At 47.2% G+C, this 169,119-nt stretch carries 155 protein-coding genes, 6 tRNA genes and 1 pseudogene; 106 read left to right on the forward strand and 56 right to left on the reverse strand.

Annotated elements, in window-relative coordinates:
• Window positions 1-288: 288 nt before the first annotated feature.
• Window positions 289-1,458, forward strand: coding sequence for an IS4 family transposase (locus CIK88_RS02570; protein WP_094434356.1), 1,170 nt, complete (start codon window positions 289-291; stop codon window positions 1,456-1,458).
• A 30-nt stretch (window positions 1,459-1,488) separates the two neighbouring features.
• Window positions 1,489-1,938, forward strand: a complete 450-nt coding sequence (locus tag CIK88_RS02575; protein WP_094391109.1) for a GatB/YqeY domain-containing protein — start codon at window positions 1,489-1,491, stop codon at window positions 1,936-1,938.
• Between the two features lie 457 nt (window positions 1,939-2,395).
• On the opposite strand, the gene pelA is transcribed toward CIK88_RS02575, so the two are convergent.
• Complete coding sequence (gene pelA / locus CIK88_RS02580; RefSeq protein WP_094391294.1) at window positions 2,396-4,498, reverse strand: pectate lyase; 2,103 nt, start codon at window positions 4,496-4,498, stop codon at window positions 2,396-2,398.
• 219 nt (window positions 4,499-4,717) lie between these two features.
• Between pelA and CIK88_RS02585 the strand changes: the two genes are divergently transcribed.
• The 7 genes from CIK88_RS02585 to priA all read left to right on the forward strand — a co-directional run bounded on the left by CIK88_RS02585 (window position 4,718) and on the right by priA (window position 13,879).
• On the forward strand, window positions 4,718-5,650 hold the full coding sequence (locus CIK88_RS02585; protein ID WP_254046663.1) for a type IX secretion system membrane protein PorP/SprF: 933 nt from the start codon (window positions 4,718-4,720) through the stop codon (window positions 5,648-5,650).
• A 124-nt stretch (window positions 5,651-5,774) separates the two neighbouring features.
• Window positions 5,775-7,172, forward strand: coding sequence for an SUMF1/EgtB/PvdO family nonheme iron enzyme (locus CIK88_RS02590; protein ID WP_173815120.1), 1,398 nt, complete (start codon window positions 5,775-5,777; stop codon window positions 7,170-7,172).
• Window positions 7,173-7,200: 28 nt separating this feature from the next.
• Complete coding sequence (gldL, locus tag CIK88_RS02595) at window positions 7,201-7,881, forward strand: gliding motility protein GldL (protein ID WP_094434358.1); 681 nt, start codon at window positions 7,201-7,203, stop codon at window positions 7,879-7,881.
• Between the two features lie 28 nt (window positions 7,882-7,909).
• Entirely contained in the window at window positions 7,910-9,475 is a 1,566-nt protein-coding gene (gldM, locus tag CIK88_RS02600; RefSeq protein WP_094434360.1) for a gliding motility protein GldM, read from the forward strand.
• A gap of 26 nt (window positions 9,476-9,501) precedes the next feature.
• Complete coding sequence (gene gldN, locus CIK88_RS02605) at window positions 9,502-10,569, forward strand: gliding motility protein GldN (protein ID WP_094391113.1); 1,068 nt, start codon at window positions 9,502-9,504, stop codon at window positions 10,567-10,569.
• A gap of 100 nt (window positions 10,570-10,669) precedes the next feature.
• Window positions 10,670-11,296, forward strand: a complete 627-nt coding sequence (locus tag CIK88_RS02610; RefSeq protein ID WP_094391114.1) for a porin family protein — start codon at window positions 10,670-10,672, stop codon at window positions 11,294-11,296.
• A gap of 324 nt (window positions 11,297-11,620) precedes the next feature.
• Complete coding sequence (gene priA / locus CIK88_RS02615) at window positions 11,621-13,879, forward strand: primosomal protein N' (protein WP_094434490.1); 2,259 nt, start codon at window positions 11,621-11,623, stop codon at window positions 13,877-13,879.
• Between the two features lie 452 nt (window positions 13,880-14,331).
• Here priA and CIK88_RS02620 read toward each other — a convergent pair whose 3' ends face one another.
• Together CIK88_RS02620 and CIK88_RS02625 are read right to left on the reverse strand one after the other, a co-directional pair.
• Complete coding sequence (locus CIK88_RS02620; protein ID WP_254046832.1) at window positions 14,332-15,870, reverse strand: OmpP1/FadL family transporter; 1,539 nt, start codon at window positions 15,868-15,870, stop codon at window positions 14,332-14,334.
• Between the two features lie 224 nt (window positions 15,871-16,094).
• Window positions 16,095-18,146, reverse strand: a complete 2,052-nt coding sequence (locus tag CIK88_RS02625) for an HD family phosphohydrolase (protein ID WP_371591481.1) — start codon at window positions 18,144-18,146, stop codon at window positions 16,095-16,097.
• Window positions 18,147-18,312: 166 nt separating this feature from the next.
• Between CIK88_RS02625 and gltX the strand changes: the two genes are divergently transcribed.
• From gltX to CIK88_RS02645, 4 genes are read left to right on the forward strand one after another with little or no spacing between them, the layout of a single operon-like run.
• Entirely contained in the window at window positions 18,313-19,830 is a 1,518-nt protein-coding gene (gene gltX / locus CIK88_RS02630) for a glutamate--tRNA ligase (protein WP_094434366.1), read from the forward strand.
• An 18-nt stretch (window positions 19,831-19,848) separates the two neighbouring features.
• Window positions 19,849-21,066 carry a 3-deoxy-D-manno-octulosonic acid transferase gene (locus tag CIK88_RS02635; protein ID WP_094434368.1) on the forward strand — a complete coding sequence of 406 codons (1,218 nt, stop codon included), beginning with the start codon at window positions 19,849-19,851 and terminating at the stop codon, window positions 21,064-21,066.
• A 14-nt stretch (window positions 21,067-21,080) separates the two neighbouring features.
• Window positions 21,081-21,617 (forward strand): gamma carbonic anhydrase family protein, encoded by a 537-nt coding sequence (locus tag CIK88_RS02640; RefSeq protein ID WP_094391119.1) that lies wholly within the window; start codon window positions 21,081-21,083, stop codon window positions 21,615-21,617.
• Window positions 21,614-23,854: a DUF5703 domain-containing protein gene (locus CIK88_RS02645; protein ID WP_371591483.1), complete on the forward strand. Its 2,241-nt coding sequence runs from the start codon at window positions 21,614-21,616 to the stop codon at window positions 23,852-23,854. Before CIK88_RS02640 ends, CIK88_RS02645 begins: the two co-directional genes overlap by 4 nt.
• 356 nt (window positions 23,855-24,210) lie before the next feature.
• Here CIK88_RS02645 and CIK88_RS02650 read toward each other — a convergent pair whose 3' ends face one another.
• The 3 genes from CIK88_RS02650 to CIK88_RS02660 all read right to left on the reverse strand — a co-directional run bounded on the left by CIK88_RS02650 (window position 24,211) and on the right by CIK88_RS02660 (window position 26,302).
• Entirely contained in the window at window positions 24,211-25,203 is a 993-nt protein-coding gene (locus CIK88_RS02650; protein ID WP_094391120.1) for a malate dehydrogenase, read from the reverse strand.
• 311 nt (window positions 25,204-25,514) lie between these two features.
• The gene (locus CIK88_RS12750; protein WP_371591484.1) at window positions 25,515-25,655 is read right to left on the reverse strand and encodes a hypothetical protein; all 141 of its coding nucleotides are present in this window, start codon (window positions 25,653-25,655) and stop codon (window positions 25,515-25,517) included.
• Window positions 25,607-26,302, reverse strand: coding sequence for a type IIL restriction-modification enzyme MmeI (locus CIK88_RS02660; protein ID WP_094434370.1), 696 nt, complete (start codon window positions 26,300-26,302; stop codon window positions 25,607-25,609). The genes CIK88_RS12750 and CIK88_RS02660 overlap by 49 nt, the downstream gene beginning before the upstream one ends.
• A gap of 174 nt (window positions 26,303-26,476) precedes the next feature.
• Between CIK88_RS02660 and CIK88_RS02665 the strand changes: the two genes are divergently transcribed.
• The 22 genes from CIK88_RS02665 to CIK88_RS02775 all read left to right on the forward strand — a co-directional run bounded on the left by CIK88_RS02665 (window position 26,477) and on the right by CIK88_RS02775 (window position 48,929).
• Window positions 26,477-28,864 (forward strand): outer membrane beta-barrel family protein, encoded by a 2,388-nt coding sequence (locus tag CIK88_RS02665; protein WP_158214626.1) that lies wholly within the window; start codon window positions 26,477-26,479, stop codon window positions 28,862-28,864.
• 657 nt (window positions 28,865-29,521) lie between these two features.
• Window positions 29,522-31,312 (forward strand): aminopeptidase P family protein, encoded by a 1,791-nt coding sequence (locus CIK88_RS02670; RefSeq protein WP_371591485.1) that lies wholly within the window; start codon window positions 29,522-29,524, stop codon window positions 31,310-31,312.
• 120 nt (window positions 31,313-31,432) lie between these two features.
• Window positions 31,433-31,624 (forward strand): 30S ribosomal protein S21, encoded by a 192-nt coding sequence (gene rpsU / locus CIK88_RS02675; protein WP_094391127.1) that lies wholly within the window; start codon window positions 31,433-31,435, stop codon window positions 31,622-31,624.
• A gap of 83 nt (window positions 31,625-31,707) precedes the next feature.
• Window positions 31,708-32,589: a site-specific tyrosine recombinase/integron integrase gene (xerA, locus tag CIK88_RS02680; protein WP_094434374.1), complete on the forward strand. Its 882-nt coding sequence runs from the start codon at window positions 31,708-31,710 to the stop codon at window positions 32,587-32,589.
• Window positions 32,590-32,634: 45 nt separating this feature from the next.
• The gene (gene hpf / locus CIK88_RS02685) at window positions 32,635-32,934 is read left to right on the forward strand and encodes a ribosome hibernation-promoting factor, HPF/YfiA family (RefSeq protein WP_094391299.1); all 300 of its coding nucleotides are present in this window, start codon (window positions 32,635-32,637) and stop codon (window positions 32,932-32,934) included.
• Window positions 32,935-33,034: 100 nt separating this feature from the next.
• Window positions 33,035-33,108: transfer RNA gene (locus tag CIK88_RS02690), tRNA-Thr, on the forward strand.
• 65 nt (window positions 33,109-33,173) lie between these two features.
• Window positions 33,174-33,256 (forward strand) — tRNA-Tyr (locus tag CIK88_RS02695).
• A gap of 21 nt (window positions 33,257-33,277) precedes the next feature.
• A tRNA-Gly gene (locus tag CIK88_RS02700) sits at window positions 33,278-33,350 on the forward strand.
• Window positions 33,351-33,358: 8 nt separating this feature from the next.
• Window positions 33,359-33,430 (forward strand) — tRNA-Thr (locus CIK88_RS02705).
• A 57-nt stretch (window positions 33,431-33,487) separates the two neighbouring features.
• A complete protein-coding gene (gene tuf, locus CIK88_RS02710) occupies window positions 33,488-34,678 on the forward strand; it encodes an elongation factor Tu (RefSeq protein WP_094391129.1) in 1,191 nt (396 codons plus the stop codon).
• Window positions 34,679-34,757: 79 nt separating this feature from the next.
• A tRNA-Trp gene (locus CIK88_RS02715) sits at window positions 34,758-34,830 on the forward strand.
• 15 nt (window positions 34,831-34,845) lie between these two features.
• A complete protein-coding gene (secE, locus tag CIK88_RS02720) occupies window positions 34,846-35,037 on the forward strand; it encodes a preprotein translocase subunit SecE (RefSeq protein ID WP_094391130.1) in 192 nt (63 codons plus the stop codon).
• Window positions 35,038-35,057: 20 nt separating this feature from the next.
• On the forward strand, window positions 35,058-35,603 hold the full coding sequence (nusG, locus tag CIK88_RS02725) for a transcription termination/antitermination protein NusG (protein ID WP_094434376.1): 546 nt from the start codon (window positions 35,058-35,060) through the stop codon (window positions 35,601-35,603).
• A gap of 96 nt (window positions 35,604-35,699) precedes the next feature.
• Window positions 35,700-36,140, forward strand: a complete 441-nt coding sequence (gene rplK, locus CIK88_RS02730) for a 50S ribosomal protein L11 (RefSeq protein ID WP_094391132.1) — start codon at window positions 35,700-35,702, stop codon at window positions 36,138-36,140.
• A gap of 21 nt (window positions 36,141-36,161) precedes the next feature.
• Entirely contained in the window at window positions 36,162-36,854 is a 693-nt protein-coding gene (rplA, locus tag CIK88_RS02735; RefSeq protein WP_094391133.1) for a 50S ribosomal protein L1, read from the forward strand.
• Window positions 36,855-36,873: 19 nt separating this feature from the next.
• Window positions 36,874-37,389, forward strand: a complete 516-nt coding sequence (gene rplJ, locus CIK88_RS02740) for a 50S ribosomal protein L10 (RefSeq protein WP_094434378.1) — start codon at window positions 36,874-36,876, stop codon at window positions 37,387-37,389.
• Between the two features lie 50 nt (window positions 37,390-37,439).
• Window positions 37,440-37,820 carry a 50S ribosomal protein L7/L12 gene (gene rplL / locus CIK88_RS02745; protein ID WP_094391135.1) on the forward strand — a complete coding sequence of 127 codons (381 nt, stop codon included), beginning with the start codon at window positions 37,440-37,442 and terminating at the stop codon, window positions 37,818-37,820.
• Window positions 37,821-37,951: 131 nt separating this feature from the next.
• Window positions 37,952-41,764 (forward strand): DNA-directed RNA polymerase subunit beta, encoded by a 3,813-nt coding sequence (gene rpoB, locus CIK88_RS02750; protein ID WP_094434380.1) that lies wholly within the window; start codon window positions 37,952-37,954, stop codon window positions 41,762-41,764.
• Window positions 41,765-41,810: 46 nt separating this feature from the next.
• Window positions 41,811-46,139, forward strand: coding sequence for a DNA-directed RNA polymerase subunit beta' (gene rpoC / locus CIK88_RS02755; RefSeq protein ID WP_094391137.1), 4,329 nt, complete (start codon window positions 41,811-41,813; stop codon window positions 46,137-46,139).
• Window positions 46,140-46,474: 335 nt separating this feature from the next.
• On the forward strand, window positions 46,475-46,987 hold the full coding sequence (locus tag CIK88_RS02760; protein WP_094434382.1) for a nitroreductase family protein: 513 nt from the start codon (window positions 46,475-46,477) through the stop codon (window positions 46,985-46,987).
• A 1,036-nt stretch (window positions 46,988-48,023) separates the two neighbouring features.
• Window positions 48,024-48,281 (forward strand): hypothetical protein, encoded by a 258-nt coding sequence (locus CIK88_RS02770; protein ID WP_094391140.1) that lies wholly within the window; start codon window positions 48,024-48,026, stop codon window positions 48,279-48,281.
• A 30-nt stretch (window positions 48,282-48,311) separates the two neighbouring features.
• Window positions 48,312-48,929, forward strand: coding sequence for a fimbrillin family protein (locus tag CIK88_RS02775; RefSeq protein ID WP_256387689.1), 618 nt, complete (start codon window positions 48,312-48,314; stop codon window positions 48,927-48,929).
• A 505-nt stretch (window positions 48,930-49,434) separates the two neighbouring features.
• On the opposite strand, the gene CIK88_RS02780 is transcribed toward CIK88_RS02775, so the two are convergent.
• The gene (locus CIK88_RS02780; RefSeq protein ID WP_094391142.1) at window positions 49,435-50,085 is read right to left on the reverse strand and encodes a hemolysin III family protein; all 651 of its coding nucleotides are present in this window, start codon (window positions 50,083-50,085) and stop codon (window positions 49,435-49,437) included.
• Between the two features lie 669 nt (window positions 50,086-50,754).
• On the opposite strand from CIK88_RS02780, the gene rpsL reads away from it, so the two are divergent.
• The 35 genes from rpsL (at window position 50,755) to gdhA (ending at window position 72,409) form a co-directional block, all read left to right on the forward strand.
• Window positions 50,755-51,135: a 30S ribosomal protein S12 gene (rpsL, locus tag CIK88_RS02785; protein ID WP_094391143.1), complete on the forward strand. Its 381-nt coding sequence runs from the start codon at window positions 50,755-50,757 to the stop codon at window positions 51,133-51,135.
• A gap of 150 nt (window positions 51,136-51,285) precedes the next feature.
• Window positions 51,286-51,762 (forward strand): 30S ribosomal protein S7, encoded by a 477-nt coding sequence (gene rpsG, locus CIK88_RS02790; RefSeq protein WP_094434496.1) that lies wholly within the window; start codon window positions 51,286-51,288, stop codon window positions 51,760-51,762.
• Window positions 51,763-51,786: 24 nt separating this feature from the next.
• On the forward strand, window positions 51,787-53,913 hold the full coding sequence (fusA, locus tag CIK88_RS02795; RefSeq protein ID WP_094434388.1) for an elongation factor G: 2,127 nt from the start codon (window positions 51,787-51,789) through the stop codon (window positions 53,911-53,913).
• A gap of 85 nt (window positions 53,914-53,998) precedes the next feature.
• The gene (gene rpsJ, locus CIK88_RS02800; protein WP_027448969.1) at window positions 53,999-54,304 is read left to right on the forward strand and encodes a 30S ribosomal protein S10; all 306 of its coding nucleotides are present in this window, start codon (window positions 53,999-54,001) and stop codon (window positions 54,302-54,304) included.
• 58 nt (window positions 54,305-54,362) lie between these two features.
• Entirely contained in the window at window positions 54,363-54,977 is a 615-nt protein-coding gene (gene rplC / locus CIK88_RS02805; RefSeq protein WP_094391145.1) for a 50S ribosomal protein L3, read from the forward strand.
• 3 nt (window positions 54,978-54,980) lie between these two features.
• On the forward strand, window positions 54,981-55,610 hold the full coding sequence (gene rplD / locus CIK88_RS02810; RefSeq protein ID WP_094391146.1) for a 50S ribosomal protein L4: 630 nt from the start codon (window positions 54,981-54,983) through the stop codon (window positions 55,608-55,610).
• 14 nt (window positions 55,611-55,624) lie between these two features.
• Window positions 55,625-55,984 (forward strand): 50S ribosomal protein L23, encoded by a 360-nt coding sequence (gene rplW, locus CIK88_RS02815; protein WP_094391147.1) that lies wholly within the window; start codon window positions 55,625-55,627, stop codon window positions 55,982-55,984.
• Window positions 55,985-55,992: 8 nt separating this feature from the next.
• Window positions 55,993-56,820 carry a 50S ribosomal protein L2 gene (rplB, locus tag CIK88_RS02820; RefSeq protein WP_094391148.1) on the forward strand — a complete coding sequence of 276 codons (828 nt, stop codon included), beginning with the start codon at window positions 55,993-55,995 and terminating at the stop codon, window positions 56,818-56,820.
• A gap of 24 nt (window positions 56,821-56,844) precedes the next feature.
• Window positions 56,845-57,111, forward strand: a complete 267-nt coding sequence (rpsS, locus tag CIK88_RS02825) for a 30S ribosomal protein S19 (RefSeq protein WP_094391149.1) — start codon at window positions 56,845-56,847, stop codon at window positions 57,109-57,111.
• Window positions 57,112-57,146: 35 nt separating this feature from the next.
• A complete protein-coding gene (gene rplV / locus CIK88_RS02830) occupies window positions 57,147-57,548 on the forward strand; it encodes a 50S ribosomal protein L22 (protein WP_094391150.1) in 402 nt (133 codons plus the stop codon).
• A gap of 5 nt (window positions 57,549-57,553) precedes the next feature.
• Entirely contained in the window at window positions 57,554-58,276 is a 723-nt protein-coding gene (rpsC, locus tag CIK88_RS02835; RefSeq protein ID WP_094391151.1) for a 30S ribosomal protein S3, read from the forward strand.
• Between the two features lie 24 nt (window positions 58,277-58,300).
• The gene (rplP, locus tag CIK88_RS02840; protein WP_091960123.1) at window positions 58,301-58,729 is read left to right on the forward strand and encodes a 50S ribosomal protein L16; all 429 of its coding nucleotides are present in this window, start codon (window positions 58,301-58,303) and stop codon (window positions 58,727-58,729) included.
• Window positions 58,730-58,732: 3 nt separating this feature from the next.
• Entirely contained in the window at window positions 58,733-58,927 is a 195-nt protein-coding gene (rpmC, locus tag CIK88_RS02845; RefSeq protein ID WP_094391152.1) for a 50S ribosomal protein L29, read from the forward strand.
• Window positions 58,928-58,929: 2 nt separating this feature from the next.
• Window positions 58,930-59,196: a 30S ribosomal protein S17 gene (gene rpsQ, locus CIK88_RS02850; RefSeq protein WP_094391153.1), complete on the forward strand. Its 267-nt coding sequence runs from the start codon at window positions 58,930-58,932 to the stop codon at window positions 59,194-59,196.
• A 2-nt stretch (window positions 59,197-59,198) separates the two neighbouring features.
• On the forward strand, window positions 59,199-59,564 hold the full coding sequence (rplN, locus tag CIK88_RS02855) for a 50S ribosomal protein L14 (protein WP_094391154.1): 366 nt from the start codon (window positions 59,199-59,201) through the stop codon (window positions 59,562-59,564).
• 20 nt (window positions 59,565-59,584) lie between these two features.
• A complete protein-coding gene (gene rplX / locus CIK88_RS02860; RefSeq protein ID WP_094391155.1) occupies window positions 59,585-59,902 on the forward strand; it encodes a 50S ribosomal protein L24 in 318 nt (105 codons plus the stop codon).
• Window positions 59,902-60,456: a 50S ribosomal protein L5 gene (rplE, locus tag CIK88_RS02865; RefSeq protein WP_094391156.1), complete on the forward strand. Its 555-nt coding sequence runs from the start codon at window positions 59,902-59,904 to the stop codon at window positions 60,454-60,456. The genes rplX and rplE overlap by 1 nt, the downstream gene beginning before the upstream one ends.
• A 5-nt stretch (window positions 60,457-60,461) precedes the next feature.
• The gene (gene rpsN, locus CIK88_RS02870; protein WP_094391157.1) at window positions 60,462-60,764 is read left to right on the forward strand and encodes a 30S ribosomal protein S14; all 303 of its coding nucleotides are present in this window, start codon (window positions 60,462-60,464) and stop codon (window positions 60,762-60,764) included.
• 74 nt (window positions 60,765-60,838) lie between these two features.
• Window positions 60,839-61,234, forward strand: a complete 396-nt coding sequence (gene rpsH, locus CIK88_RS02875; RefSeq protein WP_094391158.1) for a 30S ribosomal protein S8 — start codon at window positions 60,839-60,841, stop codon at window positions 61,232-61,234.
• A gap of 16 nt (window positions 61,235-61,250) precedes the next feature.
• Window positions 61,251-61,820, forward strand: a complete 570-nt coding sequence (gene rplF / locus CIK88_RS02880; protein WP_094391159.1) for a 50S ribosomal protein L6 — start codon at window positions 61,251-61,253, stop codon at window positions 61,818-61,820.
• A gap of 24 nt (window positions 61,821-61,844) precedes the next feature.
• The gene (gene rplR / locus CIK88_RS02885; RefSeq protein WP_094434390.1) at window positions 61,845-62,189 is read left to right on the forward strand and encodes a 50S ribosomal protein L18; all 345 of its coding nucleotides are present in this window, start codon (window positions 61,845-61,847) and stop codon (window positions 62,187-62,189) included.
• 6 nt (window positions 62,190-62,195) lie between these two features.
• Entirely contained in the window at window positions 62,196-62,708 is a 513-nt protein-coding gene (gene rpsE / locus CIK88_RS02890; RefSeq protein ID WP_094391161.1) for a 30S ribosomal protein S5, read from the forward strand.
• Window positions 62,709-62,724: 16 nt separating this feature from the next.
• Window positions 62,725-62,901 carry a 50S ribosomal protein L30 gene (gene rpmD, locus CIK88_RS02895; RefSeq protein ID WP_094391162.1) on the forward strand — a complete coding sequence of 59 codons (177 nt, stop codon included), beginning with the start codon at window positions 62,725-62,727 and terminating at the stop codon, window positions 62,899-62,901.
• 26 nt (window positions 62,902-62,927) lie between these two features.
• Complete coding sequence (gene rplO, locus CIK88_RS02900) at window positions 62,928-63,374, forward strand: 50S ribosomal protein L15 (RefSeq protein WP_094391163.1); 447 nt, start codon at window positions 62,928-62,930, stop codon at window positions 63,372-63,374.
• A gap of 5 nt (window positions 63,375-63,379) precedes the next feature.
• Window positions 63,380-64,723, forward strand: coding sequence for a preprotein translocase subunit SecY (gene secY / locus CIK88_RS02905; protein WP_094434392.1), 1,344 nt, complete (start codon window positions 63,380-63,382; stop codon window positions 64,721-64,723).
• A 5-nt stretch (window positions 64,724-64,728) separates the two neighbouring features.
• Window positions 64,729-65,529 carry a type I methionyl aminopeptidase gene (map, locus tag CIK88_RS02910; protein ID WP_094391165.1) on the forward strand — a complete coding sequence of 267 codons (801 nt, stop codon included), beginning with the start codon at window positions 64,729-64,731 and terminating at the stop codon, window positions 65,527-65,529.
• Between the two features lies 1 nt (window position 65,530).
• Window positions 65,531-65,749: a translation initiation factor IF-1 gene (gene infA, locus CIK88_RS02915; protein WP_094391166.1), complete on the forward strand. Its 219-nt coding sequence runs from the start codon at window positions 65,531-65,533 to the stop codon at window positions 65,747-65,749.
• 17 nt (window positions 65,750-65,766) lie between these two features.
• A complete protein-coding gene (rpmJ, locus tag CIK88_RS02920; protein ID WP_094391167.1) occupies window positions 65,767-65,883 on the forward strand; it encodes a 50S ribosomal protein L36 in 117 nt (38 codons plus the stop codon).
• A gap of 103 nt (window positions 65,884-65,986) precedes the next feature.
• Window positions 65,987-66,367: a 30S ribosomal protein S13 gene (gene rpsM, locus CIK88_RS02925; RefSeq protein WP_092067126.1), complete on the forward strand. Its 381-nt coding sequence runs from the start codon at window positions 65,987-65,989 to the stop codon at window positions 66,365-66,367.
• A 43-nt stretch (window positions 66,368-66,410) separates the two neighbouring features.
• The gene (gene rpsK / locus CIK88_RS02930) at window positions 66,411-66,800 is read left to right on the forward strand and encodes a 30S ribosomal protein S11 (RefSeq protein ID WP_094391169.1); all 390 of its coding nucleotides are present in this window, start codon (window positions 66,411-66,413) and stop codon (window positions 66,798-66,800) included.
• Between the two features lie 44 nt (window positions 66,801-66,844).
• Entirely contained in the window at window positions 66,845-67,450 is a 606-nt protein-coding gene (gene rpsD / locus CIK88_RS02935; RefSeq protein WP_094391170.1) for a 30S ribosomal protein S4, read from the forward strand.
• A gap of 12 nt (window positions 67,451-67,462) precedes the next feature.
• The gene (locus tag CIK88_RS02940; protein ID WP_094391171.1) at window positions 67,463-68,455 is read left to right on the forward strand and encodes a DNA-directed RNA polymerase subunit alpha; all 993 of its coding nucleotides are present in this window, start codon (window positions 67,463-67,465) and stop codon (window positions 68,453-68,455) included.
• Window positions 68,456-68,488: 33 nt separating this feature from the next.
• Window positions 68,489-68,998 (forward strand): 50S ribosomal protein L17, encoded by a 510-nt coding sequence (gene rplQ, locus CIK88_RS02945; protein ID WP_094391172.1) that lies wholly within the window; start codon window positions 68,489-68,491, stop codon window positions 68,996-68,998.
• Between the two features lie 803 nt (window positions 68,999-69,801).
• Complete coding sequence (locus CIK88_RS02950; RefSeq protein ID WP_094434394.1) at window positions 69,802-70,713, forward strand: AEC family transporter; 912 nt, start codon at window positions 69,802-69,804, stop codon at window positions 70,711-70,713.
• Between the two features lie 358 nt (window positions 70,714-71,071).
• Window positions 71,072-72,409 carry an NADP-specific glutamate dehydrogenase gene (gene gdhA / locus CIK88_RS02955; protein ID WP_094391174.1) on the forward strand — a complete coding sequence of 446 codons (1,338 nt, stop codon included), beginning with the start codon at window positions 71,072-71,074 and terminating at the stop codon, window positions 72,407-72,409.
• A 324-nt stretch (window positions 72,410-72,733) separates the two neighbouring features.
• On the opposite strand, the gene CIK88_RS02960 is transcribed toward gdhA, so the two are convergent.
• The 11 genes and pseudogenes from CIK88_RS02960 to CIK88_RS03005 form a co-directional block, all read right to left on the reverse strand.
• Entirely contained in the window at window positions 72,734-75,214 is a 2,481-nt protein-coding gene (locus CIK88_RS02960; RefSeq protein WP_094434396.1) for a glycoside hydrolase N-terminal domain-containing protein, read from the reverse strand.
• A gap of 37 nt (window positions 75,215-75,251) precedes the next feature.
• Entirely contained in the window at window positions 75,252-76,019 is a 768-nt protein-coding gene (locus tag CIK88_RS02965; protein ID WP_094434398.1) for a hypothetical protein, read from the reverse strand.
• 140 nt (window positions 76,020-76,159) lie between these two features.
• Entirely contained in the window at window positions 76,160-78,706 is a 2,547-nt protein-coding gene (locus tag CIK88_RS02970; protein ID WP_094434400.1) for a glycoside hydrolase family 9 protein, read from the reverse strand.
• Window positions 78,707-79,314: 608 nt separating this feature from the next.
• The gene (locus CIK88_RS02975) at window positions 79,315-81,207 is read right to left on the reverse strand and encodes a glycoside hydrolase family 13 protein (protein WP_371591489.1); all 1,893 of its coding nucleotides are present in this window, start codon (window positions 81,205-81,207) and stop codon (window positions 79,315-79,317) included.
• 64 nt (window positions 81,208-81,271) lie between these two features.
• Window positions 81,272-81,532 carry a hypothetical protein gene (locus tag CIK88_RS02980; protein WP_144007397.1) on the reverse strand — a complete coding sequence of 87 codons (261 nt, stop codon included), beginning with the start codon at window positions 81,530-81,532 and terminating at the stop codon, window positions 81,272-81,274.
• A 13-nt stretch (window positions 81,533-81,545) separates the two neighbouring features.
• Entirely contained in the window at window positions 81,546-81,683 is a 138-nt protein-coding gene (locus tag CIK88_RS12335) for a hypothetical protein (protein WP_158214627.1), read from the reverse strand.
• Window positions 81,646-81,996: a hypothetical protein gene (locus CIK88_RS02985; RefSeq protein WP_094391180.1), complete on the reverse strand. Its 351-nt coding sequence runs from the start codon at window positions 81,994-81,996 to the stop codon at window positions 81,646-81,648. Before CIK88_RS02985 ends, CIK88_RS12335 begins: the two co-directional genes overlap by 38 nt.
• Before the next feature lie 21 nt (window positions 81,997-82,017).
• Complete coding sequence (locus tag CIK88_RS02990; RefSeq protein ID WP_094434404.1) at window positions 82,018-84,153, reverse strand: glycoside hydrolase family 97 protein; 2,136 nt, start codon at window positions 84,151-84,153, stop codon at window positions 82,018-82,020.
• Window positions 84,154-84,201: 48 nt separating this feature from the next.
• Window positions 84,202-86,874 carry a 4-alpha-glucanotransferase gene (locus CIK88_RS02995; protein WP_094434406.1) on the reverse strand — a complete coding sequence of 891 codons (2,673 nt, stop codon included), beginning with the start codon at window positions 86,872-86,874 and terminating at the stop codon, window positions 84,202-84,204.
• A gap of 141 nt (window positions 86,875-87,015) precedes the next feature.
• Window positions 87,016-87,243: pseudogene (locus CIK88_RS03000) on the reverse strand (MFS transporter); the annotation flags it as partial.
• A gap of 91 nt (window positions 87,244-87,334) precedes the next feature.
• Complete coding sequence (locus CIK88_RS03005; RefSeq protein ID WP_094434408.1) at window positions 87,335-88,366, reverse strand: LacI family DNA-binding transcriptional regulator; 1,032 nt, start codon at window positions 88,364-88,366, stop codon at window positions 87,335-87,337.
• Window positions 88,367-89,308: 942 nt separating this feature from the next.
• On the opposite strand from CIK88_RS03005, the gene CIK88_RS03010 reads away from it, so the two are divergent.
• Window positions 89,309-92,317, forward strand: coding sequence for a PEP/pyruvate-binding domain-containing protein (locus CIK88_RS03010; RefSeq protein WP_094434410.1), 3,009 nt, complete (start codon window positions 89,309-89,311; stop codon window positions 92,315-92,317).
• A gap of 33 nt (window positions 92,318-92,350) precedes the next feature.
• On the opposite strand, the gene CIK88_RS03015 is transcribed toward CIK88_RS03010, so the two are convergent.
• Window positions 92,351-93,346 (reverse strand): YqiA/YcfP family alpha/beta fold hydrolase, encoded by a 996-nt coding sequence (locus CIK88_RS03015; RefSeq protein WP_094434412.1) that lies wholly within the window; start codon window positions 93,344-93,346, stop codon window positions 92,351-92,353.
• A gap of 84 nt (window positions 93,347-93,430) precedes the next feature.
• Between CIK88_RS03015 and CIK88_RS03020 the strand changes: the two genes are divergently transcribed.
• The 6 genes from CIK88_RS03020 to CIK88_RS03045 all read left to right on the forward strand — a co-directional run bounded on the left by CIK88_RS03020 (window position 93,431) and on the right by CIK88_RS03045 (window position 100,131).
• A complete protein-coding gene (locus tag CIK88_RS03020) occupies window positions 93,431-94,969 on the forward strand; it encodes a glycoside hydrolase family 43 protein (RefSeq protein WP_094434414.1) in 1,539 nt (512 codons plus the stop codon).
• Between the two features lie 35 nt (window positions 94,970-95,004).
• Window positions 95,005-95,682 carry an MIP/aquaporin family protein gene (locus CIK88_RS03025; RefSeq protein ID WP_094434416.1) on the forward strand — a complete coding sequence of 226 codons (678 nt, stop codon included), beginning with the start codon at window positions 95,005-95,007 and terminating at the stop codon, window positions 95,680-95,682.
• A gap of 223 nt (window positions 95,683-95,905) precedes the next feature.
• On the forward strand, window positions 95,906-96,451 hold the full coding sequence (locus CIK88_RS03030) for a hypothetical protein (RefSeq protein ID WP_094434418.1): 546 nt from the start codon (window positions 95,906-95,908) through the stop codon (window positions 96,449-96,451).
• A 232-nt stretch (window positions 96,452-96,683) separates the two neighbouring features.
• On the forward strand, window positions 96,684-97,685 hold the full coding sequence (locus CIK88_RS03035; protein WP_094391190.1) for a class II fructose-bisphosphate aldolase: 1,002 nt from the start codon (window positions 96,684-96,686) through the stop codon (window positions 97,683-97,685).
• A 275-nt stretch (window positions 97,686-97,960) separates the two neighbouring features.
• The gene (locus tag CIK88_RS03040; RefSeq protein WP_144007515.1) at window positions 97,961-98,479 is read left to right on the forward strand and encodes a hypothetical protein; all 519 of its coding nucleotides are present in this window, start codon (window positions 97,961-97,963) and stop codon (window positions 98,477-98,479) included.
• Between the two features lie 422 nt (window positions 98,480-98,901).
• Window positions 98,902-100,131, forward strand: coding sequence for an L-serine ammonia-lyase (locus CIK88_RS03045; RefSeq protein WP_094434422.1), 1,230 nt, complete (start codon window positions 98,902-98,904; stop codon window positions 100,129-100,131).
• A 19-nt stretch (window positions 100,132-100,150) separates the two neighbouring features.
• Here CIK88_RS03045 and CIK88_RS03050 read toward each other — a convergent pair whose 3' ends face one another.
• Window positions 100,151-101,719, reverse strand: a complete 1,569-nt coding sequence (locus CIK88_RS03050; protein WP_094434424.1) for a hypothetical protein — start codon at window positions 101,717-101,719, stop codon at window positions 100,151-100,153.
• A gap of 333 nt (window positions 101,720-102,052) precedes the next feature.
• On the opposite strand from CIK88_RS03050, the gene CIK88_RS03055 reads away from it, so the two are divergent.
• Window positions 102,053-102,988 carry a hypothetical protein gene (locus tag CIK88_RS03055; RefSeq protein WP_094434426.1) on the forward strand — a complete coding sequence of 312 codons (936 nt, stop codon included), beginning with the start codon at window positions 102,053-102,055 and terminating at the stop codon, window positions 102,986-102,988.
• A 137-nt stretch (window positions 102,989-103,125) separates the two neighbouring features.
• Window positions 103,126-103,641, forward strand: coding sequence for a hypothetical protein (locus CIK88_RS03060; protein ID WP_094434428.1), 516 nt, complete (start codon window positions 103,126-103,128; stop codon window positions 103,639-103,641).
• A gap of 87 nt (window positions 103,642-103,728) precedes the next feature.
• Here CIK88_RS03060 and CIK88_RS03065 read toward each other — a convergent pair whose 3' ends face one another.
• Window positions 103,729-104,793: a DUF4831 family protein gene (locus tag CIK88_RS03065; RefSeq protein ID WP_094391194.1), complete on the reverse strand. Its 1,065-nt coding sequence runs from the start codon at window positions 104,791-104,793 to the stop codon at window positions 103,729-103,731.
• Window positions 104,794-104,816: 23 nt separating this feature from the next.
• The gene (locus CIK88_RS03070; protein WP_094434430.1) at window positions 104,817-106,331 is read right to left on the reverse strand and encodes an NAD(P)H-hydrate dehydratase; all 1,515 of its coding nucleotides are present in this window, start codon (window positions 106,329-106,331) and stop codon (window positions 104,817-104,819) included.
• A 91-nt stretch (window positions 106,332-106,422) separates the two neighbouring features.
• Between CIK88_RS03070 and hpt the strand changes: the two genes are divergently transcribed.
• The 4 genes from hpt to pgeF are packed head-to-tail and all read left to right on the forward strand — an operon-like array spanning window position 106,423 to window position 109,543.
• Window positions 106,423-106,968 carry a hypoxanthine phosphoribosyltransferase gene (hpt, locus tag CIK88_RS03075; RefSeq protein WP_094434432.1) on the forward strand — a complete coding sequence of 182 codons (546 nt, stop codon included), beginning with the start codon at window positions 106,423-106,425 and terminating at the stop codon, window positions 106,966-106,968.
• Between the two features lie 32 nt (window positions 106,969-107,000).
• On the forward strand, window positions 107,001-107,573 hold the full coding sequence (locus tag CIK88_RS03080) for an adenylate kinase (protein WP_094434434.1): 573 nt from the start codon (window positions 107,001-107,003) through the stop codon (window positions 107,571-107,573).
• Between the two features lie 10 nt (window positions 107,574-107,583).
• Window positions 107,584-108,756, forward strand: coding sequence for a GTPase ObgE (gene obgE / locus CIK88_RS03085; RefSeq protein WP_094434436.1), 1,173 nt, complete (start codon window positions 107,584-107,586; stop codon window positions 108,754-108,756).
• Window positions 108,746-109,543, forward strand: a complete 798-nt coding sequence (gene pgeF, locus CIK88_RS03090) for a peptidoglycan editing factor PgeF (protein ID WP_094434438.1) — start codon at window positions 108,746-108,748, stop codon at window positions 109,541-109,543. The genes obgE and pgeF overlap by 11 nt, the downstream gene beginning before the upstream one ends.
• Before the next feature lie 358 nt (window positions 109,544-109,901).
• Here the strand turns inward: pgeF and CIK88_RS03095 are convergent, their stop codons facing one another.
• The 7 genes from CIK88_RS03095 to CIK88_RS03125 all read right to left on the reverse strand — a co-directional run bounded on the left by CIK88_RS03095 (window position 109,902) and on the right by CIK88_RS03125 (window position 116,863).
• Window positions 109,902-110,963, reverse strand: coding sequence for a CapA family protein (locus tag CIK88_RS03095; protein ID WP_094434440.1), 1,062 nt, complete (start codon window positions 110,961-110,963; stop codon window positions 109,902-109,904).
• A 10-nt stretch (window positions 110,964-110,973) separates the two neighbouring features.
• Window positions 110,974-111,543, reverse strand: coding sequence for a C40 family peptidase (locus CIK88_RS03100; protein ID WP_094391201.1), 570 nt, complete (start codon window positions 111,541-111,543; stop codon window positions 110,974-110,976).
• 28 nt (window positions 111,544-111,571) lie between these two features.
• Window positions 111,572-112,525, reverse strand: coding sequence for a M23 family metallopeptidase (locus CIK88_RS03105; RefSeq protein ID WP_173815643.1), 954 nt, complete (start codon window positions 112,523-112,525; stop codon window positions 111,572-111,574).
• Window positions 112,526-112,777: 252 nt separating this feature from the next.
• Window positions 112,778-114,877 carry an ATP-dependent DNA helicase RecG gene (recG, locus tag CIK88_RS03110; RefSeq protein ID WP_094434442.1) on the reverse strand — a complete coding sequence of 700 codons (2,100 nt, stop codon included), beginning with the start codon at window positions 114,875-114,877 and terminating at the stop codon, window positions 112,778-112,780.
• Window positions 114,874-115,533 carry a 2-C-methyl-D-erythritol 4-phosphate cytidylyltransferase gene (locus CIK88_RS03115; protein ID WP_094434444.1) on the reverse strand — a complete coding sequence of 220 codons (660 nt, stop codon included), beginning with the start codon at window positions 115,531-115,533 and terminating at the stop codon, window positions 114,874-114,876. Before CIK88_RS03115 ends, recG begins: the two co-directional genes overlap by 4 nt.
• Window positions 115,530-116,093, reverse strand: coding sequence for a DJ-1 family glyoxalase III (locus CIK88_RS03120; protein ID WP_094434446.1), 564 nt, complete (start codon window positions 116,091-116,093; stop codon window positions 115,530-115,532). The genes CIK88_RS03115 and CIK88_RS03120 overlap by 4 nt, the downstream gene beginning before the upstream one ends.
• Window positions 116,094-116,149: 56 nt before the next feature.
• The gene (locus CIK88_RS03125) at window positions 116,150-116,863 is read right to left on the reverse strand and encodes a pyridoxine 5'-phosphate synthase (protein WP_094434448.1); all 714 of its coding nucleotides are present in this window, start codon (window positions 116,861-116,863) and stop codon (window positions 116,150-116,152) included.
• Between the two features lie 125 nt (window positions 116,864-116,988).
• Here CIK88_RS03125 and CIK88_RS03130 point away from each other — a divergent pair, with 125 nt between their 5' ends.
• A complete protein-coding gene (locus CIK88_RS03130; protein ID WP_094391206.1) occupies window positions 116,989-117,876 on the forward strand; it encodes an NAD kinase in 888 nt (295 codons plus the stop codon).
• 68 nt (window positions 117,877-117,944) lie between these two features.
• Here the strand turns inward: CIK88_RS03130 and CIK88_RS03135 are convergent, their stop codons facing one another.
• Both CIK88_RS03135 and CIK88_RS03140 read right to left on the reverse strand, forming a co-directional pair.
• Window positions 117,945-118,319, reverse strand: coding sequence for a desulfoferrodoxin (locus tag CIK88_RS03135; RefSeq protein ID WP_094391207.1), 375 nt, complete (start codon window positions 118,317-118,319; stop codon window positions 117,945-117,947).
• 181 nt (window positions 118,320-118,500) lie between these two features.
• Window positions 118,501-119,481 carry a bile acid:sodium symporter family protein gene (locus CIK88_RS03140; RefSeq protein ID WP_094434450.1) on the reverse strand — a complete coding sequence of 327 codons (981 nt, stop codon included), beginning with the start codon at window positions 119,479-119,481 and terminating at the stop codon, window positions 118,501-118,503.
• 376 nt (window positions 119,482-119,857) lie between these two features.
• On the opposite strand from CIK88_RS03140, the gene CIK88_RS03145 reads away from it, so the two are divergent.
• The 9 genes from CIK88_RS03145 (at window position 119,858) to greA (ending at window position 128,331) form a co-directional block, all read left to right on the forward strand.
• Window positions 119,858-120,679, forward strand: a complete 822-nt coding sequence (locus CIK88_RS03145) for an ABC transporter ATP-binding protein (protein WP_094434452.1) — start codon at window positions 119,858-119,860, stop codon at window positions 120,677-120,679.
• Between the two features lie 16 nt (window positions 120,680-120,695).
• Window positions 120,696-121,532: a hypothetical protein gene (locus CIK88_RS03150; protein ID WP_144269568.1), complete on the forward strand. Its 837-nt coding sequence runs from the start codon at window positions 120,696-120,698 to the stop codon at window positions 121,530-121,532.
• A gap of 17 nt (window positions 121,533-121,549) precedes the next feature.
• On the forward strand, window positions 121,550-121,918 hold the full coding sequence (locus CIK88_RS03155; RefSeq protein WP_094391302.1) for a GntR family transcriptional regulator: 369 nt from the start codon (window positions 121,550-121,552) through the stop codon (window positions 121,916-121,918).
• 137 nt (window positions 121,919-122,055) lie between these two features.
• Window positions 122,056-122,766: an ABC transporter ATP-binding protein gene (locus CIK88_RS03160; RefSeq protein ID WP_094434454.1), complete on the forward strand. Its 711-nt coding sequence runs from the start codon at window positions 122,056-122,058 to the stop codon at window positions 122,764-122,766.
• Window positions 122,767-122,772: 6 nt separating this feature from the next.
• Window positions 122,773-124,035 carry an ABC transporter permease gene (locus CIK88_RS03165; protein ID WP_094434456.1) on the forward strand — a complete coding sequence of 421 codons (1,263 nt, stop codon included), beginning with the start codon at window positions 122,773-122,775 and terminating at the stop codon, window positions 124,033-124,035.
• A 36-nt stretch (window positions 124,036-124,071) separates the two neighbouring features.
• Window positions 124,072-125,316: an ABC transporter permease gene (locus CIK88_RS03170; protein WP_094434458.1), complete on the forward strand. Its 1,245-nt coding sequence runs from the start codon at window positions 124,072-124,074 to the stop codon at window positions 125,314-125,316.
• A gap of 41 nt (window positions 125,317-125,357) precedes the next feature.
• Complete coding sequence (locus CIK88_RS03175) at window positions 125,358-126,473, forward strand: efflux RND transporter periplasmic adaptor subunit (RefSeq protein ID WP_094391214.1); 1,116 nt, start codon at window positions 125,358-125,360, stop codon at window positions 126,471-126,473.
• A gap of 4 nt (window positions 126,474-126,477) precedes the next feature.
• Window positions 126,478-127,818 carry a TolC family protein gene (locus CIK88_RS03180; RefSeq protein WP_254046310.1) on the forward strand — a complete coding sequence of 447 codons (1,341 nt, stop codon included), beginning with the start codon at window positions 126,478-126,480 and terminating at the stop codon, window positions 127,816-127,818.
• A gap of 45 nt (window positions 127,819-127,863) precedes the next feature.
• Window positions 127,864-128,331 (forward strand): transcription elongation factor GreA, encoded by a 468-nt coding sequence (gene greA, locus CIK88_RS03185; RefSeq protein ID WP_094434460.1) that lies wholly within the window; start codon window positions 127,864-127,866, stop codon window positions 128,329-128,331.
• A 97-nt stretch (window positions 128,332-128,428) separates the two neighbouring features.
• Here greA and CIK88_RS03190 read toward each other — a convergent pair whose 3' ends face one another.
• Together CIK88_RS03190 and CIK88_RS03195 are read right to left on the reverse strand one after the other, a co-directional pair.
• Complete coding sequence (locus CIK88_RS03190; protein ID WP_094434462.1) at window positions 128,429-128,632, reverse strand: hypothetical protein; 204 nt, start codon at window positions 128,630-128,632, stop codon at window positions 128,429-128,431.
• Window positions 128,633-128,697: 65 nt separating this feature from the next.
• A complete protein-coding gene (locus CIK88_RS03195; protein WP_094434464.1) occupies window positions 128,698-129,264 on the reverse strand; it encodes an HU family DNA-binding protein in 567 nt (188 codons plus the stop codon).
• A gap of 203 nt (window positions 129,265-129,467) precedes the next feature.
• Here CIK88_RS03195 and CIK88_RS03200 point away from each other — a divergent pair, with 203 nt between their 5' ends.
• A complete protein-coding gene (locus CIK88_RS03200) occupies window positions 129,468-129,689 on the forward strand; it encodes a DUF4248 domain-containing protein (RefSeq protein ID WP_094434466.1) in 222 nt (73 codons plus the stop codon).
• A 465-nt stretch (window positions 129,690-130,154) separates the two neighbouring features.
• Here the strand turns inward: CIK88_RS03200 and CIK88_RS03205 are convergent, their stop codons facing one another.
• From CIK88_RS03205 to CIK88_RS03220, 4 genes are all read right to left on the reverse strand, one after another.
• Window positions 130,155-130,355: a hypothetical protein gene (locus CIK88_RS03205; RefSeq protein WP_371591490.1), complete on the reverse strand. Its 201-nt coding sequence runs from the start codon at window positions 130,353-130,355 to the stop codon at window positions 130,155-130,157.
• A 15-nt stretch (window positions 130,356-130,370) separates the two neighbouring features.
• The gene (locus CIK88_RS03210; protein ID WP_256387688.1) at window positions 130,371-131,594 is read right to left on the reverse strand and encodes a phosphoribosylaminoimidazolecarboxamide formyltransferase; all 1,224 of its coding nucleotides are present in this window, start codon (window positions 131,592-131,594) and stop codon (window positions 130,371-130,373) included.
• Window positions 131,595-131,657: 63 nt separating this feature from the next.
• Window positions 131,658-133,352 (reverse strand): hypothetical protein, encoded by a 1,695-nt coding sequence (locus CIK88_RS03215; RefSeq protein ID WP_094434470.1) that lies wholly within the window; start codon window positions 133,350-133,352, stop codon window positions 131,658-131,660.
• A gap of 6 nt (window positions 133,353-133,358) precedes the next feature.
• Complete coding sequence (locus CIK88_RS03220) at window positions 133,359-134,477, reverse strand: CHASE2 domain-containing protein (RefSeq protein ID WP_094434472.1); 1,119 nt, start codon at window positions 134,475-134,477, stop codon at window positions 133,359-133,361.
• 159 nt (window positions 134,478-134,636) lie between these two features.
• On the opposite strand from CIK88_RS03220, the gene CIK88_RS03225 reads away from it, so the two are divergent.
• Window positions 134,637-134,864, forward strand: a complete 228-nt coding sequence (locus CIK88_RS03225) for a hypothetical protein (protein ID WP_371327193.1) — start codon at window positions 134,637-134,639, stop codon at window positions 134,862-134,864.
• Between the two features lie 67 nt (window positions 134,865-134,931).
• Here the strand turns inward: CIK88_RS03225 and rplS are convergent, their stop codons facing one another.
• Complete coding sequence (gene rplS, locus CIK88_RS03230; RefSeq protein ID WP_094434474.1) at window positions 134,932-135,291, reverse strand: 50S ribosomal protein L19; 360 nt, start codon at window positions 135,289-135,291, stop codon at window positions 134,932-134,934.
• Window positions 135,292-135,481: 190 nt separating this feature from the next.
• Between rplS and CIK88_RS03235 the strand changes: the two genes are divergently transcribed.
• Window positions 135,482-136,243 (forward strand): 5'-nucleotidase C-terminal domain-containing protein, encoded by a 762-nt coding sequence (locus CIK88_RS03235; RefSeq protein ID WP_094434476.1) that lies wholly within the window; start codon window positions 135,482-135,484, stop codon window positions 136,241-136,243.
• Between the two features lie 72 nt (window positions 136,244-136,315).
• Window positions 136,316-137,143, forward strand: a complete 828-nt coding sequence (locus CIK88_RS03240; protein WP_254046834.1) for a bifunctional UDP-sugar hydrolase/5'-nucleotidase — start codon at window positions 136,316-136,318, stop codon at window positions 137,141-137,143.
• Between the two features lie 38 nt (window positions 137,144-137,181).
• Here CIK88_RS03240 and CIK88_RS03245 read toward each other — a convergent pair whose 3' ends face one another.
• Complete coding sequence (locus tag CIK88_RS03245; RefSeq protein ID WP_094434502.1) at window positions 137,182-137,931, reverse strand: porin family protein; 750 nt, start codon at window positions 137,929-137,931, stop codon at window positions 137,182-137,184.
• A 209-nt stretch (window positions 137,932-138,140) separates the two neighbouring features.
• Between CIK88_RS03245 and CIK88_RS03250 the strand changes: the two genes are divergently transcribed.
• Both CIK88_RS03250 and CIK88_RS03255 read left to right on the forward strand, forming a co-directional pair.
• Window positions 138,141-138,311, forward strand: coding sequence for a 4Fe-4S binding protein (locus tag CIK88_RS03250; protein WP_094391225.1), 171 nt, complete (start codon window positions 138,141-138,143; stop codon window positions 138,309-138,311).
• Between the two features lie 93 nt (window positions 138,312-138,404).
• The gene (locus CIK88_RS03255; protein ID WP_094391226.1) at window positions 138,405-138,770 is read left to right on the forward strand and encodes an MmcQ/YjbR family DNA-binding protein; all 366 of its coding nucleotides are present in this window, start codon (window positions 138,405-138,407) and stop codon (window positions 138,768-138,770) included.
• Between the two features lie 183 nt (window positions 138,771-138,953).
• Here the strand turns inward: CIK88_RS03255 and CIK88_RS03260 are convergent, their stop codons facing one another.
• The 11 genes from CIK88_RS03260 to CIK88_RS03310 all read right to left on the reverse strand — a co-directional run bounded on the left by CIK88_RS03260 (window position 138,954) and on the right by CIK88_RS03310 (window position 151,035).
• The gene (locus tag CIK88_RS03260; protein WP_094391227.1) at window positions 138,954-140,069 is read right to left on the reverse strand and encodes a DUF418 domain-containing protein; all 1,116 of its coding nucleotides are present in this window, start codon (window positions 140,067-140,069) and stop codon (window positions 138,954-138,956) included.
• A 294-nt stretch (window positions 140,070-140,363) separates the two neighbouring features.
• Window positions 140,364-141,791, reverse strand: a complete 1,428-nt coding sequence (locus CIK88_RS03265) for a hypothetical protein (protein WP_094434478.1) — start codon at window positions 141,789-141,791, stop codon at window positions 140,364-140,366.
• 48 nt (window positions 141,792-141,839) lie between these two features.
• The gene (locus tag CIK88_RS03270) at window positions 141,840-142,799 is read right to left on the reverse strand and encodes a PstS family phosphate ABC transporter substrate-binding protein (protein WP_094391229.1); all 960 of its coding nucleotides are present in this window, start codon (window positions 142,797-142,799) and stop codon (window positions 141,840-141,842) included.
• Between the two features lies 1 nt (window position 142,800).
• Window positions 142,801-143,625 (reverse strand): energy transducer TonB, encoded by an 825-nt coding sequence (locus CIK88_RS03275; RefSeq protein ID WP_094391230.1) that lies wholly within the window; start codon window positions 143,623-143,625, stop codon window positions 142,801-142,803.
• A gap of 33 nt (window positions 143,626-143,658) precedes the next feature.
• Window positions 143,659-144,303, reverse strand: coding sequence for a biopolymer transporter ExbD (locus CIK88_RS03280; protein ID WP_094391231.1), 645 nt, complete (start codon window positions 144,301-144,303; stop codon window positions 143,659-143,661).
• A 3-nt stretch (window positions 144,304-144,306) separates the two neighbouring features.
• Window positions 144,307-144,933 (reverse strand): biopolymer transporter ExbD, encoded by a 627-nt coding sequence (locus tag CIK88_RS03285; protein WP_094391232.1) that lies wholly within the window; start codon window positions 144,931-144,933, stop codon window positions 144,307-144,309.
• Window positions 144,934-144,963: 30 nt separating this feature from the next.
• On the reverse strand, window positions 144,964-145,794 hold the full coding sequence (locus tag CIK88_RS03290) for a MotA/TolQ/ExbB proton channel family protein (protein ID WP_094391233.1): 831 nt from the start codon (window positions 145,792-145,794) through the stop codon (window positions 144,964-144,966).
• Between the two features lie 181 nt (window positions 145,795-145,975).
• Window positions 145,976-147,169, reverse strand: coding sequence for a pyridoxal phosphate-dependent aminotransferase (locus CIK88_RS03295; RefSeq protein WP_094391234.1), 1,194 nt, complete (start codon window positions 147,167-147,169; stop codon window positions 145,976-145,978).
• 111 nt (window positions 147,170-147,280) lie between these two features.
• Window positions 147,281-148,492, reverse strand: a complete 1,212-nt coding sequence (locus tag CIK88_RS03300) for a bifunctional 3,4-dihydroxy-2-butanone-4-phosphate synthase/GTP cyclohydrolase II (RefSeq protein WP_094391235.1) — start codon at window positions 148,490-148,492, stop codon at window positions 147,281-147,283.
• Window positions 148,493-148,575: 83 nt separating this feature from the next.
• A complete protein-coding gene (locus CIK88_RS03305) occupies window positions 148,576-150,504 on the reverse strand; it encodes an LptF/LptG family permease (RefSeq protein WP_094434480.1) in 1,929 nt (642 codons plus the stop codon).
• Window positions 150,505-150,639: 135 nt separating this feature from the next.
• Window positions 150,640-151,035 carry an START-like domain-containing protein gene (locus tag CIK88_RS03310; protein ID WP_094391237.1) on the reverse strand — a complete coding sequence of 132 codons (396 nt, stop codon included), beginning with the start codon at window positions 151,033-151,035 and terminating at the stop codon, window positions 150,640-150,642.
• Window positions 151,036-151,165: 130 nt separating this feature from the next.
• Here CIK88_RS03310 and CIK88_RS03315 point away from each other — a divergent pair.
• From CIK88_RS03315 to rodA, 7 genes are all read left to right on the forward strand, one after another.
• Window positions 151,166-151,239: transfer RNA gene (locus tag CIK88_RS03315), tRNA-Met, on the forward strand.
• A 520-nt stretch (window positions 151,240-151,759) separates the two neighbouring features.
• Complete coding sequence (locus CIK88_RS03320) at window positions 151,760-152,353, forward strand: IMP cyclohydrolase (RefSeq protein WP_094391238.1); 594 nt, start codon at window positions 151,760-151,762, stop codon at window positions 152,351-152,353.
• A 34-nt stretch (window positions 152,354-152,387) separates the two neighbouring features.
• Complete coding sequence (locus CIK88_RS03325; RefSeq protein WP_094391239.1) at window positions 152,388-153,410, forward strand: rod shape-determining protein; 1,023 nt, start codon at window positions 152,388-152,390, stop codon at window positions 153,408-153,410.
• Window positions 153,411-153,416: 6 nt separating this feature from the next.
• Window positions 153,417-154,283, forward strand: coding sequence for a rod shape-determining protein MreC (gene mreC, locus CIK88_RS03330; RefSeq protein ID WP_094391240.1), 867 nt, complete (start codon window positions 153,417-153,419; stop codon window positions 154,281-154,283).
• Between the two features lie 8 nt (window positions 154,284-154,291).
• Window positions 154,292-154,789, forward strand: coding sequence for a rod shape-determining protein MreD (mreD, locus tag CIK88_RS03335; protein WP_094434482.1), 498 nt, complete (start codon window positions 154,292-154,294; stop codon window positions 154,787-154,789).
• 3 nt (window positions 154,790-154,792) lie between these two features.
• A complete protein-coding gene (gene mrdA, locus CIK88_RS03340) occupies window positions 154,793-156,646 on the forward strand; it encodes a penicillin-binding protein 2 (protein ID WP_094391242.1) in 1,854 nt (617 codons plus the stop codon).
• Window positions 156,627-158,096: a rod shape-determining protein RodA gene (rodA, locus tag CIK88_RS03345; RefSeq protein ID WP_094391243.1), complete on the forward strand. Its 1,470-nt coding sequence runs from the start codon at window positions 156,627-156,629 to the stop codon at window positions 158,094-158,096. The genes mrdA and rodA overlap by 20 nt, the downstream gene beginning before the upstream one ends.
• A gap of 45 nt (window positions 158,097-158,141) precedes the next feature.
• Here the strand turns inward: rodA and CIK88_RS03350 are convergent, their stop codons facing one another.
• From CIK88_RS03350 to CIK88_RS03375, 6 genes are all read right to left on the reverse strand, one after another.
• A complete protein-coding gene (locus CIK88_RS03350) occupies window positions 158,142-158,606 on the reverse strand; it encodes a gliding motility lipoprotein GldH (RefSeq protein WP_094391244.1) in 465 nt (154 codons plus the stop codon).
• Complete coding sequence (locus CIK88_RS03355) at window positions 158,599-159,957, reverse strand: regulatory iron-sulfur-containing complex subunit RicT (RefSeq protein WP_094391245.1); 1,359 nt, start codon at window positions 159,955-159,957, stop codon at window positions 158,599-158,601. Before CIK88_RS03355 ends, CIK88_RS03350 begins: the two co-directional genes overlap by 8 nt.
• A gap of 84 nt (window positions 159,958-160,041) precedes the next feature.
• Window positions 160,042-161,154 (reverse strand): DNA polymerase III subunit delta, encoded by a 1,113-nt coding sequence (locus CIK88_RS03360; protein WP_094434484.1) that lies wholly within the window; start codon window positions 161,152-161,154, stop codon window positions 160,042-160,044.
• Entirely contained in the window at window positions 161,151-162,107 is a 957-nt protein-coding gene (metF, locus tag CIK88_RS03365) for a methylenetetrahydrofolate reductase [NAD(P)H] (protein ID WP_094434486.1), read from the reverse strand. The genes CIK88_RS03360 and metF overlap by 4 nt, the downstream gene beginning before the upstream one ends.
• A gap of 315 nt (window positions 162,108-162,422) precedes the next feature.
• On the reverse strand, window positions 162,423-164,099 hold the full coding sequence (locus tag CIK88_RS03370; protein ID WP_094391248.1) for a glycoside hydrolase family 43 protein: 1,677 nt from the start codon (window positions 164,097-164,099) through the stop codon (window positions 162,423-162,425).
• Window positions 164,100-164,253: 154 nt separating this feature from the next.
• On the reverse strand, window positions 164,254-168,300 hold the full coding sequence (locus CIK88_RS03375; protein ID WP_094434488.1) for a two-component regulator propeller domain-containing protein: 4,047 nt from the start codon (window positions 168,298-168,300) through the stop codon (window positions 164,254-164,256).
• Between the last annotated feature and the right edge of the window lie 819 nt (window positions 168,301-169,119).

The following is a 169,119-nucleotide window of genomic DNA, read 5'->3' on the forward strand; positions in this document are numbered from 1 at the left end:
CGTATATAGGACAAGAATCTGTGGCGGACTTGACATTTTTTCTCTCAAACACTGCCCGATTCGGGGAAATGACATTAGGTTTTTTATCCCGACTGGCTTATAATTCGGGGGTTTTATGTAAATTTGCATCATGTTAAGGTTTAAATAATAGCATTCACTGCTGTCCGGTTAAAATCTGGGGCATTTAGTTTAACTTATTGATAATTAATTAAATAAAGCGTTCTTTGAATTTTTGGATTAAATTTTGTACCTTAGCAATTAGGCCTCTAGTGGCTGTATATTGCTATAATGAGTACGAAAAAAACCATCTTTTCACAGATCATGTCTCTGGTTTCACGTTATGAATTCCAGAAATGTGTTAATCGCTACAAGGGTGACTGGCGAACCAGATCGTTTACTTGCTTTGATCAATTCAAGGTCATGAGCTTTGCTCAGTTTACAGACAGGTCAGGTCTGAGAGACATCGAGATGACACTTGGGCTCTGTGGAAATGATCTCTATCATGCAGGTTTTTGCTCTGTTCCGAAATCCACATTGGCAGAAGCCAACGAGAAAAGGAACTGGATGATATACAGGGACTTCGCGCAAACCCTTATAAAGGAAGCGAAGATGCTGTATCGCGATGACTACTTCCGTCTTGGCCTTAAAGAAATGGTCTATGCTTTAGACAGTACCACCATCCGACTATGCCTGGAATTATCCCCATGGGCAGAGTTTCATCACGGAGAGGGCGCCGTAAAGATGCATACCTTGATTGATTTGAGAGGAAGCATCCCGTCCTATATCATAATGACAAACGGACTGGTGCACGATTCCAAGGTTATGCCGATGATACCTGTTGAAGCATGTGCCTTCTATCTTATGGACAAGGGCTATGTATTCTTTAAGCAGCTTTATGAGTGTTTTCATCTCAAGGGAGCATTCTTCGTTACCAGAGCAAAAGACAACATGGTGTATGAAGTCGCAGAGGAACATGAGGTTGACAAATCAGCAGGACTCATCAGCGATCAAATAATCCGTCTGACGGGTAAGAATCCCTCGGTGGAGTATCCTGAGCCATTGCGTATGGTAGTATACGAGGACTACTCAACAGATAACGTCTACCGATTTCTTACGAACAACTTAACCATTGATTCTCTGAAAGTTGCAGAACTGTATAGAGAAAGATGGATGGTTGAACTATTCTTCAAATGGGTGAAGCAACACCTGCATATCAAGAAGTTCTATGGGACTACTGAGAATGCAGTCTATCTACAGCTTTGGATTGCCGTATGTGACTACCTGCTATTCATCATTGCGAAGAAGAAATTCCGCCTGCCTCAGTCGCTTCATGCAATCTCAAATGCTATTGGTCCGCTCCTATTCAAGCAAAGTGATATCCATTCCATATTCAATGTGACTAAAGATGATAATAATAACCGTTCGGACAACCTACCTATACAACTATCGTTGTGGTGAGATTTTAACCGGACACTAGTGAATAGCATTATGACTTTATTCGATCAGATTAGCGAGGACATCAAGTCCGCAATGAAGGCTCGCGACAAGGTTCGTTTGGAGACGCTCCGCAACATTAAGAAAGTGTTCCTTGAGGCAAAGACTGCTCCTGGAGCCAACGACTCATTGGCTGATGCTGATGCATTGAAGATTATCTCAAAACTTGCCAAGCAGGGCAAGGAGACTGCGGCAACCTACACACAAGCAGGACGCCAGGATTTAGCTGATGCTGAGTTGGCACAGGTAGAAGTGTTGGAGAGTTATCTGCCGAAACAACTTTCCCAAGAGGAAATTGAGGCAGAGGTGAAGAAGATTATTGCTGAAGTGGGAGCCACAAGCATGAAGGAGATGGGAAAGGTAATGGGCACAGCCAGCAAGCAGTTGGCAGGAAAGGCGGATGGCCGAGTCATTTCTGAGATTGTAAAGAAACTCTTGGCATAAACTTTGATTCTATGTCTGGAATTAGTGGCACAATAATGGCACAGAGCACTGTAACTCGTTGGTGCTCAGCACGTGCTTTAAACTTCAATGAGGACGAGTATTAAACACTGCTGGCACTCCCTGTCAGTTTAAACTGTTACATAGCGGTATGTGAATCTTGAGAAGGTTCCCATACCGCTGTTTTTTTGCGCGCGCACGCACACGCGACGTCGCAAAGATTCGGCCACTCGACCACCATTGCTTATAAGCAGTTATATCACAATGCTTTATATGGGTGGTCGAATATTTCTTGCTTACGTTTTCGACCACTCTTCGACCACATTGCCACCACTGTTGCACACATGAAACAGTCCAAGTACGATAATTGCTGTCTCTTCAAGTGCAGTCATTGGCGTTTGCCAGCACATTGTCCCATGTAGGAACAATAGTTTATATCTTGCATTTTCTTGTCGTGAGGTCAATACGCCAATACGTTCCAGAGGTCGCGTATGCGTGCTTCTGGATCCCATTTCTCTTTGAAAGTCCATAGTGCAGTGACTGCATGGAAAAGTGGTTTCTCTTCCGATTCCTCCAGATTATCGTTAAGCCATCCGCTGTTTCCTCCTTCGCGCGAGCAGTTATAATAGTATGTGCGTAGTCCCCAAGGACACGGATCGAGCACCTTGTCGCTGTAAGCATAGCAGATGTTGGTGTCGAGAATCTGTTTCGACAGTCTGCAGTTGAGCAGGAAAAACTGTGAATCGTGGTGGTATCTACCGAGTATGGTAGGCGATTTAGCATCGAAATACGAGTCTTTGATAACCAGTTTCTGGTCTTTCGAACCTCGTCCGTCGTGCCAGATGATGGCGCGGCTATCGCCCAAAAAGCGGCAACGGGTGGCGTAGCACCATCCTCTGGGGCATAGGAAATCCACACCGGGACATCTCAGATACAGGTCAGCGTGGTAGTACATGCCGTCAGTCTTTGCCCACAAAGCCAGTGCATCATTACCGTCCGCCCATACATTAGAGTTGATAACGATGGTTCTGGTGGCTCTTCCGAAGATAGCCATTTGGTGTGTAGTGGTGTTTTCTATTGTTGTTCCGTAGTTGTTATATACCGTCAGTCCGCTTATCACGCAGTCGTCAGCTCCCTCTTGAAGTACTATCACACCGTTGCCAGTAGGCTTTCCGTGATATTCCGGCATTTTATTGGTTTTAGCAGTTTCAGCCAAAACGATGATTGTGCTGTCGCGGTCTTCACCTACCAGTACGATGTTGGGTCGGTCGATTACCACCTTTTGGTGGTAAGTACCCTTGCGAATCAGAATCTTATAGGGTTTGGTAGGTTGCTGTGGCGCCTTCTCAATAGCCAGTTGAATGCTGTCTCCGGGATTGACAATGGCATCAAAATCTGCCATGTTCGCCTTTGGCTTTCTAAACCACTGTAGTAGTCCCGTCTCGTTTCCACCTTTGGTTTGCAGACTGATAGCCACCTTATGTTTGGGATCGTAGCGTTCTGCCCATTTGTTGTAATCTTCATAGAGTGACGAAGGACCTTCGGTGTACCAGGCATAACCATTGCGTCGTTCGCTACCAATCTGGTAGAGATGTCTTCTGGGCACACCATCTCTGTCGCAAACAAACGGTTCACCATATTCCAAATCATAGAAGCGAGCCCATATAGGATGTGCATTCTTGTCAGCCACCAGTTGTGTGTCGCGGTAGGGCGATCCCCATTTTCCGATGTGCGCCACCCTCATTCCCGTCAGTTTGTGGTCGTCAAACCATTTCATAGCGCCGTGGATAGCCGTCTTGACCTCGTCACTTGGATGATCCAGGCTCATCAGCAGACGCACCAGTCCGGCACTCTCCGAACTGCAGAACGAAGCCAACTCGAAGGCTCTTGCTTTTGCAGGCTCCAGCGTTTCCCTATCGTGTTGCTGACACCACACCGTAGGTTTACCGTCGCGTCTTATTTGTGTAGCGAGAATACAGTCGATACCTTTGTCGAAAGCCACTTTCATTTTCTTGCGCATCTCCTTTGTGATGAGTTTTCCTTGATAGGGCTCCTGCTGTTCCACCATGTCTTTCAGCATCAACATGGTGTGTTCCATGGCATGGTCGTTATAGGTGATATGAATCTGATAGTCGCGCATTACAGGCCAAAACTGCGGCCATCCGCCGTTGGGATACTGCCCGCTGAGCAGATAATTCACCCCTTTGCAGAACGCATCTTTATATCGTTCATCCTTCGTTTGTTGGTAGAGTCGTGCCAAGAAAATCATTTGTGTGGTCGTGGCATCATTGTCGGTAGTAGAGTCGTTGCGTCTTGATTTCTCCGCCATCACCTGTTCGCGTTCCTTGTCTGTCATGCGTTTCACCATGTCAATGTTCTTAGGCCATCCGCCTGTCACACGTTGGTAGAGTAGGAGTTGGTCGCCTATACGTCGTGCCTCCTCAGTGCGGAAGAACTGCGGATCAGTTTCCCTCAATACCTGTTTGTAGCCTTTTTGTGCTGTTGCTGCCATGACAAAAGCAAAACATAGTAGGATCATCATCTCGATGCGCTTATTGCGCAGATTGATTTTAGTAGTAGTTGTTATTCCCATACAATTTAGTAGTTTGTTTTTCTAATATAGTAATTGTGCCTACAAAGGTAGTGCAAACCTCTGAAATACAAAAGAAAAACACTTTTTTCTTTTGTATTTCCGAGGTGTCGCCTACCTGTGTCCTCATGTTCTCTTACGATTTTCTGTATCGTTACACAATATATCGTTAGAAAAGTCGTTATATTCTATGTGAAACGTTTACCGCTGATATGGATATTCTTGTTGGCATCACTGCGAGTGTTGGCACAGCAGGATGTGTCTTTTGCACATTATTGGGCAATGGAACCATCATTCAATCCTGCCGCCGTTGGCAAGGAGTCCAAGATCAATATAACGGGAGCCTATCAGTTGAGCATGGCAGGCTATGAACAGCATCCGCGTACGATGAATCTGGCAGCCGACATGCCTTTCCGACTGCTCAATATGACCCATGGCGTGGGCATACAGTTGTTGAACGATGAGATAGGACTCTTCACCCATAAGCGCATGGCGTTGCAGTATGCGTTGCAGTGCCGCTTGTTTGGAGGTCATCTGCGCTTCGGTTTGCAGGCAGGAGTATTGAGCGAGGGTTTCAAAGGCTCCGAACTTGATGCAGAAAACAGTAGCGATCCCGCGCTACCCACCGCCGATGTCAATGGTACAGCCTTCGATTTCAGTGGCGGACTCTATTATCTTCACCGCAACTGGTATGTCGGTGTCTCTGTTTTACACGCCACAGCCCCAGCGGTAGAGATGGGTAATCGCAGCTTGCTACAGGTCGATCGCATCTATTATCTTACTGCAGGCTACACTTTCCGATTGCGCAATCCCCATCTGGCGATATTGCCCAGCGTGCTTGCCTATACCGATGGCACCTCGCAGCGAGCTGATTTCACCGCCCGTTTGCGTTATACCAACGATGAAAAGATGCTCTATGGTGGAGTGGGCTATAGTCCCACCAACTCGGTAACAGCCATGATTGGCGGAAATTTCCACGGCGTACACATTGGTTACAGCTATGAGATGTACACCACAGGAACAGGCGTTGGCAATGGCAGCCACGAACTCTTCGTGGGCTATCAAACCAATATTGACATCGGACCGCGCCGCCGCAACCGCCATCAGAGTGTCCGCATCCTGTAACAGACAATAGACATATAACAACAGACCATAATAGATAAAAAACGATATGAATACACTACGACACATACCACACGTCAGACACACCATCCGCTGGTATCATCCCGCGTTGCTTCTACTCTTCGCAATGCTCGCTGCCAGTTGTCTTGGATCCAAAATCAGTTCGTCTCAAGGTGGCGAAGTGACTGGCCATAGTGGTCGCACCTTTGCCGAACCGACCCCTTACGGCATGACCCTTGTGAAGCGAGGCCATGTCAAAATGGGTATTGAGCAACAAGATTCGCTATGGGGCAGACGCACACCAGTGCGCGACATCTCGGTGGAGAGTTTCTGGATGGACGAGCGCGAGGTGACCAATTCTATGTATCGCCAGTTTGTCAGCTACGTCCGCGACTCTATTATCCGCGAGCGTTTAGCCGATCCAAACTATGGTGGCGATGAGACCTATAAGATAGAAGAAGACCGTTACGGCAATCCCGTCACTCCCCATCTCAATTGGAAAAAACCGTTGCCACGTCGTCCTAACGAGGACGAACAGCGTGCTTTCGAAAGCCTATATACCACCAATCCAGTGACGGGTGAGAAACTTATCGATTGGCGCCAACTCAATTATCGGTATGAAATATACGACTATGCCGAGGCAGCCAAGCGCAAATACCGCACCAATCCGCAAGAACGCGTGTTGAATACCGATTATCGTCCCAATCCCAATGAGCGCATCTGGATATCCAAAGATACGGCATATATCGACGATGAAGGTCGCATCGTGCGAGAAACCATCAACCGCGAATACACCGGTCCGTGGGATTTCCTCAATACCTATATTGTCAATGTCTATCCCGACACCACCTGTTGGGTCAACGATTTCCCCAATGCCGCCAATGAGAACTATATGCGGTTCTACTATTCGAGTGCCGCCTATAATGACTATCCTGTAGTTGGTGTCACTTGGGAACAGGCCAATGCCTTCTGTGCCTGGCGCACTGCCCATCTGTTGCGTGGTCTTGGCGAGGCAGCACGCTATGTGCAGCGCTATCGTCTGCCTACCGAAGCCGAGTGGGAATATGCAGCACGTGGTAAAAACCAGAATGAATTTCCATGGGACAATAAGGAAATGGCATCCGGTAACGGGTGCTATTATGCCAACTTCAAGCCCGACAACGGTAATTACACCAAAGACGGTAACCTCATTACCAGTCGCACAGGCATCTATAATGCCAATTCCAACGGACTTTACGATATGGCAGGCAACGTAGCCGAATGGACCAGCACCATCTATACCGAGGCAGGTGTTGAACAAATGAACGATATCAACCCCGACCTTCGCTACAATGCAGCACCCGAAGATCCCTACCGCATGAAGAAAAAGACCGTGAAAGGTGGCTCTTGGAAAGACCCCGAATCGATGGTCCGTTCCGCCTGGCGCACCTTTGAGTATCAGAATCAGCCACGCAGTTACATCGGTTTCCGCTGTGTGCGCAGTATGGCTAATACCAATAGCGGTAAAGTGAAAAACAAAAAATAAGCATATTCACCCTCAAAAACGAAACACCATGACAGAATATAGCAAGTTGAATATCATCTATAAACTACAGAAATGGATGGACAGCGTAGCCGGTCAAACCTTTCTGAACTATGCCTACAGTTGGGGTGCAGCCATAGTCATTTTAGGCACACTCTTTAAGTTGACCCACCTTCCCTATGCCAATATCTTTCTCTATTTAGGTATGGGAACCGAGGTCTTCGTATTTTTCCTGTCGGCTTTCGACCGTCCGTTCGACAAGACAGCCGATGGCATGGAACTGAAAACTCATAGCGATATGGCGGTTAACGAACCATCTTCTGTCTCCGCAACCACTGTGCCTTCATTGTCTGGCACCGCTTCGTCTTCTCCGTCTGGCGTCGCTTCGTCTTCCCCGTCGGGTAGCGTTTCTTCGTCTGGATTTATCTCTGTTTCGGGTGATATCAACATTCCACAATGGCATGCGCCACAGATTCCAGAAGGTCTCGACGAGCAGATAGCCGGTTATACCGCCGAGTTGGAGAATCTCAACCGCACGTTGACCAGCATCAGCCGCGTCTATGAAATGCAGCTCAAGAGTGCCAGTACGCAGATCGGAACAATAGACAGTATCAACGAACAGACGCGCCACATGGCCACTCAGATAGCCGAACTCAACCGCATCTATGCCCGCATGATCGAGGCCATGTCCGTTCAAAACAAGATGGAATAGCCCATTCAAATCCCAATAATTCCGTATTATGGCAATCAAGAAACGTCCATTATCGCCCCGTCAGAAGATGATCAATCTGATGTATGTCATCCTCATGGCGATGCTGGCGCTTAATGTATCGACCGAAGTGCTTGAAGGTTTTTCGGTAGTAGAAGATAGTTTGCGCCGCACAGCGCAGACCGCTACCGATGAAAACCGCACCCTTTATGCCGATTTTGAAGCACAGATGAAGCGCAATCCGCAGAAGGTTCGCCAGTGGTTTGAGTGTGCACAGCAGGTACGCCAAATGAGTGATTCGCTCTATCTGTTGGCTGATGAGTTGAAACAAGCCATTGTCTGCGAGGCCGATGGCCCCGACGGCGATGTGCTAAACATCCGCAAGAAGGAAGACCTCGACGCAGCTTCAACGGTGATGCTCACTGTGGGTAGTGGTCGTGGCGAAGCCCTTCGCCAGGCGATAGTGCGCTATCGCGAGTATATACTGACGCTTCTTCCCGACAGTGCCCAGCAGCGCATGGTGGCTCAAAGCCTATCCACCGAACCCTCTGCCGAGGCTCGTGCCGTAGGCAAAAACTGGCAGGAATATATGTTCGACCACATGCCTGTGTCTGCTGCCGTCACTATGCTGACCAAATTGCAAAACGATGTGCGCCATGCCGAAGGTGAGGTTTTACACCGTCTGATGGCCAATGTCGATATGAAAGACCTGCGTGTGAATAGCGTCAGTGCATTGGTCATTCCCGAATCACAAACTGTAGTGCGAGGCGAACGCTTTTCTGCCCGCATCGTGATGGCAGCAGTAGATACCACTCAGAATCCTCAGATTTTCATCGGCGGTCGTCCCGTTCAGTTGCCCGGCGGCCGTTATGAGGCACTCACCACCCGTGCTGGCGACTTCACCCTGTCGGGTTTTATCCAGATGCCCAACGGTCGTGGCGATATGGTGCGCCGTGAGTTTAGTCAAAAATACACGGTGGTAGAACCCTCCGCCACCGTTTCCGCCTCGTTGATGAATGTACTTTATGCCGGTTACAACAATCCGTTGAGCATCTCCGTGCCGGGTGTTCCCGTCACCAAGATACAGGCATCGATGACAGGCGGCACCTTGCAGCCCGTCGGTCCGGGTCGCTATATTGCCCGGCCCACTACTCCTGGCAGTGAAGTGGCTATCACCGTCACCTCCACCAACAGTGGTCGTGCGCAACAGATGGGGCGCTTCGCCTTCCGTGTGCGTCGTTTGCCCGACCCCACACCTTATATTAATATAGCTGCCGAAGGTGGTGGCAGAAGTCGTTACCATGGTGGTGCGCTGTCGAAAGCCCAACTCGTAGGCACCGACGGTATAGGCGCAGCCATCGACGATGGTATTCTCGATGTGCCCTTCCGCGTACAGAGTTTTGAAACCGTCTTCTTCGACAATATGGGTAATGCCGTTCCTGTGGCAAGCCAAGGCGCACATTTCTCTGCTCGCCAGAAGGATGTGATACGCCGTTTGCAGCGCAACCGTCGCTTCTATGTATCGCGTGTGACCGCCGTAGGTCCCGATGGAATCGCCCGAAAATTAAACACTTCGATGGAAATTATCGTGAAATAATACATCAATAAACTACCTCCACGACTATGAAGAGAATCCTCCTGATAACCGCTCTCGCCACGGTGTTGACGATTACCGCCACCACTTCAGTGGCACAACCCAAGGCGCGTCGCCAGCAAACCACAGCCACTCCGCAGCAACAAGGCATCAGTCAACGCGCCCGTCTGATGTATCCCACATCGCTCGATATGCCTGAAGATGTGGTGTGGCGTCGTGACCTTTATCGCGAAATCCACCTCGACACCGATGCCAACTCCGGTCTGTATTACCCCGTGGAACCCATCGACCGCCAGTTGAACCTCTTTACCTATATCTTCAAATTGGCACTCAACGGTTATATTCCCATTTACGAATACCGATTAGATGGGCAGGAATCGTTCAGCGACTCCTCGCGCGTGGCTATCAAAACCGTGCTCGACGACCAGCAGATCTATTATGAAAAGAAAAACAATCGCTTGCATGTGGATAATAGCGACATTCCTTCTGCCGATGTCAAACTCTACTATCTGAAGGAAAGTGCCTACTACGACCAGACCAATGCACAGTTTCGTCGCAAGGTCATCGCCCTCTGTCCTGTCATTGTGCTCGACGACGAGTTTGGCGGAATGCCATCCAAGCGTCCTTTGTTCTGGGTGCGTTATGCCGATTTGGAACCCTTCCTCAACCGCCAGACGGTAACAGCATCGTCGGTGAACGATGCTGCCACCATGACGCTCGAAGACTATTTCACCCTCCATTGCTATCAGGGACCCATCTATAAGACCGGTCAGCGACAAGGTAAACGCATGCCGCAGTTTGGCGACACAGCCGATGCCGACCAGCAACAGCAGGCAGCTTTGCGTCAGGCGAAACAGATAGACGAGGAATTGGCAGCCTTCGAACGCCGCGTGTTTGGTCATACGCCACAGCGCGACTCTATAGAAGCAGCCAACAAGAAAGCATTGGAACAGGGTGAAACAGTAAAAAGCAAGAAGTCAAAAACCGTAAGAAGTCGCCGCGTGCGCACGGTGAAAAGCAAGGCAGCACCCCGCAGTTCCTCCTCGTCGGCAGGTTCGCGCCAACCCCGTGTGACGGTACGTCGCCAGCGTCATTGACCCACATGATGCAGCAAAAATGATGAAAAACCGACAAAAATGTTGTCTTTCTCAGATATAATGCGTATCTTTGTTGCGCAATTCATAAATTAAAGTAGATATGAAAAAGTTGTTTACCTTGATTGCTCTCGCCTGCATGGCATGGGCAATGCCTGCACAGGCACAGGTTGATTTCGGTGTGAAAGCAGGTCTTAACCTTACCAATTTTTCGATTAACGACAGTAAAGTTCTTGCCGCAGAAAACAAGACAGGCTTCTTTGCCGGTGTTACTGCCAAGGTAACCCTGCCGGTTGTAGGTCTCGGCGTTGATGGATCTGTGCTCTACGACCAGCGTGAAGCTAAGTTGAAAGGACCGGGCACAACCCTGAAACAGCAGTCAATCCAGATTCCTGTCAACCTGCGTTATGGCGTTGGACTTGGTGATATTGCCAATATCTTCGCTTATGCCGGACCTCAGTTTGGTTTCAACATCGGTGGAAAGAACGATTCATTCGATGAAAGACTTGATAACGTCAACAACTGGCGCTTTAAGGACAGCAACCTCAGTGGTAATGTCGGTGTAGGTGTTACCCTGTTGAAACACCTGCAAGCCTCAGTCAACTATAACTTTGCCATCGGTAAAACCGGTGATTTTGATTCTGTAGGTGATGCCATCGACAGTATGGACAAGAAAACTGTCAAAGCCAAAGCCAATGCTTGGCAGGTATCGCTGGCATACTTCTTCTAAGCAAACTGCAACAACCAAAATAGTTCGGGCGGTCTTTCGAGACCGTCTTTTTCTGTTTCTGATCCCATCCATGAACCACTCTACGAGACAGCTTCTTGTGGCCAGCCGACATCGTGGAAGAACTGTCCGAAACAACCACTCGCTTGCTCTGCCTCCAACATTTTTCTCTTTTCTATCTATTATTTCCGGTCGGGGAGTATATGCGTTTGCGTTTTTTTCATTATCTTTGACCCAAGGTCTTAGGTAGGCTGCACCTCGGGAATGAAAAGAAAAACTCGTTTTCCTTTTGCATTTCGCTCGGTTTGCACTACCTTTGCAGAGATGATGACCTATGCTGATATCATTCTGCCCGTGCCTTTGCACGCCACATTCACCTACTCCGTGCCCGAAGGCATGTGTGTAGGCGAGGGAATGCGTGTGCTCGTTTCGTTCGGTCGCAATAAGAAATATGTGGGCATAGTCGATCGTTTACATCACGACAAACCCGAACACTATGAGGTGAAACCGTTGCTTCAGGTGATGGATCCTATCCCCATCGTCAATCCGTCGCAGTTGAAGCTGTGGCACTGGATAGCCGATTACTATCTGTCGCCCATCGGCGATGTGTATAAGGCAGCCATGCCTGCCGGCTTGAAAGCCGAGGAAGGCTATAAACCCAAGACCGAAACCTATATTCGACTTACGCCAGCCTACCGCAACGAGGCTTCTATCCATGTGGCCATCAATATGCTGACGCGTGCACAGAAGCAGTTGGAGGCCTTCAATACCTATCTATTTCTCTCCCATTGGGATGAGGTTGCCCAGTCAACGCCTATTGCAGAGGTGACGCGCGAAGAACTTATGAACAGCAGTCATGCCACTTCAGCCATCATCAGCCAGTTGGAAAAACGAGGCATGCTTGAGACCTACGAGGTGGAAGTGGGGCGCTTAAACCATGGCGGTGACTATCACCCCGAACTCATCCCGCCGCTATCCGAAGCGCAGACCACTGCCTACAACAGTCTTTTGATGCAGATGATGGGCCATCCCGTCACGTTGCTACATGGTGTGACAGGTAGTGGCAAGACCGAAATCTATATTCACCTCATCCGCCGAGCCCTCGAACACAAGCAACAGGTGTTATATCTCTTGCCCGAAATAGCATTGACGGTGCAGATGATGCAACGCCTGCAACGCGTGTTTGGCGACCGCCTGGGCATCTACCACTCCAAATATTCGGATGCTGAGCGCGTGGAAATCTGGCAGAAGCAACTCTCATCACATCCCTACGACATCATTCTCGGTGCCCGCTCGGCAGTGCTCTTACCTTTTCAGAAACTGGGTTTGGTCATTGTCGATGAGGAACATGAAAACTCTTACAAGCAGCAAGACCCTGCTCCCCGATACCATGCGCGATCGGCAGCCATCGTCTTGGCACACATGACCGGTGCCAAAACCGTGTTGGGCACCGCCACTCCATCCATGGAAACCTACTACAATACGCAGACCGGCAAGTATGGGCTCGTTTCGCTGACTCAACGTTTTCAGGGCATGCAACTGCCGCGTATCGAAGTGGTCGATGTGGCACGGCTGCAACATCGCAAGGAGATGAAAGGGCCGTTCTCGCCACTTTTGCTCACCAGCATGCGTGAAGCGCTGCAACAAGGAGAGCAGGTCATACTCTTTCAAAATCGCCGTGGCTTCGCGCCGATGGTGGAGTGTCATCAGTGCGGATGGGTGCCGAGGTGTCAGCATTGTGATGTTTCGCTCACGTTGCACCGCCAAACCAACCAGCTGACCTGTCACTATTGTGGCTATACGTATCAGATACCTGATAGATGTCCGTGTTGCGAGTCGAAAGATCTGCGTTCGCGTGGTTTCGGAACCGAGAAGATAGAAGAGCAGATACGCGACCTTTTCCCCGAAGCACGCATTGCACGCATGGATCTTGATACCACCCGAACGCGCAATGCCTACGAGCGTATCATCAGCGATTTCGGTGCCGGGCGCACCAACATCCTTATCGGTACGCAGATGGTGACCAAGGGACTCGACTTCGACAAGGTGAGCGTGGTGGGCATATTAAATGCCGATTCCATGCTCAACTATCCCGATTTCCGTGCTTACGAACAAGCCTTTATGATGATGTCGCAAGTGGCAGGACGTGCAGGCAGAAAAGGTCATCAGGGGCTGGTCATACTACAAACGAAGAATACCGAAGTGCCTGTCATCGGACAAGTGGTGGCACATAACTACACAGCGCTCTACCATGACCTTGTGGAAGAGCGCCAGCTCTTCCGCTATCCGCCGTTCACTCATCTGGTCTATGTATTTCTGAAGCATCGCTACGATGCCACGGTAGAGACTGCCGCTATAGAGATGGGGTCGCGGTTGCGTCAGTTGTTTGGCGCCAGAGTGCTTGGTCCCGATAAACCCGCAGTGGCAAAAGTGAAGTCGCAGAATATCCGCAAACTCGTTTTGAAACTCGAACTGGGTATTGATCTGCCTCGTGTGCGCCAATGTTTGTTGCAGGTGCAACAGCAAATGATGGGCGACAAGCGCTATTCATCGCTTGTCATCTACTACGATGTCGATCCGCAATAGGATGTAAAGATCGTTGTTGCACTTTCCAAACCATGATTTCAACCGTCAGAAACCTATGGCAATGCCGTCCTCAAATTTGGTTTATGCCACGCAAAAACCATTCATTTTGCAATGCTTTCGATGTTACAGTAATTCCCTGATAATAAGCTGTTTGAAGCCTGTGTAACTTACATAGCTCTGCAAATTCATTGAGTTTGCAGACCAAATTCATTGAGTTTGCTCAGCAATTTCATTGAATTTGCTGACCAATTTCAATTGAATTGCTGAGGAAAACAAATTGAATTGCTGAGGAAAACAAATTGAATTGCTGAGGAAAACAAATTGATTTGCTGAGGGAAGTATGTTGGGTAGGGATGTGATGTAACGAAAAAAACAAAGCCGTGGAGAAGATTCTCCGCGGCTTTGTTGCGTAAGTATGACAGTCGCGAACGACTTGCTTGTTATGAATGGTATTAGAAATCGATGTCGAGACCCAGCGCAAACACATTGTTGTTGCGGGTGAAATCGCTGCTGTAGCTGAGGCTCTTGTCAGCGGTGAGCTGCACTTTCTCCTCCACCTTCTTATGCTGATAGAAGGTGTGGAAGTAAGCCACGTTGAGATGCATCTTGTCGGTGAGGTGAACCACAGCACCGCCAGCTACTGAGTTGGAACTAACTACGAATGAACGGTCCTCCATATATTCGTCGGAAATGCCGTAGTTGGTGTTCTGCCATCCAGCACTTACGGTGAGTTTCTTGCATACATCATATTCTGCACCGGCATTCCATTCGAGTGTTCCGCGCTTCAACAGTTTCTGACGGTCGTTGTATGAAGTGGCATGCTTATCGTCAAACCAGTGGAAACCTACGTTGATGCGGAGTGCATCGATGGGTTTGTAGCCAGCACCGATAGTCAGATAGGCAGGAATATCACCGGCAATTTTCTTGCCATCCTCATATTCTCCGATGGCTGCATCCAGTTTCTGGTCGAACTGTGATTTAAGCTGACCCATGGCAGCGGTAACGTGTTCGTTGCCAAGGATAGCGTCAGCAGCAGCTTCGGGAACACCAGCCTGGATATAAGCAGTTCTCAGATTGTCTGCCAAGTTACCGATACTTGGGGCATAGTTGACAGCCTTGTTCTTCAAGCGCATACGAGTCTTGAACTCATACTTTGCAGCGAAGTTCCACTTGCCGGTTTTGTAATCCACAGCAAGGATAGGGGTGAAGCCCAGTCCGCTCTGGTCACAGCTCAGTTCGATATTGGCTGCGTTGGGCTTTGAAGGGTCGAGCACCTGGTAGAGTGGCATTGCGCCAACCTTGATGTCGCGCACATAGCCATAATAGTTACAGGTGGCATATACGCCGCGCACACCGGCAAAGGCGCTGAAGTTGTCGCTTACACGGTATGCAGCACCTACAGAGAGACCGAAATAATACTGGCGACCGTGCATATAGCTGTCGTAGCTGTATTTGCCATCGGTTCCGAAAGCAGCGTCAGAACTGAAAAAACGGCTGGGAATGGGCAGACCCATGGCTTGTCCTACAGCAGCACCCACCTGGTCGATACCGCCTGCCAACTGGCAAGCACCCATGGCTGTCTCGGCTACAATCTTCTCAAACGAACCCAGTCCGTTGTCGAAAGTACATTTACCGCCGCCACCAGTCAGTGCAAAGTTGGCTTGCAACGACCAACGGTTCTTGTTGTAAGCATACTGAAATGATGGGATGACTGGAGCTAAAGCCTTACCTTTGAAAGTGCGTGGGGTAATGGCATTGTTCACATTATTAGTGAAAAGCATATAATCGTTCTCAATGTGACGGGTCTGATAAGCCAACTGCCAGTTGATGGCGAGGTGGTGTCCGTCGGCCATGAATGCCACGCCGGCAGGATTGTAATATACTCCGTCGATACCGATGGATGCCTCACGGCTCATCATTCGGTTAAAGGCAGCGTGCTGGTTGGTATTGGTCAGCAGACCTCCAGCATACGCACAAATAGTTGTCATCATGAAAACAACACAGGTAATAAAACTCTTTTTCATTCCTTTGAATTAAACAAAATTATCTTAAAATTGGTTGCAAAGGTAGTTGTATTGTTCTGATTTTCCGTAAATGTCACAAGGATATTAAGGTTTGTTAACTAAAATTTGTACTAAACATGCACAAAAAGGCGCGTTTGTGCAGTATTTTCTTGCACAAACACGCCCTTTGGTGTGCAATATTTCGGGTGCGTTTATTCCTTTTTCGCCTCTTTCTTTTCCGTAGGATAGTTGATACGGGTGTGATATACCGTCTTTAGCTTTTCGATGAGTATGGTTTTAGCATACTGTATATCTCTGAAGGTGATAGGACATTCGCGGAAGTATCCTTCGCTTATTTGCGAGTCGATAATGCGGTTCACCAAGTCGCGAATGTTTTGTTCGGTATAGTCGGAGAGCGACCGTGAAGCCGCCTCTACCGAGTCAGCCATCATCAATATGGCTTGTTCGCGAGTGAAGGGATTGGGACCGGGATAGGTGAAGAGCAGGTCGTCAACATCCTCGTTGGGGTGTTCGTTCTTGTATCTGATGTAGAAGAACTTGGCTTTTCCCTGTCCGTGGTGGGTCGATATGAAGTCGCGAATGGGTTTAGGCAGGTTGTAGCGGTCTGCCATTTTCTGTCCTTCGGTTACGTGGCTGATGATAATCTGTGCGCTCTTGATGTCGTCGATCATGTCGTGGGGATCCACACCCGTCTGGTTTTCGGTAAAATAGATAGGGTTCGACAACTTACCTATGTCATGATATAGCGCGCCCGTGCGCACGAGTGTGGCGTTGGCGCCTATCTTGTTGGCAATCTCTCCAGCAAGGTTTGCCACTTGGATAGAGTGGTTAAAGGTGCCGGGAGCTATCTCACTCATGCGGCGCAAGAGGTCGTTGTTGGAATTGGAGAGTTCGATCAGGGTGATGTCGCTGGTGAATCCGAAGAGTTTCTCTACCAGATAGAGTAGCGGATAAGCGAAGAGCAGGGTCACACCGTTTACCATCAGATAGTTGTACGAACTATAGTCTATCTGTGTCAGCGAACTGTTGCGCATCCAGTCGAATGCCAGATTGGTAATCATGGCGGCAGCGGTGGCAATGATGGCTGTCTTGAAAAGCTGGGAACGCTGTGTCATTTCGCGAAGCGAACAGATGGCAGTAAGACCGGCAACCGACTCTACCACGATAAATTCGAAGGGGTGGGCGAGCATGATGGCACAGATGAGTACCATGGTTATGTGTGCCATAAATGCCGTTCGCGAGTCGAGGAACACACGGATAAAGATGGGCACCATGGCATACGGCAACAGATAGACGTGGATGAACGTGTTGCGTACAAAGATTGCTGTGAGCAGACAGAACACCACCGTCAATACGTAGAGCATGGCTATGCTACGCGGTTTCTCCAGATAGTCGCGCCGGAAAAGAAAGATATAGACCGTAAAGGTGATCATGAAGATAGCCACATACATGATCTGTCCGAGCAGTACCAACTGGTTTTGCGTGCTGTCTTGCTGCAACCGCTCGTTTTCTTTCATATACGATTCAATGATGCGGTAGGTCTTGTCGGTCACGATTTCGCCTCGGCCAATCACCTTCTGTCCCTTCTGCACCACACCGCTTGCCAGTGCAATGCTGGAGAGAATGTCGCTCTTGCTTGCTTCGCTGCGCTCGCGGTCAAAGTAAAGATTGTTGGTGATATAGTCGTTGAGGTCGCATTTCTGTAGGATGGGGCGCTGCAGGGCAAGGGGTTCTTCGCGGAAAAGCTGCTCATAGGCGGTCTTGGTGGAATAGACGCTTGCCACAGGAATACTTCCTGCCACCTTGCCGCTTACCACGCGAATCATGGCGGCAGTATCTGCGCGCAGTTCTGAATAATCGGCTGAAGGCATGATGCCCTGCTGGTATAGCTCGTGAAGGCACTTGACTATCATGTTGACATACTCAGGACCAAGGCCTGGAATACCGTCGGCAAAATCGGTGCGGAACTTGCGTATCATGCGACTCTCCGTCTCCTTGTCGTATTTGTAGTAGGGCTCATAGTCCTTCATCAAGCTGTCTTTCTCGGCATTGATGGCGGCTTCCGACTTATAAACGGGGAAATCGAAGGGGGCGGTGAAGTCGGCATATTTCCATGGTTTGCCCTGTTCGGCAAAGAAATAGTTGCGGCTGTCGCGGGGAATCGCCCACACAATCAACAGCACGGAAACGGTGATGAGTGCTGCGCAAATCATTAAGCTGCGCCAATAGTTATTTTCTTTCACGGGCAGAATAATTTTCGTTATTGATAATGAAGCTGTCTTCCGACTTTTTGGCAAAGTTACGATAAAAAACGGAAAGTATGTGGTTTTCAAGCAAAAAAACATGAATATATGAAAAAAAATGTGTACTTTTGCAAAGTATTAATCCGTTTCTAAGATTATTTGTAAGATGACAGAAAGAAAAGTAAGGGTGCGTTTTGCTCCGAGTCCTACTGGCGCGCTTCATATCGGAGGTGTGCGAACTGCATTGTATAATTATCTTTTTGCCCGTCAGCATGGCGGACAATTGGTGTTTCGTATAGAGGATACCGATTCCAACCGCTTCGTGCCTGGTGCCGAAGAGTATATCATAGAATCGTTTAAGTGGCTGGGTATCCAGTTTGACGAGGGTGTTTCCTTCGGTGGCGATAAGGGACCTTACCGTCAGAGCGAGCGTCGCGATATCTACAAGAAATATGTGAAGCAACTGCTCGATGGAGGCAGTGCCTATATTGCCTTCGATACTCCACAGGAGTTGGAAGCCAAGCGTGCAGAGATACAAAACTTCCAGTACGATTGCCACACCCGTCAGCAGATGCGCAACTCGCTGACCATGCCTGCCGAAGAAGTGCAGGCACTGATTGCTGAAGGCAAGCAGTATGTTGTGCGTTTCAAGGTGGAACCCGGTCAGGAGATATTGGTCAACGATATGATTCGTGGCGAAGTACACGTCAAGAGCGATATCGTAGATGATAAAGTGCTCTATAAGAGTGCCGACGAACTGCCCACTTATCACCTCGCCAACATAGTGGATGACCATCTGATGGAAATCTCTCACGTGATTCGTGGTGAGGAATGGTTGCCCAGTGCACCGCTCCACGTCATGCTCTATCGCGCCTTTGGATGGGAAGATACTATGCCACGCTTTGCCCATCTGCCGTTGTTGCTCAAACCAGACGGTAAGGGTAAGCTCTCTAAGCGCGATGGCGACCGCCTCGGTTTCCCTGTGTTCCCCCTCGAATGGCATGATCCTAAGACTGGCGAAGTATCATCGGGATACCGCGAGAGTGGCTATTTTCCAGAGGCTGTTATCAATTTCTTGGCACTGTTGGGATGGAATCCCGGTACCGAACAGGAGTTGTTCACACTCGACGAACTCGTCAAGCTGTTTGATATCACTAAGTGTTCGAAGGCTGGCGCACGCTTCGCTTACGAGAAAGGAATATGGTTCAACCACGAATATATCCTTAAGAAGAGCAACGAGGAAATTGCCTCACTCTTCGAACCCATTTGTCGTGAACATGGGGTCAGCGATTCATCGGAGCGCATTCTGCAGGTGGTGACGATGATGAAAGACCGCGTCTCGTTTGTTAAGGAACTGTGGCCCCTCTGCTCGTTCTTCTTTGAAGCACCCACAGCCTACGATGAGAAAACAGCTAAAAAGCGTTGGAAAGCCGATTCGGCACAGCAGCTTACCGAACTGATTGATGTGCTGGAGGGTATCGACGACTTCTCATTGGAGAATCAGGAAAAGATTGTACACGAGTGGATAGAGCAAAAAGAATATAAACTCGGCAATATCATGAATGCCTGGCGACTCACTCTCGTCGGCGAAGGCAAGGGTCCTGGTATGTTCGACATATCGGCATTCCTCGGCAAGGAAGAGACCATTGCCCGTATGAAAAAGGCAATTGAAGTGTTGGGCTAATCACTTGGCGCGCTATTTATGTATAATATCGTCATTTATATCTATCTCATTGGTGTGGTCATAGCCTCGCTTTTCAGTAAAAAGGTGAGGAATATGTGGCGTGGAGAACGTCGGGCCATTGGCATCATCAAGGAGAAAATGGATCCTAACGCGCAGTATGTATGGTTTCATGCTGCGTCGCTGGGTGAGTTTGAACAGGGGCGTCCGCTCATGGAACAGCTGAAGCGTGAACATCCGGAATATAAGATTCTGCTGACGTTCTTCTCGCCTTCGGGCTATGAGGTGCGCAAAAACTATGAAGGCGCAGATATCATTACCTATCTGCCCCTTGACACGATCATGAATGCACGCCGTTTCCTGCGTACCATACGTCCGGTCATGGCATTCTTCATCAAGTATGAGTTTTGGTACAACTACCTGCACATCCTCAAATACAGAAAGGTGCCGGTATATAGTGTGTCGAGCATCTTCAGACCCGAACAGGTGTTCTTCAAGTGGTATGGACGTAGCTACGGACGCGTACTGCACTGCTTTACCCACTTCTTCGTGCAGAACGAGATCAGCCGACAACTGTTGGCAAAGATTGGCATCAACGAGGTGACCGTGGTTGGCGATACCCGCTTTGACCGCGTGCTGCAAATCAAAGAGGCTGCCAAGCAGTTGCCTGTGGTGGAAGCATTTACTGACGGACACCGCACATTTGTGGCTGGTTCGAGCTGGCAACCCGATGAAGATATCTTCATCCCATGGTTTAATGCACATAAAGACTGGAAACTCATCATCGCTCCACACGTCATCGGGGAGGATCATCTGCAACAGATTCTATCGAAAATAGAAGGTAAGGCGGTGCGCTACACACAGGCTTCGGCTGAAGAGGTGCGCGATGCACAGGTGCTTATCATCGACTGTTTCGGTCTGCTCAGCAGCATCTATCACTACGGTGAAGTGGCGTATGTGGGTGGAGGATTCGGTGTGGGCATCCATAACCTGCCTGAGGCTGCGGTATGGGGAGTGCCCGTGATCTTCGGACCCAACAACCAGCGATTCCAGGAAGCACAGCAGCTCAAGGCGTGCGGCGGTGGACTGGAAATCAACGGTGCTGCCGATTTCCAGCGTATCATGGATCGCTTTGATGCCAACCCACAGCAGGTGGAGGCTGACGGAAAGAAGGCTGGCGACTATGTGAAAGGTAAGGCTGGCGCCACAGACAAGGTGCTGCACAGTGTAGGACTCTAATCATTGACTATCTTATGGCTTTAATCAAGACGATAAAAGGACTCGCACCCAAATGGGGACGCGACTGCTATTTTAGTGAAAATGCCACCATCGTGGGCGAAGTGACCATGGGCGACGAGTGTTCTATATGGTTTAATGCGGTGGTAAGGGGCGATGTGGCTCCTATTACCATCGGTGACCGCACCAATGTGCAAGATGGTTCCTGTATTCATGTGACCCACGACACGGGTCCGACAGTGATCGGCAGCGATGTAACCATCGGTCATAACGTCACCGTACATGCCTGCACCATCCACGACGGAGCACTCATTGGCATGGGATCAACACTGCTCGACGGATGTGAAGTGGGCGAGGGAGCTATCGTGGCTGCCGGTGCATTGGTGCTCCAAAACACGAAGATAGGACCTCACGAGATATGGGGTGGAGTGCCTGCCAAATATCTTAAACCTACGCGTCCGGGACAGACTGATAATGCCAAGCACTATGTGGAATACTCCAAATGGTATAAGGAGGAAAATCCAGATTGCCATTTCGGCAAACAAACAGAATGATCATGAACATCGGAAAGACGCTGCTGACGGTATTTGCCATGATGGTTGTCATGGCGAAAGTACAAGCCCAGCCCGCTCCCTACGAATGGACTTCGCCAAGCAGCAATGCCTCGCAGTCGATGCCGTGTGGCGGAGGTGATGTGGGCATGAACGTCTGGGTGGAACAGGGTGATGTGCTCTTCTACCTCTCGCGCAGCGGCTGTTTCGATGAAAACAATAGTTTGCTGAAGCTCGGACGCTTACGCATTCATCTCTCGCGACCATTCAATACTACTGCCTTCCGCCAGCGGTTGGTGTTGCAGGAAGGCTATTGTGAAGTGACCGACGGTAGTCAGACCGTATTGATATGGGCGGATGTGGAGAAACCCGTGGTACATGTGGAGATGACCGACAAGCAGGGCAACTGTCAGGCAGAGGTATCGTATGAGTCGTGGAGAACCCATGACAGGCTGCTTGGCAAGCGTGGTCGTTTTCAAACTTCCTATAAATTTGCTGCTCCTAAAACGCTTGTCACAAGGCGCGACAGTATTCTGAAGGCTGCGGACAAGCTGATATTCTTCCATCATAACAGTGATGTGACCATCTTCGATGCTACGGTGAAGCAGCAGAAAATGGAGACGGTGAAACAACAGATGTATAATCCTTTGGCGAAACTGACCTTCGGTGGACAACTGACAGGCGACGGCTTTGTGTTTGACAGTCATTCTACAGGGCAATATGCCAGTACCGACTATGAGCGATGGACCTATCGCTCGACCAGAAAAGCATCGCGCCAAGCGGTTATGATTGCTATGGCTACGTGTCAGGGAACCATGGCGCAATGGATGCAACAACTGGCACAAACCACGAAAACCGTCAATCAGAAACGTGACAAGAAAGTCGCTCGGCAGTGGTGGCGGCAGTTCTGGCAACGCAGTTTCGTAGAGGGCAACGTTCCCGCTGTGCGCAACTATACCTTGTTCCGCTATATGTTAGGGTGCAACAGTCGTGGCGAATGGCCTACAAAATTCAACGGCGGACTCTTTACTTTCGATCCGGAATATGTGGAAAAGGCTCCCGAATATCGCATCACACCCGACTACCGCAACTGGGGCGGTGGTGTGCATACGGCACAAAACCAACGGTTGGTGTATTGGCCGATGCTGAAAAATGGCGATTATGATGTGCTTAAACCACAACTCGACTTCTATCTTCGCATCTATCGCAATGCAGAATTGCGGTCGAAGGTGTATTGGAACCATGGCGGTGCGTGTCTCACAGAACAGGTGGAAAACTATGGTTTGCCTTGTTTGCCGGAGTATGGCACGAAGCGTCCCGATGACTTTGACCCTGGCATGGAGCGCAATGCGTGGTTGGAATACGAATGGGACACCTGCTTGGAGTTTTGCATGATGGCGTTGGAGGCGCATCGCTATTCGGGTATGGATATCTCCGACTATGTGCCGATGATACGATCATGTCTCCGCTTCTTCGATGAACACTATCAGTATCTGGCACGCAAACGCAGTGCAAAGACGCTCGATGGAAACGGAAAACTGGTGCTCTATCCCGGAAGTGGATGTGAGACTATCAAGGGTGCCTATAATTCTACTTCTACTATTGCGGCTTTGCGCACCGTGACCACAGCACTCATTGACTATCTGGGTGGCGACTCGCTGCTCGCTGACTTCTATCAGCGATTGCCGGAGATTACGGTTCGCGATGGAAAAATTGCTCCTGCTGTACATTATGAAAGGGTGCAGAATGTGGAAACACCACAACTCTATCCGGTATTTCCATGGCGCATCTATGGCGTAGGACGCCCTGATATCGACGTGGCGAAACGCACCTATCAGGAAGATTCATTGGCGCTGAAGTTCCGAACGCACATCGGTTGGAAACAGGATGTGATATGGGCAGCATGTCTCGGCATGAGAGATGAGGCAAAAGGACTATTGGAAAAGAAACTTGCCGACGGTCCGCATCGCTTTCCGGCATTTTGGGGACCTGGCTATGATTGGACTCCTGACCACAACTGGGGCGGTTCGGGCATGATTGGCATGCAGGAAATGCTGTTGCAGGAAGTTGGTGATAAACTCTATATCTTCCCGGCATGGCCTGAAGAGTGGGATGTTCACTTCCGACTACATGCTGCTCATGGCACCATTGTTGAGGCTGAAATGAAAGGTGGAAAGGTGGTTTCGGTCAAAGTGACACCTGTCGAAAGACAGAAAGATGTGGTGAATGTATTGCAGTAGCCGTTGCAAGGATTCATGCAGACACCAGTTTGTTATCGTGTGGTCGAATGGTGGTCGAATGGTGGTCGATCGGTGGTCGTAAATCTGTACTGTATTTTTTGTGATTGATTGTAGGTCAATAAGATAGAAAAACAGGGTGGTCGATGGTCGAATATTTCGTGTGTCGCGTGCGCGTGCGCGATACATATATACAATGTGAACAAATACTTTTCTTGATTTAACCACTATGCTTCATGGTTTATGGAGCTTAGAAACTATGGTGTGTTCCGTTGATAAGCAACATTTCCTATATAACAAAGAAAAGGTCCTGACGGCATGGTCAGGACCTTTGAACAATAGTTCGTGTAAGTTATGAATTAGAGGTTGGGGTTCATTTCCTTCCATTCAGCAACGGGAGGAACGATGCCCAGTTCTACGATCTCGTCGCGCATCTTGCAAAGGTGCTCGTAAGACTTGGCGAGTGAAGCCATCTCCTCTTCTGTACCAGCAGGCTCAACAAAGTGAACACCAGTCTTGTCGATGGTAGAAGGCATAGCCATCATCACGTTCTTGAAACCACACTTGTCGCAGTTTACATAGCAACCAGCAGGCAGAGTGAACTTCTCACCACCCATAGCAGCCTCAATCATCTTCACTGCATTGTAGGCAGGGCTCTGGAATGAGCTACGACCACGGAGCTTGATGATGTTTGAACCACCCTGTACGGTGTGGTGCTTGATCTCTTCCCAACGCTCAGCTGAGAGGCCCATCTCTGAGAGAGGTTTGCCGTCAACCTTAACCTGAGAAGCGAATACTGCCATCTGCTCACCGTGACCACCATAGGTGTGAGCACCGGTAACCTTATCCTGCTGAACACCGAACTCCAGTGCGAGAGCCTGCTGCAGACGGGTTGAGTCAAGAGCAGCAAGTGAAGTCAGCTGGTTGGGTTTCAGACCTGAGTGGATAAGAGCAGTAAGAGCTGTTACGTCAGCGGGGTTGAAGATAACAACAACGTGCTCCACTTCGGGGCAGTACTTCTTGATGTTGTCACCAAACTCAGCAGCGATCTGGCAGTTACCTTTCAGCAGATCCTCGCGAGTCATACCGTCTTTACGGGGAGCACCACCTGAAGAGATGATGTATTTAGCACCTGTGAAAGCCTCTTCGGGATTAACAGTATAAGTAACGTTAGCACCTGCGAAAGCGCACTGCTGAATTTCGTCGAATACACCATGAACACCTGGCTCATAGATATCGTACAGACAGATGTTAGGAGTCAGACCGAGCATCAAAGCGCTCTGTACCATGTTTGAACCAATCATACCGCCGGCACCGACGATCAAAAGCTTGTCATTTGATAAATATTCCATAGTTGTTTTTTATTAATGATGTTTGTTCTTCTTTCGATGCAAAGTTAGCAAAAAAACTTATTATATGAAACACTTTAATTGCAATTTAATGTTATAAAAATTAAAATATCATACGTTTGTAAACTCCATGTGGCAATTGTCCGTCCTTTTTGAAGAACTATTTCCTATATATTGGCTATAGATGGGATTCGGCTATATTCTTTTTTGTTATTTCTTTGTTGAAACTGTTACAGTAGGCATACCAAATAGTCCATGTTGCAACTAAGATTGTTTCCATAAATAGATGTTGCTTATGAGAGTAGTAGTACGCTTTACTGTCTTTTTACCCAATCAGCATGAAGTTTGATGAGGGTTGCTACACACTCGCTTTCTACCATTTTGGTAGAGAAACCATAGGCCTGCATTACGGCTCTGTCGTTTTCGCGGTGTGCCAAAAGAAGTTCCTTGGGCATGAGTATTGGGTCATAAAGATCCGCAAGTGATCTTCTTTTTCAAACAAGTAGTTTCCACCATCAATAGGTTTGTTGCCAATACCAATTTTTGGAACATCACATATATACAGTTTACCAACAATCTCACTAGCCTTCATAGACACTTCTAACTCTTTCTGAAGATGAATGCCTTGCTGTTTAACAAGAAAATCTAATCTATAGAACTCTCGTTCAAGATCTTTTAATAGTATGCGAGAGGGTTCTCCATTCGGGTTCTCCATGTCATAAATGTCAAATTCAGCAAAATTGCAAGTCACAATCCATCGAGGTTGCTGTGAATACGGTAGAGCCAAACGATATCGTTGTGCCTGTTCATATGGAGTAAGTGGCGTTCCGTCTGCTTGTTTGATGGGTTGCCGAAGGTTCTTACCTAATGATTTCTGCTCTATCATTACATGAGTAGAGTGAATCATAGCATCTACAAAAGATGTATGGTCAAGGTGTGCCTTCTCTTCAAATTTGATAAACTCAGAAGGTGTTTCTATATCGAAAATTTGAGTAAGGAGTTCTATCCAAAAGGTTTGGCTCTCGCCTTTTTCATAGCCTTTACCTTCCCATCTCTTGGCAAAGGCTGCGGCTGCAACTTTTTGTTGTTTCTCAGTAATCATAGTCTATTGGTGTTCTGTTGGTTTTGCTGTGATGCAAAGATAGTGATAATGTTTGATATGCTTGACGTTTTTTTCTAAATTTTCACCGATTAGTAAAAAACACCATTATTCCCTTATATGAAAATGCAATTCGCAGAACCTGCGTATCTTTGCAGCAATAAATCGAAGAAAGAAATGAAAAGAATTGCATTTACTGTATGGTTGACAGTAGTAAGTATGATGGTCATGGCAACCCATTTGCCTGATGTGGAAGGAACCGTGGTCGATGAACAAGGACAACCCCTTGAGTTCGTGAATGTGGTATTGCTTTCAGAAGGTGATTCCGCCTTTGTGCAAGGTGCAACAACTGATGCAACAGGACATTTCCTTATCAAAACACCAGAAAACCATGGTGTGCTAAAAGTGACCAGCGTGGGCTATAAGACGACATTTGCCAATACCCATACCTTTGGAGGACGTGTCGTGCTAAAGGATGATGCGAAGATGTTGCAGGAAGTGACCGTGAAAGGAAGTCTGCCCAAAACCAAACTCACGGGAAACTCGATGGTGACTGCCATACAGGGAACGGTATTGGAGAAATCGGGTTCGGCAAAAGAAATGTTGTCGAAAGTGCCGGGTATGACATTGAAGGGCGATGCTTTGGAAGTGTTGGGGAAAGGCACACCTATTTATTATATTAACGGTAGAAAGATGCAAAATGCCGATGAACTGACCAGATTGCGTAGCGAGGAAATCAAGGAAGTGGAGGTGATTACCAATCCGGGTGCACAGTATGATGCTACTGTGACGGCTGTGGTGCGCATCAAGACAATACGCAGACAGGGCAATGGATTCGGCTTTGATCTGACTGCCAATTCACAGAACGACCTGCGATATGGGTATTGGGATGGATCGAGTACGCTGAATATGCGGTATCGCTATAAAGCCTTTGAACTCTTTGGCATGATGAACGGATGGAAACATGATCAGATGAATGATAGTGCGCCCCACCAGTGGAGCTATTATCGTAGTGGCGACCAACTGACTGGCATCGATCAAAACACCCGACTGCTCAACCACTGGACGGGAAAAGGTTTGGGCTGGAACGTGGGATTCAACTTGCAACTGGCAGAAAACCATACCGTGGGTATGCGCATCGAACAACATAAGAACTATGATTCGGGCTATGATGCATGGCAGAAAACCTATATGACGAAGATGATTGTGGGCAAGCCCGATAGCAAGGAAGAGACGAACAACGTGACAGAAGGACAACTCCATGAACACTATCCATACAACTGGGAAGGGAATGCCTTCTATAACGGTAAGGTGGGGAAACTCAATATCGACCTCAATATCGACTTCCTGACCAATAAGAAAGAGGAAAATGGTGATATTCAAGAAAGCGTCAATCTGGAGAATAACACGATGACGTCGGATAGTAAAACCACCAATCAGATGTTTGCCGACAAACTGGTGTTGGGTTATCCTGTATGGAAAGGTATGTTGCAGGTAGGGTCGGAGATGAGTCGGGTGACGCGACGGTCGTTCTATCAGATTACCATGGATGGCGTGCCTACCACAGATTCGAAGGTAAAGGAGAATAGTATTGCCGCATTTGTGGAGTATGCCTGTCAGATTCCTAAAGTGGGAAGTGTGAGTGCAGGACTGCGCTATGAGCATGTGGGATTTGACTATAAGGATAGGATAAACAATGACAACTCGTTGGAACGATACACCAACGATCTGTTTCCTTCCTTCTCTTGGGCAAACCAGTGGGGAGCGGTACAGACTTCGCTCAGCTATAGTATGAAGACACAACGTCCTAATTACTGGATGCTCAATGAGGCTGTTATCTATATCAATCCCTATTCGCTGCAAACGGGCGACCCTAAACTGAAGAATGCCAAGACTCACAGTATTGGTGCAAATGCGCGATGGAAATGGCTTAATCTGATGGCTAACTATGAACGGACTGACGATGCGCTGACTCAATGGTCGTATATCTATAATGATAAAGGTGTAATACTCGTCAAAAACCGTAACCTCGATGTGCCGGTGAGGAGTGTATCGGTATTCCTGACAGCATCGCCGACGTGGGGGTGCTACTCGCCGAGTTGGACCGTGGGTATGCAGAAATTCGACATGAAACAGACCTTGGCGGATCCTCGCGAAGCCAGTGGTGTGAGAACAGTACACTACAACCGGCCATTTTTTGTGGCAAATCTGAATAATGTGTTTCGACTGCCACATAAATGGCAACTGGAGTCTTATCTTTATTTCCAGCGTAAGGGCGACTGTATGAACTTCCGATTGAAGAACAATGTATGTAATCTTGGATTTGTGGCGCAGAAGTGTTGGCTGAAAAACGATGCCCTGTGCTTGCGAGTAACCGTTGATGATGTGTTGCAGCGTACCCGACAGAAAGTCAATATGGATTGTGGCTATTATACCCTCAACCAAAATTCTGCACAGAGCAACCATCGGTTGAACATCTCGTTGCGCTATTCATTCAATGCCAGCGGAAGCAAATATAAAGGAACTGGTGCTGGAAAGGAGGCTGCAGGACGAATGGCGCAATAACTATCGTTTCCCTTTCTTGACTGTAGTGTCTCCCATCTGTTTCCTATATCGTTCGTAAATTGATTCGGACTTACTTGGGATTTACTTGGGACTTGTTCGGGACTTGTTCGGGAAATGATGCGCACAGGCATGGAAGGTGAATATGGGGCGAAAATTATGTCGAATGGTTTTGACGTGTAAATAAATAATGTCAAAATACGGAGTTTTTTGCCGTTACAGTATTACAGTATTACAGTTTTTGAAAACGGTTTTTAGTGCTCGAAATATGGATTTTTAGGGTTTTGGCAGGAAAATATGCTGCAAATCCATCGTTTTAGCTTTTTGAAAACTGTAATACTGTAATACTGTAACGCGTATGATATATTATACGAGTAAATAAATTTTCTAAGATTGACGGTTTTGGCGCGTGGGCTAATCAAAAGAAAAACCAGTTTTTCTTTGTATTTCTCTCGGTTTGCACTACCTTTGACCTGTGGTCCAAGGTAGGCTGCACCTCGGAACCAAAATTAAATAATAGTATTTATTTTGTGTTTCTCTCGGTTTGCACTACCTTTGACCTGTGGTCCAAGGTAGGCTGCACCTCGGAATCAAAAATAAATAATAGTATTTATTTTGTGTTTCTCTCGGTTTGCACTACCTTTGTTGGAAAAATGAGAGATGATGAACAAAGAACTTATAGCTAAAAGACTGGAAGTACTACGCGAGGAAATGCGCCGAGAACATCTGAGCGCATTCGTGTTTACTACGGGAGACCCTCATCATAGCGAATATACTGCGGAACATTGGAAAGGACGCGAATGGATTAGTGGATTCAATGGTTCTGCGGGTACAGCGGTGGTCACACTGAAAAGTGCGGCACTATGGACCGACTCACGCTATTTCATTGCTGCCGAAGAACAACTGAAAGGAACAGAATACCAGTTGATGAAACTGAAAATGCCCGAAACACCAACAGTCGCACAATGGATAGGTAGCGAACTTGCCGACATGGACGATAAAGCCGTGGGAATAGATGGAATGACCAACGGAGTGGCTGAGGTGGAAAACTTGAAATCTCAACTCAAACAACTTGGGGGCATTACGCTGCATACAGCATGGGATCCCTTGCAGCGTATCTGGAAAGATAGACCGACCGTGCCTCTCTGTCCCGTAGAAATACAACCGATGGAATATGCGGGCGAAGAGGCTGCCTCAAAACTGAAACGAATAAGAAAAGCACTTCGGGAAAAACATGCAGACGGTATGTTGGTGGCTTCGCTGGATGATATTGCCTGGACGCTAAACCTCAGAGGCAACGACATCCATTGCTGTCCGCTATTCGTTTCGTTCCTGTTGATTGACACTCAAAGCGCCACCTTATTTATATATAAGGAGAAAGTAGGGGACGAGGTGAAGGCTTATCTCGCAAAACTCGGTGTGCGCATGGCAGACTATAATCAGGTGAAACAAGGACTGAAAGACTATCCGGAATATAACATTCTGATGGATCCTGATGAGGTTTGTTACACGCTCCGACAAGCGGTGACGCGTCCTGTCGTTGAGGCAGCATCGCCCATTCCCGCTATGAAAGCTGTGAAAAACGAGGCTGAACAGAACGGATTCCGATTGGCAATGCAACGAGACGGAGCTGCTTTGGTCAAGTTTCTGAAATGGATGGAAGAACAGACCATAGATGGAACAATGACAGAACTGACCGTTTCTGATCGACTGGAACAGCTACGGTCCGAACAGCCACTCTATCGCGGACTCTCTTTTGATACAATATCAGCATACGGACCACATGGAGCTATTGTGCACTATGAACCGACTCAAGAAACTGATGTGCCCTTGCAAAGGAAAAGTCTTCTGCTCATAGATAGTGGCGCACAATATCAGAACGGCACAACAGATATCACCAGAACATTGGCATTCGGAGAACTCACAGAAGAAGAACGGAAAGTTTATACGCTGGTGCTCAAAGGACACATACAGTTGCAGATGCTCATATTCCCCAAAGGAGCAAGCGGAACACAACTCGACGCTGTGGCACGTCGCGACCTCTGGCAACACGGATACAACTTCCTGCATGGCACAGGACACGGAGTGGGAAGCTTCCTCAATGTCCATGAAGGACCGCATCAGATTCGGATGGAATATGTGGCGCAACCGCTCTGCGAAGGAATGACCGTGACCGACGAACCGGGCATTTATCTCAAAGACCGTTTCGGCGTCAGAATCGAAAACACACTCCTTGTGGTTCCTGCTTTCCAAACCGAATGTGGCACCTTCCTGAAGTTTGAAACCCTCACGCTCTGTCCCATCGACAGACGCCCCATTATTCGCGAAATGATGTCGGCAGAAGAAATAGATTGGCTCAACCAATATCACCAAATGGTATATGACCGATTAGCACCAATACTTTCAGAAGATGAAAAAACATGGCTGAAAACAGCCACGAAACCGTTGTAAATGAGTGAAAATCACAAAAAAGCGAAAAAAAACTTGCGCAATTCGTAAATATGTTGTAATTTTGCACCCGCTTAATGGCAGAATAAAAAGTTTAACTAAAATAATAAAAACAAAAAGAACATGATTATTGTACCGGTAAAGGAAGGCGAGAACATCGAAAAGGCCCTCAAAAAGTTTAAGAGAAAGTTCGAAAAGACTGGCGTTGTGAAAGAACTCCGTCGTCGTCAACAGTTCGATAAGCCGTCTGTACTGAAGCGCCTCAAGATGGAACACGCTATTTACGTACAGAAGCTCCGCGCTACTGAAGAATAAAAAAAAGTAGAGCGAAAATTTGGTGGTTTGATATTTTTTGCGTAAATTCGTTGCCGAAATAAAAACTGTAATGCAACGAGTCTATGATCAGGAAATTCTTAAGCTACCTGCGCTATGAGAGGAATCGCTCCGAACTCACAGTGCGAAACTACGACAAGAGCCTTAGGGAATTCGAGTCGTATTTTAAACTTAGGGATAGTCAGCTCTCATGGGAGACAATAGACTCCGATGTCATCCGAGACTGGATGGAGAGCTTGATGGATAAAGGCGCCATGGCATCAACAGTGAATAACTGTTTGAGTGCCGTGCGTTCTTTTTATAGGTACGCACTTGCATACGGAATCGTTGCAGTAGATCCTTCGCACTACGTCAAAGGACCGAAGCTCAAAAAACCACTACCCAAATTCATACGCGAAAAAGATATGGATCGCCTCATGGATCAAGACAACATGTGGGGCGATTCGGTTAAAGACATGCGTGCGCGTACTATTATATTAACGCTATACTCTACAGGAATACGATTGGCAGAACTTATCGGACTTGATGTGAATGACGTTGATTTCGTCAATATGCAACTCAAAGTGACCGGTAAACGAGATAAACAGCGGGTCGTACCTTTCGGAAAAGAACTCTGCGAGACCTTGCAGCAGTATCTTCAAGTACGCGAAACGCTACCGCTGCGTGATACAGAAGCACTCTTTGTGAACGACAAAGGGCTGCGAGTGAGTAGGGGACAGGTGGAAAATATAGTGAGAAACAATCTCTCGAAAGTCACAACACAGCAGAAAAGATCACCACACGTGCTGCGACACTCCTTTGCTACCGCCATGCTGAATAATGGCGCAGAACTGGAAAGCGTGCGCAAACTGCTCGGACACGAGAGCATCGCAACAACGGAAATCTATACACACGCAACATTCGAACAATTGAAAAGCGTGTATGAAAAAGCCCATCCAAGGGCCTGATAAGTGAAATATAAATAGTATTAACCCTAAAAAATGGAGGTAACTATGGAAATTAAGATTCAAGCAATCCACTTTGATGCAACTGACAAACTGCAGGCATTCATCGAAAAGAAAACAGCAAAACTGGAAAAAACCTACGAAGATATCCAAGCCGTAGAAGTGGTATGCAAAGTTGTGAAGCCAGCAACAGCACAAAATAAAGAGGTGAGCATTACTGTTAATGTTCCGGGGAATAGAGTTTTCGTAGAGAAAGTAAGCGATACTTTTGAGGAAGCAACAGATCTTTGCGTCGATTCTTTGAAGGTTCAATTGCAGAAAATCAAAGAAAAAATGCGTAATCGATAAAAAAAATCGCGAAAAGTTTTGGTAATTAAAAAATAATGCCTACCTTTGCATCCGCTTTCCGACAGTTAGCAACTCCTTCGGGAGGTGGATGCTTAGAGAAGCCTCTTTAGCTCAGTTGGCCAGAGCACGTGATTTGTAATCTCGGGGTCGTTGGTTCGAATCCGACAAGAGGCTCAGAAAAAGAATAAGGTCACAAGCAATTTGATGGCAAGTTAAGGAGTAGCGGAATTTTTTTTAATGGGTGGTTTCCAGAGCGGCCAAATGGGGCAGACTGTAAATCTGTTGTCTTTCGACTTCGGTGGTTCGAATCCATCACCACCCACTTCCGAATAGGAAGTCTATTGCGGAAATAGCTCAGTTGATAGAGCACTAGCCTTCCAAGCTGGGGGTCGCGGGTTTGAGCCCCGTTTTCCGCTCTAAGCCTGCTGTTATAGCTCAGTGGTAGAGCACTTCCTTGGTAAGGAAGAGGTCCCGAGTTCAAGTCTCGGTAACAGTTCTTGAGAAAACAAGATTTAAATCGAACATTCATTAATTATAATAACAAAGAAAAGCTATGGCTAAAGAGAATTTTGTGCGCACCAAACCGCACGTAAACATCGGTACTATCGGTCACGTTGACCATGGTAAGACCACTCTGACTGCTGCCATCTCTAAGGTTCTCCACGAGAAGGGTTTCGGTACAGAGGATGTTAAGTCTTTCGATCAGATTGACAATGCTCCTGAGGAAAAAGAGCGTGGTATCACCATTAACTCTGCCCACATCGAGTATGAGACCGCTAACCGTCACTACGCACACGTTGACTGCCCAGGACACGCCGACTATGTAAAGAACATGGTTACTGGTGCTGCTCAGATGGACGGTGCTATCCTTGTTGTTGCTGCAACTGATGGTCCTATGCCTCAGACACGTGAGCACGTTCTGCTCGCTCGTCAGGTGAACGTTCCACGTCTGGTTGTATTCCTGAACAAATGCGATATGGTTGAGGATGAGGAAATGCTCGAACTCGTTGAAATGGAAGTTCAAGAGATCCTCGCTCAGTACGATTTCGAAGAAGATACTCCTATCATCCGCGGTTCTGCACTTGGTGCATTGAACGGTGTTGAAAAATGGGTTGACAAAGTTATGGAGCTGATGGATACCTGTGATACTTGGATTCAGGAGCCTCCACGTGATACTGACAAGCCTTTCTTGATGCCTATCGAGGACGTATTCTCAATCACAGGTCGTGGTACTGTTGCTACCGGTCGTATCGAAACTGGTGTTATCCACGTTGGTGACGAAGTTGAACTGCTCGGTCTTGGTGAAGACAAGAAGTCAGTTGTAACTGGTGTAGAAATGTTCCGTAAGATCCTTGATGAGGGTCGTGCTGGTGATAACGTAGGTCTGCTTCTCCGTGGTATCGATAAGAACGAGATCAAACGTGGTATGGTACTCTGCCATCCTGGACAGATCAAGCCTTTCAAGAAGTTCAAGGCTTCTATCTACGTTCTGAAGAAAGAAGAGGGTGGTCGTCACACTCCATTCGGAAACAAATATCGTCCTCAGTTCTATCTCCGTACCATGGACTGCACCGGTGAAATCACTCTTCCCGAGGGAGTTGAAATGGTAATGCCTGGTGACAACGTTGAGATCACTGTTGAGCTCATCTACGCTGTTGCTCTGAACCAGGGTCTGCGCTTCGCTATCCGCGAAGGTGGTCGCACCGTTGGTTCTGGTCAGATTACTGAAGTTTTCGAAGACTAATTCTAAGCAGTTTTTCTCTTACGAGACAAACTTTAGGAATTGACTATAAAGCCCCTGCTCTTCAGGGCAGGGGCTACTTACGGGAATAGCTCAGTTGGTAGAGCATCGGTCTCCAAAACCGAGGGTCGTGGGTTCGAGTCCTCCTTCCCGTGCTAAAACAAGAAGATATGTTTAAATCAATAGCAAATTACTGCAAGTCATGTTATGACGAACTCGTACATAAGGTGACATGGCCGACGCGTAAGGAATTGACACAAAGTGCTGTGTTGGTACTTACAGCTTCTTTGATTATTGCAATTATAGTATGGTTGATGGATATCGCATTCAAAGCCATCATGAGTTTAGTTTATCCCAACTAATTGTTAGATAATACATAAAGATGTCTGAGTCAGGAATGAATTGGTACGTCCTGCGTGCTGTAAGTGGAAAAGAAGGCAAAGTAAAAGAGTTCATCGAAGCTGCTAAGAAGCATAACGATGTGCTCAATGCTTCCGTTGGGGAAATCCTTCTGCCTACAGAGAAATATGCAATGATGCGCAATGGTAAGCGTGTTATTAAAGAAAAACTTTTCCTTCCGGGGTATGTCCTTATTCAGGCCCGCCTGCAAGGTGAAGTGGCACACATGCTTCGTTTCATTCCCAATGTACTTGGTTTTCTTGGTGGTTTGGATCACCCTGAAGTGGTGAGACAGGCCGATATCAACAGAATACTTGGTACAGCAGAGGAATCTTCCATTGAAAATACTGATGTTGCCATCCCATACAATGTGGATGATACTGTAAAGGTCATCGATGGTCCTTTCAGCGGATTCAGTGGTGTCATTGAAGAAGTTAACGCAGACAAACGCAAGTTGAAGGTAATGGTGAAGATCTTTGGAAGAAAAACACCACTCGAACTCGCATTCACACAAGTAGAGAAAGAATAGGACATAAGTTACGGTATGTCCACTTCGTATATACGGTTGTTAGAGGCTTCCACTCTGATGGCTTATATAACAAAATTAAAATAATTACAAACAGAAATGGCTAAAGAAGTTGCTGGATTAATCAAATTACAGATTAAAGGTGGCGCTGCGAATCCTTCTCCCCCCGTAGGTCCTGCTTTGGGTTCTAAGGGTATTAATATCATGGGATTCTGCAAAGAGTTCAACGCCAGAACCCAGGATAAGGCTGGTAAGGTTTTGCCAGTTGTTATCACTTACTATGCAGACAAGTCATTTAGCTTCGTGATCAAGACTCCTCCCGCTGCTATCCAGCTCTTGGAGGCTGCCAAGATCAAGGGAGGTTCTGCTCAGCCTAACCGTAAGAAGGTTGCTGCTGTTACTTGGGAACAGGTACGCGCAATCGCTGAGGACAAGATGAGCGACTTGAACTGTTTTACCATTGAGTCAGCTATGAAGCTGATCGCTGGTACAGCAAGAAGTATGGGTATCACTGTAAAAGGGGACTTCCCTGGTAAATAACAAATAACTTCAATTTGAACAATGAGTAAACTGACAAAAAATCAAAAGTTGGTAGCTGGTAAGGTTGAAGCAGGGAAGGCATACTCTTTGAAAGAGGCCGCAGAGCTGGTGAAGGAAATTACCACCACTAAGTTCGAGGCATCTCTCGATATCGACGTACGCTTGGGCGTAGATCCTCGTAAAGCCAATCAGATGGTTCGTGGCGTTGTTTCGCTGCCGAACGGTACTGGTAAGGTGACACGAGTTCTGGCTCTCTGTACTCCCGATCAGGAAGCTGCCGCTAAGGAAGCTGGAGCTGACTACGTTGGTCTTGATGAGTATATCAACAAGATCAAAGCTGGTTGGACTGATGTTGATGTTATCATCACAATGCCTTCTTGCATGGGTAAACTTGGTCCTCTCGGCCGTATCCTCGGCCCACGTGGATTGATGCCTAACCCAAAGAGTGGTACTGTGACTATGGACGTTGCTAAGGCAGTTAAGGAAGTTAAGCAGGGTAAGATCGACTTTAAGGTTGACAAGGCAGGTATCGTGCACACGTCAATCGGTAAGGTTACATTCACTGCTGATCAAATTTTCGAGAACGCAAAAGAGTTCATTCAGACTATCATTAAGTTGAAGCCTGCTGCTGCCAAGGGTACATACATTAAGAGTATCTTTATCTCAAGCACTATGAGTGCAGGTATTAAGGTAGATCCTAAATCAGTTGAATAACTCGTAAAAGTTTAGTAAAATGAAAAAGGAAGTAAAAGATACTATTATTGTAGAACTCGGAGAATACCTCAAAAAGTATCCTCATTTCTATCTCGTTGACGTAACTGGACTGAACGCTGAAAAAACAAGCGATCTTCGTCGCAAGTGCTTTAAGAGCGAGATTAAAATGGTGGTTGTGAAGAATAAGTTGCTTCACAAGGCTTTCGAGGCTTCTGAGATTGATTTCGAGCCATTGTATGGTTGCTTGAAAGGAAATACTGCGCTCCTCTTCTGTGAGACTGCTAATGTTCCTGCAAAGTTGCTGAAAGAGTACAAGAAGGAAGGTATTCCTGCTTTCAAGGCTGCATACGCTGAAGAAGGTTTCTTCGTAGGTGCAGACAAACTCGAAGAACTGGTTTCTATCAAGAGCAAGAACGAACTTATCGCCGATGTTATGGCTTTGCTGCAGTCACCTATCAAGACTGTTGTATCTGGTCTCAACGCTGGTGGTAAAATCCATGGCCTGCTAGACGCTATCGCTGAGCGTAATAAATAAGCGAAACGTATAACAAATAACATTTAAAAACATTAAAAAATTAGAATAAAATGGCAGATATTAAAGCTATTGCTGAAGAGTTGGTAAACCTCTCAGTTAAAGAAGTACAAGAGTTGGCAACTGTCCTGAAGGACGAGTATGGAATTGAGCCCGCCGCTGCAGCTGTTGCAGTTGCTGCTGGTCCCGCCGCTGCAGGTGGTGCTGAGGCTGCTGAAGAGAAGACTTCTTTCGACGTAGTTCTGAAAGAAGTAGGCGCTAACAAGCTCCAGGTTGTTAAGGCTGTTAAGGAAGCTTGTGGTCTCGGTCTGAAGGAAGCTAAGGATCTCGTTGACGGTGCTCCTGCTACTCTGAAAGAGGGCATGGCAAAGGACGAGGCTGAGAACCTGAAGAAGACTATCGAAGGTGCAGGTGCCGTAGTTGAGCTGAAATAATTTAGCACAACAATAAAGAATTGGTTAAGGACTTCCCAGTCGGAGGTTCTTAACCTTTTTGTGTCTTACAAGTAAAGTTCTAGAAATTTCTAGAACACTCTATATTTCTAGAACATCACACATTATAATATATGGCTTCAAAAGTAGTAAACAACAGAGTAAACTTTGGCAGCGTCAAGAATCCGTTACCATATCCGGATTTCCTCGATGTGCAATTAAAGTCATTCAAAGATTTCCTGCAGCTGGATACTCCACCTGAGGAACGCAAGAATGACGGTTTGTATAAGGTGTTTTCAGAGAACTTCCCTATCACCGACACACGTAATAATTTCGTTCTTGAGTTCCTGGATTACTATATTGATCCCCCGCGTTATACCATCGACGAATGTCTGGAACGTGGATTGACATATAGCGTACCCTTGAAAGCTAAACTGAAACTTTATTGTACAGACCCCGATCATGAGGATTTCAGTACTGTGATTCAGGACGTATTCCTTGGTCCTATTCCCTATATGACCGATAATGGTACGTTTGTTATCAATGGCGCTGAGCGCGTAGTAGTTTCGCAGTTGCACCGTTCTCCTGGTGTGTTCTTCGGACAGAGCGTTCATGCCAATGGTACTTTGCTTTATAGTGCCCGTATCATTCCGTTCAAGGGTTCTTGGATTGAGTTTGCTACTGATATTAATAGTGTGATGTATGCTTACATCGACCGTAAGAAGAAATTGCCTGTTACTACCTTGCTGCGTGCAATCGGTTTCGAGAATGATAAGGACATCCTTGAGATTTTCGACCTGGCTGAAGAGGTGAAGGTTAACAAAACTTCTCTGAAGAAGGTTATCGGTCGTAAGCTTGCAGCTCGTGTGTTGAAGAGCTGGAACGAGGACTTTGTTGATGAAGATACAGGTGAAGTAGTATCTATCGAGCGTAACGAAGTGATGATGGAGCGTGAGACCGAAATCACAGAAGATAACGTTGCTGAGATTCTTGAGTGTGGTGCACAGACCATTCTCGTTCATAAAAATGAGAATCAGGCTCAGGATTTCTCTATCATCTTCAATACTTTGCAGAAGGACCCCAGTAACTCAGAAAAAGAAGCTATTCTGTATATTTATCGCCAGTTGCGTAATGCAGATCCTCAGGATGATGCATCTGCACGTGAGGTGATTCAGAACTTGTTCTTCTCAGACAAACGTTATGACTTGGGTGATGTGGGTCGTTACCGTATCAACAAGAAACTTGGTCTTGATACTGACATGTCTGTACGTGTACTGACTAAGGAGGATATTATCGAGATTATAAAGTATCTGATTCAGTTGATCAACTCAAAGGCTACTGTCGATGATATTGACCACCTCTCAAACCGTCGTGTTCGCACTGTTGGTGAGCAGTTGGGCAATCAGTTCTCTGTAGGTCTTGCTCGTATGAGTCGTACTATTCGTGAGCGTATGAATGTTCGTGACAATGAGGTGTTCACTCCTATAGATTTGATCAATGCCAAGACTATTTCGAGTGTCATCAACTCGTTCTTTGGTACTAACCCATTGTCGCAGTTCATGGACCAGACTAACCCATTGGCAGAGGTAACCCACAAACGTCGTCTTTCTGCCCTTGGTCCTGGTGGTCTGTCTCGTGAGCGTGCTGGATTCGAGGTACGTGACGTACACTATACTCACTATGGTCGTCTATGTCCTATCGAAAGTCCTGAAGGACCTAACATCGGACTTATTTCTTCATTGTGTGTATATGCTAAGATTAATGAGCTTGGCTTCATCGAAACTCCATATCGTAAGGTAGAAAATGGTGTGGCCAACCTCAAAAATGATGAAATACTATATCTGACTGCTGAGGAAGAAGAAAACCACGTAATCGGTCAAGGTAATGCACCGCTGAACGACGACGGAACATTCATTCGTGAAGTAGTGAAATGTCGTCAAGATGCGGACTTCCCTGTTGTTCCACCAACAGAAGTTGACTTGATTGACGTTTCTCCACAGCAGATTGCATCTATTGCGGCTTCGCTTATTCCTTTCTTGGAGCATGACGATGCTCACCGTGCACTGATGGGATCGAACATGATGCGTCAGGCCGTACCTTTGCTTCATAACGAGGCTCCTATCGTTGGTACTGGTATTGAGAAGCAGGTATGTGAGGACAGCCGCACCATGGTTACTGCAGAAGGCGAGGGTGTAATCGATTATGTTGATGCAACTACTATTCGTGTGCTCTATGATCGCACAGAGGATGAGGAGTTCGTTAGTTTCGAACCAGCCCTTAAGGAATACCGTATTCCGAAGTTCCGTCGTACCAACCAGAACATGACTATTGACCTTCGTCCTATTTGTGACAAGGGACAGCGTGTGAAGAAGGGCGACATCCTTACGGAAGGATATGCTACCGAGAACGGTGAACTGGCTCTTGGCCGCAACCTGCTCGTTGCCTATATGCCTTGGAAGGGTTACAACTATGAGGATGCTATCGTATTGAACGAGCGTATTGTTCGTGAGGACGTACTGACCTCTGTACACGTTGATGAATACTCTCTTGATGTACGCGAAACTAAGCGTGGTGCTGAAGAGTTCACTTCTGATATTCCCAATGTTAGTGAAGAAGCTACTAAGGATCTCGATGAGAATGGTATCATCCGTGTTGGTGCCCGTGTAGAACCAGGTGACATCTTGATTGGTAAGATTTCACCAAAGGGTGAGAGCGATCCTTCACCTGAAGAAAAATTGCTGCGTGCCATCTTCGGTGACAAGGCTGGTGATGTGAAAGACTCTTCACTGAAGGCTAATCCTTCATTGACAGGTGTTGTTATCGACAAGAAACTCTTTACCCGTGCTACTAAGACTCGTCAGGACAAACAGCAGGACAAGGTTAAGCTTGCAAAAATTGATGAAGAGCACAATGCCAAGATAGAAGATCTGAAGGATATTCTTGTAGAGAAACTTCTGGTATTGACAGATGGTAAAGTTTCACAAGGTGTGAAAGACTATACTGGTGCCGAAATCATTTCTAAGGGTAGTAAGTTTACTATGACCAACCTGAAGAACCTGGAGTATGGTGATGTACAGGTGAGCAACTGGACCGAGGATGATCACAACAACAAGATGATCGCTCAGTTGATTACCAACTTTATGAAGAAGTACAAACTCCTTGATGCAGAGATGAAGCGTAAGAAGTTTGCCATTACCATCGGTGATGAACTGCCTTCAGGAATCCTGCAGATGGGTAAGGTATATGTTGCCAAGAAACGTAAGATTGGTGTCGGTGATAAACTCGCCGGACGTCACGGTAACAAGGGTATTGTGTCTAAGGTAGTTCGCCAGGAAGATATGCCGTTCTTGGAGGATGGTCGTCCAGTTGACTTGGTACTTAACCCACTGGGTGTGCCTTCTCGTATGAACCTTGGACAGATTTTTGAGGCTATCCTTGGTGCAGCAGGTAAACGTCTCGGTGTGAAGTTTGCTACTCCAATCTTCGATGGTGCAAAACTTGACGACCTCGCAGAATGGACCGACAAAGCAGGTCTGCCACGCCTCTGCTCAACACATCTGTATGATGGTGAGACCGGTGAGCGATTTGACCAGCCTGCTACTATCGGTATCACATACTTCCTCAAACTCGGCCACATGGTAGAAGACAAGATGCACGCCCGTTCTATCGGTCCGTACAGTCTCATCACTCAGCAACCTCTTGGAGGTAAGGCACAGTTCGGTGGTCAGCGTTTTGGAGAAATGGAGGTCTGGGCATTGGAAGCCTTCGGAGCCAGTCATGTGCTTCAGGAGATCCTTACCATCAAGTCAGACGACGTGGTTGGACGCAGCAAGGCCTACGAGGCTATTGTCAAGGGCGATCCCATGCCAACTCCCGACATCCCCGAATCACTCAATGTATTGTTGCATGAGTTGAAGGGTCTTGGTCTAAGTATCAAGATGGATTAATCTGTGAGTTAACGAACAAAGAACAAAGTATATTAAGTATTGAAATATGGCTTTCAAGAAAGAATCAAAGATAAAGAGTAATTTTACCAAGATTACCATCGGTCTGGCTTCACCAGAGGAGATCCTTGAGAACTCCTGCGGTGAGGTGACCAAGCCTGAGACCATCAACTATCGCACCTATAAGCCTGAGCGCGACGGTCTGTTCTGCGAGCGCATCTTCGGTCCTACAAAGGACTATGAGTGTGCCTGCGGTAAGTATAAGCGCATTCGCTATAAGGGTATTGTTTGTGACCGATGCGGAGTAGAGGTGACTGAGAAGAAGGTTCGCCGTGAACGTGCTGGTCATATCGAGTTGGTAGTTCCGGTTGCCCATATTTGGTATTTCCGCAGCTTGCCTAATAAGATTGGTTATCTGTTGGGGCTGCCTACAAAGAAACTCGACTCTATCATCTACTACGAGCGATATGTTGTCATCCAGCCTGGTGTTATGGCTGGCCGTCAGGATGCAGAAGGAAATGCAGCAGTAGGTTCGAATATGTACGACCTGCTCACAGAAGATGAGTATAACGATATCATCGAGAACCAGATTTCTATCGAGAACGACTATCTCGATGATAGCGATCCCAATAAGTTTATTGCCAAGATGGGTGCAGAGGCTATCTATGACCTTCTCGTCCGTCTTGACCTCGACTCTCTGTCGTATGAACTGCGTGACCGTGCCAACAGCGACTCGTCTATGCAGCGCAAGAATGAGGCTTTGAAGCGTCTGCAGGTTGTTGAAGCTTTCCGCAATAGTGTAGAGAAGGGCATCAACCGTCCTGAGTGGATGATAATGAAAATTATCCCTGTAACTCCTCCTGAGTTGCGTCCACTCGTTCCACTGGATGGTGGTCGTTTCGCTACTTCCGACCTCAACGACCTATATCGTCGTGTCATCATTCGTAACAATCGTTTGAAGCGACTGATGGAAATTAAGGCTCCTGAGGTTATTCTGCGCAATGAGAAGCGTATGTTGCAGGAGGCTGTTGACTCTCTCTTCGACAACAGTCGTAAGTCTTCAGCTGTGAAGAGTGAGAGCAATCGTCCGCTCAAGTCTCTTAGCGATTCGCTGAAAGGTAAGCAAGGACGTTTCCGTCAGAACTTGCTCGGTAAACGTGTTGACTATTCTGCGCGTTCTGTAATCGTAGTAGGTCCTGAATTGAAGATGGGTGAGTGTGGCCTGCCTAAGTTGATGGCTGCCGAGCTCTATAAGCCATTCATCATCCGCAAGCTCATTGAGCGTGGAATTGTAAAGACTGTGAAGTCTGCCAAGAAGATTGTTGACCGTCGTGAACCGGTAATTTGGGATATCCTTGAGAATGTAATGAAAGGACATCCTGTGTTGCTCAACCGTGCGCCAACACTTCACCGTCTCGGTATTCAGGCCTTCCAACCCAAACTGATTGAGGGTAAGGCTATTCAGCTTCACCCATTGGCATGTACTGCATTTAACGCCGACTTTGATGGTGACCAGATGGCTGTCCATCTCCCATTGAGCAATGAGGCCGTGCTTGAAGCACAGATTCTGATGCTTCAGAGCCACAATATCCTGAACCCTGCCAATGGAGCTCCTATCACCGTACCTTCACAGGATATGGTGCTCGGTCTTTATTATATTTCTAAGATCCGTCCAGGTGCCAAGGGTGAAGGCTTGACTTTCTATGGTCCAGAAGAGGCTATCATTGCATACAACGAAGGTCGTTGTGACCTCCACGCTCAAGTGAAGGTTATGGTTGATGACCGTATTGATGGCAAACCTGTCCGCCATTTGGTGGAGACTTCTGTTGGTCGTGTTATCGTAAACGGTATCATTCCTGAAGAGGTTGGCTTTGTCAACAAGATCGTGTCTAAGAAGTCACTTCGCGATATCATTGCTGATGTGATTAAGAATGTAGGTTTTGCTGAAGCCTGTGAGTTCCTTGATGGTATCAAGAACCTTGGTTATCGTATGGCTTATGAGGCAGGACTTTCGTTCAACCTTGACGATATCATTATTCCGGAATCTAAGAAGGACCTTGTAGCTAAGGGTAATGAGGAAATCCGTCAAATTACCGAAAACTATAACATGGGTTTCATTACCGACAACGAACGTTATAATCAGGTAATTGATACCTGGACACATATCAATAACGACCTTGGTAATGTGCTGATGAAGGAAATGACAGAGGCCGACCAGGGTTTCAATGCCGTATTCATGATGCTCGACTCTGGAGCCCGTGGTAGTAAAGACCAGATTCGTCAGCTTTCAGGTATGCGTGGTCTGATGGCCAAACCGCAGAAAGCTGGTGCTGAGGGTGCACAGATTATTGAGAACCCAATTCTGTCGAACTTTAAGGAAGGTATGTCAGTGCTGGAGTACTTCATCTCTACCCATGGTGCACGTAAGGGTCTTGCCGATACCGCTATGAAAACAGCCGACGCCGGTTATCTGACACGTCGTCTGGTTGACGTTTCCCATGATGTGATCATCAACGAGGAAGACTGTGGTACACTGCGCGGACTCGTTTGCACTGCATTGAAGAATGGTGATGAAGTCATTTCAACTCTCTATGAGCGTATTATCGGTCGTGTATCTGTTCATGATATTATTCATCCTTCAACCGGAGAACTTATCGTTGCTGCCGGTGAGGAAATAACTGAGCCAATTGCACAGGCTATTGAAGATTCGCCCATTGAGAGTGTTGAAATCCGTTCTGTGCTTACTTGTGAGTCGAAGCATGGTGTCTGCATGAAGTGTTACGGACGCAACCTTGCCACTCGTCGTATGGTACAGAAGGGTGAGGCTGTCGGTGTGATTGCTGCTCAGGCTATTGGTGAACCAGGTACACAGCTTACTCTTCGTACGTTCCACGCCGGCGGTGTGGCTGCCAATGCTGCTGCCAATGCCAGCATCGTGGTGAAAAATGACTCTCGTATCGAATTTGAGGAAGTACGTACCGTACCATTTGATGAAGATGGTCGCGAATGTGAGATGGTTGTCAGCCGTCTGGGTGAAGTACGTTTCGTAGATCCCAATACCAATATCGTTCTTTCTTCGATGAACGTACCTTACGGTTCTTCTCTCTATTTCAAGCATGGAGCTTTGGTTAAGAAGGGCGACAAACTTGCACAGTGGGATCCGTTTAACGCCGTCATCGTTTCTGAATACGCAGGAACCTTGAAGTTCCACGATGTAATTGAAGGTATTACTTACCGTGCCGAGACCGACGAAACCACAGGTCTTACTGAAAAGATTGTCACCGAGTCGAAAGACAAGTCTAAGGTACCTACCTGTGATATTATTGACGCTAACGGTGAGGTTGCTGGAACATACAACTTCCCTGTGGGTGGTCACGTAGTAGTTGAAGATGGTCAGACTATTAAAACGGGTGAGACCCTCGTTAAGATTCCTCGTGCAGCTGCCAAGGGTGGTGACATTACGGGTGGTCTGCCTCGAGTAACAGAGTTGTTCGAGGCACGTAACCCAAGTAACCCAGCCATTGTATCTGAAATTGATGGTGAGGTAACCATGGGTAAGGTGAAGCGCGGTAACCGTGAAATCATCGTTACATCAAAGACTGGTGAGCAGCGCAAGTATCTCGTATCGTTGTCTAAGCAGATTCTGGTACAGGAACACGATGCCGTACGTGCAGGAACTCCGCTGTCAGATGGTGTTATTACTCCAGCAGACATCCTTGCTATCAAGGGTCCCACGGCTGTACAGGAATATATCGTGAATGAAGTACAGGATGTGTATCGTCTGCAGGGTGTGAAGATTAACGATAAGCACTTCGAGATTATCGTACGCCAGATGATGCGTAAGGTACAGATCAACGATCCAGGCGATACCTCATTCCTTGAGCAGGAGATTGTTGATAAACTCGACTTTGCAGAAGAGAACGATCGTATCTGGGGCAAGAAAGTTGTTGTAGATGCTGGTGACTCAGAGAACCTTCAGAAAGGTCAAATTGTTACCGCACGCAAACTGCGCGACGAGAACTCAATGCTGAAGCGTCGCGACCTTAAATTGGTTCAGGTACGTGATGCTGTTGCTGCTACCTCTACCCAGATTCTGCAGGGTATCACCCGTGCCGCTCTTCAGACCAAGTCGTTCATGTCGGCTGCATCGTTCCAGGAAACCACTAAGGTGCTCAACGAAGCTGCTATCCGTGGTAAGGTTGATTACCTTGAGGGCATGAAGGAGAATGTGATTACTGGTCACTTGATTCCAGCCGGAACTGGTCTTCGCGAATTTGAAAAGATTATCGTAGGCTCGAAAGAAGAGTATGAGCGCATGCAAGCTAATAAGAAAAATGTGCTTGACTTTGCCAACGAACCTGCAATGGACGAGAAATAATTCTCGCTCCTGACTAATAGATCAAAGTGCTGCTATTGTCTGAAAGGACGGTAGCAGCGTTTTTTTGTATGTTATTTCTATATAGGCATGTTATTTCTATATAGGCATCATGCTTAGTTGGATTTGGCTTCTCTGCAAAGTTTCTTTCAATTTGGTCCTGTCAATAGTATTGTTATCCCTTCGGATCATTCCTGGGTATTGAGTAAACTATTAAGAACGCATACATGATGCCTACTATAAATACTTGAATTATTCCTTTGTTATTAGCACGATTATTCGTAAATTCGCACATGAAAACTAATTCATGAAATGTTAAAAGTATAAATGAATTGAATATGGAGAATATATTAAACTTGTGCCGAGAACGTTTCTCGGTTCGTAAATTTACTTCCGAGATAGTATCTCATGAGGATTTAGAATATGTGATGGAATGTGTGCGTATGGCCCCATCTGCTGTCAATAAACAGCCTTGGCATTGGATCGCGGTGAGGAGCGACGAAGGCAAAAGCAAGTTGCAGGAGTGTTATGATCGTGAATGGTTCAAGACTGCTCCGATGTATATTATCGGCATGAAGAATGTTGAGGAAAACTGGGTTCGCAAGTATGATGGTAAACCACATGGTGACGTTGATGTGGCCATTGCTGCAGAGCATTTATGTCTGGCTGCTACAGAGCGTGGACTTGGTACATGTTGGGTGTGCAATTATGATACAGATAAGATGCAACAATATTTTGGTCGTGACGGTTTTGAAGTTGTGGTGGTAGTTCCTATAGGACATGTTGCTCCTGACTGTCCGAAAGCGGAGAAAAAGCGCAAGCCATTAACGGATATTATGGATGTGATATAAAAATATCTGGTTTATCTGGGAAATGGAGTAATCAAATCAATATAGAACAAAACAAAACTGCTGAACATTTTTGTATATTTGAACAACCACAAACGAATATATGATAATGGACAGCAGTTTTCTTTTGTCATGCATGGGCTTTATAGTCTTGAACGTATAAAAAGACTTGTATAGTAGGTAGCCTCATATCAATCCAGAATTTGAGTTTTCGGAAATAAATCGAACATCGAACACCTGTCATGCCGTAATCTGTTGTATGATAGCGGTCTTAGATGGTGTTCGGCGTTCGTATTTTGAGGGTTTCCGAACACCAATCGAACACCAACGAACACCCGCAAAACCTTCATGTCAACATTCCTATCATCTAAATGCAAGTTAATCAAAAGTGCGCTTTTATTATAAATAAGGTATAGCCCGATATTTTGCCAAAGCATTTCAATATTAGGCAAAAGTATTGCCCAACGTTTGGCAAGAGTGTTTTCAACGTTTGATAAAGGTATTATCCAATGTTTGGCAAGAGTGTTTTCAACGTTTGATAAAGGTGTTATCCAACGTTTGATAAAGGTGTTATCCGACGTTTGATAAAGGTGTTATCCAACGTTTGATAAAGGTGTTATCCAATGTTTGATAAAAGTGTTATCCAACGTTTGGCAAGGTGTTGATAAATATCAAGCCGTTCATCATCAAGCAGGAACAACCAATTTCTCCAGAGATGTGATGGCTTACCAACAGATGATAGAATGGTGGTCGATAATGCCGTTATAAGATTTTCGACCACCCACTTAATCGTATATCTTACAATGTGTTATCCCATATCGGTGGTCGATGGTCGATTATTTGCTACGTCGCGTGTGCGTGCATACGTGTGTGCGCACGCATACCTTATTATATGGATGTTATACCAAATATCATTTCATGGATGTATAATTTGTGGATAAAGAAAATAATGTATCACCTTGCATCCGGAAACGCTTATGTATTGGTGAAATGAGAAGAAATCAAAGAAAAAGTAGAATCTAACTCTTATTATTTTTATATGAAACAAAAATTAAACTGTTGCAAATTTGTTGGCATGCTCTTGGCTTTTACCGCCATCTCCTGCTCTGAGAGCGATGGGTTGCAGAACAACGGTATGTCTGACAAGAAGATTTGCTTTACTGCTATGTTGCAGAAAGGATGGAACGGAGGTGAAAAAACTCGTGGGGCTGTGTCTGAGTCGGCAGCACTTGCCCAAGAGCAGATGGTGCTAGAGGCAGAAGGCCAACTCGACACCCTCTCTATCGCATGCTATTGAAACTGACAATGAAGAATTGAGGGGGGGATAATTACCCTCCCCTGTACACAAACCCGTTGCGCATTAAATGATGCCGCTGAGGTAGGGAATTTCGGCGTGAGTGCCGTTTACACCAAAGGTTCTACTATTTCTTCCTTGTATCATGATCAGCAAGTCACCAAGAGCGGTAACAACTGGTTTACCGCAGGCAACGAGATGTGGCCTACCGAAGGATCTCTGTCGTTTTATGCTTATGCACTTTATCAGCGTGCCGCCTTGTCTTATATATCTACAGCTGCTGATTTCGCCAAGAATAAAGTCATCCGCTACGTGGCAGATACGGATATAGACCATCACCCCGATTTTATTGTAGCCAAAAACGAAGCTATTGCTTATAACATTTCTACTGCCAGCAAACTTGTGGAGCTTGCTTTCAGCCATACCCTTACTGCCCTTACCTTTGCCGTAGATGCAGAAATGATATCAGGAAAGGTGAAACGTATCACTATAAAAGGAGTGAATGGACAGAGTGACTATGATTTTGCTCCCATTCTCGTTAGGTTTGAACGGTTCCTCGTCGTGTATTCGAAAGTTTCTCGTTCGACTCTCGATCCTCTTTCGTTCGGTCTTCGACATATCCTCGTTCGGTTCTCGATCGGTCTTCGATAGACTAACGAATGACGAATGAGAAGCAATCGTGTGTTAAGCGAAAAAGCATGGTTCTTCTGTTGTATCCAGTTGGGGGCGTTGGAAGTGATGCCTGTTAATATAATTGCGTTGTTTTATATTGTACGATAAATGGCTTGTTGCAAAGGTATCTTTTTGTTTTGGAAATCATCCTTAGGTACGGTTGCAAAGATACAACATCACAAAACCCAAATGTCTGTCCTTGTCCGTCTTTGAGATTATTTTTAGGTTCTATTAACTTTTCTACGGATTTTTTTATAAGTTCTGCACATTGAATAGCAAAACGCTTTTGATAAAAGATCAGTAGTCAATCAATAAGTTGCCATATCGTTTATTGATAACAATCCTTAATCGGTTGTCTGATGGTCTGTGAGTATCATTTATCGCAGTTTGCAATCTTTAGTTCTTTATAATGCAATTCTGTTGGTGCAGGTATTGATGGCTTTATGGGAGTATATATAATGAAAATGGTCTTTTCTGCTTGACGTTAGAGATATTCCATCAGTACGTCCCATACGGCGATGATGTGGCAGATGCTGCCAGCTAAGACGAAGAAGTGGAAAACGCTGTGCATATATCGTTTCTTGTTGAGCGAATAGAATACTGCACCGGTAATATAGGCTACTCCTTCAGCAATAATCCATGCCACAGCAGCAGTAGATACGGAGTCGATCAATGGCTTGAATGCCACAAGAACAGAAAGGCCCATGCCTACGAAACAAAATGTCTCAAGATTAGAATGCTCCTTGAGCTTGATGAAACTGATGGCGGTGCCGACTATGGCACAAAGCCACACAAAGGTGAACAGCGACCATCCCCAGTAGCCTTGGCTGCGTAGCGCAATAAGTGTAAGAGGGGAGTAGCTGCCTGCTATGTGCCAGTAGATGGCAGCGTGGTCCCATTTGCGCAACCGTTCTTTCCACTTTGAATGTCTGGGGAGTGCATGGTATGCTGTGGATGCCATATATGATCCTAACATGCCAAAGAGATAGAGACACACGCCGAGGCGTGCCCAAGGGTTGTCACCTTTGAATGCCATGACGAGAAACACAATGCCGAACGCCAAGCCTAATAGTATGCCGCCAGCGTGTGACCATGTGTTCCAAAGTTCTTCTTTATGTGTGTATCTTATAGCCATCGTTTGCAAAGATACGAAATATTTTTGGTTTATTAGGAAAATGAAGTGATAAAGTCTGAATAATAATATTTTGTTTCGTATATATTATATGGATCGCATGCTTCTATACGCGCGTACATTATATTATCGTGTATTCATTTGATAGAGTCTGAACTTACCTAAGGTTTACGTTGGACTTGCTTAGGACTTGCTTGGGACTTGCTTGGGACTTGCTTTGTACGTCTTCAGAAGTTTCGTGTGTAGAAAAGTAGTGACGACCCGAATGCATCCCGAATGCATCCCGAAGCCCGATGACGCTTGTGCGAGAAAAGGCGGTAAGGATTTCCTTCTTGTGCGAGATTAGCAAGTGCGGCTTGCTTTACTTGGAATGATGTGAGGACTGTGTTGCTGTGGGCGGAAACAAATTTGTGGTTGAGTTGACAAAAGCTTGCTGATGAGTTATGGTAATCCTCTCTTTCTCTGTTTTTATAGAACTTTTATCTGTTAAATATTGCAAAAACACTTATAAAATGTTAAATAATAAAAATGCAGGTTGTATTTGTCTCTTATATATTAGGTAGTTAGGCAAAAAGTTAGTACCTTTGCACCCCAAAAGCGCCTAATATCAATGGGGTAGCTATGTCAAGTTGAGTAATAACAAACAATATAATAAATTAAAAACAAACAATTATGCCTACAATTTCACAATTGGTAAGAAAAGGCAGAAAGGTGCTCGTTGAGAAGAGCAAATCTCCCGCTTTGGATTCATGTCCTCAGCGTCGTGGAGTTTGCGTTCGTGTATATACAACGACTCCTAAGAAGCCTAATTCGGCTATGCGTAAGGTAGCCCGTGTACGTCTGACAAACCAGAAAGAGGTAAACTCTTACATTCCTGGAGAAGGACACAACTTGCAGGAGCACTCAATCGTTCTCGTTCGCGGTGGACGTGTGAAGGACCTTCCTGGTGTACGTTATCACATCGTTCGTGGTACTCTTGATACCGCAGGTGTTGCAAGCCGTACACAGCGTCGTTCTAAGTATGGTGCTAAGCGTCCTAAGGCCAAGAAATAATAGCCGGTGAGGGTTATTTGGCTCGAAAAATCAAAAGTAAAACGTTTTGCTGGAGAATTGTTATAGACAGGTTGAGTAAATGCTCATGTGAGAGCGTTGAAGAACAAGCAAGAACAGCCCCACGCAGACAACAAAACAAAAAAACAAAAAATGAGAAAAGCAAAACCAAAGAAGCGTGTGATCCTTCCAGATCCAGTCTTCAATGACAAAAAAGTGTCTAAGTTCGTTAACCATCTGATGTATGATGGTAAGAAATCTATCTCTTATGAGATTTTCTACAATGCTCTTGAAACCGTAAAGGCTAAGATGCAGAATGAAGAGAAATCTGCTCTTGAGATTTGGAAGCAGGCTCTCGACAACATCACTCCTCAGGTTGAGGTTAAGAGTCGTCGTATCGGTGGTGCAACCTTTCAGGTTCCTACTGAAATCCGTCCCGATCGCAAGGAGAGTATCTCTATGAAGAATATGATTTCTTTTGCACGCAAGCGTAGCGGTAAGTCAATGGCTGACAAGCTTGCTGCTGAGATTATGGACGCATTTAACAATCAGGGTGGTGCCTACAAGCGCAAGGAGGACATGCATCGCATGGCTGAGGCTAACCGTGCTTTTGCCCACTTCAGATTCTAATTATAATACAAGGAGAAGAAAGAAATGGCAAATCGCGACTTACATTTGACTCGTAATATCGGTATTATGGCTCACATCGATGCCGGTAAAACCACTACTTCTGAGCGTATCCTTTTCTATACAGGAAAGACTCATAAGATTGGTGAGGTGCACGATGGCGCTGCTACCATGGACTGGATGGCTCAGGAGCAGGAGCGTGGTATCACTATTACCTCTGCTGCTACTACCTGTAACTGGACTTGGCAGGGTAAATCATTCAAAATCAACTTGATTGACACTCCAGGACACGTTGACTTCACTGCTGAGGTTGAGCGTTCACTGCGTGTTCTTGACGGAGCTGTTGCTACTTATAGTGCTGCTGACGGTGTACAGCCTCAGTCAGAAACTGTTTGGCGTCAGGCAGATAAGTACAATGTTCCACGTATCGGTTATGTAAACAAGATGGACCGTTCTGGTGCTGACTTCTTTGAGACTGTACAGCAGATGCGCGACATTCTTGGTGCTAACCCTGTAGTTATCCAGGTGCCCATTGGTGCTGAGGAGAACTTTAAAGGTGTGGTTGACCTTATCAAGATGAAGGCTATCCTGTGGCACGACGAGACCATGGGTGCTGAATATGATTTAGAGGAAATTCCTGCTGATCTTCAGGATGAGTGCGACGAGTGGCGTAATAAGCTGCTTGAAGCTGCCGCTGAATATGATGAGGCCTTGATGGAGAAATACTTTGATGATCCTAACTCAATCACTGAGGATGAGGTTATCGCCGCTATCCGTAAGGGTTGTGTAAGCATGGCTTGCACTCCTATGGTTTGTGGTTCTTCATATAAGAACAAGGGCGTACAGCCTCTGCTCGACTATGTTTGTGCATTCCTCCCATCTCCTATCGACATTGAGGTAGTTAAGGGTACTAACCCTGATACTGATGAGGAAGAAGATCGTAAGCCCAGCGAGACAGAGCCTACTTCAGCTCTTGCGTTCAAGATTGCTACCGACCCATACATGGGCCGTCTGGTATTCTTCCGCGTTTACTCAGGTAGCGTAAAAGCTGGTTCTTACGTTTACAACCCACGTTCAGGTAAGAAAGAGCGTATCAGCCGTCTGTTCCAGATGAACTCAAACAAGGAAATTCCTATGGAGTCTATCGACGCTGGTGATATCGGTGCTGGTGTTGGTTTCAAGGATATCCGTACTGGTGATACTCTCTGTGATGAAGATCATCCTATCGTACTTGAGTCTATGAGTTTCCCTGATACTGTGATTTCTATTGCCGTAGAACCTAAGTCACAGGCCGACATTGCTAAGCTTGACAATGGTCTTGCTAAGCTTGCCGAGGAAGACCCAACCTTTACTGTACGTACTGATGAGCAGAGTGGTCAGACTATTATCTCAGGTATGGGTGAGCTTCACCTCGATATTATCATCGACCGTCTGAAGCGCGAATTCAAAGTAGAATGTAACCAGGGTAAGCCTCAGGTTAACTACAAAGAAGCCATCACCAAGACGGTTAACCTCCGTGAGGTTTATAAGAAGCAGTCAGGTGGTCGCGGTAAGTTCGCTGACATCATTGTTAATGTTGGACCAGTTGATGACGATTGGGATATCAAGGAGAATGGTGGACTTCAGTTCGTCAACGAAGTTAAGGGTGGTAACATTCCTAAGGAATTCATTCCATCAATCCAGAAAGGATTTGAGACAGCCATGAAGAACGGTATCCTCGGTGGTTACCCCGTTGATTCACTTAAGGTAGTTGTTGTTGACGGTTCGTTCCACCCAGTTGACTCTGACCAGCTCTCATTCGAAATCGCCGCTCAAATGGCTTATAAGGAAGCTTGTGCACAGGCTAAGCCCGTACTTATGGAGCCTATCATGAAACTCGAAGTTGTTACTCCAGAGGAGAACATGGGTGACGTGATCGGTGACTTGAACAAGCGTCGTGGCCAGGTAGAAGGAATGGAAGAAGGTCGCAGCGGTGCTCGCATCGTTAAGGCTCAGGTACCTCTGTCAGAGATGTTCGGTTATGTAACCGCTCTCCGTACCATTACTTCTGGTCGTGCAACCAGTTCTATGGAATATGATCACCACGCTCCTCTGTCAAGCACATTGGCTAAGGCTGTGCTCGAGGAAGTTAAGGGACGTGCCGATCTCGTATAATGCAATTTAGGAGTGCCGCTGAGCAAATGACTCTTTAGCGGCCTCCTTTCAATATTTTTATTCATCAATTTATAATTCAAGACAAATGAGTCAGAAAATTCGTATCAAGCTGAAGTCTTATGACCACAAGTTGGTTGACAAGTCTGCAGAGAAAATCGTGAAAGCTGTTAAGGCTACAGGCGCTATCATCAGCGGTCCTATCCCCTTGCCAACCCACAAGCGCATCTTCACTGTTAACCGTTCAACCTTCGTTAACAAGAAATCTCGCGAGCAGTTCCAGCTCTCAGATTACAAACGTCTGATTGACATCTACAGCTCTACAGCAAAAACTGTTGATGCTTTGATGAAGCTCGAACTCCCCAGCGGTGTTGAAGTTGAGATCAAGGTCTAGTAACGATTAAGTAAGATACAAAAACGAATTTATTTATTATTATTAAAAAGTAATTGAAATGCCAGGATTAATTGGAAAGAAAATCGGAATGACATCCGTATTCAGTGCCGACGGTAAGAATGTACCGTGCACTGTTATCGAAGCCGGTCCTTGTGTTGTTACTCAAGTAAAGACCGTCGAGAAAGACGGTTATGCTGCCCTTCAGCTGGCCTTTGGTGACAAGAAGGAAAAGAACACCACTAAGGCTATGCAAGGTGTATTCAAGAAAGCAGGTACAACACCTAAGGCTCACTTGGCCGAGTTCAAATTTGACGAAGAGCACAATCTCGGTGATGTTATCACTGTAGAGTTGTTTAGCGACAATGACTTCGTTGACGTTGTAGGAACTTCTAAGGGTAAGGGCTTCCAGGGCGTTATGAAGCGTCATGGCTTCGGTGGTGTTGGTCAGGCTACCCACGGTCAGGATGACCGCGCACGTAAGCCAGGTTCTATCGGTGCTTGTTCGTACCCTGCTAAGGTGTTTAAGGGAATGCGCATGGGCGGTCACATGGGTAGTGAGCGCGTAACCACGCAGAATCTCAAAGTATTGAAAGTAATACCGGAACACAATCTTATCCTTGTCAAAGGTAGTGTTGCTGGTTGTAATGGTTCAACCGTTTTAATTCAGAAGTAAGCAATGGAAATTAACGTATTAGATATCAATGGTCAGGAGACCGGAAGAAAGGTTACGTTAAACGAATCTATCTTCGGAATTGAACCAAATGACCACGTTCTTTATTTGGACGTAAAGCAGTATCTCGCTAACCAGCGTCAGGGTACACATAAGGCTAAGGAAAGAAGTGAGCATGCAGGTTCAACCCGTAAGCTCGGTCGTCAGAAAGGTGGCGGCGGTGCACGTCATGGTGATATTAACTCTCCTCTGTTGCGTGGTGGTGGTCGCGTATTCGGTCCCCGTCCGCGTGACTATCGTTTCAAACTCAACAAAAAAGTAAAGGTTCTTGCACGTAAGTCTGCTCTGTCTTACAAGGCACAGGAGAATGCAATCATTGTTGTTGAAGACTTCAATTTTGAGGCTCCAAAAACTAAAGATTTCATAAAAGTTGCTAAAAATCTTAAAGTTGAGGGCAAAAAACTGCTGATGGTTTTGCCAGAAGCAAATAAAAATGTATATTTGTCAGCTCGTAATTTGCAGCGCTCTGAAATTGCCCTTGCAGCACAGCTCAATTCATACAAAGTTTTGAATGCTGATGTGATGGTGATCACTGAGAATTCGCTCAAGGCTATCGAGGCTGTTTTAAACAAATAAAGGAGACATAGAATATGACATATATCATCAAGCCTCTGATTTCAGAGAAAATGAATAATATCACAGAGAAGTCTTCTGCTGACAGAACTTTCAAGGCTAAGACCGGTGCCCACAAGGGTGAGATGGTTACTAAGAAGGCTCAGGCTAAATACGGTTTTATCGTAAAGCCTGAAGCCAAAAAGCTTGAGATTAAGTCAGAGATCGAAGCTCTGTATAATGTTACAGTAGAGAATGTGAACACACTTCGCTATGCCGGCAAGCGCTCTCAGCGTTACACCAAGGCAGGACTCGTGAGAGGCCAGAAGAATGCGTTCAAGAAGGCAATCGTTACTCTTAAGGAGGGCGACACTATTGATTTTTATAGCAATATTTAAAATAAAAAATGGCAGTACGTAAATTTAAACCCGTTACTCCGGGTCAAAGACACAAGATTATTGGCACGTTCGAGGATATTACTGCATCCGTGCCAGAGAAGTCTCTCGTTTACGGTAAGCGTTCTACCGGTGGTCGAAACAACACCGGTAAGATGACCGTTCGTTATATGGGCGGTGGTCACAAGAAGAAGTATCGTTTGGTCGACTTCAAGCGAGAGAAAGATGGTGTTCCAGCCGTAGTAAAGACAATTGAATACGATCCGAACCGTTCGGCTCGTATTGCATTGCTTTTCTATGCTGATGGTGAAAAACGTTATATCATTGCTCCTAACGGACTGCAGGTTGGTGCAACCTTGATGTCAGGAGAGGATGCAGCGCCTGAGGTAGGTAATGCACTCCCATTGGCTAACATTCCCGTTGGTACCGTCATCCACAACATTGAGATGCGTCCCGGTCAAGGTGCTAAGCTCGTTCGTTCGGCTGGTAATTTCGCTCAGTTGACTTCTCGTGAGGGCAGTTATTGTGTTATTAAGCTTCCTTCAGGAGAGACTCGTCAGATTCTCTCTGCTTGTAAGGCTACAGTAGGTAGTGTAGGAAACTCTGACCACGCACTTGAGCAGTCTGGTAAGGCTGGTCGCTCACGCTGGTTGGGCCGTCGTCCTCACAACCGTGGTGTTGTTATGAACCCGCATGATCACCCAATGGGTGGTGGTGAAGGACGTCAGTCTGGAGGTCACCCACGTTCACGCAAGGGCTTGTACGCTAAGGGTCTCAAGACTCGTGCACCTAAGAAGCTTTCAAACAAGTATATTATTGAAAGAGCTAACAAGAAGTAATCACGAAGTTAATTAGAGTAAATTATGAGTCGTTCATTAAAAAAAGGCCCTTACATCAACGTATCTCTCGAGAAGAAAGTTCTTGCCATGAATGAGAGTGGCAAAAAGAGTGTCGTTAAGACATGGGCTAGAGCTTCAATGATTTCCCCCGATTTCGTGGGACATACAGTTGCAGTTCACAACGGAAATAAGTTCATTCCTGTTTACATTACTGAAAACATGGTTGGTCACAAGCTCGGAGAGTTTGCCCCCACTCGTCGCTTCGGCGGACATGCTGGTAATAAGAAATAACAGGCTAATCCACCAGAAATAAAAAGAATAAAATAATGGGAGCAAGAAAAAAAATTGCGGCTAATAAAAGACAAGAAGCCAAAAAGACACAGTATTTTGCAAAGCTGAAAGGTGTTCCTTCTTCTCCACGCAAGATGCGCTATGTCGTTGATATGATTCGAGGCATGGAAGTTAATCGTGCACTTGGCGTACTGAGATTCTCGAAGAAGGCCGCTTCGGCTGACGTTGAGAAACTTTTGCGTTCAGCTATTGCCAACTGGGAAGCCAAAAACGATCGCAAGGCTGAAGATGGCGAACTTTACGTAACACGCGTCTTCGTTGATGAAGGTGTTACAATGAAACGTATGAGACCGGCACCTCAGGGTCGTGGATACCGCATTCGTAAGCGTTCTAACCACGTTACTCTGTTTGTTGATGCTAAAACTAATGATAAATAATAAGTATGGGACAGAAAATAAATCCAATTAGCAACCGTCTTGGAATTATCAAAGGTTGGGATTCAAATTGGTTCGGAGGCAAGGACTTCGGAGATAACTTGGTAGAGGATCAGAAAATCCGCAAGTACCTCAACGAACGTCTGGCTAAAGCTAGCGTATCAAAAATTGTCATCGAACGTACATTGAAGCTCGTTACCATTACTATTTGTACCGCTCGCCCCGGTATTGTCATTGGTAAAGGTGGACAGGATGTCGATAAATTGAAAGAGGAACTGAAGAAGCTCTATGATAAAGAGATTCAAATCAATATCTTCGAAGTGAAGAGACCTGAGCTCGATGCAACAATCGTTGCCAACAACATCGCTCGCCAGATAGAAGGCAAAATCGCTTACCGCCGTGCTATCAAGATGGCTGTTGCCAACACCATGCGTGCAGGAGCAGAAGGTATTAAAGTACAGATCTCCGGTCGTTTGAACGGTGCTGAAATTGCACGCAGCGAAATGATCAAAGAAGGTCGTACTCCACTCCACACTTTCCGTGCTGATATTGACTACTGCCAGGCAGAGGCTCTTACAAAAGTTGGACTGCTGGGATTGAAGGTTTGGATTTGCCGTGGAGAAGTTTACGGTAAGGTTGATCTGGCTCCAAACTTCACTCAGGAGAAAGGCATGGGTCGCTCTAATGGTGGTAACAATGGTGGCAGAAAGTTCCGTAATAGAAAAAAGTAATTAACGTTAAAGTAAGAAGCTAACATGTTACAGCCTAAGAGAGTAAGATATAGAAGACCTCAAGATGGACGTGGCAATAAAGGCAACGCTCACAGAGGTACGCAACTGGCCTTCGGTTCTTTCGGTATCAAGACACTTGACGCCAAGTGGATTGACAGCCGTCAGATTGAGGCAGCCCGTGTTGCTATCAACCGTTATATGAACCGTGAAGGTCAGGTATGGATCCGCATCTTCCCCGACAAACCTATCACCCGCAAGCCTGCTGATGTACGTATGGGTAAAGGTAAAGGTGACCCCGCAGGATGGGTTGCTCCGGTAACACCCGGACGCATCCTCTTCGAGGTTGAAGGTGTTCCTTTTGAGACAGCCAAAGAGGCTCTTCGCCTCGGCGCTCAGAAGTTGCCTGTTAAGACTAAGTTTGTTGTTCGACGTGATTACGATAAAAACGCTTAATTTATGAAGACAAAGGAAATCAAAGAGCTCGAGACCAAAGAATTGGCCGAGAAATTGGAGACTGAAGTTGCCAAGTACAACATGATGAAGATTAATCATGCAGTAACTCCTGTGGAAAATCCATCTCAGATTAAAGCAGCACGTCGTGATATCGCTCGTATGAAGACGGAGCTCCGTCAAAGAGAACTTAACAAATAATAATGGTTCAGATGGAAACAAGAAATTTAAGAAAGACAAGACAGGGTGTTGTCATCAGCAACAAAATGGATAAAACCATTGTTATTGCCGCTAAGTTCAAAGAGAAGCACCCTATTTATGGTAAGTTTGTCCAGAAGACAAAGAAGTACCATGCTCATGATGAGAATAACGAGTGCAACGTAGGTGACACCGTTCTTGTTATGGAGACCCGTCCCTTGTCGAAGACAAAGAGATGGAGATTAGTACAAATCGTAGAAAAAGCTAAGTAATTATGATACAAGCAGAATCAAGACTGACAGTAGCAGACAACAGCGGCGCTCGCGAGGCCCTTTGCATTCGTGTATTGGGTGGTACACGCCGTCGTTATGCAAGTGTAGGTGATGTGATCGTTGTTGCTATCAAGAACGCCATCCCTACTAGTGATGTTAAAAAGGGTGCAGTATCAAAGGCTTTGGTTGTTCGCACAAAGAAAGAGATTCGTCGTGCTGATGGTTCTTATATCCGTTTCGACGATAATGCTTGTGTGCTTTTGAACAATGCTGGTGAGCTCCGCGGAAGCCGTATTTTCGGTCCTGTTGCACGTGAGTTGCGTGCTGTAAATATGAAGGTCGTTTCACTGGCACCTGAGGTTCTTTAACATTATAAAGTATTAAAGAAATGAGTAAGTTACATATTAAAAAAGGTGATGAGGTAATCGTCCTCGCTGGTAAGAATAAAAACAGCAAGGGAAAGGTGCTCAAAGTCTTGGTAAAGGAAGAAAAGGCTATTGTTGAAGGAGTCAATATGGTTTCTAAGAGCACTAAGCCTAATGCCCAGAACCCTCAGGGAGGTATTATCAAGCAAGAAGCTCCTATTCATATCTCAAATATTAGTCTGATTGACCCGAAGAGCGGTAAGCCTACTCGTGTTTCTATCAAACATGATGGCAAAAACGTAATCCGTGTCTCTAAAAAGTCAGGGGAGGAAATTAAGTAATGGATACAGCACAGTTAAAGAAAGAGTATAAGGAGAAAATTGCTCCAGCTCTCCAGAAGCAGTTCAACTACACTTCAGCCATGCAGATTCCTGTCCTGAAGAAAATTGTTATCAACCAGGGTTTGGGTGATGCAACTCAGGATAAGAAAATCATTGATGTTGCTATCAATGAAATTTCTACTATCGCTGGACAGAAGGCCGTTGCAACCTATTCCAAGAAGGATATTGCTAACTTCAAACTTCGTAAGAAGATGCCTATCGGTGTTATGGTAACTTTGCGTCGTGAGCGTATGTATGAGTTCCTTGAGAGACTCGTACGTGTTGCTTTGCCTCGTATCCGTGACTTCAAGGGTATCGAAAGCAAGTTTGATGGTCGTGGTAACTATACTCTTGGTGTTCAGGAGCAGATTATCTTCCCTGAAATCAACATTGACTCAGTGGACCGCATCCAGGGTATGAACATTACCTTCGTTACTTCGGCTACTACCGACGAAGAAGGTTATGCTCTCCTCAAAGCTTTCGGTCTGCCATTCAAAAACGCTAAAAAAGATTAATAGATATGGCAAAAGAATCTATGAAGGCTCGCGAGGTAAAGCGTGCTAAGATGGTTGCTCAATACGCCGAGAAACGTGCTGCCCTGAAGAAAATCATCGCAACAACAGAGGATCCCGCAGAAGCTTACGAGGCAGCTCGTAAACTTCAAAGCATTCCTAAGAATGCTAATCCTATCCGTCTGCACAACCGTTGCAAGATTACAGGACGCCCCAAAGGTTATATGCGTCAGTTTGGACTGTCGCGTATTCAGTTCCGTGAGATGGCCTCAAACGGTCTGATTCCAGGCGTAAAGAAAGCAAGTTGGTAATCAACATTTGAATCGAAAGAGATTATTTATTTAATATTGTCGGGGTTGTCCCGATTAATTAAACATTTTATTTTATGACAGATCCAATAGCAGATTATCTGACAAGACTCAGAAACGCAATTATGGCTCATCACCGTGTTGTTGAAGTTCCTGCGTCTAACTTGAAGAAGGAAATCACTAAGATCCTCTTCGAGAAGGGTTACATCTTGAACTACAAGTTCGTAGAAGATGGACCTCAGGGAAGTATCAAAGTTGCTTTGAAGTATGACCCTGCAACAAAGGCAAATGCCATTAAGTGTTTGAAACGCGTATCGACTCCAGGTCTTCGCAAATACACTGGCTACAAAGACATGCCGAGAGTTATTAACGGATTAGGTATTGCAATCTTATCTACATCCCAAGGTGTAATGACAGACAAAGAAGCTTCTGATTTGAAAATTGGTGGCGAAATACTTTGTTATGTATATTAAATTGGAGGAATAGCATATGTCAAGAATAGGTAAATTGCCAATTAGTATTCCTGCTGGTGTTACTGTAGCTCAGGGTCAGGATGGAATTGTAACCGTTAAGGGTCCCAAGGGTGAACTCTCTCAAAAGGTTGATTCTTCTATCAAGGTGACTATTGCTGATGGTCACGTTTCTTTCGAAATTGACGAGAATAGTCCTGTTAATCTCAAACAGAAACAGGCTTTCCATGGTCTTTACCGTGCCCTTGTACACAACATGGTTGTTGGTGTAAGTGAAGGTTATAAGAAGGAAATGGAACTGATCGGTGTAGGTTATCGTGTTTCAAATCAGGGTAATCTTATCGAGTTCTCTCTCGGTTATACTCACCCCATTTTCCTTCAGCTTCCAAGTGAAGTAAAGGTTGAGACTAAGTCTGAGCGCAACCAGAATCCTCAGATTGTACTTGAGTCTTGCGACAAACAGTTGCTCGGACTCATCTGTGCTAAGATTCGTTCTTTCCGTATGCCTGAACCTTATAAAGGAAAGGGTATCTTGTTCAAGGGCGAGGTTATCCGTCGTAAATCGGGTAAGTCAGCTTCAGCTAAGTAATAATCATTAAACGAATTGAAGATTATGACAACAAAGAAAGTAGAAAGACGAATTAAGATCAAATACAGAATTCGTAAGAACGTTTTCGGCACAGCCGAGCGTCCCCGCTTGAGCGTTTTCCGTAGTAACAAGCAGATTTATGCTCAGGTGATAAATGATTTGGAAGGTAAAACTCTTGCATCTGCATCTTCTCTCGGTCTTGAGGCTATGCCTAAGATCGAACAGGCTGAGAAGGTTGGCGAATTGGTAGCCCAGAAGGCCAAGGAGGCTGGCGTTGAAAGCGTAGTCTTTGACCGTAACGGTTATCTCTATCATGGCCGAGTAAAGTCTTTGGCTGATGCAGCTCGTAAAGGTGGACTTAATTTCTAAACGATTATGGCAATAAATAAAGTTAAAGTAAATAGTGACGTTGAGTTGAAAGACAGATTGGTTGCCATCAACCGTGTTACCAAAGTAACTAAGGGAGGTCGCACCTTTACTTTCGCAGCCATTGTTGTTGTCGGTGACGGCAACGGTATCATTGGTTGGGGTCTTGGCAAAGCTGGTGAAGTTACCGCAGCTATCGCCAAGGGTGTAGAAGCAGCCAAGAAGAATCTTGTAAAGGTTCCCGTACTCAAGGGAACCATTCCTCACGAGATGGAAGCACGTTACAGTGGTGCTCAGGTCTTCTTGAAGCCTGCTGCTGCTGGTACCGGTCTTGTTGCCGGTGGTGCTATGCGTGCTGTGCTTGAGAGCGTAGGTATTAAGGATATTCTGGCCAAGTCAAAGGGTTCTTCTAACCCTCACAACTTGGTTAAGGCAACAATCGTTGCTTTGAGCCAGATTCGTGATGCTTATACTATTGCCGGCACACGTGGAATCAGTATGGATAAAGTATTTAGAGGATAATAAGGAGATATTAACTATGGCAACAATTAAGATTAAGCAAATTAAAAGCAAAATCGGTTACCCTGTAGATCAGAAGCGTACTCTTCAGGCTCTTGGCCTTCGCAAGATCTCTCAGGTAGTTGAGGTGGAGGATACTCCTGTCATCCGTGGTATGGTACGTAAAGTCCATCACTTAGTGACTGTTATCGATTAATTATCATTTATTAAACAGATTCGAATATGAAACTTCATACTTTAAAGCCCGCTGAAGGCTCTACACATTCAAGCCGTCGAATCGGACGTGGTCCCGGTTCAGGTCTTGGTGGTACTTCTACGCGTGGTCACAAGGGTGCAAAGGCTCGTTCAGGTTACAAGAGAAAGATTGGTTTCGAAGGTGGTCAGATGCCTCTTCAGCGCCGTGTTCCTAAGGCTGGTTTCAAAAATATCAACCACAAGGAGTATTTCGCAGTAAACCTTTCTACACTTCAGAAGCTTGCTGAAAAGCATGGTTATGCCAAGATTGGTGTTGCTGAACTCGTTGAAGCAGGTCTTACCAATGGTAAAGAGTTGGTTAAGGTTCTCGGAAACGGTGAACTGAAAGCCAAGGTAGATGTAGAAGCTAATGCATTCTCAAAAACTGCCGAAGAAGCAATCAAGGCAGTAGGTGGTAACGCAACAATTATCTAAAAAAGATGAAGAAGTTTATAGAGACACTGAAGAACATTTGGAAGATTGAGGATTTGCGTCAGCGCATCCTCATCACCTTCTTGTTTGTAGCAATATACCGTTTTGGTTCGTTCGTAGTTCTGCCTGGTATTAATCCTAGCATGCTCGACAAACTGCAGTCACAAACTCAAGGTGGCCTTATGTCACTTTTGGATATGTTCTCCGGTGGTGCATTTTCCAACGCATCAATTTTTGCGCTTGGAATCATGCCTTACATCTCTGCTTCTATCGTTATGCAGCTTCTTGCTGTTGCTGTACCTTATTTCCAAAAGATGCAGCGTGAAGGCGAGAGTGGCCGCAAAAAGATAATGACTTATACTCGGTATCTGACAGTAGGTATCCTGCTGTTTCAGGCACCGAGTTATCTCATTAACTTGAAAATGCAGGCTGGTCAAGCTTTGGCCTCGGGAATCAACTGGACGATTTTCTCAATCCCCGCATGTTTTATTCTCGCAGCAGGAAGTATGTTCATCCTTTGGTTGGGTGAGCGCATTACAGATAAAGGTATAGGCAATGGTATTTCTCTAATCATTATGATTGGTATCATCGCACGTCTGCCTCAAGCTTTCATCCAGGAAGTAGGCTCGCGTTTTACCGCTATTACCAGTGGTGGACTTGTGATGTTCCTTGTAGAGATTATCATTCTCTATGCAGTTGTTTGCGCATCTATCATTCTGGTACAGGGAGTTCGTAAGATTCCCGTACAGTACGCAAAACGTCTTGTAGGTAATAGTCAGGTTGGTGGTGCACGTCAGTACATCCCACTCAAGTTGTTTGCCGCCAATGTGATGCCAATTATCTTTGCTCAGGCATTGATGTTCATCCCCTTGGCATTTGTGCAGTATGCAGCTCCTGAGAATGCAAGTTGGTTTGTTCGTTCGTTGTTGAATCATCACAGTTGGACTTACAATATTATCTTTGCAGTTCTTATCATTCTATTCACCTATTTCTATACAGCTATTACGCTTAATCCAACCCAAATGGCTGAGGATATGAAACGTAACAATGGATTTATTCCTGGTATTAAGCCTGGAAAACCGACTGCTGATTACATCGACACTATTATGTCGCGTATCACATTCCCTGGTTCGTTGTTTATTGCTTTCATTGCTGTTATGCCCGCTTTGGCTGGATTGTTGAATGTTCAGGATGCCTTCTCTCAGTTCTTTGGTGGAACATCTTTGTTGATTCTTGTTGGTGTTGTTATTGATACACTCCAGCAGATTGAGAGTCACTTGTTGATGAAACACTACGATGGACTATTGAGTTCTGGCCGTATTCATGGACGTGGCGGTGTAGCAGCCTACTAATCTGTATGAAGATATTTCTAAAAACAGAGGACGAAATAAACTTGATGCGCGATGCTAACCAACTTGTTGGTAAAACACTCGGGCATCTTGCGAAATATATTAAGCCTGGCGTAACGACCCTTCAGTTGGATCAGATGGCAGAGGAATTTATCCGTGACCATGGAGCTATTCCGACTTTTAAGGGATTTCCAAATCCATATGGAGGGCCGTTCCCTGCCAGTATTTGTACATCAGTCAATGATGTCGTAGTTCATGGAGTACCTAATGCACAGACCATATTAAAGGAAGGTGATATAATCTCCATTGATTGTGGTACGTTATTGAATGGATTTTGCGGTGACTCTTGCTATACGTTCTGCGTTGGGGAAGTCAGTGATGAAGTTAAGAAATTACTTCGCACAACTAAAGAATCTTTGTACAAAGGCATTGAAAATGCAGTTGCAGGAAATCATTTGGGTGACATCAGCAGTGCTGTTCAAGATCATTGTGAAGTACAAAATTACGGTGTTGTCCGTGAGTTAACCGGTCATGGTATTGGTCATGAGATGCATGAAGATCCTCCTGTACCTAATTATGGTCGTAGAGGAAACGGTATTCTCTTGAAGGCCAATATGTGTATAGCGATTGAACCGATGATAACGATGGGAAAACGCGAAATTTGGCTTGATGCCGATAAGTGGACCATTCGTACTCGAGATGGTAAACCTGCTGCACACTTTGAGCATACCATAGCAATTAGAAAAGGCAAGGCTGAAATTTTATCCTCATTTGAAGAAGTTGAAACGATAGAAGGAAAACAATATTAGTATGGCAAAACAAGGCGCTATTGAGCAAGATGGTACAATTGTCGAGGCATTGTCCAACGCAATGTTCCGAGTTGAATTGGCAAATGGTGTGCCCATTATAGCACACATTTCTGGTAAGATGCGTATGCATTATATCAAAATTCTTCCCGGAGACAAGGTGAAGGTTGAGATGAGCCCCTACGATCTTACTAAAGGACGAATTGTATTTAGATACAAATAAATAAGGAGAAAATTATAATGAAGACAAGAGCATCATTGAAAAAACGTACCCCAGAGTGCAAGATTGTACGTCGTAAGGGACGTCTGTTCGTTATCAACAAGAAAAACCCTAAGTATAAAATGCGTCAGGGCTAATGTTAAATAAGCATAAAGGATACATGAAGTTTCGCAAATTCTGTGTATCTTTGCATGCTTTTTAGCAGAAATTCGAATTTTAATTATTTATTTTAAGTAACAAATGGCAATTAGAATTGTTGGAGTAGATTTGCCCCAAGAGAAGCGTGGCGAAATCGCATTGACCTATATCTATGGTATTGGTCGAAGTAGTTCAGCAAAGATTTTGGACAAGGCCGGCGTGAGCCGCGACCTGAAAGTCAGCGAATGGAGTGACGACCAGGCAGCCAAGATCCGTGAGATTATCGGTGCTGAATTCAAAGTAGAAGGTGATCTTCGTAGTGAGATCCAGTTGAATATCAAGCGACTGATGGATATTGGTTGCTATCGTGGTGTCCGTCATCGTCACGGTCTTCCTGTTCGTGGTCAGAGCACCAAGAACAATGCACGTACCCGCAAGGGTAAGAAGAAGACTGTTGCAAACAAGAAGAAGGCCACGAAGTAATTCACAATTCACAAAAATCAGTAACAGTTAAGAATTAAGAATTATGGCAAAGAAAACAGTCACTTCAAAGAAAAGAAACGTGAAAGTAAATGCCCTTGGTCAGCTTCACGTACACAGTTCTTTCAATAACATTATTGTATCATTAGCCAACGATGAGGGTCAGGTTATTTCTTGGTCTTCAGCAGGTAAAATGGGTTTCCGTGGTTCTAAAAAGAACACTCCTTATGCTGCACAGATGGCTGCTGAGGATTGTGCAAAGGTCGCTTTTGACCTTGGTCTTCGCAAGGTTAAGGCCTATGTGAAAGGTCCCGGTAACGGTCGTGAGTCAGCTATCCGTGCGGTGCATGGTGCAGGAATTGAGGTTATCGAGATTATCGATGCAACTCCACTGCCACACAACGGATGTCGTCCTCCGAAGCGTCGTCGTGTATAATTGAAAGGAACATTATTATTATTTATTAGACATCTATTAAGATTATGGCAAGATATATTGGACCGAAATCAAAAATTGCTCGTCGATTTGGTGAAGCCATCTTCGGCGCAGACAAAGTTTTGTCCCGCAGGAACTTCCCTCCGGGACAGCATGGCAACAATCGCCGTCGCAAACAGTCGGAGTATGCTGTCATGTTGGCAGAGAAGCAGAAAGCCAAGTACACCTATGGTGTTCTTGAGCGTCAGTTCCGTAATTTGTTCGAGAAGTCAGCTAAAGCAGCTGGTATCACCGGTGAGGTTCTTCTCCAGCACTTGGAGAGCCGCCTTGACAATGTGGTGTTCCGCTTGGGTATTGCTCCCACTCGTGCCGCTGCCCGTCAGTTGGTTAGTCACAAGCACATTATCGTTGATGGCAATGTTGTGAACATTCCTTCTTATGCTGTTAAGCCTGGTCAGATTGTTGGTGTTCGTGAGAAGTCTAAGTCTCTCGAGGTTATCGACGCTGCCCTTGCAGGTTTCAACCACAGCAAATATCCTTGGATTGAATGGGATGAGCAGACCAAGAGTGGTAAGTATCTCCACGTTCCTGAACGTGCCGACATTCCTGAGAACATTAAGGAGCAGTTAATCGTTGAGTTGTACTCTAAATAAATCATTAAATTAATGGCGATATTAGCATTTCAAAAACCTGATAAAGTCGTAATGTTGGAGGCCAATGACAAGTTCGGCAAGTTCGAATTTCGTCCTCTTGAGCCAGGTTTTGGTGTAACCATTGGTAACGCCTTGCGCCGCATTCTTCTTTCATCGCTCGAGGGTTATGCAATCAACACCATTCGTATTGCTGGTGTTGAGCATGAATTCTCTTCAGTACCTGGTGTAAAGGAAGATGTAACCAACATTATCTTGAATCTGAAGCAAGTAAGATTCAAGCAAGTAGTGGAAGAATTCGAGAACGAAAAAGTCTCTATCACCGTTGAGAATTCTACCGAGTTCAAAGCTGGAGATATAGGTAAGTATCTGACTGGATTTGAAGTGTTAAATCCCGATTTGGTGATTTGTCATTTAGATTCCAAAGCTTCGATGCAGATTGATCTAACAATTAATAAAGGTCGTGGTTACGTTCCCGCAGACGAGAACCGTGAGTATTGTACCGATGTTAATGTAATAGCAATCGATTCAATCTACACCCCAATCCGTAACGTTAAGTATTTTGTTGAACCTTATCGTGTTGAACAGAAGACAGACTACGACAAGCTTGTGCTTGAAGTAACAACGGATGGTTCCATTCACCCGAAAGATGCTTTGAAAGAAGCCGCCAAGATATTGATTTATCACTTCATGCTTTTCTCTGACGAGAAGATTACATTGGAGAATAATGATGTTGAAGGCAACCAGGAGTTTGACGAGGAAGTATTGCACATGCGTCAGTTGCTCAAGACTAAGTTGGTAGATATGAACCTTTCGGTTCGTGCGCTTAACTGTTTGAAAGCAGCCGATGTCGAGACCCTTGGTGATCTTGTACAGTACAACAAGACCGACTTGCTTAAATTCCGTAACTTCGGTAAGAAATCGCTCACTGAGCTTGATGATTTGCTCGAGAGTCTGAATCTGTCGTTTGGAACCGATATTACAAAGTATAAACTGGACCAGGCATAATAAGGCCATTAGTCCTCTAAGAAAAAACGAAAAATGAGACACAATAAGAAATTCAATCATTTGAGCCGTACTGCAGATCATCGCGCAGCTATGCTTGCCAACATGGCTATTTCGCTGATCATGCACAAAAGAATCACTACGACTCTTGCCAAGGCAAAGGCCCTCAAGAAGTATGTTGAGCCCCTGATTACACGCTCAAAGGACGATTCAACCAATTCACGTCGTGTAGTATTTAGCTACCTTCAGAATAAGGAAGCTCTGAAAGAGCTCTTCGGAGTTGTTGCAGAGAAGGTTGGTGACCGTCCCGGTGGTTACACCCGTATCATCAAGCTCGGTACCCGTCAGGGTGACGCTGCTTCTGTAGCTTTCATCGAGCTCGTTGACTTTGATGAGAACATGGCCAAGACCGTTAAGTCTGAAGCTAAGAAGACTCGCCGTTCACGCAAGTCAACTGCTGCTAAGACTGAGGCTCCCGCTGAGGCACCTGTTGCAGAAGCTCCCGTAGCTGAAGCACCTGCTGCAGAAGAGGCAAAAGCAGAGTAATCATCGATTAATCTCGAATAGTAGAATCCCGCTTACATAAAGTGAGCGGGATTTTTTTAGATATTATTTTTGCTTTTATTGCCATTAAGCCAATCAGGTTACAGTGCTTTTATGTATGGTTTATGATCTCTTATATTAAGTTTAATACACCATGTTTAGCAGATTGAAGTCGCTGTCTTTAATTATTGTCGCAGACACCTTATTATATCGGAGAAGTTGCCTTTTGGTGTTGGCATATTTTTGATTCAATGAATAGTGTGTAGATTTTCAGTTGTGAAATGGACATCTTACTATATTGGAGTAGTTGCCTTTTGGTATTGGCATATATAGGATCAATGATGTTGCGATGGACTTTAAGCTATGGAACTGTGACTTTGAACCTAATGTAAGTGCTTTATATATTTCTTGAAGGTACCGTTCAACGAAGGTATATCTGGCATCAAGTAATGAAGAAGTTGTTCTACTGTATATGTAAAACAGTCCTTTTACAAAGGTGTCATAACGCATATAATTGCGTTGACAGCCTTTTATGATAAGCGGCATATTTTTTTCAAATGGTTTTATAGCTGCTAAAAAATAAGTTTATAGATAGTATGGGATAACAAGAAACGGAATCGGTATTTGAATGAACATGTTTGAGGTAGAAATCTTATTGTCCTTTCTGTCTTTAGTTGCTGCATTGATGGCATTAGTTCTATATTGATAGAACCAGTCTTAGTTACAATAAGAAGATAACGCAATGCAAAGAATAGTAATGATCGTCATAAGTATGTGTAGATACCGTAGATAATAATAATGATTGTATGATAGAGAATGTAGAAGTGATGGTGATTTTGTTCATCATGGTGATATTAGGCTATGTGCTTTATAAGTTGGGTTACATGGGTGATAAATTCGAACAGAAGTTATCTGCTATTGTAATCGATGTGACGTGCCCTGCGCTTATCTTATCGTCCGTTATGGGTTCAGAGATTCCCGATTGTAGTCTTATTCTTCCTTTGTTGGTTACAGGGTTTCTTACCTATATATTGTTATTTGTCTATGGTTTCTTAGTTCCGCGTTTTATCACGCAAGATCGTGATGCGCGTGGGATGATAGGTTTTGCATTGATGTTTGCCAATGTCGGCTTTATTGGATACCCCATAGTTGCTTCGATATTCGGTGTTAAAGCCGTATTTTACGCAGCCTTATTGAACATGCCCAACACCTTTTTTATCTTTACCGCCGGTGTAATGCTTGTAAAAGGCGAATACAGTATCAAGAGTATCAATCCCAAGTTGCTTTTTTCACCTGCAATGATAGCAGCATTTGTAGCCGCCTTAATGGTTGCATTCGGTATTCATACCCCTGCTATGATAGCTCGTCCCATGACGATGGTAGGTAATATTACAGTTCCAGCCTCATTGATGATCATCGGTTCTTCTATGGCGCGTCTCTCGTTAAGAGAGATAGTAGGCAGCCCGAAGGTATATGTAGCCTCCGTTTTGCGTTTGTCAGTTGTGCCTTTATCCGTTTATTTTCTGTTCAAGATATGTGGTGTAAGCGATGTCATCAACAATATCAATACCGTTGTTATTGCTATGCCCGTAGCATCTTTCGGCACAATGTTCTGCATGAAATACGGTCGCAATCCATCTTTGATGACCGAGATGACCTTCATTACCACAGTAGCCTCCATTCTGAGCATTCCATTAGTAACGCTCTTATTCAAATAAGTGTTATTGATTTAATGTCAGTCGTTATGTGTTTTGAGTCATGCTGACGCGTCATTCATCCGATATATACCTATTCCATTCATCTGATGTATTCCCATCGTAAATGTGATAGCTGTACGAAGTGTGGTAGTCTTTCAATAATCTTGTTGAAAGATGCTTTTTTTGAACTATTAAGCCCATAGAAAACAATTGTTGGGTACGTGCACAGCGTAAATAAGTGTGCAAAATTAACATAATGTAAACATTGACTTTAAAATATTTCGTATTTTTCTTTGAAGTTTCGGGAAAGATACCTATATTTGCATTGTCTTAATGACACATTGCAACAAAGTTACTAAAATATAAAATCCTTAAAACTATGAATGTAGAGAAAATCATGCAAGACCTGGAACATAAGCACCCAGGTGAAGCCGAGTACTTACAGGCAGTCCGTGAAGTGTTACTCTCTATTGAGGAAGTCTATAACCAGCATCCTGAGTTTGAGCGCGCCAAGTTAATTGAGCGTCTTGTTGAGCCCGAACGTATTATCACTTTCCGTGTTCCTTGGACTGATGATAAGGGTGAGGTGCATGTAAATATCGGCTATCGAGTACAGTACAATAGCGCCATTGGCCCATACAAAGGCGGTTTGCGCTTCCATCCCTCTGTAAACCTCAGTATTTTGAAGTTCTTGGGATTTGAGCAGACATTTAAGAATGCACTGACCACATTGCCTATGGGCGGTGGTAAGGGAGGTTCTGACTTCTCTATCCGTGGTCGCAGTGACAACGAAGTGATGCGTTTCTGCCAAGCATTCATGACCGAACTGTATCGTCATATTGGTCCAGATGAGGACGTTCCCGCTGGTGATATCGGTGTAGGCGCTCGTGAAATTGGTTTCCTGTATGGTCAGTATAAGAAGTTGACCCATCAATTCCAGGGTGTTCTTACCGGTAAGGGCATCGAGTGGGGCGGTTCAAAGATTCGTCCAGAAGCAACAGGCTTTGGTGCATTATACTTCGTCAATCAGATGATGCAGACCCATGGTCTCGACATCAAGGGCAAGACCGTTGCTATTTCAGGCTTCGGCAACGTAGCATGGGGTGCCGCCAAGAAGGCTACTGAACTTGGTGCCAAGGTAATCACAATCAGTGGACCTGACGGCTATATCTACGATCCAGCCGGTTTGGATGCAGAGAAGATTGCTTATATGCTTGAGCTTCGTGCTTCAGGTAACGATATTTGCTCACCTTATGCCGAAGAGTTTGCAGGTTCTGAATTCTACGCAGACAAGAAGCCTTGGGAGCGCGAGGCTGACATTTATCTGCCTTGTGCTACTCAGAACGAACTCAATGGAGCCGATGCCGACCAGATTTTGGCCCACAAGCCACTCTGCGTAGCTGAGGTATCTAACATGGGTTGCACAGCAGAAGCAGCAGAAAAGTTCATTGCTGCCCATCAGCTCTTTGCTCCTGGTAAGGCTGTCAATGCAGGTGGTGTTGCCACTTCTGGTCTTGAAATGACCCAGAACTCTATGCGTTTGGGTTGGAGCGAGGCAGAAGTTGATGAGAAACTCCACTACATCATGTCTAATATCCATGAGCAGTGCGTGAAGTATGGCAAGCAGGCTGATGGCTATATCGACTATGTGAAGGGTGCAAACGTAGCAGGTTTCATGAAGGTAGCCAATGCTATGATGGCTCAGGGTATTGTTTAAAAAACTCTCTTTACTAAGCACTCCGATTACAAGTAGTCGGAACATATCCTTGGGAGGGAAGTCGCAAGACTTTCCTCCTTTCTGTTTTTTCTTGCGTCAAAGCAGCTTTGCAAATCAGCTTTATTGCTTTGCTGAGTGATATTATGACGCGTCCTTCCATGATATGCACAGCAGTTCATTGTGCAAATGCGACATGCGAGCGTGATGTACGGCTGTTGCTTTGGTGTCTGATGTTGTTGATGAATGGAAATAAATCAGCCTCTGCTCAGAACTTACGCTCTGTGACAGAGGCCGACTATATGGGTATTATGTGTTAGCGATTGCTTATTTTGCAGTGATGGTAACAACCTGTCCGGGTTGCGTCATGATGTCGTATTCATAGACCGAAGGAATGTTTGCATCTACACCCTCGTCTATGCGTTTAGCCACAATGGGCTTTGCAATGACCGCAGGGGCATAGAGCATGTTTGGACATTGTCCCTTTGCTTTGCGTAGCTTCTTGCCTTTCAACGGCACAGCCGAACGCAGACGGAGCGTTCCGCCGATAGTAGAATGGATGGTAGCCTGTGTCAACTGATGGTTGTTCCATGTCATATCCACTTCAAATCCGCCTCGTGCACAAAGTCCGTTGATGCTTCCTTTCGTCCAATCATCGGGTAGGGCAGGCAAGAGATGCACCGCACCATCATGGCTCTGAATAAGCATTTCTGCCACACCAGCCGTTACACCGAAGTTTCCGTCAATTTGGAACGGCGGATGTGCATCGAAGAGGTTAGGGTAGGTGCGACCTTCTGGATACTGTGCCGCCAGTTTATCAGAAGGCAAAAGGTGCAACATATTTCGTATAATACGAAATGCATGATTGCCATCGAGCATACGTGCCCAGAAGTTAACTTTCCATCCCAGGCTCCATCCTGTAGCCATATCGCCACGCTGATGCAGTGTGTTAGCAGCCGCACGGAACAGTTCTGGATGAGAGAAAGGCGATATCTGGTTTGAGGGATAAAGTCCGTAGAGGTGCGAGATATGTCTGTGCTCGTTGTGAGGGTCGTCAGCATCGATGAGCCATTCCTGTAGTTGTGCATATCGTCCGACGTGCATTGGAGGTAGCAAGTCCCTCATTTTCTTCATTTCCTGACGTAGCGGCTCGTCTATTGCGAGCACTTCAGAGGCCTGAATTGCATTCGACAGTGCATCGAAAGCAATCTGATTGTCCATGGTGCAACCAGCCGTTACCGCCGTATGCTTGCCTGTTGGTCCCTGTTCCGGGCTTACCGACGGCACTGCAACACGCCATGTTGTTCCCGGCATGGGTTGCAGATAGTCGAGATAGAACTCCGCTGCGCCCTTAATCACTGGATACCATTGCTTCAAAAAGTCCTTGTTGCCCGTGTAGAGATAGTGTTGCCAGAGATGTGTGGTGAGCCATGCCCCACCGTTGGGAAACATTCCCCATTGTGCTCCGTCTATTGGTCCTGCTATGCGCCAAATATCCGTATTGTGGTGAGCCATCCATCCTCGACATCCATACATCTGTTTTGCCGTTGTCGTGCCCGTGACGCTGAGGTCTTTGATCAGTGAGAACAGTGGTCCCACGGTGCTGCGTAGATTGGTCACCTCCGCCGGCCAGTAGTTCATTTCCGTATTGATATTGATGGTATATTTCGAGTCCCACGGTGCATGGGTATTATCGTTCCATACGCCCTGAAGGTTAGCAGCCTGTCCTCCCTCCTGCGATGATGCGATCAGGAGGTATCTGCCATAGTGGAACATGAGAGCCACCATTGCCATATCCTTGCTTTCTGCAAAGTGAAGCAGTCGTTGATCTGTGGGCAGCAAAGCGTTGCTGTCAGCATCGAGTGTGAGCTTCACGTTGCCAAACTGCCTTTTCCATTCCTTTTCGTGTTGTTCCAAGAGTTGGTTATAGGTGAGTGCTTCTGCAGCATTAAGCCATTCGTTATTGCGCTTTGCAGCGTTTCCCGATACATCGTGATAGTTGACGAAATTGGTAGCCGCGCTCAACAGCATGGTTACCTCCGATGCTTTTTCCACGTGTAAAGCATTCGCAGTGTTGCAACTGTCGTTCAAACATTTCTCCACGACCTTTCCATCGGTTCGAATCTCAGCCACACATTCAGCGGTGAGCGCTGCGTCAATGCCTTCCTGCTTGCATCCTTTCACGCTCATTGTAATCTGTTTGCCGTCAGCCTTTGTTGTATAGTCAAACGGTGCATCGAGTGTGGCTGTCATGTTGATAGCTCCTTTCCGATCCGCCGTCAGTCTTACCACGAGCACTTTGCTTGTCATTGAGGCAAACACGGTGCGTGTATAGTTCACGCCGTCAATCTTGAAATGTGTTTCCGCCACCGCACGGTCCAGTTGCAGATTGCGCTGATAGTCGGTAGCCTTACCGTTTCCGTCCATTTTCATCCGCAGATGTCCCATCGGCAGAAATCTCATACCGTGTGGTCCAACGATGAAGTCTTGGTTGATGAGCTTTGCAGCCTCCTCCTCTTTGCCGTTGAAAATGAGGTTGCGCACCTCCGCCAAGCGCCCCAGCGACCTTGTGCTGTTGTTTTGGTGAGGTCCGCCGCTCCAGAACGTCTCTTCGTTGAGTTGTATGGTCTCGTCGGTTGTACCTCCATAGACCATAGCGCCCAAGTGTGAATTGCCCACTGGCAATGCTTCAAGCCATTGTGTAGCCGGCCGATCGTACCATAGTTGCATAAGTTCACGGCGGTCGTTGCGTGCTGAAACAGCCACCGCCACGACCGCCGTGATAATCAGTGATAATGTTTTCTTCATATTTTTTTAATTTGTAGTATTTCGCATTGTTTCCACCTCATCGCCTTCTGCGAGTGATGATGGTGAGCGTCTTTCCGCCCTCTTTCACCTCTTGGTTGCCTATTGCTGCGCCCACTCGGATAGTCGCTGTACCGTTTTTCAGTTTTCTATCCGCCAGTATCGTCGCCGTATAGCGTATTCCGGCATTGGGCGAAATGCGCTCCACGTGGAGGTTTGGCGATATGTGGATGTGCTTATTGTTGCTCTCGTCGATGACGAGTGGTTGCACGTCATATACCGTTTCGTTGCTACAGTTCATGATTTCAAACTGTATGGTGCACTCATCTCCGGCACATACCACCTCATCCATTCCCGCATAGCTGATGCGTATTTTTCGTATGTCGAGTGTCGGCTCCGCTTTCGGTTGGTAGCTGTCCGTCTGCGGCATCTCCTTTGGTCCCTGTCCATCGAAGTCGATTACATCGTTGTTGCCTGTTGTATCCACGCTGTATGCGCTGTCGTCGTTAGGTTGCATGGGCTCACACCGTGGGTCGTAAACATCGGCATCGGCCTGTTGCTGCCGTCTGTTCTCCATTTCCTCCTTGTCGTCAGCCGCCTGTCCGACGGCAGCACCGATAGCAGCTCCGCCCGCCATGCCTATCACGGTTCCGATGTCGCTGCCTCTCGGTCCTCCGATAATGCCACCGATGGCAGAACCGAGGATCGTTCCAAACTGTGCTCCCACATAGGTTCCTACCGCAGCGTTGTTAGAGCAACTGCTCATCATGATAGTTGCTACTATGATTGCGAAAACTGTCTTTTTCATACTGTTACGTGTTATGATCTATTGTTTTTCGCAGGCAAAGTTAACAAATTTCTGTCAGATGGCAAGAAAAAATCCCCATCATTGCATAGGGGAATCCCTAATTCTGTAGCAATGATGGGGTCAGCTGTTACCCTGATGTATTATTTCATGAGGTGCTTAGCAGCGAGCACCAAGAACATATAGTCAGACGATCCGCCTCCCAACACATATTCTGTTTGCTGCCAGAGGTATGGAAATTCCAGCAGTTCGGGGAAGTCTGGGCGTATGATGGCTGTGCCCGAAACCACGCCACCCGGCACGTACGACCAGTCAGCGCGTGTAGTTCCGTAGGCCACGGTAGCCGACTTTGCACCCACACCCGATGCAAACGATGCCGTGTTGGAGCCCGGATGACATCCCAATATAAAGTCGAGTGCACTGTAAACCGGCTGTGGTTCGAACAGTTCGGGATAGTATTTTGTGAGATAGTAGTATTTCACACCGAAACTCTGAATACCCCATCCTGCTCCCCAGATGCTTGGTTCGTAGGGCACACCGTATGGAGTTTTCGCTGCTTCGTTCTTCATTTGTTCCACACAGGCAGGTAGTGCTTTGCGGAATGTTGCAGCAAAGCGACGTTCCTGCTTGTCGCCTTGTTGTTCCCACTGTCGTGCGAGACGTGCCAGAATCGGTGCGTTTCTACCGATGTTCTTGATCACTGCCGCCTGATTTCGCAGGATGTAGTTGCGATAAACAGCATCACCAGTGGTCAGATAGAGTTCCACGGCAGCGAGCAGTTTAGCCCCAGCCACTGGTTCTTCGCGTGCAAAGAGTGCGCGTGCCATTTCCAGGCACTGTGCCGCCAAGGTATCGTTATGCAGTTTCAGCACTCGTGTGGCACCCGCCAGATGTGCAGCTGTAGTCAGGTCGCGCATTGGATTGTCCTCGGTATATACCCATCTGTCGTCGTCGTTGCCTTTGATACCATCGGTCATGGCGGCAGCATCGCCCAGCATGGCATATTGCCTGAGGTCGTGACTGATGATGCCACGGTAGGGGCGGCCCAGTGCGCGATATGCAGCACATACCGACAATGCGCCGTGTTCTATCTGTTGCAGGATGTCGTTCTTACCGTCAGCTTGGTGAATCTCCGTCAGATGCTGTTGTTGATCGATGGTCGTCACATCTATTTCAGGCTTAAACTGCTCGTATATCATCGCCAGATTGTAGGCTTCGCCAATCTGCGACTCGATGCGAAGATCCAGGTCGCCAGCATCGTGCCATCCGCCCACAGCCAGTCCATCCACCTCTTCTTCCTCAGCAAAAGGAGACAGTCCCGGTTTCTGATCATAGCCATCTATACCGTTTTCGTTGCGTGCCATGCGTGCATCGTCCATGTGACATCTGTCGTGCCAAACGCGATATTTCTCGTTGACCCTCATGTGACACATCTGATTAGGCAGGAAATATTCTATCACCGGTTGCCATACACCACGGTCAAACACGGTATCGTCGATTCTAAATACCGACGACTGCACATTGCGATAGCGTATCTTGTAGAGTCCCGGAGTGACAATGTCAGAGAAATCGAGACGTGCATACTGGTAGCGCAGAAAATTTCCCCACTTGTTGAGTGGCATGGTGCGTACCACTTTCTCGCCTTCCGCGCCAATGTATATGAGTTCGGCAGCGCCCTCTGCACCGTCTCGGCTGTCCATTTCCACTACCGCCACCTTCTGTTGGTGAGTGAGATATCCCACCTGTGAGGTTTGTATCACGGGTTGGTAGCGCCATCCTTTCACCACAGTAGGTGTGATAATCCATTTGATAGCCCCTTTGGTTTTGCCCGCAGGAATCTCCGATCGTAACACAAACCAACCGTTGTTATGGTTCATGCGACCGTCGTAGAGCTTCAAATCTGCTGTCATGCTCTCTATCGTCACCTTATTGTAGTTGTCGTCAGGACGCGACACAAAGCGCCTGCCGACGCAGTATGGCTCGGCAATGATGTCGTCGGCAATGATAGGATTGTAGCCCTTATCGGTGCGCGTCAGGCGCTTGAAGTCAATGATCGATTTGCCTTTTTGGTGGAAATCGCCCGTGCGCAGATAGTTGGGTGTGGTTGTAGCGAGCGGAGAGTTCGGTTGCCGTGGGAAAATGCCCGATTGACTGTCCATCAGCCAAGGCTTTCCGAAGAGCGCCCCTGGATAGAATTCAAGGTTGAATCCCACTTTGCCCAACCATTCCTCTGGTATCGGACGATCTAAATCCACGGTTACTTCCACGTGGTTCCCCACAGCCTCAGTTGTTACCGTGTAGCGCAATTGCAGGTCGGGATATATCATCGGGTTGAAGCCCGTGAGGTGTCTTGACGAGTCTGGATAAGCCAGTTCAGCCACGATGGTGTTGCCTTTCGCCTCGCGTCGCAGTTGTTTCGGCACCGGTTGCCATTGTCCTGGAGTAGCTTCCATACGTATATCGCCGTTTGTTGCCACTCTGTTTCCGTTCATCAGGATAGACACTCCGCCTTGATGTCCCTCTGGATAGAAGTCGTAGAATGCCATCACATCGACTCCTTCACACTGGAAGTATCCACCTTCAGTCAGTTTAAAATCTTGTGCTTGAATACCAATGGCATATGCCAATGCGACAATCGTCGGTACGAAACTTCCGACATTAGTTTTGAATAGATGCTTAAAATTCTTCATAGTGAGTAGGTTGTTCTATTGTGCTTGAAAGTAGTAGTATTGGACATGATCTGCGCTATTGCGCACCATCTTTAGTTATTTCGTTGCAAAGATACGCTTTTTCTATCAACTCCACAAGTATTTGAGGTTAAGTTACCATTCATTTGAAACATGATAAAAAAGGTTTGAAACAATAGTGCATGTCTCATGCTTTATTTCTTCACACTGTCCTTATGTCATTCATGTATGTTGTATGGTAGAGTGGTTGACGTTGCATACTTTGCCCTGCAATGCCATCTTTCTGTCTTGTCGATATTCTCTTTTTCAGCAAATCAAATTGATTTGCAGACCAAATCAAATTGATTTGCTAACCAAAATAAATTGATTTGCTGACCAAAGTAAATTGATTTGCTGAGTAAACTCATTGAAATTGCAGCGTAAATTGATATTTGCAGCTCACAAATGCTTGATACATAGACAGCTTTCGGATTATGGCAAATCATCGTGAAAAGCATCCTTTTCACAGCGGCGCAATAGTACTTCGCTTGACGCACATCGTGATGTGGCGTAAAACCAAACATGCCCACCTTTGGTGAAAGGTGGGCATGAGTGTAGAGTATGCAGTGGAATTAAAATTCCAGAATCATCGTCTGACGTGGGCGGAGCTTCACATTCTTGTTGAGCGATACATGTCTGCCAGTGGTCACATCGGTGGCTTTGACCGTCTCGCCTATGATTTCAGCATAGCGCTTAACGTCGAGCTCGGCAGCTTCGCGCTTACCGTTGATCACGGTCATCACGCTCTTGCCCTTATACTGACGGGCTACGACATAGACACCCTTGTAGGTGATGAACTGAGTCTGACTGCCTTTGGTAATCACTTCGTTGCCCTTGCGCCAGTGGAGCAAGTTGCTAATCCAGCGGAACATATCGTTTTCCGCCTTTGTTCTACCTTCGGCAGTAAACGCGTTGTGCTTGTCTGAAGCCCATCCGCCAGGAAAATCCTGACGCACATAACCATCGGTAACAGTCTTCGTGCCGTTCATCATCACCTCGGTACCATAGTAAAGTTGCGGTATGCGATTGATGGTAAGCAGCAGCGCCAATGCCTGTTTCAGTGCAACGGAATCTTTTCCCTCGCCCAAGAAACGGTCGGTATCGTGGTTTTCCACAAAAGCCATCACGCTTTTTGGATTTGGATAGAGGTAGTCGTAACACAACACATTATAGATGCGGTTCATGCCGTTCCACCATTCGTCGGTATCTTCGTTCTTCGCCTGATTGATGCGATCGAAGAAAGCAAAGTCCATCACAGTAGGCAGATAACTGTTCTTCTCAGACAACTTGCTATCTTTCTGCCATGCAGCTGTATAGGCAGGCTCGGTAACCCATGTTTCACCCACGGTGTTGAAATTAGGATATTCCTCGCCAAGCACTTTCATCCAGTGTGCCATAGCATCACGGTCAGCATAAGGATAGGTATCCATACGTATGCCATCAATGCCTACGGTCTCTATCCACCACTCGCTGTTTTGGATGAGATAACGTATCACATGGGTGTTGCGCTGGTTGAGGTCGGGCATAGAAGGCACGAACCATCCATCCACAGTCTCGTGCAGATCCACCTTGCTGGCGTATGGGTCGATCACTGGCGTCAGTTTATAACTGGTCTGGAGATACTTGTCGTTCACCTTAGCCACACCATCTATGGTGCCTATGTTCTTCTGATGCTCCGCAGTTTGATTTTCTGGAGCAAGCCATTCCGATGTGTTGAACCAGTCTTTCGATGGCATGTCAGCCACCCAAGGATGGAAATATCCGCAGTGGTTGAATATCATGTCCATCACAATCTTCAGTCCTTTGCTGTGGGCTTCATCTGCCAAACGACGGTAGTCAGCGTTGGTGCCGAAGCGTGGATCTACGCGATAGTAGTCCGTAGTGGCATAGCCATGATAGCTACTGCTCTTTCCGTCGCTGGGACTGTCATTTTCCAAAACCGGTGTAAACCACAGTGCTGTGACACCCAGTTCGGTGAAATAGTCGAGGTGTTGACGGATGCCTTCCAAGTCACCACCGTGGCGCAGACTGGGTGCCTGACGGTCGATGGTCTTATCGCGCATGGTCTTATAGGCATTGTTGTTGGGGTTTCCATTTGCAAAACGGTCGGGCATCAGCATGTACAGTACGTCGGCATTGGTGAATCCCATGCGGCGTTCGCCCGCCATTTCGCGGTTTTTCAACAGATATTTCACCTTCTTCTGCTGTTTGCCCACCTTGAAGTTGAGAGTCATCTCTCCTGCCTGTGCATCTTTCAGATTGAGATAAACCAGCAAGTAATTGGGCGAGTCGAGTCGTATCAACGAGTCGATAGCCACACCGGGATAGTCGGTAGTGACGTTAGCCTCGCGGATATTGGGTCCATAGACCATCAGTTGCAGTGTTGCATCCTTCATGCCCACATACCAATCGGTGGGGTCTATGCGGTCTATCTTTACCACAGCCGAAGCGGAAATCATGCTCATAAGCATCAAAAAGGATAAGAAAATTTGTTTTATTTCGATTGTCTCTTAGTTAAATTAGGTGTAGTTATTGACGGTAGAGAATCAGTGCCGACTGACCATCGATGGTAGTTTTACCACCGCTGACGGGCATGCCGATGCCTGCTTCACTAATCACTCCATTGCAGCAAGCCACGCGGTATTCACCTTCGGGAATATCGACAGTCTTGGTGTCGCGGTTGCCGTTTAGCACCACGATGATGTCTTTCCAGGTGTCAATGCCTTCCAGATCTTTCAACTGGAATGCAATGAGACAGTCCGAGGCGGTTAGGAATTGCAGATGGCGCACCACCCTTTCAGCCTTAGCGAAGGCGGAAAGCAGGATGATTCTTACGCAGTTGTATTAGGTTGCGATAGTATTCAAACACCTGAGGATACTGCTTCAGGTTGTCCCAGTTGAACTCAATGATGCTGTCTGACGATGGCACCACGCTGACCATTGACACCTACGGCCTTGGCAAAAGTGCCGGGACACTCGCCGCGACCGATGTCGAAAGTGTAGAACTTGCCGTTGAGGTCGCCTTTCACTGTGGCTTCCCAGCGGTCGGTGCCTACGGCGCGCATCTTCACAGTCTTGATGGGCTTGCCACCCTGACCGTTCTGATAGATACGCACTTTGGGCATAGCAGGTGCGTTGAGGTGGAATACGGTCTGTGTTTTATCATAGACCATCTCGTTGAAACGTCCCTGTGCATGGACCACCGGTGTGATTAGTGTGACCATCAGTGCAGATAGAATATATTTTCCATTCATATTGATTGCTTCAATAGGGGATTATTTAGCCATCAGCGAAATAGCAAAACCACCGCCACGTGCCTCTTTGATCTTCAGCACATCGCCACGTTTCACAGTCTTGTGGATAATCTGATAGGCTTTGGGATTACGCTCATAGTCTGCGTCTTTACCATCCTGATAGATGGCGCAATCGTACTTACGACCCTTATCGAGGAAGTCCAGACGTACTACGGCGGTGCGTGCTTCGGCATCGGTCTTACCGCCAACAAACCAGTTGTCGGTGCCTTTGGCCTTGCGGGCTACGGTAATATACTTGGCAGGCTCTGCCTCAAGATACTTAGAGTCGTCCCAGTCGCAAGCTACGTCGCGGATAAACTGGAAGGCATCATCGTATTTCTCGTAGTGTTCGGGCAGGTCGGCAGCCATTTGCAATGGACTGTACATCACAAGATAGAGTGAGAGCTGACCGCAAAGGGTGGTGTGTACGAAACTTGTGTTACTGCTCCATTCAGAGAGTTTGGTTTCGAAAATACCGGGAGTGTAGTCCATCGGACCGCCTTGCAAACGGGTGAAGGGCAGCATCACAGTATGGTAGGGCACACTACCGCCGAAGGCTTCATACTCGGTGCCGCGTGCGCTCTCGTTGCCTACAAGGTTAGGCCATGTGCGGCAGATACCTGTAGGACGTGTGGCTTCATGGGCATTGACCATGATATGATGCTTGGCAGCAGTCTCTATCACACGCTGGTAGTGGTTGTTGGTGAGTTGGCTGTAGTGGTATTCGCCACGTGGGATGATGTCGCCCACATAACCGGTTTTCACTGCATCATAACCATATTTGTTCATCAACTCAAAGGCTTTCTCCATGTGGCGCTCGTAGTTGAGAGTGGAAGCTGAGGTCTCGTGGTGCATCATCAATTTCACGCCTTTCGAGTGAGCATACTCGTTGAGGGCCTTGATGTCGAAGTCGGGATATGGAGTGACAAAGTCAAAGACATCCAATTTCTGATTGCCGAACCAGTCCTCCCAGCCTTCGTTCCATCCTTCCACAAGTACTTCCTGAAGTCCGTTCTTGGCTGCAAAGTCGATATAGCGCTTCACTTCTTCGTTTGTAGCACCGTGTGTACCGTTGGGCTTGCACTTCTTATAGTCCGTTTGACCTAAGCGTACCGATGGAAGATCGTTGGTATAGCTCCATGTCTTAGTACCTACAATCATGTTCCACCATACTCCGCAGTATTTTGTGGGGTGAATCCATGAGGTGTCTTCTATCTTGCAAGGCTCGTTGAGGTTGAGCGTCAGCTTACACGACAGCATGTCGCGGGCATCGTCGCTGACGAGGATGGTGCGCCACGGTGTGTTGAATGGAGTCTGGATGAAACCTTTGCGACCTACAGCATCAGGGGTGAGCCATGATTCAAAGACGAGGTTTTTATCGTCCAGATTCAGGTGCATCGTGGGATAATCAAGGCATGCTGCTTCGTGGATGTTGATATACAGACCGTCGGCAGTCTTCAGTTGGAGCGATGTCTGAACACCGGTGTCCGAGAATACTGTGGTCGATGAATTGTTCTTATAGCTTTCGCGATTCTTGGCAATGACCTCGCGAATGCCGGTAAGTGGAGTAATCTGGTATTCATACTCCTGTGTGTCGTAGTCGCCAGGAATCCAGTAAGCAGTGTGGTTGCCCGTCATGGCAAACTGAGTGTGCTCTTCTTCTATCACAAAATAGTTGAGCTGATTCTGTTGGGGAAACTCATAACGCAGTCCCATGCCGTAGTCATAGACCCGGAAACGAATGGTCATGTCGCGATCAGATGTGGGCTGGTTGAGGCATACCGCCATTTCGTTGTAGTGGTTGCGGATAGTGGCTGTCTCTCCCCAAACGGGGCGCCATGTCTCGTCGAAAGTTGAGGTTTGGGTGTCCTTCACTTTGAAACCTTCCATGAGGTCGGTTTCGTTCATACCTTTCGACGCATGTTTGTCGCAGGCAAGAGCCAGTCCAAGGTGTGAGGGATTAACCACTTTCTTGCCTTTATACGACATCTCATAGGTCGGTTGACCTTGTTCTGTCAGCGAGAAGGTCAGTGTGACATTGCCATTGGGTGATGTCACAGTCTGCGCAGCTACCATCATGGGCAGCAGCGCAAGTACAGTCATTATTGTTTTCAGCATGTGGATTGTTATTTTATGAATATTGTCTCTCGGTTGTGATGAGGAGCTTTACGACCTGCCAGTCTGTCGGATAAGGGTGCTGATGGTGTCGGTCAGCTTGCTGTCGGCCATCAAATCCTCAATGTTGAGATGCATGCGGTAGCGCCAATAGTGTTTCGGATTGGCTGGAATATTGATGCGCTCGGCATCGGCATCGGGTAGGCGGAGACGTTCATCCATAGCCAACCAGTCCTGAATGCTTAGGATGCAGAGCATGGACGGGCATGCCAAATGACGTGCGATGATGTCTTCTGCCAACCATCCGGGGAGTGGATGGGGAGCAACGCCGTCGCGATATAGCATCGTGTTGTAGTAGTCTTGAGTGCGGTTGTAATCTTCGTCCCACCACTGGCGAAGGGTCGGCATGTCGTGACTTGATATGGTGCAGACCGAACGGTAGTGATTGCTGCTGAGATGACCAAAGCGCACTGTGGGCGACTTGGGCATGCTTTGCAGTTCCAGACTGAGTATCTTCAACTCGTTCATCACCCAGGGCACGCAGTCGGGCACCATACCCAAATCTTCTGCGCATACCAACATGCGGGTGGCTTGTACCAACTTAGGAAGTTTCTTCATTGCCTCGCGATACCAGAACTGGTTATTGCGGCGATAGAAGTAGTCGTTGTAGAGTCGGTTGAAAGCCGCCTTATCGTTGTCGTAGAGTGATTCATAGATGAAGTCGAGCTGGGCGGAAATGCGTGGATGGAACATGTTGGGATCGCGGCGGTCGCGAACAAAGAGTACGTCGCTTACCAAGACATATAGTCCATCGCGCAACCATAGGTCTTCCTGACAGGTTGTCTTTGCAAAGCGTGCTTCTATCTTGCGCTGTGTATCTACCTCAGCTTTCATGCGGTAACGCTCGCCATCGATGCGTTCGAGATAGGTTTGGCGCACTTCATCAGCACGCTCGTGGAAGATTCGGTCCAATACCCAGTCGGTAATGAAAGGTTCGGTGAAGCGTTGCTCTTGGAAGTTGAAACCATACTGTGCTATCTCTTCGCGGCTCATGGCCTGCGAAGGAGAAAACTGTCCGAGAAGTCCGTGAACGCTGTCGGTGGGGATTTCCCAAATGCGGAAGAATCCTAAGACGTGGTCGATACGGTAGGCATCGAAGAACTGTGACATGTTTTGGAAACGACGAACCCACCATTGGCAGTCGTCTTTCAGCATTTCATCCCAGTTGTAGGTAGGGAATCCCCAGTTTTGACCGTTCACCGAGAAGTCGTCGGGTGGTGCACCGGCCTGTCCGTTGAGGTTGAAATATTTGGGTTCCATCCATACATCGCAACTGTAACGGTTGACGCCGATGGGGATATCGCCCTTGAGAATGACACCTTTCTGCTTGGCATAGTCGTGCGCTGCTTTCATCTGTGATGACAAAACGAACTGCACGAAATAGTAGAAGGCTACCTCCTCGTAGGCTTTAGTACGAGAGTTTGATAAGTTTTGGCGGTCATCCTCATTCCATGTGTTGTGGTCTTTCCATTGAGTAAAATCGGCTGTACCATACTTATCTCTCAGATATGAATACTGAGCGTATGGTATGAGCCAATTCTGAGTCTCCTGGAAGAATGCCTTAAATTCGGCACTCTTCATCGTCTTTTTACCTTCTTGAAGATAGAGTTTCTGCAAATATGCTAATTTAAATCTGTTTACTGCTTCGTAATCAATCTGTGGCAAAGCGTTCAAACGCTGGCGCTCTGCCTCGGAAGACTTGCGATCTGCCTCATCTGCCAATGCGGGTAAAGCGCGAAGATCGGCATACTGAGGATGGATGGCAAAGATGCTGATGCAACTGTAGGGATAGGAGTCGGTCCAGGTGTGCGTAATGGTTGTGTCGTTGATGGGCAACAACTGCAATACGCGCTGACCAGTCTTGACTACCAAGTCTATCATCATCTTCAAATCGCCGAAATCACCAACACCCGCACTGCTCTTGCTTCTCAGCGAGAATACGGGTATCAATGTGCCTGCCAGTTTGTGATTGTAAATCTCGAAAAATGCCTGATCGAGATGATATACCACTACTTGGCCCTTCGACATGGTGGGCAGACTGATGCTACGGTTGTAGCCACATTCCCATAGTTGGATGCTGCCTGAAGCGTCGGTGATGACGAACTTCAGTTCTACAGGACCGTTGTGCAAGGGTGCTGCATCAATGTCAATCGCCCATTCACCATAGTTATGGAGGGTCATGGGGAGTGACTTCTCAGGATTCCAACCGCCCAATGAGGGAGCAGAACCTATTACTGCCAATCGCTCGCCATTGCGCAACTGTGGTGCACGAACGGTGATCCGCACTGTTTGGGCGAAAGAGGTAGCCTTCATCTGTTGAGGCTCCTGGTGGTTGATGCAGTCTGTAAAGGCGCTACTGTATAGATATGAGTCATCGGGCATACTGTTCCATCGGTCGTAGATGGTATATTCAGTAGCCGTGGTGCTGGTTATGTCCAACAGGTGTCTTACCATCTGCCATTCGTAACGGTCGCCGTTGCTGCCGCCAGACACCTTATAATAATAGGCGAGGGTAGTGGCTTTGCTCTGTGCTAAATCGCAGTACCAATCTGTGCCGTTGATGGTTGTCATGCGGTACGACTTCACCTCATGGCCTTCTATGATGTTCAGCGATACTTCTTCGCCGAAGTTTGTATTGTATTCAATATGGAAATGTAGAGTCATATTTATATGAGTTATTGGGTTTCTCGGTGCGAAAGTAAGAAAAAAAACTGTACCTTCTGGTGCTCCAATCAAACTATTTTTATCTTAAGACGTGCAAACGTTTGCATTACTTACGCTCCCTTTTTGTCTATCAAAGACACAAAAACGGCACCACGTCTTGTCGCTGAGACTACCAACTATCGGTTGTACGAGGATTCCCATCAATGGTGGGAGAATCCAGAATTAACTCAAATCGTGGGGGTCTGCTCCTAAAGTGGCAAAAATACGCGAGATATTTGCGCTTTGCAGGGCGTAGGCAATCTGTACACCGAAGAATCCAAAACTCAAATTCCAGAGTGTCCAGAATGAAAGATCAGGTTTTTGTGTCATTGTTATTATTGTTTTTTTTTGTTTAACGTATGAATGAATGTTTTGTGTCGTATGGTATCATGTTGCTTGCCGTATATTATAATATGCTATGTTAGCGTGTCGTACCTCTGATAACCAGTCGGGTACGAACTACACGCAGTTCTACTTCGTCCTTGGGAATACTGCCTTCCACTTGTCCTATTAGAATGTTGGCAGCCTCTTCGCCTACGGCAATACCGCGCTGCTCTACTGTTGTCAGCATTGGATCGCTGGCTTTGGCACGGTCACTATTGGTAAATCCGCAGATACTGATGTCAGTAGGAATGCGGAATCCCATGTGCTTGGCGGTATAGAGTATGCCGATAGCCGTGTCATCGTTGATGGCAAAGAATGCATCGGGTCTTTCGCCTTCTGGTAATGATAGAATCTCTGGTGTAATAGCCTCGGCTTGTGCACGGTTGTCACATAGTTTAACGAAGCCTTCATGTTCTTTCAAACCATGTTTTGCCAAGGCATCGTGATAGCCGTTATAGCGGTTCTTCGACAGTTCGAGATTCATGGGAGAACCATAGAAAGCAATGCGTTTGCAGCCGGTATCTATCAGATGGGTCACGGCTGTATATGCTCCCATATAGTCATCTACCACAACTCGCGAACCATTCACACCTGTACAGATGCGGTCGTAAAATACCAAAGGTACGCCATTGTCCATCAGTTTGCGGAAATGGTCATATTGCTTGGTGTCCTTGGCTTGTGACACAATGATGCCACACACCTTATTCTTATAGAAGGAGTCGCAGATAGCCACTTCCTTATCATAGCGCTCGTTGCTTTGTGCCACCATCACACGGTAGCCGCGTGCACGTGCTTCTTCCTCAATGCCCGAAAGTACTGACATGAAATAGTAATGCACAAACTCAGGAACAATTACTCCTATCACCTTCATGGGCTGTATCCTACTGTGACGCAGGGCTTCACCAATGACATTAGGATAGAAGTTGCGCTCCTTTGCGTAGGCTTGGATGCGTTTCTTTTGCGATGCGCTAATGCGTGGACTGTCCTTCAAGGCACGGCTCACGGTAGCTACGGAAACGCCCAATTCGCGGGCGATATCCTTCATTGTTATAGGTATTTTATCACTCATGGTTTTCAGTTGTTGGCACAAAAGTACTTATTATTTTTGAAAACAAAGGTGATTTTTGACGTAAATCAATAAAATCAGATGCAAACGTTAGCATTAAAAAAACATCGGATTTGACCTGAAATACTTTTGCCAAACATCTGAAACTCCTTGTCAAAACATGATCTGCAAATACCGATCAGTTTCATTTCTATGCGATATTTGTTGCTTTTGATGGAGAAACAGCAGCACCACAGATACGCTTACGACCATGTTGTGGTCGAAGTGTGGTCGAAATTCCATGATTTGAACATTCGACCACACCGTAAGATCCTAACAGATAGGATATTGCAAATATCTGTGGTCGTGTGGTCGAAATTTCTTAAAAACTAAAATAACTATGCGCGAGAGCATGGCTGCTTATTCGTCATGACTTCTCATCACTAAACCGATGGCAACTGGGTGTTCGAATATTCCTGTGTTTTTAGAATCGAACACCGCTATAATGTGCAGTAATACACGAAGTTATTTCAATGTGGTGTTCGATGTTCGATCTGAAACAAAAAACTAATTCGCGTGCGCACGTGTGCGCACGCGATGCATTATTATCTGATTTCAGATGAAGAGATGCTACGCATCTGAGGTACTCACGTTCGAAAATGAAAATAAAATCGTTATTTTATTTTGCATTTCTCTCACTTAATCGTACCTTTGGTCTCACAGACCTTAGGTACTCACGTTCAAAAATGCTCAAATAAATTTTGCATTTTCTTCACTTAATCGTACCTTTGGTCTTACAGACCTTAGGTACTCACGTTCAAAAATACTCAAATAAATTTGGCATTTTCTTCACTTAATCGTACCTTTGGTCTTACAGACCTTAGGTACTCACGTTCAAAAATACTCAAATAAATTTTGCATTTTCTTCACTTAATCGTACCTTTGTAATCAAATAAACGTACTACAATGAGCACAGTACCACAGCAATGGAATCAGTTTTATCTGAAAGACGTATCGTTTGTCAACCTCATGACACGACGCATCTTCAATGTACTTATAGTTGCCAACCCCTATGACGCCTTTATGTTGGAGGACGATGGCAGAGTGGATGAGAAACTCTTCGACGAGTATATGGAACTCGGCATGCGCTATCCACCATCGTTCAGTCAGGTGTCAACCACTGAAGAGGCAGAGCAAGTGCTTAAAACTACCGATGTCGATCTGGTGATATGTATGCCAGGTAATGCCGACAACGATGCCTTTGCTGTGGCGCGTGACGTGAAACGCATGGCACCACAGATTCCCTGTGTGGTGCTGACACCATTCTCACACGGTATCACCAAACGTATAGAAAACGAGGATATGTCTATCTTCGACTATGTGTTCTGCTGGTTGGGAAACACCAACCTCATACTCTCTATCATCAAACTGATAGAAGACCGGATGAATATCGAGCACGATATCAACGAGGCTGGCGTGCAGATGATACTCCTCGTAGAGGACAATATACGTTTCTACTCCTCTGTATTGCCCAACCTCTACAACTATATTCTGGCACAGAGTAAGCGATTCTCGACCGAAGCGCTCAATCCACATGCTGCAGCACAGCGCAAACGAGGACGCCCCAAAGTGGTGCTTGCCACCAACTACGAGGATGCGATGCGCATCTATGAGAAGTATCATGAAAATACCTTGGGCGTCATCAGCGATACCCGATTCCCCATGCATACCCCACACGGACAGTTGGCACAGGTGCAGGATGGCGATGCTGAGGCTGGACTGAAACTGTTGCGCGAGATACGCAAGCGCGATGAATATGTGCCACTCATTCTGCAAAGTAGCGAAAGCGAAAACCGCGCAAAGGCAGAAGCCGAGGGCTTTGACTTCATCGACAAGAACAGTAAGAAGATGAATGTTGACCTGCGACAGGTGATAGAAGAACACATGGGATTCGGCGACTTCATCTTCCGCGATCCGCAAACCCATGAAGAGGTGTGTCGTGTGCGATCGCTGAAGGAACTGCAAGACAATATCTTCAAGATTCCCAACGACTCGATGCTCTACCATATATCGCGCAACCACATGAGCCGCTGGCTCTGTGCAAGAGCCATCTTCCCCGTATCGGCATTCCTCAAACATGTCACCTGGCACAAGCTACAGGATGTCGATGCCCACAGACAGATTATCTTCGATGCCATCGTGCAGTATCGACACATGAAGAATATCGGCGTGGTGGCAGTATTCGACCGCCTGAAATTTGACACCTACAGCCACTTTGCACGCATTGGAGAAGGTTCGCTCGGAGGAAAAGGCCGTGGCCTGGCATTCCTTGACAACATCATCAAGCGCCATCCCGAACTCAATCAGTATCCTAATGCGCGAGTCATGATACCGAAGACCGTTGTGCTCTGCACCGACTACTTCGACCAGTTTATGGATAAGAACAATCTCTGGGGCATAGCCCTCAGCGATGCCAGCGATGACGAGATACTCCATCACTTCCTCAAAGCACAGTTGCCCGATGCACTCATTGCCGACTTCTTCACTTTCTTCGATGCGATCAAGTCGCCAATCGCTGTGCGCTCGTCGTCGCTGCTGGAGGACTCCCATTATCAGCCCTTTGCCGGTATCTACAGCACCTATATGATTCCTTATCTCGACGATAAGTATGAGATGCTCCGTATGTTGGCATGTGCTATCAAAGGCGTGTATGCATCGGTCTATTATAAAGATTCGAAAGCCTATATGACGGCTACTTCCAATGTGATCGACCAAGAGAAAATGGCTGTCATACTACAGGAAGTGGTGGGCAAGACCTATGGCGATAAATACTATCCGACCTTTAGCGGTGTGCTCCGATCACTCAACTATTACCCGATAGGCGATGAGACTGCCGAGGAAGGTATTGCTTCCCTCGCCCTTGGGCTCGGTAAATATATTGTTGATGGAGGGCAGACGTTGCGCGTTTCGCCCTATCATCCCAATCAGGTGTTGCAAACCTCAGAGATGGAAACGGCACTCCGTGAGACCCAGACACGCTTCTATGCACTCGATATGAGTAGGGTGGGCGATGATTTCCAAGTGGATGATGGCTTCAATATCAAGAATCTGAGAGTGAAAGAAGCCGATAAGGATGGGGCGCTCACCGGTATTGCTTCCACCTTCGATCCCTACGATCAAGTGATTCGCGACGGCATCTACGAAGGTGGACGAAAGATTATTTCCTTCTGTGGCGTACTCCAACACGGGGTGTTCCCACTGCCAGAAATATTGCAGATGTCGGAGCGCTTCGGTGCCGACGAAATGCGCCGCCCGGTGGAAATAGAGTTTGCTTGCAATCTGGAGAATGGCGAACAAGGCAAGATGAACGGCAATTTCTATCTGTTGCAGATACGACCTATTGTCGATTCCAAGCAGGTGCTCGATGCCGACCTCGATGCCATCAGCGATGAGAAATGCTTGTTGCGATCTGCCAACTCGTTAGGACACGGTATTTCGGAAGATGTCACCGATGTGGTATATGTCAAGACCAACGATGATTTTACGGCTTCAGAAAATCCGTATATCGCCGACGAGATAGAACAAATCAACAGACGATTCCTCAACGAGGGACGCAACTACGTACTGGTAGGACCGGGACGATGGGGATCAAGCGACTATTGGTTGGGCATTCCCGTCAAGTGGCCACACATCTCTGCAGCACGCGTTATCGTGGAAGAGGGACTCAAAAACTATCATGTCGATCCCTCGCAAGGCACTCACTTCTTTCAGAATCTCACCTCCTTTGGCGTGGGTTACTTCACCATCAATACCTATACGGGCGATGGCCTATTTCAGAAAGAGGTGCTCGACAGTATGCCTGCTGTGGAAGAGACACCACATGTGCGCCATGTGCGCTTCGACAAGCCGTTGAAGATCATGATGGATGGCAAGAAGCAGAAGGGTGTTGTACTTCTGCCCGATGCCGAACAGTAAACGGAAATAGGCTGTGGGAAGGGGTGACCGACTTTACTGTCCGCCCAAACGCGAGAAGTATTCTATCACCTCTTCCCATGTCTTGAAGGTGTCGCTGCCGTATTCCAATAGCGTGGCCATGGTGTCGGGAGTTTTCTCGCGAGCTATCAGATAGTCGCCATAGAGCAGATGGCGCTGGTTGGTAAATACGGTGTGACCCCAGGCAGGAACACCCACATACTGCGTCAGCCAGTCGGTAGTGACGGCATACTCGGCAGCATCGCTACTGGGCGATGGTGCTACGAAATACACCTGATAGTGCTCAATGAGCATGCGGATAGCTTTTGCCATCGAACTCGTTGGTTTGTTGTAACTGTCGGCAAGAGTCTCAGTACCTATATATATAATAGGTCGTTCGCGTTGCTCCTGGCTGTCGTCAATCCAACGGATGACCGGCAGCACGGAGTGCATAAACGATTTGTCGTTCATGCGGTGCTCGCCATGGAAATGCAATGCCTGGCGATAGTGATCATGGAAGTCGGCATAACCATCTACGGTTGTGTCTTCATCGCCAAACAGTCCATAGACCAGCGATTGCTCATCGTCGGTCACTCCCTCAAAACAGTGTTCACAGAAGTCTTTATACTCTTTAGCCAATGCCTTGGTCACGATAAACTCCTGCACTCCGTCCTGTCGGGGGTTCTGAAAAGTCTGTGCCCCGATCATGCCATGACTCTTCATCGTGTCGCCCATCTGTAGGGCAGGGTTTACACAGATGCGAGCATAGCCATAGAGGCGCTCGGCATACATGCCACCCATCGATGTGCCGATAATCAGATGAGGCTGCTCCTTCTGGCAGATGTCCTGTAGCAAGGCGATGGCTTCATCGGGATGCAAAGGCAGATCGGGTGCAATCACATGGGCGTTGGGCATCACTTCGCGAAGGCGTGCCACAGTGCCCGACTGTCCGCTTGAAGCAAAGCCATGAACATAGAGTACGGTCTTTCCCGACATCAGTTCGGGATATTGTTGTATGTAAGGATTTTCCATTGAAGTGAAATTTTTTGCAAAGTTACTGATTATTTGCGAAATATTTCGTAACTTTGAACCCAAATATGACTAATAAATCGTAACATGAGAAAAGTATTTCTACTATTGATGACATGGGTGGCTGCTATGACCGTTTCTGCTCAGCCCCTGCGCAACCCTATCATTCCAGGTTATCATCCCGACCCAAGTATCTGTCGTGTCAATAGCGACTTCTATCTCGTCAACTCTTCATTTCAATATTTTCCAGGTGTACCCATCTTCCATTCCACTGATTTGGTCAATTGGAAGCAGATTGGCAATGTGCTCGACCGTTCCTCACAACTGAATCTGAAGGGTGCGTCGTCATGGTTGGGCATCTATGCACCTACCATTCGCTACCATGAAGGTGTGTATTATATGATCACCACCAATGTGGGTAATGGCGGCAACTTCATGGTAACAGCCAAAGATCCGAAGGGACCATGGAGCGAACCGATATGGCTTGAGCAGCAAGGCATCGATCCATCGCTGTGGTTTGAAGATGGCAAATGCTATATGATGTCTAATCCCGACAATACCATCATGCTCTGTGAGATAGACCCTGCAACGGGCAAACAACTCACCGAGAGCCGCCCACTGTGGCAAGGCACTGGTGGACGCTATCCCGAAGGACCGCACATCTATAAGAAAGATGGCTATTACTACCTGCTCATCTCTGAGGGTGGCACCGAATTGGCACACCGTCTGACCATAGCACGCAGCAAAGATATCTATGGTCCCTACGAGTCGAATCCCGCCAATCCGATTCTCACCAACTGCAACATGAAGGGACAGACGATGCAAATACAAGGCACCGGACATGGCGATTTCGTTCAGGCTGCCGACGGAAGTTGGTGGATTACCTTCTTGGCATACCGCAATTTCGGCGGTTCATACCATCATCTGGGCAGGGAAACCTATCTTGCACCCGTTGAATGGAAGGAGGGTGAATGGCCTGTGGTCAATGGTGGTAACCCTATCGATACACTCATGCAGGTGCCGGCGCTCTTTGGCACACTTGCCGACAGCGTGAAGAGTCAGCATGACATCAATCCCAAAGACCCACAATGGGTGTATATCCAGAATCCCATCGCCGACAACTATCGCTTTGCCAAAGGTGGTGTCACACTGAAAGCGTCAGCCAGTACGCTGACGGAGAACAGTCAGCCGACATTCATCGGACGCCGACAGGAAAGCAACACCATGGTTATGGAGACCGAGATTGATGTGGCTTCGCTGGATAAAGGATGTGAGGCTGGCATCACGGTCTATCAGATCCATGACGGACACTTCGACCTTGCACTCGTCAAAGACGACAAGGGTGGGGTGGAAGTACAAGCTGCCTATACCATCAAGACACTCCATCAGGCGCAGAAGGCAATGCTGGCAAAAGCCAAGATGGTGCGTTTGCGTATCACTGCCGTTGCCGACCACTATGTGTTTGAATATGCTGCCGACGGTGCACCGTTCACAACGCTGTCCCGTCAGGCCTGTTCGTTGGTCAGCACCGAAGTGGTGGGTGGCTTCACCGGAGTTGTCGTTGGCATGTATGCCCAAGGCAAAGGCGCTGCCCGTTTCAATTATTTCGACTATATAGAAAACTAATCATCAACAAATATATTCACTAAACACGTAACACGATGAAGAAGTACTTAGCAGAAATGGTAGGCACATTCGTGCTGACCTTCTTAGGCTGCGGTGCAGCAGTAAGTTTGAATTGTGGTGTCGATACGGCATCAGTAGTGGGAACGGCTATGGCTTTCGGTATCTCGGTCATTGCCATGGCATATACCATCGGCGGCATTTCCGGTTGCCACATCAATCCTGCTATTACGCTGGGTGTATTCCTCAGTGGACGCATGAATGGCAAGGATGCCGGCATGTATATGGTGTTTCAGACCATTGGAGCCATCATAGCTGCTGCAGTACTATCGCTCCTGGTATGGACCGACCCCAGTTTGGTGGAAGGTACGGCAACTGGCGCAAACGCATGTGCTTCCAATAATGTGTTCAACGGATTGTTGGCAGAGGTGTTGCTCACCTTCCTTTTCGTCCTCGTGGTGTTGGGTGCTACCAGCAAGACCAATGGTGCTACCAACAATTTTGCAGGTCTTGCCATCGGTTTGTCGCTCATCCTCATCCATCTCGTAGGTATTCACTATACCGGAACATCGGTGAATCCCGCTCGTTCCATCGGTCCTGCCCTCTTCCAATGCGGTCAGGCATTGAGCCAACTCTGGGTTTTCATCGTCGGTCCGTTTGCCGGTGGCGCATTGGCAGCAGGGGTGTGGAAGATGATTGCACCCGATGGAAAATAAGTTTATCGGCTCTGTAGCAACAGAAACAGTTTGATGCGGTCGTTCTGACTGTCATCCATCAATATGGCGTGGCTCCTGCAGAGGGAGTCACGCCATTGCTATGTTAAGCAATGTCAATGGCGCACAGTCATCATGGGGTGCTGTGTAAACAGAGTGAAAAGAAGTATAACAATACTTGCAAAACGATGGTGTTGGGCAGAATCTTTGTATTTTTGCCGATGAAATGGAAGCACAAACATATCATACAGGCATTGCCCTGACACTGCTCACACTACTGTTGGCAGTGGTGGAAAGTCATGCAGAAGAGGCTGACAGCTGTAGCCATCAGCGCCAACTGGTAGTGGTCGATATGGAAACGGGTGTTCCGCTGCGCAACGTGGAGGTATCTACCGACGACGGACAGCACATGCGTACACCGTGGAATGGTGTGTTCTGTCTGCGCAATGGTTATAAAAGAGTTGATCTGGCTTGCCCCAACTATCAGAGTCGCTATCTGTTTCCCGACGAGGTGAAAGGCGACACCATCGGACTGTTGCCCAATCTTAATGCCCTGCGCGAAGTGATAGTCTATGGGCATCGGCGCGACAAAACGGCAGCCATCAATGCCCATCTCAACAAGGTGGATGCTCAGTTGATGCAGAAAATACCTGTCGGTTTCAATCCTTTGGCGTTGGTGGGATGGGCCATCGGCAAGATAGTTGGTCCGAAGGGACCTTCCAAAGCTGAGCGCCAACGGCAGAAGCAGCAGGCTCTGCTCGATAATTATTAACCCACCTTCGGGTGTCTAAAGCGTAAAGTGCAGGTGGTGGATGGATATGAAGAATGGCAAAAAATGGAATGTGGATTTTGCAAAATGGCAATTGACCAACTGATATATATTAATAATGTGTAAAGATGAGCTACAAACGGATAACTTTTTGTTACCACATCTGACACTTTCAAATATTTTTTTCTACCTTTGCATCAAAATTTAACTAACATATATAAAAATATAAAAGAATATGGTAAATTACAAAGACCTCGGCCTCGTAAACACTCGTGAGATGTTTAAGCGTGCCGTTGCTGGCGGTTATGCTATCCCAGCATTCAATTTCAACACTATGGAGCAGATGCAGGCTATCGTACAGGCTGCTGTTGAAACAAAGTCTCCAGTTATCATGCAGGTTTCTAAAGGTGCACGTAACTATGCTAACGGAACTATCCTCCGCAACTTGGCTAAGGGTGCTGTAGAGTATGCAAAGGAACTCGGTTGCGAGCATCCTGAGATTGTGCTCCACCTCGACCACGGAGACACTTTCGAGCTCTGCAAGGATTGTATCGACAATGGCTTCTCTTCTGTAATGATCGACGGTTCATCACTGCCTTACGAGGAGAACGTTGCTTTGGCCAAGAAGGTTGTTGAATATGCACATCAGTTTGATGTAACTGTTGAGGCTGAGCTCGGCGTACTTGCTGGTGTTGAGGATGATGTAGTTGCTGCTGAGTCACACTATACCAAACCTGAGGAAGTTATCGACTTCGCTACACGTACTGGTTGCGATTCACTCGCTATCTCTATCGGTACTTCACACGGTGCTCACAAGTTCACTCCAGAGCAGTGCACGCTCGTGAACGGTGTGCTCGTTCCACCGCCACTCGCATTTGACGTACTCGCTGAGATCGAGAAGAAACTCCCCGGATTCCCCATCGTTCTCCACGGTTCTTCATCAGTTCCTATGGAAGAGGTTAACACTATCAATAAGTATGGTGGTCACCTTGAGGCTGCTATCGGTATTCCTGAGGATCAGCTCCGTCAGGCTGCTAAGTCTGCTGTTTGCAAGATCAACATCGACTCAGACTCTCGTCTTGCCATGACTGCTGCTATCCGCAAGCACTTAGCTGAGCATCCTGGAGATTTCGATCCACGTCAGTATCTGAAGCCTGCTCGTGAGAACATGAAGAAGATGTACATCCACAAGATTGTGAATGTGCTCGGTTCTGATGGCAAACTGGCTCAGTGCTAAGTCTATTCATCGCGTAAGCGATAGATAACAATACTATAAATCACTCTGTTGTCCGATGGATGGCAGAGTGATTTTGTTGTTTTGTTAATGATTGTTCCTTTGCTGTTAACGATTGTGCTTTATGACATCAGTCTTCTATGGTGGTCGTTAAATTACAATAATACGCTGAGTTAAAAGATAATAAACCAATAGATATTGATGTAAAAAGATGTAATTTTGCGCTGTCGATGACATGTTGCATCGGTATATTTTTTAATAACAAATATATTAGCATTATGAAAAAGATTGGTATTATGATGTTGCTTTGCATGCTGGCGATAGGTGTGAAGGCACAGGAAGAGCGTTGTCCACTGCATTTTGAAGGTTCGTTCTATATGGGAGTATCTTCCAAAGATTTGACTTTTATGGGTGAAAACATTGATTTCGGCTATTCCCCCATCAACAGGTTGTCTATCCATGCATTGGCACACTCCGAATTCTTTATCCCCAAAATTGGTGCAATCATAGACAGCAACATTGCCGTTAACTTAGGAGGCGGTATCGGTTATCAGTTGCTCAACAACAAGAATTGGCGTATGGGAACACTCGAACTCCGAGGAACACTGACTACATCGTTGGGAAGTTCTAGTTCTACGTATAAGAATACTTCGTATGGTGTGGGACTGTATTTCTATAAACATTCCAATGCACAGCGCTTCCAACCAGTTATTGGTATAGGCTTTAATGTCAGAAACTTCCATGGTAATGTGCCAAACTTCTATGGCCCTTACGTATCGTTGGGCATTCGCTTCTGATGCTGTGATATTTGCGCTCTGTAATGCGCATTAGACCATGATAGGAGGTGGCTGTCGTCAGACAACGCCTCCTCTTTTATTTCTTCTTGTCTTAGGTACTGACGCTCGGAAAAACTCAAATAGATTTGGTTTTTCACTCACTTAATCGTACCTTTGACGTATTGCATCTTAGGTACTCACGCTCGGAAATGAAAATAAAAGCGAGCATTTATTTTGCATTTCACTCACTTAATCGTACCTTTGGTCCTATGGACCTTAGGTACTCACGCTCGGAAATGAAAATAAAAGCGAGCATTTATTTTGCATTTCACTCACTTAATCGTACCTTTGGTCCTACGGCCCTTAGGTACTCACGCTCGGAAATGAAAATAAAAGCGAGCATTTATTTTGCATTTCACTCACTTAATCGTACCTTTGCAAACATGAAATCATTAAGAGAACTATACCGAATAGGTAAGGGTCCATCGAGTAGTCATACGATGGGACCACAGAAGGCTGCGCAAATCTTTGCCAGTCATCATGGCGACGCCTATTCTTTCGAGGTGACACTCTATGGCAGCCTGGCTGCTACGGGACGTGGCCACATGACCGATGTGGCTATCAAAGAAGTGCTTGAACCCATCGCTCCGTTGCAGTTGGAATGGCAACCGCAGGTGTTTCTGCCGTTCCATCCTAATGGAATGAAGTTTGTGGCACGCGACGCGAACAATAATATAATAGATGAGTGGATCTGCTATAGCGTGGGAGGCGGTGCTCTTTCTGAAGGCGAACACCCACGCTGGTTTGCTGATCAAAGTGAAGTATATGAGCTGAATACCATGGCTGAGATTCAACAGTGGTGCGAGAAAAGTGGTCGCAACTATTGGGAATATGTCGGCGAATGTGAGGATGAAGGCATCTGGGACTATCTTGCTGAAGTTTGGAAAGCCATGCAGGAGAGTGTGGAGCGCGGCATCGACCACGAAGGTGTATTGCCCGGTCCGTTGCATCTGCCTCGCAAAGGTCCTACCTACTATGTGAAAGCCAGCGGTTATAAACAGTCGTTGCAAACCCGTGCCTTGGTTTATGCCTATGCACTGTCGGTCAGCGAGGAGAATGCTTCAGGTGGTACCATCGTTACCGCCCCCACTTGCGGATCGTGTGGCGTATTGCCTGCCGTGCTCTATCACTTGTCTCGCGGTCATAAGTTTAGCGATATTCGTATTCTCCACGCTTTGGCTACTGCCGGTATCTTTGGCAATGTGGTGAAACGCAATGCTTCTATCTCTGGTGCCGATGTAGGTTGTCAGGGCGAAGTAGGTGTGGCTTGTGCCATGGCATCTGCCGCAGCTTGTCAATTGTTTGGTGGTAGTCCGTCGCAGGTGGAGTATGCAGCAGAGATGGGATTGGAGCATCACCTTGGAATGACATGCGATCCGGTGTGCGGTCTGGTGCAGATTCCATGTATTGAACGCAATGCTTTCGCAGCTACCCGTGCTCTCGATGCCAACCTTTACGCTGCTTTGTCAGACGGTAGCCACCGTGTTTCGTTCGATCGTGTAGTGAAGGTGATGAAGCAGACCGGTCACGACCTGCCGTCGCTCTATAAGGAGACGAGTGAAGGCGGTTTGGCGCGTGCCTATCAGTTGCACAAAGAGGAACGCAGAGACTGACAAGAGAGCGGACACACTACTACTTATTGTTTTTGACTCTGGATTTATAGGTGCGTAGCGAGTCTTCGCTCACGCAGAGAGCCTTTGCTATTCTTTCTTTTGAATAGCCCATGTGGACGAGTGTTTTAAACATCATCAAACGAGGTGACGAAATCTCATCTTTGTTCTCCAACTGCTCCACGAAAGATGCATCCTGCATGCGATAGTATTCCATAAATGCTGTGAAGTCGGGCTTACGCCATAGAAGCGTGTTGCCTCCTTGTTGGATTTCCTCATAGCGTTGTTTGCCTTTGGCAAGCAGTTGCGACTGCTTGTTGCGCAGCATTTCCACTTCCTTATGCAGTAATTTGATATCTTTTGCAGACTTTTCAGAAGAGTCTTGCAATTGTTCTATTTCTTTTTTGTTGACTAGCATTTCGTCTTTATGCAGCTTGATTTGTTGCTTGTAGTGTTGTCTGCGTATAAAATGAACTGTGATAACGATGACAATCAGTAGTGTGAGGATGACGCAAAAGGAAAGCAGAAGGTGTTCCTCTTTGCGGGCTTCATGTCGCATGTACTCTTGGTCGAGCATTCCTTGTATCTCCTTGATGCTGTCTTGCTTGTTTTTCTGTTCCAAGCTATCTTTCAGTGCAATGATTCGCTTAGCTACCTCATGGGCTTCGTGCTCCTTGTTTCGCTCAGAGAGATATTGATGTTGGGCCTCTAAAAATGAAATTTTGAAGCGTAAGTCAGTAACACTTTTTGCTTTTTCAAAATATAACATGGCTTTTTCGCCTTGGTGATTTTTGTAGTAGTGGTTGGCGAGAAGTCCATATATAATAGGATTTTTATTATTTTGTAGAGCCTTCTGGTATAGTTGTTCGGCTTCATTAGGATAAGTGTCGTCTAATAGTAAAGCCATGTTTGCCCATAGATAGACCAAATCGTCGTGCGTAAAAAAGTTGATGTTCCTATAGGCTTCCATAATATAATATTTAGCGCTATCTTTGTTATTCTCGCCAATATGGATAGCTGCGATTTCTCCTAAGGTATATGTTTTATAGGTTATATTGTTGATTCTATTGGCTATTTGCAATTTCTTTTGGTTATATTGTAATGCTTCATTGCTGTTATAGTTTTTGTCGTTGTAGTAGCCAAGATTGGTGTATATTTTAAAATTCAGTATATCATCGTGTAGCGGCTTGGCTATTTGTTCTGCTTTTTTTTCAAGAATAATGGCTTCTTTTATTCTGCCAAACTCATAGAGGATACCGCTTTTATAGTGCAATGAGAGTGCTAGTTTGCGGGCATCATAGGTCTTGGTATAGTAATCAATGCAGTAGGTAATGGCAGAATCGCTGTTTATTTTCTTTTGTTTTTGCCAGTCAATTTCTGTTTTAAGCAGCAGATAGTAGGCAGAATCCTTTGACGTCTTGATTTCGCTTGTATTGATGTTTTGTAAAAGTGATGCTGCAACTTGAAGTGAATCTTGATCAAGAAGTTTGTCAACTGTTTCAAGCTTGTGATTGATTTCACTGCTGCAATTGACAAGTAGCGTGCATATGGATAGTAGTAAGATAGAATTTACTTTTGTTTGAAGTCTCATATTTATTATCTATTTGGCGACAAAGTTATAAAAAAATCGGCGAAATTGAGGACAAAACGTAGCATTTTTATATCAAGAATATGGGTAAAAGAATATCTAATGTATTTAAGTACAAGAAATTAAGGCTATTTTCGTTTTGTAACATCTGTAGTGTTAAAATGCGTTTACGACAGGGCGCTTGAAGATAAAACATGTACTTTTGCATTGTGATTTAACCACCGGCTTCTTTGTTAAATGAAGTGTGCACACGGTGAAAATGTGAATTTTAAATAGCCTCGGAGTTGGATAAATCTTGTGCAGTTTTCATATGGAAGAGGCATAAAACAAAAAACAATGAAAAATTTCAAATTGTTATCAGTTTTTATTTTGTTTACTTTATTCTCGTGTAATGCGGAAGAGAATGCGTGTGAAACAACGTTGAATCAACAACAAAACGAACTGGCAATTTCGAACGAATTTGCAAAGGTTCAGAAGCAGATGATTTCTCTTAATGAAGAAATCACTGCAGAAAATCGTTCGCAAACACGGAGCGTGTGGGGATGGTTCAAAAGAATCGTCGGTGTTACTGTAGCTGACGCAGTAGGCGGAATCGTATGTTCGTGGTTTGGTCCTGCTGGAACTGCAGCGGGTGCAACTGCTACATCAGGTTTGGTTGCTGCATTTCTTGATGAGCCAGTTATAGAAATATATACTCGCTCAAAAGGTGATGATGAGTTGTTCCCTCCGATGAACCCAGATGATAAATCTATGAATAACTTGTTCCCGGGTGATGTGTCGGAGGAACTCTTGACCATAGGCGACAGCATTGGATATTTTCATAATAGGATATTGCTGGATATCAAGAATGAGAATCAGGGACAAAAACTCTCACGTGATTCTATCCTTGAATGTATTGCACAGAAGACGAGCGAGTTTTATCGGGTTGACAAAAACGAGATAAAACAGGATTTTGCGAACAACAAGGAACTCTTTGATTTTGTTGCAGGAGGCGATTATCAATCTGTTAATGGCGAGGATCTTCACGATATTATCGCAGCTTGGATTGCAAAATATCCAAATAAACAAGGAGAACTGACACTTCTGGAAACCTTTTTTTCCGGTCTTAACAATATTGATGTAGATGAGAATGATGGTGATTATCTCATGAAGGTTTTAAAGCTTGTGGATAATTCAGAGCTGAGCGAGGAAATAAAGAGAAATCTGCGAAATGCTTTCATTGTTGGCAATGCAAGCTACCAATTGTGGAACGTGCCAGATACGCGAGAATAACTTAACAAGTGTTACAAGTGCTGTATAGGTAGTTAAATAATCATTACTAACGATATAAAATAGTGTTTAATATAGATGATAGTTAGATATTCTGCATATATTTGCACCAGAAAAATAATAACGAACAAGAGTAGATTATGAGAAAAGTATTGTTTATGGCTGTGATGCTCTGCATGACAGCAGTGGGTGCAAAAGCCCAAACAGAGAATGTGCCTTTGCATTTCGATGCATCGTTTACAATGGGTATGCCAGCCAAGGACCTTTCGCCCATGGGCGCATCGTTCGACCTCAATTTCTCACCCATCAACCGTCTGTCTATCCATGCGTTGGCACACACCGACTTCTTTATTCCGAAGAATGGCGCTACGAAAGATTATAACAATGCAACGAATATCGGAGGCGGATTGGGCTATCAGTTGATCAGCAACGAGCGCGGTCGCCTGGGTGCATTGGAGCTGCGCGGCACAGCATCTGTATCGGTGGGAAAGAGCGATTTTGCAAACTCTACCTATTCGCTGGGCCTGTATTTCTATAAGCATCCCACGGCACAACGCTTCCAACCTATTGTCGGCGTGGGCTTTTCGATGCGCAATTTCCATGGCAACCAGCCTACTTGTTATGCCCCCTTCGTGTCGCTTGGATTCCGCTTCTGATGTTCCCCCGACACTGCACAAAAGCCCCGTAGCAACGTTGCTACGGGGCTTTTGTGCGTTATATATTATATATATAATTCGGTGTGCCTATTTTGTAGGCATGTCGGCATGTATTGTCTCCACAGAACCCGTAACGGGGTTAAGGGTCATGTGGGTGACATAGCGTTTGAAGAGTGAGCCGCTGCGCAGTTCTACAAAACCAAACTGTGCGGCATAGAGGTTGAACGATGCCAACTGATGGTCTTCGCGCAACAGGGTAAACTTGATTCTTCCGGGTACGTTGACAAAGAATCCACCGTCCTTTTTATTCTCAGGAATATCATATTTCTGCAACGTGGTATGGTGCTCATCTTCAATGTTCATGTAGTAGGGGATGCCCGACAGATCGTCTTTATCTACCAGACCGATCTTCTTGTTGAGGCGGAAAACAACTTCGCGCTTCACTTCTTTCTCCGGACAAATCGTGATAACCTGCTCTACAGTATCGCGTGTAGTGGTGCCAAGAAACATCGACATGAGTGCTTCGCGCTCTTTGTCGAGCTGGTCAATCATCAGTTGCAACTGATCTTTATCGGTCGGCACGTCTTCCGCCTCACCGCTGATGAGCATTTGACGATGGTTTTGTATCTCAAGAATCTGCTGCACGGTCAGTTCAGCCATCTTTGCCACACTACCTGCCGACAATACTTCGGCACTGAGATACTGTTTGGAATCGACAGGTGCCTTGCGTGGCGCAGGTTTGAAAGGCTCTTTCACTTTCACTTTAGCCGGTTCGGCATTGACCGCCTGAAGCACACCGTCGTCGCTCAACTTCACTTCTGCAGTAGCACTCTTACCTTTCAGCATGACGGTATAACACTTTGATGTGTCGCGAACACCAACAGGTGTGAGTCCGTAACTGACGATGCTGTGGGTCACTTCCTCTTCCTGTGCAATGCCAGAGAGACGTAGAAATTTCTCCGCATATTTACAAAATTCGCCCGGCTTGTAGGTCTTTTTCTCAACCAGCAGATTGAGTTGAAACACCGTTTTGGGTAGGAAATATACCACACCCTCTGGAGTCCTTCCGGGTTTCAAAGGTGTTGATACCGCCTGTGCCATGGTGATGATGCTCACGAAGAGCAAGGGCAGTGTGAGTATGTACTTCTTCATATTAGTCAATAGTTGTTATGTTTTTATTCTTTTAATCTTTTGAATGCTCGAGGCAGATAATCGATGATGTCGCTTGCCGTGAGGCTCTCTTCTCCCAAGTCGCGTGCAGCGAGGTCGCCAGCCAGTCCGTGGAGATACACACCCACAATACAAGCATGTTGAGGCTCATAGCCACGTGCCAATAGTGCGGTAATGATTCCGGTCAGCACATCGCCACTTCCAGCAGTTGCCATCCCCGCATTACCTGTCGAATTGAAACGTATATGTCCGTCGGGCATACAGATGGCGGTATATCTTCCCTTTACGATGACATAGCCATGCAGTCGTTCTGCCAGTTGGTGGGCTTTGGTTAGTCGTTCAAAGCTATCTACCGATGCACCTTCCAGTCGGTCCAGTTCCTTGGCGTGTGGGGTGAGTATGATGCCTTTGGGCAGCTGTTGCTTCCATGCGCGATGACTTGCCAGGATATTGATGGCATCTGCGTCAGCCACAATGGGGCAGGTGGCGCGTCGCAACTGTGCGATGAATGGTATGGCAGTAGCTTCGTTTTGTCCTATACCAGGTCCAATGCCCAGTGCTTGGAAGTTTTCTGTATCTACCGCTTCAGTGATGATAGTCTCTTCATGGTCGAGCTGCAACACCGCTTCGGGCACTGCCACTTGCATGATCTGACAGTTCTTGCGTGGAGTATGAACCGTCACTTTTCCAGCGCCAGCACGCAGACATGCCTTGGTAGCGAGTATGGCAGCACCTGCCATGCCGTAACTTCCAGCCATAATCAGTGCGTGTCCCATCTGTCCCTTGTGGGCGAAAGGATTGCGTTCTTTCAACAATGGCCTGACATCAGACTCTTCGATGACGGTGTAGTTGGCATCTATTTTACTGATACCCTCCTGACTCAGTCGAATGTCGAGTGTTCGCAATCGGCCGATAAACTGTTGGTTTTCAGGGAAGAGAAACGAGAGTTTGGGTTGTTGCAGCGTCAGTGTGACCGATGCTCTGATGATGTTAGAGCTGACATTGTAGGTATTGTCTTCACTCATCAAGCCAGAAGGCATGTCGATAGCCACGACCTCAGCCGGCGAAGCATTGATGTACTTCACCAGTGAGGCAAATCCACCCGCCAGCGGTTTGTTGAGTCCCGACCCGAAAAGTCCGTCGATGACAAGCATTCCCTTCTCCAGTTGTGGCGGGTCGAACTCTTGTGTTACCTCTACAAATTTCTTGATGTGCTTACATTCCTGCACTCTCCGTTTGTTGATCAGACAGTCGGGCGATAGTCTGCCTCTGATGTTGAAGAGAAAAACAGCCACTTGATACCCTTGCTCGCCGAGGAGTCGTGCCACGGCAAGCGCATCACCGCCGTTGTTGCCAGGGCCGGCAAAAACGACAACTTTCACTGAGCTGTCCCATGTATTGGCAATGGTTCTTGCCAATGTGGAAGCTGCTCTTTCCATCAGATCGATACTCTGAATGGGCTCATGCTCAATGGTATATCGGTCAAGCTCACGAATCTGAGCGCTTGTAAATATCTTCATTTCACTGCAAAATTAGCAAAAATATAGTAATATATAGTCATACTTTGCTGAAAATTTAGTAATTTTGCAAGAAATTTTATATTTCTTATATATGGGAGTCGTAAAGATCAAGGACAAAACATTCGAGACATCGATATCAGAATCGCAAATCAAACAACGCCTCAAGGAGCTCGGCAGCCAGATCAGTGCCGACCTGAAGGATGACAATCCGCTGTTTATGGCGGTGCTCAACGGATCGTTTATATTTGCCGCTGACCTATTGCGCGAGGTGACGATTCCCTGTGAAGTGACCTTTGTCAAGGTGGCAAGCTATGAAGGTACAGCCTCTACTGGTAAGGTGAAGCAGTTGATCGGTGTGAACCAAGACCTCACCGGACGCACAGTGGTTATTGTGGAAGACATCATCGAGAGCGGTCTGACCATGCGCAGCATCCTCAACGAACTGCACGACCGCCATGCCGAGCGTGTGTTGATATGTACGCTGACGATGAAACCCGACCGCTTGCAGGAGCAGCTCGATATTAACTATGTGGCATTCACCATCCCCAACGACTTCATTGTGGGCTATGGTTTGGATTATGACCAGCAAGGTCGTCAGTTGAAGGAAATTTACAAAGTAAAGACAGATAACGAGTAAGGATAAACTTTTTAATTTTATTTGGAAAAGAAATGAAGAATATTGTAATCTTCGGAGCTCCCGGCTCCGGTAAAGGAACACAGAGCGATTTGCTCATCGAGAAGTATGGCTTGGGTCATATCTCTACTGGCGATGTGCTTCGCAACGAGATTAAAAACGGAACAGAGTTGGGCAAGACCGCTCAAAGCTATATTGAAAAGGGTGCGTTGATTCCCGACGAGCTGATGATTAGCATCCTTGCCAATGTGTATGACTCATTTGGCAAAGATCACGCCGGAGTAATCTTCGACGGTTTCCCCCGCACCATTCCACAAGCTGAAGCACTGAAGAAAATGCTTGATGAGCGTGGACACAAGGTAGCAGCCATGATAGAACTCGACGTACCCGAAGAGGAGTTGATGACTCGACTCATCAAGCGCGGAAAGGAAAGTGGTCGTGCCGACGACAACGAGGAGACTATCAAGAAGCGCCTCGTAGTATATCATTCACAGACCATGCCCCTCGTAGAGTGGTATAAGAAGGAAGGCCTTCACCACCACATCGACGGACTTGGCACTCTGGATCGCATCTTCGGCGACATCCAGAAAGTAATCGATAATCTTTAATACGACTGATATGCCGGAAAGCAATTTCGTTGACTATGTGAAAATCTGTTGCCGTTCGGGTAAAGGCGGACGTGGGTCTATGCACCTGCGCCATGTGAAATACAACCCTAACGGCGGCCCCGACGGGGGCGACGGAGGCAAGGGCGGAAGCATCATTCTGCGTGGCAACCACAACTATTGGACGTTGTTACACCTGAGATACGAGCGCCATATCTTCGCCGAACACGGCGGTAATGGCGGTCGCGACAAGTGTCACGGCACCGACGGCAAGGATATCTACATCGACGTGCCCTGTGGCACGGTGGTCTATAATGCTGAAACCGGCAAATATGTCTGCGATGTAACCTACGACGGACAAGAGGTGATGCTCCTTAAAGGCGGTCGCGGCGGATTGGGTAACTATCAGTTCCGATCAGCCACCAACCAGGCTCCGCGCTATGCGCAGCCCGGTGAACCGATGCAGGAAATGACTGTGATCCTCGAACTGAAGTTGTTGGCAGATGTCGGCCTTGTCGGTTTTCCCAATGCCGGCAAATCCACACTGGTCTCAGCCTTGTCGAATGCCCGTCCGAAGATAGCCAATTATCCCTTCACCACGATGGAGCCCAGCCTCGGTATCGTGGGCTATCGCGACCACAAATCGTTTGTGATGGCAGATATTCCCGGTATCATTGAGGGAGCCAGCGAAGGCAAAGGACTCGGTTTGCGATTCCTCCGCCACATTGAGCGCAACTCACTATTGCTCTTTATGGTGCCTGGCGATACCGACGATATCAAGCGTGAATACGAGATACTGCTCAATGAATTGCGGCAGTTTAATCCCGATTTGATCGATAAGCACCGTGTGCTGGCGGTCACCAAGTGTGATTTGCTCGACGAGGAACTGATCGACATGTTGCGCGAGACTCTGCCCGACGATCTCCCCGTGGTATTCATATCGGCTGTTGCCAACCAAGGTCTTGACGAGCTCAAAGATGTGCTTTGGGCAGAACTCAACGACGAAAGCAATAAGTTGGCTACTGCCATCGGTGAAGAGAATATCGTACACCGCGACAAGGATATGTCGATGTTTGCACAGGAAATGGCGGATGAGGGCGAAGATGAAGATATCATCTACCTCGACGACGACGACCTTGAGGATGTTGACGACCTTGAAGATTTTGAATACGAAGATGAAGAATAATCTGCCCCAGTGGCACGATTACGATATGGGAAACGGCGTGATTGCCTTCAGCACCACCAGAAAAGGTGGATGCAGCGAGGGCAATTACGCCGCTTTTAATATCAATAGATATTGTGGCGACGACCCTGCCCACATCGAAGCCAACCGCACAGCGCTCTGCCAACGCCTTGGCATCGGTATGGCGCAACTCGTAGTGCCCCACCAGGTGCATGCTGCCGAGGTCAAACAGATAGGCCGCGACTTTACCGAACAGCCTGCTGTGGTGCGTGACGAACTGACAGACGGTTTCGATGCGGTGATGACCGATGTGCCGGGCATCTGTGTTGGCGTGTCAACAGCCGATTGCATTCCCGTGTTGATCTATGATGCGGCACACCATGCCGTATGTGCTGTCCATGCCGGATGGCGTGGCACCGTACAGCGTATTGTGGTCAAAGCCATTGAACGCATGCGTGCTGCTTACGGTACACAACCTTCTGAGCTTACCGCAGCAATAGGTCCTGGTATCAGTATCGACCATTTTGAAGTGGGCGATGAGGTCTATCAGCAGTTTGTTGATGCTGGCTTTGAGATGGAACCAATCAGCCGGCGATACCAGAAATGGCATATTGATCTGCCCGAATGTAATCGCCGCCAGTTGATCCAACTTGGTGTTGCCCCTCAGTGCATCATCTCTTCAGGCATTTGCACTTATGCGCAGTCGGATATGTATTTCTCTGCGCGCCACCTTGGAATAGACAGTGGTAGGATATACAACGGCATCATGCTGACTCCCCATCGCGATTGACGGTGAAGGGGCATGCTGTTGCGATTGATATAGTCGGTTTCTGCGTGTGTTTTTTGAGTATCGTTGAAACCGCAAAGTATCAGGCATTTACACCATTTGAAACGGTCTGCTTGCTTGCAAATTCAATGAATTTGCTGAGTAAAATCAATGAATTTGGTCTGCAATTTCAATGAATTTGCTGAGGAAAATAAATTGATTTGCTAAGGAAAGTAAATTGATTTGCTAAGGAAAGTAAATTGATTTGCTGAGGAAAACAAATTGATTTGCTGAGGAAAATAAATTGATTTGCTGAGGAAAACAAATTGATTTGCAATGGCAGGTGATAATTGCAAGGGAGGAATGAGGTATCGGCTGGTGGTCAAATGGTGGTCAGAGAACGTCGTGTGTAACGTATCAGTCCGATGTTTCCACGCAAATCTATCCAGGCATCACTATGTGGGAAATCGGTTTCGGATAGTGCTTTCATCTGGTGTGCCACCAAGAAACGCTTACCATCTTGCTTGCGCGGACCTGCGCCGTAGATTTGTATGAACGAATAGATGCGACCTTTTTGAAATCTGCCCTTGTGGTCGATTGTCACCGTCACTATAGGTGCGTAGCCAGAAACACCTTGCAGACTGATGCCGAAGGGTGTGCAGAAATTGCCCAGACTGTAGGCAATGAACCGTCCTTTATAGACTTCAATGCCCCTAACCACATGCGGACCGTGACCATAAACCACGTCGGCACCGTGGTCAATGCAGTAGTGTGCCAGTTGGCGCAATGCTCCACGACGCTCGCCCAGAAAGCCCTCCATGCCGTTGGGTACATGACTCTGTGCCGTCCCCTCGGCTCCACCGTGGAACGAAACGATGATGATGTCGCACTGTTGGCGCAGCTGTTTCAACAGTTTACCCACTTTCTTCAGGTCGAGATGACTGACTGTATAGCTGTTGTGACCTAAGGCGCAGAGACCGATGCGCACACCTTGGCGCATGACAACGGCTGTTTCCGATCGTCCGGCAATGCCTGCAAAGGCGATGCCCTGCTGTCGCAAAGCGTGCTCGGTGGATATGACTCCCTCTATGCCGAAGTCGAAACTATGGTTGTTTGCCATGCTCACAAAGTCGTAGCCGGCATCTTTCAGCCACCAGGCGTAGCTTGTTGGTGTGCGAAAAGCATAGTTGTTGGCTTTGCCCTCCTTGCGTGTTTCACCCTTGTCGCATAGTGTTCCTTCAAGATTGCCCACTGCCAAGTCGGCTTGCCTGAGGATGTCGCGTGTGTCGCGAAACAGGTATTTGCCATCCCTCCACGGTAGTCGTGGTGTGGGATAGGTGGTGCCCATCATGATATCTCCCGTAAGAGCGATGGTCAGTGAAGCAGAAAGGCAGGTCAAAGAATGACCTGCCCATATAGTAAGAGTGAGTAATAATCGGAACATGAAGATGCTGTTACTTCGCCACGCGGCGTGCGCCTACATAGCGGCGATTATAGTAGCCTTCGGTAGAACTGCTGATTTTCACACCTTCGTTGGTGCTGGCGTGGATAAAGGTGAAGGTGTTGTTGATGGGATCATAGTCCATCACAATACCTACGTGACCTACACCGCGTCCGGAGCGAGGACTGGTGAAGAACACCAAGTCGCCACGTTGCATCTCCCAGCGCTTGATGGGGATGTTGCGTGCATACTGGTCGCGCGACGAACTGCCGATGTTGATATCGTGTTGTCCAAACACATAGCTGGTGAAACCAGAGCAGTCGAAGGCGTAAGGGCCTTTGCTTCCGCTGCGATAGCGTGTGCCGATGAGAGCTGTGGCCTGATCCATGATGCTGTTTGAAGTGGCAAATGTTGCCGTACCGTCATAATCATCGGTATATAAGAAGTCGAAATTCTCTATCTCTTCATAGACAGTTTCGGTACGTTGGGTCTTTCTTGTCTTCTTTCTCTTGCCTTTTGCCCATGTCATATCCACAGAGGACAGCAACACAAGCATGATGCATAGTAGAATTTTCTGTTTCATTTTCTTTAGTTTAGGTTATTTGGTTGGTTTAGTTATATTTCAGGATTTGACCTGGTCTGAGTCTGGTGCTCTTGCTGATGTGATTCAGTTTGCAGATGGCATCAACAGATGTACCGCGCTTGCGAGCGATAGAATAGAGCGATTCACCCTTTGATACTTTGTGGAAACGAGCTGCTGCAGAGCGGCTGCTTGTGGCCTTCTGGCGTGCAGCAGGAGTGCTGTTGTCAGCCAAATCGAGGTCGTCGCCATATGACCTGCCGCCGGCTACACCACGCAGACGGGTAGCTTCTGCCGACTCGCGATTGTAGGTAGATTTGCGGAATACATAGTAGTCGTCAACCACGTCTTGGTTTCTGAAGTCGAACATCAGGGCAGGGTTGAGTGCTATGCCACACAGACGCGTCTCGAAGTGGAGGTGTGAACCAGTGCTGCGTCCGGTGTTTCCGCCCAGTCCGATGGGATCTCCGGCACGCACCTCTTGGTTTTCAGCCACCAATTGTGCAGACATGTGACCGTAGATGGTTTCCAGTCCGTTGTTGTGTCTGATGACTACGTATTTTCCGTAGCCACGTCCTTCGTAGCGCACGATGCGCACCTTGCCACTGAAGGCAGCGCGGATGGTATCGCCGATATATACTTTGATGTCCAGTCCCTTATGTTGGCGTCCCCAACGCGAACCGAAGTTGCTGGTGATAACGCGGTTGGTGGTGGGCATGCAGAAGTTGCGCAGGTTGATGCGGAAAGTGTCGGGGAGGTTGGTTGCTTTATGGGCATATCTGTTATCCCAGTCGTTATAGAGGTCGGCAGCCGGTGATTCATAGCTCTCTGCCTGAATGAGGCGACGGAGAGCCATGCTATCTACTGCTTTCATCTTTCTGTCTATAGGGGCCTGACGTGCCAACAAATCCTGTCCCATCGTCGGGAGAGTACATACGGTTGCAACGGTTAGGAATGCTATTTTCTTTAGATTTTTAAAAAACATAATTATTCTTTTCGGTTCGTATTCTCGTTCGGTTTCAATAAAAACAGAACGATGCAAAGTTACGAAATTATTTCTAAAATCGGTAAAGTGTTAACACTATTTGTGTGTAATTTAACACTTTACGTAGCGGATTTTGCCTTTTTTTTGATTTGTCGCAGGTAGTCTTTTGTCTGTTTTTGCCCTCGTTTTTATGGGACGATCGTGCATTTTCTATGGGAAAAATAGATTTTCCCAGTTCGTTTTCCCCACTTTTTACGAGATGGCAGACCAGTTGATATTGGTCTTGCGAAGTTGGCGCAGACGGTCCCAAAGCATGTGGTAGCGCTCCGACTGACAGGTGGGGTCTGCGTCGATGATGCGTTGTGCCTCGTCGCGTGCCATCTGTACAATCTGTCCGTCGCGTGCGATATCGGCAATTTTGAGGTCGAAAGCCATGCCGCTCTGCTGTGTTCCCTCCAGATCGCCCGGTCCACGCAGTTTCAAGTCGGCTTCGGCAATGCGGAAACCATCGTTGGTCTCACACATGATGTCTATGCGTTTGCGCGTCTCTTCAGCCAGTTTGGGTGAGGTCACAAGGATGCAGTAGCTCTGTTCGGCACCTCTGCCCACACGTCCGCGCAGTTGGTGGAGCTGGCTGAGTCCGAAGCGTTGCGCCTCCATGATGACCATCACCGAGGCATTGGGCACGTTGACTCCCACCTCAATCACGGTCGTTGCCACGAGCATCTGTGTCTCACCGCGTGCAAAGCGCTGCATCTCTTCGTCTTTCTCCTTGGCTTTCATCTTGCCGTGTACCTTGCTCAGTCGGTATTCCGGAAACACCTGACACAGCGTGGCATAGCCATCTTCCAGGCTTTTCAAGTCGATGCGCTCGCTCTCTTCGATAAGCGGAAAGACCACATAGACCTGTCGTCCCTGTTGCATCTGCTTGCGCAGTCCATCGTAGAGCGATGGTATTCGGCTGTCGAAGGCATGGGTGGTGACCACGGGCTTGCGTCCTGGCGGCAGTTCATCGATGATGCTGACATCGAGATCGCCGTAGAGTGTCATAGCCAGGGTGCGGGGAATGGGTGTGGCTGTCATTACGAGGATATGTGGCGGATTGTCGCTTTTGCTCCATAGTTTGGCGCGTTGTGCCACACCGAAACGGTGTTGTTCATCGACCACCACCATGCCCAGTCGTGCAAACTGTACTGTGTCTTCTATCACGGCATGGGTGCCCACGAGAATCTGCAACGTCCCGTCAGCCAGATCGTTGAGCACTTGTTCTCGCCGTTTGCCTTTCACCATACCCGTCAGCAGTCCGACGCTGATGTCCATGCCCTCAAGAAAGCTGCTGATGGTGCGCAGGTGTTGTTCGGCAAGAATCTCGGTTGGCGCCATGATACAGGCTTGATAGCCATTGTCGAGTGCCATCAGCATGGTCATGAGTGCCACCAGTGTCTTGCCCGAACCCACGTCGCCTTGTAGCAACCGATTCATCTGTCTGCCCGAAGCAGTGTCTTTGCGTATCTCACGGAGCACTCGTTTCTGTGCTTCGGTCAGTTGGAAGGGCAGGTGGTTGTGGTAGAAACCGTTGAAGCACTCGCCGATATGCGAGAAAACATAGCCGCGGTATTTGCGCCGATGATCGCTCGCGTACCTTAATATATTAAGCTGAACGTAGAAAAGTTCTTCAAATTTGAGTCGCAGCCGTGCGCGTTCCAGTTCTTTGGCATTGTGCGGATAGTGAATCTGTCGCAACGCCTCGTCTCGGCTGATGAGGTGGTTGGGGCGCGTGATGAAGTCGGGTAGTGTCTCGGCAATAGGCTGCTTGAGCAAATCGAGTAGTGTTTTGGTCATCTTGTCGAGCGCCCGTGAGTTCAACCCACGTTTCTTCATCTTCTCTGTCGTATTGTAGTAGGGTTGCATCCCCATATCCGAGAGTTGGATGTTTTCGGCAGGTTCAAGGTCAGGATGCACCACCTGTACCCTGCCGTTATATATGGTGGGTCGCCCGAAAACGATGTATGGAATGCCCGTTTTGTAGCGTTTGGGCACATCCTTGGCATAGTTGAACCAGGTAAGGTCCATCACGCCCGTGCCATCGGAAAGGTGAGCCACTACGCGCGTCTTGCGGTGTCCCATGTCAAACGACTCGAAACTGAGTATTCTGCCGCATACTTGGACAAACGGCATGTCGCCCGTCAGTTCGTGGATGGTATAGATTCTACTTCTGTCGATATGTTTGTAGGGGTAATATTGCAACAGGTCGCCAAGGGTATTGATGCCCAGTTCTTCGCTAAGCACCTTTTTGCGGTTGGGTCCAACCCCCGCCATATACTGGATATCCTGTTGCAGTATGTCGGTCATCGGCAGAGCGTTTCGGCAATAGCCAAGTCAAAGGGAGTGGTAATCTTGATATTTTCTCGGTTGCCCTCTACCATTGTGATGGCATGTCCATAGGACTCTACCACCGACGCATCGTCGGTAAACGCCTCGGAGAAAGGTTGGCGGTTGGCAGCCTTCAGTAGTTGGATGTCGAAAGTTTGTGGAGTTTGCACCAAACGGTAGTCGCCTCTGGGCTTTGTGCCCTCGGTGATGTGGCGTAAAGTCTCAACCACCGGAGTCACCGGAATCACCGCTTTTGCCGTGCGTGCCGTGTCGTAGCAGCGGCGAATGACATCAATAGCAGGGAATGGGCGCACACCGTCGTGCACACCGACCACACCCTGTGCATCATCGGGGATGAGTGCCAGTCCGTGTTGCACACTATGGAAGCGAGTCTCGCCGCCGTCAGCCAACATGTAGGGCACATCAAACTGATACTGCCCACACAGCTCATGCCAGTAGGTCTGTTGGGCTTTAGGCAACACAAGGATAATCCGGAGCGCTTCCGAAAAATGGTGGAAGCGTTCGATAGTGCGCATCAGCACGGGTTTTCCGCCGATGGGGAGAAACTGTTTGGGAATGTCGCTGCCCATGCGCAGTCCTTTGCCACCGGCTACGATGATGATATAGTCGGTCATCCCATGAGGTGTTTATAGCGCATACCTTCTGCAATGGCATCTGCCACATCCACACCTTTGAGCTGTGCCAGCAGTTCGTAGGCAAATGGGAATGCTGCCGCAGGCCCTTCACCGGTGGTGATATTGCCGTCGATGGTCACCAGGTCAGCCGTGTAATGCGTGTTGGTCATACTGCCTTCAAATCCCGGATAGCACGTGGCTTTCTTACCGTCGAGCAGTCCGATAGCTGCCAATACTACTGCAGGCGATGCGCAGATGGCTGCCACGAGTCGTCCCTCTTCCGCCTGCTTGCACAGTGCTTCGCAGAGCGGCTTGCATTGATAGAGGTTGGTAGCACCAGGCATACCACCCGGCAGAAACAGCAGGTCGGCATCAGTCAAGTCGCACTGTTCGAAACAAGTATCAGCCTCGATGTTCACACCGTGTGCTGATGTCACAACGTTCTGACCGGTAACGCTGACGGTAGTGACTTCGATACCGCCACGACGCCAGATGTCAACAGGGATAAGCGCTTCGATGTCTTCAAATCCCGTAGCAAGGAATACGTATGCTTTTGCCATAGTTATATCATGTGTTGGTTAGTTTTCTGAATATGATGCCCATAGTGGCCGTATGCTTATTTCAGTGCGATGAGATATTTCTCGACGGTGGGTTTCAGTCCCATGTAGAGTGCATCGCAGATGAGTGCATGTCCGATGCTCACCTCGTCGGTCCAAGGAATACGAGAATGGAAATAGTGGAGGTTTTCGAGCGAAAGGTCATGGCCGGCGTTGAGGCCTAAGCCTATGCGTCGTGCCTCCTCTGCAGCAGCCACAAAAGGAGCAATGGCAGCCTCTCTGTTGCTGTTGTATCCTGAAGCGTAAGGCTCGGTGTAGAGTTCTACGCGGTCTGCTCCGCATGCCTTTGCCCCTTCCACCATCTTCGGATCAGCATCCACAAAGATGCTGGTGCGTATGCCAGCCTGTGAGAAGGTGTGGCAGATGTCGGTCAGGAAATTGCGGTTTTCCAGTGTATCCCAACCGTGGTTGGAGGTGATTTGGTCGTGACCGTCGGGCACAAGTGTCACCTGTGTGGGTACAACTTCCAGAACCAATTTGACAAACGAGTCGATGGGATTTCCCTCGATGTTAAACTCTGTGGCGATGATGGGGCGCAGGTCGCGCACGTCCTGATAGCGTATGTGACGCTCGTCGGGGCGTGGGTGTACGGTAATGCCTTGTCCACCAAACGATTCGATGTTGCGTGCAGCCTCGATGACATCAGGGTTGTTGCCTCCTCGTGCATTGCGCAGAGTAGCCACTTTATTGATGTTTACGCTTAGTTTTGTCATCTTCTTCAAAAATTTGTCTTAACAGATAGTGATGTTTCGCCAAAAAATACTAATTTTGTGGCGTATATTCAGCGCAAAGGTACTAAAACTTTGTGAATTAACGCCTAATAAATTAGATTTTTTATATGACTTCAAGAAAACTGCGATTTGCCATTGTCGGCAACACCTACCAAGCTAAAAAGTCGGCATCTGTACAAAAGATACTGAATTGTTTAGCTATGCATGAGGCTGAAGTATGTATGGAGCGCGAGTTCCATCGATTCCTCGTTCATGGTCAGCACCTGTCACTTGACGGGGTAGAGGTGTTTGACGGCAATGATTTTGAAGCAGACTTTACGGTGTCGATGGGTGGTGATGGTACTTTTCTGAAAACCGCTTCTATGGTGGGAGAAAAGCAAATTCCCATCATCGGTGTCAACACTGGAAGACTTGGATTCCTTGCAGATATCAATCCACCGGAGATAGATCCCATGGTGCAAGCCATTTATGAGGGCGACTATGCTATCGATACCCGTACGGTGCTACAGGTAGAGACCGACGGACAGCCGTTGGCAGGATGTCCTTTTGCGCTGAATGATGTGGCCATCCTCAAGCGTGATGTGGCAGCGATGATTACTGTGCGCACCACGATCAATGGCGACTACGTGACAACCTATCAGGCTGACGGACTGGTCATCAGTACGCCAACCGGCAGTACGGCGTATTCCCTTTCAGTGGGCGGTCCGATCATCGTGCCCGGCACTCATGTGTTTTCCATCACGGCGGTAGCCCCCCATTCGCTCAATGTGCGTCCTTTGGTACTTTCCGAAGATTCAGAAATCACCCTCACCGTAGAGAGCCGTTCCCACAATTTCCTGGTGGCACTCGACGGTCGTTCGGAGAAATTGCCCGATTCCACCCGACTGACGCTTCGTAAAGCCCCATACCGGGTGAAGGTAGTGAAGCGCGCAGGTCAGAAATACTTCCATACCCTGCGCGACAAAATGATGTGGGGAGCCGATCAACGCGGATGATGCGTGGATGGAGGAAATGATTTGTCCGCCTCGCAAAAGTCAGTTGTCCGCCTTGTCAGCGTCAGTTGTCAGCCTCTCCAGAGTCCGTGGAGGTTGCAGTATTCACGTGCCGTAACCATTTTCGCATCGGTTATGAATTCAGCCACAGGAGCCTCTCCGGGCTTCAACTCGTGGCGCATCACGTCACGGTCGGTCAGCAGTTCAATCCATTCGATGTGGTGTTCAGGTGTCATGGGGTGTTCCACACTCCCCACGCTGACGCGGTAGCCGCCTTCAATGCGCTCTACTATGGGCACATGTTTCTCTACAGCACCATCGATACCTTTCTCGTTCATACGCTGCATGATTTTTCCGCAGCATGACATTTCAGCACCTTCGTGCAACACCTCTACGATATTTCCGCAGATGGTGCATCGGTAAATTTCTCTTTTCTTTGTTGCCATAGCTCTGAATAATTTAGTTTATAATAAATGGTTATCACCACAAAGTTACGGATTAATCCGTTACCTTGTGTCGTTTGATAGGTTTTCTTGTGTTTTTTTAACCATCATCCCACCATTCCAATCCATAGATTGAAAAGGTGGGACGATGTGATGTAGGTATGATAGGCTATGTGTTACTGCTTCAGTTGGTTTGCTCCTTGCGCTTGTCATACTTCAGGTAAAGCCCGGCAAGGATGGTTCCTGAAATGCTGTGCCACGCACAACTGATGGCGCATGGCAATACGGCGAGCGGTTGTGTAGCAAAGAAATTGCTTGCCAATACCGTGGCAAGACCGGCATTCTGCATACCCACCTCGATACTGATGGTGCGCTTCTTGGCAGTATTGAAACCGGCTGCGCGTCCGGCAAACCATCCTAACAGATAGCCCAATGAATTGTGGCAGAACACCACGGCACAGGTCCAGAAGAAGAGCATCACGCCGCCTTCCAACAGATCGTCATGGACTGTAGAGATGACACCGCCCACGATGATGGCGAGGCAAGTGACGCTAATGCCCGGCATGAGACTCTGTATGGTGGGAAAACATGCCTTTCGGCTGTAGATTTTGTTGAGTGCACAACCTATTGCCACAGGTATGATGGTCACAATCAGAATATTGATGAACATGCCGACGGCATCGATGTGGATGATTTCGCCTGCTGTAATCTGCATCAGCAGTGGTGTCATTACCGGTGCAAGGAGTGTTGAGGCACATGTCATGCCTACCGAGAAAGCCACATCGCCATGGCAGAGATAACTCATGATGTTGCTTGACACACCACCCGGACAGCATCCTACCAAGAGAATGCCCAAGGCTAACGGGGCATCGAGGTGCCATACATGTACCAGCAGCCATGCTACGGCAGGCATGATGAAAAATTGCGCACAGCTACCAATCAATACGTCAAGCGGCCGTTGTGCCAGGATGCGGAAATCATCGGTGGTGAGCGTAAGCCCCATGGTGAGCATGATGATGCCGAGAATGACGGTTTGGGTTGTGCCACGCACCCAGTCGAAGAGATGCGGGAAAAAGAAGGTGACGAGTGCCACGCCTATGACAAATACTGAAGCGTGGGCAGCCAACAGGCGGCTGACAGCCTGCATGTGTTTTATTGTGTTCATGTCTTTCTTTGTTGTTGAAACGGTTTGCAAAAGTACTCCATTTCTTGCAAACAAGCAAACAAAAAGCAGTTTTCTTGTCCAACAAGCGTTTCTCGAAGAGCGTCAGACCATGGATTGCGGTACGCATCGACAGCTGTGTACGACGTGTCGCACGGGCTGTTCGTGGAAACAGTCCTTGCGTAATACTGAAATGAATAAATCCCACCACAGCGGCACATCTTTTCCACCTCATCGCCCGATGCTCCTTATATATTAAGGTGTAAATGTTAAATGTTGTGTGCAGTGCAAAAAAAATGGCTGAAAATGTTGGATGGTATTCGAATAATACATACCTTTGCGGTGTACTATTACAGTAATACACCAAACACGCAAGTATATGATACAAGTAGAAAACTTAAGTTTCAATTATGTTGGAACGAAACGTGAGGTCTTTTCCGACTTCAGTCTGCAACTGACAGACAACAAAATCTATGGGCTTCTTGGCAAGAACGGCACAGGCAAGAGTACGTTGCTCTATCTGCTTTGTGGCTTGTTGCGCCCCAAGAAGGGTGGTGTGTTCATTGACGGAGTATTAGCCAGCGACCGCCGGTCCGCTATGTTGGAAGATATTTTCATGGTACCCGAAGAGTTTACGCTACCTCAAGTGACCCTCGACACCTACGTGAAGATGAACAAGGGATTCTATCCGCATTTCAGCGAAGAGGTACTTGAACGCTGTCTGGCAGACTTTGAATTGTCTCGCCAAACCAAACTCCACCAACTCTCGATGGGTCAGAAGAAGAAAGCCTTCATGAGTTTTGCACTTGCAACAGGCACTCGCTTGCTCCTGATGGACGAGCCTACCAACGGTCTCGACATCCCCTCGAAGAGTCAGTTTCGCAAGGTCATAGCCAACAATATGACCGATGACCGCATCCTGATTATCTCCACCCATCAGGTGCACGACATAGAGTCGTTGCTCGACCACGTGCTGATCCTCAGTCAGAGCAATCTCTTGCTCAATGCTTCGGTAAGCGATATCAGCGATGACTACAAGTTTGAGTACCGCACACCGGCAGAGATGGACGATAGCGTGCTCTATGCAGAACCCAGTTTGCAGGGTAATGCCGTGATAGTCCGCCGACAGCCCGCCGACCATGAAACACCGATGAATCTCGAATTGCTGTTTAATGCAGTAATCACTGGGAAACTGAGATAAACAAACCAAATTAACAATGAATACAATGAACAATAATTTTCAATTCAGCCGATTGCTGATGGTGATGCGTTGGGATATGTTTACCAACTTGAAGAGCTATCTGAACATGATGCTTGGCATGACCTTCGCCCTGTTGCCCTTCTTTATCATGCAGCTGTATCAGTTGAGCAAGCAGTATCAGCTTTTTCCAGATACCATCGACCTTAGCTATTGGGGGATGTCACAATATGTTTTAATGATTTTCAGCATAGCCATGTATATGATGGCCACACAGATATTCATGGTGATGAAGACCACTGGACAGCGCGAACAGTTTCTGATGCTGCCAGCCAGCAATCTTGAAAAGTATATCAGCAGATTCCTTTTCTCTACGCTTGGTGCTGCCGTCGCAATGATCACCGCCATCGTAGTATCTGACCTGGTGCAACTGATATTCAGTTTCGTACTCCTGCCCGGTCACCATCAGAGCGTATGCCTCTCTATCATGGCATTGCTATGGAAAATATGGACTACTTTTATAGAAAGCATCGATTCCGCCGGCGCCCTAATGCTGTCTCTGCTGATCATGACCTGTGGAGTGCTCGTCCATAGTTTCTTCATCCTTTGTGGAACCCTCTTCCGCAAGCACACCATTGTGGTGTCAGGCATCCTCTTCATCGTGATGATCTATCTGGTGATCTATGTGATTGAGAGTGTACCAGGCACTATAACGACCTGCCTGATGCATGGTGACAACAGCTGGATCTTTTGTCTCCTCATAGCCGAACTGCTGCTCGCAGGTTTTCAGTATTGGCTATCCTATAAGGTGTTCACCCGTATGCAGGTCATCTGCAACAGATGGATCAATTTATAAACAAAAAGAAAACTGCTATGAATTTCAGTAATGATAAAGCCATCTATGTACAGATAGCCGACCGCCTCTGTGATGAGATTCTGGCACAAATGTATGAGGAAGACGGACGCATTCCCAGTGTCAGAGAATATGCTGTGCTATTGGAGGTCAATGCCAATACCACGGTAAAGGCCTACGACCTGTTGGCTGCCGAGGGTGTCATCTATAACAAGCGCGGACTGGGCTATTTTGTGGCAAAAGGTGCAAGAGACCAGATACAAACGGTGAGAAAGACCGAGTTTATGAAGCAGCACCTCCCCGAATTGGCACGACAGATGAAGTTGCTCGGCATCACTATCAATGAAGTGGATGAGGCATTGCGCCAAGCACTCGACGCACAGCCTTGATGTAGCACAGAAACGGCTGTCATAGGAAAAAATATCAGCCATGGTGCAACTTTTTTGCGCTATGATGCGTCAAACAGACAATATTAAGCGCAAATCCACTATCGGTTAGAAACAATGAAACAAAAACAAACAACAAGATGATTCACCTCAGTGACCTCAACAAGACCTATCAGGGCGCACAACCGCTCCACGTGCTCAAGGGCATCAACCTCGACATAGCCCGTGGCGAGTTTGTGTCCATCATGGGTGCATCAGGATCAGGCAAATCGACCCTGCTCAATATCCTCGGCATCCTCGACAACTATGATTCGGGCGAATATCTGCTCAACAACGTATTGATACGCGACCTCAGCGAGACCCGTGCCGCAGAATACCGCAACAAGATGATAGGCTTCATCTTCCAGTCGTTCAACCTCATCTCGTTCAAGACTGCCGTGGAGAATGTCGAACTGCCACTCTTCTATCAGGGCGTGGGCAGACGCAAACGCCACCAGATGGCGATGGAATATCTCGACCGCCTCGGTTTGGCACCCTGGGCAGACCACTACCCCAACGAGATGTCGGGCGGACAGAAGCAACGTGTGGCTATTGCCCGTGCCCTCATTACCAAACCGCAGATCATCCTTGCCGACGAACCGACGGGTGCGCTCGACTCTAAAACGAGTGTCGAGGTGATGGATCTGCTCAAGGAGCTCCATCAGAAGGATGGCATGACCATCGTCGTGGTGACCCATGAGAGTGGTGTTGCCAACGAGACCGATAAGGTCATCCATATCAAAGACGGACTGATAGGAAGTATAGAAAACAATTTCGACCACCACCTCGTGTCGAAAGACTATGTGAAATAATACATTATGCGAGAACTCATCAAAGAAATATGGAGCACGTCGAAGCGCAACAAACTGCGCACCTCGCTCACCGGTTTTGCCGTGGCATGGGGCATCTTCATGCTCATCTTCCTGTTGGGCGCAGGCAACGGACTCATCAATGCACAGTTGCAACAGTCTGACAGACGACTCTCCACCTCGATGCAGGTGTATGGAGGCTATACCTCTAAAGCCTATCGCGGACTGAAAGAAGGTCGTAACATACAGTTGCGCACCCAAGACCTCGACATTACCAATCGTGCTTTCTCCGACAATACCCAGGAGGTGGGTGCCCTGTTGTCGAAGTATGGGGTCAATATCACCTATGGCGACAACTACCTCTCTGCCCAAGACCTGTCGGGTGTGTATCCCAGCGACCAACGTATCAATAAGGTGGAACTGCTGGCAGGCCGCTTCATCAACGATATTGATATGAAGGAGCGCCGCAAGGTCATCGTGCTCTGCGAAGCACAAGCCAAAGAGTTGACCAAAGACCCTCGTGCCTTGATAGGCAGGCAGGTCAACGTCGGCAACATCTCGTTTCAAGTGGTGGGCATCACCAAGGACGACAAGCAGAGCAGAAACCAGAGCGCCTGCATACCCTACCACACCCTCAATGCCATCTATATGGGCAATGCCGGCTGGGTAGGCGTCATCCAGTTTGAAATCAAGAACCTGGTCACCGAAGATCAGAACGACGCTTTTGAGAAGCGCTACCGCGCCACCATTAACACCCAGCACGATGCCGACCCTGCCGACGAGTCAGCCATCTACATCTGGAATCGCTATATGGATAATATCCAGATGGCAAAAGGCATCCGTATGATACGCGTCGCCCTGTGGGTGATAGGCATCTTCACGCTGTTGAGCGGCATAGTGGGTGTGTCCAATATCATGCTCATCACCGTCAAGGAGCGCACACGTGAGTTTGGCATCCGCAAAGCCATTGGCGCCAAACCCTGGTCCATCCTCAAACTCATCATCACTGAGAGCGTCGTCATCACCTCCTTCTTCGGCTATATAGGTATGGTGCTTGGCGTAGCCGCCAACGAGTATATGGATGCTACCATCGGCCACGAGGTGATAGACACCGGACTCTTTCAAGCCACCATGTTTGTAGATCCCACCGTAGGTCTCGACGTCTGCTTCCAAGCCACCATGCTCATCGTACTGGCAGGAACCGTTGCCGGACTCATCCCTGCCGTCAAGGCAGCCCGCGTGCGACCGATAGAAGCCTTGCGGGCAGACTGACCTGATGTATCATTCAGATAAAACATATTCATTCCTATGAAATTTGATATAGATTCCTATCGCGAGATACTCGACACCATCACCCGCAACAAGAGCCGCAGCTTCCTCACAGGCTTCGGTGTGTTCTGGGGTGTGTTCATGCTCATCGTCCTTATAGGCGGCGGACAGGGACTGAAGGAGATGTTGCAGTCTAACTTCGCAGGCTTTGCCACCAATACCGCCATGATATGGACGCAGAACACCACCAAGCCCTACAAGGGATTCCGCAAGGGCCGCTATGTGTCGATGGTGGAGAATGACATGACGCGCTTGCGCCAGCAGGTGCCCGAACTCGACATCATCACGCCCTATATGTTTGGCGGCAACAAGAAAACCGTGGTGGGGGAGTACTCCTTCGATGCCACCGTCGCCGGTGTGGACCACGACTATGCCAGGGTGGCACCGCCCGTGATGTACTACGGGCGCTACATCAACGAGATGGACGTCAGACAGGCACGCAAGGTGTGTGTCATCGGCAAGGAGGTGTATAAGAAACTCTTCCCCGGTGGTGGCGACCCCTGTGGCAGGCGCATCCGTGTCGATGCCGCCTACTATACCGTGGTGGGTGTTGACTACAAGGTCAACGGCATCAATATCAGCGGACGCCCCGACCAACTCGTCACCATCCCCTACACCCTCTTCCGTAAGACCTACAACACCGGTGACCAGATCCACAGTCTGGCGGTGACGGGCAAACCTGGAGTGGTGATGAGCACGCTGACCGACCGCATCCGCACCGTCATAGCACGTGCCCACATGATCGACCCGACCGATGAGAAAGCCATCACCACCTTCAATACCGAGGTGCTCTTCGCCATGCTCGACAATCTCTTCAACGGTGTCAACTTCCTGATATGGCTCGTGGGCATAGGCACGCTGCTGGCAGGTGCTATCGGTGTGTCCAACATCATGATGGTGACGGTAAGGGAGCGCACCACAGAGATTGGCATCCGCCGTGCCATCGGCGCCACACCGAAGATGATTCTCTCGCAGATCATGTCGGAGAGCATCGTCTTGACTGCCGTGGCGGGCATGAGTGGCATCCTCTTCGGCGTGGGTGTGCTTCAACTCATCGAACTGGCAAGCACCGAAGACGGTATCCTTGCCGCCCATTTCCAAGTGGGCTTCTGGACGGCTATCATCGCCACCCTGCTGCTCAGTCTGCTGGGCGGACTGGCAGGACTCGCTCCCGCATGGCGTGCCATGAGCATCAAACCCGTTGATGCCATGCGCGACGAATAAGCACAGCTAACCATACAAGAAAACAAAAACATATAAATGATATGAAGAAATACTCAAAACTCATCATCGCAGCTATTGTTGCCTTGGTATTCATCGGAACCTTCGTGTTCCTCTATCAGAAATCGCTGCCCAAGGAGGTGCAGTATAGTGAATATACTCCGAAGGTGGAGGATATCCTCAAAACGACCGTCATCACGGGCAAGATAGAACCGCGCAACGAGGTGAACATCAAACCGCAGATCAGCGGCATCATCACCGAGATATGCAAGGAGGCTGGCGACTATGTGCAGGCTGGCGAAGTCATTGCCAAGGTGAAGGTCATCCCCGACATGGGACAGCTCAGTTCGGCGGAGAGCCGGGTGCGCCTGGCTACCCTCAATATGCGACAGGCTGAGGTCGATTACAATCGCGAGAAGAATCTCTACGACCAGAAACTTGTCTCGGCTGACGAATACGACAAGGTGCGACAGCAGATGAAGCAGGCCGCCGAAGAGGCGAAGGCTGCACAGGATGCCCTTGAGGTGGTGCGCGACGGTGTGTCGAAGTCTAATGCCAACGCTTCATCCACCCTCATCCGATCTACCATCAGCGGTGTCATCCTCGACATCCCCGTCAAGGTGGGCAACTCCGTCATCCTCAGCAACACCTTCAACGACGGTACCACCATTGCATCGGTGGCAAACATGAACGACCTCATCTTCCGTGGCAATATCGACGAGACCGAGGTGGGACGCCTCGTGGCGGGCATGCCCATGAAGATCACCATCGGTGCCATGCAAGACCTGAAGTTTGACGCCAGTCTGGAATATATCTCTCCGAAAGCTATAGAAAACAACGGTGCCAACCAGTTTGAGGTGAAGGCTGCCGTCCATGCTGTTGAGGGCGGCAAGGTGCGGTCGGGCTATAGTGCCAATGCCGAGATTGTCCTGGCAAAGGCGTCAAAGGTCATCGCCGTACCGGAGAGTGCCATCGAGTTCAGTGGCGACTCTACCTTCGTCTATCTCGTCCGCGGTACTGCCGACAAGAAGACCTATACCCGACAGGCTGTGGTCACCGGACTGAGCGACGGCGTGAATATCGAGATTAAGAAGGGACTCTCCCTCAAAGACAGGGTGCGCGGTCCGCAGATCATTGCCGATGATAACAAGGAGGAATAAGCGTATGAAACACCAGATCATTTCTCGCACAGCTCTCATGGCAGCAGCCCTGCTGACTGCTGCCGCCATGCCGGCGCAGACTCCGTCACAGCGCCAGTGGACGCTCCGCGAATGTGCCGACTATGCCGTGGCACACAATATCAGCATCCGTCAGCAGCGCAACCAGTGCAGCCAACAGGCGGTACAGCTCCATACGGCGAAGCACCGCCGCTTGCCCGACCTCTATGCGTCGGCAAGCGAATCGTTCTCCTTCGGTCGCGGACTGACCATGGAGAATACCTATGCCGACCGCAATACCAGCAGCACCTCGCTGGCGCTCTCTGCCTCCGTGCCGCTGTTTACGGGGTTTGAAATCCCCAACACCGTCAAACTCCGACAACTCAACCTCGAAGCTGCCACACAGGATTTGGAGAAAGCCCGAAACGATATCCGCATGCAGGTGGCTCAGGCATACGTGCAGATCCTCTACAACATGGAGATTGCCGATGTGGCTCAACGCCAGGTGACTATCGACTCCATGCAGGTGGCGCGCCTCCAGTCGTTTGTCGATCACGGCAAGGCGAGCATCGCACAGCTCTCCCAACAGCAGGCCACCCTCGGACAGGCGCTTTCCACGGCTACCCAGGCAGCTGGCAACGTCCGACTGGCGCTGCTCGACCTCTCCCAACTGCTCGAACTCCCTTCGCCTGACGGTTTCCAGATTGTGCGCCCGGCGACAACGGCGATTGCTGCCATTCCCGCCAGTCCCGAAGTGGTGTTTGCCGAGGCTGTTGCCCTCAAGCCGGAGGTTCAGGCAGAACAGCTGCGGCTCCATGCCTCCGACCGCAGCATCCGCATTGCGCAGGCAGGCTATTACCCCACGCTGTCGCTCAACGGCGGACTGCAGACCAATTACTACAAGACGAGCGGATTGGCTGCCGACGGGTTTGGCAAACAGTTGAAAAACAATTTCGCTCAGTATATCGGAATCAGTCTCAGCATCCCCATCTTCAATCGCTTCACCACGCGCAACAGCGTGAGGATGGCACGTCTCGACCGCGACAACCAAGCCCTCCAACTCGACCTCGTGAAGAAGCGCCTCTATAAGGAGATCCAACAGGTGTATTACAATGCCGTGGCAGCACAGGCCAAATACGAGAGCAGCCTGCTGGCGTGCCAGTCGGGCAGCGAGGCTTTCACCCTTACCCGGGCGAAATACGAGAACGGCAAAGCCACCGTCACCGAGTTCAACGAGGCCAAGAGCCAGCTCCTCAAGGCAGAGAGCGACCTGGTGCAGGCGCGCTACGAGTACCTCTACCAGACAGCCCTCCTCGATTTCTACCGTGGCAAGCCCCTGCAGTTTTGAGGGTGCATCAGCCCCTCCGTCATCAATCCCTTTTTATTATCTATTATGGAATACATGTCACAAGAAGGCTTCGACAAGATAGCCAACGAACTCCACAACCTTGAAACCACAGAACTCTCCCGTGTGCGCGACGCCATTGCAGAAGCGCGCGACAAGGGCGACCTCAGCGAAAACTTCGAGTACCATGCAGCCAAGCGCGAGCAGGGTCGCCTGTTGGGGCGCATCCGTTTCCTGCAGCGCGTGCTGGAGAATGCACGCGTCATCGACCCTGCCCTGCTCAAGACCGACAGCGTAGGACTGTTGAGCCGTGTTGCCCTCACCAATATCGGCAACAACCGCTCCATGACCTATACCGTAGTGAGCCCCCACGAGGCCAATATGGCAGAGGGCAAAATCTCTATCAAGTCGCCCATCGCACAGGCGCTCCTCAACCATCGGGCTGGCGATGAGGTCACGGTGCGCGTGCCTGCCGGCACAGTGCGCCTCCGCATTGACAGTGTCGAGTTAGGGTAGGGTGCGCGTGTCGTAAAAAAAAACAAAAGCAGGGGCGCATCGCGCGTCCCTGCTTTCCGACAAAGTATATGATTAAGAAAATTCACCAAATCTCAAACTAACTGTGCTTGCCCAACCGTTGGTCTATCACGCAATCCACTCCGATAAGACTGCCGGAGAATATCAGACACTGTGCCACAAACCACAATACCGACTCGCTGATCTCGCCCGTAGGCGGAGTGAAGAATCCCATGAAGGCAAACACGATGGCTGTGATGATGCAGACCAGCGATGCCGTCTGCTTATAACGGATACTCTTCATGATAAGAATCTGCTGTTAGGGCAGTGCCCCTCTCGCCTCAGGGGAGCGAGGCACTGCGGTTAGGTTCAGCCCTCCATTCCGCTACCGCCGCTTGGGGTACCGCCAGTTGACGAGCTACCGCCGCCATTGGTTGAACCCGGGTTGTTGTCGGTCACCTTTCCAGGGATGGGCAAGAGTCCCTCCTTGTTGGCCTCCTTGATACCCATGCACTCGTAGGCGTGGCGGTCTGCGCGAGTCGTTGAGGTGTTGTTAAACTTACCGCCGAGCTTCTTGCCGCTGAAGGGGAGGAAGCGGAGGTTCACACCGGCAATCTGTGCCACATCAAACTTGGATGGGTCGCTGACCGCCTTCTTGCCGTCGTTGCGGATGGAGTTGTAGAACGTTCCGAGTTCGCCCAGCTTCACCTTGTAGCCCTGCGCCAGCAGTTCGTTGATGCAGTCAACCATTTTGGTCATCACTCCGACCACCACGTCGCGGGTATAGACTGATCCGTGGTCGGAGATGTGGGATGCCAGCTCGTCAAGGTTCACGGTGCCCTGCGAAACGGGTTTTGCGTAATACTTGCCGTAAGAGGTGCTCTTGGAGTTCGTGCTCTTCTGCAGGCAGTAGCGAATAGTAGTCAGTGTACTCATAATAGAAACGAATTTAGTTAAACAAAGAAGAAAATTATCGCCTGCAAAGGTACGGCTATGCTTGGACGAAATGTCAGTTAATGTCACTTATTGCCACTTATGCCGTGTTAAAAGAACTTAAAGTCGGGCGCTGCGCCACGCTTCCTTTGCCCCATTGCGGCAAAGGCAGTAACTTTGCGTAAAAATAAAATCATCTGATCATTATGCCTACACTACGTCCTTACACCTCCATGAGCCGCACCCGTCTGGCACAGCTCTACTGCCCCGACGTCACCCCTCGCCATGCCTGGCGCACGCTGAAAGCATGGATGGATCGCTGCCGTCCGCTCCTCGCCCGCCTCCGATCGCTCGGCTACGACGGCCGTCAGCGCATCCTTTCGCCAGCCATGGTAGCCGCCATTACGGAGTATCTCGGAGAGCCTTAAACCGCCGAACGTCAATCGACGAAGGCGATTGGCAATATCTCCTTCGACGATTGGCGTTATCGCCGCCGCCGAACGGCATACCTCGCGCGCGCCCCTGTTTACTGCCGATTCGGGCAGTTGCCCGAAAACGGTTACGATTTGAAACCCTTGTTGCAGTGGGATAGAAACTTTAACAGAAGTGTTAATGCGAATTAACGTTTTTTTTTTTTGTTAACGCAAAGGTTCGTACCTTTGCAGCCGAGGTCCAGCCTCACGGATACAGCGGTATTCGGTCAAGTGACATACGGTGTAATCCTTTCCTCCGCCCCGATTTTAGGAAGACATCTGAGGTGTGCCACAAGGGAACAATTTTGTATTGTTTTTTGTATAATAAGTTCAACAATAAACACTCAAGCGCAGCAACTCCGAAGGAATTTCGTAGTTTGCTGCGCTTGATGGTATGTGACAGTGCCCGACGGTGGGCGATTATTTCTTTTGGCGGTTGGCGCGCTGCTCACGGTATTTTGCCTTCTGGCGCGCTGAACCGCTGCCATGGGCGCCGGTGATATACTTCTTCTTCTTAGCCTTGGTCTTTACTTTGCCGTCGTCGGCTTTCGGACCGCCGCCCTTTTTGAAGCTGATGCCTCGCTCAAGGATCTGAGAGAAATCGTCGTCGTTCATGTTCATAGGGCAATGGGCTGTTTAGTGGTGGAACAGGCGAACGCCAGTGAACGCCATGGCAATGGAGTATTTGTCGCAGGTCATGATGACATGGTCGTCGCGAACAGAACCGCCAGCCTGGGCGATATACTCTACGCCGCTCTTGTGGGCGCGCTCGATATTGTCGCCGAAGGGGAAGAAAGCGTCGGAACCTAACGCCACGCGGGTGTTCTGGGCAATCCAGGCTTTCTTCTCTTCAAGAGTCAGCACTTCGGGCTGACGGGTGAAGAACTGCTGCCAGGCGCCGTCGCGCAATACGTCGTCGTGCTCGTCTTCTGAGAGATAGACGTCGATGGTGTTGTCGCGGTCGGCACGGCGGATGCCCTCCTTGAAGGGGAGCGCCATGACTTTGGGATGCTGGCGCAGCCACCAGATGTCAGCCTTGTTGCCAGCCAGACGGGTGCAGTGGATGCGGCTCTGCTGACCGGCTCCGATGCCGATGGCCTGTCCGTCTTTCACGTAGCATACGGAGTTGCTCTGGGTATATTTCAGCGTGATGAGGGCGATGATGAGGTCGCGCTTGGCTTCGGCAGTGAAGGTCTTGTTTTGCGTGGGGATGTTTTCAAAGAGTGCGGGGGCATCGAGCTTGATCTCGTTGCGGCCCTGCTCGAAGGTGATGCCAAACACCTGTTTGCGCTCGATGGGTTCGGGCACGTAGCTGGGGTCTATCTTGATGACATTATAGGTGCCCTTGCGCTTGGCCTTGAGAATCTCGATGGCTTCGGGAGTGAAGTCGGGGGCGATGACACCATCGCTGACCTCGCGCTTCAGCAGGGTGGCGGTGACAGCGTCGCAGGTGTCGGACAGCGCCACGAAGTCGCCATAGGACGACATGCGGTCGGCACCGCGGGCACGGGCATAGGCGCAAGCCACGGGCGACTCGTCGAGTCCGGCAATGTCGTCAACGAAATAGATCTTTTTGAGCGTGTCGCTCAGAGGGAGACCTACTGCAGCGCCAGCAGGAGATACGTGCTTGAAGGAAGCGGCTGCCGGCAGACCGGTGGCTGCCTTGAGTTCTCTGACAAGTTGCCAGGCGTTGAAGGCATCCAGAAAATTGATGTAGCCAGGGCGGCCGTTGATAACCTCAATGGGGAGTTCGCCCTCGGTCATGAAGATGCGCGAAGGCTTTTGGTTCGGATTACATCCGTACTTGAGTTGTAGTTCTTTCATTGTTGTGTAGTGTGTATATTCCTTGTTTCCGGCCACAAAGTTACTAAAAATGTGGCAGAAAGTTGCATCTTACGGCGTCTTTTAGCGTGGGAGGTCTGCTTACTTGTTTTCGAGCAAGATGGCTTTGGCCTCGGCATTATTCATGCCCGGCATGGTTTCGCCTACATGGGCGCCGATATAGGTGGGGTCGCAAACGGTGAATTTCTCGCTCTGGAGCATGATGCAATCGCCCTTGACATCATCGGTGAACTGTACTGCCATGGCTAAATGGCCGGGGTAGTGGATGAGGACGCAGTGCAAGCCGAGCAGGTCGCGCACCATGCGCGAGAGCAGGATGGAACGGTCTTCGCAGTCGCAGTAGGGGTAGTAGAGGGTTTCTTCGGGGAAGAAGGCGCGGTCGCAGCCCCACACCTTGTCGTCGTACTCATAGACGAAGGCAGTCTGGACGAAGTTTAACAGGCGCTCCATGGCTTCGAGTTGGCTGAGTCCTGCTATCTTTTCTTTCATCGCCGCCATGAAGGTCTGGCTGATGGCTTTGGGCATCGGCATGTTGGCATACATCGCCCAGAGGGTCTGCTGATTCTCGTTGATCATCGACGGGGGATAGCTGGCGTAGAAGGAGAGCGCTTTCTTGTTGACGGTGGCTTCGACGAGTACCTTGGGGAAGGCTGCCGACTTCAGGCTTCGTGGCGCCGAGGCTTCGTAGTCGAAGCGCTGTTCTTGGGACAGGAGCATGGAGAGGGGTTGCTCCTGTGGGAAGGGAACTTCGCAGATGTAGAGTTTCTCAGCGTTGCCGCCGTAGGGATAGTAGTAGCAGTCTCCGATGGTATAGTAGGACCGGTTGAAGAGCACGTGTTTGCTGCCGAAGAGCATGAAGAGGCGGTTGTCGGCAATGCCCATGCGCATCTTGTAACCACTCTGACAGTAGAGATACGCCATGAGCAGGGTGGCTTCGTTGCCCTTGCCCAGACAGGCCTGTGAGGCGCTGTCGAGCAGGTGGAGGTATGCCCAGTCGCTGAACTGATGGTCGCGACGGAGCTGGAGACAGTCGTGGAGCGTGTTGTTGTAGGCTGGCGTGGCGAGCCTGACCCACAGGTCGGCAATGGCATCCTTGTTGACAGCAGGCAGGCGGAAGCGCTCCTCGTCGCCGAAGCGGATGCGGCACTGGGTGCCAAAGACGGTGAAATCGACATACTGTGGTGCGTCGCCCTTGGGTTGCTCTTCGATGGGTTCGATGGGTTCGGGCTGCGGTTCAGCCTTAGGGATGGTGACCACCACGGGCTTGATGGGCAGCACGCGGTCTTCCTGGGGTCGCGGCTGCGGCTTGTCCTCCTGTGGCTTGATGACGGGCGGCACGTCTTTCTCCTTGGGTTGCGGGATGGGGGCATCGGCATCAAACTGCTTCCAGGCTTCGCGCAGGAAATTGGCATAAGCCTCGTTGATCTGGTTGCGGAAGTTTTCAAAGTCCTGTTGCATCGACTGGTTGAAATCGTCGAAGTTGGCGTTGAGGTCGCCCATGAAATCATCGAACGACTCATCGGCATCGTTCTCCTGCGTACTTTCAGCCTCCTTGACTTTCTGCTCGCGCGTCACGGTGGCAGGGTCGCTCGACCGCTTCTGGGCTATCTGCTGCTTGCCCTGTGCCTTCTTCTTCAGAAAGTTGATATACTGCTGGGTGAGCTGGATGGTGGATTTCTTGCCGTTGGAGGTGCTCTTCTGAGCATTTTGCGCCGTGGCGGCAAGGGTGATCAGGGCAAGTGCAACCAGTAGGGTGGTGATTCTTTGAGTCATCATATCGCATTATTTTGAGTTGTATGCCTCAATACTTTCTTTGATGATGCCCTCGGCCAATACCAGGAAGGCTATGGCGGAGAATGCCCATCCGAAGTTGAGACTGAAATTGTATTTGCAGAAAAGGATGAAGCCGAGCCATACCCATACTGCCATCCAGAGGAACATGAGATAGCTGCGGAAGAAGGTGGCAGAGAGCAGGAAGCGCCAGAAGCGATTGCCGATGCGGCTGACACGATTCTTATAGAAGGAGAATATCGTCTCGGTGAAGAAGACGAGGAGGAAGGCTATGATCCACTGCTGCCATCCGCTGGCACTCTTCACTTCTGTTTGGTTGATGAGGGTGTCGATGGCATAACCTAACAGTTCCACTCCGGCAATCTTGCCGAGGGGAGTGTAGTGCATGTCGTACTCGTCTTTCATGGCACCGAAGAGCACCACCTTGCCGCGGATCAAATCGCCGCTCTTGCTCACATCTTCGGGATTGATCACGCGATAGTGGCGGGGCGGGAAATTGATGTTCAGGTCTTTGTCGAGGGGCTTGTAGATTTCTTTTCCCTGATAGGTGTTGACCACCTTGGTGATGAACGAGGGCTGGAGCTTGCCCTGATAGCGGCGCCCAAGACTGAGTTGGCGCTTCAGTCCTCCGTAGAGGTTGCGCTGCATATTGGTGAAGCCCTCCATGACGGGAACGGCTTCGGCAAAGAAGGAGTGGACCGATTCGGCATAACCGATGCTGTCGTTCTGATAGTCGAGCAGTTTGTAGGAATAGACGATGTTGTCGTATTTGGCAGCTGTCTCAAAGATCATGGCATCGCCCAAAGTGTCTTCCTTCAGTCCTTCAAACACCACATCGACGCCTACCACGCGGGGTTTCTGCTTGCCGATGGCATCGAGTGTGGCTGCTATCTCACGGCGGCTGTAAAGGTCGGACATATCGACAATGACAATGTCGGGACTGTCTTCGAGGATGTCACCATCCTGGAGGATGTGGTAATAGACGTCGGTCATCTCGAAGTCGGTTACCACCTGGGCTATGGGATTGAATACCGTAAGGTTGAACGCAAAGAGGGCGAACAGACCTGCAACGGCAAAGGACAGAATGGTGACGATGAGGTTGCGTATCATAAAGCGTGGTGTCAGTTTTGAGTTGTAGTATTTGCAAAATTAAACATTATATTTCAGATGCACAACCCTTGTTGACCATTTTTTTGTTGATGTCAAGATGTTAACGGCTGATTTTTACGGAATGAACGATATTCTTTACCGAATGACACATTTTGGGGGATGTTTCGTTTGGTCGTCAGAAACATTTCTTGTAATTTTGCAGCCGTTATGGAGAAAAAGAGACATGCGCTTCGAAAACTGCTGGAGGCAGTGGAGAAGGAGTTGGTGAAGAAGCCCAACCGTAAGACGCTTGACCGACTGGCGCTCCTGGCAGGATTCCAGGACTGGCAGTCGTTTCAAGATGCACTTCATGGGGATGATGATGGGACTTCCAACTATGAGGACTAAAAAAAGAGAGACACCGTTGCCTGATGGCAGGATGTCTCTCTCCTTATCTTTTTTTTGTCGCAAAGTCTTATTTTGCGATAGCGGTACGCTTCTCCTTGATGCGTGCTGCCTTACCAGTGAGCTTGCGCAGATAGTAAAACTTAGCGCGGCGAACCTTACCAACCTTGTTCACTTCAATGCTGTCGATATTGGGCGACTCGATAGGGAAGATACGCTCTACACCTACAGTGCCAGACATCTTGCGAACAGTGAAACGCTTTTTGTCACCATGACCGTTGATCTTGATTACAACACCACGGTAGAGCTGGATGCGCTCCTTTGAACCCTCGATAATTTTGTAAGCGACAGTGATCGTGTCACCAGCCTTGAACTCTGGAAACTTCTTGCCGGTTGCAAATGCTTCTTCAGCAACTTTAATTAAATCCATTTTGTTTTTTAAATTAAATTTGTTGTATCGTTCCTACGCAACATAACAGGCAACTCGTTACTTCCTGCCAGCGATTACGTGGAAAGCGGCTGCAAAGTTACGGCTTTTTCACGACACTTGCAATTTTTAGTTCTTCTTTTTTTGCTAATTATCCGATTTTTCCTACTTTTGCAGGAAAGACAGATTCGTTATGAAGAAAATTTTAATTACTTTTGCAGCTGCCACAATCATGGTGTCTGCATGCCATACTGGCTATCAGGTGGCATCGGTAGAAAGACAGCGTATCTTGGTGGATGCTCGCTATGATGTGCATCCTGACAAAAAAGCTGTGGGGTTTCTGGCTCCCTACAAACAGACGGTGGATAGCGTGATGGGACCTATCGTGGGACGTTCTTCCCACTATATGACGGCGCAGCGTCCAGAGGGTGACCTCTCTAATCTGCTGGCTGACATCCTGGTGTGGGCAGGCGAGAGCTATGGTGAGCAACCTGTATTTGGCGTATATAATATGGGTGGTGTGAGAGCTGCGTTGCCTAAAGGGGAAGTGACTTACGGTGATGTCCTCGATGTGGCACCCTTTGAAAACAAGATTGCGTTTGCCACGTTGTCGGGCGCTGATGTGTTGCAACTCTTCAGAGAGATTGCCCGAGTGGGCGGTGAGGGATTGAGCCATTCTGTGCGTTTGGTTATCAGCAGAAAGGGCGAACTGCTCGATGCCACCATCAATGGCGAACCTATAGATCCGGCTAAGGACTATCGCATCACCACTATCGACTACCTCCTCGGCGGTACGGATAATATGACGGCGTTTAAGAAGTGTCGCAATATAAATTCTCCACAGAATACGGAAAACAATTCGCGGTTTGTGATTATGAACTATTTCCGCGAACAGACACGACTCGGACGTGAAGTGGATGCTAAGATTGAAGGCCGTGTGACGGTAAAAGACTAACCCGTAAAAAAGATGAATATCATGGATAAGAAAGATATGCTATATAATAAGGTGATGATGCTGGTGGCTGTGATGCTTCCTGTCTGCCTGTGCTTTGCTGTGCCCACAGAGACAATGGCAAAGAAACCTAAGAAACTTGTCATTCTGCATACCAACGATACCCATTCCACCATTCTGCCCGTCAGCGAGCACTTGCCCGATACGATGAAGGCGGGACGTGGCGGCTTTGTGAGACGTGTGGCTATGATCAAAGAAGAGCGTAAGCGCAATCCAGACCTCCTCTATTTCGATAGTGGAGACTTCAGTCAGGGGTCGGCATACTATACCATGTTTAAGGGGGATGTGGAAATCGGTCTGATGAATCTCATGGGACTGGATGCCGTTACGATAGGCAACCATGAGTTTGATTTCGGACTGGAGAATATGGCACGACTGTTTCGTATGGCGAACTTCCCTATCGTGTGTGCCAATTACGACTTCACCGGTACGGTTTGTGAAGATGTGGTGAAAGCCTATGTCGTTCTTCATCGCAACGGACTGAAAATTGGGGTGTTCGGACTGTCACCGAAGATGAAGGGGCTTGTGGCTGACAAAAACTGTGAAGGGGTGAAATATCTCGACCCTATAGCAACAGCACGCAAAACAGCTGAGGTGCTGAAGAAGAAAGAAAAGTGTGATGTGGTGATTTGCGTGTCACACATGGGATGGGCTGACGGAAAGGAATATGATGCCAACGTGATACAAGGGTCACGCTATATAGACCTCGTACTGGGGGGACATACCCATACCTATATGAAACATTTGGAATATGTCAAGGACCTTGACGGACATGACGTGCCTGTAGATCAGAATGGTAAACATGCCATCTACGTGGGACGCATTGTGATGAATCTGAAGTAATCGGGCTGGCAGAGATATTGACCCGGTGACGACGGATTCTATTCAAAATAGAAGGTGAGCACCACCATCTTTGTCTGCGCGCTGCTGACACTGCCGGCGAAAGCCTGCTTGTTGGCATCGCGCAGACGATCTTTATGCCCTCGGTCAAGACTATTGCCCAAACCATAACAGAACTTGAGTTCGGGAATCCACTTGAAGTAGGGTAAGTAGAAATCACAGCCCAAGCCCACTTCGATCATGGTGGTGAAGCGCTTCAAACGGATATAGTCGCTCGAAGGACTCGTCAGATTTACCATCGGACTGATGCCAGCGGTAAGGTAGGGGCGATAGTTGTTCCAACGCTGGGCACTGAACTTGAGGCTTACAGGCACTGCCAGATACGTGTTTTTCAAGTCTTGCGTATATGGGTGGGGATGCCCTTCTGCATCGGTATCCTTCAGGTCATGGAATGTGATGTGGTTGGAACCGAAGTGGAGGGCAGGAGATAAACGGAGCGACAAATGCTCGTGTAAGCGCCAATCGGCAAGTACACCGACGGTGAAACCGGTATTCCATCGGTCAGCATCAGTCACGATGAGACGCTCGTGGGGTGTTCCGTCCTCGCTCATGATGGTTTGAAGCCCCACGTTATCCATCTCGATGTCTTGCAGGTGGGTGCCTACCAGTATGCCGAAATGCAATGGGCGCTGATCGATATAGGGTTTGTTCTGCACTCTACGCTGCTGGGCTAATCCTGTAAGCGTTGTGGTCAGAAATATCGTCAGTAGTATCGTGATTCTTGTCTTCATATTCACAATAACGCTCATTATTAGTGATTTATTGTATTCTCCATGTTTTTTCTTTCCCTATCGCCATGTCGTGATCATTTGTTTTGGGCTTTCTACAATACAAAAAAAACTAAAAAACAATCATCAAAATTAGGTAGTTTCGAAAATAATATATACCTTTGCATCATCAACATTTAGTATTTACATTTAACTAAACAAATATTAAGATTATGGCATACGTAATTGGTGATGACTGTATCGCATGCGGTACATGTATCGATGAGTGTCCCGTAGGAGCTATCTCTGAGGGCGACAAGTATTCAATTGACCCAGATGCTTGCACCGAGTGTGGAACTTGCGCTGGTGTTTGTCCTTCAGAGGCTATCAGCCTGCCTGCATAAGACAATACAAGTCAATAAAGAAATAAGACCCTTCATTTATTTTGAAGGGTTTTTTTATTTCATCACATTCAGAAAACTAACCTTTCAAAGACTATGAATATTGAAACGGTGAGAGACTATTGTCTGTCACTTCCGCTTGTCACAGAAGACTTCCCTTTTGATGACCAGACGCTTGCGTTTCGTATCATGGACAGAATATTTGCGTGCATGGATATGGAACGTCCTGAGTGGGTAACTATGAAATGTAATCCAGACCGTGCACTTGAACTACGAGAAGAATACGTTGAGATTGAAGGGGCATGGCATTGGAACAAAAAATACTGGAACCAAGTCAATCTCTATGGCCACCTTGACGATGAATTGATACGGTCGCTCATACGACATAGTTATCGTGAAGTGGTGAGAAAACTCAAAAAGGCTGAAAGGCTTGAACACCCCGAAATTACAGACGTTTGTTGAGGTGCTTTCGTCCCTTTTATACCAAATAAAACAGATTATTCGCCTACGACTCTATCCGAAACCGGCCGTTTATTACATGCATGACAGTATTATATGTCCAATGACCGATTTGCGTTTATAAAAGTCCAACAATCCCTCTATCTTTGCTCGACAGTAGCTTTCGTGTTAGACCATGGCAGACTCTTACAGCCAAGTCAGTCGTTTCCATAACTCTTCTAAAGGTCCTCGGCTATGATGCCTGAACCAATATTGACAGAATAAATATTGAACGATGACCATAACGATGCCGATAAGTGCTGCATAAGTGGTTCCTACTTTGTGGTAGTATCCAAACCCATAACCACAGAAAATAATGGTACCTATAATGGATTGCAGCAAATAGTTGGTCAGGCTCATGCGACCAAACAGACAGAGATGATGCATTACGCGTTGAAATCTTGGATATGCATACCAGAGGGTGACTATGGTAGAGACGATGCTTGACAGGATAACGAGATTGTAGATAGGAGATAGCCATTTTTCCAATGAACCAAACGGTGTCAGACTCATCAACACAGTAATCCCAACGGAAACAATCAGCACCTGATACCAATAATACAGGTGTTGACCTTCGTTGTAGAACAACCTATGTCTGCCCAACTGCATGCCGAGGATGAATAGGCAGAGTATTTGTGTCAACCGGCCTGTATAGACGAAAAAGAATACGTCGGTAGGGAAACCCAACTTCAAATTGATGAGCGTATTGTGCCAAAAACTGCCATATTGGTGTACTTCACTCATTGTCCCAAACATCTCCCAAAGGTGCGTAGGGTCTATTTCATATCCTGACAATAGGCACATGAGTTCTATCGGTTGAAGCGCTAGGAAGATAATGATAGTCCATACCCAGCGCGATGATAGATGGCTGATGGGGATGAGTAATAAGCCAATGAGTGCATAAATGATGAGAATGTCACCATCATAGAAGGCTACATTGACGATGCCAAAACAGAGTAGGAGGGACATACGCCACGAGAAACGCCAGTCGAACGACTGATGCTTTTGTTGCTGGTTGTCGTTCATGATGAAGAAACTCAAACCGAAAAGCATGGCAAAGATACCATACATCTTACCAGATAGTAGCCATGCCAATGTGTCTGCAACCTGTTGGTCGATTGGCAATGTGTTTGAAATGGGCTGTGACGTGAAGATGTTGAAATGCTCCACAGCATGATAGATGATAATACCTGCCACGGCTATTCCGCGTAAGGCGTCAGCCACGTCAATACGGGTATTGGGTATTCCTTTTGTCTTGTACATAACGATGTGTATTGTTGATGGTGCAAAAGTAGGCATAAAAAGTGAATTGCACAATAGCTCGCTCGTCTTATTCCGTCAGATGAAAACTTTTTCAGATATACCGCATCTTAGTAATTGATGTTATCAAACTAATGATATTCATAATTTAAATTTTCTTGTGATACCCTATGCATAACGGCGTGCTATTTGCACTACGTCTTCTATCATAAATAGTTGGAATGTCTCGAAAAAAAGGAAGAACCATCTTGCGATTGGCCCTTCCTCCCAGTTTAGTCCTTGAAAAATTGGGGTTGCTTATTTAACACCAAGTACTTGTTTGGCAATATCGTTTTCTGGATCGATTTTCAACAGCTTGTGTGCAAATTCTGTTGCTTTTGCCTTATCGTCCTTAGCTACATAGTAGTAAGAGATCATATAGCGATATGCCTCGATCAGACGGGCATTGTCTGCCTTGTCTTTTGTCTCTTTAGGTGCAATCATCTCTTCCAACTTCTGATAGAAGGGAAGTGCGAGACCCAGCTTCTGGTCGGGGTCTTGATATGAGTTTACACGTGCACGCATGAACGTTGCATATTCGATGGCATTCTCATAGCGGTTCTGCAAGTCTTCATATGCTAAATCAGCGTTCTTCAGTTCTTCTTTCTGAGCATCACCTTCCAAGGTTCCTGCTTTCTGGGTGTGAAGCTGACCGAGTTTTGCCAAATCGTTGGCTGTTGGTTTCTCTACAGTTGCAATGTACTCCTTGTGGTATTTGATGGCGTTGTCGAAGTCATCTTTGTTGAGATATGCCTCGGTAATCTGTTCAATGATACCAGCACGCTTATCCTTGTTGTCCATGTCGGGCTGGGCAAGCGCCTTCTCGTACATCTCAATGGCTTTGTCACTCTGCTTAGCACCGTTGTAGGCATTGCCATAGTAAGTGTAGTCGAAGTAAGAGAACTTTGCTGAGTCTGACTGGTTGAAGAGGGCATCTGCATATTTCAGAGCCTGATCATATTCCTTAAGGTCTGTACTGTTGAAGAATGCCAGACGGTTGAAAGCAGCACTACGTGGCTTGCGGGTCAGACCATATTGAGCAATCTCAAGACTCTTCTGATTCTGCTGTTTGAAGAATGCAGACATGGCATAGTCGCTCAAGTCGCTATCCTCCATCTTCGTCATATCAGCCTTATTGTAGTATTCAAGAGCCTTCTCGAAATCGTTGGCGAGATAGTAGATACGACCTGCAATAGCATCAACAGCTACATCAGGACGCTGTGCGCGGAGCTCCTCAAGTACGCTGATTGCCTCAGAGGGACTGATCTTGCGATATACGTTGGCATACTTGAAATAAGCCTCAGGGTTCTTAGGATCAGCATAGCGAGCCTGTGTGTAGTAAGAGGCTGCTTCACCACCATTGTCACCCAATGCCTGAATATCACCCAGCATGATGAATGCCTCCGCATTCTTGTTCTTGCTGGCTGCGAGAGTGTAGTTAGCAAAAGTCCGAGCATTAGCTGTATCCTTGGCTGCATAGAATGCCTTGGCGAAAGCCAACAGGTTGGCAACGTTCTTTTTGTTCTTCTTATAGTAGTTCTTCATCTGCTTGTCGAAGTCGGCAGGTTTGCTACTAATCATCTGTTTTACTGCAGCTACGTCGGCTGCGGTGCCATCCTGGGCGTTGGCCTGTGTGCTGAATCCTATCATCAGCGCACCCATCATTAGGTATTTAATTGTCTTCATAATCTCTTTTTTTATTATGTTAGTTAGACATAAATTTGTTTCTTCTCGTTATTTCACTATCACACTACGTGTTGTCATGTTGCCATAAGCAGGCAGAATTGATGAGTGGTAGATGATAAGCTGACCCTTGGGCGATGCGATATAATTGCTGAAACCGAAAGGCAGACCGCGATAGGAATCATTCAGCAAGCAATATATGGTACGTATCAATGGATAGCTGTCATCATAGATGTAGTATTGATAGGGCTTGTAGCTATTTTCTGGGGTGGCTGTCTCCATACGGCTGACAGACATCACACGGATATTCTTCTTAAAGGTGACGTTGGTCGTGTCACGTTTGTCGTTCAACCAGTTTGAACCGATGATGCCAATGGCATTCTTGGTGCTTTCCACATAGTTGATGACTTCGGCAGATTTCTCTACAGCCTGAATGTTAGGACTGTTGATGGGCTTGCCTCCCAATATGGAATCCTGACAATAGCGAACTGTGCTGGATTTCGGATGGTCGAATACCACTTCTATATCGCCTTGCTTCGAACCAGGATAGATATCACTCCACTTCTTGGCTTCACCACGGAGTATGCGGGCTATATCCTTGACGGTGATACAGGTGTCGGGATTGGATCTGTTGATGATTAGTGCCAAACCATCGTAAGCAATGGGAGCAGACTTCATCGACTTGTATCCTAAGTTTTTGAGTGTGTTAAACTCGTTTTTGGTGTATTGACGAGAGGTAATGGCGAGAAATATCTTTTCCTCCATCAGCATTTTTACGGCATCTTGCTCATTTGTATAGATGGCAGTAAGCTTGGCTTTAGGATGGTCGTTGTTGAACATCTCTACCTCTTCATCGATAATGGGTGCGAAACTATTATCAGAGGCGAAACTAATCGCCCCTGATGATATAGTATCTGCACGAAATTTTTTCGGCTTGCTGTCTTTGCAGGCAGCAAGTCCGAAAATAATTAGTGCTAATCCAACGAAAATGTTGAATGTGTTTCTTCTCATATTACTGAAGTCTGAAGGTTACAGGAAGGGTGTACTTTACACGTACAGCCGAACCATTCTGCTTACCAGGAATCCAGCGTGGCATGCTCTGCACAACGCGCTTGGCTTCCTTGTCGAGTGAAGAGTCAACTGACTTCACAACTTTCACGTCCGTGATAGAACCGTCGCGCTCAACGATGAACGATACGATTACACGACCCTGAATGCCGTTTTCCTCAGCTACTACTGGATATTTGATGCTCTTGTTCAGATACTCGAACAGGGCAGACTGACCACCAGGGTAAGAAGGCATCTGTTCAACAACGTCGAACACCTTGGCTACTTCTTCCTTTGGAGGCTCTGGCTGTGCGATAACCTCTTTAGCTTTCAGCACCTCACCGGCAGCATCGTCATTACCTTTCACGTCGAAAGAACCGATAGCAGTCTTAGTCTTGTTGAGGTCATCCTGTGACTTCAACTCTTCATCAGGCTTTACTTCGGAGTCCTTCTTGATGACAGGAGGAACGAATTTTACCGAACTCTTTACTTTTTCAACAGGTTTGGCTTCCTCGATCTTCACAGGTGCTTTCTTCTCAACTTTTACCTCTTTCTTGGCAATCTGTGAGAGCTCGACATCTGCTGAAATCTCTTCCTTGCTGTTTGCTTCAATGATGGCGTTGACACCTACGATAAGACCGATGGCAGCAGCCAGGATCACCATGATGATAATTGAATACACGTTACGTGATCCTGTGTTCTTGCGCAGCTTGTAAGCACCGTATTCCTTGTTTCTTCCTTCGAAGACAAGGTCAACCCATCCATTGTCAATCAAATCTATTTTAGACATAGTTTCTTGCTTTTAGATGTTACTTAATGTCATTTACTTGATACCCTTAGCTTTGAGAAGCTTCATGTCGTCGGGGCTAATCTCGTCGATGACGTACTTACCGATACTGCAAATCTGCATCTCATCCAGTGCAGTGACCATGTTCTCGTAGCTTGACGCATCGGTCGGCTTGATAATAATGGTCAGTGTAGGAACTTTCTCGCCATTGAGCAGTTCACCGTTACGAATCTTTGACAACTCATTGTTGTAAGTAGAATCGGGCATTTCTGTCTCCTTCTTCTTCTTGTCCAACTCAAGTTTTGCCAGGCGAATCTTTGCTACAGGAATGATACCTTCCTCTGTACGATGCTCGGTAATGATCTTACGGATACCATCTTTACCCCATGTAGTTTCCTTCATGCAGGTTGGATCGTCATACTTGGGAATACCCTTGATGTAGTAGATTTTGTTGTCGCCACCAAGATAAAAAGTAATGGTGTGTGACTCTTTGGTTGCGTTCTTATCCGCATCGCTGATGTTCTTGTCGTTACTTGGCATGGTCAGCTGCATGGCCTGCGGCTTGCTCAAAGACGTACAGAGCATGAAGAACGTGATAAGAAGCATCATCATGTCCACCATCGGCGTGAAATCGACGCGTACATTGACTTTCTTCTGTTTACTTGCTTTTTGCTTTGCCATTCTTTACTCCTCCGCTTCTTTAAACGATGTAATCAACTGATAACGGTTCTCATCCATAGAGCGCAGTTCTGACATGACGGTCTTAACAACCTTATAAGGTGTCTTTGAGTCTGCATTGATGCAGATCTTCATGTCTTCACCTGCGTCGAGCGCAGTTCTTACCCACAACTGGAATTCACTCATGCCTTTTGTACCGTCACCATTGGCGATACTGTCGGTGGGAATACCTTTGGTGGCCAGTGTCTCAGCCAACTTGCTCTGAGGCAGTGAGAGATACTGTTCCAACTCGTTCATGGGTACACCAAACTGTGTCTCTTCCAAGAACTTCTGCTGAAGGGCAGGGCTGAGGTTTACACCGAACTTGTCGGTCATATCCAACAGCGTTGTCTTCAGATAGTTCACATTGTCCATGCTCATGAACACCTTACCCTGAGGGTTGATGGTGATGTTCAGAACATTGTTCTCTGGAACCTTGACCTTAGCGGCTGACTGTGGTGTGTTGACCTTTACTGGTTCATTCTTCACGAATGTAGATGTCATCATGAAGAACGTCAGCAAAAGCACCATCACGTCAGACATTGGGGTCATGTCTATCCAGACGTCGCTTTTCTTAATTTTTACTTTACCCATAGTGATAAAATTTTAAAGGGTTAGCAAAAATTAAGCCTCTTCTGTGTGGTTTGCTTCGTAAGTCTGAGCAATTGAGTAACCAACCTCGTCGAGGGCGAATGTCAACTTGTCAATCTTGTTGGTGTAGTAGTTGTAAGCTACAACAGCTACCCAAGAGGTCAAAATACCAGATGCGGTATTAACCAGGGCCTCAGAAATACCGAGTGACAGAGCCTGTGAGTCAGCACCACCACCAGCGGCCAGAGCGGCGAATGAACGGATCATACCTACAACGGTTCCGAACAGAGCGGTCAGAGTACCGAGGGTAACGATAGTAGCGATGATAGGCATGTTCATGGTCAGAGTAGGCATCTCCAGCTGAGTAGCCTCTTCGTGAGCCTGCTGGATCTTAGCTACTTTCTGAGCCTTCTTGATACCAGAAACAGCTTCCATCTCCTTGTAAGCACGGAGAGAAGCACCTACTACGTTAGCAACAGAACCGCGCTGCTTGTCGCAGAGCTCCTGAGCCTTTACGAAATCATTAGCGTTAAGAGCAGCCTTGATGTTAGCCACGAACTTAGGGAGTTTGCCCTTACCAAAAGCGGTGTTCAGAGCCAGACCACGCTCGATAGACAGAGCGATTACTGAGAACAGCAGGGTAAGGATCACAGGTACAACGACACCACCTTTGTAGATGGTACCCCACATGTTACCGTCGATAACTTCACCGTTTGCAGGGTTGATGTGATCTGCATTACCGAGGAAGTACTTGAAGAAACATACTGCGAGAACGAAGCAGACAGCGATAATCCAGAATGCTCCTTTTACTCCCTGAAAGCCCTGGCCCTTCTTGGCGGGGGCTGCTTTTTTTGTAGTTGCCATAATTTTGAATGTAATTTTAGTTATTAAATAAAGTTATATATCTTTCTGATTTAGCGTACTTTGCGGTTTCTAGACAGTCGTAAAAAAGCAGTTTTGCCTCTATAACTGAAAGCAAAGATAATCATTTGCGCCGTACAATTGTTATAATTAAGAACTTTTAACTAGTTAATAATTCTTTTTTTTATTTCAGCAGGGCTAATGTCTCCTTGATTCTGCGCATGGCTTCGATGATATTTTCGTCGCTTGTTGCATAGCTCATGCGGAAGCAGTCTGGATCACCGAATGCGTCACCGCCAACGGTTGCCACGTGACCTTTTTCGAGGAGGAAGAGGGCGAGGTCGCTGGAGTTGTTGATGGTGGTGCTTTCGTAACTCTTTCCATAGAAGCTGCTGCATTTGGGGAAGAGATAGAATGCACCTTGCGGTACGTTGACTTCGAGTCCTGGTATGTCTTGCGCGAGCTTGACAATAAGGTTGCGGCGGCGTTCAAAGGCCTGACGCATCTGCTCTACGCATTCCTGACTTTGTGTGTATGCGAACTCTGCTGCTTTCTGACTTACGGAGCATGGACCGCTGGTGTATTGTCCTTGCAACTTGTTGCAACCTTTGACAATCCATTCGGGTGCGGCGATGTAACCGATGCGCCAACCTGTCATAGCGTATGCTTTTGATACTCCGTTGACGATGATGCTGCGCTCTTTCATGCCGGGGAACTGGGCGATGCTCTCGTGGTGTCCTACGTAGTTGATGTGCTCGTAGATTTCGTCTGCTAATACGAAGAGGTCATCGTGACGTTTGATAACTTCTGCAAGTCCTGCAAGTTCTTCCTTGGTATATACGCTACCTGTTGGATTGCTTGGTGAGCAGAGGATGAGCAAGCGTGTCTTGGGGGTGATGGCAGCTTCAAGTTGTTCGGGAGTCATCTTGAAGTTTTGCTCGAATCCAGCTTCTACGATGACAGGTGTGCCTCCTGCCAATTTTACCATCTGCGGATAGCTTACCCAATATGGGGCAGGTATGATGACTTCGTCGCCGGGATTGACAAGTGCCATGACGGTGTTGCAGACGCTCTGCTTGGCACCGTTTGATACAAGTACCTCGTTGACGGTATAGTCAAGTCCGTTTTCGTTTTTGAGTTTTTCTACGATGGCCTTGCGCAAATCAGCGTATCCAGGTACTGGTGAGTATCTGGAGTAATTGTCGTCGATAGCTTTTTTTGCGGCCTCTTTGATGTGGTCCGGTGTGTTGAAGTCAGGTTCTCCGACGCTCATGTTTATAACGTCGATGCCTTGCGCTTTCATCTCTGAGCTCTTCTGCGACATTGCGAGTGTTGCAGAAGGAGCCAACCGTTGGAGTCGGTCTGATAGTTGTGCCATGTTATTTTTGTATAAGTAGAATTGTTTGCAAAATTAGTCAATTATTTCTTTTTTACGAAAGAAATTAGTTGATTTTTACCTTTTTCGTATTAAAATACAATGAATTGGTTATTATTTGAGGTGCAGGGTGTGTCCCATGCGGTTTTTCTTCGTTTCAAGATAATGTCTGTTGAACTTGTTTGGAGTTACTTCAATGGGGACATTTTCAACGATTTCCAGTCCGTAACCTTCAAGACCGACGCGTTTTACGGGGTTGTTGGTGAGCAGTCGCATCTTGCGTACGCCGAGGTGGCGGAGCATCTGTGCGCCACAGCCATAATCTCGCTCGTCGGCTTTGAAGCCAAGGTGTAGGTTGGCATCTACTGTGTCGAGGCCTTCTTCTTGCAGTTTGTAGGCTGCAATCTTGTTCATCAGTCCGATACCGCGACCTTCTTGCTGCATATAGATTACCACGCCTTTGCCTTCTTTTTCAATGGCTTGCATGGCTTTGTGAAGTTGTTCTCCACAGTCGCATCGCATGGAACCGAGGATATCGCCAGTCATGCATGATGAGTGTACGCGTACGAGTACAGGTTCGTCTTCTTTCCATTCGCCTTTGATGAGTGCCATGTGTTCCAGCCCATTGCTGTTTTGGCGGAATGGGATGAGTCGGAAATGTCCGTATTCGGTGGGCATATCTACCTCTTCGCCTACTTCGATGATAGATTCTTTTTGCAGGCGGTAGGCTATCATGTCTTTGATGGTGATAACCTTCAAATCATGCTTTCTGGCAAATGCTATAAGTTCTGGCAGACGAGCCATGGTACCATCGTCGTTCATGATTTCCATGAGTGCTCCGGCGGGATAGAGTCCTGCCATGTGACAAAGGTCGATGGCGGCTTCGGTGTGTCCGCATCTGCGAAGTACTCCGTTGTCTTGTGCATAGAGTGGGTTGACATGTCCGGGGCGTCCAAAAGTCTGTGGTGTGGCGTTGGGGTCGGCTAATGCCTTAATGGTGGCAGCGCGGTCATGTGCAGACACGCCAGTCGAGCATCCTTCGATCTTGTCGATGGTGACGGTGAATGGAGTGCCGAGCAGCGAGGTGTTGTCCTGTACTTGGTGTGGCAGGTCGAGTTCGATGCTACGGCTGATGGTGACAGGTGCGCAGAGTACGCCACGTGCGTATTTCAGCATGAAGTTCACCATTTCTGGAGTGATTTTCTCTGCTGCACAGATGAGGTCGCCCTCGTTCTCGCGGTCTTCATCATCTACAACGATGACGAATTTGCCTTCGCGGAAGTCGTGAATGGCTTCCTCTACGGTATTTACTTTGAGTTTCTCCATATTGTAATTTTCTTTTTATACCTTATTTATATATAAATATTATGTTTCTTATGGTTATTGAATTCCTGTTTTGTCGTGATTGTCTAGGTTTTTTTCAGACTATTATAGTCTGTACCTGTTATTTCGGCTATTCGTTTGACAATGAGTTCGTTGTTTGTTGTGATGGCCGTGAGGTCTTTATGCAATCGGAACCTGAACTGGCACATGCGGAGGTAGAATATGATGCCTGTTGGTAAGAATATTCCCGTGATGGCGTTGAGCCATTTGCGCCGGAAGGGCCGAGTGTGTGCATGGGTTGCAACGATGGGGAATCTGTTGAGGTAGGTAATGATGGCACGGTCTCGTGTGTTCATCAAATCTCGTATGATGTTTTCCTGCATTTCGTTGATGCGCTCGATGTTCTGGTCGTTGCCTGGACGGAAAAATACCTTGATAGGGTTGGGTAGGCGCAGCAGCCTGTGTTCGGTGTTATACTGTTGTATTTCGTTGTTGATGTGTAATAACAGCTGTGCATCGTTGATGTAGGATGGATCTTCGATGATGACCTCCTTACTGCTGATGTGTCGTTTGGATCTCAGGCCGAGTATGCGCATGAGAATTGATTTGTAGAGGTCGATATTGAATACTACCGAGTCGTTGTTGGCCTTGTAGGTGAAGAATACTGCGATGGGGGTGAGGATTGCTGTTCCCATGAGTTTTCCGAACCATACTGTCCAGTTGTCGTCACGTGCCATTTTCATTCCTGTGTTTTCGAGTATGAAGTATATGATGAACACGATGACTGATATGATTACCGGTATTCCCAGTCCACCCTTGCGGATGATGGCTCCGAGCGGTGCTCCGATAAAGAAGAATATGAGGCACGATAGTGATAGTGTGATCTTGTTGATGGCTTCTATCTCGTGCAATCTTTCGTTTCGGTTGAGATAAGTAGAATAGTCGGCTTTGAAATCGAGGTCTATTGCTGCCATTTGTGCATTGTCGGCAGCTCGCTTGATGACACTCTGTTTGACGTCAACCGGTAGCTTTGTGAAGGCTGAGTCGAAATTGAGTTGTCCTTTACTGATGTCTGCCATGACTTTGAGAGAGTCTTTCTTGTTGAATGAAGGCAGTCGCAGGTAGTTGTTTTGTGCTTCGTGAAAGACTGCGTGTCCTACCGAATCGTTGAATTCCCTAATGGAGTCTAAGTCGTGGAGTATCTGGCGCATGCCTTTTGAGCGTGCGTCGGTGGCTATGCCTCCTGCGTCAGCCATATTGAAGTCGCCGTCGAAGTCGAGTAGGATGCGCTTCTTGGAGAATGTCTCTCGTCGGTAGGGCACATTGGCAGGGCCGGCAATGTCTTGTTGTCTCATGTTTTCAAACCATTCGCCGCTGTAGAGTGTCAGCAGAATGTGTTTCTTCTCTGCGGTGGATTGCATGGTGCCTGAGTCTGCCAGGATGATGGCATGGTCGTCGTAGCCTCCGTTGATGCGGAATATCATGAGTCCGTAGAGTTTTCCTGTGTTGAGGTCTTTTTTCTGAACGTAGATATTTGAACCGCTTACGCCATCATAGAAGATTCCTTCTGGGATTTCCACTTCGGGGTTTTTCTGCTTCATCGACATGAGCAGTTGTCGGAATGACACGAACGACTCTGGTCCCACTACTTCTTGGAAATAGAACGAAATGCAACTGATGCAGCAGACAATGGCGATGAGTGACCGCATGGACTGTATGAGTGAGATTCCGGCAGCTTTGATGGCGGTAAGTTCTGAGCTCTCACCGAGGTTTCCGAAGGCAATGAGTGAACTTAGAAGAATGGCAAGAGGGAAGGCCTGAGGCATGAGCATCAGTCCCATATACCAGAAAAACTGTGCCAGAATATCGAGCGACAGTCCTTTTCCGATCAGTTCGTCCACGTATCGCCATAAGAACTGCATCATAAGCACGAACTGGCAGATGAAGAAGGTTCCTACGAATAGCAGTCCAAACTGCTTAGCGATAAATATGTCTAATTTCTTAATTCGAAACATTCATGAATGTGCTTTCAGACTGCAAAATTACTATAAAAATGTCAGAGCACGGCAATAATTTCGCTTTTTTTTATCGTTTCAGGCGCATATATAATGTATGGCCATGGTTTTATGGTCGTCGTGAAGGGTGTGCGACTATAGTCCGCTGACACGGTGCAGGCGCTCCATGTTGTCGTCCCAAAGGTTGCTGAGGTCGTCGATGTCCTCGTCGTCGGCATAGTCGGTAATGACAAGATTGATGTGTCCGGTCAATTCGCTCTGTTCGATGCGTATTTCCCAGTATGCCTGTGGGTCTACTTCCTGATAGTCCCATTTTAGTCGGATATAACAGGGCTTGACGATTTCCAATACTTCTGAGACTTTTGTGTCGCGTTCAGTCCAGGGTTTTCCCCAGGTAAAGGTCCAGTGGTTTCCGTCTTCCGTCACGCTGTCTGCAAGCCATTTTTGCATGCCTGCTGCATTACCAATCATGTCCCAAACTATTTTTGGCGATTTTGCGGAAACGGAGTATTCTTTCTTTAGAATATGCATGGTTTCTTCGTTTTTTGGTTTGTTTCTGTTGCAAAAATACAAAAAAACACTGAAATAGCAATGTTTTTTTTGAAAAAAATTTTGGTATTTAAAAAGATTGTATTACCTTTGCACCCGCTTAACAGCCAATGGCGGGGTAGCTCAGCTGGTTAGAGCGTCGGATTCATAATCCGGAGGTCGAGGGTTCGGGTCCCCCTCCCGCTACTGAATAATTTAAATTGTCCTTTGCAATTGTAATGGTTGCAAAGGTTTTTTTTGTTTCAATTCTAAGTGAGCGCAACTCGCTCTTGTCATCCTTTCTTCGGCTCACCCGATAAATCTTCTCCTAATGTCCTCCCATTCTTGTTCGCAAGTTTTGGAACTTTATTTGGGACTTACTTGGGACTTACTTCGGACATATTGCGAAAGTATCGATGTTGGCTTATTGACGATTAGTCCCGAACGCATCCCGAACGCATCCCGAACGCATCGGTGCGCTAATAGATTGATGAAAATAGAGATTGCCCTTCAGTTTGAAAAACCTTGGTTGCAATATGTTTGCAGACTGTAAATCGTTCTCTTTGGAGCCTATGTAAATGGCTCGTGACCTATTCCATATCAGTAAAATGCGATAAAACCCGATTTTTTTCATAAAACAAGATACAATGTGGCGTCTTTTTTGTAATTTTGCAGAGCGTTTTGAGAAACGCAGGTTTAGACAAACATTATAACGTTATATCATTTTATGGCAGATTCAAAGAAAATTAAGACAGCGCTGATCTCCGTGTTCCATAAAGATGGACTCGAAGAACTGCTTAAAAAACTCAACGAAGAGGGCGTAAAGTTCCTCTCTACTGGCGGTACACAGACCTTTATCGAAAGCCTCGGCTATGCATGTGAAAAGGTAGAAAATGTAACAACCTATCCTTCTATTCTTGGCGGACGTGTCAAGACTTTGCATCCTAAAGTGTTTGGTGGAATCCTCGGTCGTCGCGACAATGAAGGTGACCGCGAGCAAATGGCACAATATGAGATACCCGAGATCGACCTCGTTATTGTGGACCTCTATCCTTTCGAGCAGACTGTAGCCAGTGGCGCAAGCGATGCCGATATTATCGAGAAGATTGATATAGGCGGTATTTCGCTCATCCGTGCAGGAGCCAAGAATTTCAACGACGTAGTTATCGTGCCTTCAAAGGCAGAATATAGTGTGCTGCTCGACATCCTCAACAAGCAGGGTGCAGAGACCACCAAGGAGCAGCGCCGCATGTTCGCTACTCGTGCTTTCGGCGTCAGCAGCCATTACGACACCGCTATTCATGCGTGGTTCGAGAAATAAGCATACTACAATTTAACGAACGAAACAGACTAATATGGGATTTTTTAGCTTTGTCCAGGAAATAGCCATGGATCTTGGAACGGCAAACACCATCATTATCAGTGATGATAAGATCGTTGTTGATGAGCCGTCCGTAGTGGCTCTCGATCGCCGCACCGACAAGATGATTGCCGTAGGCAATGAGGCCAAGATGATGTATGAGAAGACTCATGAGAATATTCGCACCATCCGTCCTTTGCGCGACGGTGTGATTGCCGACTTCTCTGCCTGCGAGCAGATGATGCGCGGACTTATCAAAATGGTGCATACTGGTTCAAGACTCTTCTCACCCTCACTCCGTATGGTCATCGGTGTACCTTCGGGATCCACCGAAGTAGAACTTCGTGCCGTTCGTGACTCAGCAGAACATGCCGACGGACGTGACGTATATCTGATTTTCGAACCCATGGCAGCAGCCATCGGTATCGGTATTGATGTTGAGGCACCAGAAGGTAACATGATTGTTGATATAGGTGGTGGCTCTACCGAAATTGCAGTAATCTCACTCGGCGGTATCGTCAGCAACAACTCCATCCGTACTGCCGGCGACGACCTTACTGCCGATATTCAGGAATATATGGCACGTCAGCACAATGTGAAAGTCAGCGAGCGAATGGCAGAGCGTATCAAGATCAACGTAGGTTCTGCCCTTACCGATCTTGGTAGCGAAGCCCCTGAGGATTATGTTGTGCATGGACCTAACCGCATTACCGCATTGCCCATGGAAGTGCCCGTATGCTATCAGGAGATTGCGCATTGTATTGACAAAACTATCGCCAAGATTGAGAATGCAGTACTCTCAGCACTTGAGAACACTCCACCTGAACTGTATGCCGACATCGTTAAAAACGGTATCTATCTCTCAGGTGGTGGAGCACAGTTGCGAGGACTCGATCGTCGTCTGACAGACAAGATCAATATTCCATTCCACGTAGCAGAAGATCCATTACACTCAGTAGCAAGAGGTGCTGGCGTCGCTCTGAAGAATATCAACCGTTTCTCATTCTTGATGCGATAACACGAAATGCAAAACCTGCTGGAGTTTCTGCAAAAGTACCATCATTGGTTTCTTTTCGTATTGCTTGAAATCGTCAGCCTTGTATTGCTGTTCCGATACAACAGCTATCAAGGTAGCGCATGGCTATCATCAGCCAACGCCGTGGCAGGACATGTCAATAGCGAAAGAGCAAGGGTGGAATCGTTCTTCTCGCTCACCAAGGTCAATAAAGACCTTACCTTGCGCAATTTCTACCTTGAAAGACAGGTGACACAGCTGCGAAAACTATATGCCGAGCTTACCGGCGATACAACCGCAGCAGAACGACAGGAACTCCAAATGCTCAGCCATTATGAGCTCATACCGGCCAAAGTGGTTACCAATGAGCTCAACCGTCCAGACAACCTGATGACCATCGACCGTGGAGCAGCCGATGGCGTCGAGGTTGGAATGGGTGTGGCATGCGGACAGGGAATTGTTGGCATTACTTATCTCGTCTCCGACCATTATTCCGTCCTCATCCCAGTACTCAATACTACTTCGCGCATCAGTTGCGCCATACGAGGAAGAGGATATTTCGGCGTATTACGATGGGATGGAAAAGATCCTAACGTAGCCTATCTTGAAGATATTCCCCGACATGCACGTTTTAATCGAGGAGATAAGGTGGAAACCAACGGATACTCCAGCATCTTCCCACCAGGAGTTATCGTAGGAAAGGTTAGCACAGTCTATAACTCTGCCGACGGACTATCATATCGCGTCAAGGTGGAACTCTTTACCGACTTCGGTTGCATTCGCGACGTTGTCGTCATTAGCGATAAAACCATCGGGGAACGCACACGGCTGCTTCAGGCTGCACGCGATTCCCTCAAACTTAATGTGAAGGAATAAAAAGGCAAATGTCTATCGATGTGTTGAAACGGGCAGGACTGTTCATCGCCTATGTCTTGGTACAGGCGATGGTACTCGGGCGTATCCATCTCTTCGGATTTGCTACCCCGTTGCTTTATGTCTATTTCGTGGTCAAATTCCCACGCAACTACCCTAAATGGGGAATCCTTTTATGGAGTTTCTCGCTTGGATTGGCTATCGACATCTTCTGCAACACTCCTGGGGTGGCAGCAGGAGCTCTGACACTTATCGGAGCTTTGCAACCTTATATCTTCCAACTCTTCGTGCCACGAGATTCTGTTGACGATCTTGTACCAGCCATCCGAACAATCGGATTAGCTAAGTTTGCATACTACGTCACCATACTCGTCCTGGCCTACTGTATTGTATTCTTCTCGCTTGAAACATTCTCATATTTTGATATAGTGGAATGGATGATGTGTGTATTTGGTAGCGCTGTATTTACTTTAGCGCTGATAATGACTTTCGAGAGCGTTAGGGGATAATATATGAAAGATTTCGAACTCGATTACAGACACTTTGTTATCGGCGGAGTAGCCATACTTATCGTCGTTATCTATATCATACGCCTCTTCTTTCTGCAAATTATGAGTGATGACTACAAGAAGAATGCCGACTCAAACGCATTCCTCAAACAGGTGGAATATCCATCACGTGGTGTCATTACCGACAGACATGGAAAACTGCTCGTCTATAATCAACCCGCATACGACGTCATGGTCGTGGTCAACGAAGCGAAAAACCATCTCGACACCCTCGAACTCTGCAAAGCACTCAATATTACTAAAGAGGAGTTTGACTTGCGCATGAACAATCTTAAAGACCGCTCAAAAAATCCAGGTTACAGTCGGTTCACACAGCAGATGTTCATGAGCCAATTATCAGACAAGGACTTCTCTGTCTTTCAGGAGAAAATGTTTCGTTTCCCAGGATTCTATGTTCAAAAGCGAAGCATCCGACAATATCAGTATCCTTATGCAGCCCATGTACTTGGAGATGTGGCAGAGGTTTCGCCATCGGATATTGAAGAAGACAATTACTATATCCCAGGTGACTACATCGGAAAATTGGGAGTAGAGAGAAAATACGAAAAACAATTGCGAGGTGAGAAGGGGATGAAAATCCTGCTTCGCGATGCTCATGGCAGAATACAAGGACGTTATCAGAATGGCGCACTCGATAGGCGCCCCGTTCCGGGAAAGAACCTTACCCTTTCTATTGATGCAGACTTGCAGGCTTTGGGCGAGCGACTAATGGAAGGAAAAATAGGAAGTATCGTTGCCATCGAACCCTCTACAGGTGAAGTGCTCTGCATGGTGTCTTCGCCATCTTATGATCCAAGAAGCATGGTAGGACGTCAACGTTCAAAAAATCATCGAATCTTGACCGCAAGCCCACTTAAACCATTGCTAAACCGAAGCATTATGGGACAGTATCCGCCAGGTTCTACTTTTAAAACCACACAAGGACTAACCTTCGCTTCGGAGGGTATTATTAGTCCTGCCCATACCGCATTCCCTTGTTCTCATGGCTTCAACTTCAAAGGACTTCATGTGGGATGTCACGGCCATGCTTCACCCCTAAGCCTTGTTCCTGCACTCTCCACATCTTGTAATGCCTACTTCTGTTGGGGACTCTATTATATGATGGGAGCCAAGAGTAAATATGGATCTGTACAGAATGCTATGAACCGTTGGCGCGACTATATGGTGAGCATGGGATTTGGCTACCGTCTCGGTATCGACCTGCCAGGTGAGAAACGAGGACTAATACCTAATGCAGATTTCTATGACAACGCCTATCGTGGATCGTGGAACGGACTGACTATTATTTCTATATCCATTGGCCAAGGTGAGGTTAATGCCACACCATTACAAATAGCCAATCTCGGTGCTACAATAGCCAATAGAGGATACTTCTATGTGCCCCATGTAGTGCGGAAGGTACAAGACGAACCTCTTGACACACTCTATAGACGCCGCCATTATACCATGGCCAAACGCCAAGCCTACGACTATGTAGTGGCAGGAATGCGGTCATCGGCTGTTGGTGGAACATGTCGTGAGCTCTCACGTTACGATATTAATGCATGCGGAAAGACAGGTACGGCACAGAACCGAGGTCATGACCACTCGGTATTTATGGGTTTCGCCCCAATGGACAATCCCAAGATTGCCGTTGCCGTCTATGTAGAGAACGGTGGATGGGGAGCCACATATGGTGTACCTATCGGTGGCTTGATAATGGAACAGTATATTCACGGCAAACTCTCAGAAGCTTCGATGAAGCGTGCTGAAGAGTTCCAACATAGACATATAGCTTATGGCAACATCGGCAGGTAGAAGACAAGGCAATAGTGTGTTGCGTTCCATCGACTGGTGGACGATATTGATATATATCGCTCTCCTGTCGTTTGGCTGGATTAGCGTATGTGGAGCCAGCTATGATTATGGTGACACAGACATCTTCAGTCTGAGCACTCGTTCGGGTATGCAGATTATCTGGATAGGCACTTCTATTACGTTGGGCTTCGTCATATTGATGTCCGATGACAGGTTCTACGACACTTTTGCCTATGTCATCTATGCGCTATTGTTGTTGTTGCTCTTTGCTACTATATTCAATCCCCATCAGATTAAAGGTTCTCGATCGTGGTTGGTATTAGGTCCACTACGCTTACAACCTGCGGAATTTGCAAAGTTTGCCACGGCTTTGGCTTTGTCGAAGTTTATGTCAACCTATGGTTACAACATTCATCAATGGAAACATTTTGCTGCTACATTAGCAATCATCCTGTTGCCTATGATGTTTATCGTGCTTCAACGTGAGACAGGATCAGCATTGGTTTATCTTGCTTTCTTCCTGATGTTCTATCGTGAAGGAATGCCCGGTTCTATTCTGTTTACTGGTGTTGCCGCCGTTATCTATTTCGTAGTAGGCATTCGTTATGCAGACGTTTACCTTGCAGGCTCACCGACCAGTGTCGGAAAGTTTGTGGTGTTATTGCTTATCCAACTGTTTACAGCCGGCTTGGTATGGGTCTATGGCAATAACAGACGATTGGCATGGCGCATTGGATGGATAAGTCTTGGCATTACTCTTTGCTCTCTCATGTTGCTACGTTTGCCTTTCGATATTGTCTATATCCAGTTGATAATGACCTTCATACTTGTTGGTTATCTTGTTTGGGAGGCATTGGGCACACGTTTACGCAACTATTATTTCATAGCTCTCTTTACCTTGGGCTCCGTCTTTTTCTTTTATGGTGCCAGCTTTATCCTTAACAATGTGATGGAGCCACACCAACGAACACGTATCAATGTGCTATTGGGATTGGAGGAAGACCTTAAGGGTGCTGGCTATAATGTGCATCAGAGTGAGATAGCCATCGGTTCTGGTGGACTTGAAGGCAAGGGCTTTCTGAATGGTACGCAAACAAAATTGAAGTTTGTGCCAGAGCAGGATACCGATTTTATTTTCTGTACTGTAGGTGAAGAGGAAGGTTTCTTGGGATCTGCAGGAGTTTTGTTGCTGTTTCTTGCACTTGTTTTGCGACTTATAAAATTGGCTGAGCGTCAACCGTTTCGATTTGGTCGTATTTATGGTTATTGCGTGTTGAGCATATTCCTATTCCATGTCTTTATCAATGTAGGCATGGTATTGGGACTGACACCAGTTATCGGTATTCCACTTCCGTTCTTCAGTTATGGTGGTTCTTCACTATGGGGATTTACCATATTACTATTTATCTTCCTGCGCCTTGATGCCGGAAGAAATCTCATTCGCTCATAACCATATGATGCTAATTGAAATCAAATAGACAACTTCTGTGTTTGGTTATTGGCGTATTAGGGTGACCCCAATGTCGGTAATGCCAGGTAGCATTTCACGCTTCATATCGTGCCGTATGGTGATGTGAAGTGAGTCTTCTGCTTCTAATGGTATTGTGGCGAGTTTGAACTCGTATTGGTAATGGCTCACGCCTTGTCCTTTGACATTACCGTTATGGTCTATAAGTTTGCAGTTGAGTGTGTCTCTATAGTTTTTTCCCGATTTTACTGCTGTTTGATCTACAATGAGTGTGAGTCCCATAAACGGGTATTCTCCGGTGATGCGCAATCCTACTTTTTCCTGATAATTGCCACTTATTTCAAGGGGAGAAACATCAAACGAAATAGTGTCGTTACGTTCCCATCCTTTTGTTGGTACATGTTCATAATGACTATACACCATATTGAGGTTGCAAGCAGCAACCAACAATATGGTGGATAGGGTCATAGTGTATCGTATCAGTTTACGCATTTTCGTTGTTGTCCTGATGTCTTGGCTTGTGCTGTTGAGGCTGTTGCTGCTTGTTGCGGCGCTGTTGGCCGTTACCTTGTTGGCGGTTAGGGCGAGGGCCGCGTTGCTCGCCGTTAGGCTGGCGTGGACCTTCGCTTTGTGGCTTAGGAACATTACCTTGCCCGCGTCGGTTGTCGTTTTGTGGGCGCTGGTTGTTGTTGGGCTGTTGTCCTGCATGGTCTTGCTGCCGAAGTGCGCTGTTGTCAGCAGATTTCTTAGCTGGTTTTTTCTTCTTTTTCTTGCTCTTATCGAAGCGATTGATGTTCTCCTGAGTAGCCAGGTCGAGCGATCTTTTATCGTTTTGCTTCTGTTCGCCTTCTACGAGAGACAATGGCTTTTCGCCCTTGCGGTTCATTTCTATGATTTGTTTGGCACGTTCTGCGGTGATGGTTTCCAAGTTTGCTGCCAAGTTTTTGTCGGTCGAGTAGGTGACGAGACCTGCCAAAATATCGGTTTTGAAGAGGTGATATTCAGCGTCCTGAGTAATCAACACGATGTCTTTTGAAGGCAGTTTTCTACTTGCCTCTACGTAGTCATCGACTTCATAGTTAAGGCAACATTTGAGTTTGGCGCACATACCAGCCAGTTTTTGGGGATTGAGTGAGATGTCTTGGAAGCGTGCTGCACTGGTACCAACGCTTACAAAGTTCTTCATCCAAGTGGCGCAACAGAGTTCTCTGCCGCATGGTCCTGTTCCACCGATGCGTCCAGCCTCCTGTCGTGCACCGATCTGTTTCATCTCGATACGTACGTGGAAGGTGGCTGCGAGGTCTTTGATAAGCTGTCTGAAATCTACTCGCTCGTCAGCGATATAGTAGAAGATGGCCTTGTTGCAGTCGCCTTGATACTCTACGTCACCGATTTTCATCTTCAACCCAAGGTTTTTGGCTATCTGACGACTCTCAATCATGGTGGCGTGTTCGCGGCTTTTGGCTTCTTTAAATTTATCCATGTCCACCGGGCGTGCTATTCTGTAGATACGCTTGATGTCATCTGCACTTTTCAGATGTGCCTTCTGCACCTGCAATTTTACCAGTCTTCCTGTTAGCGTTACCACGCCGATGTCGTGTCCAGGATTGGCTTCTACTGCCACAACGTCGCCTTTCTTAAGCTCCAATTTGTTGACGTTGTGGTAATATCCCTTACGTGTGTGCTTGAATTGCACTTCTACCAAGTCGGTAGTATCGATATTGCCCGGTACGTCAGCGAGCCAGTCGTAGGTATTCAACTGTCGGTCTTGACGCCCCACAGCCTGGTGACAGAGTCCGCGTGTGCAACCTGTTTTTATTTCGAGGTCTTTTGCTTTTTCCATGCTTTATATGATGTATTGAATGTATGCTAATGCTTTTGTTATTGTTGCTTGATGATATGTTGGTGTTCTTTTCCGAGCGGATAGTTATTTCTGTATGAGTAGCACAATCATTTGTATGGCGAGATGGAAGAATACGATTTTTGCATTTGCATTTTGTCCGATGTCGCGTATGGCGAGTGTGATGAGATCGCTGATTTCTATCACATTGGCTTCGTTAATGTATCGTGCGAATTTTTTTGCGAAGTCTTCTTCGCGCTCTGTCATATAGCAGAGGTCGCGTTCGCCAAAGTTGTACATGAAGTTTTCGCGTACCAATCGCAGGGCATATTCAAGGAATCGCTTCTGTTTCTCTCGTCCTGCTGTTGCCATTCGTTCGCTCCATGTTTTCATGTCCTTTACCCGTCTAGCGTATGCCATACGCATCAAGGTTTGAAACATATCCAGGAAGAACTCGTTTTCTGAGTCAGCCTTTAGTGCTTCCAAGGCTTTCAGCCAACTGCCTCCTGCCATGTGTGCCACTCGTTCTGCCTTATCGGTCATGAGTCCACGCTGTTCTATGAGAGCATCTGTTATGTCTTTGTCGGCAATGCGTTTCACGTCGATACGTTGTACGCGGCTACGAATAGTTTCCAACAAACGGTCTGGAGCTTCGCAAACGAGCAGAAAAACGGTCTGTTGCGGTGGTTCTTCGAGCAGTTTCAGTATTTTGTTGGCACATTCTATGTTCATTCGTTCCGGTAGCCAGATAAGGCTTACTTTGTAGCCGCCTTGACTCGATTTTAACGAGAGTTTATGCGACAGAGCATCGCTTTCTCCTGCGGTGATGATGGCTTGTTGGTTGGCAGCGCCCATGTGTTCCATCCATTCGGTCATGGTGAAGTAAGGTCCGCCTTTAATCATATCGTGCCATTGTCGTATGAAATCGTCAGACACTGGTTTGTGGTCTGCGCTCATAGATGGCAATTTGATGGTAGGAAAGGTAAAGTGCAAGTCGGGATGCTCCCATTTTGCCAACATGGCAGCATCGTTGGCATTGCGTCTGAGCAGGTGTGCGGCAAAAGCCATAGCTAATGCCATTTTTCCACATCCCATCGGTCCGCAGAGCATGATGGCATGCGGCAGGCGTTGTTCGTCCACCAGTTGTAGCAGTCGCTGTTGTGCTTCTTGCTGTCCTATCACCTGTTCAAATCCTGTCATAACAGTCGTTTAGTTATCTCTACCACCGAGTCAACGGCCGATACAGTATAGAAGTGGATATTCTGAATGCCGTGAGCGTAGAGCTCCTGACACTGTGCGGTAGTCCATTCGATACCCAATTGTCGGGCCTGTTCGTCTGTTTTACATTTGACAATCTCTTTGGCAAGTGCCTCGGGAATGTCGCAATGGAATGTTTTGGGTACTACGGTCAACTGGCTGAGTTTAGCCATTGGCTTGATACCTGGTATGATGGGAATGGTGATTCCCATTTGTCTTGCCTTCTCTACAAAGTCGAAATATTTCTCATTGTCGTAGAATAGCTGTGTTACTGCATATTGTGCGCCCAGCTCCTGCTTTTGCTTGAGATACTCCATGTCGCGTTCCAAGTTTGGCGCTTCTTCATGTTTCTCAGGATAGCTTGCCACTCCAAATTCAAATTTGGTGCCTGGGTGTTTGATGGTAGTGCCGTCTGCAAAAGTGCCATTGTTGAATCGTACCACTTGTTCTATGAGGTCGGTGGTGTGCGCATGTCCTCCTGGAGTGGGGGTGAATCGGCTGTCTTCTTTGGCTTTGTCACCTCTGAGGAGCATGAGGTTTTGTATGCCAAGGAATTGTAGATCGAGCAGTTCATATTCAATGTCCTCAATGGTCATACCGCTACATATCACGTGTGGTACTACAGGAATGTTGTAGCGTTGCTGTATGGCAGCTGCAATGGCCACTGTGCCTGGGCGTCTGCGGACGCGAAGTCGCTCAAATTGCCCATTTTTCAATTCCCTGTAAATATATTCGCTGTGATGTGTTGTGATGTTGATGAAACCGGGGTTGAATACCGCCAATTTGTCTATTGTTCTGAACAGTGCTTCGGTGCCGTTGCCTTTCAACGGTGGAAGCACTTCGAAGGAGAATCCGCGCTCTCCGTTATTTTGTTTGATATACTCTGTTACTGTCATTCTTCGTTACTATACACAATTCGCTACAAAATTACAACAAAATGTGCTAATGACCAAAAGTATTCGCTGTTTTCATTTGATATACGTGCTTTTCCGCGACCGTTTTCGATTGAAAACATGTTGTTTAATGCTTGAAGAGACGCTTACCTTTAGTTATCATCTCCAGACGACCGAAAACTCACCTAAAGGTTTTATTAAATAGCTTTGATATTTGGATATCTTGATAGTTGTAAAAAAAACAGGCGGCAAAACCTGTATCTCTTGGTTTTGTCGCCTGTCAAACGTGTATAATTTATGATTGAGTTTGAGTCCTTTTTAGAATGGGCGCTTGGCTTTTGGCTTCATGTCTTTGTCCGATGAGGCATAGAGGCCTATGCATGCTCCGATAAATCCGCCACTCTTCTGGGTGCTAAGGTTAGAACCGTCAACACCGCGTGCCAGTATCATCCATTCGCCATTGCCTTCAGCATAGAAGAAATCATAGTAGCGGTCGTGGGCTTCCACTTTCAATTTCAATGTCCCGTTTCCGATGTAAGCTGATGCAATGGGCATGGTGAATCGCTCACTGCGTGTCAAGGTGATCATAGTTTTACCACCAACTAGTGTCTTACCGAATACGATGTTGTGGTCTTCTTTCTGTAACAAAGCAATACCTGCAATGTCCTTATCGTTGCGAGGAGTGAAGTCGAGCGTAGTTTCTGCAGTAAATGTGCCATGTTGCTGACGTGCCCAAACGGCAGAAAGTGGTTCACGCTGGTAGATATTGCCCGGCATCAGAGTCAATGTGAGATGTCCGTCGCCAGTTTTCCAGAAACCTTCTGAGTTTCTCAGGCGCATCCATCTGCTGTCGAGAGTAGCCTTGTCGAAATGGTCTTCGTAAGTAAAGTTGCCACTGAAATAATTGTTTTCAGTAGGTTTCAAACCTGCTTTTTCTCCCACAGGGCTTATGGCTTTGTTGGGTTCAAGAATGGTAGGCCATCCGTCTTTCCATGTCACAGGTAACAGGTATGTGTCGCGTCCTGTGTTGTACATGTCCTGCTCGTAGGGGCGGCAGCCAAGGAATACAGCCCACCAATTTCCCTTTTCATCCTCAACAAGATCAGCATGTCCGGCACTTGAAACAGGGTTCTGACGGTCAGCCTTCAGGCCTGTGCGCTGTGTGAGGATGGGGTTGTGTGGACATTCTTCCCAAGGACCATTAGGATTTTTGGCTCTGAGAATTACCTCGCTGTGCCAGGGGCCTGTGCCGCCTTCTGCGCACATCAGATAATAGTATTTCTTATATTTAAAGAGGTGTGGACCTTCAATCCAAATAGGACGTTCTTCTACATGTGTTCCTCCGCGCAATATCTCTTTGAAGTCACCTTTGATACTGTCGCCTTTCACGTCAAATTCGAACATTCGGATTGACCGTTGTCCTTCATAGTCGGCACCGCCAACTACAGGACCGTTGTGTACGATATATCCCTTGCCGTTGTCATCAAAGAAGAATGATGGGTCAATACCGTCAATCTTTGGCAGGTAGATAGGTTCGCTCCATCCGGCAGCTGGATTTTTGGTCTTGACAAAGAAGTTGCCGGCTCCTACATTAGTGGTAATCATATAGAACGTCTTATTCTTCTTGTTGTAACTGATGGCAGGTGCAAAGATACCGCCTGATACATTCTGTCCTTTCAGAGGAACCTGCGATGGGCGGTCGAGTACGTGTCCGGCAGGTGTCCAATTAACGAGATCCTTACTGGTAGATAGAGGAACACCAGGGAAGAAAGTGAATGAAGAGTTGACCAGATAGTAAGTGTCTCCTACACGGCATATTGACGGGTCTGGATAGAAACCTGCCAGGATAGGGTTGTAATACTGGTGTGTACGGTCAATAGACTCACTAAACCGGCTGTCGTTGCCGGTGTAACGGAAGTTGGAAAACTGTGCCGTTTGTGCCGATGCCGTTGTGGCTATTGCCATGGCGATGGTGGCGATAATGTTTCGTCTCATGTGCTATGATATTGTTTAACTGTTAGCATTAAGTTATCGATGCTGCAAAGTTACACATTTCATTGCACACAGGCATTTTTCCTTGTTACGGAAAGTTTGTGCTATTGCCCATTTTTGCTTTTTAGCATATATTCCTTGTTACGAAAAGTTTATGCTATTGTTCATTTCCATTATTCATGTATTCTCGTGGTGAGCAACCATATAGGTTTTTAAACATTGTGCTGAAGCTTGCAGCATTAGAGAATCCGCAGAGATACATCACTTCGGTAATGTTGCGCTTGGAGGTGCGCAGCATCTTAGCAGCCTGTTTCAGTCGGATGTTACGCACAAAGCTGTGTGGTGTTTGGTTGGTCAGCTCCTTCATTTTGCGGTGCAGGTGTACACGACTGATACCAACTTTCTGTGCTATAATATCTACGCTGAGGTCTGAATCGCTGAGGTTCTCGTTGATTACTTGCATGATGCGTTCCATCAAAGCTTCGTCTGGTGTCTGTACCGTAACCTCTTCGATGCGTGATTCCTGACTTTCGTTGCCATTGAATTTATTGCGGAGTGTGCGTCGTGTAGTCAGTAGATTGATGACTGTGCGGCGCAAGATGTCCATATTGAAAGGTTTCAGAATATAGGCATCTGCACCAGTTTCAAGGCCTTCCAACTGATCTTCTTCTCGGCTTTTTGCTGTAAGCAGGATGACGGGGATGTGGTTGGTATTGACATTGGCTTTGATTTTTGAGCAGAGCGTCATACCGTCCATTTCCGGCATCATCACATCTGATATAATCAAATCGGGTTGCAATTTAACTATTTCGAGTAGCGCTTCCTTGCCGTTATGATAGGTTAGTACCTTGAAATCATCGGCAAATTGTGTGCATAGAAAGTCTCGGATATCGTCTTCGTCTTCGACGATAGCCAGTGTGGCTTTTCCTCCTTTGGTGTTATTTGTTAGTTCTTCTGCCTCCGTCTGGGGGTTGGTCTCCATAGTCATTGCCCGATTGTTTTCCAGTTCCATCTCTTGCAATAGGGTAGGCTCGTCTTTTATGTCTTCTTCGTTGACCATCTCCTCTGGCTTGAGGTGTGAATTACCTAATGGAATACGGATAGTAAACTCGCTACCATGGGTGAAGTCGGATCCCTCTGACTCTTCGTTGTTTCTTGCCACGATGGTGCCATAGTGAAGTTCTACAAGTGAACGGGTAAGGTCCAATCCGATTCCTGTGCCGATATTGCGGTCGTTGGGATTGGTCGGACTTTGATAGAAACGCTGGAATATGGTTTCTATTTTATCTTTTGGTATGCCTATACCATTGTCTTTTACAGAAATATAGGCATGGTGTTCGGTATGTGTAAGTCGGATGATAATATGACCTCCGGTGGGTGTAAACTTGAAAGCATTCGACAGTACATTCATGATTACTTTGTCGAAATTGTTGCGGTCAATCCATACTGGGAGTGTTTCCGAGTCGTGTTCAAACTCGAAGGTGATGTTTTTGTTGGTGGCTTGTTGTAGGAAGAGTTTGTATTCATCGTTGATGAAAGCCACGAGGTCTGTCTGACTCATGTGCATGGTCATTTGTCCCTTGTCAATCTTTCGCAGGTCCATCATTTGATTGATGAGGTGTAGAATGCGCTCAGAGTTTTTCCTGATAATCTCGTAGATGCCTTGCCGTTGCGGGTCTTTGTCGTCTTTGATAAGTGAGAGCAACGGAGTGATGATGAGTGTCAGCGGTGTACGAATCTCATGGCTGATGTTCATAAAGAAACGTAGTTTGGCTTCGCCCATTTCTTCGGCATGGATGTGGTTTTGTAGTAGCATGCGGTCTTGCTCCAGTTTGCGTCGATGCTTCCTGTATGTCCATAATAGCAACATGGCAATGATGAAGTAGATGAATCGTGCCAAAACGCTGGCATACCATGCTGGATGTATTTCTACTGTAAATTCGCGTATGGGAGTTTCTTGCTGATTGTTGATAGCTTTGACCCGGAAGTTGTATGTGCCTGCTGGCAAGTGTGAGAATGTCACCTCGTTGATACCTGGTTGCATGAAGTGCCAGTCTTCTCCGTTGATGCTGTAGGCATAGGCAATTTGCTCCGTATTATTATAGGTTAGGGCAGAAAACTGTAGGGTGAAAGAGTTGTCATCGTGTGCCAAATCAAATTTCTTAGAGTAGAATACGCGTTCTTCCGTAATGGTATAGCTGCCCGATTCCATGCCGGGATATACGGTGCGGTTGCCTACGATGAGGTGTGATATACATACGTTTGCTTTCCAAGAGTGTAGTTTTAGCTTGAGTGGATCAAACCAGTTGAGACCTCCGGTTCCTCCGAGCAGTAGCAATCGACCGCCATCAGCGGCAAAAACTGCTCCGTCGCTAAACTCATTGCTTTGCAGTCCGCTTTCTAAGAAATAGTTGTTGGTTTTTCCCGTTTTCACATGCAGTCGGCATAAGCCATGTATGGTGCCGATCCAAATATCGCCACGTGCATCTTCCGTCACAAAGGCAATGCTGTTGTCGGGCAGTCCGTTGTCTGTATTGTAGAGCTTTGCTTCTGTACTTCCGTTGGAATAGCAATATACTCCATTTTCTGTTCCATACCACACGTTGCCTCTGCTGTCTGCAAAAACACAATGTGAGAACGATCCGTAATTGACGCAGTTTGTGGAGAATTTGCTTACCCAGTTGTTTGTGGCAATATCCATGCATGCCAAACCTACCGATGTGGCAACGTAGATATATTTATGGTCGGGCGACAGCGCAAGTTTCATGATATAGTCGTTGGGAATACTATTGATATGTCTGTCGCTGTCGGCTTTTGGTAATTGCCTGAATATTTTCAGGCTGCCGTCGGGCCGGCGACATATCAGTCCACTTCCCATAGTGCCTATCCAGATATTCCCGTTGCGGTCTGCTTTTATGTCAAAGACGCTGGAGTTTTTTCCTAAAGGCAAATCAAAGTTGTGGTAGTTGCCAGATGGATCTACGTATCCGCATCCGTCTTCATAGTTTCCTACCCAGATATTGCCATGTAAGTCTTCGCAGAGTGAAAGAATGGCCAATGGTTGTTTCACTACATGGGTTGAAGATATTGGCATTGAGGTGCCGAAGTGCAGTCGGTAAAGTCCGTCTTTGTCGGTTCCTACCCATACTGATCCGTCTTCGCTTCGTAGCACGCTTGTCACACTGTTCTCGCCTATCATGTTTCGAGAGCCTAAGCGGAATCCCATATATCCGAACTCGTAGGGTCTGGTGGGTTGCATGAATACACCTTTCTGAAACATACTCATCCAGATGTTTCCTTCTGCATCTTCGATGATGCTTGTCACTTTTGTTTTACTCAGATTGATGCGGTTGCAGAAAAACGGATTGTTGGTCAGTTTTCCTGTAGCAGGTTCATAGACGTAGAGTCCTTCGCCGTTGCACCCAATGTAGATGTTGTCATTGCGTGCAATATAGATGTTGTTGATGGCTAAGCCTGCCGTACCAGCCACATGGGTGAATCGGTCTGTCTGTGGTGCCATGACAAATAGCCCTTGTCGCAAGGTGGCTACGTAGATGTTGCCTTGTCGGTCTTCGGCTATCTCGCGTATCTGCAAACCAGCAGTTCCTGGTACATGGATGGTCACTTTTCCACTGGTTTCCTGTCTGAGTACGTCTCCATCGGAATAAACCATCCATAGCCTGTCGTTATGATCTTCGAAAGTAAAATTTATATATTTATATTGGTCGATGACTCCACCTATGCTTTCCGCCTTGTTTTTGTCAATTACACGCAGCAAACCAAAGCCAGAAGTGCATACGAGCACATCGCCATTGTTGCGTGTATAGATATATTGGATATAGGTGGTAATCTCTTTTCCGTTTACCAGCATAGGTATTTTTCTAAACTCATAACCGTCGTAGATGAACAGATTGTTGTTGGTTCCAAGGTAGATGTTACCTTCATGATCCTGTCCCATGCAGTTCACGTAGTTGTTGATGTAGTGTCCGTTCTTGTCGGTACTATTCATCACGGTGAAGTTGTAGCCGTCGTAGCGGTTGAGTCCGTTTCGTGTAGCAATCCAAATAAAACCGCGTTTATCTTGTAATACTTGGTTGGCAAAGTTGCTCGACAATTGGTTGTCTGTATCGAATAGTTTTCCTATCTGTGCACTCATCGGCATCAGAAACAGGCTGATGATAAGTGTAAAAATGGTTCTTAGCATTTCGTCTTAGTTATGTAATATGGTGCAAAATTACATAAAATAATCGTTAAAGTGGGTTGAAATGGCCATTTTTTTGTCTGAAAGTCGAAAAAGTTACAAGAAATAAACTTTTTGCGACTTGATTTAGTATTACTAAAGTTTAGGGTACTTACGACAAAGAGTATATCGAAATAACGTCGTATCTTTGCATCGTAGTTATTAGTTTTAGTAGTTTGGTAATATTATTTAGGGTAAAAAAAAGAAATGATAGTTTTTAAAGCTAATTGACTGGTGTTCCACCAGAGCTACGAAACGGAGATATTATGGTTTTTAAGGAAAATCATGATTAATTGGTTTTTAGAAATGGTGCGTAGGGATACGTGCCATTTCTTTTATAATAGTATGTCTATTGAATTCAATTGCGCCATATAAAATCATCATGTCATAATCCACCACCTTCCTTCGGGATGACTTCGGGATGTGTTCGGGATTCGTTTTGAAAATCTTGGGACTGTCTGCGTATTTACTTGGGAGTATCTGCGTATTTACTTGGGAGTATCTGCGTATTTACTTGGGACTGTCTTCGTATTGCCTTGGGAGTATCTTCTTGATGCTTTTGGGATAGCATTTGTTGTACATTCGAAATGTCTGCGTAATGTGTCGGGAGATTCTTTTTATTGGTTTGTCGATATGAGTCAACGGCAGGTTGAGGGGGCTCAATAGATTTTTCATAGGGGTAAATGAGTATGATTCATATGAAATGCTTACCTTTGCATCATGGAAGACAAAGGTTTGCTAATGTTGGCACGTATGGTGCTGCCCAAGGAAGTGCTTGACCAC

Source organism: Prevotella sp. P5-50, assembly GCF_002251295.1.
In the GTDB taxonomy this organism is placed as follows: Bacteria; Bacteroidota; Bacteroidia; order Bacteroidales; family Bacteroidaceae; genus Prevotella.

What these genes read in the sequence shown, in the direction of transcription:
- CIK88_RS03125 (WP_094434448.1), bottom strand. Translation starts at nt 116,863, where the DNA reads ATGACAAAACTAAGCGTAAACATCAATAAAGTGGCTACTCTGCGCAAT.
- gdhA (WP_094391174.1), top strand. Translation starts at nt 71,072, where the DNA reads ATGAATGTAGAGAAAATCATGCAAGACCTGGAACATAAGCACCCAGGT.
- rpoC (WP_094391137.1), top strand. Translation starts at nt 41,811, where the DNA reads ATGGCTTTCAAGAAAGAATCAAAGATAAAGAGTAATTTTACCAAGATT.
- CIK88_RS03155 (WP_094391302.1), top strand. Translation starts at nt 121,550, where the DNA reads ATGAATTTCAGTAATGATAAAGCCATCTATGTACAGATAGCCGACCGC.
- CIK88_RS02635 (WP_094434368.1), top strand. Translation starts at nt 19,849, where the DNA reads ATGTATAATATCGTCATTTATATCTATCTCATTGGTGTGGTCATAGCC.
- CIK88_RS02665 (WP_158214626.1), top strand. Translation starts at nt 26,477, where the DNA reads ATGAAAAGAATTGCATTTACTGTATGGTTGACAGTAGTAAGTATGATG.
- CIK88_RS02770 (WP_094391140.1), top strand. Translation starts at nt 48,024, where the DNA reads ATGAAACAAAAATTAAACTGTTGCAAATTTGTTGGCATGCTCTTGGCT.
- CIK88_RS03275 (WP_094391230.1), bottom strand. Translation starts at nt 143,625, where the DNA reads ATGTCTAAAATAGATTTGATTGACAATGGATGGGTTGACCTTGTCTTC.
- CIK88_RS02965 (WP_094434398.1), bottom strand. Translation starts at nt 76,019, where the DNA reads ATGAAAAAGACAGTTTTCGCAATCATAGTAGCAACTATCATGATGAGC.
- CIK88_RS03235 (WP_094434476.1), top strand. Translation starts at nt 135,482, where the DNA reads ATGAAGAAAATTTTAATTACTTTTGCAGCTGCCACAATCATGGTGTCT.
- rpmC (WP_094391152.1), top strand. Translation starts at nt 58,733, where the DNA reads ATGAAGACAAAGGAAATCAAAGAGCTCGAGACCAAAGAATTGGCCGAG.
- rplR (WP_094434390.1), top strand. Translation starts at nt 61,845, where the DNA reads ATGACAACAAAGAAAGTAGAAAGACGAATTAAGATCAAATACAGAATT.
- CIK88_RS03305 (WP_094434480.1), bottom strand. Translation starts at nt 150,504, where the DNA reads ATGTTTCGAATTAAGAAATTAGACATATTTATCGCTAAGCAGTTTGGA.
- CIK88_RS02950 (WP_094434394.1), top strand. Translation starts at nt 69,802, where the DNA reads ATGATAGAGAATGTAGAAGTGATGGTGATTTTGTTCATCATGGTGATA.
- CIK88_RS12335 (WP_158214627.1), bottom strand. Translation starts at nt 81,683, where the DNA reads ATGGTCAGCGTGGTGCCATCGTCAGACAGCATCATTGAGTTCAACTGG.
- CIK88_RS03105 (WP_173815643.1), bottom strand. Translation starts at nt 112,525, where the DNA reads ATGTTTTTTAAAAATCTAAAGAAAATAGCATTCCTAACCGTTGCAACC.
- obgE (WP_094434436.1), top strand. Translation starts at nt 107,584, where the DNA reads ATGCCGGAAAGCAATTTCGTTGACTATGTGAAAATCTGTTGCCGTTCG.
- CIK88_RS03020 (WP_094434414.1), top strand. Translation starts at nt 93,431, where the DNA reads ATGAGAAAAGTATTTCTACTATTGATGACATGGGTGGCTGCTATGACC.
- CIK88_RS03360 (WP_094434484.1), bottom strand. Translation starts at nt 161,154, where the DNA reads ATGACAGGATTTGAACAGGTGATAGGACAGCAAGAAGCACAACAGCGA.
- CIK88_RS03190 (WP_094434462.1), bottom strand. Translation starts at nt 128,632, where the DNA reads ATGAAGAGTATCCGTTATAAGCAGACGGCATCGCTGGTCTGCATCATC.
- CIK88_RS03250 (WP_094391225.1), top strand. Translation starts at nt 138,141, where the DNA reads ATGGCATACGTAATTGGTGATGACTGTATCGCATGCGGTACATGTATC.
- CIK88_RS03035 (WP_094391190.1), top strand. Translation starts at nt 96,684, where the DNA reads ATGGTAAATTACAAAGACCTCGGCCTCGTAAACACTCGTGAGATGTTT.
- hpt (WP_094434432.1), top strand. Translation starts at nt 106,423, where the DNA reads ATGGGAGTCGTAAAGATCAAGGACAAAACATTCGAGACATCGATATCA.
- CIK88_RS02590 (WP_173815120.1), top strand. Translation starts at nt 5,775, where the DNA reads ATGCTCGCTGCCAGTTGTCTTGGATCCAAAATCAGTTCGTCTCAAGGT.
- CIK88_RS02670 (WP_371591485.1), top strand. Translation starts at nt 29,522, where the DNA reads ATGATGAACAAAGAACTTATAGCTAAAAGACTGGAAGTACTACGCGAG.
- gltX (WP_094434366.1), top strand. Translation starts at nt 18,313, where the DNA reads ATGACAGAAAGAAAAGTAAGGGTGCGTTTTGCTCCGAGTCCTACTGGC.
- CIK88_RS03165 (WP_094434456.1), top strand. Translation starts at nt 122,773, where the DNA reads ATGCGAGAACTCATCAAAGAAATATGGAGCACGTCGAAGCGCAACAAA.
- CIK88_RS02650 (WP_094391120.1), bottom strand. Translation starts at nt 25,203, where the DNA reads ATGGAATATTTATCAAATGACAAGCTTTTGATCGTCGGTGCCGGCGGT.
- CIK88_RS03160 (WP_094434454.1), top strand. Translation starts at nt 122,056, where the DNA reads ATGATTCACCTCAGTGACCTCAACAAGACCTATCAGGGCGCACAACCG.
- CIK88_RS02960 (WP_094434396.1), bottom strand. Translation starts at nt 75,214, where the DNA reads ATGAAGAAAACATTATCACTGATTATCACGGCGGTCGTGGCGGTGGCT.
- hpf (WP_094391299.1), top strand. Translation starts at nt 32,635, where the DNA reads ATGGAAATTAAGATTCAAGCAATCCACTTTGATGCAACTGACAAACTG.
- priA (WP_094434490.1), top strand. Translation starts at nt 11,621, where the DNA reads ATGACCTATGCTGATATCATTCTGCCCGTGCCTTTGCACGCCACATTC.
- rplD (WP_094391146.1), top strand. Translation starts at nt 54,981, where the DNA reads ATGGAAATTAACGTATTAGATATCAATGGTCAGGAGACCGGAAGAAAG.
- CIK88_RS03080 (WP_094434434.1), top strand. Translation starts at nt 107,001, where the DNA reads ATGAAGAATATTGTAATCTTCGGAGCTCCCGGCTCCGGTAAAGGAACA.
- rpsH (WP_094391158.1), top strand. Translation starts at nt 60,839, where the DNA reads ATGACAGATCCAATAGCAGATTATCTGACAAGACTCAGAAACGCAATT.
- CIK88_RS03065 (WP_094391194.1), bottom strand. Translation starts at nt 104,793, where the DNA reads ATGAAGAAGTACATACTCACACTGCCCTTGCTCTTCGTGAGCATCATC.
- rplQ (WP_094391172.1), top strand. Translation starts at nt 68,489, where the DNA reads ATGAGACACAATAAGAAATTCAATCATTTGAGCCGTACTGCAGATCAT.
- CIK88_RS03100 (WP_094391201.1), bottom strand. Translation starts at nt 111,543, where the DNA reads ATGAAACAGAAAATTCTACTATGCATCATGCTTGTGTTGCTGTCCTCT.
- CIK88_RS03015 (WP_094434412.1), bottom strand. Translation starts at nt 93,346, where the DNA reads ATGGAAAATCCTTACATACAACAATATCCCGAACTGATGTCGGGAAAG.
- tuf (WP_094391129.1), top strand. Translation starts at nt 33,488, where the DNA reads ATGGCTAAAGAGAATTTTGTGCGCACCAAACCGCACGTAAACATCGGT.
- rplF (WP_094391159.1), top strand. Translation starts at nt 61,251, where the DNA reads ATGTCAAGAATAGGTAAATTGCCAATTAGTATTCCTGCTGGTGTTACT.
- CIK88_RS03050 (WP_094434424.1), bottom strand. Translation starts at nt 101,719, where the DNA reads ATGAGACTTCAAACAAAAGTAAATTCTATCTTACTACTATCCATATGC.
- fusA (WP_094434388.1), top strand. Translation starts at nt 51,787, where the DNA reads ATGGCAAATCGCGACTTACATTTGACTCGTAATATCGGTATTATGGCT.
- CIK88_RS03320 (WP_094391238.1), top strand. Translation starts at nt 151,760, where the DNA reads ATGGCAGATTCAAAGAAAATTAAGACAGCGCTGATCTCCGTGTTCCAT.
- pgeF (WP_094434438.1), top strand. Translation starts at nt 108,746, where the DNA reads ATGAAGAATAATCTGCCCCAGTGGCACGATTACGATATGGGAAACGGC.
- CIK88_RS03295 (WP_094391234.1), bottom strand. Translation starts at nt 147,169, where the DNA reads ATGGCACAACTATCAGACCGACTCCAACGGTTGGCTCCTTCTGCAACA.
- CIK88_RS03255 (WP_094391226.1), top strand. Translation starts at nt 138,405, where the DNA reads ATGAATATTGAAACGGTGAGAGACTATTGTCTGTCACTTCCGCTTGTC.
- rpsE (WP_094391161.1), top strand. Translation starts at nt 62,196, where the DNA reads ATGGCAATAAATAAAGTTAAAGTAAATAGTGACGTTGAGTTGAAAGAC.
- gldM (WP_094434360.1), top strand. Translation starts at nt 7,910, where the DNA reads ATGGCAATCAAGAAACGTCCATTATCGCCCCGTCAGAAGATGATCAAT.
- CIK88_RS03025 (WP_094434416.1), top strand. Translation starts at nt 95,005, where the DNA reads ATGAAGAAGTACTTAGCAGAAATGGTAGGCACATTCGTGCTGACCTTC.
- CIK88_RS03265 (WP_094434478.1), bottom strand. Translation starts at nt 141,791, where the DNA reads ATGAAGACAATTAAATACCTAATGATGGGTGCGCTGATGATAGGATTC.
- CIK88_RS03205 (WP_371591490.1), bottom strand. Translation starts at nt 130,355, where the DNA reads ATGAACATGAACGACGACGATTTCTCTCAGATCCTTGAGCGAGGCATC.
- CIK88_RS03060 (WP_094434428.1), top strand. Translation starts at nt 103,126, where the DNA reads ATGAGAAAAGTATTGTTTATGGCTGTGATGCTCTGCATGACAGCAGTG.
- infA (WP_094391166.1), top strand. Translation starts at nt 65,531, where the DNA reads ATGGCAAAACAAGGCGCTATTGAGCAAGATGGTACAATTGTCGAGGCA.
- CIK88_RS03260 (WP_094391227.1), bottom strand. Translation starts at nt 140,069, where the DNA reads ATGTACAAGACAAAAGGAATACCCAATACCCGTATTGACGTGGCTGAC.
- rplP (WP_091960123.1), top strand. Translation starts at nt 58,301, where the DNA reads ATGTTACAGCCTAAGAGAGTAAGATATAGAAGACCTCAAGATGGACGT.
- CIK88_RS03130 (WP_094391206.1), top strand. Translation starts at nt 116,989, where the DNA reads ATGACTTCAAGAAAACTGCGATTTGCCATTGTCGGCAACACCTACCAA.
- CIK88_RS02985 (WP_094391180.1), bottom strand. Translation starts at nt 81,996, where the DNA reads ATGAATGGAAAATATATTCTATCTGCACTGATGGTCACACTAATCACA.
- rpsG (WP_094434496.1), top strand. Translation starts at nt 51,286, where the DNA reads ATGAGAAAAGCAAAACCAAAGAAGCGTGTGATCCTTCCAGATCCAGTC.
- rplJ (WP_094434378.1), top strand. Translation starts at nt 36,874, where the DNA reads ATGAAAAAGGAAGTAAAAGATACTATTATTGTAGAACTCGGAGAATAC.
- mreD (WP_094434482.1), top strand. Translation starts at nt 154,292, where the DNA reads ATGTCTATCGATGTGTTGAAACGGGCAGGACTGTTCATCGCCTATGTC.
- CIK88_RS03135 (WP_094391207.1), bottom strand. Translation starts at nt 118,319, where the DNA reads ATGGCAACAAAGAAAAGAGAAATTTACCGATGCACCATCTGCGGAAAT.
- CIK88_RS03005 (WP_094434408.1), bottom strand. Translation starts at nt 88,366, where the DNA reads ATGAGTGATAAAATACCTATAACAATGAAGGATATCGCCCGCGAATTG.
- rplA (WP_094391133.1), top strand. Translation starts at nt 36,162, where the DNA reads ATGAGTAAACTGACAAAAAATCAAAAGTTGGTAGCTGGTAAGGTTGAA.
- rpmJ (WP_094391167.1), top strand. Translation starts at nt 65,767, where the DNA reads ATGAAGACAAGAGCATCATTGAAAAAACGTACCCCAGAGTGCAAGATT.
- gldN (WP_094391113.1), top strand. Translation starts at nt 9,502, where the DNA reads ATGAAGAGAATCCTCCTGATAACCGCTCTCGCCACGGTGTTGACGATT.
- secY (WP_094434392.1), top strand. Translation starts at nt 63,380, where the DNA reads ATGAAGAAGTTTATAGAGACACTGAAGAACATTTGGAAGATTGAGGAT.
- CIK88_RS03350 (WP_094391244.1), bottom strand. Translation starts at nt 158,606, where the DNA reads ATGCGTAAACTGATACGATACACTATGACCCTATCCACCATATTGTTG.
- CIK88_RS02995 (WP_094434406.1), bottom strand. Translation starts at nt 86,874, where the DNA reads ATGACTCTACATTTCCATATTGAATACAATACAAACTTCGGCGAAGAA.
- recG (WP_094434442.1), bottom strand. Translation starts at nt 114,877, where the DNA reads ATGACCGACATACTGCAACAGGATATCCAGTATATGGCGGGGGTTGGA.
- CIK88_RS03310 (WP_094391237.1), bottom strand. Translation starts at nt 151,035, where the DNA reads ATGCATATTCTAAAGAAAGAATACTCCGTTTCCGCAAAATCGCCAAAA.
- CIK88_RS03030 (WP_094434418.1), top strand. Translation starts at nt 95,906, where the DNA reads ATGGAAGCACAAACATATCATACAGGCATTGCCCTGACACTGCTCACA.
- CIK88_RS03325 (WP_094391239.1), top strand. Translation starts at nt 152,388, where the DNA reads ATGGGATTTTTTAGCTTTGTCCAGGAAATAGCCATGGATCTTGGAACG.
- CIK88_RS03145 (WP_094434452.1), top strand. Translation starts at nt 119,858, where the DNA reads ATGATACAAGTAGAAAACTTAAGTTTCAATTATGTTGGAACGAAACGT.
- rpsQ (WP_094391153.1), top strand. Translation starts at nt 58,930, where the DNA reads ATGGTTCAGATGGAAACAAGAAATTTAAGAAAGACAAGACAGGGTGTT.
- CIK88_RS03245 (WP_094434502.1), bottom strand. Translation starts at nt 137,931, where the DNA reads ATGAAGACAAGAATCACGATACTACTGACGATATTTCTGACCACAACG.
- rpsK (WP_094391169.1), top strand. Translation starts at nt 66,411, where the DNA reads ATGGCAAAGAAAACAGTCACTTCAAAGAAAAGAAACGTGAAAGTAAAT.
- rpoB (WP_094434380.1), top strand. Translation starts at nt 37,952, where the DNA reads ATGGCTTCAAAAGTAGTAAACAACAGAGTAAACTTTGGCAGCGTCAAG.
- CIK88_RS03240 (WP_254046834.1), top strand. Translation starts at nt 136,316, where the DNA reads ATGCTTCCTGTCTGCCTGTGCTTTGCTGTGCCCACAGAGACAATGGCA.
- rpsL (WP_094391143.1), top strand. Translation starts at nt 50,755, where the DNA reads ATGCCTACAATTTCACAATTGGTAAGAAAAGGCAGAAAGGTGCTCGTT.
- xerA (WP_094434374.1), top strand. Translation starts at nt 31,708, where the DNA reads ATGATCAGGAAATTCTTAAGCTACCTGCGCTATGAGAGGAATCGCTCC.
- rplS (WP_094434474.1), bottom strand. Translation starts at nt 135,291, where the DNA reads ATGGATTTAATTAAAGTTGCTGAAGAAGCATTTGCAACCGGCAAGAAG.
- rplX (WP_094391155.1), top strand. Translation starts at nt 59,585, where the DNA reads ATGAGTAAGTTACATATTAAAAAAGGTGATGAGGTAATCGTCCTCGCT.
- CIK88_RS03150 (WP_144269568.1), top strand. Translation starts at nt 120,696, where the DNA reads ATGAATACAATGAACAATAATTTTCAATTCAGCCGATTGCTGATGGTG.
- CIK88_RS03270 (WP_094391229.1), bottom strand. Translation starts at nt 142,799, where the DNA reads ATGAGAAGAAACACATTCAACATTTTCGTTGGATTAGCACTAATTATT.
- rplN (WP_094391154.1), top strand. Translation starts at nt 59,199, where the DNA reads ATGATACAAGCAGAATCAAGACTGACAGTAGCAGACAACAGCGGCGCT.
- rplB (WP_094391148.1), top strand. Translation starts at nt 55,993, where the DNA reads ATGGCAGTACGTAAATTTAAACCCGTTACTCCGGGTCAAAGACACAAG.
- CIK88_RS03200 (WP_094434466.1), top strand. Translation starts at nt 129,468, where the DNA reads ATGCCTACACTACGTCCTTACACCTCCATGAGCCGCACCCGTCTGGCA.
- rplK (WP_094391132.1), top strand. Translation starts at nt 35,700, where the DNA reads ATGGCTAAAGAAGTTGCTGGATTAATCAAATTACAGATTAAAGGTGGC.
- gldL (WP_094434358.1), top strand. Translation starts at nt 7,201, where the DNA reads ATGACAGAATATAGCAAGTTGAATATCATCTATAAACTACAGAAATGG.
- rpmD (WP_094391162.1), top strand. Translation starts at nt 62,725, where the DNA reads ATGGCAACAATTAAGATTAAGCAAATTAAAAGCAAAATCGGTTACCCT.
- CIK88_RS02645 (WP_371591483.1), top strand. Translation starts at nt 21,614, where the DNA reads ATGATCATGAACATCGGAAAGACGCTGCTGACGGTATTTGCCATGATG.
- CIK88_RS03095 (WP_094434440.1), bottom strand. Translation starts at nt 110,963, where the DNA reads ATGTTCCGATTATTACTCACTCTTACTATATGGGCAGGTCATTCTTTG.
- greA (WP_094434460.1), top strand. Translation starts at nt 127,864, where the DNA reads ATGGAATACATGTCACAAGAAGGCTTCGACAAGATAGCCAACGAACTC.
- CIK88_RS03285 (WP_094391232.1), bottom strand. Translation starts at nt 144,933, where the DNA reads ATGGGTAAAGTAAAAATTAAGAAAAGCGACGTCTGGATAGACATGACC.
- CIK88_RS03045 (WP_094434422.1), top strand. Translation starts at nt 98,902, where the DNA reads ATGAAATCATTAAGAGAACTATACCGAATAGGTAAGGGTCCATCGAGT.
- rpsD (WP_094391170.1), top strand. Translation starts at nt 66,845, where the DNA reads ATGGCAAGATATATTGGACCGAAATCAAAAATTGCTCGTCGATTTGGT.
- CIK88_RS03355 (WP_094391245.1), bottom strand. Translation starts at nt 159,957, where the DNA reads ATGGAAAAAGCAAAAGACCTCGAAATAAAAACAGGTTGCACACGCGGA.
- CIK88_RS03220 (WP_094434472.1), bottom strand. Translation starts at nt 134,477, where the DNA reads ATGATACGCAACCTCATCGTCACCATTCTGTCCTTTGCCGTTGCAGGT.
- CIK88_RS03010 (WP_094434410.1), top strand. Translation starts at nt 89,309, where the DNA reads ATGAGCACAGTACCACAGCAATGGAATCAGTTTTATCTGAAAGACGTA.
- CIK88_RS03055 (WP_094434426.1), top strand. Translation starts at nt 102,053, where the DNA reads ATGAAAAATTTCAAATTGTTATCAGTTTTTATTTTGTTTACTTTATTC.
- rplO (WP_094391163.1), top strand. Translation starts at nt 62,928, where the DNA reads ATGAAACTTCATACTTTAAAGCCCGCTGAAGGCTCTACACATTCAAGC.
- rpsN (WP_094391157.1), top strand. Translation starts at nt 60,462, where the DNA reads ATGGCAAAAGAATCTATGAAGGCTCGCGAGGTAAAGCGTGCTAAGATG.
- rpsU (WP_094391127.1), top strand. Translation starts at nt 31,433, where the DNA reads ATGATTATTGTACCGGTAAAGGAAGGCGAGAACATCGAAAAGGCCCTC.
- CIK88_RS02975 (WP_371591489.1), bottom strand. Translation starts at nt 81,207, where the DNA reads ATGAGCATGATTTCCGCTTCGGCTGTGGTAAAGATAGACCGCATAGAC.
- rplL (WP_094391135.1), top strand. Translation starts at nt 37,440, where the DNA reads ATGGCAGATATTAAAGCTATTGCTGAAGAGTTGGTAAACCTCTCAGTT.
- CIK88_RS02575 (WP_094391109.1), top strand. Translation starts at nt 1,489, where the DNA reads ATGACTTTATTCGATCAGATTAGCGAGGACATCAAGTCCGCAATGAAG.
- secE (WP_094391130.1), top strand. Translation starts at nt 34,846, where the DNA reads ATGTTTAAATCAATAGCAAATTACTGCAAGTCATGTTATGACGAACTC.
- CIK88_RS03170 (WP_094434458.1), top strand. Translation starts at nt 124,072, where the DNA reads ATGAAATTTGATATAGATTCCTATCGCGAGATACTCGACACCATCACC.
- CIK88_RS03195 (WP_094434464.1), bottom strand. Translation starts at nt 129,264, where the DNA reads ATGAGTACACTGACTACTATTCGCTACTGCCTGCAGAAGAGCACGAAC.
- CIK88_RS02940 (WP_094391171.1), top strand. Translation starts at nt 67,463, where the DNA reads ATGGCGATATTAGCATTTCAAAAACCTGATAAAGTCGTAATGTTGGAG.
- CIK88_RS03370 (WP_094391248.1), bottom strand. Translation starts at nt 164,099, where the DNA reads ATGAGACGAAACATTATCGCCACCATCGCCATGGCAATAGCCACAACG.
- CIK88_RS02570 (WP_094434356.1), top strand. Translation starts at nt 289, where the DNA reads ATGAGTACGAAAAAAACCATCTTTTCACAGATCATGTCTCTGGTTTCA.
- CIK88_RS02780 (WP_094391142.1), bottom strand. Translation starts at nt 50,085, where the DNA reads ATGGCTATAAGATACACACATAAAGAAGAACTTTGGAACACATGGTCA.
- metF (WP_094434486.1), bottom strand. Translation starts at nt 162,107, where the DNA reads ATGACAGTAACAGAGTATATCAAACAAAATAACGGAGAGCGCGGATTC.
- CIK88_RS02620 (WP_254046832.1), bottom strand. Translation starts at nt 15,870, where the DNA reads ATGATGACAACTATTTGTGCGTATGCTGGAGGTCTGCTGACCAATACC.
- rpsS (WP_094391149.1), top strand. Translation starts at nt 56,845, where the DNA reads ATGAGTCGTTCATTAAAAAAAGGCCCTTACATCAACGTATCTCTCGAG.
- CIK88_RS02990 (WP_094434404.1), bottom strand. Translation starts at nt 84,153, where the DNA reads ATGCTGAAAACAATAATGACTGTACTTGCGCTGCTGCCCATGATGGTA.
- rplC (WP_094391145.1), top strand. Translation starts at nt 54,363, where the DNA reads ATGCCAGGATTAATTGGAAAGAAAATCGGAATGACATCCGTATTCAGT.
- rpsM (WP_092067126.1), top strand. Translation starts at nt 65,987, where the DNA reads ATGGCAATTAGAATTGTTGGAGTAGATTTGCCCCAAGAGAAGCGTGGC.
- CIK88_RS03115 (WP_094434444.1), bottom strand. Translation starts at nt 115,533, where the DNA reads ATGACCGACTATATCATCATCGTAGCCGGTGGCAAAGGACTGCGCATG.
- rodA (WP_094391243.1), top strand. Translation starts at nt 156,627, where the DNA reads ATGGCAACATCGGCAGGTAGAAGACAAGGCAATAGTGTGTTGCGTTCC.
- CIK88_RS03070 (WP_094434430.1), bottom strand. Translation starts at nt 106,331, where the DNA reads ATGAAGATATTTACAAGCGCTCAGATTCGTGAGCTTGACCGATATACC.
- rpsC (WP_094391151.1), top strand. Translation starts at nt 57,554, where the DNA reads ATGGGACAGAAAATAAATCCAATTAGCAACCGTCTTGGAATTATCAAA.
- CIK88_RS02640 (WP_094391119.1), top strand. Translation starts at nt 21,081, where the DNA reads ATGGCTTTAATCAAGACGATAAAAGGACTCGCACCCAAATGGGGACGC.
- CIK88_RS02760 (WP_094434382.1), top strand. Translation starts at nt 46,475, where the DNA reads ATGGAGAATATATTAAACTTGTGCCGAGAACGTTTCTCGGTTCGTAAA.
- mrdA (WP_094391242.1), top strand. Translation starts at nt 154,793, where the DNA reads ATGAAAGATTTCGAACTCGATTACAGACACTTTGTTATCGGCGGAGTA.
- rplW (WP_094391147.1), top strand. Translation starts at nt 55,625, where the DNA reads ATGACATATATCATCAAGCCTCTGATTTCAGAGAAAATGAATAATATC.
- nusG (WP_094434376.1), top strand. Translation starts at nt 35,058, where the DNA reads ATGTCTGAGTCAGGAATGAATTGGTACGTCCTGCGTGCTGTAAGTGGA.
- CIK88_RS02610 (WP_094391114.1), top strand. Translation starts at nt 10,670, where the DNA reads ATGAAAAAGTTGTTTACCTTGATTGCTCTCGCCTGCATGGCATGGGCA.
- CIK88_RS03375 (WP_094434488.1), bottom strand. Translation starts at nt 168,300, where the DNA reads ATGCTAAGAACCATTTTTACACTTATCATCAGCCTGTTTCTGATGCCG.
- CIK88_RS03225 (WP_371327193.1), top strand. Translation starts at nt 134,637, where the DNA reads ATGTTTCGTTTGGTCGTCAGAAACATTTCTTGTAATTTTGCAGCCGTT.
- CIK88_RS03215 (WP_094434470.1), bottom strand. Translation starts at nt 133,352, where the DNA reads ATGATGACTCAAAGAATCACCACCCTACTGGTTGCACTTGCCCTGATC.
- CIK88_RS03140 (WP_094434450.1), bottom strand. Translation starts at nt 119,481, where the DNA reads ATGAACACAATAAAACACATGCAGGCTGTCAGCCGCCTGTTGGCTGCC.
- mreC (WP_094391240.1), top strand. Translation starts at nt 153,417, where the DNA reads ATGCAAAACCTGCTGGAGTTTCTGCAAAAGTACCATCATTGGTTTCTT.
- map (WP_094391165.1), top strand. Translation starts at nt 64,729, where the DNA reads ATGAAGATATTTCTAAAAACAGAGGACGAAATAAACTTGATGCGCGAT.
- CIK88_RS03180 (WP_254046310.1), top strand. Translation starts at nt 126,478, where the DNA reads ATGAAACACCAGATCATTTCTCGCACAGCTCTCATGGCAGCAGCCCTG.
- CIK88_RS02660 (WP_094434370.1), bottom strand. Translation starts at nt 26,302, where the DNA reads ATGATTACTGAGAAACAACAAAAAGTTGCAGCCGCAGCCTTTGCCAAG.
- rplE (WP_094391156.1), top strand. Translation starts at nt 59,902, where the DNA reads ATGGATACAGCACAGTTAAAGAAAGAGTATAAGGAGAAAATTGCTCCA.
- rpsJ (WP_027448969.1), top strand. Translation starts at nt 53,999, where the DNA reads ATGAGTCAGAAAATTCGTATCAAGCTGAAGTCTTATGACCACAAGTTG.
- CIK88_RS02970 (WP_094434400.1), bottom strand. Translation starts at nt 78,706, where the DNA reads ATGAAGAATTTTAAGCATCTATTCAAAACTAATGTCGGAAGTTTCGTA.
- CIK88_RS03040 (WP_144007515.1), top strand. Translation starts at nt 97,961, where the DNA reads ATGAAAAAGATTGGTATTATGATGTTGCTTTGCATGCTGGCGATAGGT.
- CIK88_RS12750 (WP_371591484.1), bottom strand. Translation starts at nt 25,655, where the DNA reads ATGCCCAAGGAACTTCTTTTGGCACACCGCGAAAACGACAGAGCCGTA.
- CIK88_RS03290 (WP_094391233.1), bottom strand. Translation starts at nt 145,794, where the DNA reads ATGGCAACTACAAAAAAAGCAGCCCCCGCCAAGAAGGGCCAGGGCTTT.
- CIK88_RS03280 (WP_094391231.1), bottom strand. Translation starts at nt 144,303, where the DNA reads ATGGCAAAGCAAAAAGCAAGTAAACAGAAGAAAGTCAATGTACGCGTC.
- CIK88_RS03175 (WP_094391214.1), top strand. Translation starts at nt 125,358, where the DNA reads ATGAAGAAATACTCAAAACTCATCATCGCAGCTATTGTTGCCTTGGTA.
- CIK88_RS03120 (WP_094434446.1), bottom strand. Translation starts at nt 116,093, where the DNA reads ATGGCAAAAGCATACGTATTCCTTGCTACGGGATTTGAAGACATCGAA.
- rplV (WP_094391150.1), top strand. Translation starts at nt 57,147, where the DNA reads ATGGGAGCAAGAAAAAAAATTGCGGCTAATAAAAGACAAGAAGCCAAA.
- CIK88_RS03300 (WP_094391235.1), bottom strand. Translation starts at nt 148,492, where the DNA reads ATGGAGAAACTCAAAGTAAATACCGTAGAGGAAGCCATTCACGACTTC.